The following is a 230,686-nucleotide window of genomic DNA, read 5'->3' as shown; positions in this document are numbered from 1 at the left end:
GTTACCCGCTCATGTACGTCATGAATAAATTCGATCCCAAATCCCAGTTTATTGCGTAAATGTTCAAACAGCCGTGGAACACTTCTTGCGTAGGCATCAGGGTCAAAATAGATGCCAGCCGTTTTCGTTCGGGGCGAACGTTTGGGTTGAATGTTTTTTGCTCGAGCAAGCTGAGTTGCGATAAGTTTTAAATCATCCGTTCCCGCTCCGCCATACATTCCCATCTGACAGCGCACATACTGATACCCCTCCTCCATCCGGGCACGAATGTTGTCTTCCACTTCCACTTCATCGCCGCCATCGGTATGGCAGTATAAAGGAATACCATCGCGGCACTTGCCTCCCAGCAACTCATAAACAGGCATTCCCGCAAGTTTGCCTTTGATATCCCACAGCGCCATATCAACGCCCGATAAGGCATTGTTCATGATGGGGCCATTACGCCAGTAACCGCTGACGGCTCCGGACTGCCAGATATCCTCAATACGACGCGGATCTTTGCCAATCAGGAATGGCGCCATAAATTCATCTATCGCACTTTTGACCGCAGCAATACGCTGTGTAAATGTCGCGCACCCTAATCCGTACAACCCCGGCTCATTAGTCTCGATTTTTACAACCGCCAGGTCGATACCTCCAGGGGCCGTCAAAATCGTTTTCACATTCGTAATCTTCAGGTTACTCACTTTAGCTTCCTCATCAAGTCAATTAATGTTCAGCGAACTGCATCGTCTGCCACGCCTCAATGTTGTAAGTTGTCCTACAAATTTACGTTGTTATATCACGATGCTTTTGTATCTGTGATGGCGATACTTCATTTTGTGATCTCGATCATGCCAACAAAAACAAAATCATTAAATATCAATGATATAAAACAAACGAAATAATGAATTCGAAACTTGTTTGTGATCCGCATTGCAATTTCATATACCAAGAATTGATTTTAAGTTGTTATAAACCCACCCTAACAATACATCAGTCGTCATACATATTTATCTACGAGGAAAGCTACATGAGCGATTTATTTAATCTTCAGGGGAAAACCGCAATGGTTACCGGATCTGCTCGCGGGTTAGGATTTTCTTACGCTCAGGGACTTGCCGCAGCAGGCGCGACGGTGATCCTGAATGATATCCGCGAAGCTCTGCTAGAGGATTCTGTCAAAACGCTGACGGCACAAGGCTATTGCGCACACGGTCTGGCCTTTGACGTTACGGACGAAGAGGCCATTGAAAAAGCGTTCAATACGCTGGATGCACAGAATATCCAGGTTGATATTGTGATCAACAACGCGGGAATTCAGTACCGTAAGCCGATGGTTGAACTGGAACTGGAACACTGGCAAAAAGTAATTGATACCAACCTGACCAGCGCATTTCTGGTCTCCCGCGCTGCCGCAAAACGGATGATTTCACGCCAGAGCGGAGGAAAAATAATTAACATTGGCTCATTAACCAGTCAGGCAGCCAGGCCTACCGTAGCGCCTTACACAGCAGCCAAAGGCGGGATCAAAATGCTTACCTGCTCGATGGCGGCGGAATGGGCACAATTTAACATTCAGACCAACGCGATCGGTCCGGGTTATATTCTGACGGATATGAATACCGCGCTAATTGAAGATGAGAAGTTTGATAGCTGGGTGAAAAATAGCAATCCGTCTCAGCGATGGGGACATCCGCAAGAATTAATTGGTACTGCAGTTTTCCTGTCATCAAAAGCATCTGATTATATCAACGGGCAAATTATTTACGTCGATGGTGGATGGCTGGCTGTTTTATAAAAACAATCACCCTACATTTTGCCTTTAAAATCACGGGATATCTTTTTCAGCAAAGAAGATATTCCGATAAAATACGGGCCTTATTATGAAAGCTTCGAGATCTCGACTATTTATTCTTTCCTTATTATTTGTTGTTACTGCCATAAATTATATGGATCGGGCAAATCTTGCCGTCGCGGGTTCGAATATACAAAATGATTTCAATCTAACTCCAACACAGCTTGGTTTGCTTTTCTCAATGTTTACATGGGCCTATGCTGCAAGTCAGATTCCGGTAGGCTATGTTTTAGACCGTATCGGGTCACGTGTTTTATATGGTGGAGCTATCATTCTGTGGAGTGTTTTCACTTTTATGATGGGGTTTTCTTCACATCATTTATTTGCTACCTCAACAGCCTCTTTTGCAATGCTCTTAGTTTGTCGCGCATTGATCGGAGTAGCAGAAGCTCCATCGTTTCCATCAAATACAAAAATTATTGCAACATGGTTCCCTGACCATGAACGTGCACGCGCCACTGCAATATACTCCAGCGCTCAATACATTGGATTAGCCCTGTTAACACCTGCGCTCTCCTTCATCGTCGCTACCTATGGGTGGGAGATGTCATTTTATTTATCTGGCGCAGCAGGCATTTTATTTGGTATATATTGGCTAATCTATTATCGCGATCCCCAGCATAGTAAGTCCGTCAATCAGGCAGAGCTTGAATATATTAAGGCAGGCGGGGGATATGGCTCGGTGAACCAAGCGGCTGTAAGCAAAAAAATTAGCTGGCATGACATCAAATTTTTCCTGGGTAAGAAAACTATTTGGGGATTATTTATCACTCAGTTTGCCTGCTCATCAACACTCTACTTCTTTTTGACATGGTTTATTGTTTATCTGGAACAAGGTCTGCATCTTTCCATTTCTAAAGCTGGGATCGGCGCGATGCTGCCTTATATTATGGCAATGTTTGGCGTACTTTGCGGTGGAACATTAAGCGATCTCTTATTGAAAAAAGGTAAATCAAGGACGTTTGCACGCAAGTTACCTGTGATGGTTGGACTCTGTGTCACCATGATTATTGGTATTGTTAATTTCTTCGAAAATCAGCCAGTAATAGCTATTGTGATACTGTCTATTGCCTTTTTTGCTAATGCTTTTTCAAATTTAGGATGGGTAGTCTGGAGCGATGTTATTCCACGTAATTTCCTTGGTACCATGGGCGGCTTTTTGAATATATGTGGAAACCTGTCTGGTATTATCAGCCCCATCGTTATTGGTATTATTCTTCAGGAAACACATAATTTCCAGTATGCCATGTGGTATATCGCAGGTGTCGCAGCCCTAGGCTTATTAGCTTATATGTTTCTGGTTGGTAAAATAGATGTCATCGTTCCCGATGAAAAAAACATTTCCACGAAAGAAACAACACCCGTTACTGCTAACAAATAATGAGGTAAGTATGAGTTCTGAAAAGATAATTTGTAAAGCCTGTCTGGTTCATGCAGAAAAAGATATTCGATTTGAATCCCGCGAAATTGAGCATAATGAAAATCAGGTGCTAGTAAAGGTGGCTTGTGGTGGTATTTGCGGTTCCGATATCCATTACTATCAACATGGGCGTGCCGGCATGTCTATCCTTAAAAATCCGATGGTTATTGGTCATGAGTTTGTTGGAATTGTAAAAAAAGCACAGGATGGTTGTGGGCTGAAACCGGGCCAAACTGTTGCGATAAACCCATCCAGTCCGTGCAATCAATGTGAGATGTGCCTATCAGGCCATCAAAACCTCTGCGGTAATATGCGTTTTATGGGCAGTGCCCAGTTTAATCCTCATGTTAACGGCGGCTTCTCCGAATACGTTTCCGTCAAGCCGGAACAATGCATACCCTATAAGAAAGAAATTTCTGCGTCGGTAATGGCTTTCTCTGAACCCTTAGCCGTCTCTATTCACGCCATTAAAATGGCAGGTCAACTAACAGGGAAAAAAGTATTAATTATTGGCGCAGGACCTATCGGATGCCTGATCCTGGCTGCCGCCAAAAGCGCAGGCGCTTCTGAAGCCGTAGTTTCCGATTTGAGCCCTCGCTGCCTAGAACTGGCACAAAAAATGGGCGCAACAAACGTAATGGATCCGCGTGATGAGAATCAGGTTGCCCATTATCAAAAACACAAAGGCTATTTCGATGTGGTTTTTGAAGCCTCTGGCTCACCCGCTGCTATCTCTTCAACGGTTGATTTCACTCGACCTTCTGGTGTTATTGTACAGGTGGGGATGGGACCCAGTCCCGTTAACTGGCCGGTATCAGCCATGTTGGTGAAAGAAATTCGCTGGGTGGGTTCGTTCCGCTTCATCGATGAGTTTGTAACGGCAGTACGTTGGCTGGAAGATGGACGAGTCGATCCCCGTCCTCTGATTAGCGCAGAATACGCCCCAGAAAAAATAGAAGAGGCGCTTATTACTGCCACTGACAAAAATATCTCAGCAAAGGTACTTATTCGTTTCGATTAACAGGAAAAGCGCCGTCAGAGGCGCTTTTTTCTTATGTATGAGTTGCTATACTATGGACCAATTCAGGGATCAGGACGGACACTAAACTTGAGCATAAAATCCATTCAAAAACAGAATGTTGTAAATGAAATTTATGATCAGATAAGCAGTAAATTGCTGGACGGCAGTTGGCCCCCCGGTAGTCGTCTCCCGTCGGAAGCTGAACTTACCGCATCATTCAACGTCAGCCGGGTCAGTGTTCGCAGCGCAGTACAGCGCTTTCGTGATTTAGGTATTGTTGTAACTCGCCAGGGAAGCGGCAGTTATGTCAGCGATAACTTCACACCAAAGATGCTGAGTAACGATCCCCGTCCTATCATGCATCTTAGCCGTGAAGAGTTTCACGATATGATGATTTTTCGCCAGACGGTTGAATTTAAGTGTGTCGAGTTAGCCGTAACTCATGCAACAGATGATGATATTCACTGCTTGGAACAAGCTCTCAACAATATGTTGATTAACAAAGGCGATTATAAAAAGTACTCTGAGGCGGATTACGACTTTCATCTGGCTATTGTCAAAGCCTCCCACAATAGCGTGTTTTATAATGTGATGAATTCCATTAAAGACATCTATTACTACTACCTTGAAGAGCTTAATCGCGCGCTGGGAATTACGCTTGAAAGCGTTGAAGCCCATATAAAGGTGTATATGTCCATAAAGAATCGCGATGCAACAACTGCCGTTAAAGTACTCAATGAAGCAATGTCAGAGAACATTACCGCCATTGAAAAAATAAAATCCACAACTGATTCACTATAATGATGAGTGCTACCAGTAAATCCCCCTCCCCAGAATACATTGTCATCGTCTGAGTCGCCCCGGAGCGGGATGCATTGGTCTGTTAATGTTGATTATTAACGATAATTTTCCATCAGATTATAAAAACTATAGCCATGTACCAACATGAGCGAAGAACAGCTCATAGAGGCTATTGCTGTAACCCATGTAGAGCTGATACTCATCCTTCCGTTCCGGGAAGGCAATGGGCGTTTATCACGGCTTTTAGCTGATGTGATGGCGGTTCAGGGAGGATACATGCCGCTGGATTATCAAAGCTGGGAGCAAAATAAAGCCGAATACATTTCGGGGTATGTCAATGGACTACGGCCCAATGTGCTATTGGGTTGGTGCTGCGTTGAGACGAGATTAAACAGCAAGGCGAAGATGGGCGAACTTTTTGCGCGTCGCTTCAAGCGATGCTTCGATCTTCTCAGAGGACTGCCCCGTCTCAACGGCGGTTGACGTTGCTACCGAGCGAACGATGTCGGCGCGAGACGGTTTAACGTAATACACCTGCGTTTTCTTGTCATTGCTCATCACGATTCCTCAGCTATCGAACCTGTAATCTGTATTCATTATATCAAGGTTTCAACACGACTTTACATCATCTGTAGGCCGACAGAAATATTCATATAGTCCGACCTTGTGGAGCGACGCAGGGAACCACATGAGTGCCGTAAGACCCACCACATTCGCGGGTCTTACGACTACCTTTGCTACCCTCAGCGAGAAGGCAAACATCGAGAGAGCGCTTACTGACATCAACACCGACGTAGTACACAATCATCTCTTTTCACCGTAACCATCACGCCCCTTTCACTTGTACATGCAGAGTTAATGCTCTTGGTAACCGTTCAATGTTTATGCTGGCGTGAAAGGTGAAACAGAGGGCCTTAACTCAGCCACAAAGTTGATCTTTGATATTCCCTCTATGAAGCTCATTCTGTTTCGTGTGATGGTAGCTAATCACCACATCAGGAAAGATACTAGTTCCCTCAAAGGGATCTACTATTCCGCGCTAATGAAATGGACACCTCCCCACAAAGACTTCAGTGAGCCATGCTGTAAGTGCAAACCAACAGCAATATGAAGAGGTGTCCCATGGAACAAATTATCGGAATTGATCTGGCAAAGCGAGTTTTTCAGGTGAATATCGTATCTGCGCAGGGTGAGAAGAAAGCGAATAAAATGATCACCCGTGAAAAATTGACGGCATTTATTGTTCAGCAGCCTCCGTCCCGTATTGTGATGGAAGCGTGCGGCAGTGCAAATTACTGGTCACGCCAGTTCAGGCAATACGGACATGAAGTTAAACAAATCAGTCCACAGTATGTTGCCCCCTTCAGAATGGGCAGTAAAAATGACAAAAATGATGCAGCTGCAATTGTGGAAGCTGACAGTCGCCCGGGTATGCGCTATGTGCCGGAGAAGTCTATTGAACAGCAGGATATTCAGTGTCTGCACCGGGTTCGCCAGCGGCTGATGAAAAACAAAACCGCGCTGATTAACCAGATACGGGGGCTGGGTCTGGAATACGGTATCGCCATACCGGAAGGGGCTCATAAAATTATGGCCCACCTGCCTGATCACCTGGAGGATGCAGAAAATGAGCTCACCACGCTCAGCCGGGAGCTGTTCCATGAGATGTTGCAGGAGCTTCAGGACAATCAGCAGCGGATTAAAGCGCTGGATCTACGTCTTGCGCTGATCAGCCAGCAAAATGAGGATACACTCAGACTGAAAAGCATACTTGGTATCGGGCCATTAGGGGCTTCTGCCCTGACGGTAGCTCTGGGCGACAGTGCTGATTTTCAGAATGGCCGGCATTTTGCCAGCTATCTGGGGCTGGTTCCGAAGGAGCACAGCAGTGGTGGTAAAGTCAGACTACTCGGGATAACAAAACGCGGAGATGGTTATCTGCGAGGACTGCTTATTCATGGCGCCCGTTCAGTGGTTTACCGGGTCATCAACCTTCCGGAAGAACGATGTGGAGGTCTTCAGCGGTGGCTGAAAGGTATTATTGCCCGAAGTGGCGTAAACAAAGCTGTAGTGGCGCTGGCTAACAAAAATGCCCGAATAGCGTGGGCGCTAATAAACCAGAAAACAGAGTATATCGTTAAGTAACTAACTGATTTTAATAAGTCCAAAGAGTTGATGTACTGACAGGTAGAACCGACTCTCTGTGAACCTGGTAAATAGCTGGACTGTAATAAGTCATGGCGCTAATGAGGCCAGAGAGTACGGATGTTCATCAGGGCTCACGAAGCCGGATATATGTGTGTGGCTACTTCGTCAGAAAAAGATCTGCCCGTACTTGTATCGGGGAGGTGTCCATATAAGCTATTTAGAATATATATATGGATTATTGGGAAAAAACCAGCAATAAACCCATGACAATATATTAAAAATATAGATAAAATCAATAAATAAAATTGTGACACTCAATCATTAAATATATAACAGCGAGGAGAACATAAACTCCTCGCAAAGGTACTAGATTAAAATATACCGTCCATAAAATGATGAAGCTGTGGAGCATCTAACACAGTCCATCGAAGAAATGCTGAAAACTCATACTCATCACGCAACATATTTTTTATCTTTCTAGAAATTAAATTTTTATCTTCAGGTAAGATATCATCATCATCGTAGTCAAAAATTAACGTCAGAAACTTTCTATATTGCTTCATTAACCTTCTCTTAAGAAAGACTCGTGTAAGTTCTTTATTCCCCGTATTATCATCATTGAATACCTTAGATATTAATTTAGCAGTTTCGATCGTTTTCACATCATCATTCATTGGTATAATGCTGACGTGCTCTGCATAGGCTGTTGTAGGAAATACATGTCTTATAGCTCTTAAAACATCAACTTGTGGATCAGTACAATCAAGAATGTTTTCGAATTGATTTCTTTTTATATTGTTACACCGACCACAAGCAAAGAATAAATTTTTCCAATCAAATTTTTTCGCATTGTCCCCTTCATGGGGTATAAAATGCTCTACATTTAAGACAAGAGGATCTTTCACTTCACAAATATAACATTTATTATAAAAATCATGTGATAAAGCCTCAATTACATCTTTTTCTCTATAAGACCGTTCACTATCAAGTGACTCTGGAACAATAGTCGATTTTGTCACTGGAAACATTATGCGCAATCCTTATTGTTCTTAAGAATTGTGGCTCCTTTCAGTAAAAAAATAGCAGACTCATCATCTAGTTTCTCTTTATATGGCAGCAACTTATTCACAATTTCACTGAGGGCATCCATATCTATTCTTTTTTCATTAATGAGAATAGATAATCTTTTTATGTCTTTTTCTAAGGAAATTGATACTACGGGTACACCAAGTAACCCTTCTATGATTGTTTCATAGGAATAATTTGAAAGTTCTTTAAATTGCTGTTTGGAACCGAGATCATACACAACAGAATCATCTAATGAACCAATAACAAATGGTGAGTGCGTAGTTATAATGAATTGAATTAGCGGGTATGTTTTAGTCAGAAATGGTAATATTTTTCGCTGTAACGAAACATGAAGATGAGCATCTATTTCATCTATCATTACTATACCTTGAAGCTCGCTCGGCGATATTTTATATGCCTCAGTTTTCATTATTAGCTCTGAGATGATATTAAAAATAGCAGAATAGCCAGATGATAATGTTTGAAATGTATAAGGTTTCTTATCTTTTTGATTTAAATAAAATTTAAAATCATCAGGTTCAAATTTAAGTTCAAAAGTATCATCCTCCATTAAAAATGCTATATTCTTTTCTAACCCATCAAACCAAGCATCTATAGATTTATAGAGTTCCATATCATTATCAAAGGTTTTGGCAAACGACTGTCGAGTCTTAAGGTTAACTAAATGCTGTTCAAATGTATTGCCAAAGGATTGATTTTTCGCGTCTGAATTAACTACACGTTTAACCTTATTTGCACCTGTTGCTGGTTGAATCTCTGCTTTTCGAATAGCCGTAAAGAAATTTATTATAGCTTTACCTTCATTGAGCAATATTGATAGCTCATTTTTATCAGTAAACTCTAGTTGTAAACCATCTTGAATTTTTTTTAAGCTTCCCTCAGCTAATTCAATTTGCCTCACTGCTTGATAATATTCATTCGAACCTTTCTGCGCCCTATTTTTTGAATTTTTCCAGTGTTCAAGATTTCTTTTTAAATTTTCTATAGATTGAACATTCTTATCAATTAAAAGCGTTGTCAATTTATTTCTTATTTCATTAAGAAATGTAGTTTTACCGCAACCATTCCCTCCAGTGATAATTAGATTTTTCCCACTAATATCTATTCCTACATTACCAATCAAACCCGGGATAGCACCATTAATATTCATTAGAAACTTAGACATTTCATCCTCTTACTTTATATCAAGAAATTTGAATTAGAATACCCTGTCTATTGTTTTTTTCCTAGTTGAAACATACTTCATTTTAGGTGATTACTTTAAAGAAGTATTAAATTATATTTCCTTCCACACAGAGTAGTATTTCCCTAAAAACAATCTCGGTGTTGATCCAAACAAATACTTATCAGCCAATCGACATATCCGAGTTTAAGCCTATTGACCTATGACATATTGCAGTATCTCTGATTATCTAATGTCAACCTTTAAAATAGATACCACTTGGGTACACAAGGTGATACATAACCGCTACAATATGCCTGATTGCTAGTACCAACATTATGCAGATCAACCGATAACCAAACTATCCAAATAGTCTGCCCAGACCTGTAACCATTGCTTGCACTCTGCATCATATATATAGAGATTGTAAATCCCTTCAACTCCCCCCCCTTTGTATGCCCCAAAATAACCTCAGCAACTTCATTTGGACATTGCAGCCTTGATAGCCCTGTACACACAGTGCGGCGCAAATCGTGCGGCACCCAACTTGGTATATCCAACATTTGTCCTGATTACCGCAAATGCCAAGCATTTTCGGCGAGGTATTTCTGCTGTATTGACAACTTCGTCCGGGACGAAGGAAACAGGTAGGAATCGGAATTGAGATGCAGAACCTTTAGAAAGCCAAGAGCCTGTTTGGACAACTGAACATAGCGCTCAACGCCTGTTTTAGTTTCGCGCAGGTGAATCGTTCCCTTTTCAAGATCAACATCCTTCCATGTCATATTGCATACTTCACCAGTACGGCCCCCCGTCCAAAGGGTCATACACAGGACATTTTTTATCGTAGGAGGGCAGGCTGAACCCGGTAGCCATTTGAGAAATTTAGCCAGCTCAGTCTCACTCAGCACTCGGGGACCACGACCACTAGTAAGCTTAATTCGTGTTTGCCGTAAGCTGGATTTTGCTAACAATGCCGGGTTAGCGAAACTGTCACTAAAGCGCCCCAAACCGATAGCATATTCATAGACGAGAGAGAGTTCTCTCAGCACATTACCTGCCTGAACTGTCGCACCTCTGGCTACAACGCCATTAATCAAATTGATAACATCTTTTCGGGTAATCTCAGCGGCATTCCTCGTGCCTAAACTCTTCACCACATCACCATAGAGCGTGCGACGAACTTCAGCCTGTCCTTTTTTTCTTCCTTACTCCGGGAATGATCTTTCCATCCACCGTTTTATGGTCTTCAATGCGCTCCGTAGTTTTCTTGTTTGAGTTCAGTCGCCGGGCAGCAACCATCCTGACGCAACTGTTTTAATTCCTGGAGCTTAAGACGAGCGGCAGCAAGACTGACTTCATCGTTTCTATCACTTTAAACAAAAGTGGTCTTCCCTGTTGTTTTCCTGCCATAAAGACTCCGTTATCATGCTCCCTACGTAGTCATGGAATGAAATGTAGGTTGTGCAATGTGTAGCCGTAGCATATCTGCCTGCATTTATAAATCAGCACGTTAACCCACAGTAAAATGTAGGATTCCATGAGATGAAATGGATCAATGTGATACTCAATGAGAACGATAAAAATCACTAACTTATTAAAATTTAAGAATATGGACACAACTCCATGAGTACAATCGATAATCTCGACGCCCACACGCCAATGATGCAGCAGTATCTCAAGCTGAAAGCTCAGCACCCGGAAATACTGCTGTTTTACCGCATGGGCGACTTTTATGAACTGTTTTATGACGATGCGAAACGCGCGTCTCAACTGCTTGATATCTCCCTGACTAAGCGCGGCGCATCCGCAGGCGAGCCCATCCCAATGGCGGGTATTCCCCACCATGCGGTAGAAAACTACCTTGCCAAGCTGGTCAATCAAGGGGAATCCGTCGCTATTTGCGAACAGATTGGCGATCCGGCCACCAGCAAAGGACCGGTGGAGCGTAAAGTTGTGCGCATCGTTACGCCCGGCACCATCAGTGATGAAGCGCTGTTACAGGAGCGCCAGGACAACCTGCTGGCCGCCGTCTGGCAGGACAGCAAAGGCTACGGCTATGCCACGCTGGACATCAGCTCCGGGCGTTTTCGCGTTAGCGAGCCTGCCGACCGCGAGACCATGGCCGCTGAACTGCAGCGAACTAACCCGGCTGAACTGCTGTATGCCGAAGATTTTGCAGAAACCTCACTGATTGAAGGACGTCGCGGCCTGCGCCGTCGTCCGCTGTGGGAATTTGAAATTGATACTGCCCGTCAGCAGTTAAATCTGCAGTTTGGCACACGAGACCTGATTGGCTTTGGCGTTGAGAACGCCCCGCGCGGATTATGCGCTGCTGGCTGTCTGCTGCAATATGTGAAAGATACCCAGCGTACCTCACTGCCGCATATTCGTTCCATCACCATGGAGCGTCAGCAGGACAGCATCATTATGGATGCCGCCACCCGCCGCAATCTGGAGATCACCCAGAACCTGGCTGGCGGCGTTGAAAACACATTGGCTTCGGTACTCGACTGCACCGTAACACCGATGGGCAGCCGTATGCTCAAGCGCTGGCTGCATATGCCGGTCCGCGACACCAAAATCCTCACTGAACGCCAACAAACCATCGGCGCGTTACAGGATATCACCAGCGAATTGCAACCCGTGCTGCGTCAGGTGGGCGATCTGGAACGCATTCTGGCGCGTCTCGCTCTGCGTACCGCGCGCCCGCGCGATCTGGCCCGCATGCGCCACGCTTTCCAGCAACTCCCTGAACTACGCGCGCAACTGGAAAACGTAGACAGCGCCCCGGTGCAGATGCTGCGTGAGAAAATGGGGGAGTTTGCGGAGCTGCGTGAACTGCTGGAACGCGCCGTCGTGGAAGCTCCACCGGTGCTGGTACGCGACGGCGGCGTCATCGCGTCTGGCTATAACGAAGAGCTGGACGAGTGGCGAGCGCTGGCCGATGGCGCAACCGACTATCTCGACAGACTGGAGATCCGCGAGCGCGAACGCACGGGTCTTGATACGCTGAAAGTCGGATTCAACGCCGTTCACGGATACTACATTCAGATCAGTCGTGGACAGAGCCATCTGGCGCCAATTAATTACGTGCGTCGCCAGACGTTGAAAAACGCTGAACGCTACATTATTCCAGAACTGAAAGAGTATGAAGACAAAGTTCTGACTTCCAAAGGTAAGGCGCTGGCACTGGAAAAACAGCTATACGACGAGCTGTTCGATATGCTGCTGCCGCATCTGGCTGATTTACAACAGAGCGCCAGCGCGCTGGCGGAGCTGGACGTCCTGGTCAACCTCGCAGAACGTGCTTATACGTTGAATTACACCTGTCCGATCTTCACCGATAAACCCGGCATTCGCATTACCGAGGGCCGTCACCCGGTGGTGGAGCAGGTACTGACAGAGCCGTTTATCGCCAACCCGCTCAACCTTTCCCCACAGCGCCGGATGCTGATCATCACCGGGCCGAACATGGGGGGGAAAAGCACCTATATGCGCCAGACCGCATTGATTGCGCTGCTGGCGTATATCGGCAGCTATGTCCCGGCACAAAAAGTCGAGATAGGGCCTATCGACCGTATATTTACCCGCGTTGGCGCGGCGGATGATCTGGCCTCGGGTCGTTCCACCTTCATGGTTGAGATGACCGAAACCGCCAACATTCTGCATAATGCTACCGAAAACAGCCTGGTGCTGATGGATGAGATTGGACGCGGCACTTCAACCTACGACGGCCTGTCGCTGGCATGGGCGTGCGCAGAAAATCTGGCGAATAAAATCAAAGCATTAACATTGTTCGCCACCCACTACTTCGAACTGACTCAGTTACCTGAGAAGATGGAAGGCGTCGCGAATGTACATCTGGACGCGTTAGAGCATGGCGATACCATCGCCTTTATGCACAGCGTACAGGATGGCGCGGCGAGCAAGAGCTATGGCCTGGCGGTAGCAGCCCTGGCAGGTGTGCCGAAAGAGGTCATAAAACGTGCGCGGCAAAAACTGCGCGAACTGGAAAGCATCGCGCCGAATGTTGCCGCAACCCAGGTCGATGGTACACAGATGTCGCTGCTTTCGGTTGCGGAAGAAACATCTCCCGCCGTTGAAGCGCTGGAAAATCTCGACCCGGATTCACTCACGCCTCGCCAGGCACTGGAATGGATCTATCGGTTAAAAAGTCTGGTGTAACGCCGTTGTGCCGGGTACGGTTTCGCCGCACCCGGCATTTTTTGATTAACGCTTATCTTCCGCCAGCAGCGGCGGGATACTTGGCACCATTGGCGCATCGTCGATATCTTTCTGCGTCATGCGAAACGCTTGCGGATAATGCTCGCGGCTGGTACGGCGTAGCGGCTCGGTATTACGCCAGGTGTACAGACAATGCTGGCATTGATATACGGTCCAGACACCTTTTACCGGCGAGTTCGCCATCACTTCAATATGTTCATCGGCACAACGTGGACAAATCATCTGCTACTCCTTATTTACGGTTGGCCAGCATGGCGGTCAGCTTTTCAGCCCAGGCTTTTGTTTCCGGTAAATCACATACCGGTTGGCTGTAATGACCTCGGTTATCCGGTGCAACCGGTGTCGTGGCATCGATGATGAGCTTGTCGGTAATCCCCGCCGGACTGGAACCGGGATCAAGTTCCAGCACCGACATATTCGGCAGTTGCACCAGATCGCCCGCCGGATTGACCTTCGAGGAGAGCGCCCACATCACCTGCGGCAGGTTGAACGGGTCAACGTCTTCATCAACCATAATCACCATCTTCACGTAACCCAGGCCGTGCGGCGTGGTCATAGCACGCAGTCCCACCGCGCGGGCAAAGCCGCCGTAGCGTTTTTTGGTGGAAATAATCGCCAGCAGTCCGTGGGTGTACATGGCGTTCACCGCCTGCACTTCCGGGAATTCGGCTTTCAATTGTTGATAAAGCGGTACGCAGGTCGCCGGGCCCATCAGGTAGTCGATTTCGGTCCACGGCATACCGAGATAGAGTGATTCAAAAATCGGTTTGCTGCGATAAGAGACTTTATCGATACGCACCACGGTCATATTGCGTCCACCGGAATAGTGGCCGGTAAACTCGCCAAACGGACCTTCGATTTCGCGTTTACGGCTTTCAATGACCCCTTCGAGGATCACTTCAGAGCCCCACGGCACGTCAAAACCGGTGAGCGGCGCGGTAGCGATCGGGTACGGGCTTTCACGCAGCGCTCCCGCCATCTCGTATTCAGACTGATCGTATTTCAGCGGCGTGGCGCCCATCAAAGTGATGATGGGATCATTACCCAGCGTGATGGCAATCGGCAAATCTTCACCGCGCTCTTCCGCTTTATGCAGGTGCAGCGCGATATCATGCATTGGCACCGGTTGCAGACCGAGCTTACGTTTGCCCTTCACTTCCATGCGGTAGATGCCGACGTTCTGTTTGCCGAAGTTGTCCCGATCCAGCGGATCGCGCGACACCACGCAGGCTTTATCCAGGTAGAAACCGCCGTCGCCATCGTTCAGGCGAAACAGCGGCAGAATGTCGAAAAGATTAATGTCTTCGCCGTCGACGGTATTTTCAGCCCATGCCGGGTTCGCACGACGTTCCGGGGCAACCGGAAATTTATCCCAGCGACGGATAAACTCATCAATTTGTTTTTTCACCGGGGTATTTGGTGGCAGACCTAAAGAGATGGCGTGATTCTGCCATGAACCGATGGTGTTCATCGCCACGCGGGCATCGGTAAAACCGCGAATATTGTCAAACCACAGCGCAGGCGCGCCATCACCAATACGCCCGGTCGCATTGGCCGCCGCCGCCAGATCCGGCTCGGCGTTAACTTCCTCACTGATTTTCAGCAATTGTCCCTGGTCGTCCAGCGCCTGCAAAAAGCTGCGCAAATCATCAAATGCCATTATTCGTTCTCCTGTGCAAAATTCTGCGCCTGTCGTAATCCCTGCCAACGACGGGCGTTAGGGTGTTCAAGCCCAAACTGGTCGAGCACACGCGCGACAATGTGCTGGGTGATGTCATCGACCGTTTGCGGATGGTTGTAAAACGCGGGCATTGGCGGGACCATCGCCACGCCCATGCGGGAAAGCGCGAGCATGTTTTCCAGATGGATGGTGCTGAGCGGCATTTCACGCGGTACCAGCACCAGTTTGCGCCCTTCTTTCAGCACCACGTCTGCGGCGCGCCCCACCAGCCCTTCCGCGTAACCTGCGCGAATACCGGCCAGCGTTTTCATGCTGCAGGGGATAATGATCATGCCGTCAGTACGAAACGATCCGGAGGAGATGGTCGCGGCCTGGTCCGCGGGGTTGTGGCAATAGTCTGCCAGTGTGGATACATCGCGGACGCTGTACGGCGTTTCCAGCTCAATGGTCGTTTTTGCCCATTTCGACAGCACCAGATGGGTTTCCACACCCGGCATTTCCCGCAGCGCCTGCAGTAGCGACACGCCGAGCGGTGCGCCGGTAGCCCCCGTCATTCCTACGATCAGTCTCATTCAATTCCTCAATTTGTTCGTGTACGAACGTTTTGATTAAAATACTCCCACAATTCATTGTGGGCAAGGCCACCGCGCACGGATAGCTAAAACAGCGATGGTTAAAAAAGGAGGCGTAACCCGCTATGATAGAGACTGACCGATATCCCGGAGCTCTCATGCCGTTACGCAATAAAGCATTTCATCTTTTACGTCAGCTTTTTCAGCAGCATACGGCTCGCTGGCAACATGAGTTACCAGAGCTAACCAAACCGCAGTACGCGGTGATGCGCGCCATTGCCGAACAGCCCGGCATTGAACAGGTCGCCCTGATGGAGGCAGCGGTCTGCACCAAAGCCACACTTGCGGAAATGCTGAGCCGGATGGAAAAGCGTGGGCTGGTCAGGCGGGATCACGACCCGGCGGATAAGCGTCGGCGGTTTGTTTATTTGACTGCGCAAGGAGAAGCATTATTGGCCAGCGCAACCCCGGTAGGAGATCGCGTGGATGATGAGTTTCTGGGCAGACTGAGCGAGGAAGAGCGCAAACAGTTTACTCAACTGGTGCGTAAGATGATGGGATAATCGTTCGGATGGCGGTTTTGGGTGATGTCTTTGTAGGCCCGATAAGCAAAGCGCCATCGGACAATATGTGCCGACCAATAAGCGGTAGCGCTAAAGAAAAAGGCCAGTCTCGATGAGACTGGCCTTTCTTGATGGAACTTGTGCTTACTCGCGGAACAGCGCTTCGATATTCAGCCCCTGAGTCTGCAGAATTTCGCGCAGACGACGCAGGCCTTCAACCTGAATCTGACGAACACGTTCACGCGTAAGACCGATTTCGCGGCCCACATCTTCCAGTGTCGCAGCTTCATACCCCAGCAGACCGAAACGACGTGCCAGCACTTCACGCTGTTTGGCGTTCAGTTCGAACAGCCATTTGACGATGCTCTGTTTCATATCATCGTCTTGCGTGGTGTCTTCCGGGCCGTTTTCTTTTTCATCGGCCAGGATGTCCAGCAACGCTTTTTCGGAATCGCCACCCAGCGGGGTGTCTACCGAGGTAATGCGCTCGTTGAGTCGGAGCATACGGCTGACGTCATCAACCGGTTTATCCAGTTGTTCAGCAATCTCTTCTGCGCTCGGTTCGTGGTCCAGTTTATGCGACAACTCACGCGCGGTACGCAGATAGACGTTCAGCTCTTTTACAATGTGAATCGGCAGTCGGATCGTACGGGTTTGGTTCATAATAGCCCGTTCGATCGTCTGACGGATCCACCACGTTGCGTATGTTGAGAAGCGGAACCCGCGTTCCGGGTCAAACTTCTCGACGGCACGGATAAGCCCCAGATTGCCCTCTTCAATCAGGTCCAGCAATGCCAGACCGCGATTGCCATAACGGCGAGCAATTTTCACCACCAGACGCAGGTTACTTTCAATCATGCGGCGGCGAGAGGCGACATCTCCACGCAGTGCGCGACGCGCAAAATAAACTTCTTCTTCGGCTGTTAACAGTGGTGAATAACCAATCTCACCAAGGTAAAGCTGAGTCGCGTCCAACACACGCTGTGTGGCCCCCTGCGATAACAGCTCTTCTTCAGCCAGGTCGTTATCACTGGGTTCCTCTTCACTCAAGGCTTTCTCATCAAAAGCCTCTACTCCGTTCTCATCAAATTCCGCATCTTCATTTAAATCATGAACTTTCAGCGTATTCTGACTCATAAAGGTGGCTCCTACCCGTGATCCCTAACGGAACTAGCAAGTGAAAGCCTGGTTCCGCCGAATTATCGCTGCGGCAAGTAACGCAGCGGGTTTACGGATTTCCCCTTGTAACGAATTTCAAAATGCAAGCGTGTTGAACTGGTTCCGGTACTACCCATGGTAGCTATTTTCTGCCCCGCCTTGATTTCTTGTTGTTCCCGGACCAGCATTGTATCGTTATGGGCGTAGGCGCTCAGGTAATCATCGTTATGTTTGATGATAATAAGATTACCGTAACCACGCAGCGCGTTACCGGCATAAACGACGCGTCCATCTGCGGTCGCGACAATAGCCTGTCCTTTGCTGCCTGCAATGTCGATCCCTTTATTGCCACCTTCGGTAGCCGCAAAGTTTTCGATCACTTTGCCGTCAGTTGGCCAGCGCCAGGTAGAGATTGGCGCGCTGGTCGACGTTGAGCTTGCAGTTGTTTCGGTTGTGCTAACTGCTGGAGCCGTTACTGGCGCTGTGACAACTGTCCCAGCAGGCTTGTTGTTCGGCAACATTTTGTTAGCACTTTGTTCACCTGAATCCTCAGAATACGTAATTGTTGGTTTCGAAGCAACAGCAACGGTGGAATTTTGTGCAGGGTTGGTCACAACTCCTTGCTGTGCTGCATCCGCCTGGGTGATGGCATTCCCACCGGTAATCGGTGTACCCGAGGCGTTGCCCACTTGCAGAGTTTGGCCGACATTCAGGCTATACGGGGCCGGAACGTTATTGCGCTGTGCGAGGTCACGGAAATCGTTCCCGGTAATCCAGGCAATATAGAAAAGTGTGTCGCCTTTCTTGACAGTATAGGTGCTGCCGCCCGTGTAGCTACCTTTCGGAATATTCCCATACTTACGGTTGTACACGATACGACCGTTTTCCATCTGTACAGGCTGTTCTGCAACAGGTTGAATTTGCGTTGGTTGCGTAGTCGGAGTCTGCACCGGTTGGATCTGTGGCGTCTGTTGTACTGTCGACGTCGAGCCCATTTTTGGCGGAGGCGTAATCAGCATGCCGGAACTGGTGTTCGAGGATGCACCGCCGTCAACCGAGCTGACCGGCGCTGGTGGATTCGAGGTGTTTGAACAACCTGCCAGCCATAATGAAACCAGTGACAATGCCGCAATACGGCGAATGGTAAATTTGTGGCTTCCCGCGCTCATTTATCCCCCAGGAAAATTTGGTTAAAACCCGTAACGTAATCACCGTGCAAAAGCATCGACACGATACGCTGACTAATTCCAGAATATCCAGGAAAACTCCAGGTATTCAGAGCCAGTGTCTACGCAAGCTCCCCTTTTACTAAGGGAACAAAACGTACGGCCTCCACGGTATCAATAATAAATTCGCCTCCCCGACGACGCACCCGCTTCAGGAACTGGTGCTCATCGCCCACGGGTAAGACGAGAATACCGCCTTCATCCAGCTGCATCATCAGCGCAGTTGGGATCTCCGGCGGAGCTGCCGTTACAATGATAGCGTCAAACGGGGCTCGCGCTTGCCAGCCCTGCCATCCATCACCGTGACGGGTAGAAACATTGTGTAAATCCAGCTGTTTCAGGCGACGACGCGCCTGCCATTGCAGGCCTTTAATACGCTCAACGGAGCATACATGCTGCACCAGATGCGCCAGAATCGCCGTCTGGTAGCCGGAGCCAGTGCCAATTTCCAGCACCCGCGATTGCGGCGTTAGCTCAAGCAGCTCAGTCATGCGTGCAACCATATAAGGCTGCGAAATCGTCTGCCCCTGACCAATCGGCAAGGCAATATTGTCCCAGGCCTTATGTTCAAACGCCTCATCAATGAATTTCTCACGCGGCACGGCGGCGAGTGCATCCAGGACATGCTCATCTCGGATGCCCTGCGCACGTAATTGTTCAAGAAGAGTATGTACGCGTCTGCTTACCATTGCGTGTCGACTCCCACGCTGTCCAACCAGCTCGAAACCACCTCATGCGCGCCGTAGGCGGTTAAATCGACATGCAGCGGCGTGATGGAAACATAGCCTTCATCGACGGCGGCAAAATCGGTATCCGGCCCGGCGTCGCATTTTTCCCCCGGTGGCCCAATCCAGTACAACGTATTTCCGCGCGGATCCTGCTGTGGAATAACCTGATCCGCCGGATGGCGGCTGCCGCAGCGGGTGACGCGGATGCCTTTAATCTGATCCAGCGGTAGATCCGGAACGTTGATATTTAAAATACGCCCGGTGCGCAGCGGTTCACGACTCAGCGCCCGTAAGATACGACAGGTTACTGCCGCAGCAGTATCGTAATGCTTATGGCCATCAAGCGAGACAGCCAGCGCAGGGAACCCAAGGTGACGACCTTCCATTGCCGCCGCAACGGTACCGGAATAGATGACATCATCCCCGAGATTAGGACCTGCGTTAATACCAGAAACGACAATGTCCGGACGCGGACGCATTAACGCGTTCACGCCCAGATAGACGCAGTCGGTGGGCGTACCCATTTGTACGGCGATATCGCCGTTATCATAGGTAAACGTGCGAAGTGAAGATTCCAGCGTCAGCGAGTTAGACGCGCCACTGCGGTTACGATCCGGGGCAACCACCTGTACGTCAGCAAACTCACGCAGGGCTTTCGCCAGCGTTTGTATACCGGGTGCATGGACCCCATCATCGTTACTCAGCAATATACGCATAATCACCCATTGTGTTAATAAGTTCCCTTACTACACTGGTGGCGAAGCTACCTGCCGGTAGCCAGAAGCGTAACTCAACGGTTACGTCATCCCACCAGTTCCAGCTTAATTGTTGTGGATACAGCAACATAGCGCGTCGCGATGCCTCGACTTTCTCGCGCAATAGCAGAGACTGCAGCACGGTTTCATCCGCAACAGCGCTTTCTTCAAACACCAGCGCGTCGCGCTGAGTTCCCCACTCACCGCTACCCGGTAATGCCGCTGTAATCATCAATTCTTTGTCATCGACGCGACGCTGTAATTCAGTCTGTTCTTCCTGCGTGGCGACAAACCAGCTTCCGCGTCCCGACAATTGTAGCGCATCGCCGTCAACAACTTGATTAAAGTCTGTTTTTTTCAAGCGTTCACTGACGATCTGATTAAACAACGCGCTACGGGCCGCCGACAACCAAAAACTGCGTTTATTGCGATCGCGCACCGGCGCATCGCTTTGCGCCCAGCGCAGCGCCCCTTGCAGGTTGCTGCCGCCGATCCCAAAACGCTGAGCGCCAAAATAGTTCGGTACGCCGCGCTCGCTAATCGCCTGTAATCGCGCTTCAACATCATTTCGCTCGCTCACTTCACGCAGCACCAGCGTAAATTCGTTGCCTTTCAGCGCCCCTAAACGCAGCTTACGCTTGTGGCGCGCGTACTCCAGCACTTTACAGCCTTCGAGCTCAAATTTGCTTAAATCAGGCATTACATTGCCCGGCACGCGCGCGCACAGCCACTGTTCCGTGACCGCATGCTTATCTTTTTGCCCAGCAAAGCTCACTTCACGGGCGTGAATTTTCAGGAACTTCGCCAGCGCGTCAGCGACAAAACGGGTATTGCAGCCGTTTTTCAGGATGCGCACCAAAATGTGCTCGCCTTCGCCATCCGGTTCGAAGCCTAGATCTTCGACGACGACAAAGTCTTCCGGATTGGCTTTCAGGACGCCATGGCCCAGTGGTTTACCATGAAGATATGTCAGATTCTCAAACGCAGTCATTTCGTTGCCTTAATGAGTAACGCCACCGCTTCACAGGCAATCCCTTCCCCACGCCCGGTGAAACCGAGTTTTTCCGTGGTGGTCGCTTTCACGTTAACATCATCCATATGGCAGCCAAGATCTTCGGCAATAAATACGCGCATTTGCGGAATGTGCGGCAGCATCTTCGGCGCCTGAGCAATAATCGTCACATCCACATTACCAAGCGTATAGCCTTTCGCCTGAATACGCCGCCAGGCTTCACGCAATAATTCGCGGCTATCTGCACCTTTAAAGGCCGGGTCGGTATCCGGGAAGAGTTTACCGATGTCACCCAGCGCCGCCGCGCCCAGCAAGGCATCGGTTAGCGCATGTAACGCCACATCACCATCAGAATGCGCCAGCAGTCCTTTTTCATACGGGATGCGCACGCCGCCAATGATAATTGGGCCAACGCCGCCAAAAGCGTGTACGTCAAAACCGTGTCCGATTCGCATTATGCATTCTCCAAATGGATTGTTCGGGAGAGATAAAACTCCGCCAGCGCCAGGTCTTCCGGGCGGGTGACTTTGATGTTGTCAGCGCGTCCTTCGACCAGTTGCGGATGAAAGCCGCAATATTCCAGCGCCGAAGCTTCGTCCGTAATGGTTGCGCCTTCGTTGAGCGCACGGGTCAGGCAGTCGTGCAACAGCTCGCGAGGGAAAAACTGCGGCGTTAACGCATGCCATAAATCGGTACGATCGACCGTATGGGCAATGTCTGTGCGGCCCGGTTCAGCGCGTTTCATCGTATCGCGTACGGGTGCCGCCAGGATCCCGCCAGTGCGGCTGGTTTCACTGATTTCCAGCAAACGTGCTAAGTCATCCTGATGCAGACACGGACGCGCGGCGTCATGCACCAGCACCCAACGCGCATCTCCTGCGGCTTGCAAACCGGCAAGGACAGAATCGGCACGTTCGTTGCCGCCATCCACTACGGTAATTTGCGGATGCGCGGCAAGTGGAAGTTGGGCAAAGCGGCTGTCGCCTGGGCTGATAGCGATGACGACTCGCGTCACCCGGGGATGGGCCAGTAGCGCATCAACCGAGTGTTCAAGAATGGTTTTATTGCCAATTGAGAGGTACTGCTTAGGACACTCTGTTTGCATTCGGCGGCCAAATCCGGCAGCCGGCACCACGGCGCAAACGTCCAATAAAGTGGCTGCCATGTTAGATCCCTGGACGATTTATCGATTGTTTTGCCCTGCAGTCTGGGCGCGTTTAGACGCGTCAGGCACCAGACGATAAAAAGTTTCGCCCGGCTTAGTCATGCTGAGTTCGTTGCGCGCGCGCTCCTCAATAGCCTCTTGTCCGCCATTGAGATCGTCAATTTCGGCAAAGAGCTGATCGTTACGCGCTTTAAGTTTCGCGTTTGTAGCCTGCTGCGCAGCAACATCATCGTTGACGCGACTATAGTCATGTATGCCGTTCTTACCGAACCACAGCGAATACTGTAGCCAGACTAATAAAGCCAGCAACAGCAGCGTAAGTTTACCCATCCTGCCCCCTGAAAAACGGCATTAACATCCCATAACTTCCGTTGACGACTTTACATCAACGGACGGGAATGCCGCGACAACGCGGGCAAATGTACCACATTTGCCCGTTGTTACGTATACCCCGTGTAAGGAGAACATAATCTCATTGTTGGTTACGGTTTGAATTATGACCAGACAGTGAACGACATCGGCGATCGTTTAAAACGCACTTAGCCTAGCCCAAAAGCCAAAAGAATAGCGCGCTAAACATTCCACCCACCACCAGTAGGGTGCTGGTAATGCTCAGCAGCAGCTTTCCTTTTAATAGCGAGTGCAGGGCAATACCCGCCACAATCGCCACGGGCAGCAACGCGAGGAAGAAAGGCCAGGTATAAAGGAAGAAAAACAGTGTGTTAGGGCCATACATCAGACATGGGAACCCCAGCGCCAGCAGCCACGCTACAAAACCGACCACGGCCCCTGGTAGGGACCAGGTGGTTTCGTCGTCGGTAGCGAAGGTCTCTGACTCTGTAATAGTAATGTTATGGCTGTTACGCATATCTAATCCTGTGACCGTGACTGACCGGGCATGTAAGCTCGGGTGTCTCAGGATCTGATAATATCTCCCTGCCTCAGCAGGTCTAATAATTGGGGAACCAAATTTGTTACCAATTGTTCACCATCCAGATGAATCTCTGGCGATTCAGGCGCTTCGTATACCGAATCAATTCCGGTGAAATTGCGCAACTCCCCCGACCTGGCTTTTTTATACAGCCCTTTTGGGTCGCGCGCTTCGCACGTTGCTAATGGCGTATCGACAAAAACCTCAATAAAACGCCCTGCGCCAACGCGCTCGCGGACCATTTTTCGCTCGGCGCGATGCGGAGAGATAAAGGCGGTCAGAACTACCAGACCGGCATCCACCATCAGGTTAGCCACCTCGCCAACCCGACGGATATTCTCCTTACGATCGGCATCGCTAAACCCCAGATCGCTGCACAGGCCGTGACGCACGTTATCGCCATCCAGCAGATAAGTGCTGACGCCCAGCTTGTGCAACGCTTCTTCCAGCGCTCCCGCTACGGTAGATTTACCGGAGCCAGACAGTCCGGTAAACCACAGCACAACACCACGGTGACCGTGGCGTTGCTCCCGCTGTTGCGGTGTAACAGGATGGGCATGCCAGACGACGTTTTCGTCATGCAGCGCCATTATTTGCCTCCCAGCAGATCGCGCGCACCCCAGTGTGGGAAGTGGCGACGCACCAGCGCATTCAGCTCCAGTTCAAACGCGCTGAACTGAGAAGCGGCGGCTTGCTCCTGGATGATAGGCTCACGCACCAGCCCCGCGCCGACGGTGACGTTAGTCAGGCGGTCAATGATAATCAACCCACCCGTAACCGGGTTCTGCTGATAGGTATCCAACACCAGCGGTTCATCAAACGTCAGATTAACCAGACCAATGCCGTTCAGCGGTAACGCGTCGACCTCACGCTGGGTCAGGTTGTTAATATCGACCTGGTACTGCACGGTATCCACGCGCGCGCGGGTCTTCTTGCCGGCAACTTTGATGTCGTAGCTCTGCCCCGGCGACAGCGGCTGTTCCGCCATCCACACCACATCAACGGCAGCGCTTTGTACCGCTGGCAACGCTTCACCTGCATCCAGCAGCAGGTCGCCCCGGCTGATATCAATCTCATCTTTCAGCACAAGGGTGATCGCTTCACCGGCATGCGCTTGCTGTAAATCACCATCAAAGGTAACGATCCGAGCCACGCTCGACTCAACGCCGGACGGTAACACCTTGACGCGTTGCCCTACCTGCACGCGACCGGAGGCCAGCGTTCCGGCATAACCACGAAAATCCAGATTTGGTCGGTTCACATACTGCACCGGGAAACGCATCGGCTGGGTATCGACAATGCGCTGGATCTCAACGGTTTCCAGCACTTCGAGCAGCGTCGGGCCGCTGTACCATGGCATGCTGACGCTTGGCGAAGCCACGTTATCGCCTTCCAGCGCGGAGAGCGGCACAAAACGGATATCCAGGTTGCCCGGCAGTTGTTCAGCAAACGTGAGATAGTCTTCGCGGATGCGGTTAAATGTCTCTTCGCTAAAGCTCACCAGATCCATTTTGTTGATCGCTACCACCAGGTGCTTGATCCCAAGCAGCGTGGAGATAAAGCTGTGACGACGGGTCTGATCGAGCACGCCTTTACGCGCATCGATCAACAGGATCGCCAGGTCGCAGGTCGACGCACCGGTCGCCATGTTGCGGGTGTACTGTTCGTGACCGGGGGTATCCGCAATAATAAATTTTCGCTTCTCGGTGGAGAAATAACGATAAGCCACGTCGATGGTGATGCCCTGCTCGCGCTCGGCCTGCAAGCCGTCAACCAATAGCGCCAGATCGAGTTTTTCGCCTTGGGTGCCGTGGCGTTTACTGTCGTTATGCAGCGATGAGAGCTGATCTTCATAGATCTGCCGGGTATCGTGCAGCAAGCGACCAATCAGGGTACTTTTCCCGTCATCCACGCTACCGCAGGTTAAAAAACGCAGCAGGCTTTTGTGTTGCTGAGCAACCATCCAGGCTTCAACGCCGCCTTCATTAGCAATTTGTTGTGCAAGTGTCGTATTCATGACGGCTCCTTAGAAATACCCCTGACGTTTCTTCAGCTCCATGGAGCCCGCCTGGTCGCGGTCAATCACGCGGCCCTGACGTTCACTGGTGGTTGAGACCAGCATCTCTTCAATAATTTCCGGCAGCGTCTGCGCGTTAGACTCCACCGCGCCGGTCAGCGGCCAGCAGCCAAGCGTGCGGAAACGCACCATGCGCTTTTTAATCACTTCGCCGGGTTGCAGATCGATTCTGTCGTCATCAATCATCATCAACATACCATCGCGCTCCAGCACCGGACGCTCAGCCGCCAGGTACAAAGGTACGATGTCGATATTTTCCAACCAGATGTACTGCCAGATATCCTGTTCGGTCCAGTTAGAGAGCGGGAATACGCGAATGCTTTCGCCTTTGTTAATTTGTCCGTTGTAGTTGTGCCACAGTTCCGGACGCTGATTTTTCGGGTCCCAGCGATGGAAGCGATCGCGGAAGGAGTAAATGCGCTCTTTGGCGCGCGATTTCTCCTCATCACGGCGTGCGCCGCCGAACGCGGCGTCAAAACCGTATTTGTTCAGCGCCTGCTTCAGCCCTTCGGTTTTCATAATATCGGTATGCTTAGCGCTGCCGTGGACAAAGGGGTTGATGCCCATCGCCACCCCTTCCGGGTTTTTATGCACCAGCAGTTCGCAGCCGTAGGCTTTCGCCGTACGGTCACGAAATTCATACATCTCGCTAAATTTCCAACCGGTATCAACGTGCAGCAAGGGGAACGGCAGCGTGCCAGGATAAAACGCTTTGCGCGCCAGATGCAGCATTACGCTGGAATCTTTGCCGATGGAATACATCATCACCGGATTAGAAAACTCGGCGGCCACCTCACGAATGATATGGATGCTTTCCGCTTCCAGTTGCCGCAGGTGGGTAAGTCGTTTTTGATCCATAACCGTTCCTATGTAATGCCGTTATTTTGCTAACGATGCTCAGATAACCTGACTATAGGGAGGGCAAGGAGGCGAATGAAATTACGAATTGGAATGAGTAGTTCCTCAAAGGAATAACGATCTGGAAAAGCAAATATCAAAAAGTGCTTAAGCCACCGGATTTCGGGCATTTAGGAGCAAATGAAATTGTTTTACCGCGATCACGGTTTCATACTAGCGGCTAAAAATTTCTGCTTGGTATTTAAGGACTCACTATGTTTTCCGCATTGCGCCACCTGACTACCGCCCTGGCGCTCGGCGCGTGCTTTATCCTTCCCGCACAGGCAACATCTTCGAAGCCCGGAGATTTCGCAAATACCCAGGCACGCTACATCGCCACATTCTTCCCAGGCCGTGTGACGGGTTCTCCGGCAGAAATGTTATCTGCTGATTATATACGTCAGCAATTTCAGCAGATGGGCTATAGCAGTGATATTCGGACGTTTAACAGCCGCTATATTTATACCGCCAAAGATAATCGTAAAAACTGGCATAACGTAACGGGCAGTACCGTCATTGCAGCCCATGAAGGCAAAGCGCCACAGCAGATTATTATCATGGCGCACCTCGACACCTACGCCGCGCAAAGCGACGCCGATTCCGATGCCAATCTGGGTGGATTAACCCTACAGGGTATCGACGACAACGCCGCAGGGGTGGGCGTGATGCTGGAGCTGGCTGAACGACTCAAAAATGTGCCGACGCAGTACGGTATTCGCTTTATCGCCACCAGCGGTGAAGAGGAAGGCAAACTCGGCGCAGAGAACATCCTTAAGCGAATGAGCGCCGCCGAGAAGAAAAATACGCTGCTGGTTATCAACCTCGATAACCTGATCGTTGGCGATAAGCTCTATTTCAACAGTGGGAAAAGAAACCCGGAAGCCGTACGAAAACTGACGCGCGACCGGGCGCTGGTCATCGCGCGAAGCCGCGGTATTGTCGCCAGCACCAACCCCGGACTGAACAAAGACTATCCGAAAGGTACCGGCTGCTGTAACGACGCAGAGGTGTTCGATAACGCGGGAATTGCCGTCCTTTCCGTTGAAGCGACCAACTGGAACCTGGGCAAGAAAGATGGCTATCAACAACGCGCCAAAAGTCCTTCATTCCCGGATGGCAACAGCTGGCACGATGTGCGTCTGGATAACCAACAGCATATCGATAAAGCGTTACCGGGCCGGATAGAGCACCGCAGCCGCGACGTGGTACGCATCATGCTGCCGCTGGTAAAAGAGCTGGCGAAGGCAGGATAATCCTGAAAAAAAAGAGCCCCGGTAATGCATAACGCTTACCGAGGCTCATATTACCCTTCGTGCAGCCCGCACTCGCGCTTCAAGCCGAAGAAGCGCGTCTCTTCTTCCGCCATGCCCGGCTCCCATTTGCGGGTGGTATGCGTATCGCCCACCGACAGATAGCCCTGGTCCCACAGCGGGTGATATTTCAGCCCGTGCTTTTGCAGATACTGGTAAACGGTACGGTTATCCCAGTCGATGATCGGCAGCACTTTAAACACGCCGCGCTGAATTGCCAGTACCGGCAAATGCGCCCGGCTGCCTGACTGCTCGCGGCGCAGGCCCGCAAACCAGGTCTGTGCTTTCAGCTCTTTTAGCGCCCGGTTCATCGGCTCGACTTTGTTGATGTCATTGTATTTCTCAATGCCCTCAACGCCCTGCTCCCACAGTTTGCCATAGCGTGCTTCCTGCCAGGCAGCACTCTCCTTCGCCCGATAGACTTGCAGATTCAGCCTGAGTTTGTCCGTTAACTCGTCAATAAACTGGTAGGTTTCCGGGAACAGATAGCCGGTATCGGTCAGAATTACCGGGATATCCGGGCGGATCTGATTCACCAGATGCAGGCTTACTGCGGCCTGAATACCAAAGCTGGAAGAAAGCACATATTCTCCCGGCAAATTCTCCAGTGCCCACGCCACGCGGCCTTCGGCGTCCAGCTTTTCCAGTTGGCTGTTAGTTTCCGCCAGCGCCATAACGCGTTCAACTTTCGGCAGGTCGTTCAATGCGTGTAGATCAAGTACGGACATGATTACCTCATCTTATGCCTGATAGCGCTACGCTTATCAGGCCTACAAAACCGTCGTGTCACCAGGCAAAGGGAACTTATTCCCAGAAATCACGTGCTGGATCGAGCACCGGGCGAATGATGCCCGCACGCACCGTAAAATCGCCGAAGCCTTCACCCGCTTCGCGCTCTTTCGCCCAGCGCCCAACCAGTTCGTCAATGGAATCGAGAATTTCCGCTTCCGTAATATTTTCGCGATACATACGCGGAATACGTGTTCCCATGCGGTTGCCGCCCAGATGCACGTTGTAACGCCCCGGGGCTTTGCCCACCAGACCCAGCTCCGCCAGCATCGCGCGGCCACAGCCGTTCGGGCAGCCGGTCACGCGCATCACGATATGCTCGTCAGGAATGCCGTGTTTTTCCAGAATCGCTTCCACTTTGTCCGTAAACGACGGCAGGAAACGCTCGGCCTCCGCCATCGCCAGCGGACAGGTCGGGAACGACACGCAGGCCATCGAGTTTTCACGCTGCGGTTTCACCGCATTCATCAACCCGTGGTCGCGTGCCAGCTTCTCGATCTTCGCTTTCTGGCTTTCCGGCACGCTGGCAATAATCAGGTTCTGGTTAGCGGTGATGCGGAAATCGCCTTTGTGGATCTTCGCGATCTCCAGTAAACCGGTTTTCAGCGGACGTCCAGGATAATCCAGGATACGACCGTTTTCGATAAACAGCGTCAGGTGCCAGTTGTTGTCGATCCCTTTCACCCAACCGATGCGATCGCCACGACCGGTAAATTCATACGGGCGGATCGGCTCAAACTTGATCCCCGCGCGGCGCTCAACCTCTTCCTTAAAGGTGTCGATACCGACGCGCTCCAGGGTATATTTGGTTTTCGCGTTTTTACGGTCGGTACGGTTACCCCAGTCACGCTGGGTCGTCACCACCGCTTCGGCCACGGCCAGGGTATGCTCCAGCGGCAGGAAGCCGAACTCGCTTGCCGTACGCGCGTAGGTTTTCTTATTACCGTGCTCAATAGACAGACCACCGCCGACCAACAGGTTAAAGCCCACCAGCTTGCCGTTTTCGGCAATCGCCACGAAGTTCATGTCGTTGGCGTGCAGATCGATATCATTCTGCGGCGGGATCACCACCGTGGTTTTAAATTTACGCGGCAGATAAGTCGCGCCGAGGATCGGTTCTTCGTCGGTGGTGGCGACCTTCTCCTGATCGAGCCAGATCTCCGCATAGGCGCGGGTGCGCGGCAGCAGATGTTCAGAGATCTTTTTCGCCCACTCGTAGGCCTCGGCGTGCAGCTCGGACTCATACGGGTTGGAGGTGCACAGCACGTTACGGTTCATGTCGTTGGCGGTCGCCAGCGCGTCCAGCCCGACGGAGTGCAACATCTGATGCACCGGCTTGACGTTCTTCTTCAGAATGCCGTGGAACTGGAAGGTCTGACGGTTGGTCAGACGGATGCTGCCGTAAATCGTGTTGTCAGCGGCGAATTTATCGATGGCCTTCCACTGGGTGGTGGTGATCACCCCGCCCGGCAGACGACAGCGCAGCAACATCGCATGGCGCGGCTCCAGCTTCTGCTCGGCGCGCTCGGCGCGAATGTCGCGGTCATCCTGCTGGTACATGCCGTGGAAACGAATCAGCAGGAAATTATCGCCGTGAAAACCGCCGGTCAGACCGTCATTCAGGTCTTCCGCGATGGTGCCGCGCAGGAAATTACTTTCACGCTTCATGCGCTCGGCGTCAGTCAGTTTGCCTTCGACCACTAAAGGCCCTGGGTATTTTTCGCTCATTAGTAGACATCTCGCTGATAACGGCGCTCAACGCGCAGCTCACTTAAAAATTCATCCGCCGCTTCGATGTCCATTGCACCGAACTCAGCAATCACTTCCAGCAATGCTTTTTCGACATCTGCGGCCATGCGCCTGGCGTCGCCGCAGACATAAATGTGGGCACCGTCATTAATCCAGCGCCACAGCTCCGCGCCCTGTTCGCGCAGTTTGTCTTGTACGTAGATTTTTTCTTTTTGATCGCGGGACCAGGCCAGATCGATACGGTTCAGCACGCCTTCTTTCACGTAGCGCTGCCATTCGACCTGATAGAGGAAATCTTCGGTGAAGTGCGGGTTGCCGAAGAACAGCCAGTTCTTACCTTCCGCACCGTCGGCGGCGCGCTGCTGCATAAAGGCGCGGAACGGCGCGATACCGGTGCCCGGACCAATCATAATCACCGGGGTCTGCGGGTTCGCCGGCAGGCGGAAGTTGTCGTTGTGCTCAATGAACACGCGCACTTCGCCCTCTTCTTCCACGCGGTCGGCGAGGAAGCTGGAAGCACCACCGGCGCGGGCACGACCTTCGATGTCGTAACGCACGACGCCGACGGTCACGTGCACTTCGCTTTCAACTTCCGCCTGTGAAGAGGCGATAGAGTACAGGCGCGGCGTCAGTGGACGCAGCAGGCCGATTAATGCTTCGGCATCAAGCTGTGCCGGGGAGAAACGCACCATATCGACGATTGGCGTGGTAGCCGCATACTGCTGAAGCTGGGCTTTATCGCCCACCAGCGGCAGCAGCGATTCACTGCGCGTCAGCGTGGCGTAGTTTTCCACGATATTCGCGGTGTTGACCGTCAGCTCAAAATGCCACTCCAGCGCTTCGGCCAGCGGCAGGATTTTTCCTTCCACTGTAACCGGCTCATCCCCTTTCAGCCACAGCAGTTCAACCAGCTCTTTCACCAGAGCCGGATCGTTCTGATACCACACGCCCAGCGCGTCGCCCGGCTGATAACGCAGGCCGGAATCACCGAGATCGATTTCGATATGACGGACGTCTTTTTCCGAGTTACGACCGGTAATTTTCTGGTTCACCGACAAGGACGCCGTCAGCGGCGCTTCTTTGGTGTATGGGCTGGTATGTACTTCATTTACCGCACCGCTCGCTGCAACTTGTACAGACGGTGCTGCAGGCGCACGCGCTTTCAGTACATCAACCAACCGGGCACGCCACTGCGCGGCAGCGGCCTGATATTCGACGTCGGCATCTACGCGATCGAGCAGACGTTCACCGCCCAGCTCAGCCAGCTTGCTGTCGAAATCTTTACCGGCCTGACAGAAAAATTCGTAAGAGGTATCGCCGAGAGCAAACACGGCGAAAGCGGTGTTATCGAGTTTCGGCGCTTTTTTCGAGAACAGGAATTTATGTAACGCCACAGCTTCTTCTGCTGGTTCTCCCTCTCCCTGAGTCGATGCCACCACAACCAGCAATTTTTCATTGGCGATTTGTTTGAATTTGTAGTCGCCGGCATTGATCAGAGTGACATTGAGCTTCGCGGCAATCAGATCATCGCGCAGGGCTTCCGCCACACGACGCGCATTGCCGGTTTGCGAGGCGGAGATAAGCGTAATCCCCGGCATTTCGGCAACAGGCGCAGGAGCCGCTGCATTCGCCCCCGGCTGCTGATTCAGCACGCCCCAAAAATAACCAGAAACCCACGCAAGCTGCGCGGGAGTGAAATCGGTCGTGGCCGCCTGAAGGCGAGCCAGTTGCTCCGGGTTTAGCGGTAGCAGAGCGGAAGGTGGGGCCTGTGTCGTCATGCGTTGTCATGTTCCAGTAAGCAAAGCTGTTTTTCGTGCCCAAATGGCACCAAAAAAAGAAATGAAAATACTCTAAATAATTCGAGTTGCATGAAGGCGGCAAGTGAACGAATCCCAGGAGCTTACTGAAGTAAGTGACTGGGATAAGAGAGTGAAGCCAACACACATGCAGCTCGAAGTATGACGAGTATTAGGTTAACGGCGGGCATAGTAACAACTAAAGAAGGGATAGAAATAACAAATAACCAAATGAACTAACCTGTTTTAGTTATAGTTATTAACAGCAAAATCGATTTAATAAGCATTTGATATATAAATAGTTATTGAACATTATCTTTATGAATGGATTGTTCTGATACTCTGCGCCCTTTTAACTAATGATAAAATTTGCTCTTTACGGTACCCTACGGCGGTTTTTCGCATTCTTGAGAGTAAAAAATGTCCACCACCTTGTTTAAAGATTTCACCTTCGAAGCCGCTCACCGCCTGCCGCATGTACCGGAAGGGCATAAGTGTGGTCGCCTGCATGGTCACTCATTTATGGTGCGTCTTGAAATTACCGGTGAAGTCGATCCGCATACCGGTTGGATCATGGATTTCGCAGAGTTAAAGGCGGCATTTAAGCCGACTTATGACAGACTTGATCACTACTATCTGAACGATATTCCAGGCTTAGAAAACCCAACCAGCGAAGTGCTGGCAAAATGGATTTGGGATCAGGTAAAACCGGTTGTCCCTCTGCTGAGCGCAGTGATGGTAAAAGAGACCTGCACAGCGGGTTGCGTGTATCGCGGCGAGTGATTGTGACTTTGCCGGATGGCGATGCGAAGCCCACCCGGCAAAATTTATCAGGCAATATTCAGGTATTTATGGGTCTGCATCGACAGACGCCAGTTACGCGCGATACAGGTATCAATGCACAGACGCGTCGCATCTTCTTTCTGGCTGATTGGCTGTAAGGCAATGATTCGCGGCTTATCATCGCTCAACGTTGCCAGCAGTTCATCCAGCGCTTCAATATCGCGAACGCGGCCGACCGGATGTTTGATTTCATTCGCGCGCTCCAGCGCCTGTGACAGCACATCATAACCACCGCGCATATTCACCTTCGGCGATACGGTCACCCAGGTATTCGGCGTACAGCGTACTTCGTGGGTACCGCTGGTTTCAATCTGGCAGCTAAAGCCGTTCTTTTCCAGCAGGTCAGTCAGCGGCATCAGGTCATGAATGCAGGGCTCACCGCCGGTGATCACCACGTGACGGGCGGTATAGCTCTGACGCTGAATAACAGCCAGCAAATCTTCGCTGCTCGCCGCGCCCCACTTATCGCTCTCTTTCGTTTTAGCCAGGATGCTGTACAGGGAGACTTCCCGATCCTCAAGCTTATCCCAGGTGTGTTTGGTATCGCACCAGGCACAGCCAACCGGGCATCCCTGTAAACGAATAAAAATGGCGGGGACGCCGGTAAAGTAACCCTCACCTTGCAGGGTCTGGAACATCTCGTTAATCGGGTACTGCATAGCGTTCTCAATATGGGGATAAACGCTAATTATCGCAGATCCCCGCCAAAGTATCATGCCCCATCGATGCTTTACGAGGCGATCGCCGCGACAAAGCGTGCCGTTATCTGCTGCGGACGCGTGATAGCGCCTCCAACCACCACAGTATGCGCGCCTAATGCCAGGCAACGTGCGGCGCGTTCCGGGGTATCGACGTTACCTTCCGCCACAACCGGTATGGTGACCGCCGCCAACACCTCACGTAAAAAACCGCAGTCGTTTTCCGCCAGCACATGCCCGGCAGTGTCGGCGGTATAGCCATAGAGCGTGGTGCCCACGCAGTCAAAACCCAGCCGCTCGGCTGTTATCGCCTCATCGACGGTGGCGATATCCGCCATCAGCAGTACGGACGGGTAGCGGGCGCGGATTTGCGTGACCAGCTCTTCCAGCGTTTGCCCACCGGGGCGCGGTCGCGCTGTCGCATCCAGAGCAATAATTTCCGGCTCAACGGTCATCAGCTCATCCACTTCCTGCAGGGTGGCCGTGATAAATACATCGCAGCCCGGATAATCGCGCTTGATAATCCCTATTACCGGCAGGGAGACACTCTCTTTGATCGCGCGAATATCTACCACGCTGTTCGCACGGATACCTGCCGCACCGCCCTGCGCTGCCGCCAGCGCCATACGCGACATAATAAACGGGCTGTGCAGGGGTTCATTTTCCAGCGCCTGGCAGGAGACAATTAATTTACCTTTCAGGGAATCCAGTACAGTTTTCATCACGATAAGATCTCTTCGACTTCATTTTTAATGATGGTGACATGCGGGCCATAAATCACCTGAACACCGTTGCCGCGAATAATTACGCCGCGCGCTCCGGTCGCTTTCAGCGCAGCTTCATCAACCTTGCTGCTCTCTTTCACCGTCACGCGTAAGCGTGTGGCGCAACAGTCCACCTCTTCCAGATTCTCTTTGCCTCCCAGCCCGGCGATGACTGCCGCTGCGCGTTCGCTCTGAGGCAGACCGGACTCCACCTGGGCAGCGCTCTCACGCCCCGGCGTCAGCCAGTTAAAGCGGTTAATCAAATAACGGAAGGTGAAGTAGTAAAGAAAGAACCACGGCACCCCAACCAGGGGGACGTACATCCAGTTGGTTTTCGCTTCCCCCTGTAGCACGCCGAAGAGGAGGAAATCGATCAGTCCCCCCGAAAAGGTTTGCCCAATAGTGATATGTAAAATATGCGCCATCATAAACGCCAGACCATCGAAGAAGGCGTGAATGACATATAACACCGGAGCCACAAACAGGAAGGAGAACTCAATAGGCTCAGTGATGCCGGTCAGGAAAGAGGTCAGGGCCGCTGATAGCAACAGTCCGGCGACAAGCTTTCTGTTCTCCGGTTTTGCCGTGTGGTACATCGCCAGGCATGCGCCAAGCAGGCCAAACATCATGGTGATAAAGCGCCCGGACATAAAGCGCGAGGTACCGGCATAAAACTGCTGCGTATTCGGATCGGCAAGTTGGGCAAAGAAAATACGCTGGGTGCCTTCGACCAGTTGACCGTTGACGATTTCGCTCCCGCCCAGCGCCGTTGTCCAGAACGGCAAATAAAAGATATGGTGTAAACCCAGTGGGCCAAGCATACGCAGAATGAAACCGTACAGTAGCGTCCCCAGATAGCCCGTCGCATCCACCAGACCGCCCAGTCCAAAAATGAGCTTCTGGAAATGCGGCCACACCACCGTCATGATCGCCCCCACCACAATCGCGGCAAGCGAGCTGATAATCGGTACAAAACGCGAACCACTGAAAAAGCCAAGAAACTGAGGGAGTGAGACTTTATTGAAACGGCTATGCAGCGCGCAGGTGACCAGACCAATCACGACCCCACCAAACACGCCCGTTTCCAGCGTCTGAATGCCCAGCGTCATTCCCTGGCCCACAGCACCTGGATTCTCATGCGCCAGCGTTCCGTTGAGCGTTAACAAAGCATTGATGGTGGCATTCATCACCAGAAAAGCCAGCAATGCCGCAAGGCCCGCCGTGCCTTTATCCGTTTTCGCCAGTCCCACGGCAACACCAACCGCAAAAAGCACCGACAGGTTGGCAAACACGATAGAACCCGCGCTGGTCATGATCGTGAAGATTGCCTGCAGCCAGTCGACATTCAAGAATGGGTAGGCCGTCAGCGTATTGGGATTCGACAAAGCCCCACCAATCCCCAACAACAACCCCGCTGCGGGCAATACCGCAATCGGCAGCATGAACGATTTGCCGAACCGCTGCGCTTTTTCAAACCATGCGCCTGACGAAGCGCCGCTAAATATTTGCATCATTTTTTCATCTCCCCGATCATTGATGAAAATTTTTACCATAATTAATTTTAAAAATGAAAATTACCATCAAAAACCAGGACGCCGATCATACTTTTTTAAAATGACTGGCATCTCTCCCCTGCTTTCCGCCACACTATCGGCAGAGAAACGCATTAAGGATTTTGCATGTCAGAAAATGAAAACCTGCTGCTGAGATTGCGCCAGGGCGTTGATGGATATAGTCGAACTCAACAAAAGCTGGGAGAGTTTGTGCTTAGCGATCCGGCAAGAGTGGTCTATCTGACGATTACCGAACTGGCGCGTGAAAGCGACACCAGCGAGGCGAGCGTCACGCGTCTGTGCCGTACGCTGGGGTGTAAGGGCTATAACGAATTTAAGATGGCGCTGGCACTCGATCTCCGGCAAGGAGAGCCGGTAAAGCACAGCGGTGATGAGATTGACAATGTGGTCAATGAATCCGTGCAAGCGCTGCAGGACACGGCAAAATTACTCGACAGAACATTACTGGAAGCAGCCGCTCTGGCGCTGCATCAGGCTCAGTCGGTACAAATTTATGGCGTAGCGGCCAGCGCTATTCTGGGGGAATATTTACATTACAAACTCCTGCGCCTCGGCAAACCCGCGCAATTGTTCAGCGACATGCACCGTGCTGCTATGAACGCTACAACGCTAAGCAAAGATACGCTGGTAGTGGCGATATCCAGTTCGGGATCCACGCGCGATCTGCTGCATGTCGTAAAGCTGGCGCGTAAGCAAGGCGTACGCGTACTGGCGCTAAGTAATACACCGCGTAGTCCACTGGCATCGCTGAGTGATATTCAACTGGTCGCAGCCAAACCAGAAGGTCCGTTGAGCGCCGGCGCGCTAAACGCCAAGGTGGGTGTCATGCTGTTAGTGGAACTGCTCACCACGTCGCTGATTGGACTGGATGAAAAGTACAGCGATGTGAGCCAGCAAACGGCGAGTGCGACCTTACCACTACTACTTTAAAGGCATAAAAAAACCCGCCGCAGCGGGTTTTTACGTTAAGAGTTAAAGAACAGGATTACGCCTGACCTTTGATCTCTTTACGACCGTTGTACGGAGCTTGTTCGCCCAGCGCTTCTTCGATACGAATCAGCTGGTTGTACTTAGCTACGCGGTCAGAACGGCTCATAGAACCGGTTTTGATCTGGCCTGCAGCGGTACCAACAGCCAGGTCAGCGATGGTAGCGTCTTCAGTTTCGCCAGAACGGTGAGAGATGACAGCGGTGTAGCCAGCGTCTTTCGCCATTTTGATCGCAGCCAGAGTTTCGGTCAGAGAACCGATCTGGTTGAATTTGATCAGGATGGAGTTAACGATGCCTTTTTCGATGCCTTCTTTCAGGATTTTGGTGTTGGTTACGAACAGATCGTCACCAACCAGCTGGATTTTGTCGCCCAGAACTTTAGTCTGGTATGCGAAACCGTCCCAGTCAGACTCGTCCAGACCATCTTCGATGGACACGATCGGGTACTGTTTGGTCAGTTCTTCCAGGAAGTGGGTGAATTCTTCGGAGGTGAACGCTTTGTTGCCTTCGCCAGCCAGAACGTATTTACCGTCTTTGTAGAATTCAGAAGCTGCACAGTCCATCGCCAGAGTGATGTCTTTGCCCAGCTCGTAGCCAGCTGCTTTAACCGCTTCAGCGATTACAGCCAGAGCTTCAGCGTTGGAGCCCAGGTTCGGCGCGTAGCCGCCTTCGTCACCAACTGCAGTGTTCATACCTTTAGCTTTCAGAACTTTAGCCAGGTTGTGGAACACTTCAGAACCCATACGTACGGCTTCTTTCAGAGTCTTAGCGCCAACCGGCTGAATCATGAACTCCTGGATGTCGACGTTGTTGTCAGCGTGCTCACCACCGTTGATGATGTTCATCATCGGAACCGGCATGGAGTATTTGCCCGGAGTACCGTTCAGTTCAGCGATGTGCGCATACAGCGGCAGGCCTTTAGCAGCAGCTGCTGCTTTGGCGTTCGCCAGGGACACAGCCAGGATGGCGTTTGCACCGAAGTTGGATTTGTTTTCAGTACCGTCCAGATCGATCATGATCTTGTCGATGCCAGCCTGATCTTTAGCATCTTTACCCAGCAGAGCCTGAGCAATTGGGCCGTTAACAGCTGCAACAGCTTTCAGTACGCCTTTACCCATGAAACGGGATTTGTCGCCATCGCGCAGTTCCAGTGCTTCGCGGGAACCAGTAGAAGCACCTGACGGAGCTGCTGCCATACCAACGAAACCACCTTCCAGGTGTACTTCGGCTTCAACAGTCGGGTTACCACGGGAGTCGATGATTTCACGACCGATGATTTTAACGATTTTGGACATTAGGTTTTCCTCAGTACAAGTTAAACTAAAACTCCAGACAAACAATGCACCCGAATGGGTGCATTGCCGTTCTAACTTTTTACTTCTTACTTCGCCTGACGCTTCTGATGTTCACTGGCGGCTTTCACAAAGCCGGCAAACAGCGGGTGCCCATCACGTGGCGTGGAAGTAAATTCCGGGTGGAACTGACAGGCCACGAACCACGGATGATTCGGTACCTCGATGATCTCGACCAACTGATCATCACCGGAACGGCCTGCAACACGCAGACCAGCAGCTTCAATCTGTTTCAACAGCATATTGTTGACTTCGTAGCGGTGACGGTGGCGTTCAACGATTGTCGGCGTGCCGTACAGTTGACGGACCAGGCTTTCATCGCTCAGCTGACACTGCTGCGCGCCAAGACGCATGGTGCCACCCAGATCGCTCTTCTCGGTACGGACTTCGACGTTGCCGTCTTCGTCACGCCATTCGGTAATCAGAGCCACCACCGGGTACTTACAGTCTGGCACAAATTCCGTGGAGTTGGCGTTGTCCATACCCACTACGTTACGCGCAAACTCAATCAACGCAACCTGCATACCCAGGCAAATGCCCAGATAAGGAATATTGTTCTCACGCGCAAAGCGCGCCGTCGCGATTTTACCTTCAACACCACGGTAGCCGAAGCCGCCAGGGATCAGGATAGCATCAAGACCTTTCAGGATCTCAACGCCGCGCGTTTCGACATCCTGCGAATCGATCAGCTTGATGTTGACGGTGACACGATTCTTCAGACCACCGTGTTTCAGCGCTTCAATCACTGACTTATAGGCGTCCGGCAGTTCAATATACTTGCCGACCATACCGATAGTCACTTCACCTGCCGGATTCGCTTCTTCGTAGATAACCTGTTCCCATTCTGACAGATTAGCTTCCGGACAGTTCAAGCTGAATCGTTTACAAATATAATCGTCAAGGCCCTGGGATTTCAACAGGCCCGGAATTTTATAGATGGAATCGACATCTTTCAGAGAAATCACCGCTTTTTCCGGAACGTTACAGAACAATGCAATTTTCGCACGTTCATTCGCCGGAACTGCGCGATCGGAGCGGCAGATCAGGATATCTGGCTGAATACCGATAGAAAGCAGCTCTTTTACAGAGTGCTGAGTCGGTTTCGTTTTGACTTCACCTGCCGCCGCCATGTACGGAACCAGCGTCAGATGCATAAACAGCGTGTGCTCACGGCCAATTTCTACGGCCATCTGGCGAATCGCTTCAAGGAACGGCAGAGATTCGATATCCCCAACGGTTCCGCCGATTTCGACCAGAACAACATCATGACCTTCACCGCCTTCCAGAACGCGCTCTTTAATTGCGTTGGTGATATGCGGGATAACCTGAACAGTAGCGCCCAGATAGTCGCCACGGCGTTCTTTACGCAGAACGTCAGAGTAGATACGCCCCGTGGTGAAGTTGTTGCGGCGGCTCATTTTCGTACGGATGAAACGCTCATAGTGACCCAGGTCCAGGTCGGTTTCAGCGCCGTCTTCGGTAACGAACACTTCCCCGTGTTGGATTGGGCTCATAGTACCCGGATCGACGTTGATGTACGGATCCAGTTTCATCATGGTCACGTTGAGGCCACGGGCTTCAAGAATGGCTGCGAGGGAGGCTGCGGCAATGCCTTTTCCCAGAGAGGATACGACCCCGCCGGTCACAAAAATATAGTTCGTTGTCATGCTGGACCTGAGAAGTTAGGGTGAAACGATGGAATTACCAAGACGGGAAAGTAGTATACCCGAACATGACGAGCGCCACAAACTTTCATTATCCCTCCTCTTCACCAGGCTCACATTAACATCGGGAGTGAGAAAATAGCCCCTTTGGGGTAAATGTTTTTGACGTAAATCAAGCGCTTGTTATTTAAAAAATCACACAAAACGCCCTTGACCGACGAAATCCCTTAGAGATCAATTTCCTGCCGTTTTACCTGTTGCCAGACTTCTTCCATCGTTTCCAGATCAACACCCGTCATTTCCAGACCACGAGCAGCGACAATTCGCTCAACTTCACGAAAACGTCGTTCAAATTTCTCGTTCGCTTTTTGTAACGCAGTCTCGGCTTTTGTCCCCAGATGACGAGCCATGTTGACTGTGGCAAACAGCAGATCGCCCATTTCCTCCTCCAGTTTAGCCTGGTCGACAACAGCCTGCTTTGCCTCAAACATGACTTCGTCGATCTCTTCATAAACCTTGTCGACAACCGGTCCTAATGTTTTCCAATCGAAGCCAACATTAGAGCAGCGTTTCTGGATTTTCTGGGCGCGCATTAACGCCGGTAAACTGCGGGGAATATCGTCGAGTGCGGAATGCTGTGCTTTCCCGGCGCGTTCTTCGCTTTTAATTTGCTCCCAGCGGGTTAGCACTTCAGTACTGTTGCTGGCAGAAACATCAGCGAATACATGCGGATGCCGACGTTCAAGCTTATCGCTGATGGCGGCGCAGATATCATTGAAATCAAAACGGCCTTCTTCCTGCGCCATCTGGGCATAAAACACCACCTGGAACAACAGGTCGCCGAGCTCTCCGCGCAGATCGTCGAAGTCTTCACGCGCAATCGCATCCAGTACTTCATAGGTTTCTTCGAGAGTGTAAGGGGCAATAGTGGCGAATGTCTGCTCTTTATCCCACGGACAGCCGTTTTCCGGGTCGCGCAAACGCTGCATAATACCGAGCAGTCGATCGATTTGGTTCATGTGAAAATCCTGAAATTTCAGTACGGTAGGCCGGATAAGGCGATAGCCGACATCCGGCAACATGGCAATGCCTGATGGCAACGCTAACGCGTTTTATCAGGCCTACAAGATTATCCGGCCTACAAAATAATTAATTACCGTGCAGACGACGCGCGTCGATCACATCCGGCACCTGGTTCAGCTTGCCAAGCACGCGTCCGAGCACCTGCAGGTTATAGATTTCGATGGTCATATCGATGGTGGCCAACTGTTGTTTGGTATCGCTCCGGCTGGCAACCCCCAGCACGTTCACTTTCTCGTTGGCAAGAATGGTGGTGATATCACGCAATAAACCGCTGCGATCGTTGGCCTGTACGCGAACCACCAGCGAGTATCCCGCCGAGTAGCTTTCGCCCCAAACCGCATCAACAATCCGCTCCGGCGCGTGTGAACGCAGCTCTGCCAACTGTTCGCAATCGGCGCGGTGCACGGAAATACCGCGCCCCTGGGTGATAAACCCAACGATTTCATCGCCAGGAATCGGCTGGCAGCAGCGCGCGATGTGGTGCATCAGGTTACCGACCCCTTCCACCACGACGCGACCATCGTCTTTACGGCGACTCTGCGGCGCCTGGGTTTTCTGCTGAAGCTGTTTCAGCGCGGCTGCATCCTGCTCAGCAGCGCTGGGCTTATTAAACTGCGCCTGCAGGAAGTTCACCATCTGGTTGAGACGGATGTCTCCTCCGCCAATCGCCGCCAGCAGTTCATCCAGTTCATTGAAGCTGTAGCGCGGCAGCAGATGTTTTTCCGCCTCTTTCAGGCTAATGCCCAGGTGCGCAAGCTCATCGTCGAGGATCTGGCGGCCCGCAAGGATGTTTTTGTCACGATCTTGTTTACGGAACCAGGCGTGGATCTTCGAGCGACCACGGCTGGTGGTCACATAGCCAAGGTTAGGGTTCAACCAGTCACGGCTTGGGTTTGGCTGTTTCTGGGTGATAATTTCAATTTGATCGCCCATCTGTAACTGGTAGGTAAACGGTACGATGCGCCCACCAATTTTCGCGCCAATGCAACGATGCCCTACATCACTGTGAATGTGGTAAGCAAAGTCCAGCGGCGTGGAGCCTGCAGGTAAGTCAACAACGTCACCTTTTGGCGTAAAGACGTAAACCCGGTCATCGAAGACCTGGCTGCGCACTTCATCCAGCATTTCGCCGGAATCCGCCATCTCTTCCTGCCAGGCGATCAGCTTACGCAGCCACGCAATGCGGTCTTCATGCCCAGAACGCGCCGCGCCTGACGCAGTCCCTTCTTTGTACTTCCAGTGCGCCGCCACGCCCAGTTCGGCATCTTCATGCATCTGTTTGGTGCGGATCTGGATTTCAATGGTTTTTCCACCCGGCCCTAACACAACCGTATGGATCGACTGGTAGCCGTTGGGTTTCGGATTAGCGACGTAATCATCGAACTCATCCGGCAGATGGCGATAGTGAGTATGTACTATCCCGAGCGCGGCATAGCAGTCCTGTAGACGCTCCGCCACGATGCGCACCGCGCGCACATCGAACAGTTCATCGAAGGCTAACTGCTTTTTCTGCATTTTACGCCAGATGCTGTAGATATGCTTCGGACGCCCGTACACTTCGGCTTTGACGCCTTCCGTTTTCATTTCTGAGCGCAGATGACCAACGAACTCTTCAATATAGTGTTCGCGATCGATGCGACGCTCGTGCAGCAGCTTAGCAATGCGTTTGTATTCGGCCGGGTGCAGGTAGCGGAAGCAGTAATCTTCCAGCTCCCATTTTAATTGTCCGATGCCCAAACGGTTGGCCAGCGGCGCATAGATATTGGTGCACTCTTTTGCCGCCAGAACGCGTTCATCTTCCGGTGCGTCTTTCACTTCACGCAGATGCGCGATCCTCTCCGCCAGCTTGATGACCACGCAGCGGAAATCATCCACCATTGCCAGCAGCATACGGCGGACGTTATCGACCTGCTCGGAAGAGACTGAATCGGTATGCGTGGCTTTCAGCTGGCGTATCGCCGCCATATCGCGCACGCCATGGATAAGATGCACAATGGATTTACCCACGCTTTCGCGCAGGATGTCCTCACTGACCACGTTGGCATCCGCCAGAGGAAATAGCATTGCCGCACGTAGCGTGTCGATATCCATGCTCAACATAGAGAGTATTTCTACCATCTCCACGCCACGCCATAGCAGCAAATCCGCATCAGGATGTCCCTGTGTTTGCTGCTGGCAGTACGCCCAGGTTTCGGCTAAGCGTTCACACGACTGCTGGCTGGAGATTCCCAGACTCGCGATCCATTTCTTGGGATCAAACTCACCAGCTTTATTTATATGTGCACTTCTTACCGCAACCATTGTCCTCTCCTTTAGGGGCCTGGCCTGTCGAAGTCGACAAGCCATACCCATTGTCTTTCATGCTGCATTACAACCCGAAATCCAATGGGTACAAATTTCATTACAAACGCTCAAACAGGACCATCGATTCCAGGTGTCCAGTGTGCGGGAACATATCGAGCATTGCCAGTCGCCGTATGGCATATCCCGCGTTGAGCAAAGCGTCGCTGTCACGAGCCAGCGTTGCGGGGTTACAGGATACATAAACAACGCGACCAGGGCTTAATTTTATAATATGTTGCATCACACCGGCAGCCCCCGCACGCGCAGGATCGAGCAATACTTTGTCGAATCCGTTTTTCGCCCACGGCTGCTGGGTAACATCCTCCTCAAGGTTTTCATGAAAGAATGTCACGTTGTGTAATCCGTTATTCAGCGCGTTTTCCCGGGCTTTTTCGACCAGCGCCGGTACTCCTTCAACCCCCACCACGCTTGCTGCCCGCACAGCCAGCGGCAGAGTAAAATTCCCCATACCGCAGAACAGATCGAGCACGCGATCTTCAGGTCGCACATCCAGCCATTCCAGCGCACAGGCGACCATTTTTTGGTTTACCCCTGCATTGACCTGAATAAAATCACGCGGGCTGAAGCTTAACCGTAGTCCATTTGAGTCATACCAGGGCGATTCTTCTGATACTGATTCCAGTATCTCGCTTTGCGGGGCCAGAAACAAAGACAGCCCCTGAGAATGCGAAAAGCATTCCAGTTTTCCTTTATCCGCAGCACTTAATGGCGCCGTGTGGCGCAAAATCATCAACGCGCCGCTCCCTGCCTGCACCAGCTCAACATGACCGAGATGACGTAACCCTTGCAAACTCTCCAGACACGCCCTGATGTGGGGCAACAGCGCTTCAAGTTGGGGCACCAGAATAGGGCATTGTTTGACATCAATAATGTCGCTGGAACCGGATTTGCGAAAACCCATCTGCAATTTTTGTTCTTTTGACCGATAGTTCAGGCTCAAACGTGCGCGACGACGATAGCCCCACGGGGTATCAGCGATAACATCCGACACTTCACATTTCATTAAACGCGCTAACGCCGCGCTTTTGCTACGCTGCTGCAACGGGATGCTGGCGTGCTGCTGCTGGCAACCGCCACAGACGCCAAAATGCGGGCAACGTGGCACTTCACGTTGTGGACTGTCGTTTAAACGTCGTTTTACTTGCGCGCGGGCGAACTGTTTTTTATCTTCGGTAATCACCACCTCTGCGCTTTCCTGGGGTAGCAATTCCGGTATAAACAACGCCTTTCCGTTATGGCGAGCGACACCCTGACCAAAAGGATCGAGGTCATTGACGGTAACGGTTATGATCTGACGCGTCGTCACGCGTCGTTTTGCAGAGTAGAATTGCGCCATCGACGAGATATTTCTCTATTTAACAGTGTGACCCTAATTGTCCCATAACGGAACTCCATGACCAACTACAGCCTGCGCGCACGCATGATGATTCTGATCCTGGCCCCGACCGTCCTGATTGGTTTGCTGCTCAGTATCTTTTTTGTTGTGCATCGCTATAACGACTTGCAGCGTCAACTGGAAGATGCCGGCGCCAGTATCATAGAGCCACTGGCGGTCTCCAGCGAATATGGCATGAACCTGCAAAACAGGGAATCCATCGGCCAGCTCATCAGCGTGCTGCATCGCCGCCATTCCGATATCGTGCGGGCAATTTCTGTCTATGACGAGAACAACCGGCTGTTTGTCACCTCCAATTTTCATCTCGATCCGTCTGAAATGCAGCTGGCGACCGGTTCACCGTTTCCCCGTAAGCTGAGCGTCACCCGGCTCGGGGATATCATGATCCTGCGAACGCCAATTATATCGGAAAGCTATTCGCCGGATGAATCTGCCATAAGCGACGCCAAAAATACGCAAAATATGCTGGGGTATGTAGCGCTTGAACTGGACCTCAAGTCGGTTCGACTGCAGCAATATAAAGAGATCTTTATCTCCAGCGTAATGATGCTGTTTTGTATTGGTATTGCGTTAATTTTCGGCTGGCGTCTGATGCGCGACGTAACCGGCCCGATTCGCAACATGGTGAATACCGTTGACCGTATACGTAGAGGGCAGCTCGACAGCCGTGTGGAAGGTTTCATGCTGGGCGAGCTGGATATGCTCAAAAACGGTATCAACTCGATGGCGATGTCTCTTGCAGCCTACCATGAAGAGATGCAGCACAATATCGATCAGGCGACTTCCGACCTGCGTGAAACCCTGGAGCAGATGGAAATTCAGAACGTCGAACTGGATCTGGCGAAAAAACGCGCCCAGGAGGCGGCCCGAATTAAGTCTGAGTTTCTGGCTAACATGTCGCACGAGCTACGCACCCCGCTGAATGGCGTGATTGGCTTTACGCGCCTGACGCTGAAAACCGAGCTTAACACCACGCAACGCGATCACCTGAATACGATTGAGCGATCGGCCAACAATCTGCTGGCCATCATCAATGATGTTCTCGATTTCTCCAAACTGGAAGCGGGCAAGCTCATTCTGGAAAGCATTCCGTTCCCGCTACGCAGCACGCTGGATGACGTCGTCACGCTGTTAGCGCACTCGTCCCATGATAAAGGGCTTGAGCTGACGCTGAATATTAAGAATGATGTGCCGGACAACGTCATCGGCGACCCGCTGCGCTTACAGCAGGTCATTACCAATCTGGTCGGCAATGCCATCAAATTTACCGAAGGCGGTAATATCGACATTCTGGTCGAGAAACGCGCCCTCAGTAACACGAAAGTGCAAATTGAAGTGCAAATCCGTGATACCGGCATCGGTATCCCTGAGCGCGATCAGTCACGCCTGTTCCAGGCCTTCCGTCAGGCGGACGCCAGTATTTCCCGCCGCCACGGCGGTACCGGACTGGGTCTGGTCATTACGCAAAAACTGGTCAACGAAATGGGCGGGGATATCTCCTTCCATAGCCAGCCGAACCGCGGATCCACCTTCTGGTTCCATATTAGTCTCGATCTCAACCCTAACGTTCTCATCGATCGCTCGACAACCCGGTGCCTTGCTGGTAAACGACTGGCTTATGTCGAACCTAACGCTACTGCCGCGCAATGCACGTTAGATATATTAAGTGAAACGCCGCTGGAGGTGATTTACAGCCCTTCATTCTCCGGGCTGCCGAAGGATCACTACGATATTCTGCTGATTGGCATTCCGATCACGTTGCGCGAACCGCTCACCATGCAACATGAGCGGCTGGCAAGCGCAGCGGCGATGACCGATTTCCTGTTATTAGCCCTGCCCTGTCACGCACAGATTAACGCCGAGAAATTGAAACAAGGCGGCGCGGCGGCGTGTCTGCTGAAGCCTCTCACCTCAACCCGACTGCTGCCTGCGCTGACAGAGTATTGCCAGTTGAACTACAGCGCGGATCAGCCATTGCCAGATGAAAGCAAAATCGCCATGACCGTTATGGCGGTGGACGACAACCCGGCGAACCTCAAGCTGATTGGCGCACTGCTGGAAGATAAGGTACAGCACGTCGTACTCTGCGACAGCGGGCACCAGGCGGTGGATCGCGCCAAACAGATGCCGTTTGATCTGATCCTGATGGATATTCAGATGCCCGACATGGACGGTATTCGCGCCTGCGAACTGATCCACCAGTTGCCTCATCAACAACAGACGCCAGTTATTGCGGTCACCGCGCATGCGATGGCCGGGCAAAAAGAGAAGCTGCTCAGCGCCGGGATGAATGATTACCTGGCGAAGCCTATCGAAGAAGATAAGCTGCACAATCTCCTGTTACGCTACAAACCCGGCGCGGCCACATCGCTTAGGGCGCTCGCGGTTGAACCTCCGGAGCCGGTCGTCAATCCGAATACCACGCTCGACTGGCAACTGGCATTAAGACAAGCCGCAGGGAAAAACGATCTGGCGCGGGATATGCTGCAAATGCTGCTCGATTTTCTACCCGAGGTGCGCAACAAAATTGAAGAACAACTGGTAGGCGAAAACCCTGAAGGGCTGGTGGATATGATTCATAAGCTGCACGGTAGTTGCGGCTATAGCGGCGTCCCGCGCATGAAAAACCTGTGCCAGCTCATTGAGCAACAATTACGTAGCGGGACCAAAGAAGAAGAGCTGGAGCCTGAGTTTTTAGAGCTGCTGGATGAAATGGACAACGTTGCCCGCGAAGCGAAGAAGTTGTTGGGCTGATATTCGCCGGATGGCGGTGTGACCGCCTTATCCGGCCTGTAACTCAGCGTAACTGTTGCCCCGCTTTCAGCGTCGCAGCCACGTTGCGCGCGGTCATGCGTACGTTCTCATTCGCATTCTTCAGCGCCTCATCCAGCGAACAAATGGTATAGATGACGCTGAAAACCGCATCCAGCCCATGCTGGTGCACAACACCGACATCCGCCGTCAGGCTACCGGCAATGCCGATCACCGGTTTGTTGTAACGCTTTGCGATCTTCGCCACGCCAACCGGAACCTTACCGTGAATAGTCTGGCTGTCGATACGCCCTTCACCTGTCACCACTAAGTCTGCATCCGCAACGCAGGCATCCAGGCGTAACGCATCCGTCACGATCTCAATACCGCGGCGTAGCTGTGCGCCGCAAAACGCATACAGCGCCGCCCCCATACCGCCAGCAGCGCCACCGCCGGCCAGCTCCAGCACATTGACGTCCAGATCGCGCGCGATCAGTTGCGCATAGTGCGTAAGCGCCCGATCAAGACGCGGAATCATCTCCGCCGTCGCCCCCTTTTGTGGGCCAAAGACCACTGAGGCTCCTTCTTTACCGGTCAACGGGTTAGTGACGTCGCAGGCCACTTCGATACGACATCCGGCAAGACGCGGGTCTAACTGCGAGATATCAATCCGGGTGAGCGATTCCAGGCCCATCGCGCCATGAGCAATATCTTCATCTTGCGCATCCAGCAACCTTGCGCCCAGCGCCTGCACCATACCAGCACCGCCATCATTGGTGGCGCTACCGCCAATCCCGATGATGATATGCTCCACGCCCGCATCCAGCGCATGCCGAATTAGCTCCCCGGTTCCCCAGGAGGTCGTTTTCAGCGGATCGCGTAAATTAGCAGGAACCTGCTCCAGCCCGCTGGCGGCTGCCATTTCAATAAACGCCGTGCGCTCATCGCCGGATAAACCATAAAAAGCCTGAATTGTATTGCCCAAAGGGCCGGTAACATCAACATGCACAAGGTGGCCTTGCGTAGCGGCAACCATCGCTTCGACCGTTCCCTCACCGCCATCTGCGACCGGGATCTTCACGTAATCCGCCTCAGGCCAGATCTCGCGGAATCCCAGTTCAATCGCCGTTGCGACTTCAAGCGCACTCAAACTTTCCTTATAGGAATCCGGTGCGATCACTATTTTCATAAAGCATCCTTACGCATGTTGACTGTGTTAAGCATACACCAGGAGGAAAACCGCTCCATTCATGGGAGCGGTCCCAGTTCGCTTAGCGTACCATGCACGGGCGCTTATTATCAAATGTCCAGTTCGGGATCAGATACTGCATTCCCATCGCATCATCACGTGCACCCAGTCCATGTTGCTGATACAGCTCATGCGCTTTCATCACCTGATCCATATCCAGCTCCACGCCCAGGCCCGGTTTCGCCGGAACCTGCACCATACCGCCCTTGATTGCAAAAGGTTCTTTGGTCAGCCGCTGGTTACCTTCCTGCCAGATCCAATGGGTATCGATAGCGGTAATTTTCCCAGGCGCCGCCGCCGCGACATGAGTAAACATCGCCAGCGAAATATCAAAGTGGTTGTTAGAGTGCGAGCCCCAGGTCAGCCCGAACTCATGGCACATCTGCGCCACGCGAACAGAACCCTGCATCGTCCAGAAGTGCGGATCCGCCAGCGGGATATCCACGGACTGCAACGACAGGGTATGCCCCATCTGACGCCAGTCGGTAGCGATCATATTGGTCGCCGTCGGCAGCCCGGTAGCTCGACGGAATTCCGCCATCACTTCACGACCGGAGAAGCCCTGCTCTGCGCCGCACGGATCTTCCGCATAAGCCAGCGATCCTTTCAGGTACTTACCAATTTTAATCGCTTCATTCAGCGACCATGCGCCGTTGGGATCGAGCGTGACGCGCGCCTGTGGAAAGCGTTTCGCCAGCGCCACAATAGATTCCGCTTCTTCTTCCCCGGCCAGTACGCCGCCTTTCAGTTTGAAGTCGTTGAAACCATATTTCTCATACGCTGCTTCCGCCAGACGCACTACCGCATCCGGGGTCATCGCCTCTTCATGACGCAGGCGATACCAGTCGCATTTTTCATCCGGTTGGCTTTGATACGGCAGCGGCGTCGCTTTACGGTTACCAACGAAGAACAGATAGCCAAGCATTTCGACTTCGCTACGCTGCTGACCATCGCCCAGCAGAGATGCGACGTTGACGCCCAGATGCTGACCTAACAAATCCAACATCGCCGCTTCGATCCCGGTAACCACATGAATAGTGGTACGTAAATCGAAAGTCTGCAAACCACGGCCACCGGCATCACGATCGGCAAACGTATTACGTACCGCGTTCAGTACGTTTTTGTACTCACCCAGCGTTTTACCCACCACCAGCGGAATGGCATCTTCCAGGGTCTGACGAATTTTTTCGCCGCCAGGAATTTCCCCTACCCCGGTATGGCCAGAGTTATCTTTAATAATCACAATATTACGTGTAAAGAACGGGGCATGAGCACCGCTCAGGTTCATCAGCATGCTGTCATGGCCCGCAACCGGGATCACCTGCATAGAGGTCACGACGGGGGTAGTAAATTGTGCGCTCATATTTAAATCCTTATTCAAAATTAGTGGCGGCCGAAAACGGGACGTTTACGGTCAAAAGTCCATCCGGGAATCAGGTACTGCATCGGGCCTGCGTCATTACGCGCGCCGCCGGGCAGCGCCTTATAGGCCTCATGGGCTTTCTGTATCTGCTCCCAGTCCAGCTCCACGCCCAGACCGGGCGCATCGGGTACCGCAATTTTTCCGTTTTTAATCTCTAGCGGATTTTTGGTCAGACGGCAATCGCCCTCCTGCCAGATCCAGTGGGTGTCGATAGCCGTCGGGTTGCCCGGTGCCGCGGCGCCAACGTGGGTAAACATCGCCAACGAAATATCAAAATGGTTGTTGGAATGGCAGCCCCAGGTCAGGCCCCAGTCATCGCATAACTGTGCCACGCGCACCGCGCCGGAAAGGGTCCAGAAGTGCGGATCGGCCAGCGGAATATCTACTGAGTTCAGCATCACCGCATGCCCCATTTCACGCCAGTTGGTGGCGATCATATTGGTCGCCACCGGCAGACCGGTCGCACGGCGGAACTCGGCCATCACTTCGCGGCCTGAAAAACCCTGTTCGGCACCGCACGGATCTTCAGCATAAGTCAGAACATCGTTCAGCCCTTTACACAGGGAAATGGCTTCATCCAGCAGCCAGGCCCCGTTGGGATCAACCGTAATACGCGCCTCCGGGAAGCGTTTTTTCAGCGCACGAGCGGTGTCGATTTCTTGCTCGCCGGGCAGTACGCCCCCCTTGAGTTTGAAATCTTTAAAGCCGTAGCGATCTTGCGAAGCCTCTGCCAGGCGCACCACCGCTTCACTGTTCATCGCTTGCTGGTGACGCAGGTGATACCACTCATGGTGGCCCGGCGTGCCCTCCAGATACGGCAGATCGGTTTTGCTGCGATCGCCGACATAGAACAGATAGCCGAGCACAGTGACCGCATCGCGCTGCTTGCCTGGCCCTAACAGTTCACAAACCGGAACGTTCAGCGCCTTGCCCAGCAGATCGAGCAATGCGGCTTCAAGCGCGGCCACCGCATTAACCCGCAGTTCAAAGGTCCAGGCGCCTTTGCCGAAAGTGTCAAAGTCAGCGGCCTGGTTGCCTTTATGCACCTGCTGAACCACTTTATTCAGACGCGCGACTTCCTGTCCCAACACCTGTGGGATTGCATCCACCAGCGTCTGATAAATCACTTCACCGCCCGGCGCTTCACCAACCCCGGTATTGCCGGCGTTATCGGTGAGCACCACGATATTGCGGGTAAAATATGCGTTATGCGCACCGCCAATATTGAGCAGCATGCTGTCATGCCCGGCCACCGGGATGACCTTCATATCGGTAATAACGGGACTCGATTGTGTTGTCATCGTCATTGTCCTGTGACAGGTTTCAATTCGATACGTTTAATATCCCCCACCAGCACCAGATAACTGACGACAGCAATCAGCGCATGTACCCCTACGTAAATCAACGCGCCGTTAAACGAGCCGGTAGTGCCCACAATGTAGCCAATGGCAATTGGCGTGACGATGCCGGAAATGTTGCCAAACATATTGAACAGGCCGCCGCTCAGACCGCTGATCTCTTTTGGCGCGGTATCGGCCATCACAGCCCATCCCAACGCGCCGATGCCTTTGCCGAAGAAGGCCAGCGCCATAAAGCCGATGATCATCCACTCGACGTTGACGTAGTTACAGAACACCATCACCATCGATAACAGCATCCCCATGACGATTGGCGTTTTACGCGCGATATTCAGCGAACCGGTACGGCGCATCAGCCAGTCGGAAATAATGCCGCCGAGCACGCCGCCCGCAAATCCGCAAATGGCCGGGACCGAGGCAACAAAGCCGGCTTTCAGAATGGACATACCGCGCGCCTGCACCAGATAAACCGGGAACCAGGTGATAAAGAAGTAGGTCAGCGCATTAATGCAGTATTGGCCAATATAAATACCGATCATCATTCGCGAACCCAGCAGTTGTTTGATCTGCCCCCACTTCACGCTGAACGGTACTTTAGCTTTGGCTGCCGCCTGATCCATATTGATCAGCGCCCCGCCTTCGGCAATGTACTCCAGCTCTTTTTGGTTTACGCCCGGATGCTGGTTCGGTTCATGAATCACCTTCAACCAGATAAAGCTGATAACAATTCCGAGACCGCCCATAAAGAAGAACACGTGTGACCAACCCACTTCATGAGTCAGCCAACCCATGATTGGCGCGAAGATAACGGTGGCAAAGTATTGCGCCGAGTTAAAGATAGCGACCGCCGTGCCCCTTTCCTGCGCCGGGAACCACGCCGCCACAATACGACTGTTGCCGGGGAAAGAGGGGGCTTCGGCTAACCCTACGAGGAAGCGCAGGGTAAACAGCGCGACGATAATACCGAAGCCGCTAAAGATATCGACGAAGCCCTGCAGCAGGGTAAACATGGACCAGATAAAAATGGACCAGAAATAAACACGTTTGGAGCCGAAGCGATCGAGCAGCCAGCCGCCGGGGATCTGGCCGATGACATACGCCCATGAGAAAGCGGAGAATACATACCCCATGCCTACCGCATCCAGGCCAATGTCTTTGGCCATCTCCGAACCGGCAATGGATAAGGTGGCGCGATCGCCGTAGTTGAAGGATGTGACGATAAACAGCATCACCACTATCCAGTAGCGAGCGTTAGTGCGTTTTTCCGCGCTGCTCGCCGCCTGACTTAATGAACTCATTGTTGCACTCCTGAATCCTGGCTTGCGCCAGTTCATTCTGTACAGCACCTGTAGGGTGATCAGAATGAGAGGTTAGTGTGTGGCAGTTTTGGTACAGCTCAGGGCCGTTTTATTCTGACTCGCTGCCATTCCGGGAACTGACGGGAAAAGTATATGAAGGAGTGCCACTTCCCCTCACCGTGCATGAACACAACATTAGGGAGGCAGTGAGAAGTTGTTTGGGGCATAAGCCCAAAGCAATGGAAGTTAGTTCACGTAATTGGGGTTTTATTGCCGGGTGTCGGCTTCGCCTGACCCGGCCTACGGTTTTCTAATGGGGGTTGTATGCCCGTGCGGGCGAGGGATTATTTAAGCAAGGTGCCCCAGTTTTCTACCCAGGGATTAGATTCGCTTTCCGGTTCAGGATGCTCGCTGGCATCAATCAGCAGCATTTCACCTACGCGCTGCGCGCTTTGTTCCTGTAACAGCGCATCAAACTGCTTGCCGCCATTGCAAAAATTAACGTAGCTGCTGTCGCCAAGCGCAATGACGCCATAACGCAGATTCGGCTGGAAACCAAGACTATCTTTGATTCCCTGAAACAGCGGTACGATGCTATCCGGCAGATCGCCCTGCCCGGTCGTTGAGGTTACCACCAATGCATATTTATCCTGATATGCCTGCCAGTCGGTAAGCTCCGGGTCTTCAAATACCGTGGCTTTATGGCCCTGCGCAGTTAAAATCGCCTCGGCCTCTTCGGCAACCAGCAGCGCGTTTCCATACATCGTGCCGACAAAAATTCCAATTTCCGCCATAACCTTTATCTCCAGGGACTTAAGAATCTATCTGTTCATCCTGACCTGACAGCCCGCTGAACTCAACCCTTTCATTCTCCGGGAGAAGTCCGCGCCAGCCAAACTGTGACAGCGCCTGCATCCAGACCTCATCCAGCCCGGCGCGAATAATCAACGGCTCGCCAGTGAAAGGATGAGTCAGCTCAAGCTGGCTGGCATGCAGCATCAAGCGCTGACAGCCGAAATGCTCTGCGGCGCTGCGGTTTTGCCGTAAATCACCATGCTTGCTGTCGCCAATAATCGGATGGCGCAAGTGAGCCAAATGGCGTCTGAGCTGGTGCTTACGACCGGTCTGAGGCTCCAGTTCCACCAGCCCGTAACGGGTGGTGGGATAGCGCCCGGTCGCCACCGGCATTTCAACCGTCGCCAGACCGCGATAATGGGTGACCGCAGGCTGCGGCTCTTTATCCTCGCGGGCAAATTTATCGGCTATCTTATCCAGCTCTTCCACCAGCGGGTAATCCAGCACGGCGTCGTCCATCAGCCAACCACGCACAATCGCATGATAGCGTTTCTGCATTTGATGATGTTCAAACTGCTGAGACAGCAACCGCCCGGCTTCGCTGGACAGCCCCATCAGCAGCACGCCGGAGGTCGGTCTGTCGAGCCGGTGGGCGGTAAACACGTGCTGACCAATCTGGTCGCGCACCGTTTGCATCACCACCACTTTCTCATCGCGGTCGAGCCAACTGCGGTGAACCAGCCAACCAGAAGGTTTATTGACCGCAACCAGCCATTCGTCCTGATAGAGGATCTCCAGCATCAGGCGTTATCACTTGTAAATAGCGCATCCAGTTCCTGCAATGCCGTCAGGAGAATGTCGCGTTGCGGGTGATCGGCCGTCAGCGCCATTTCGTAATACGGTGCGATGGCAAAAGCCTGCGGTAGCGGCTGCGCATTATCAAGCAGCGTATGCATACGGGGAATCAACACCCACTGCAGCCATTCGACCGGCTCCATGGTATCCATACAAAAAGGCTGCGTGCTGGCAAACAGATGCTCTGCTGGCTCGTCCATCCGCCAGTGATGATGTTCACGCAGTAGCGCTTCAAGCGCGTGTAACTGCTGGCGCACACGGTCATGAGTCGTCATGAAATTAACCTCAATGATGAAAAATCTGGCGCGAAGAATAGCATTAGTGAAAAGGAAATAAAAAAAGGGAGCACTGTAAAAACAGTGCTCCCGGTTCGTTTCGCAGCATTCCAGCTACTTTTGGTGCTCCCTGCTCATCCGTGACAACTTTTCCTGTGGTCTTGCGACCTTGTTCATCCTGAACTTTTGCATCCTGCTCACACCACCCCGATGTGAAAACTTCATCCTGAAGCGTCCTGGCCATCCTGACCCGCCGAACATCCTGACCGGCTCTCATTCTCCATCCTGGAGGTGTCCTTTAACGCATCCCGCGCTTTCCTCTTTGCTTCATCCTGAAGCCTGTCCTTGCAACACCATCCTGGTGTGTCCTGCCGAAGAGCCATCATCCTGATGTTCACTTCGTTGTGCGACTCCTTGTCGACATATATAGAATCGCCTGTTTCGCTTTGTCTTACAAGATACCTACAGACATACCCTTAAGATAATTTTCATATGAAAGTTGACAATAAAATATTAACAAATTGAATTATAAGTAATTATTAGTTTTTCAATTCATTAAGTCTTCACTTATTACCTGGCAATGTCCTACAGGGTTTGTAAGAGATATCTCACACGATTGAGGGCAAACTGGATTACAGAACTGGCTTAAGTTGAGTGAGGAATTCCGCAAGCGAGGCCGCCAGCACCGTTCGTTGACGGGTTCCCAGCGTTTCTTTGCACACTTCACCGGACAGATTGCACACCGAGATGACATCAAGTTCGTTGTCCTGCGTGGCAATAAAAAGCGTAGGCGAGAGCTTGAGTCGCTTTTGCGTAACCAGGTGACCAATCAGGTTTTCCTGGACGCGCCTGAAGTCATCCTCACTCCAGGTTTGCAGCAACGTCAGCTTTTCATTCGCAAACTGCGCGTGCATATCCCCGGCAAACTGGGCGGTGTAAAAAGCATGAACGGCAGGTTGTATCACAATGTCAAAGGCACGTTCAACCGCATTGACGTTTTTTTCACCGACAAAAGGCTGAGGTTGCCAGTAAACCGCATCGTTAGTGGAAGAAATGATGCATGGTGAAGGTACGCCATACAGCTCTTCGCTGAGCGGCCAGCTGTTGTTTTTGTCATGCCACGCGTCGCAATAACGCGTCGTAAAGGCTGTCAACGCCTGCGCTGTCAATTCGTCCACTGATTTCTCTCTTCACAAAAGCCAGGATACACTTGTCGCATAGTGTATCTGGTTTATGACGGTGAAACATGTCTTCTTATGAAAATCATAGGGCGCTTGACGGCCTGACTCTCGGTAAATCAACGGATTACCGGGACAATTACGATGCCAGTTTGTTGCAGGGCGTTCCGCGCAGCCTCAACCGCGACCCGCTGGATTTAAAGGCCGATAATTTGCCTTTCCACGGTGCCGACATCTGGACGCTGTATGAACTGTCATGGCTGAATGCTAACGGCTTACCGCAGGTTGCGGTCGGTCATGTGGAGCTGGATTACACCAGCGTAAATCTGATTGAATCGAAAAGCTTTAAGCTGTACCTGAACAGTTTTAACCAGACGCGTTTTGACTCCTGGGAGGCGGTACGCCAGACGCTGGAAAACGATCTGCGCGCCTGCGCTCAGGGCGATGTCAGCGTGGCGCTATACCGCCTTGACGAACTGGAAGGACAACCGATCGCCCACTTTAACGGCACCTGTATCGATAATCAGGATATCGTCATTGATAACTACCAGTTCAGCACTGAATATCTGGAAAATGCCGTGAGCGGCGAAAAAGCGGTGGAAGAGACGCTGGTCAGCCATCTGCTGAAATCCAACTGTCTGATCACCCACCAGCCCGACTGGGGCTCCATACAAATTCAGTATCGCGGACGCAAAATCGACCGGGAGAAGCTGCTGCGTTATCTGGTCTCCTTCCGCCACCATAATGAATTTCACGAGCAGTGCGTGGAGCGTATTTTCAATGACATTCTGCGCTTCTGCCAGCCGGAGAAACTGAGCGTCTACGCGCGCTACACGCGGCGTGGCGGTCTGGACATTAACCCATGGCGCACCAATACCGATTTCACGCCAGCTACGGGCCGACTGGTACGTCAGTAATCTTTTTTCTCAATTTTGCGTGTCGGATTCCGCGCGCAAGGTTGTGAAAGGCCATCAGCCAGGGCTATTGTAACTACCAGGGAATGACGTTTTGCGTCCCATAAGGAGTCTACTTGATTACACATATTAGCCCACTTGGCTCAATGGACATGTTGTCGCAGTTGGAAGTCGAATTACTTAAACGCACGGCCAGCAGCGACCTGTATCAACTGTTTCGTAACTGTTCACTTGCCGTTCTGAACTCCGGTAGTCTAACCGACAACAGCAAAGAACTGCTGTCCCGCTTTGAAAATTTCGATATTAACGTGCTGCGCCGCGAACGGGGCGTGAAGCTGGAGCTGATTAACCCGCCTGAAGATGCGTTTGTTGATGGGCGCATCATTCGTGCGCTGCAGGCCAACCTGTTTGCCGTGCTGCGCGACATTCTGTTCGTCAATGCTCAGATCCATAACGCGGGTCGTTTTCAGCATCTGGATCTCGAAAGTTCGGTGCATATTACCAACCTGGTGTTCTCGATCCTGCGTAACGCCCGGGCGCTACATGTCGGTGAAGCGCCGAACATGGTCGTCTGCTGGGGCGGTCACTCAATTAACGAAAATGAATACCTGTATGCGCGTCGCGTCGGCACCCAGTTAGGCCTGCGTGAGTTGAACATCTGTACCGGCTGCGGTCCGGGAGCGATGGAAGCGCCAATGAAAGGCGCAGCGGTCGGTCACGCCCAGCAGCGTTACAAAGACAGCCGCTTTATTGGTATGACCGAACCGTCAATCATCGCCGCTGAGCCGCCTAACCCGCTGGTTAACGAACTGATCATCATGCCGGACATTGAAAAACGTCTGGAAGCGTTCGTGCGCATCGCCCACGGTATTATCATCTTCCCGGGTGGCGTCGGGACTGCGGAAGAGCTGTTGTATCTGCTGGGGATCCTGATGAACCCGGCTAATAAAGATCAGGTGCTACCGCTGATTTTGACCGGACCAAAAGAGAGCGCCGATTACTTCCGCGTGCTGGACGAGTTTATCGTGCACACGCTGGGGGAAGATGCCCGCCGACACTATCGCATTATCATTGACGATGCGGCGGAAGTTGCGCGCTTGATGAAAAAAGCGATGCCGTTGGTAAAAGAGAACCGTCGCGACACCGGAGACGCCTACAGCTTTAACTGGTCGATTCGTATCGCACCTGATTTACAGATGCCGTTCGAGCCGTCCCATGAAAACATGGCTAACCTGAAACTGTATCCGGATCAACCCGTTGAAGTTCTGGCGGCCGACCTGCGTCGTGCATTCTCGGGTATTGTGGCCGGTAACGTGAAGGAAGTCGGCATTCGCGCCATCGAAGAGTTTGGCCCGTACAAAATCCACGGTGACCGCGAAATGATGCGCCGCATGGACGATCTCCTGCAGGGGTTCGTTGCGCAGCATCGTATGAAGTTGCCAGGCTCCGCGTACATCCCTTGCTACGAGATCTGCGCCTGACCTTCAACACCCGATAGCAGACGCTATCGTGGTGACAGTTTTGTCCATATCAAAGCCGGGTTTGGCGCAGTCGCCTCCCGGCTTTTTTTAGTGATACCAGTCACATAGCTCAGACGATTATATAAATACCAATGATATGTCGTTAAAAATCACGCGCCACGCAAACGATTACTTCCAAAAACCAACCGTTATTTATCTTAGGAAATTATTATTAGTCGCCAAAATCCTCTAAAAACAACAGTTTTTACAGCGCAACGCTCGTATCTTCGCGCCTTCGCTTTCATGAGATATGTCGTTAATGTTAGCCTCTGCGCCCGTAAATTCGCTTTGACTATTTTTTAACAGATTAATGGTCCAAATTTATCCACATAAAAGGTGGATTATTGCATTTGGGATCGCGATCACTGATACATTCATTACTAAAATGTATCTTTCCGCCCGCAAATTATTACGGCGAAAAATTATATAAAAAATCGCTCAACGAATTTCGATTTACAGTCGGGTTCTTTCTCATTGGATTGACCCCAAACCCGACTTTTTAAGCTTCCTCCAGGAGAAATAGATGGAAAACACTCAAACCAGCACTATCGTTACGGGCCAGACCCGCAGCGCATGGCGCAAGACGGATACCATGTGGATGCTGGGCCTTTACGGCACGGCGATTGGCGCGGGTGTATTGTTCCTGCCGATTAACGCAGGTGTAGGCGGTATGATCCCGCTGATCATCATGGCAATCCTTGCCTTCCCAATGACCTTCTTTGCACACCGTGGCCTGACCCGCTTCGTGTTGTCCGGTAAAAACCCTGGTGAAGACATTACTGAAGTTGTAGAAGAACACTTTGGCGTTGGCGCAGGTAAACTGATTACCCTGCTCTACTTCTTCGCAATCTACCCGATTCTGTTGGTTTACAGCGTAGCAATCACCAATACCGTTGAAAGCTTCCTGACCCACCAGCTGGCGATTACTCCGCCGCCGCGTGCCATCCTGTCTCTGATCCTGATTGTCGGCATGATGACCATCGTGCGCTTCGGTGAGCAGATGATCGTGAAGGCGATGAGCATCCTGGTATTCCCGTTTGTTGCTGCCCTGATGCTGCTGGCTCTGTACCTGATCCCTCAGTGGAGCGGCGCGGCGCTGGAAACACTCTCTTTTGACTCTGCGGCTTCTACCGGCAACGGTCTGTGGATGACTCTGTGGCTGGCGATTCCGGTAATGGTGTTCTCCTTCAACCACTCTCCGATCATCTCCTCCTTCGCCGTGGCGAAGCGTGAAGAGTACGGTGATGACGCTGAGAAGAAATGCTCCAAAATCCTGGCATTCGCTCACATCATGATGGTACTGACCGTTATGTTCTTCGTTTTCAGCTGCGTACTGAGCCTGACCCCGGCGGATCTGGCTGCTGCGAAAGAGCAGAACATCTCTATCCTGTCTTACCTGGCGAACCACTTCAACGCGCCGATTATCGCCTGGATGGCGCCAATCATCGCGATGATCGCTATCACCAAATCCTTCCTCGGCCACTACCTGGGCGCACGTGAAGGTTTCAACGGTATGGTGATTAAGTCTCTGCGCGGCAAAGGCAAAACCATCGAAATCAACAAACTGAACAAAATCACTGCGCTGTTCATGCTGGTAACCACCTGGATTGTGGCGACGCTGAACCCAAGCATCCTCGGTATGATTGAGACCCTGGGCGGCCCAATCATCGCGATGATTCTGTTCCTGATGCCGATGTATGCCATTCAGAAAGTACCGGCAATGCGTAAATACAGCGGCCATATCAGCAACGTCTTCGTTGTAATTATGGGCCTGATCGCTATCTCCGCAATTTCCTACTCTCTGTTCAGTTAATTCCCCTGCGCCGCTCCCCGGGGCGGCGCACCTCGATACACAATGGACGCCTCATGATTAGCGTATTCGATATTTTCAAAATCGGCATTGGCCCTTCCAGCTCCCATACTGTTGGCCCGATGAAAGCAGGCAAACAATTCACGGATGACCTGATTGCACGCGGAATTCTCACTGACGTAACCCGCGTAGTGGTTGATGTTTATGGTTCTTTGTCCCTGACGGGGAAAGGTCACCATACCGATATCGCAATTATTATGGGTCTGGCGGGTAATCTGCCGGATACCGTAGACATTGATGCCATCCCGGCCTTTATCCAGGATGTGAACACTCATGGGCGTTTGCTGTTGGCGGACGGTCAACATGAGGTCGAATTCCCGGTCGACAAGTGCATGAATTTCCATACGGACAATCTGTCCTTGCACGAAAACGGGATGCGTATTACTGCACTGGCGGGCGAAAAAGCCGTTTACAGCCAGACTTACTATTCCATTGGCGGTGGGTTCATCGTTGATGAAGAACACTTTGGTTTACCGAACAGCGCTCCGGTAAACGTACCGTATCCGTATAAATCTGCGGCGGATTTGCAACGTCATTGCCAGGAAACCGGCCTGTCGCTTTCCGGCCTGATGATGCAAAACGAACTGGCGCTGCACAGCAAAGAAGAGCTGGAACAGCACTTTGCCAACGTCTGGGAAGTGATGCGTAGCGGGATTGAGCGCGGTATCACCACCGAAGGCGTATTGCCGGGTAAACTGCGCGTTCCGCGTCGTGCGGCGGCGCTACGTCGTATGCTGGTAAGCCAGGACAAAACCACCACTGACCCGATGGCGGTTGTTGACTGGATCAACATGTTCGCGCTGGCCGTGAATGAAGAAAACGCTGCCGGTGGACGTGTGGTTACCGCGCCAACCAACGGCGCATGCGGGATTGTTCCTGCCGTGCTGGCTTACTACGACAAGTTTATCCGCGAAGTAAACGCTAACTCGCTGGCACGCTACATGCTGGTCGCGAGCGCCATCGGTTCACTGTACAAGATGAACGCCTCTATCTCCGGCGCCGAAGTCGGCTGTCAGGGAGAGGTTGGCGTAGCCTGCTCCATGGCAGCGGCCGGTCTGGCTGAACTGCTGGGCGGTAGCCCAACGCAGGTATGCATCGCGGCGGAAATCGGTATGGAACACAACCTGGGTCTGACCTGCGATCCCGTTGCCGGCCAGGTTCAGGTACCGTGCATTGAGCGTAATGCCATTGCTTCGGTCAAAGCGGTTAACGCCGCGCGTATGGCGCTGCGCCGTACCAGCGAACCGCGCGTGTGCCTCGATAAAGTCATCGAGACCATGTACGAAACCGGGAAAGACATGAATGCCAAATACCGCGAAACCTCTCGCGGCGGTCTGGCGATGAAGATTGTCTCCTGCGATTAAAGCCCTGCCTATTGCCGGATGGCGGCTGACGCCTCATCCGGCAAAATGTTGATTTCAGATATTCGCCTCCCCCCGCCGTGAATGTTACCCTACAGCCTGATTTGTTAGGGAGAACACCGTGGCCGTCCACTTACTTATTGTCGATGCACTGAATCTTATCCGCCGCATTCACGCCGTACAGGGATCTCCCTGCGTGGAGACGTGCCAGCACGCGCTCGATCAATTAATTGTGCACAGTCAGCCCACGCACGCCGTGGCGGTATTTGATGATGAAGCGCGCAATAGCGGTTGGCGTCACCAAAGACTGCCTGACTACAAAGCCGGTCGTCCACCGATGCCAGATGACTTGCATCAGGAAATGCCCGCCTTACGCGCCGCTTTTGAACAGCGCGGCGTCTGCTGCTGGGTCTCCAGCGGTAATGAAGCCGACGATTTAGCCGCTACGCTGGCGGTTAAAGTTTGCCAGGCGGGACATCAGGCCACCATCGTCTCCACCGATAAAGGCTACTGTCAGTTGCTCTCCCCGACGCTGCGTATTCGCGACTATTTTCAGAAGCGCTGGCTGGACGCACCGTTCATTGAGAAAGAATTTGGCGTGCTGCCGCAACAACTGCCCGATTACTGGGGGCTGGCCGGGATCGGTAGTTCAAAGGTTCCTGGCGTGGCAGGTATTGGCCCCAAAAGCGCCACACAATTGCTGACGCTGTTTCCAACGCTGGAAGGGATTTACGCGCATCTCGATGAGGTGCCGGAAAAGTGGCGCAAGAAGCTTGAGATGCATAAAGAAATGGCGTATCTGTGTCGCGATATCGCACGACTGCAAACGGACTTACATATCGACGGGAATTTACAGCAGCTAAGGCTGGCTCGGTAGTGTTATTGCCGGATGACGGTGTAAACACCTTATCCGGCCTACTTATCGTACAACCCTGTAGGCCGGATAAACGCCGGGTGATTACCAGGCGGTATGGTACAGCTCAACGATATCGCCCAGGCTCGCTTCACGCGGATTTCCCCCGGTACAGACATCATCAAATGCAGCCTGCGCCAGCGCAGGAATATCCTCTTTGCGTACGCCAACATCGCGCAGGTGCCGCGGGATCCCAACATCGTGGTTAAGGGCAAATACCGCATCCACCGCCGCTTTCCGTGCTTCTGCCAGCGTCAGTCCTTCAACCTTCACGCCCATCACCCGGGCGATATCGCGGAATTTCTCCCCGGTGTATTCGGCGTTATAGTGCATCACATGCGGCAGCAAAATGGCATTTGCGACACCGTGCGGGGTGTTATAAAACGCGCCCAGCGGGTGCGCCATGCCATGTACTAATCCCAGACCAACGTTGGAAAAACCCATTCCCGCCACATACTGGCCCAGCGCCATCGCTTCCCCCGCCTGACTGTCGCCCGCGACCGATCCGCGTAAAGCCCCGGCAATAATTTCAATCGCTTTAATGTGCAGCGCATCGGTAAGCGCCCACGCCGCGCGCGTGATGTATCCTTCAATGGCATGGGTCAGGGCATCCACACCCGTGGCCGCTTTTAACGCCGCAGGCATGCCGTCCATCATGTCAGCATCGATAAACGCCACCTGCGGAATATCGTGTGGATCGACACAAACAAACTTACGCCGGTTTTCTTCATCCGTGATCACGTAGTTAATAGTCACTTCCGCCGCCGTCCCTGCTGTGGTTGGGATAGCCATAACCGGCACGCTCGGGCAGCGCGTCGGGGATAACCCTTCGAGGCTGCGTACATCCGCAAACTCAGGGTTATTGTTGATAATGCCAATCGCTTTACAGGTATCCTGCGGGGAGCCTCCGCCAATGGCTATCAGATAGTCTGCGCCACTTTGCTCAAAGACCTCCAATCCTTCCTGCACCACCGCAATGGTTGGGTTAGGAATAACGCCTGAATAGATGTCCCACGCCAGACCCGCGTCATCCATCCGGGACGTCACCTTCTCGACAACACCGCACCGCACCAGGTTTTCGTCGGTCACAATCAGCGCCTTGCGATAACCACGACGGATGACTTCATCGGTCAATGCACCAACAGCTCCCCGGCCAAACCATGCCGTTTCGTTCAGAATCATTCTGTTCGCCATCGTATTTCTCCTTTTCGCTATGCGAAATTACTCTTCAATTCGTAATCCGTAAGATTTGAATTTCTCCAGCACAACAGCGATCTCCTCATCGTCCAACACCGGAACCGGATCGACAATGGCCAGGGTGCTCAGATAAAGGCGCGCCAGAACTTCCACTTCATGCGCCAACCACAGTGCTTTTTCCAGATTCGCTTCACAAGCAATCAGCCCATGGTGCTGTAAAAGCGTTGCCTTACGGTTTTTCAGGGCGACGCTCACATGCTCTGACAGCTCTCGTGTACCAAACGTCGCATAAGGCGCACACGGAATAGAGTTTCCCCCCGCCGCCGCAATCATGTAATGGATTGCCGGAATTGGACGGTTGAGAATCGAAACGGCCGTACAATGCACAGCATGGTTATGGACGACCGCATTGGCGTCCGGACGCGTCTGGTAAGCCGCCAGGTGAAAACGCCATTCGCTGGAGGGTAACTGACCTTTATCATATTTTCCGTCGTTATCTACATACACGATCATGTTTTCAGTAAGTCTTTCATAAGGAATACCGCTGGGCGTGATCAACATCCCATTCTCATATCGCGCACTCACATTTCCCGCCGTCCCCTGATTTAATCCAAGGCTGGTCATTTCAAGACAGGTTTCAATGATTTCTCGTGACAAACGCATTCTTTCCATAATGATTCTCCGGGTACAGTTTCTCCTCGTCTTTAATTGCGAAAAATGTAGCCGCAGAGTAAGACGGGTCAGGTTTCAGATATGGGCAGCCACTGAATGTGTTTATTCAGATCCAGTTGGCCGATTTATTTATAGCAACGTATTATTGTTGTCTTACGCGCTTAATAAGTTTCATCGGTACTTTTACAGTTTCTTTAATAGGTTGGTCGTCTATGGCACTCATCATCATATCGAATGCTTTTTCCGCCCAAACATTTTCATCCTGCTGCATTGACCAGACATTATTGGCGAGGAATCCCAGCATCGGATGTTCATCGAATGTGCCAATATTAATATCAGGTGGAATTGTGCCGAAACGATGGCGAATAGCGTTAATAGCACCTTCCAGTACGGGTAATGATGAAGCTATAAACGCCTGTGGCCGCCCCTGTTCACCAATCAATCTATCCATCAGTTGAAAGCCACCTTCAGGAGTGTTGTCAGGACCTTCACGCACCCAATCACGGTGATGAATACCATTATTCTTCAAAGAATTAAGGTAACCTTGCAGACGATCGCCAATACTGGGTAATCCGGTATCTCCGACTAAAAACCAGATTGGAGCCTTTCCGGCATCAAACAAACTTTGCGTCAACTTTTCGCCGCCTAAAATATTATGACTTTCAACCAATGCGTTATCGGTATACTTAAAATCACGGTCCAGTAACACCATCGGTTTTCTGACCTGGCGTAAATGGTGTTGCTGATTCTCCAATGTAGAGGGAACAATAAAAAGGCCATCAACATTGCGAGCGATTAACGCTTTGGTCAATTTATTTTCGTAATCAACATCATCATAGGTACAGCTAATCATTAACTGATAACCGGAGCGACGACAGCGTTGCTCAAGTTTCTCGGCGAGAGTGGCAAAAAAAACGTTGGAAATATTGGGAACAATCAGTCCCAATGTATCCGTTTTATTCAATTTCAGGCTACGGGCTGAATGGTTTATGACGTAACCATAGCGCTCAACATATTCATTAATACGCGTTTGGGTTTTGACACTGATTCGATATTGCTCTGCTTTCCCGTTCAGCACCAGTCGTACGGTCGTAACCGATAAATTCAGATCGCTGGCTATCTGTTCTACTGTTTTAGCCATTTATATGCCCCAGTCCACATCCCAAAACGTCAATCTCCAATCATAAAAGTATTTTAAACTTTTGTCTTACTGCATAAGCTGGTTAATCGCCTGCTGCTGATCCCACATCATCAGATAAGCCTGGTATTTGCGGTCATAGAAGTCCCGCCGTGCCGGATTAGCCTTAATAATCTCGCCGGAGCGAACCATCGCCTGGCATGCAGATGGAATATTCGCCCACGCGCCGCTTGCTACCGCGCCGGTGATAGCTGCCCCTAACGTCACTGCATCTTCCTCCTGCATAAGATGAATATCGCATCCGGTAGCATCGGCATATTCCCGCATCCACAGCGGGTTATGCGTTGCGCCGCCGCACAGCGCCAGTCGGGAAATGGTATGGCCGTTTTCACGCATCACTTCCATAATGTGCCGCGTGCCGCAGGCAATCGCCTGTAACGTCGCCAGGTACAGGCGAGCCACCTGCATCTCGCCTCGCTCAAGAGTCAAGCCGCAGACGCTGCCCCGTGCATCGGGTCGCGCGCGGGGGGAGCGATTGCCATGGTGATCGGCCAGCACATGCAAATAACGACCAGGTTCAGACTCCTTCCTCTCAAGTTCCGCAACCCATTCGTTGACTAAAACGATCGGATGGCAACCCCGCGCCTCGGCCTTATGAAATAGCTCGGCACTCGCACCTGATTCCTGGAGCGTCCAGTCGACCAATGCCCCAGCGGCGCTTTGCCCTCCCTCCGTCAACCAGTAACCAGGCAGCATGGCAGACCAATACGGTCCCCATACGCCCGGCGTAAAAATTTCCTGTTTGCTGCACAGCATATGGCAGTTTGACGTTCCGCTAATCAACGCTAACGTTCCCGTAGGCTCAACGCCAGCAAGCGCCAAACCGCCTGCATGGGCATCAATCATCCCACTGGCGACAACAACAGCCGTCGTCAGCCCCAGCGCCTGGGCCGCATCGGCGCTAAGCGTTCCCACGGCGGCACCTGGCGGAAGAATATGCGACGGGATTTTGCCCGTTAAATCCGTTAACTCTACGGCGTCGAGCAGAGAGTGGCTAAAGCGTTGTTCATGGGCCAGATAGTTCCATTTACAGGTCAGCGTACACAGACCGGCAACGTCACTCCCGGTGGCTTTACAGACAAGATAGTCCGCCAAATCGTAAAAACGATGCGCACTGTGCCAGGTTGCAGGAAAGTGTTTTTTTAGCCACAGCACCTTGGGAAGCTCCATTTCGACGCTGACTTCACCGCCAACGTAACGTAGAGCCGGATCCTGCGTAGCGTTAATATGCTGAGCTTCCTGCACCGCGCGATGATCCATCCACATGATGATGTTATGGTCTGATGGTTCGCCTGGTGATACCGCCAGGCCCTGCCCCTGCTCGTCGAGAGCCACCAATGAACAAGTGGCATCGAATCCCAGTGAACGGATATCCTCAATGCAGATCCCGGATGACGATACTGCCCCCTTAACCGCATCGCAAACCTGCTGCCAGATTTCTGCAGATGACTGCTCAACCCGATCGGGGCCGGGTCGAAACTGCGAGATAGGGCGTGTCGCAAAGGCCAGACGTTTGCCGCTGGCATCGAACACACCCGCCCTGACACTGGCAGAGCCGACATCCACACCGAGGAAATATCCACTGCTCATAGTAACTCCCTGACGTTAGCTAATAGTGGGGCGAGTACCTCGCCCCAACGCTCTTATTTTTTACCGAATGGGTGTAACAGCTTGTCAATTTCTGGGGTATCAATGTTCTTCGCACTAACGAATTTCACCGGAATATCAATCTCTTTTGGCACAGACTGACCGGATACCGCCGCATTCAGCGTCTTGATACCCTGATAGCCAATCTGGTAGGCGTCCTGCACAACAAAGCCCTGAATCACCCCGGACTTCAGGAAGGCAATAATGGCCTCGGTGCTGTCAAAACCAATCACCTTCACTTTGCCTTTCAGGTTTTGACTATCAATTGCGTTTGCTACGCCGAGCGTTGAGCCTTCATTCGTGCCATAAATCCCTGCAATATCCGGGTTGGCCTGAATCATATCGATGGTTTTATCCATCGCTTTTTGCGGATCGCCATCGCTATACTGGACCGGTAGCACCTGGATATCCGGATATTTCTCTTTCATGCGGGCAATAAACCCTTCTGAGCGCTCAATCGCTGAGGAGGTCCCTGCTACGTGCGCAATAATGCCCACTTTTCCTTTGTTGCCCACTTCTGCTGCCAGCGCGTCTGCCGCTTCAGCCCCGGCTTTACGGTTATTCGTGGCGACAAAACTGACCGGAATATCAGAATTCACACCGGAGTCAAAGGTCACAACTTTAATGCCGCGTGAATTTGCGGTCTCAACTAATGGCGCCAGCGCATTGGCATCTAACGCGGCCAGTAATAGTCCATTAGGTTTTTGCGCCATCGCGTTTTCAACTAACTGAATCTGCTCGGCAATCTGAGTTTCATCCGCCGGGCCCACGTAGCTGGTTTTGTCACCCAACTCTTTTGCTGCCGCTTCCGTCCCCATTTTTACGGTTTGCCAGAATTCATGCTGGAAACCTTTACTGACCACGGGAAGATTCATATCTTTAGCCAAAACGCTGGATGTCATACAGGCCAGCAGGGATAACGCATAGACAAAATTCCTGGTTCTCATTGTTTTACTCCGTTCTGAGTGAGTCACCCTAAACGTCAGGGTTATGATGTCCCGTGACTTCCGGGAGCGTAAATCAACGAATTTTTTTGCGTAATGTGTCGAGATAAACCGCAGCAATGACCACTATCCCCATGGCCACCATTTGCCAGAACTGGGAAACACCCATCAGGTTCAGACCATTTTTCAACACGCTCATAATGAATGCGCCAATGATGGTGCCGCCGATGGTGCCAATCCCGCCCATCAGACTGGTACCGCCAATAACAACCGCCGCGATGGCTTCCAGCTCATAACCCACACCGACCGTCGGCTGCCCGGAGTTTAAACGTGAGGCCAGAATGACCCCGGCAATCCCGGTCAGCAGGCCACAAAAGGCGTAGACGAAAATTTTCACGCGCTGCACTTTAATCCCGGAAAGATGTGCCGCCACCTCATTACTGCCCACCGCGTAAACATAGCGGCCTATCACCGTTTTCTTCAGGATGTACGCGGCGATGAGCGCCACCACCACCAGGTAAAAAACGGGATAGGGCAGCACATCAAACAACCGTCCCTGGGCCAGCATTTTGAAGGTGGGGTAATCAGCGAAGTAAATCGCGCGGCCATCGGTCATCACCATATTGATACCTCTGACGGACATCATCAGACCCAGCGTGGCGATAAAAGGCGGGATAGTCATTTTGGTGACCAGCAGACCATTGATATAGCCGCATAATCCTCCAGCCAGTACACCCGCAAGAATACAGACGGGCAGAGGCAATCCCAGCGTGGCGCAGATACCTACCGCGACACCAGAAAATGCCACGACTGAACCGAGAGAAAGGTCGATCCCTGAAGTGATAATGACGAAGGTAACGCCAATCGCCATAATGCCAATCACCGAGGTTTGCAGGGCAATTGTCATAATGTTTTCAGTGTTAAAGAAAAATGGCGAACCAAAACTAAAAAATATTACCAAAATAATCAGACTTAAAAGTGGCGCAAGGCGCATTAAAAGTTCTTTGTTAATTTTTATTTTCTTATTATTGCTGTCTGAAGAGGTTACAGAGATAGTCATAAGTTAGTCCTCTAACGTCGCATATTGCATGATTTTTTCTTGTGTGGCGTCATCAGAAGCTAGCTCCCCGGTAATACGCCCATTACGCATCACTAAAATGCGATCGCACATACCCAGCACTTCCGGTAATTCAGAGGAGATCATGATAATTGATTTCCCTTTTGCCACCAGCCGATTCATTAATTCATAAATTTCAAGCTTGGCCCCCACATCAATCCCGCGAGTGGGTTCATCAAAGATGAGAATATCGGTGTCTTTACACACCCATCGGGCAATAATAATTTTCTGCTGATTACCACCACTTAAATTCAAGGCGGCTTGCTCTAAATGTGGTGTTTTAATACGTAGGGCTTTAACCTGTTCCTCGCTGGTTTTCTGGCAACGTTTGCTGTCCACATTGCCAAAACGATCGGAATACTCAGGGTAATTGCCCAACATAATATTGCGCTCAACGGACAGTCCTAATGCCAGTCCCTCTTTTTTCCGGTCCTCGGTTAAATAGCTGATACCCTGTTGGATAGCATCAGGAATATCTTTAATCACCGTAACTTTACCGTTCAGCTTAAGGGTTCCACCATCAATGGGATCCGCGCCAAAAATCGCCCGCGCCAGCTCAGTACGCCCTGCGCCCATCAGACCGGCGAAGCCCAGGATTTCTCCTTGGTAAAGCGTGAAATCAATATTGTTCAATACACCATTACGCGTCAGCCCACTCACTTCCAACACGGGCTTACGTTGAGCCAAAGGTTCACGGCGAGGATAAATATTACCGAGGTCACGCCCGACCATCATGGCAATCAGGTCGCTAATTTTGACCGCATCATAATCCACGGTGGCAATAAACTGCCCATCGCGCATTACCGTAGCGCGATCGGCTATCAGCGCCAGCTCCTCCAGTCGGTGCGAAATGTAAACAATGCCAGTCCCCTGTTCTTTCAATAAACGGGTTACCTGAAACAAGCTGTCGATTTCCGTTTCCGTCAGTGCCGCCGTAGGTTCATCCATAATAAGAATCTTGGCATTGACCGATATCGCTTTAGCTATCTCAACCATTTGTTGTTGAGCAACGGTCAGATCGGCAACCAACGTGTCTGGGGCGATATTCAGGTTTAACTTTTGCAAAATATCGATCGCAGCCTGTCGCTGTTGTTTTTCATCCAGACGCCAGCGATTATTTTTGCAAAACTCCCTGCCAATAAATATATTTTCTTCAACGGTGAGTTCAGGGAATAGGTTAAATTCCTGATGAATAATCGTGATACCTGCACTTTGCGCACTTAACGGGTTAGCGAAAGTAACTGGCTGCCCCTCAAAAATAATCTCCCCTTCATCAGGCTGATAAACACCGGATAAGATCTTCATCAACGTAGATTTTCCTGCGCCATTCTCACCCAGCAGCGCATGAACCTCACCTTTGTGTAAAGCAAAATCCACATTACTCAACGCTAATACGCCGGGAAAACGTTTCGTAATATGACTCATCTGTAAAAATGTTTCAGACATTGCTGCTTTCCTCAATATACAGAAACTGCAGTCAGTGAATCAGGCGAAAACAAGATTCCAGAGGGCCATCGTCACCGTTAATGCGAATACTACTTACAAGTTCATATGCGTTTTATCAATTATGCTAACTCGAGTTAGCGAAGTGCCTTTTAAAGCTATTTTAGCTACTCAAATTAGCCAAATCATTTGGTTTAAAACTGTGATGCTGAACAGACAATTTATTATATATTTATGATTTAAAAGGCTTTTATTAAAAATCTGCGTATTTGTTTATTTGACGCAGATCGAATTTTAACCACTTCTCGTGAAGCCTCTCACAGTTCCATAACAAAAAAGTTGTGTAAAAAACTCTCCAATACCTAAGCTAACTCGAGTTAGCAAAAATGGGTAATTCAGCCAACTGCGACAGTGGTGTCCAACATCCGCTTTTGCAGCACGGCACAAAGTGAGATGAGGAACCTCGAATGAGAAAAAATAGCTTACCGAAGATTGGTATCCGCCCGGTTATTGATGGCCGTCGTATGGGGGTACGTGAGTCGCTTGAAGAGCAAACCATGAATATGGCGAAAGCCACCGCCGCGCTTATTACGGAAAAACTTCGCCATGCCTGTGGCGCACAAATTGAATGTGTAATTGCCGACACCTGTATTGCCGGTCTGGCGGAATCCGCAGCCTGTGAAGAAAAGTTCAGCAGCCAAAATGTTGGCGTAACGATTACCGTTACCCCCTGCTGGTGTTACGGCAGCGAAACCATCGACATGGATCCGATGCGTCCGAAAGCTATCTGGGGCTTTAACGGCACAGAACGCCCTGGCGCCGTTTATCTTGCTGCCGCGCTGGCTGCGCATAATCAAAAAGGTCTGCCCGCGTTCTCCATTTACGGTCACGACGTACAGGATGCCGGCGACACCACCATCCCCGCCGATGTCGAAGAAAAACTGCTGCGTTTCACCCGGGCGGGCTTAGCCGTTGCCAGTATGAAAGGTAAAAGCTATTTATCCGTAGGCGGCGTTTCTATGGGCATTGCCGGTTCTATTGTCGATCATAACTTCTTTGAATCCTGGCTGGGAATGAAGGTTCAACCTGTTGATATGACTGAACTTCGCCGTCGAATTGATCAGAAAATTTATGACGAAGCTGAACTGGATATCGCACTGGCGTGGGCAGACAAGCATTTCCGCTACGGCGAAGATCAGAACGCCCAACAGTATAAGCGTAACGAAGAGCAGAGCCGCGCGGTACTGAAAGAAAGCCTGCTGATGGCGATGTGCATCCGCGACATGATGCAAGGCAATCAGAAACTGGCAGACAAAGGTCGTGTTGAAGAATCGCTGGGTTACAACGCGATTGCCGCGGGCTTCCAGGGCCAGCGTCACTGGACGGATCAATATCCAAACGGCGACACTGCCGAAGCACTGCTGAACAGCTCCTTCGACTGGAATGGTGTGCGTGAACCGTTTGTTGTCGCGACTGAAAACGACAGTCTCAACGGCGTAGCGATGCTGTTTGGTCACCAACTCACTGGTACAGCACAGGTTTTTGCTGATGTGCGCACCTACTGGTCGCCAGAGGCGGTGGAGCGTGTCACGGGTAAACCGCTGACCGGGCTGGCTGAGCACGGCATTATTCACCTGATCAACTCTGGATCGGCAGCCCTGGACGGCTCTTGCAAGCAGCGCGATGGCGAAGGGAAACCAACCATGAAGCCGCACTGGGAAATCACGCAGAAAGAGGCCGATGATTGTCTGGCGGCGACCGAATGGTGTCCGGCTATTCACGAATACTTCCGCGGCGGCGGCTACTCCTCTCGCTTCCTGACCGAGGGCGGCGTGCCATTCACCATGACCCGCATCAATATTATCAAAGGGTTAGGACCGGTTCTGCAAATCGCCGAAGGCTGGAGCGTGGAGTTACCAAAAGAGGTGCATGCTCAGCTTGATGCGCGTACCAACTCGACCTGGCCGACCACCTGGTTTGCCCCGCGCTTAACCGGTAAAGGTCCATTCAGCGATGTCTATTCCGTCATGGCTAACTGGGGCGCAAACCACGGTGTGCTGACGATTGGCCACGTCGGCGCGGATTTTATTACCCTTGCCGCCATGCTGCGTATTCCGGTTTGTATGCACAACGTGGAAGACGAAAAAATCTATCGACCTTCAGCCTGGGCAGCCCACGGTATGGATAGCGAAGGCCAGGATTATCGTGCCTGCCAAAACTACGGCCCGCTGTATAAACGTTAATGTGGCTTAGCCCGGTGGCGCAAGCTTACCGGGCCTACGGACGAGTGAACCTTAGGCCGGATAAGCGCAGCGCCATCCGGTAGCGTTTCAGGAGTTATTATGAAACAAGACGTTATCCTGGTACTCGATTGTGGCGCAACCAACGTGCGGGCCATTGCCGTTGACCGGCAGGGAAAAATTATCGCCCGCGCCTCAACGCCCAACGCCAGTGATATTGCCGCAGAAAACGGGGCCTGGCATCAGTGGTCGCTGGAGGCCATTTTGCAACGCTTCGCCGACTGCTGTCAGCGGCTCTCCACGCAACTGGCCAATTGTCGTATCTGTGGGATCGCCGTCACCACCTTCGGCGTAGACGGTACGCTGGTCGATCAACACGGCAAACAGTTATATCCGGTAATCAGTTGGAAATGCCCGCGCACCGCAGCAGTGATGGAAAATATCCATCGCTACATGTCGCCGCAGCAACTGCAGGAAATCTCCGGCGTCGGCGCGTTCAGCTTCAATACCCTGTATAAACTGGTGTGGCTGAAAGAAAACCACCCACAACTGCTCGAACAGGCACACGCCTGGCTGTTTATTTCGTCGCTTATCAACCACCGTTTAACCGGCGAGTTCACCACAGATATCACTATGGCGGGCACCAGCCAGATGCTGAACATCCAGCAGCGCGATTTCAGTGATGACATTTTGCAGGCAACCGGCATACCGCGCCGACTGTTTCCACGTCTGGTGGAAGCGGGCGAACAGATTGGGGCACTGCAACACGAGGCCGCCATCCTGCTCGGGCTTCCAGTGGGTATTCCGGTGATATCTGCCGGGCACGACACGCAGTTTGCGCTGTTTGGCGCGGGGGCTCAGCCAGACGAACCGGTGCTCTCTTCCGGTACATGGGAAATTCTGATGGTGCGCAGTGCGCAGGTGAACACCTCTCTGCTCAGCCGTTATGCGGGTTCCACTTGTGAATTAGACAGCCAGGCCGGACTGTACAATCCCGGCATGCAGTGGCTGGCCTCCGGCGTACTCGAATGGGTGCGTAAGCTGTTTTGGACTGCCGAAACGCCCTGGCAGACGCTGATTGACGAAGCCCGGTCCATTCCTGCTGGCGCAGAAGGCGTCAAGATGCACTGCAACCTGCTGGCCTCTCAGGATGCGGGCTGGCAAGGGGTTACGCTCAATACCACCCGCGGGCATTTTTATCGCGCCGCGCTGGAAGGACTGACAGAACAGTTGCAGCAGAATTTGCACACGCTGGAAAAAATCGGTCATTTCCAGGCCTCTGAATTGTTATTGGTTGGCGGGGGCAGCCGTAACGCATTGTGGAACCAGATTAAAGCTAACGTTCTCGGGATCCCTGTCAAAGTGCTGGATGATGCCGAAACCACCGTGGCAGGCGCCGCAATGTTTGCCTGGTCAGGTATGGGTGAATTTACCACCCCGGAACAGGCTCGTGCCCAGGTGAGCTACCAGTACCGTTACTTCTATCCGCAAACCGAATCTGAACTGACAGGAGTCGAGTAACATGCTCAAAACGATATCACCCTTAATTTCTCCCGACCTGCTGAAGGTGCTGGCTGAAATGGGTCACGGCGATGAGATTATCTTTTCCGATGCCCATTTTCCGGCTCACAGCATGGGACCGCAGGTGATTCGCGCCGACGGTCTGCTGGTCAGCGATCTGCTGCAGGCGATTATTCCGCTTTTTGAACTGGACAGCTACGCCCCGCCGCTGGTGATGATGGCGGCAGTAGAAGGCGACGCTCTCGATCCTGACGTCGAGGCTCGCTATCGCCAGGCGCTTTCCTTACAGACCCCCTGCCCAGACATCACGCGTATTGACCGTTATGCCTTTTACGAACGCGCGCAAAAGGCGTTTGCGATCGTTATCACAGGAGAACGGGCAAAGTACGGGAATATTCTTTTAAAAAAAGGGGTAACGCCATAATCTCTGGTCAGCATGCCCGTCTGGTACGGGCATTCTGCATAAAATGAGGATCAGAACATGAAAGCGGCGCGCCAGCAGGCCATCGTAGATCTGCTTACCCACCACAAAAGCCTGACAACCGAAGCCCTGTCTTTGCAGCTTAACGTCAGCAAAGAGACCATCCGCCGCGATCTCAGTGAATTACAAACCCAGGGCAAAGTGCTACGCAATCATGGACGGGCCAAGGCCATTCACCGGAAAAATCAGGACAGTGGCGACCCGTTTCATATTCGACTCAAAAGCCACTATGCGCACAAAGCGGATATTGCGCGGGAAGCGCTGGCATGGATTGAAGAAGGAATGGTGATCGCCTTAGACGCCAGCTCAACCTGCTGGTATCTGGCACGTCAGCTACCGGACATCGACATTCAGGTTTTTACCAACAGCCAACCCATTTGCCAGGAATTGACAAAACGCGAACACATTCAGCTCATTAGCTCTGGCGGCCGCCTTGAACGTAAATACGGCTGTTATGTTAATTCCGCGCTCATCTCGCAGCTAAAATCCCTCGATATCGATCTGTTTATTTTTTCCTGCGAAGGGATCGACAGCGACGGCACGCTCTGGGACTCCAATGCCACCAACGCAGACTTCAAATCCATTCTGCTTAAGCGCGCATCGCAATCTTTATTGCTGATCGATAAAAGTAAGTTTAATCGTTCCGGGGAGGTCCGGATTGGGCGTCTGGATGATGTGACGCATATCGTGTCAGATACGCAGCTGATTGAAACAACATAGACCGGATAAGACGTTTACGCCGCCATCCGGTCTATGTTTAGCGTTATCGCTCGTCCCGGCGACCGCCGACGGCCGCCCACAGACGACGCACGTGTACGGTCACTTCTTCCCGATCATGATACAACTGACGCGCCTGCATCTGGGCATTGACGCCATGCTCATCAAGCTGTGCCTGGATAAAGGCCAGATTCTGCGATACCTCTTCATAACGTTTTTTCATCGGCAGCTTGAGGTTGAAGATCGTCTCGCGACACCAGCCGTTGACCAGCCACTGCGCCATCAGCGCGGCAACCTTCGCCGGCTTCTCCACCATGTCGCACACCATCCATGAGATGTTGTTACGATTCGGGCGATACTTAAATCCGTCTTCGCGCAGCCAAGTGACCTGCCCTGTATCCATCAGGCTTTGCGCCATCGGACCATTATCCACGGAATAAACCCACATGTTGCGTTTAACCAGTTGATAGGTCCAACCGCCCGGACACGCGCCTAAATCCACGGCATACATGCCGTTGGCCAGACGCTCGTCCCACTCATCTTCTGGAATGAACACATGCAGCGCCTCTTCCAGCTTCAGCGTTGAGCGGCTCGGCGCATCGGCCGGGAACTTCAGGCGCGGAATACCCATGTAGAACGGGGAGTTATTGTCAGGCCAGGAATAACCGGTATAACAACAGCCAGGGGCGATAAAGAAAACATGAACCACCGGACGTTTCGGCGTTTCATATTTTGCCAGTACGCCCGCTTCGCGCAGCGCCGCGCGCAGCGGTACGGTAAATTTACGGCAGAACTTAACCAGCTCTTTGCTTTCATTGGTGTCGGCGACTTCGACCCGCAGATCGCCGCCTTTTTCCACCACGCCCTGCAACATGCCGACAATTGGCGTAATACGGTCTTCCGGCGGTAAATATTGCAGCAGTTCGCCCACCACAAACATTTGACGGGCAAAAATCAACGAGCTAAACGGCAGCTCTTTCACTAACTTTTCGGCATCGTCCTGCTGATAGCATTCGAAGATCACATAACCCGCATTGTCTTTTACACGGGCGAAACCGAAGATTTCCCGACGTCCTGCTTTATCCGTAATTTCTGCGGCGCACTCTTTTTCAAAACCCGGGCGACACAACAATACAACCTTATTCATGGCTAACGCCCTTACGTTTCAATCGAATAGCGCCCACTAACATCAGCGCCCAGCCCACAAGGAAGCTGAAACCACCGACGGGGGTAACAAACGCCCACAGGCGTAAATGAGAGAGCGCGAGGCAATACAGGCTGCCGCTAAACAGCACCGTTCCTAATGCCAGAAACACGCTACTCCAGTAAAACCAAATGCTAATGCGTCGCTGCATGGCGACGGCCAGGCCGAAGATAGCCAGCGTATGAAACGCCTGATACTCAAGGCCAGTCTGGATCCAACCCATTTCTACGACACCCAGGGTTTTACTCAGAACATGTGCCCCAAAGGCGCCCAACGCCACAAAGATAAAACCACTTACGGCGGCAAAAATCAGCATAAAACGGCTGGTCATGTTAATACCCTACGTAATTTATTGTTCATAACGAAAGCGGAATTTTTCTTGTTCCGAGGCCGCTTTCGCCAGTATCCACTGACGGAAGGCGGCTATTTTACCCAGTTCTGCCTGACTGTCATGACAAACCAGATAAAACGCGTTTTTGCTGACCAGAACATCGTTAAACGGACAGACCAGACGTCCGGCTTCAATTTCGGACTGCGCCATAACGTTATTCGCCAGCGCAATCCCCTGTCCATGGATAGCAGCCTGTAGCACCATGGCGCTATGGCTGAAGATGGGTCCTTGCTGTACGTTGATATGATTCAGGCCAAGCTGGCGCGTATAGGCTTGCCAGTCACGCCGCGACGCATCGTGCAACAATGTGTGTTTTGCCAGATCATCCGGCGTCTTCAGGGGCTTATCACCAGTAAGTAACAGCGGCGAGCAGACCGGCAATAAATATTCTGCGTACAATTTTTCAACGCGCAGACCCGGCCAGTTGCCGCGTCCGTAGAAAATCGCCACATCAACATCGTCAGCCAGTTTGTCTTCCTGACGGTCCACCGCCTGGATCCTGACATCGATTCCCGGATAAGCTGAGTTAAAGCTAGAGAGTCTGGGCACCAGCCATTGGATCGCGAAACTGGGCAATAAACTAACGGTAAGCGCACCTTTTGCACTGCGTGCCTGAAGTTTACGCGTCGCGTCAGTTAATTGCGAAAAAATCTCTTTGATGTCGAGGAAATAGCTTTGACCCTCTTCTGTTAACAGCAGAGATCGATTGCGTCGACGAAACAGCTTCAGCCCCAGAAAATCCTCAAGTGACTTGATTTGATGACTTACTGCGGCCTGCGTCACAAAAAGCTCTTCCGCTGCGCGGGTAAAGCTCAAATGGCGCGCTGCGGCATCAAAAACACGCAATGCATTTAGGGGTGGTAATCGTTTTGACATGACTTTTAGGCTTTGATGTTAAATGAATTTAACAATTATCTAACAGGATGTAACCTATTAGTTTTTTTTATCTGAGCCATTATAAATTGTCCGTTGAGGTTCTACCAGCAAATACCTATAGTGGCGGCACTTCCTGAAGCCGGAACGAAAAGTTTTATCGGAATGCGTGTTCTGGTGGGCTTTTGGCTTACGGTTGTGATGTTGTGTTGTTGTGTTTGCAATTGGTCTGCGATTCAGACCATGGTAGCAAAGCTACCCTTTTTCACTTCCTGTACATTTACCCTGTCTGTCCATAGTGATTAATGTAGCACCGCCAAATTGCGGTGCTTTTTTTTGTCCGACTTTCTGTCGATGGCGACCGGTTAGTTATCCAGTTCTACCATCTCTTTCACATCGGTACGGTTGATCTGCTGTTTGTTGCCGTTAGCGTCTTTATACGAAATCATTCCCGTTTCATTGTCGGTCTGTGGCTTGCCATCAGATACGATTGATCGACCATCGTTGGTGTGCATCACGTAATTCGATCCAGAACAGGCGCTCAGGGCAAAAGTCAGCATACAGGCAGAGATAATTGCGGCAGTCTTTTTCATCTTCTTCTCCTTAAAGCGATTTATGCTATTAAAAACACACTCCGTAACAGGCAAAATTGCTCGCCTAACGCTATTTAGCATAAGACACTGTGAGGACTTTGCCAGGATATCCAGAGTATTCCGATGGTTAGCACAACCCTTGTGTCAGCGCCTGTTTTGCGCGACGATCGGTTTATTGAACTGAGGATGACCATGAACGCATTTAATCCCGCGCAGTTTCGCGCGCAATTTCCCGCACTCAACGATGCCGGCGTCTACCTCGACAGCGCTGCTACTGCACTGAAGCCGCAATCCGTGATTGAGGCGACCCAGCAATTTTATAGCCTGAGCGCCGGGAACGTGCATCGCAGCCAGTTTGCCGAAGCGCAACGCCTGACCGCGCGCTATGAGGCCGCACGGGAAAAGGCCGCGCGCCTGATCAACGCCCCGGATGACAAAACGATAGTCTGGACCCGTGGCACAACGGAAGCTGTCAACATGGTTGCCCAAAGCTATGCGCGTCCGCGCTTACGGCCGGGCGATGAGATTATCGTCAGCGTGGCGGAACATCATGCCAATCTCGTTCCGTGGCTGATGGTGGCAGAGCAAACGGGCGCTAAGGTAGTCAAACTCCCGCTCAACGCCCATTTGCTACCGGACGTCGAGCGTCTGGTTGAGCTCATCACTCCGCGCAGTCGCATTCTGGCGCTGGGGCAGATGTCGAACGTCACCGGCGGTTGCCCGGATTTAGCCCGCGCCATTACGCTCGCCCATGCGGCTGGCATGGTGGTGATGGTTGATGGCGCGCAGGGAATTGTGCATTTTCCCGCTAACGTGCAGCAGTTAGATATTGATTTCTATGCCTTCTCGGGCCACAAGTTGTATGGCCCTACCGGTATTGGCGTACTGTATGGTAAGCCAGAATTACTGGAAGCCATGTCACCGTGGCTCGGCGGCGGCAAGATGATTAGCGAAGTCAGCTTTGACGGTTTCACCACCCAGGCGGCCCCCTGGAAGCTTGAGGCCGGTACGCCTAACGTAGCTGGCGTCATCGGGCTAAGCGCGGCGCTCGAGTGGCTGGCGGACATTGATGTTGCGCAGGCCGAAAACTGGAGCCGGGGTCTGGCGACGCTGGCAGAAGACGCCCTGGCGAAACGTCCCGGTTTTCGTTCCTTCCGTTGTCAGGACTCCAGTCTGTTAGCCTTTGATTTCGCTGGCGTTCATCACAGTGATATGGTGACGCTGCTGGCCGAATATGGCATTGCGCTGCGCGCAGGGCAACACTGCGCACAACCACTGCTGGCGGAGCTGGGCGTATCCGGGACCCTACGCGCCTCTTTTGCGCCCTATAATACGCAAAGTGATGTGGATGCGTTGGTCGCAGCCGTTGACCGCGCGCTGGAAATATTGGTGGATTAATGACAAGCCCTTTATTCGCCGGACACCCGTTTGGCACAACCGTAACGGAAGAGACGTTGCGTACTACGTTTGCCCCGCTCAGCCAGTGGGAGGATAAATATCGTCAGCTAATTCTGCTGGGTAAGCAGCTTCCGGCGCTGCCGGAGGCGCTAAGGGCGCAGGCAAAAGAGATAGCGGGATGTGAAAACCGCGTCTGGCTGGGATATACCCTGCACGAGAATGGCACCCTGCATTTCTTCGGCGACAGCGAAGGCCGTATTGTACGCGGGCTGTTGGCGGTATTGCTCACCGCCGTTGAAGGTAAAACCGCAGCCGAGTTACGGGCGCATTCACCCATGGCGCTATTTGACGAGTTAGGGTTAAGCGCGCAACTCAGCGCCTCGCGAAGCCAGGGCCTGCATGCGTTGAACGAGGCGATTCTTGAGGCTGCCCGGCAAGCCGGATGACGACGGCTGATGCGTCTTATCCGGCCTATAACACCGCACGAACTGTAGGTCGGATAAGCATAACGCCATCCGACACAATCAACTCTGGCGCGCCGCTTTCGCCATCATCTTCTTCAGCGCATGGGAAACGGCTACAAAGCCAAAGGTAGCCGTCACCATGGTGGCGGCGCCAAACCCTGAGGCGCAATCCATACGTTTTGGCCCTTCCGCCGTCGCCTTCATGGCACACACCGAGCCATCTGCCTGCGGGTAAACCAGCGCCTCGGTCGAGAACACGCAGTCCACGCCCAGCTTGCCTTTACTGTTTTTCACCACGCCAAAATCACTCTTCAGTCGCTCACGCAGCTTGGCCGCCAGCGGATCCTGAATGGTTTTTGCCAGATCAACCACCTGAATCTGCGTCGGATCGATCTGCCCGCCCGCACCGCCGGTGGTTACCAGCGGAATCTTATTACGCCGACAGTACGCAATGAGCGCCGCTTTCGGGCGCACGCTGTCAATCGCATCGATGACATACGAATAACCCGCATTCATATACTCCGCAACGTTATCTGGCGTAACAAAATCATCGACCACGTTCACCCGGCACTCCGGGTTAATCTGGCGGATACGTTCCGCCATCACCTCAGCTTTTGCTAAACCAACGTTATCGCGCAGCGCATGGATCTGACGGTTAGTATTGGTGACGCAAACATCATCCATATCGATGAGCGTAATCGCGCCAATGCCGGTACGCGCCAGCGCTTCCGCCGCCCACGATCCCACACCGCCAATCCCGACCACGCAAACATGCGCTCCGGCAAATAACTGCAGCGCATTTTCGCCATACAGCCGCGCCGTGCCGCCAAAACGCTGACGCCAGGCGTCACTGATAACCACAGACATAGAACCTCAAATATAGAAAACAAAAAGAGCGGACAAATACCGCCCTTGATGACTGCATCACTGCCTGATGGCGGCTACGCCTTATCAGGCCTACTCAGTAATGTAGGCCGGATAAGCGAAGCGCCATCCGGCAATTAACCGCTAAATACGTTACCCGCGTTGGCCGCTGTTTTCAGCACCCATACGCGACCGTAGTGATTATACCACCCGGCACGATGTCCGGCGTCAGCGCCAATGCCCTGATAGATATCAAAGTGCTGGCCTTTAATCGCACCGCCCACATCCAGCGCCACCATCAGGCGCAGTTCATATTGACCGGTGAACTTACCGTTATTGTCCAGCAAGGGGACTTCCGCCAGTAACGTGGTGCCCGCAGGAATGATACTGCGGTCAGAAGCCACGGATGCGCGGCCAATCAGCGGTACCGCGCTGGCCCCTTTCACCGGCGCAAAAGATTGCGGCTTAAAGAAGACAAACGATGGGTTCTGCTCCAGCAGCTCACGCACTTCGGCCTCGCTGTGCGTCTCTCCCCAGTGGCGAATGGCCTGCATCGACATATCTTCTTTTTTCACTTCGCCACGATCAATCAACACCTTACCGATACTGCGATAGGCATGGCCGTTTTTCCCGGCATAGCTAAAGAAGTTTAGCGGGCTGCCGTCGCCAAAATCGATATAGCCACTGCCCTGAACATCCATAATAAAGTTGTCCATCAGGGAGTTGCTGTACGCCAGAATATAATTATCGCTTAGCGCGCCTGCGTAGATCTCGGCACGAGAGGGTAAACGTCCGCGTTTTGGCGGCATGCGATAAATAGGATACTGGAACTCGCCCTGACGCGTGTGGCGCGCCTGAATAACCGGCGTGTAATAACCCGTAAACTGGACGTTACCGTAGTTGTCCGCCCCTTCCATTTGCCACGCGTCAATACCAAACTGACGCATGCTGCGCGTATCACCGCCCGCACGTAACCATTGCTGGATAGCGTTGTAGACGTTGCTCTGGTTACCGTACAAACGCGGCGAAGCGCTGCGAATTTGATTAACCTGCTCGGCGAAATCACCGGCATTGATTGGCGCGCCAACCGCATCAGGCTGGTTCACCAGTGAGAAAGGCTGGGTAAATTTCCCGTCTTTATACTGCTGCCCACGATCGGTGGGTTTTGAGGAACACGCGGCAAGCATCGCAACGACTGCTCCCGCCAGAAGATATTTTGCCCAACGTCCTTTCATTGTTCTCGTCTTATGTTGCCTGAATGCGAGACGAAGATAACAAACCCCCGTACCTAATGAAATGCGTATGCATACCCGAACGCAAATTTTGCGCAAAAAATAATCCAGAATACGTTGTTTTTGTTCATTTTCACCCTTAAAACGTGATCAAGGTGAAAAAAGGGTTGCATGAAAATGCGAGCAGAGTATAGTGCGCATCCACGGACGCGGGGTGGAGCAGCCTGGTAGCTCGTCGGGCTCATAACCCGAAGGTCGTCAGTTCAAATCTGGCCCCCGCAACCAATTAAAATCAGAAGCAGTAACGTTACTCGATGGAAGAGTAATGACGGACGCGGGGTGGAGCAGCCTGGTAGCTCGTCGGGCTCATAACCCGAAGGTCGTCGGTTCAAATCCGGCCCCCGCAACCAATCATATTTGCTGCAATATTTTTGCAAAGTAGTTCGAATCACAGCAAGGCGGCGACGCAGTGAATCCTTAGGAGCTTACTCCAGTAAGTGACTGAGGTGAACGAGGAAAGCCAACGTAGATGTGGTTTGAAATAAAAAGCAAAAAGACGGACGCGGGGTGGAGCAGCCTGGTAGCTCGTCGGGCTCATAACCCGAAGGTCGTCGGTTCAAATCCGGCCCCCGCAACCAACACATTAAGCACCTTAACGGGTGTTTTTTTGTATCTGTCGTTCGTAAAAAAAAGCGCTTTTCAGCGCTTTTTTGTTATCCCCTTCTCGCCAGCGTCGCACCATCGGCAAAGTAGGCTTTAATCCCTGCCAGAATCGACTCCGCCACTTCCTGCTGGAAGGTCGCCGTCTTCAGCTTACGCTCTTCTTCGACGTTACTGATAAATGCCGTTTCCACGAGGATGGAGGGAATATCCGGCGCTTTCAGCACCGCGAACCCGGCTTGCTCAACCTGATTCTTATGCAGGTTGTTGATTTTACCAAGCTTATTCAGCACAGCTTTGCCAAACTTCAGGCTGTCGGCGATGGTCAGCGATTGCACCATATCGAACATGGTGTGGTCGACATAACGGTCACCGCTTTTGCTAACGCCACCGATGAGATCCGAGGCGTTCTGGGTTTGGGCCAGATATTTTGCCGCGGTACTGGTCGCCCCTTTAGTCGAGAGCGCAAACACCGATGAGCCGCTGGGTTGCCGGCTGGTAAAGGCATCGGCGTGAATAGAGACAAACAGGTCTGCACGCTGTTTCTGCGCTTTCGCCACACGCACTTTTAGCGGAATGAATATATCTTCATTACGCGTCATAAAGACCTTCATGTTGCCCTCTTTTTCAATAAGGGCTCGCAGGCGACGGGCAATTTGCAGTACCACATCTTTTTCACGCGTCTTATATTTCCCCACCGCACCGGAGTCTTCTCCACCGTGCCCGGGATCCAGCATAATGACAATCGGACGATCGCGCCCCGCTTTACCCGGCTGCGGACCACTTTGCGCAGGCGGCACCTGTTTATCCAGATCGCCCTTGTTGTAATCTTCAAGCAGCGCCAGCAACGGATCCTGAACATCCTGCGCATTGGCAGGATAAAGATCCATGACCAGACGCTCTTTAAAACCGGCGACGGGGGCCAGGGCAAAGAGTTGCGGCTTCACATTCTGTTTCAGCTCGAACACCATCCGCACGGTCTGCGGGTCAAATTGCCCGACTCTCGCCGACTTAATATAGGGATCGTCAGGACGAATCTGCGCGCCGATGCCCTTAAGCACCGAGTTCAAATTAACGCCTTCAATATCGACAACCACACGCTCAGGATTACTCAGGGCAAACTGTTTGTATTTCAGCAAACGGTTGGATTCCACCGTGACGCGGGTATAACTGGACGCAGGCCAGATACGAACGGCAACGACCTGACTCACGGCAGCCAGACCAACCTGACTGACGCTCAAAAGCCACATAGCACCCGCACCTTGCAGTAAACGACGGCGACTGATTGCTGAATTGGATCCCGACATGCTTCTCCCGAGCAAAAGAAATCTTTATTGAAGTAATACGTAAAACGTCCGAATTGACCGGAAACTTTAACGAATGACGCATAATCTGTCATCTATAAAAGGGTAAACATTCTTTTTATATTCACGGCATTACTGAAAAAAATCTTCGGCATGAGTAAAAATTACGCTTGCGCACAGCACCAAAACAGAATAAAAATACACAAATTACGAATAATCATGCAATGAGGGTGTACCGTGGTGAAGGAGCGTAGAACCGAACTGGTACAGGGATTCCGCCATTCTGTTCCCTATATCAATACCCATCGGGGAAAAACGTTTGTCATTATGCTGGGCGGCGAAGCCATCGAGCATGAAAACTTTTCCAGTATCGTCAATGACATTGGGCTTCTTCATAGCCTCGGCATCCGCCTTGTCGTGGTCTATGGCGCACGACCGCAGATTGATGCCAATCTTGCGGCGCATCATTATGAGCCGGTGTACCACAAAAATACGCGCGTCACCGACGCTAAAACCCTGGAGCTGGTCAAACAGGCTGCGGGATTGCTCCAGCTTGATATTACCGCCCGCCTGTCGATGAGCCTGAATAATACGCCATTGCAGGGTGCGCATATCAATGTGGTCAGCGGTAATTTTATTATCTCCCAGCCGCTGGGCGTTGATGACGGCGTAGACTACTGCCATAGCGGGCGTATTCGTCGTATTGATGAAGAGGCCATTCACCGTCAACTGGACAGTGGCGCGATAGTCCTGATGGGGCCAGTCGCCGTTTCCGTTACCGGTGAGAGCTTTAATCTGACGTCAGAAGAGGTCGCCACGCAGTTGGCTATCAAACTGAAGGCGGAGAAAATGATTGGCTTTTGCTCCTCCCAGGGGGTCACCAACGATGATGGCGATATTATTTCCGAATTGTTCCCTAACGAAGCCCAGGCGCGCGTCGAGTCACAGGAAGAGAAAGGTGACTACAGCTCAGGTACGGTGCGCTTCCTGCGTGGTGCGGTGAAAGCCTGTCGCAGTGGCGTACGCCGCTGCCACCTGATCAGCTATCAGGAAGATGGCGCGTTGCTGCAGGAACTGTTCTCACGCGATGGCATCGGTACGCAAATCGTGATGGAAAGCGCGGAGCAAATTCGTCGCGCCACCATTAACGATATCGGCGGTATTCTGGAGCTGATCCGTCCGCTGGAACAACAAGGCATTCTGGTCCGCCGCTCCCGCGAGCAACTGGAAATGGAGATCGACAAATTCACCATTATTCAGCGCGATAACCTGACCATCGCCTGCGCCGCACTGTATCCTTTCCCGGAAGAGAGGATTGGCGAAATGGCCTGCGTGGCGGTACACCCGGATTACCGTAGTTCGTCACGTGGAGAAGTATTGCTGGAGCGGATCGCCGCGCAGGCCCGGCAAATGGGGCTGAGTAAACTGTTCGTACTGACCACCCGCAGCATCCACTGGTTCCAGGAGCGCGGCTTCACGCCGGTGGATATCGACCTGCTGCCGGAAAGCAAGAAAGAGATGTACAACTATCAGCGGCGATCAAAAGTGCTGATGGCTGATTTGGCCTAGGCGTGGCTGCCGGATGCGGCATAACAGCCTCATCCGGCCACAGCTACATCATGCCGTCATTAAATAACGCCGACAGTCCGCTGCGGCGTTCGGTACGCATGACAATTGCCCCGCCCAATATTCGTTCATCGGCATACAGCGACAGACGGCGGCGCGCGCGGGTTACGGCGGTATAGACCAGCTCGCGGGTAACCACGGGGGAATGCTGGCTGGGTAAAATCAGCGCCGCATGGTCAAACTCAGAGCCCTGCGATTTATGTACCGTCATCGCCCAGGTGGTTTCATGCTCAGGCAAGCGGCTGGGTTGCACCGACTTAATCGAACCGTCCGGCAGCGCAAACCACACCCTCAGCCCTTGTCCGCGATCGAGGGCAATGCCAATATCACCGTTAAATAACCCCAGCGAACTGTCATTGCGCGAAATCATCACCGGTCTTCCCTCATACCAACGACTGTGCGTCGAACGGTGAATTTTACGTTTTTGCGCCATCACCTGCTCAATGCGCTCATTCAAACCGCCTACGCCAAACGGCCCTTCCCGCAAAGCGCATAGCAGCTGATACTCATTGAAGGCCTGAATGATGGCATCCGGCGCGGCGCCCTCATGCAGTAAATCCAGGTAGTGCCCATAACCTGCCAGCGCCTCATCCAGCATCGCGGCGTAATCTTCACTGCTGCGTAACGTGCGTTTTTCGATATCGCTGAATCCCTGCTGGAAAACCGTTTTTACCGCAGCTTTGTCACCGCGATTAATCGCAGCAGCCAATTGACCGATCCCAGAATCACTGCCGAAACGATAGCTTTTTTGCAGCAGACACAAGCTGTCACGCAACGCCGCCGCCTGAGTACCCGTTCCCGCCGGAATAGCGCTACCGGTCAGGCGACTAAGCTGCCGGGCACGTTCCGGGGTAAATCCTTCGCTGACAAAAGCACAGATATCCCCGAGCACCGCCCCCGCCTCGACGGAGGCGAGCTGGTCACGATCGCCGAGAAAAATCACCCGCCCGTGCGGCGGTAGGGCATCGATAAGGCGCGACATCATCGGCAAATCAATCATTGAAGCTTCATCCACCACCAGCACATCCACATGCAGCGGATTCCCCGCGTGATGACGCAAGCGCTGGCTGCCGGGCTGAGCGCCTAATAACCGATGCAGCGTACTGGCATCATCGGGAATGCGTTTCTTTTGCTCATCGGTAAGCGGCAGTTCTCGCAACGCCGCTCCCAGCGAGGCGGTCAGACGCGCAGCCGCTTTTCCCGTTGGCGCCGCCAGACGAATACGGCAGCGTTCACCGTCCGCCATCTGGATCAACGCCGCCAAAAGTCTCGCGACCGTTGTCGTTTTTCCGGTGCCCGGCCCGCCGGAGATCACTGATATACGGCGGGTCAGCGCCACAGCAGCGGCCACCTTTTGCCAGTTAACGCCTTCCGATGATGGAAACAGCGCCTCCAGCGTGTCAGTCAGCCGTTGTTCATCCACCTCAATGGCATGGTTAACTTCACTGAAAAAACGCGCCACCGCGCGTTCGTTATGCCACATGCGGTTCAGATACAGGCGATCGCCGTACAGCACCAGCGGGGTCGGTTGCTCGCCATGGCTTACTGCCCCGGAGGCCAGCAAACATTCCGCCCAGTCTTCAGGCTCGCCCATCTCAGCAAGCCAGGCGCTTAACAAAGGATGAGCATCTTCGCGTAAGGATAATCGCGAAAGTGGTAAGCAGACGTGCCCTTCTCCCGCTTCGCGGCTGAGCAATGCCGCAGCCAGCGCAACCGCAGGATTACCATTTCCGGCCACTGCCAGCGCAAACTGGGCATCCAGAGGCCGGAGCTGTTTTTGTTCAACAGCTTCCAGTAATCGTTTCTGGATTGTCATGACATCTCCTCCAGCTCCGCACCGGCAAACATCTCATCCATCAAAGCGATCAATTCTCCGTCTGGTCGGGTGGCGTAAATTCCCTGCTGCGGATCCTCGCCATCAACGCCGCGCAGGAAAAGATAGATAACGCCGCCAAAATGGCGTTCATAGTCATAATCAGCAATGCGATGGCGTAAGTAGCGATGCAGCGCCAGGGTATAAAGTTGATATTGCAGGTCGTAGCGATGCGCCTGCATGGCTGAGGCCATCGCCTGCTGCGTGTAGGCTGCGCTGTCTTCACCCAGCCAGTTAGATTTGTAATCAAGCAGGTAATAACGCCCCTGATGACGAAACACCAGGTCAATAAACCCTTTTAGCATGCCGCGTACCTGCATAAAATCCAACGCAGAGCAGCCCGCTGAGAGCGGATCGTATTTACGGATCAACGCATCAAGTCGGCTGGCCATCAGCGGCTGCGAAATCGGCAGATAAAACTCCATCTCCACCTGTTTTTCACGGGCGGAAAGTTGGCTCAAACTGACGCCCGTCTCGTTAAGAGGCGCCTGCAAAATGGCGTCCAGCCATGCGGTCAAAACCGGCGTCCAATGCGCGTCATAACCGCCCAAGGCCAGTTTTTCCTCGACCCAATGCGGATCTACCGGTTGGGTAAAATCAAGGTCCTCAAACAGGCTATGCAAAAACGTGCCCGGCGAGGCGCCGCGCGGAAATTGATGCGGGGTGAGTCCTGACTCCGCAATGACCTCGCCAACGCCTGCGGCATCAACATCCAGGCGCGGGATCAGATCCTGCGCGATTCCATGTCCGCGCTGTTGCAGGCCGGAATAACTGGTCACGCGCCAGCCATCGCCGGGGGTGCGTTGCAATATTCTCGCACTCAATGTGGCGCTGACCGGCTGTGCAACCTGCCAGCGCTCACCGTCAGGTTGACCTGGCGTCAGGCAGGCAATATCGTCGCAACCCAGTGCGTCAATCGCGCCACGCAGTCCCACGGCATCCATTGGCTCACCTTTTTGCAACAGACGACCAAGGGCGCTCTGATGCACATCGGTATCCCCTTTTTTATCGCCCCGACGACGTATCAACGGCGCAACGCCAAGGCTGCAGTGCCATACCGAACGGGTTAGCGCAACGTAGAGCAAGCGCAGGTCTTCCGCCAGGCGTTCAGCCTCTGCCAGCTCAACGCTCTCCCTGGCATCACTGAGGTCCAGTACCGCTTCAAAGGAGCTGCGATCGTGGTAGAACGCCTGATCCTGGACGCGGAAATTCGTGATAAACGGCAGCCAGACCAGCGGGTATTCCAGCCCTTTCGATTTATGAATAGTCACGATTTGTACCAGGTGCTTGTCGCTTTCCAGTCTGAGCTGCTGGCTTGACGCATTGCTGTCCGGTTCAAGAATATGCTGGGACAACCAGCGCACCAGCGCATGCTCGCTTTCCAGTTGCGATCCCGCTTCCTGGAGCAGTTCGCTGATATGTAAAATATCGGTTAGACGGCGTTCGCCCCCTGCCGTCGCCAGCAGGTTTTCCGCAATCTGGCGATTTGTCATCAGCGCACGCAGCATCGGCATGACGCCGCGTTTATGCCAGATTTGACGATAGCCGTCGAATTCTTCAACTACCGCATCCCAGGCATTCTCATCGTTATTTAATGCTTCAATATCCTGCGCATTCAGCCCCATCATTGAGGTCGCCAGCGCGCTACGCAGTGTGTTTTCACGTTCCGGCGTCATCACCGCTTGCAGCATCCACAGCAATTCCTGCGCTTCCAGCGTTTCAAATACGCTGTCACGGTTGGAAAGGTAGACGGAGGGAATCGCCAGTTGCGTCAGGGCATCGCGGACCAGCGCCGCCTCCTGGCGGCTACGAACCAGTACGCTGATGTCTGAGGCGCGTACCGGCCTGGATGCTTTACCGCTGACTAGTTGCGCATCACCAGAGTGTCCGGCCTTCAGCCAGTCGCGAATTTGCGTCGCGCACACCTGCGCCATGTAGTTCTGGTAGTCGCCTACGCCACAACTTTCCCCTTCCATCAGCCACATACTCATTGCGGGCTGCGTTTCACCGTGTAAAACAAACCGCAGCGACTGGTTTTTCTCTGCAAATTTTACCGGGCTAAAGGGGATTTCGCGGAACATAAAGGCGTCGTCCATCTGGCTGAAAAGCGTATTCACGCTATTGACCATGCCGGGGGCAGAACGCCAGTTGGTATCGAGCGTATAGTGTGCGCTGACTTCGCTGCGCGCCTTCATATAGGTGAAAATATCCGCACCGCGAAACGCATAAATAGCCTGTTTGGGATCGCCAATCAACAGCAGCGCGGTCTCTGGCTGATGCTGCCAGATCCGGCGGAATATGCGGTACTGCTGCGGATCGGTATCCTGAAATTCATCGATCATCGCGACCGGGAAACGGGTACGGATAGCCGCCGCCAGCGCATCGCCGCTGTCACTGCGCAACGCCGCATCCAGACGGCTGAGCATATCGTCAAAGCCAAGCTCGCCGCGTCGACGCTTCTCCTCAGCAACAGCGGAACGGATCTCCGCCAGCGCCCGGGTGATCACCAGATCGCGGAGAGTTAACGGTTCGCTAAGTAGTTCATCAATGGCGACGAAAAGCGGGTGCTGAGGCGTTACGCCCCCCGCTTTGGTGCGCTCTTGCAGAAAACGCTGTGAGAATTTCTCCAGCGCGTCAGGAAGCTGGTAACTCTGGGTTTCTTCCTGTGCCCATGCGCTGATCTTTTCGATCCACTTGCTCTGGTTACCGCGATTGAATTTACGTCGGTCGATCCCTGAGGCTTCCAGCAGACCGTCCAGCTCATCAACAGAGCCGCGCCATTGCTGCTTAATCCGGTTAATGCGGGCGAGAATTTGTTCGTGTCGGGAGGCCAGCGTTTCGTCATCGGACGGGGGAGCCTTGATCACCGGCGCTTCGCCCTGCAGATAGCGATCGATATCCCTCAATAGCGCCTGAGGACCTTTCCACGTTTCAAAAATGACCTGCGCAATGTCGCGGGACAACGGATAGCAATGCCGCCGCCAGAAGTCCGCGCACGCCTGATAACGCAGCAGTGATTCGTCTTCAATCAGTTGCTGTTCAAACAGCATGCCTGACTCAAAGGCGTTGAGGCTCAGCATGCGCTGACAAAAACCATGAATGGTAAACACCGCCGCTTCATCCATCTGTCTTTCAGCCAATAGCAGCCACTGGGCGGCCTGTTTTTTATCGGCTATTTCGTCTAACAAACGGGCATATAGCGGGTTGTCGGTGGTTTCACGCAGGCAGGCAATGCGCAGCTCATGAATGTTGCTACGAATTCGGCCACGCAGTTCCTCTGTGGCCGCCTCGGTAAAGGTGACCACTAACAGTTCTTCAACGGTCAGAGGACGTGGAAAGGCGGCAGAGCCGCCCAGTCCAAGCAGTAAACGTAAATACAGGGCGGCGATGGTAAAAGTTTTACCGGTGCCCGCAGAGGCTTCAATCAGGCGCTCGCCCGTCAGGGGCAAGCGCAGTGGATCAAGGGACTCAGCGGCATCATTCATTCTTGTCACTCATCAGGGGTAAGGTTTGCTGCAACGCGCTGACGGTCTGCCACACTTTCCAGCCTTCCGGGCGCACGTATTCTGCTTTCCCGTTCTGACTGCCGGAAACCTGTGACAGTATCGCCATGCCTTGCGGCTCAACCACCGCCTGATGGAAGAAGTCGGCAAGTTTTTGCGGCGTCAGCAGTTTAATCTGAGCCACTATTTTATCACGTGAATCGAAGCGCATATTGCCGCGATCAAAATCTTTGCTTAACTGTGAGGCTTCTTCCCCCAGCGTTTGCGGCGCCTGTAGCATTTGCGCAATGATCGCCTGCTGAATTTGTGCAAACTCTTCAGGTTTCATTGTCCGCAGCTTCGCTTCCGCCGTCGGGAAAAATGCTTTATAACGCTCCCAGAGGTCAGACGGTTGCTTATCACTGCTTTGTAACAGGAACCCCATCCCCCACTGACGCCCAACGCTCATCGGGAAAGCAAATACGGCATAGCCTAACTGCTCTTCAGTACGCAGTTGGTTGTAGAACCACGGCTGAACAATTTGCCCTAACATGGCGCTGTAGGCTGAACTGCTGTATTCGTCATAGCCAGTTGGCACAAATACCGCCGCCAGCGCAGAATCCGTGCTGCTGCCCGCTTTCTCAAAGATGACGGACTGCTTCTTGTCCACGACCACTTCTTTGTTCCGGCACCACTGCGAGCCCTTCGCGCCAAGCTGTTTCTGAATATCCTGCGCCATGGTTGTAGCCTGAGCTTTGCTCATATTACCCACCACCAGGAACTCAGGCCGCGCCCCCGCTTTTAACGCATCGCGGTAGGACATCACCTCTTGCAACGTAATGGATGGCAATAGCGCGCGACGTTCATCGCGTGAGAAATAGGGCACCTGAGACAGCATTTGCACCGGCATAATCGCCTGATCGTAGGCTTTACCTTTTTCCGCAGAGTCCATCATCTGGGCGTACCAGGATTTCGCCTGTGCCAGTTGTTCATCCGTTGAGGTGTAGCTGAAATAACCGCTCAATAACGCCTGAAAAAGCTGCGGCAGACGTTGAGTGTAACCGTTAGCGTTAAGCATCAGACCATTGTTAGCGTTGGTCGAAAAACCTATTCCCCCCACCGATGCCTGGTTGCTTAACTGATCGAGCGCGATTCCCGCCAGGTAATCGTTCAGGGCGAATAATACCTGGTTGCGCGCGCTGTCCATCGCTTTCGGGTTACGCAGGATCACGCTGACATCAGCCTTCGGCTCGCTGGCAAAATACTGGCTCGGCGCATACACCACGCGCAAATCCGGCTCATCGACGATCAGTTCCGGGTGAGCGTATTTTTTATCCGCTTTGATCAGCGTGAAATCATCCGGAATGTAGGGGTTCAGCTCTGGCAAAGACAGCGCAATGCCCTGTGCTTTTTGCTGCCAGTCAGCAAAGGTTTTGTCGCTGATTTTGTCCACCTGATAAGGCGCATCGACAAAATAAGCGGTTTTATTATGCGGTTCTTTCGCGCTGATATACCAGATACGCGCATTCTGCGGCGTCATCATTGCCAGACGTTGCGCAATGGCTTGCGCATCATATTGGTCGGCAATATTCACCGCATCCAACGTATGCTCGACGGGAACGCGGATCATGGTATCAGCCAGCCATTCCACGTAGTCCATATCACGAGTGATTGAAGGATAACGGAAATCGAGATCCAGCACGTGTGCCAGTTCGTTAAAGTAGCGTTTATCGACGCCTTTCTCACGTAACAGATTGAGATAGCTAAAGATGGCCGCAACAACTTCATCGCGGTTCGCCAACCCTTTGTCGGTTAACGTCGCAGAAATGGCTAATACCCCGCTGTTGCCATTCACCACCGGATCGGAATCGGCGCGAATGCCCTCCACCAGCCCCTGTTTTTGCAGCCAGTCGGACAGCGTACCAGGACTACGATTGCCAATCAGGTAGGTTATCAGTTCATCAGTTTTACTGCGGAACTTTGCGCTGTTGTTATCGATACGAAACTCGACGCGCAAGACTTTGCGCGGCATCGCCGGCACATAGTGGATGATGATGCCTTTCTGCGCGTCGGTGACAACCGGTACGGTGATTTCCGGTTTTTCGATATTTCTGTTCGGTACGCGGCCGAAAGTATCAGCGGCTATCCGCGCCAACTCTGGCAGTGGTTTATTACTATAAATCACCGCCTTCATCAGGTTCGCGGAGTAGTACTTTTCATGAAATTTTTGTAATGCCAGCACCACCGGGTTACCCGGTTTATCGCTTAATGTCTCCAGATTTCCGCCGGAGAAACGCGAGCCAGGGTGCGCCGGGTTGATCGTCTCAGCGCTAACCTGCGCCATACGCATCCCATCCCGGGTACGCGCCAGCGTCAGCTCGGAGTTCACCGCGTTACGCTCGCGATCGGCATATTTTTTATCCAGCAACGGATCGGCGATCGCGTCCGCCAGCCGATCCACTGCCCCCACCAGCGCGTCGTTTTCGACTTCAAGATAAAAAGCCGTACGGTAAGGCGCTGTGCTGGCATTGTGGCTGCCGCCATGCATTTTCAGGAATTCAGCCAGGCTGTCGGGCTGCGGGTATTTTTTCGAGCCCATCAGACACATGTGTTCGAGATAATGCGCCAGCCCCTGATGATCGTCCGGATCTTCCAGCGAGCCAACAGGCACCACCAGTGCAGAAAGGGATTTCACGGCCTGCGGATCGGATACCAGCAACACGACCATGCCGTTATCAAGGCGCACGGCCTGATACTGGCGGGTATCTTTATCGCTTTTACGGATGGTTTCAGCTAAAGGCTGCCAACCGGTATCTGCCTGACTTACGGGAACCCAAAGGGCGACGAACAACAGTAATGCGCTGAACCAGGTGCTGCGGGGCATTCACAAACCTCATCATTAACGTATTCACCTGTTCACTGCAAACCACGTATCAATACGTGGCATGAACAGGGCAAGACTTCGTGCTGAACAAGTCAGCATCTTCTCTTTTTAAGAATCAGTCCGTGACAGAATGCGCATCATAGTGGAAGCCATCAAATTGCGCAATTTTTATACAACCATCAGGACTGGTTAAAGCGAAAAATCGGTAACAGATAGCGCTGTGACTGTAAAACAATGCGTTCCAGCGTCTCGGCATCCAGTTGACGCCACAGGCGTTGATACCAGATATCATCGCCTTCGCCACGAACCATCATGTTGCCTTCATAAGCCTGCAAAAACTTACTGCGCGCTTTTTGCAACGTATCGTCGTCCTCTAACATGGCATCATTTGCAGCGTCATAACAGGTTTTTATCCATGCGCCGCCGCTTTCTGGTAATACCAGCAATGGCGACGACATGCCTTCCCGATATCCCTCAATGAGCTGCGACAAATACAGCAGCGCCTGTTCTGCCGCCAGTGGAGGGAAACGCCATTCCCCGTCTTTGCGCAGGAACAACCGACTCTCTCCCGTACCGCCACTGGCACAATAGACAAGATGTTCCAGCCAAAGTTGCACCCCCTGGGCAATGCTTATCAAAGATGGGCGCCAGCGCAACAAACCGTCCTCTTGCACCTGCGGCAACCAACCGGTGATTTGCACACCGTTACAGATGAGATCAATCTCCATGCTCTGGCAAGGCTGACGGCAGGCGATAATGCGTTCAGCCAGCGACTGCATCTCCTGACGCTGCGTATCCCACAGAATTTCGCCAAATGACCCATAGGGCAGCACGCCTGCCGCACGAAAACGGCGAAACAGTCGTTCAGCATCGTTCTCTTCAACCAGCGTGTTAAGCAATTGCTGATTAAGCTGATAGCGAGTTAATCCTTCCAGAACAAAAGGTTCTGTTTCCGGGATCTCACTTTCTTCAGAACGAAAGTTGACCTGCAAACGCATCTGAAAAAAGGCCCGTACCGGATGAGCCCAAAATCGCTGTAGCGTTTCCAGCGTTAACGTGGCTGGCATTTCAAAGGGGAGAGGCTGCACAAAATCCGTGTGCGCTTTTCCTGACAGGCTCGCCGCAGGCAGCCACTCCCGGGCATAGCTTTGCTGTTCGCCAGGCTGATAGTTTTGTGCGTCAAAAGGCATGCGGGTATGCAGACAGGTAATGTGCGCTTTTACCCGGGCCTCGCTTTGATCGCAGGTCAACGATTCGTCGCCCGGCAAATAGTGGCTTTGCCCGATGTAATCCATCAGTTCCTGCACCAATACCGACGGGAAGCGTTCGCTGTTATCCTGAATTGAGCGGCCAATGTAGCTGATGTAGAGCGTTTGCTGCGCCGAAATTAATGCTTCGAGGAACAGATAACGGTCATCATCGCGACGGCTGCGATCGCCCCGCATCGGTTTTTGACTCATCAGATCAAAGCCCAGCGGCGCAAGCTGACGCGGATAAACGCCATCGTTCATGCCCAGCAGGCATACAACCTTAAAAGGAATAGAGCGCATCGGCATCAGCGTACAAATGTTAACGGGCCCTGCCAGGAAGCGCTGGCTAATGCGTTCCTGGTCGAGACGCTGCGCCAGCTCATCACGTAGCAAGGAAAGCGGTACGGCATCGCCATACTCAGCCCCCAGTCCTTCAGTAATAATGGCCTGCCACTGCTGTTCAATCAGCGTCATCGCCGCTTCGGTATCCGCATCCGGCAGGAAGAAATCATTAAGCATGTCCCGACAAACAGGCAGCCACTCTTCCAGCGGGCGCTCCTGCGCCAGTCCTCGACGCCAGAGATTAAGCTGCATCAGCAACGAGGCCAGATGCCCTACCAGTTCCGCAATCAAACCGCTCGACTCATCATAGGGCAATACCGATTGCCACTCGCCCTGGGCGCTTTCCATCGCATAGCCGAGCAGCATGCGCGTTAAACCAAATTGCCAGGTATGCTGACCCGTTGGCGGAAGTTCCAGCTCACGCACGTTATCGTCGTCAATTCCCCAGCGAATACCTGATTCATTGACCCACAAACGAAGATAGCGCAGACCATCTTCATCAATATTGAAACGTGCCGCCAGCACGGGTACATCCAGTAATGCCAGCACATCCTCAGAGACAAAACGGCTATCCGGCAGCGACAGCAGACTGATAAAGGCCTGCAAGACGGGATGAGACTGACGCGCCCGACGGTCGGAAATCGCATAGGGTAAGTAACGGTCGGCTGGCGCGCTGCCAAAAACCGCCTGAATGAACGGGCTGTAGCTGTCGATATCCGCCACCATCACGATAATGTCGCGCGGCGTCAGCGTGGGATCTGCTTCCAGCATTGCCAGCAGTCGGTCATGAAGAATTTCCACTTCACGCTGAGGGCTATGGCAGACATGGAAAGTCACGCTGCTGTCGTTCACATCAAGCAGTCGTTTGTTGTCGCTCCGGGAATACTCGTCCAGCGTAACGCCCGCCACGGCCCGGCTTTGTAACTCGAGAATATCCGACTGAATGTTATGCAAAAGATTGTCTGGGGTTATATCGACAAACGCATCCAGCTCCTGGCTGTTTTCCAGTTCTGAAAGCAGATAAATATAATCACGTCCCAACTTACCCCACGAGGCCAGCATCGGGTTGCCTACATCCTGCTCACCATCACTGTTAAACAATCCTGCCGCATTCTGAGTATCACGAAACAGCGGCAGGTGACGTTCTTCAAAACTGTGCCGACGCTGACGCGCCAGCAACTTTGCCAGCCAGGCGGGATCTTTAATGTCGCCCCAATAGTAGCGACAAGGGTTGGTAAACAGCAGATGAATATCAATGTGCTTACCCAACGCCTGCAAGGCCTGCAGGTAAACCGGCGGTAGCGCCGAAATTCCGCAAATAAAGACGCGAGAAGGCAGCCCCTGCGGACATTCAGACGCATTTTCCAGGGTGTGAATAAATCGCTGATATAAATTGGCGCGATGCCAGCGCGGTTGACCCAGTTCAGCGGTGTATTCCACCAGCGCTTTCCACAACGGCGCCTGCCATGCCTGAGCCTCGCCGAGTCCTTCAATCTGGCGCCCCGCTTCCCACTGCGTTAACCAGTCAGGGCGATAAACTAAATACTGATCGAAAAGGTCCGCCGCGCGAGAGGAAAGCTGAAACAGCTTACGTTTATCGGTGTCGTCCGTCAGATAGTGTCGCAGCAGTGCGAAGTCATCGTTATCCAGCAATTGCGGCAGCAGAGTCATTAACTTCCAGCTCATGCTCTGTTTGCTGAACGCGCTCTCTTTCGGGATATCCGGCAGCACGCGCACAAACATATCCCAGATAAAACTCGCGGGTAGCGGGAAATCGATGTTGGCGGCGATACCGAATTTCTGTGCAAGGGTCATCTGTAGCCACTGCGCCATACCGGTGCTTTGCACCAGGATCATTTCCGGCTCAAAGGGATCGTCCAACCGCTCGCGCTCAACGATAAACTCCATTAACGCTTCCAGCACATCCAGACGATTGGAGTGGTAGACCCTTAACATAGCGGCTCCTGACTACTGACGGTTCGGGCAATGCAGACGTGTCATTTGACCTTGCCTGCCCAGAGGTGAAGAAATTTTAACGCTGATGCTGACACATCCTGCTTCCGTTGTCTGCATTCGGTTAACCTGCCAGTTCACAGGTGGTGAAAACGGATACAGCTGGGTTTGCTGCCAGGCGTGACGCCAGAGTTGCTGATACTGGTTTCTGACGATAAAACTGTTCATCAACGCCCGCTGGTATCCCGATAGCGCAGTCACAACCATGATCATCAGCACCATTGCCAGCATCACTTCCGGCAGGCTAAAACCACGTTGTCTGTTCAGGGAGTCTGACATAACGCTACCGCCTTTAACGGACAAAAATCGCTCCAGCCATGCGCCGAAAATTCGATATTGCCATCGATAACCGCTCCCTGACGCCATAACGATACCCCTTCATAATGCGCAATAAGCAGCACGGAAGTCTCAGTAAGTCGTCGCAGGCAAACCGCGACATCCTGCCCGGTATAACGCCGACACTGTAAAGCCGGTTGTAAGCCCCAGGACTGCATGCGTCCCCATTCGATGGCGGATTGCACTACCGCCTGCCGTTGCAAAGACCGACTTTCCGTTGTAACACGCGATGCAAAACTCGTTTCTTGTCGGCTAACACCCTGCAATAACAGGCTGCCGAGCACCAGCAGTAGCAGGACCATCGCCAGGGACGAAACACCTCGCTCACTATTCACAGGTTGAAACCTGTCACACTGTAAAAGGCTTCAATGACTTTTTGCGGTTCGACGTTGCTCACTCCGCGCAAACGCAACGTAAGGAGTGGTTGAAATCCGCGAATATTCAGGCGCTCAACCTTAAACGCCTGAATCTCTATCGTGGCTGGAGCGGTCATTTTCTCCCACCCTTTGCCATTACAACTCGTTGCTCCTCGCTGGGTCTCCAGGACTTTGTCCTGTAAACGAAATCCGATGGTATCGGACTCTTTCGCGGGAACGCTCTCCCAAATGCCGTTACTGTTGGCATCCCAACGGGCAATGACACAGTCACCCTTAGCCGATATCACCAGTCCCTCTCCGACACAGCTTCCCCGGCAATACCCTGCCCGCTGAAGATGTTTTGCCACGGTATAGACCCGCTGCCATATTTCATCCTCCAGCGCTAGCTGGCGCGTATTGCGTAGGATCTCTCGCTGCAGAGCGGGTAAAAATCGCGCTGCGCTAAGCAGTAAAATGCTACTAATGACCATAGCAATGAGCACCTCCAGCAGTGAAAAACCCCGCTCGTTTACAGACATGACCTGGCCTCATCGCGCTCGCAAAGCCTGATCCGCCCCCAGCCTGACACCACCACGCGCCATTCGCCTGCCGCATTTTTCAGACGAATATGTCCAGCCCATGCCGTATTGCGCAGCCCATAAAAAGCCAGTGAAGGCGTTATCTCTGCCATTTCGACATCGTCCCAGCGCGGTGCAAACACCAGCGGTGAAGTCGGTTTACACCCGTCTTGTAAAGCCGCAGAACTGACCAGACACCACGATGGCCCATCCTCCATCACGCTTATCACGTGATCGCGGTTACGCCAGTTAGCATCTTCACGTAATTGCAGCAGGTAGTCCCGCACCTGACAGGCGGTCTGCCACAGGCGCTGTTGTTGTTGCCAGGACTGCCAGCCATACAACCCGGACGCGCCAAGCGCCGCGACAATCAGCATCGCAATCAGGGTTTCGAGAAACGTGTAGCCTTGTTGTTTGTTCATGCCGCCAGTATGGCGTGAGGAAAATGAATAACGAGCGGGAAATTCGGTTTCTACGGCGAGCTACGGGGAATATTTGACGCGTTGCAGAGCGTTGCAATATTTCAGGAACCCGCACCGAAGAATGAAATGACAGACAAAAAAAACCGACGCGCGAAGGCGTCGGTTGTGACAGCATCAAGCCCGGTTAGATAGCTACTGGCGCTTTAATACCGGGATGTGGATCGTAGCCTTCGATTTCGAAATCTTCGAAGCGATAATCAAAGATAGATTCAGGCTTACGTTTGATGATCAGCTTCGGCAACGCGCGCGGTTCGCGGCTAAGCTGCAGATGCGTTTGATCCATATGATTGCTGTACAGGTGCGTGTCGCCGCCGGTCCAGACAAAATCACCCACTTCAAGGTCGCACTGCTGCGCCATCATGTGTACCAGTAAGGCGTAGCTGGCAATGTTGAATGGCAGACCGAGGAACACATCGCACGAACGCTGATACAGCTGGCAGGAGAGCTTGCCATCCGCCACATAGAACTGGAAGAAAGCATGGCACGGCGCCAGCGCCATCTTATCCAGCTCACCGACGTTCCATGCGGAAACGATGATGCGTCGAGAGTCCGGGTCATTTTTCAGCTGGTTTAGCACCGTGGTGATCTGGTCAATATGGCGACCGTCCGGCGTTGGCCACGCGCGCCATTGTTTGCCATAAACCGGGCCTAAATTACCGTTTTCATCAGCCCATTCATCCCAGATTGAGACGTTGTTTTCATGCAGGTAGGCAACGTTAGTATCGCCCTGCAAAAACCACAGCAGCTCATGAATGATCGAGCGTAAATGGCAGCGTTTGGTCGTAACCAGCGGGAACCCTTCCTGCAGATTAAAACGCATCTGATGACCAAAAATGGAAAGCGTTCCGGTTCCGGTACGGTCGTTTTTCTTTGTGCCTTCATCCAGCACTTTTTGCATCAGTTCTAAATACTGTTTCATGGTTCCTCAGGAAACGTGTTGCTGTGGGCTACGGCGGTACGCCCAAACCATCATAATAATGCCTGCGACAATCATCGGGATAGAAAGGATCTGTCCCATGCTGATGTACTGCACCCAGGTGCCGGTAAACTGTGCGTCCGGCTGGCGGAAGAATTCAACGATAATACGAAACGCGCCATAACCAATCAGGAACAGACCGGACACCGCACCCATAGGACGCGGCTTGCGAATGTACAGGTTCAGAATGATAAACAGTACAACCCCTTCCAGCGCCATCTCATAAAGCTGCGAGGCGTGACGCGGCAGAGAGCCGTAGGTATCAAAAATGGACTGCCACTGCGGGTTGGTTTGCAGCAGTAAAATATCTTCGGTACGGGAGCCCGGGAACAGCATGGCATACTTGAAGTTCGGGTCGACGCGTCCCCACAGTTCACCGTTGATAAAGTTGCCCAGACGCCCTGCGCCCAGACCAAACGGGATCAGCGGAGCGATGAAATCAGAAACCTGGAAGAACGAACGCTTGGTGCGTCTGGCGAAGATAATCATCACCAGAATCACACCGATAAGCCCGCCGTGGAAGGACATGCCGCCATCCCAGACGCGGAACAGATACAGCGGATTATCGAGGAACAATGGGAAGTTATAGAACAGTACGTAACCAATACGTCCGCCGAGGAAAACCCCGAGGAAGCCTGCATACAGTAAGTTTTCTACTTCATTTTTAGTCCAGCCACTGCCCGGACGATTAGCACGGCGCGTCGCCAGCCACATCGCGAAAATAAAACCCACCAAATACATCAAGCCGTACCAGTGAAGCGCGACGGGTCCGATTGAGAAAATGACCGGATCGAAATCCGGAAAATGCAGATAGCTACTGGTCATCTGTCACCACAAGTTCTTGTTATTTCGCTGAAGTCAGACAGCAATTGATAAGCGCGCCTGCATAAAGCAGGCGCTCCAAAGGTGCGAATGATAGCACAAGGGGATCGCAGCGGATGCCGGGAAGATGTAAAAGATCTGTATAGGTAATCTTTCCCCCGTAATGCCTGACAGCGTTACGCTTATCAGGCCTACAGTCCCCCGCGAATCAGCCCCCCCATGCCACGGCGCTCCATAAAGGCCGCCACCTGATGGCGTACTTCTGCCGCCATCTGCGCTTCCAGGCTGCGCTGGGCCAGCGTTTGCGCCTCGCCAAAATCGATATGGCGCAGCAGATATTTCACGCGGGCCACGGATCGACCGTTCATTGATAAATGACGGAAACCCAGGCCGATCAGAATGGCCACGCACATCGGATCGCCCGCCATTTCACCGCATAAGCGCAAATCGATACCGCTTCTTTCGGCTTCTTGCGCAATCATCGCCAGCGCACGTAACATCCCCGGATGCAGGCTGTCATAAATGCTGGCCACCCGCGTATTGTTACGATCAACGGCCAGAATGTATTGGGTGAGATCGTTGGTTCCGACCGAGATAAAGTCTATCCGGTTAGCCAGATGCGGCAACATAAACACCATCGACGGAACTTCCAGCATGATGCCGATGCGCGGTTTCGGGATTGCGTAACCGATCATCTCTTCCACTTCGCGTCCGGCGCGTTCAATCAGGCGTCGCGCTTCGTCCACTTCATCAATACTGGTCACCATCGGCAGTAAAATGCTCAGGTTACCGGTTGCCGCGTTTGCACGCAGCATGGCCCGGACCTGGATCAAAAAGATCTCCGGTTGATCGAGCGTAATGCGGATCCCACGCCAGCCAAGGCATGGGTTCTCTTCACTGATCGGCATGTAGGGCAGCTGTTTATCGGCCCCGACATCCAGCGTCCGCAGAGTCACCGGCTTGTCGTTAAACATTTGCAGCATCCCTTGATACTGCGCAACCTGTTCTTCTTCCGAAGGAAAGCCGCTTTGCAGCATGAAAGGAATTTCTGTGCGATACAGACCAATTCCATCGATCCGACTGCCCAGCTTCTCTTCATGTTCCGGGCTGAGACCCGCATTGAGCATCACCTTCACGCGCTCGCCGCTTTTTAACTGCGCCGGTTGGTTAACGTCATCTTCCGCCAGACGGCTCAGCTCGATCTCTTCGCTGATAAGGCGCTGGTATTCCTGGACCAATACCGGTTCCGGATCGACCAGCACTTCACCACGATAACCATCCACCACCAACGTTCGACGGTGTAGTACTGACGGCTGGATATCAGCCCCCATGACGGTAGGAATACCCAGCGCACGCACCATAATCGCCGCATGAGAGTTGGCTGCGCCGTCCCGGACAACCACGCCGACTAACCGGTCCTGGGGAAGTTCCGCCAGCGTCGTAGCGGAAAGCTCATCCGCCACCAGCACAAAACGTTCCGGCCAGGCATTCGGTCCCTGGATCGAGTCGTCAAGATGGAACAGCAGACGCTGGCCCAGCGCGCGTAAATCTCCGGCCCGCTCTTTGAGATAGTTATCGCTCAGCGCGGCAAACTGTTCGGCAAATTTTTCGATGATCGTTTTAACGGCCCACTCAGCCACCGAGCCGTTATCCACTTCCGCAAACAGTTCGCGGCGCAGACGGGTATCGGAAAGCAGGTGCGAGTAGAGATCAAAGATCGCCGCCGTTTCTTTCTGCGCCCCGGCGGTAAAGCGTTTGCTGTAACGGCGGAATTCGTTCGCCGCCTCTTCCAGCGCGCCGGTCAGCCGCTCGCGTTCAAGCACCGGGTCCAGCGTTGAAGCCTGATAGACCTGCTCCATCAGCGGTAGCGTTGCATCCTGCCAGCCTTCGGCAATGGCTACGCCGGGAGCGGCAGGCAATGCACGGATACGCGTTTGCCGGTATTGGCCGAACAGTGCGTTCAGTTGCGACTGGGAAAGTATGGCCGCCATTTGCGTGGCGAGCGTCACCAGGAAAGACTCTTCGCTTTCGTCGTACTGACGTAATTCACGCTGTTGCACCACCAGCACACCTAACAGCTGACGACGCTGAATAATCGGTACGCCTAAGAACGCACGAAAGCGCTCTTCTTTTACCGAAGGGATGTATTTAAAGCTGGGATGTTTTTGCGCATCGGCGAGGTTGATAGGTTCCGCCAGCCTGCCAACCAGGCCAACGATACCTTCATCAAACGCGAGTGCGACGGTGCGACCACGTGGTTTTTTCAGACCTCGTGTCGCCATGAGGTAATAACAACGTCGGTCGTGATCGGCCAGATAGACCGAGCAGACCTCTGTATCCATCGCAAGACAGATGTCGGTAACCAGTATATTGAGCGCCTCATTAAGACGCGGAGCACTGGCCACCTTTTCGACTATTTCGCGCAGGCGGGTGAGCATAATTTGCGTAGCTTAACCTCTTTTACGTCTGTACGCAGGTGCGCTTTGCGGTTTAGGAGTGCTCTCCTGAAGCGCCATGACAACACTTGCGAATTCTTTCATCACCCTGCGATAGACATCGCGTTTAAATGACACCACCTGTCGAACCGGATACCAGTAACTCACCCAGCGCCAGCCGTCGAACTCAGGTGTACTGCTGGTTTGCATATTAATTTCAGCATCGCTGCTGACCAATTGCAGAAGAAACCATTTTTGTTTCTGGCCGATACAAACCGGCTTTGTGTCCCAACGCACCAAACGTTTCGGTAACTTGTAACGCAACCAGTTACGAGTAGAAGCAAGGATCCGTACATCTTTACGGCTGAGACCCACTTCTTCAAAGAGTTCCCGGTACATCGCCTGCTCTGCCGTCTCTCCTGCGTTTATCCCACCTTGTGGGAATTGCCAGGAGTGCTGACCAAATCGCCGGGCCCACATGACCTGCCCCTGGCGGTTACAAATTACTATCCCTACATTCGGGCGGTAGCCATCGTCATCAATCACCGGACTACCTCAACATAAACCTTATATACAAACGATTGTTTCACACTCCTGAGAGGCGGTAAACCACTCTGTTAAGGGTGCGATATTCTAATAACAATTGAATAACTCACAGCGAAGCCCCGAGTTATAAACAGAAGAAGGGCATTCTGGGCGATTTTATTCACCTTTTCTGTGGATATAGTTGTGAAGAAGTACGGAATTACTATGGGAAAACCCAGAACAGTCCGAATAAGACATTCGTCACATATAAAAAATAGTCTTATATATTCATTAAGTTAAAAACGATCGATACCAACGCAAACACATAAATGTGATGTGTATCACGCACACGATCTTCACGCTGATGAAAGATCGACCAGCGTTGGTTTTATCCACAGATTATGCCAATAAGTTAGGCACAATTTGTGTAAAAATTCGATTTTCGTCGCACGTCAAGGCTGTAAATTGAAACAGTAGTGGGGGTTTTTCACAGTTATCCCATCTTTCTGTGGATAACATGGTGTAAGATCCTGTTCATTGTCAGTGACCAGAATTGGAAAACCCGCATTGCTGTTGCGCAACTGCGCGCGTGTGAATATAAAAACCAATATAAATCATATAATTGAATAAAGCATGTGGAAAAAGATAAACTCTGTCCACACGGTATAAAATCATTGCTCATTTTTTCACCTAAGGGTTAATCCGATGCCAGAACTCCATCCGCTACTTTCTCCACCTGACTCTGAAGCCCAATTGCTGACTCAGGCGCGGCAGCTTGCGGGCTACTCGTTGGGAGAATTAGCGACCATGGCGGGACTCGTCGCCCCCAGGGATCTCAAGCGTGATAAAGGCTGGATTGGCGTCCTACTGGAGATTTGGCTGGGTGCCAGCGCAGGCAGCAAGCCGGAGCAGGATTTTGCGGCGCTGGGCGTGGAGCTGAAAACGATCCCTGTGGACAGTCTTGGCAGACCGCTGGAAACCACCTTCGTATGCGTAGCGCCGTTAACTGGCAATACAGGCGTCACCTGGGAAACCAGCCATGTGCGGCACAAACTTAAACGCGTACTGTGGATCCCGGTAGAGGGTGAACGCAGTATTCCACTGGCTGAACGTCGCGTCGGCTCGCCCTTGCTCTGGAGCCCGAACGACGAAGAAGACCAGCAATTACGGTTGGACTGGGAAGAACTAATGGACATGATTGTGCTAGGCCACGTCGAACGCATCACCGCTCGCCATGGGGAAGTGTTACAACTGCGTCCCAAAGCCGCCAATGCCCGAGCGCTTACCGAAGCAATTGGCGCCCATGGCGAACCCATCCTGACCCTGCCGCGCGGGTTTTATCTGAAAAAGAACTTCACGCGCGCATTGCTTGAGCGGCATTTCTTATTCCAGCCGCAATAGGCACTGCCCGGCCTTTCACCCGCCGCGTTACGGGCCTATAATTACCGCTTCTTTTTTTTGGCAGGACTTTGCTCGATGTTATTTGCATGGATAACCGATCCTAACGCCTGGCTTGCGCTCGGTACGCTGACGCTGCTGGAGATCGTTCTTGGGATCGACAATATTATTTTCCTCTCTCTGGTTGTAGCCAAACTTCCGACAGCGCAACGCAATCATGCCCGACGTATTGGGCTGGCGGCAGCAATGATTATGCGTCTGGCGCTGCTGGCCTCTATCGCCTGGGTAACACGGCTGACAAACCCGTTGTTCGAGGTATTTGGCGAGGCGATTTCGGCGCGCGATCTGATCCTTCTGCTCGGCGGGTTGTTCCTGATCTGGAAAGCCAGTAAAGAGATCCACGAATCCATTGAAGGTGAGGAAGAGGGACTGAAAACCCGCGTCTCTTCATTCCTGGGCGCGATTGTGCAGATCATGTTGTTAGACATTATCTTCAGTCTGGATTCCGTAATTACAGCGGTAGGCTTGTCTGACCATCTGTTTATCATGATGGCGGCGGTGGTGATTGCCGTGGGCGTGATGATGTTTGCTGCTCGCCCAATTGGTGAGTTTGTCGATCGTCACCCTTCAGTGAAAATGCTGGCGCTCTCTTTCCTGATTCTGGTCGGTTTTACGCTAATTCTGGAAAGTTTCGACGTCCACGTTCCGAAAGGATACATCTATTTCGCCATGTTCTTCTCTATCGCGGTAGAGACACTGAACCTGTGGCGTAATAAAAAAAATCCGCTCTGATGAAATCTGTCGCTCCCCGCAAGGGGAGCGAATACCGCGCCGGACCTACCTCTTCTCACAGTTTAAGATTTTACTGCTTTCGTCATGCATAACTTCGCGTTATTACTAAACTATTGTCAGACGCAGGCCATGAGAGGATAAGCAGATGAAAAAATGGGCAGTTTTGATTTCCGCCGTAGGACTGGCTTTTGTAGTTTCTGGGTGCAGCAGCGATTATGTAATGGCGACAAAAGATGGCCGGATGATCCTGACCGACGGAAAACCAGAGATTGACGATGATACCGGTCTGGTGAGCTACCACGATCAGCAAGGCAATGCGATGCAGATCAACCGCGACGATGTATCTCAAATCATTGAACGCTGATGGTTGAGGTCAGCAGCGCGCTGGCCTTAACAATTTTACTTCCCTTTTTCTCTTCCCTCAGCCATTTTTATAATCCTTATGTTGTGATTATAAAAAGGAAACGGCTATGCAATATCACCGTATACCCCACAGCTCGCTGGAAGTCAGTACACTGGGGCTGGGCACAATGACGTTTGGTGAACAAAACAGCGAAGCCGACGCCCATGCACAGCTCGATTATGCCGTGGCACAAGGCATAAATTTGATCGACGTTGCCGAGATGTATCCGGTTCCGCCGCGTCCTGAAACCCAGGGGCTCACCGAAACTTACGTGGGCAACTGGCTAGCCAAACACGGTAGCCGCGAAAAGCTAATCGTGGCGTCGAAGGTCAGTGGGCCATCACGTAACAACGACAGCGGCATTCGACCAAATCAGGCGCTGGACCGTAAAAATATCCGTGAAGCGCTGCACGACAGTCTGAAAAGACTGCAAACCGATTACCTGGATCTGTATCAGGTTCACTGGCCGCAGCGCCCCACCAACTGCTTTGGTAAGTTAGGCTACAGCTGGACGGACTCCGCGCCGGTCGTCTCCCTGTTGGATACGCTGGACGCGCTGGCTGAATTTCAGCGCGCGGGAAAAATTCGCTACATCGGCGTTTCCAATGAAACCGCGTTTGGCGTGATGCGTTATCTGCATCTGGCGGACAAACACGATCTGCCGCGCATCGCCACTATCCAGAATCCCTACAGCCTGCTGAACCGTAGCTATGAAGTTGGACTGGCAGAAGTCAGCCAGTACGAAGGGGTTGAACTACTGGCCTATTCTTGCCTGGGCTTCGGTACGCTAACCGGTAAGTATCTGAACGGCGCGAAGCCTGCCGGCGCACGTAATACGTTGTTTAGCCGTTTCACACGCTACAGCGGTGAGCAAACGCAAAAGGCCGTTGCAGCCTATGTGGATATCGCGAAACGCCATAATCTGGATCCTGCGCAAATGGCGCTGGCATTCGTGCGTCGTCAGCCGTTTGTCGCCAGCACCCTGCTGGGAGCAACGACGATGGAGCAGTTAAAAACCAACGTTGAAAGCCTGCATCTGGCGTTGAGCGAAGAAGTACTGGCCGAGATTGAAGCGGTGCATCAGGTGTATACCTATCCTGCACCATAACGGTTAGTGCCTGATGGCGCTACGCTTATCAGGCCTACAGAAAGCATTCCCTGTAGGCCGGATAAGGCAACTACATGTCACAGACTAATGGCGGCGCTGCCAAATCCATAGCGCCGCAATCGCCAATGCGAACAGCGCGCCAAACCCTATACCAATCGCTACCGCCGGGATCCCCACCAGCACCGCCAGCGAGTAAATACCCAGCATCAGCAGCATCGCGCTGTTTTCCCCCAGGTTTTGCACCGCAATCGCATTACCCGCACCGACGCTTTTCTTGCCCCGCTCCTGTAACAACGCATTCAGCGGCACCACAAAGAACCCGCCTGACACGCCGATAAGCATCAGCAACGCGTAGGCCGGAAGCAGCGCATGTTGCAGCGAGAAGATCAGCACCACGACGCCAATCAGGATCCCCGCAGGCATACAGCGCGACACGGTTTCCAGCGTCACCAGCTTCGCTGCCGCACCCGCGCCGACCACAATCCCAATCGCCACCATGGCATTCAGGTAAGTAGGTGTGGCGTTATCGGTGATGCCCAGCGCCACCGGCACCCACAGCACCAACAGAAAACGCAGCGTGACGCCAGCGCCCCAAAAGAGGCTGGTTCCCACCAATGAGAAACGCGTTTCACCGTTACGCCACAGCGAAGTGGCCGCACAGAAAAAACTGCGGGTCATTTTCCCCAAATGCCAGGACTGGCCAGGGCGAGCCGCGGCCAGCTTCGGAATAAACAGGTTAGCCACTACGGCGCCCGCATAGGCCAGCGCACAGGCAGAAAGCGCAGCAATCACGTGCCAGTCGGCCAGCACGCCCCCCGCCACAGAACCGAGTAAAATCGCGGCAATGGTGGAGGCTTCCATCAGGCCGTTAGCTTTCACCAGTTTGTCGCCAGTGGTCAGTTCACCGAGAATGCCATACTTGGCTGGTGAATACGCCGCCGCGCCGATCCCCACCAGCGTATAGCCGAGAAACGGATTAACGCCGAAACAAATACTCGCCGCGCCCAGCAGCTTCATGCCGTTAGCGAACATCATCACCCTGCCTTTGGCAAAGCTGTCCGCCACCTGCCCGACAAAGGGCGCAAACAGGATGTAAGCGCCCACAAACACCATTTGCAGGATCGGCTGACTCCAGTCCGGATAAAATTGTTCCTTAAGCAAAGCCAGCGTGGCGAACAGTAAGGCGTTATCGCCAAACGCCGACAGGAACTGCGCGGCGATAACGGACATCATCCCTTTGGACCAGATAGAAGTGTTAGTGTGCACTGACTCACTCATGTTGTTTTTCCGGCTCATCGACCCAGCTTTTCAGCGTGACAAAATCCGGCTTACCGCTGCCGAGTAATGGGAGTTGTTTCAGGTGGCGAATATCACGCGGCACGGCAAGTTCAGGCACGCCGTGCGCTCGCGCATACTGCTGCAGTTTTTCGCGCGTCAGTTCACTGTCGGTGGTGAACAGCACCAGCGCCTCGCCTTTGCTGGCATCGCTTTTGATCGCCGTGGCGTGCATTTTATCCGCAGATACCGCCAGCGCCAGTTGCTCAACCATTTCCAGCGAGACCATCTCTCCGGCAATTTTAGCAAAACGCTTGGCGCGTCCCTGGATCTGTACAAAGCCGTTTTCATCAAAGCGCACGATGTCTCCGGTGTCATACCAGCCGTGCTCAATCTCACCCTGCGCATTTTCTGCCGTCGGCACTTCCAGCACGCCGGGTTTTTCGACGCGCAAATAGCCGCTCATAATATTAGGGCCTTTCAGCTGTAAACGCCCTCCGTCCTCAATGCCTGGAACAGCTAACAGTCGGGCATCCATACCGGGCAAGATGCGCCCTACCGTTCCTGATTTCGCCGCCATCGGCACGTTGATTGACACCACTGGCGCACATTCCGTCACGCCATAGCCTTCAAGGACGCGCAGACCAAATTTCTCCTGCCACAGCTGTTTTGTGGTGTCTTGCAGTTTTTCCGCTCCCGCCACCACATAGCGCAGACGGTGAAAATCATAGGGATGCGCGAAACGCGCGTAGTTGCCAAGGAACGTTGACGTACCAAACAGTACGGTGCAGTTCCGGTCGTAGACCAGCTCCGGCACAATGCGGTAATGCAGCGGGCTGGGATAAAGAAACACTTCTGCGCCGGTCAGCAACGGCGTGAATAATCCCACCGTCAGACCAAAGGAGTGGAATAGCGGCAACGCAGACATAAAGCGGTCGTCGGCGGTGAAATCGGCGATGGTTTTAATCTGCTCGACGTTCGCCAGAATGCTCTTGTGGCTGTGTACCACACCTTTCGGATGACCTTCCGAGCCAGAGGTAAAGAGGATTACCGCGGCCTCTTCCGGCTGCTGTTTCACCTGCGCCAGATGCGGCGCCAGCAGGTGTGAGAAAATCCACAGCTTATCGCTAAACGTCACATCGGCTTTCAGGTCTTCCAGGTAAACCCAGCGCACCTGGGTGAGCTGCTCCGGTAAATGCCAAAGTTTGCCTTTATCGAGAAACTGTCGGGAAGTGAAGATAGTTTTGATTTCTGATGCAGTAATGGCGCTGGTTAGCCCTTTTACACCTGCTGTATAGTTCATCATCGCCGGAATACGTCGACGCGCAATAGCGCCAAAAATGACCGCCGCGCTGATCCCCGCGTTTGGCAGCATCAGGCCAATTTTTTCACCCTCAGAGGTATATTTCTCCAGAATACGGGCCACAAACAGCGTCTTAGTCAACAGTTTACGGTAGCTGTCCGGCGTAAAGTTAACATCTTCAATGCAGTTTTTGCCTGCGCCAAAGCGATATTTCGCCGCCAGCAGAGACTCATAAAGCGTTTCACGCGGGCGCACCGCCATGCGCGCTTCCATCATAATTTGATGCAGCATTTCACCCGCGATTTTGCGGCGATCGCGAGCACGCGGCGCTTCCGGCATCGGCATATGGGTCGGCGGCAGGATGTGCAAGCGAATACGCGGGAAGAATCGCTGTTTAACCAGACCTTTCAGGCGACTAAAGCGTGACAGCTCCGCGCCTTCGATGCGCACAGGAACCACCGTGGCCCCTGACTTTGCCGCGACAAACCCGGCGCCGTCATAGATTTTCATCAATGAACCGGTGGTCGAAATACGCCCTTCCGGGAAAATAACCACCGGACGTCCCTGCTCGACCAGGCGAACCAGATGTTTAATCGACATCGGTTTGGTCGGGTCTAACGGCACGAAATCAATCAGCGGGGTCAGCCAGCGCATGTACCATTGCTGGCTTATAGAGGTGTAAACAGCAAAAACGGGGCGAATCGGTAAAAAAAGCGCCAGCAGGATGCCGTCGATAAATGAGACATGGTTGGGAGTAATTAGAACGCGTTCTCCCTGTAGCGCGCTGATATCGCCCGTGACGCGAACGCGGAAAAGCACGCGAAACAGATTACGAAAAAAGCCAAATAGCATCTCAACTCCCTGTGCCATTAATTACATAAACATTAATGATGGGAGAGTATACGAGTTGGGGAATGGGCGCGACAGGTAACTGGTGAATACAATCCGAAAAAAAACCTGCGCATCCGCGCAGGTCGGTGCAAGAGACAGGTACGAAGTGCGTACCGAATAATCTCACCAATCAATACCTCTGGGATCTTGATTGTGGTCGTCAGCAGCCAGATACGCCAGTGCGAAAACGCAAAGGAATGAACCCAAATGCAACGAGTTGTGTAAATTATCGGTTACTGTTACAGATAGGCCGAAGACAAAAAAAAACCTGCGCATCTGCGCAGGCTGGTGTAAATCTAGTGATCAACCCGAAAGTTGATTTCACCTATCAATACCTCTGGGATCCCAACTTTAGCAATCTGCTCAGTGCCCTCACCAGCAAACAATCGCAACAGCACATCGCAAAGTGTAAGTAAAAATTAGCGTTTTCTATTTTCTGTCTTACTTCGCTCGTGCGCGCTCACATTTGCGACGTCCTGACAGGCAATCTGCTTGAACAGCCAGCCGTTTTCCGTAACACTGACACAATGTAAGCGTTTACCCACAACAGGTACTATCATGGCGACCATAAAGGATGTAGCCCGACTAGCTGGTGTATCAGTCGCCACCGTTTCTCGAGTGATTAATGATTCCCCCAAAGCCAGCGAAGCATCGCGTCTGGCCGTAACGAGTGCAATGGAATCACTCAGCTACCACCCCAACGCCAACGCGCGTGCGCTGGCGCAACAATCTACCGAAACCGTCGGACTGGTGGTTGGTGATGTGTCAGATCCATTTTTTGGGGCAATGGTTAAAGCTGTCGAGCAGGTGGCCTATAACACCGGTAATTTTTTACTGATCGGCAACGGCTACCATAATGAACAGAAGGAACGTCAGGCGATTGAACAGCTTATTCGCCACCGCTGCGCTGCGCTTGTTGTCCACGCCAAAATCATCCCGGATGCAGATCTGGCTTCATTAATGAAGCAAATCCCCGGCATGGTATTAATCAACCGAATTCTGCCAGGATTCGAACAACGCTGCGTTGCCCTCGATGACCGCTTCGGCGCGTGGTTGGCTACCCGACACCTTATTCAGCAGGGCCATACGCGTATCGGTTATCTGTGCTCCAATCACACCATTTCAGATGCGGAGGATCGCCTGCAAGGCTATTACGATGCGCTGACGGAGAGCAATATACCGATTAACGATCGGCTGGTGACCTTTGGCGAGCCGGATGAGAGCGGCGGTGAGCAGGCCATGACCGAGTTGCTTGGCCGTGGTAAAAACTTCACGGCTGTAGCCTGCTATAACGACTCAATGGCGGCTGGCGCGATGGGCGTGTTAAATGATAACGGCATTGATGTACCGGGAGAAATTTCCCTGATCGGCTTCGATGATGTGCTGGTTTCCCGCTATGTGCGTCCACGTTTGACCACGGTACGCTATCCGATAGTGACGATGGCGACCCAGGCCGCTGAACTGGCGCTTGCGCTGGCGGAGAAGCGACCCGCACCTGAAATCACCCACGTATTTAACCCAACTCTGGTGCGCCGCCACTCCGTTTCGACGCTGACAGAGCCGGGCAATTCTTCGTCAAACGATTAACCAGGATAGCGTCATGACCACGATGTTGGACGTTTCACGACACGCTGGCGTCTCAAAAGCGACCGTTTCGCGCGTGCTGAATGGTACGGGTCAGGTAAAAGAGAGCACGCGCCAGAAAGTGTTTAAGGCCATGCAGGCACTTGATTATCGACCCAATTTTTTAGCGCGTTCTTTAGCGAACCGAACCAGCAATAGCATTGGCCTGGTGGTTTCCACGTTTGATGGATTCTACTTTGGCCGCCTGCTGCAACAGGCTTCGCGCCAGACGGAATCTCACGGTAAGCAGTTGATCGTCACCGACGGTCACGACACGCCGGAGCGTGAACAGGAAGCCGTGCAAATGCTGGCCGACAGGCAGTGTGATGCCATTATTCTCTATACCCGTTATATGAGTGAGCAGGCGATTATGTCACTGATGAACAGCATTGCTATGCCGTTGCTGGTCATTAACCGTGATGTCAGTCAGGCCCGCGATCGCGCGATTTTCTTTGAACAGGAAGAAGCCGCGTTCCAGGCGGTCAATTATCTGATCTCCCAGGGGCATAGCGATATTGCCTGCATCACCGTGCCGGGCCATACCCCTACCGGTAAATCACGTTTGATGGGATATCGTAAAGCGCTGGAAAAAAACGGTATTCCCTGGGACCCCGGCAAGGTTAAATACGGCGATTCAACGATGACGCGTGGCTATGAAGCCTGTCGTGAGCTGCTGGAGGAAGGGGTGACATTCAGCGCCCTGTTCGCCTGTAACGATGACATGGCATTAGGTGCATCAAAAGCGTTGCATCAGGCTGGCCTGAAGATCCCGACGGACGTCTCGCTGTTTGGTTTTGACGATGCGCCCAGCGCTAAATGGCTGGAGCCGGGACTCTCTACCGTCTATCTGCCGATTGACGCCATGATAACAACGGCAATTGACCAGGCTATCCGTCTGGCCAACGGTGAGAGCGTAGAGCCGATCCCACCGTTTACCGGCAAACTGGTGTTGCGGGAATCGGTGACAACGGGGCCGTACTTTAAGTAATCAGATGCCGGATGGCGCTACACTTATCCGGCTTTTCACAACGCTGTATTCAGATTAATTCCAGCGCCAGTAGCTCATCAATAGTCTGACGACGACGGATCAGTCGCGCCACGCCGTGATCAAACAACACCTCCGGCAGCAGCGGGCGACTATTGTAGTTTGACGACATTGACGCGCCGTACGCCCCGGTATCATGCAGCACCAGATAATCCCCCGGCACCACCGCTGGCAGTAGACGGGTTTCCACATTTCCGCCTTCCTGCTGGGTAAAGACGTCGCCGGACTCACACAGCGGCCCGGCTACTACGGTTTCTATTTGCGCGGCTTGCTCCAGAGAACGGCCATCTCCCGCCAGTGCAGAGATATGGTGATAGCTACCGTACATCGCTGGGCGCATCAGATCGTTGAAGCCTGCGTCAATCAGCACAAAGTGACGGCTGCCCATCGCTTTTACGCTGCGCACCTGCGCCACCAGCACGCCGGATTCCGCCACCAGAAAACGGCCCGGTTCGATCTCCAATTTAACAGCGTGCCCCAGATGACGCGCAATTTGATCGCGCGCGGCGTTCCATAACCCAAAATAATGATCGGTGTTGATCGCCTCTTCGCCCTCACGATATGGGATCGACAGCCCGCCGCCCGCGGAGATCGCCTCCAGATCCTGACCAAACTCGACAACCTGACGCACCATCGCGCCGCATACCTGTTCCAGATGGCCGTAGTCGACGCCGGATCCGATATGCATATGAATGCCAACCAGCTTCAACTGATAGCGCTGGATCACTTCCAGCGCCGCCGGTAGATCGCTGTACCAGATCCCGTGTTTGCTGTTCTCGCCGCCGGTGTTGGTTTTCTGACTATGCCCATGACCAAAGCCAGGGTTGACGCGTAGCCACACGCGATGGCCCGGCGAAAGCTGACCCAGTTGCTCCAGCATATCCACTGAACCGGCATTTACCGGAATGCTCAATTCATGCACCCGAGCGAGCGTCGCGCCATCGATCATATCGGCGGTAAAGACAATCTCATCTTTTCCCGGCTCAAAACCCGCCGCCAGCGCGCGTTCAATTTCGCCCAGCGAGACGGAATCGACCTTCACGCCCTGCTCGCGCATCAGGCGCAGAATATGAATATTTGAGCATGCCTTCTGGGCAAAACGCACCACGTCAAACTGGCTCAGTTTGGCAATCTGCGCGCGGATAATCTGCGCATCATACACCCACACCGGGCAGCCAAATTCAGCGGGCAGGCGTAGCAGGTTGTCGGCGGTGAGATCGGTATCAGTGCTGTTGAGTGGGCGTGGCATGGTGTGCTCCGGTATTGGCTTTTGTATGATTACGCCACAGCCCGAAAAGAATAAAAAATATCGTTTTATCGTGAGTCTATGCAAAAATGATATGGATTACATCATTCGAGGATTCGCCATGCCCGCCGTTAACCTGCGCCATATTGAAATTTTTCACGCCATCATGACCGCAGGCAATCTGACGGAAGCCGCGCGGATGCTACATACCTCGCAGCCGACCGTCAGTCGGGAACTGGCCCGATTCGAGAAAGTGCTGGGATTAACGCTGTTCGAACGTTCGCGTGGCAGGCTGCATCCGACCGTGCAAGGGTTACGTCTGTTTGAAGAGGTGCAACGTTCCTGGTATGGTCTGGACAGGATTGTGAGCGCCGCTGAAAGCCTGCGCGAATTTCGTCAGGGCGAATTATCGATTGTCTGCCTGCCGGTATTCTCACAATCTTTTTTACCGCCGCTGCTGGAGCCGTTCCTCACACGCTACCCGCAGGTCAATATTCAGATAGTGCCGCAGGAGTCACCATTGCTGGAAGAGTGGCTGTCGGCGCAACGCCACGATCTGGGCATCACAGAAACTCTGCATACTCCCGCCGGCACTAAACGTACAGAATTGCTGGCGCTGGATGAAGTATGCGTGCTGCCACAGGGACATCCGCTGGCCGAGAAATCCGTGCTCACCCCCCAGGATTTTCAGGGCGAAAACTACATCAGCCTGTCGCGGACCGACAGCTACCGTCAGCTTCTGGATACCTTGTTTAATGAGCATCAGGTGAAACGCCGCATGGTAATAGAAACCCATAGCGCTGCTTCAATTTGTGCAATGGTGCGGGCGGGTGTGGGGATCTCGGTGGTCAATCCATTAACGGCGCTGGATTACGCCAGCAGCGGGATCGTTATCCGCCGCTTCAGTATTTCGGTACCGTTTACGGTCAGCCTGATTCACCCGCTTCATCGCCCCGCCTCGGCGCTGGTAGATGCTTTTACCGCGCATCTGCAAGCCCTTCTGCCGAAGCTAATCGATCCGCTGAACGCTATTTTGCATCGACAGACGAAAGCATAAACTCCACCGCATCTTGCGCATGGATAGCCGCAGTGTCGAAAACCGGTAGTGGGCTTAGCTCGGCTGGCACCAGCAGACCAATCTCGGTACAGCCAAAAATTACCCCTTGCGCGCCCTGCTTAGCCAGTTGAGCAATCACACTGAGGTAATAATCGCGGGATGTGTTACTGAATTCGCCGAGGCACAGCTCATCGAAAATAATCTGGTTTATTTTTTGCCGGTCGTTAGCGTCAGGGATAAGCGTACTAATGCCAAATTCAGCCTGTAAGCGCCCACGGTAAAAATCCTGCTCCATGGTGTAGCGCGTACCCAGCAGCGCCACGTTGCTCATCTGCTGCTTTTGTATGGCGCGACCAGTGGCATCAGCAATATGCAGGAACGGTACATCACAGGCGGTTGCAATCGCCTCAGCAACCTTGTGCATCGTGTTGGTACACAACACGATGCCCTCAGCTCCCGCCTCCTGTAGCCCTCTGGCGGCCTGCGCGAGGATCTGCCCGGCCCGCTGCCAGTCGCCGCTGGACTGACAGGCTTCAATCTCATGAAAATCTACGCTGTGCAACAGAATCTGTGCCGAATGCAGGCCACCCAGACGCTGTTTTACCCCTTCATTAATGAGTCGATAATAAGGAATGGTAGATTCCCAGCTCATACCGCCTAACAGACCGATCGTTTTCATCGCTTCCCCTCATTTGTTGTTATCTCTTCAGTGAACCAAAGATGTGATCAACTTTCCACATCTGTTGGTGTGCATTTCTTTTTATACTTTGCTGATATAAATTTAATAAAACACCGTTTCACTAACTTACAGGAATGTCGGATGTTTATTTTTCATAAAGAGACCACGCTTGAAGATCTGGGCAATGGCGTTACCCGTCGCATTCTTGCTCACGACGGTAAAATGATGGCGGTTGAGGTGAACTTCGAGCAGGGCGCGATTGGTCCGCTGCACAACCACCCGCATGAACAGCTGACTTACGTTTTATCCGGTGAGTTTGAATTTACTATTGGGGAAGAAAAGCATGTCGTTTCCGCAGGTGACACCCTGTATAAACAGCCCAACATTATGCATGGCTGCGTCTGCTTAAAAGCAGGAACATTACTCGATACGTTCACTCCGGTGCGCGACGATTTTCTGCACGGGTAATTTCGCTGTTCTCAAACCATGCTACTGACCGGTCTGAGAACACGCTAAAATGCGTACTCAGTTCCCTAAAAATGCATACGTTACAAGGTAGGGTATTTTCCTTCGATACCAGCTCGCATAAGCGTTAATTCCGGGATGCGCCCCGCCATGTGGGCGATTACAGTCACGTTAACTTAATTAACGGTGACGGATCGCCATGACAAAAATGACAACGGCCACTCCACATGACGCGGTCTTCAAACAGTTCTTGTACCATCCCGATACCGCAAGAGATTTTCTGGATATCTATCTTCCATCAACCTTGCGGGAGCTATGTGATCTGCAAACACTAAAACTGGAATCAGGCAGTTTTATTGAGGATAGCCTGCGAGCCAGCTACTCCGACGTGCTGTGGTCATTAAAAACAAACGAAGGCGTTGGATATATCTATGTTGTTATTGAGCATCAGAGTTCGCCAGACGCTCACATGGCATTCCGGCTAATGCGCTACGCCATGGCTGCAATGCAACGCCATCTGGATGCTGGCCATAAAACATTACCTTTGGTGATACCGATGCTGTTTTATCATGGCGCTCTCAGCCCCTACCCCTTTTCACTCTGCTGGCTGGATGAGTTTGACGACCCCGCATTGGCACGACAGTTATACTCAGCAACATTTCCGCTGGTAGATATCACCGTAATACCCGATGACGAAATTATGCAACATCGCCGTATAGCACTGCTGGAATTGATGCAAAAACATATCCGCAAGCGTGATTTAATGGGATTAGTGGAACAACTGGTCTCGTTGCTGGCTACGGGATACGCTAATGACAGCCAGCTCAAAACGCTATTTAATTACATGATGCAGTTTGGAAATACGCCTCACGTTGATAAATTTATCCGTGAGGTTGCCTATCGGGTACCACAGCAAAAGGAACGTCTGATGACTATCGCGGAAGTATTGCAACAGGAAGCCAAACAACAAGAGGCGTTACGCATTGCCCAGATGATGTTAGCGAATGGTATTAGTCATGAAATTATACTAAAGATAACCGGGCTGTCTGCTAAGGACATCCTCGCCAGGCAGGCCTCTCCACATTGAAACAGGTAGCAATGGGAGCCCGATAATGAGTTGATCTATCGGGCTCTCTGCTCACTTACACCCCAATATTTCTTAGCTTCTCACCCGACATCAGCTTGCGCTCGATGTGTTCCAGCGTGACGTTTTTGGTTTCCGGGATAAGCCAGAATGTAATACCGATAAAAGCGACGTTCAACGCGGTATACAGCCAGAATGTACCCGCCGCGCCGATGCTGTCGAGCAGCGTCAGGAACGTGGCGCCAATGATCATGTTCGACACCCAATTGGTGGTGGTCGAGCAGGTAATACCAAAATCGCGGCATTTCAGCGGCTGAATTTCCGAACACAGGATCCACACCACCGGCGCGGCGCTCATCGCGTAACCTGCAATGCACATCATGGTCATACCGACTGACAGCCAGGATAGACCACTGGAAGCCGTGCCGTTATCAAACTGCATCAGGCAATAGCCGAGTACCAGCGTCCCAATGGCCATCACGCTGAAACCAATTTTCAACGCCGGTTTGCGTCCGGCTTTATCTACCGTAAAGACGGCAATAAATGTCGCGAACATGAACGTTAAGCCGACCACCAGCGTTGCAATCATCTGCTGTTCGGTGGTGGTAAAGCCCGCCATTTTAAAAATGCGCGGCGCGTAATACATAATGATGTTCATCCCGGTAAACTGCTGCATCGCCTGCAACAACATTCCGAGGAAAACCGCGCGACGCACGTTACGGTTAATTTTAAACAGCGCCCATCCGCCCTGCTTCAGCTTCAGGCTTTCACGGATTTCGTTCAGCTCATCGCGGGCTTTTTCTGACGTATCGCGCAGCATTCGCAATACTTCTTCGGCTTCGATGTGGCGACCTTTTTCCGCCAGCCAGCGCGGACTGTTCGGCAGGAAAACCACCAGGATAATCAGTAAAACCGCCGGGAGCGCCAGCACCCCCAACATGGCGCGCCAGCTACCGCTGTAGCTAAATGCCGTATCAGATAAAAAGGCCAGCACAATACCCAGCGTAACCATCAACTGGTACATACTGATCATCTTACCGCGCACATTCTCACTGGCCATTTCGGAAAGATAGAGCGGCGCGGTGTAAGACGCGATACCCACCGCAACGCCCAGCACCACGCGGGCAAAAATAAGCATTTCAACGCTGGACGCAAACGCCGATCCCAGAGATCCGACGACAAAAAGGATCGCGCCCGCCATCAGGCTGTATTTACGTCCCAGGCGGAATGACAGCCAACCATTAAATAGTGCGCCAATTGCCGCACCCAGCATCATGCTGCTCACCACCCACTCCTGCAGACGGCTGGTCAGGACAAAATGATCGGTGATGAAAGGCAACGCGCCCGCTATCACGCCAATATCCAGGCCGAATAACAATCCTGCGACAGCCGCAGAGATAGAGACAAACATATTCATACGTCGCGTATCGCGCACAGGGCGCGGCGCTAAAGCAGCATCATTATTTATTGAGACCATTTTTTCCTGCCAGATACAGAGTAAACCATGTCCCTGAAAGTAAGGGATCCCTTACATGGAGCGTCAGGCGGGAAACGGCAAAAACATGGATGAAATAGCTACACCACCTCGTTATGTGATGGATATTCCAATTTTAAAATTTATCAGCAACCACTCAATTAAATTTAATTGATTGATATTAAAGAGGATTAAACATTACAAATTCATACATATATAATTATGTATGGATTAATTTATAGACAGAATATGGATTAAAATAACTTAAAACAAAAAAAAACCCTGCCAGATGACAGGGTTTGTTATTCAGGGAATGTATTAACGTGCCAGCCAGCCGCCGTCTACCGCAACGGTATAGCCGTTAATATAGTCAGACGCGCTGGACGCCAGGAACACGACAGGCCCCATCAGGTCGCTCGGCAGTCCCCAACGTCCTGCCGGAATACGATCGAGGATTTCTGCGCTACGCTGCTCATCAGCACGCAGTTGCTGAGTGTTGTTGGTCGCCATATAACCCGGCGCAATCGCGTTGACGTTGATGTTATGTTTTGCCCACTCGTTCGCCATCAGACGGGTGACGCCCATTACGCCGCTTTTAGACGCGGTGTAAGACGGAACGCGGATACCGCCCTGGAAAGAGAGCATAGAGGCGATATTGATAATTTTGCCGCCGTTACCCTGAGCGATAAAGTGCTTCGCCGCGGCCTGAGACATAAAGAATACGCTCTTAATGTTCAGGTTCATCACGTCATCCCAGTCTTTTTCGCTGAAGTCGATCGCATCGTCACGACGGATAAGGCCCGCATTGTTGACGAGAATATCGATATGGCCGAATTCTGCCACTGCGCGCTCCAGCAGAGCTGGAATACCATCAATTTGGCGCAGGTCGGCGGTCAGACTCAAGAAACGGCGGCCCAGTGCGGTCACACGTTCGATGGTTTCCGTCGGTTCAACAATGTTGATACCGACAATATCGCAACCCGCTTCCGCCAGCCCCAGCGCCATACCCTGACCCAGGCCGGTGTCGCAACCGGTCACAACGGCGACTTTACCTTCAAGAGAGAATGCATTCAAAATCATTGTAAATCCTTAATTTTTTATAATGCCCGCCGCAGGCAGGCAGGCACGGCTGTCGCCCGTAACTAGCGCAGATCTTTGACGGCGACATGGTCCATATCATCAAAGACCTGGTTTTCACCCACCATGCCCCAAATGAACGTATAAGCTTTTGTGCCAACGCCTGAGTGAATAGACCAGCTCGGCGAAATCACCGCCTGCTCGTTGTGCATCACAATATGACGCGTTTCCTGGGGCTGTCCCATCATGTGGAAGACGCAGGTATCTTCTTCCATGTTGAAGTAGAAGTAGACTTCCATACGGCGTTCATGGGTATGGCAGGGCATGGTGTTCCACAGGTTGCCCGGAGCCAGTTCAGTCAGGCCCATGCTCAACTGGCAGGTTTCCAGCACATCCGGCACAAAATATTTATTGATGGTGCGACGATTACTGGTGAGGTTGTCGCCCAGCGTCACTGGCGCAACGTCAGCAGGCGTGACTTTTTTGGTTGGATAAGTCGTGTGGGCCGGCGCGCAATTGTAGTAAAACTTCGCCGGTTTCGCCGTATCAACGCTGGCAAACACGACTTCTTTTGCCCCTTTGCCGACGTACAGCGCATCACGATGACCAATTTCATAGCACTGACCGTCAACGGTAATCGTGCCCGGACCACCGATGTTAATCACACCCAGCTCACGGCGTTCGAGAAAATAGGTTACGCCCAGTTGTTTACCGACTTCGCCACCCACAGAGACGGTTTTGGCCACAGGCATAATACCGCCGACAATAATACGGTCGATGTGGCTGTAAACCATGGTGTATTCATCTGCGACAAATACTTCTTCGACCAAAAACTCATTACGCAGCCCCTGAGTGTCGAGGGTTTTTGCATGCGCACTATGGATGCTTTGTCTTACGTCCACATTTACCTCCAGTGATAAATTGACCGTGAATACTTTAACGAATAGCAAAACGCTGTTCCGTTTTATCTAATGCGCTCATGATAGCCCTCCCGGATAGGGTTTTCAATTACAAATGAAACGTTGTTTCACTTTTTCCGCATATTATTATCAAAAGTGTAATTGCGATCACGCTCGGCAAATAAATCGCGGGAGCAATTCAAATAAAATCATTTAAAACAATTAGATAGATAAAATACAAAGGAGATAATCATGAGTGGCAGGGATAAGACATTGAAAATACAGCCGGGCACATACGATGTTCGCACACCTTTGCTGACAAAGTGCGCAGTCAATCACATGAAATGAAACAATGTTTTGATATATTGACGGCGTTTAGAGTGTATGTTTCTGTAACTGGCCTTGCCCTCCTGTTGGAGGGCTTTTTTATGGATGCCGGGGTAACACAAAAAAGGCGTTTAAGAAGGGAAATCTAAGATCGTTAGTCTCGTTCGATAGCGAGCGCCACCCCTTGACCGCCGCCGATACACAGCGTTGCCAGCCCTTTGTGCGCCCGACGTTTCACCATTTCATGCACCAGCGAAACCAGAATACGACAACCCGATGCGCCAATCGGATGGCCAAGCGCAATAGCGCCGCCGTTCACATTTACCCGCCGCTCATCCCACTCCAGCATTTTCCCAACGGACAATGCCTGCGCGGCGAACGCTTCGTTGGCTTCGATCAGATCAACATCAGCCAGTTGCCAGCCCACACGCTCAAGGCAGCGGCGCGTAGCATACACTGGCGCAATCCCCATCAGTGCGGGATCGACCCCGACGCTGGCGAACGCGCGAATGCGGGCCAGCACCGGCAAATTCAGCTCCTGCGCCTTGGCCTCGCTCATCATCATCACCGCGGCGGCGCCATCGTTGATGGATGAGGCGTTCCCCGCGGTGACCGAACCGAGCCGGTCGAAGGTAGGATCCAGACGCGCCAACCCTTCCGCACTGGCATCGGTACGCGGTTGCTCATCGGTATCCACTACGAATGATTGGCCATTACGCTGGGTCACCACCGGCACGATTTCATCTTTAAAGCGTCCGGCGTCGATAGCCATCCGAGCCTTGTGTTGCGAGTGCAGCGCGTAGGCATCCTGTAATTCACGGCTAATGCCATATTCCCGCGCCAGGTTTTCCGCAGTGACGCCCATATGATAATCGTTGAAAGCATCCCACAGACCGTCATGCACCAGGCTGTCGACCAGTTGACTGTTCCCCAGTTGTGCGCCAGTGCGGCTATCGGTAAGGACATGCGGCGCACGGCTCATATTCTCCTGCCCGCCAGCAATCACAATGTCAGCTTCACCGCACTGGATAGCCTGGGTCGCCAGATGCAGCGCTTTCAGCCCCGAACCGCAAACATCGTTAATGGTGATGGCGGAAACGGTATTAGGTAGCCCACCATTGATGGCGGACTGACGGGCCGGGTTCTGCCCGGCACCTGCGGTAAGCACCTGCCCGAGGATCACTTCATCCACGGCGTGAACATCCACGCCCGTGCGTTCCAGCAACGCTCTGACCACCATGCTGCCTAACTCAACGGCAGAGTGGCGCGCCAGTGTTCCCTGGAAGCAGCCGATCGGTGTCCTTAACGCCCCGACTATCACAACCTCTTTCATCACTACCTCAGCGCAAAATAACACCGCAATAGTAGATGATTGTTAAAAGTAGTTATCAAAGTTGTTTAAAAATGGTGATTTTTATCACAAAGGAATTTCGTATCATTTATTGGTCATCTGAACGCCACTCTGCTGTAAATGGTCGCGCAGCCAACTTCCCGCCACGCCAGGCGGTGATTTCTTATTCCACAACAGATCGATAGAGATAGCCTTTGGCCAGCCGGGCACCTGTAGCTGAACCAGCGGTTTTTCCGCGGCAAACTCCTCCACCAGCGCACAAGGGAGCGCGCACCAACCGAATCCCTGAACCGCCATACTCAGCAACAACAAATAGTTAGGCGCTGACCAGACCGGTCCGCGCGCCACGTTTGTACCGCTTTCCAGGTAGGTATTCAGGCGCAGTTCGCGCCAGGTGTGGAGTTGTTCCCATTGTAGTTTTTCCTGACTCGCCAGCGGATGCGAGTCCGCAACGTACAACCCCATCCAGGATTGCATCGGCAGCCGCGTCACGCCCATGTCGGTCGGGTAATCCTCTCTTGCCTCAATCAATCCGACCTGCGCGCGCCCTTTTTGCAGCAGATCGATCACGTCTTCATCTTCACCAATCAGACATTCAAACTCGGTATGCGGAAACTTGCGGTCAAACTGCACCATCAGTTCTTCCAGCACATCCGGGTGCAGCGTGTCCGAAAGCACGAAGGTCAGGCGCGCCTCCGTCTCACCCGACAGCGAGATTGCCGCCTCATCGAGACGTTCGCTGGCCGTCAAAATTGCCTGCACATAGCCCAGCACCCGTTTACCTTCTTCGGTCAGCGTTGGCTGACGGGAGGATCGGTCAAACAACGCAAAACCGAGATCGGCTTCCAGATGCGCAATTGCCGTACTGATAGTGGACTGGCTTTTACGCAGCCGTCGGGCCGCCGCAGAAAATGAGCCGCAGGAAACGGTCTCTACAAATGCCGTTAACGCTTCAGGAGAGTAACGCATGAACTATCTACTTTATCGATGGATACTATCTTTTAGATATCACATAAAACGATAAAATTGCCACCATTCCGTTATCCGGGCATCAAAGAAGGTTTTAGGTTATGCAACACGATATAGTCCAGCGCCGCTCGTTAGTAGAGCGAATTTTTCATGCCGTTTGTTTTGAAGGCATTGCCACCGCGATCCTTGCGCCGACTACCGCGTGGCTGATGCAGCGTTCGGTGCTGGAAATGGGCGGACTGACCATTATTCTGGCTACCACGGCGATGATCTGGAATATCATTTATAACGCCCTGTTTGACCGCTTATGGCCGTCGCATCGGGTAAAACGTACGGCTAAAGTTCGCGCCTTTCACGCCTTAGGCTTCGAGAGCGGGTTTATTGTGATCGGGGTGAGCATCGTGGCCTATGTGTTGAACGTCAGCCTGCTTCAGGCATTCACGTTGGAAATAGGTTTCTTCCTGTTCTTCCTGCCGTACACCATGTTCTATAACTGGGCGTATGACACATTACGCGAGCGCATGATGAAGCGCCGCCAGCAGCGCGTTACTGCCTGATAATTCAATAAATAGTCGGAATTATCTTGATTCCGCCTATTCATCCATTCACCAGCCCGCTTGTTCACACTTCCCCCAGCCCCTCTCATTTGTGGTAAATTGCGCTTCTTTTTGTTTATTTTATAGTTGATACGTTCAAATAATGTCGAAAATTTGGTCAAAAGAAGAGACTCTCTGGAGCTTCGCACTATATGGGACTGCCGTCGGCGCAGGAACCCTCTTCCTCCCCATACAGCTGGGTTCTGCAGGCGCGGTGGTGCTGTTTATCACCGCCCTCGTGGCCTGGCCTTTAACCTACTGGCCACACAAGGCGCTGTGCCAGTTTATCCTGTCGTCAAAAACGTCAGCAGGCGAAGGCATCACCGGTGCAGTCACCCATTACTACGGCAAGAAGATCGGTAACCTGATCACCACTCTCTATTTTATTGCCTTCTTTGTCGTCGTGCTGATCTACGCCGTGGCGATAACCAATTCACTCACCGAACAGCTGGCAAAACATATCGCCATCGATTTGCGTGTTCGCGTGCTGGTGAGTCTCGGCGTGGTGCTGGTGCTGAACCTGATTTTTCTGATGGGCCGACAAGCCACCATTCGGGTTATGGGCTTTCTGGTATTCCCACTGATTGCTTACTTTTTGTTCCTTTCGCTTTACCTGACCGGAAGCTGGCAGCCAACGCTACTCACCGGCCAGATGTCTTTCGATCAGCACACGCTTCATCAGGTTTGGATCTCTATTCCCGTGATGGTTTTCGCTTTTAGCCATACGCCAATTATCTCAACGTTCGCCATTGACCGACGTGAGAAATACGGCGAGCAGGCCATGGGTAAATGCAAAAAAATCATGAAGGTCGCCTACGTCATCATCTGCCTGAGCGTACTGTTTTTTGTCTTCAGCTGTTTGCTTTCGATTCCAACAAACTATATCGAAGACGCGAAAAATGAAGGCGTGACCATTCTGTCAGCGTTATCGATGATGCCAAACGCACCGGCATGGCTGTCGATTTCCGGGATTATTGTCGCCGTTGTGGCGATGTCAAAATCGTTCCTTGGCACCTACTTTGGCGTGATTGAAGGGGCAACAGAAGTGGTAAAAACATCGCTGCATCAGGTGGGCGTGAAGAAAAGCCGGGCTTTTAACCGCGCCCTGTCCATTATGTTAGTTTCGGCCATTACGTTTATCGTCTGCTGCATTAATCCTAATGCGATTTCAATGATTTACGCTATTAGCGGGCCACTCATCGCCATGATTTTGTTTATCATGCCGACTCTCTCCACTTATCTGATACCGGCGTTAAAGCCGTACCGTTCAGTGGGTAATCTGATCACTCTGATTGTCGGGTTGCTGTGTGTATCTGTGATGTTTTTTGGCTAGAACGTTAGTTAACGGCTCATTCCAGTATATGGATGAGCCGTTCAACTGACTTATTTGATATACGAATCCAGTACTTTCAGGACCACATCCAAATCTTCTTCACGCTTTATTTCATCGCCCTGATGCACGATGTGCTCGGTCAGATGCCCCTTAATCACCTCACGCATTAACCCGTTTACCGCACCGCGGATCGCCGCGATTTGCTGCAATACTGCCGCGCATTCATGCGGTTCATCCAGCATGGTTTTCAACGCCGCTACCTGCCCCTGAATCTTGCTGGTTCGGGCTTTCAGCTTTTGTTTGTCGCGGATCGTATGTGACATAGCTTTACCTTTTTAACGTCTTGCCGTAGCGACAATACCATCGACATTCTACTGGGGGGTAGTATTTCATACTAGGGGGGAGTAGAATCGGGCAAAATTAAACAACTAAGAATCATTCTCATGGGTGAGTTTTCTACACTTCTTCAGCAAGGCAATGCCTGGTTTTTCATTCCCAGCGCGATTTTATTGGGTGTGTTACACGGTCTGGAACCGGGACATTCGAAAACGATGATGGCGGCCTTTATTATTGCCATTAAAGGCACCATCAAACAGGCGGTGATGCTGGGGCTGGCGGCTACACTCTCGCATACCGCCGTGGTGTGGTTGATAGCACTGGGCGGGATGTATATCAGCAAAGCGTTTACCGCCCAGGCCGTTGAGCCCTGGCTGCAGTTTGTCTCGGCGATTATTATTCTCGGCACTGCATTCTGGATGTTCTGGCGCACCTGGCAGGGAGAGCAGAACTGGCTGGCCCGGACGCATCACGAGCATCACCATGATCATGACGATCATCATCATCGCCACCACCATCATGACCACGATGATGATCATCACCATCATCACCACGAACACGATCATGACCATGCCGCGCTGGCAGGGCTGAGCGAGGGTTCAAAAGAGTATCAGGATGCCCACGAACGGGCGCATGCCACTGATATTCAGCGCCGCTTTGCGGGCAAAGAGGTCACCAACGGCCAAATATTACTGTTCGGCCTGACCGGCGGGCTTATCCCGTGCCCAGCCGCCATTACGGTGCTGCTGATATGCATCCAGCTCAAAGCCTTCACGCTGGGCGCGACTATGGTGCTGTGCTTCAGCCTCGGACTGGCATTGACGCTGGTGACGGTGGGTGTGGGCGCAGCAATCAGCGTACAGCAGGCGGCCAAACGCTGGAGTGGATTTAATACGCTGGCACGCAAAGCGCCTTATTTTTCCAGTGCGCTCATTGCGATGGTCGGCTTATATATGGGCATTCACGGCTATATGGGGATCGTCGGTTAACGAGCAGAGTGCGCAGCAGCAGTTGCCGCTGCGCGTAAATCCAGACTAGCTTGCGACATCCCCCCACACCAGTTGTCCTTTATGGAAGGTCGCGGTGCGGGGGGAGATGCGGGCAACCGCTTCTGCCGAACAGGAAGCATCCACCAGCACAAAACTGGCTTCATCCTGCGCTTTCGGCCACACGCGTTCGCCTTTATCGTTTAGCGGCAGCACATCGCCGGTGGCAAGAAACAGCGCGCGCGACAGGTTAAGCTCGTTGGGGCGAATATAGAGCTGCGCGTACAGATTCGCCTTCTCCAGCATGTCTCCCAGCCCGTACGGCGACCAGTGGTCAATCACGCTGTCGGTCCCGGTAATCACCTCCACGCCTTTGTCACGCAGTTGTTTGAGCGGCATATGCAGCGTGCCAATCGGCACCGTCGAGGCAATGGTAATCTGCTGAGCCGCCATACGAGTCGCCAGCGCGTCAACCTGCTGTTCGTTCAGCGTTGCCAGCGCGAAAGCGTGGCTGATGGTCAGTTTGCCCTTCAACTGCGGCGTTTTCTCTACCGTTTCCACCATGTAATTCACCGCCGCCACGCCCGCCGGGCTGGTTTCGTGCAGATGAATATCCACGCCTTTATCGTAATCCAGCGCAATCTGGAACATAGTGTCGAGGGATTTTTCCATCGCCCCGTCCACGCTGGTTGGGTCCAGACCGCCAACGTAATGCGCCCCCGCTTGCATCGCTTCACGCATCAGCGGTTCAGATTTTGATAACAGCAGGCCATGCTGCGGAAATGCCACGATTTCACAGGCAAAACCCGGCTGACGACGCGCCAACACCGCCTGCAAGTTTTCCAGGTTTTTCAGCCCGGAAACCGGTTCGATGTTGCAATGGCTGCGAGCAATCGAGGTACCTTTGGATTGCAGCAAATCGATAAGCTTTTCCGCGCGTTCCTGGGTGTAAGGCTGGAGTTCAGGCAGCAGCTTTTGCTCCAGGCGGATCATATCCTGAATAGTGGTGCCAGCCGGACGGTTCAGTGAGCGCCACGGACCGCCATAAAAGGTTTTATCCAGGTGGATGTGCATGTCGCGCATAGCGGGCAGCATCAGCTTGCCGCCCGCATCGTAGTGCGGTAGCGTCGCATCCGGATGCTGCTTATTCTCGCGCAACGCAACGATTTTTCCGTCCTGGATTTCGATGGTTTGCAGCGCGGTACGGGTATGGACTGCCACCGAATTTTCGTACCCGAACCCGGCTTCCAGCAGGACGTTATCCAGGTAATAGTGTTTATCGTTAATCGTCATTGTGCTCTTCGACCCGCAGGTGTTCCCGACAGGATTAGCAGCATACGCGACCGGGGCCACCGCGCCAAACAGTGCGGCAGCGGTCACCATTTTTCCGCTCTGGCTTAAAAATTCGCGGCGGCTGTTACTTTCTTTCATTCGCATCTCCTCTCAGGAATGGACAATGTGGGTACCCGTTTCGCCGCGGAGTGCGGCGGGCAGACATTCCGGCGTGGTGATGATTACCCGCTTACCTCCGCGTGCCAGGAATGTCAGGCTGGCAACGATTTTGGGTAGCATGCTGCCCGGCGGGAAATGTCCTTCCTGCATATAGCGGGTCATCGTGGCGACATCCACCTTATCCAGCGCCTGCTGCTCAGGTTTGCCAAAGTGAATACACACTTTCTCAACACCGGTGGTGATCACCAGAATGTCGGCGTGAATCTCCTGCGCCAGCAGCGCTGTGGAAAGATCTTTATCAATCACCGCGTCCACGCTCTGGTAATCACCTTGCTCACCACGCACCACCGGGATCCCGCCGCCGCCCGCGCCAATCACCACAAAGCCTTGCCGGGTTAGCGCCTTAATCGCCTCCGCTTCGACGATGCGCTTCGGCTCTGGCGAAGCGACCACCCGACGGTAGCCGCGCCCGGAATCCTCCACAAAGCGCCAGCCGGGATTGACCCGCAGCAGTTCATCGCGCTGGGCTGCGTTAAAGAACGCACCGATAGGTTTGGTTGGATTCGCGAAGCCCGGATCGTTTTTATCGACCTCCACCTGGGTCACCACGGTGACCGCTTTCTGCTCGCCGCGCCGCGCCAGACGATTGTTCAGCGCTTGTTGGATCAGATAACCGATGCCGCCCTGGGTATCGGCGACACAGTTTGCCAACGGGGTCAACGGCAAACCTTCACGCTCATGCGCGATTTCCGCCCGTCGCAGATCCAGCCCCACCTGCGGTCCGTTACCGTGCGTCAGCACAATGTTGTAGTCCGATGCCAGCATCTCCAGCACCGTATCCGCCACCGCTTTCACCGCTTCAGCCTGGTGCGCAATCGACTGGCTGGCGTTATCTTTGATAATGCTGTTGCCGCCAATGGCAACGACCACAAGTTCTTTCATAGTGTCATCTTCCGCTTGCAGGCGATTCAGGTGGATTTTGTCGGTTGCTGCTCAGGCGCAGTCACCGCTTCACGGCTGTCGAGCACATGCTTGAGGACAAACATGCCGCTCATCATCAGGTAGGCCAGCACAAACATCATTGAGCTGCCCTCTGCAAAGCCGACCGCCGGGGAGTGGATCACACCAAACAGCGACAGCAGTGCGCCAAAGGCGGCGGCAATCGCCCCACGCAGTGGCTTATTCATAATGGCGAAGATGGCGACACAGCCCCACAGCATGCTGGCCAGCGGCGCGCCGCTTCCCAGATGCACCAGCCCGTCGTAATAGACGCCTTTGCTGTGCAGCAGGTCGCTACCGAGCTTACCGGCTGACGTACCGGCCGCGCCCATCACGCTATTAACGATGGTTAGCGCCCAGTTAGCGATCCACGGGAACAGACAGATGAAGATAACGGGAACCTCGACTTTGGGCGTTTCTCGCACCACCTGGTTGGCGGTCACCACGCCGATAAACACCAAAATCGGCACTATCGCGGTCATCGGAATAATGGCGAGCATAAACGCGCCCAGACCAAACAGCGGTACCAGGAACATGGTGATGCCTGAAGCGAGGGTGTAACCAATGCTGGCGCCCATCGCCTTCCAGCCTGCATGGCCGACATACACGGTCACCGGGAACGGGTTGCCCAGCATGCAACCGAGCATGGAGGCAAAACCGTTCGCCATCATGACCTTACGGGTGTTGTACTCATCGCCTGCGGCGTGCGCGCTTTCTATGTTTTCGAGGTCAAAAATGTAGTTCGCCAGACCCAGAGGCACCGCAGACGCCAGATACGGCAGCGCGTGCGGCAGCCCTTGCAGGAAGCTGTCGACATGAATTTCCGGCGGGTTAAAGCCAAAAGAAGACATCGACGCTTTAATCGCTTCCGGGCTTTGCAAACCCGAGATCCACGCCAGGGCCGTCCCGGCAATCAGCAGCAGCAAACCGGTAGGAATACGGGCAAAAATCGGCTTCTTACCGAACCAGTTAATAAAGATCAGCAGCAGGACGATGAAAGAAACGGTTGGCGCTTCAAATGCCTGCAGCATTGGGTTCATCGCCAACAGCAGCAGGCCCAGGCCGGATAAACAAGAGAGCAGTACCGTTCGTGGGATCATCTTGCGGATGGTCTCGCCCAGGAAGGAGCCGCCCACCAGGATTAACGCTTCCACAAAGCACCATACCAGCGCAATCTGGATGGCGAAGTTGGCATCTTTGGTTTGCTGATAAACCGGCATCAGCACCAGGAAGGTCACGGTAAAGATCGACGGTGCGCTCGGCCCGGACGGCAGCGCCGTTACGTCATTACGTCCGGTATGTTTTGCCATTTGCAGGCCAAACCAGGCGTAGCAGACGCTGGCCACCAGCACCGCCAGGCCAAAGGCAGGCGCAATGCGGCCATAGACTATTTCGGTTGGGATCCCGACGACAAAAATGAGCAGCCCCATCATTGTCAGCAGGTTCGTCAGGTTGTTGGTCATCAGCCCAAAGTAAGCCGCCCAGTCACCACGTTTCCATTCTAGTTTTATGCTGTTCATGGAATATCCTTAACAGGTTAAGCATCGTTTGCGATCGCGGAGATCGCCCAGCCCTGCAGGTAAGCAACGTTTTGCGCTTTGCTACTGTGGGGCTAACGCCGTTAGCCCCGGTTGTTGTTATTTGCAGTAGCGGTCACGCCAGTTGAGGATCGCCTTTTCAAAACAGGCGAACGGCGGGTGAACGATTCCGGCGCCGATCATGCCGATCCCCGCATCTTTGTGCGCAATGGCGGTGTTGATCACTGGCAAAATGCCGGTGCTGCCCACGCGCGTAATGTCGATAGCAGTCGGTACGCCCATAAAACCGAGCAGCGGAATGGTAACGTTGGGGTTTTCACCGAGGGTGATTTCGCGCATCTGGCGAGAGAAATCGACCGCCTCCTCGACCGTACCGCCGACCAGCGCCACAATGGCAGGCGCCGTCGCCATGGCAAAACCGCCAATGCCATAGGTTTCGGTAATCGCGCTATCGCCAATATCGCGCCCGGAATCTTCCGGCTTATAGCCCGCGAACATTGGGCCAATCACCTGCTGCGCCGGACCGGTAAACCATTGCCCCGGCAACCCGCTGACGCGCAGACCGAACTCGACGCCGTTACGCGCCATCGTCGTGACCACGGTGCTGTATTCAATGCCGTGTGCGGCGTCCATCGCGGCTTTACACATCGCCATCCAGGTCGGCCCGGAGAAGTAATCACTGCTGAGGACGAACTCGAATACCTCGCGCTGCTGCTCAACCGGATAACCGGTCTGGATGATCCACGGCGTTAGCGCCTGAATCAGTAGCGCCGTCCCGGCGTTGTTACGGTTATGGCATTCATCGCCCATGTGCAACGCCTGCGCCAGCATCAGACGCAGATCGATTTCGCCCGCCAGTTTCATGGCATCACGCAGCATCGGTCCCATCACATCGCGCATCCAGTTCAGGCGATCGATAACGCTCTGATCGTTCGCCCCCATGCGCAGGATCTTCGCCATCTGCTCGCTCATATTGGTATATGCGCGGTTGCCGTAGGTTTTGTTCTCCACGATGTGCATAAACATCGACGCCGACGTCACACCCGCCATCGAGCCAACACAGTCATGCTCGTGGCACGGAGAGAAGATGATTTCCCCCGAGGCGGCCAGTTCGGCGGCTTCATCCAGATCTTTCGCCAGCCCTTCAAACACCAGCGCCCCGGTTACCGCGCCCTTCATCGCGCCGCACATTTTTTCCCAGCGGATCGGCGGGCCGGCGTGCAAAATGGTGTTGCGGGTCATGCCCGGCACCACGTTGATGGCCTGGTCATAACCAATCAGCACCGGATGCGACTGGATGATGCGCTCCAGCGCCTGCTGGTTAGCGGCCACGATTTTGTCCGCCAGCGGCGAATCAGCAATGTCGTCCAGCGCCGCGACCACCTGCATGTTGCCCTGGCCCGGCGGCGTCCAGTCAAGCTGGGTTACCGGTACGTTCTGCTTTTTCAGGTCATCGCTGAACATCGCGATGCCGACGTTAATCACGTTCAGCGGCTGGTTAAACAGTGTCTGGCTCATCAGGCTTCCTCCCCTTTACAGATAAATTCACGCGCCAGCAATCCGGTGTTGGTACTACTGCTCGCCCAGATAACCCCGGCATCGGTCAGCATCTGGCACTGTTTTTCCAGCGACGGCGTATCGAGATCGGTTCCCAGCACATAGCCGAGGATTTCCAGAGGACGACCCTCTGCGGCGGCGATCGCTTTGGCTTCAACGATCGCGTCCAACATCACCCCGACCGGATCTTCATGCGATCCAAATCCAAGCACGAAATCCATCACGATCACGCCCACTTCAGGATCGCGCGCCTCCTGCAGCAGACGACTGATACGGTTGGTGGGATCGATCATCGGGTGTGGTTTACCGTTGGTAAAATCGTCATCACCGAAATCAAGGAAGGTATGCGCCACGCTGCGGTTGAGATCTTTCAGGCGGAACGCCGGATCGGGGTGAATGTTGCTGTAAACCTGCGCGTGTTTTTCCATGGCGGCAAACATCGCCTCATCACACAACGTGCCGCCGCAGAATAAGCCACGGATGTACTTTTGCTGTGGGGTCAGGCGGGCGCGGACCTCTTCAATCAGCGGCCAGTTGAGCGGATGCAGGTCCAGGCTCTCTTTTTTCACGCCGGTCAGCAGCACCGCTTTCAGCGCCGCTTCTTTGGTACCGCGTGCAAACTGCAGACCTTGTTCATCCGCAGGCGCGGCTTCGCGTCCGAGGAAGCACACCACGACTGGCTTTTGGCAGGCGCGCGCACGCTCCAGCACCTTGCGCGCCACCGCTGGGGCAGGAGGTTTAGAGATAAGCGCAATGATTTCGGTTTGCGGATCGGCTTCCAGCATGCCAATCGCATCAAGCATCATCAGGCCGCCAATCTTCTCACTCAGATCGCGACCACCGGTGCCAATCAGTTGGGAAATCCCGCCGCCAAATTCATGAATGCGCACGCTCAGTTCCTGGCTGCCAGTGCCGGATGCGCCCACAATCCCAATGTTGCCGCGACGTACCGCGTTGCCAAAGCACAGCGCCGCGCCGTTAATAATGGCGGTTCCGCAGTCTGGCCCCATCATCAACAGCCCCTTTTCGTGCGCCAGCTGTTTTAGCGCCAGTTCATCCTCAAGAGAAACGTTGTCAGAGAACAGCATCACATTGAGGTTATTTTGCAGCGCCTGACGCGCTTCACGCGCCGCAAACAAACCGTTGACCGAGATCACCGCCAGATTGCTGTCAGGAACATGCTTTTTCGCGCTGGCGAGCGTGGCATAGCGCGCTTCATGCTGGCCGCCCTGCTCTTTATGCGTAAACAGATCTTCAATTGCGACCAATGTCTGGTCGTTCGCCGCCTCGCTGGCGCCTTTAATGACAATCATCAGGTCGCCACTTTTCGCCTCTTCCAGTTCAGGCGTCAGCAGGCCGAGATTCTTCAGCACGCCCTTGTTCATTTCCGTAGCCATCGCCACGAATGCCTGCTCAACGCCATCGAGCTTATTGGCGCGTGTGGAGATAGACATCAGTGAAACGGAATCAAAATACGTGTTCTTTTTAACAACTATCCTGATCGACATAATTCCCTCCGGACCTGTGGCTCAGGGCGCAGGCGTCCGCCATGCCATACAGCATGTCGCAGCCAGAACTTGAGCCGATATTTTTAATGTCAGTAATATATTGCGTAGAAACGGGTTGTTGCTCAGTAATAATATGCTGCAGCAGCCGCACGACGCTTTCCCGATAACGTTGATGCAAAGCTTCTTCGAGCGTTATTTTGCTAAGTAGCGTCGTATTATTTCCGGCGCATTGTAATGCCGCTAAAAAATCCCCACGATATTTCTCCAGCGGATGTCCTGGGATTAATAAAATGGCACTTAAGCCCACTAAATAATCATCGGATGATGGCGTCAGGCCAATTCCCAGACCAATTAAATGGCTGGCCGCTGTTGAAATATTTACTCCCGTATATAGCGCCGCTATTAGTGTCTGTCGGCGGTTGAGTAACTGACGGGTGATTTCCTGATAAAACGGGTTGTCCCCCTGATACAAAAATAATGTGTCGTCGCTGCTTAACTGTTGGCGGATTACCTCTTCCCAGCGCTGCCAGCGGACTGCGGCGAGGGTTACTGTATCTGCCGTCCACTGTGGTATGCGCCACGGCAGGCAACCAGAGGTCTCTATCCATTTATCTTTGCCAACGGCTATCCCCGACTCGGTAAATCTGACCTGCTCACCGGGGAGAAACAGGTCCGCGCAATGCGTCAGCGCCAGCCGACAGCTATTAGGCGCGTTATCACAACCTTCACTCAGCAACGTCAACAGTCGCTGCTGGTCAGGTATCAACAGGTTCACCGCGCGGGAAAAAACCTGTTCAACTTGCCCCGTCCCCCGGAAAGCGAGAAACGCGCTATCTGCGGTTAGCGCCTGTACGCATCGCCGTGATGGCGTAGCGATAGCGGCGCTCCTCTGTCAGGCTCCGGCGGCAATCAGCAGCTCGGCAATTTCGTGATAACCTTTCTCCCGCGCCAGTTCCAGCGGGGTTTTACCGTATTTATCCGTCATATGTGGGTTTGCGCCATGGTCAAGTAGCAGCTTGACGATCTCTTGCTGCTTCGCGCCGCCATCATTAAGCACAATGGCTTCCAGAAGCGGCGTCCAGCCCACGAAGTTGGTATGGTTGACATTGATATCGGTACGCAGCAGCAGCTCGCGCACGATCTCCACATGACCTTTTTCACTGGCTGGCGTAATGCCTACGCCGCCAAAACGACTCAGGCAGTTAAGGTCGGGGTTAGCAGGTAATACGGTACGCAGCAGCGTTAAATCGTTCGTCAGGCAGCTAATCAGGAAAGGATTAAAACAGGTTTGGTCCTGTTTATTAATATCGGCACCGGCGGCAATCAATAAAGAAACACAGTCATAATGCTTATTCAGGCTGGCAATAATAATGGCGGTACGTCCCTGGCGGTTCGTGGCATTAATATCCACATTTTTTGCCAGACAGGATTTTAATCCATCGGTATTACCTTGTTCTGCCGCCAGCAGAAATTCAGTAATGAGTTCTTTCTCTGACATAATTGCTCTCCTGCAGTTTTTTAGACTTTCTAAATATCCGATAAGCTGAGAATAGCAACAGAGTGTAGAGAATAACATCCGCTTAAATTTCATTCATCGTAAGCGCGTCAATTATTGAATAAAATTTAACAATGAGAGCAAAGCGTGCTGTAGTGCAATCTTTCCCTTATGGCTGGGGCGTTTTTTGCCACTCATGAATAGTCGGGTAAAACAAGCGGTATGCTGCGCGGATAGCGGCCTGCAATTAATATGCAGAAGTGTGATTGCCTTCAAATCAAATGTAAAACTAGTGTTAAATTCTGTTCAAAACTGATTGCTCTGTATAAGGATTACAAATACATTCAACAATCATTATGCGGCGGGGCGTGTTGGTAGCCTGAGAGGAGAAAAGATGAATTCCATTTTTACCGAGGAAAATCTGCTGGCATTTACCATGGCTGCCCGCTACAGCAGCTTCAGCAAGGCTGCGGAGGAGCTGGGCTTAACCACATCGGCTATTAGCTACACCATTAAACGCATGGAGATGGGGCTCGATGTGGTGCTGTTTACGCGTAGCACCCGAAGCATTGAGTTGACCGAGTCTGGTCGCTATCTGTTTCGCAAGGCCTCCGACCTGCTCAACGACTTCCACGCGATTAAGCGCAGCATTGATACCATCGCTCAGGGTATTGAAGCCCGGGTGCGCATCTGTATTAACCAGTTGTTGTACACCCCACAGCATACGGCGCGGCTACTGCAGGTACTCAAGAAACAGTTCCCTACCTGCCAGATAACCGTCACCACCGAGGTCTATAACGGCGTCTGGGATTCGATCATCAACAATCTTGCCAATATCGCCATTGGCGCGCCCGATACGTTACTGGACGGCGGCGGGATTGATTATACCGAGATCGGCGCTATTCGCTGGTCGTTTGCCATTGCCCCGGATCATCCGTTGGCTTTTATGCCTGAACCGATTTCTGAGAGCCAGTTGCGTTTGTATCCGAACATTATGGTGGAAGACACCGCCCACACCATTAACAAAAAGGTCGGGTGGCTGTTACACGGCCAGGAGTCGATTCTGGTTCCAGATTTTAATACCAAATGTCAGTGCCAAATTCTGGGCGAAGGCATCGGTTTTTTACCGGATTATATGGTACGCGAAGCAATGGAAAAGTCGCTGCTGGTCACGCGACAGATCCACAATCCGCGTCAGGATTCACGGATGCTGCTGGCAACCCAGCATTCGGCAACCGGTCGAGTCACTCAGTGGATTAAAAAAGAGTTTGGCCCGCAAGGGGTACTGACGGGCATTTATCAGGATTTGTTGCATCGGGAGTGATATGCCGGATAAGGCTATCCGGCGGAAATCAGACTTCAGGCGCGAATATCGTCGTACTCGCGGGTTTTATCAAATTCATGTTTGGCAAACGGACACAGCGGAATCACTTTGCGATTTTCAGCGCGCATTTTCTCCACCACCTTCGCCACCAGCTGTTTGCCGACGCCCTGACCTTTCAGACTGGGGTCAACATCGGTATGTTCAATGATGCTCAGGTGCTCGCCCGTCGGCACAAAGACAATCTCGGCAACCTGATTGCCTTCAGCATCGTTGACATAAAATTTGTTGTGGCCTGCAAGAATTTCCATGGTTCCCTCACTTATTTCTGGCGATATTTCAGCGCACCGCTTGGACAGGTATCGATGACCTTAATAACCGTCGCGACATCCACTTCATCGGGGATTATCCAGGGTTTGCGTTTCAGATTGAAAAGCTTCGCGCTTCCCCGCACGCAGTTTCCTGAATGCTGACATATCGCCGTGTTGAAGTAGACGTCAATCTTCTCGCCGGTATAGGCCCGGTAACCTGCCTCCAGTAGTTCCTTTTCCACGACATTACCTCGCATTTTTATTGTCTGAGTCTAATCATAGACCGATGCGAGGCTGAAGGAAGTGGCGGGTAGCAGAAATATCACTCGGGCCTTTTCTGTAACGATGGCTCCCGCTCCGGCGGCAAATATTCCAGCATTGCAGGCGTCGGCGGCGGCAGGCGGTTATCGGCGATGTGCTTGTCCACATCGATATGACTGATTTCGCCATTCTCATGGTGATGGACCGTCAGCACCCTCGCTTTGTTCAACTCTGTAACCAGTTCACGGGTAATACGTAAACTTTCCGCCAGCTCATGGTCTTCCAGTCCTGGTCTGCGACTGCGACGCTCCACCCGAAAACGAAACTGGTTGTATTTCGCCCAGCCGATCAGCACCAGTCCGTTGACCAGCGCGACAAGGATGTAAAACGTGACCGTATCCAGTGTGGTGAAAAAGGGACGCACGCCCATATACGGTGAATGCGCCAGGGCCGTAATCAGCCCTTTGTAGATTAAGTATAAAAATCCAACCCAGGCAAAAATCGTTAACAGAACGTCAATGATGCGCGGCAGCAGACGCCGCTCCGTAAAGATCAGCGGCTGACTCATGATTCGATCCTCCCTATTCCACGGTCAGGACTCACCCAGCGCGCCCTGCCGCGTTTGCGTTTGAGCATCACTTTCGGGAATGACACCAACGTGGTAAACAGGCTCAACAGCCAGTACACCACCGGGAACCAGATTATCCAGAACAATGAGGCGCCAATGCCTTTTTCATAGCGTCGTTCAATCATCAGGCTTATCGCAAACTGTATTAAGCAGACCACGCCGAGAATAAGTCCGGTAAAGGCTGGCGGGAACAGATGTTGAACATACAGCGAGTCCGGCATCGGGATCATCAGTCCCAGCAGGAACAGCACGATACTGATCGCATAGGCAAATGCCCACGTGGTAGAAAAGCAGAACTCGAAAAATAGCGGCCACATGCGACGGAACTCCCACGACCACAGACGGCGCATGTTAACAATAAACACCTCCGCCCCGCCTTGCGCCCAGCGCAGGCGCTGCTTCCACAGCCCTCTTAACGTTTCAGGCATCAGGATCCAGCACAGCGCGCGCGGCTCAAAGAATATCGACCAATGGCGCAACTGCAGTTTCCAACTGATATCGATGTCTTCGGTGATCATGTCCGGGCTCCAGTACCCCACCTCGGCCAGCGCGCGACGACGAAACGCCGCAACTACGCCAGAGACGCTAAAGATCTGACCATAGACTCGTTGAGTACGCTTAATTAAGCCGATAATGGAAGAGAACTCACCGACCTGCACACGACCGATTAGCGTGGAACGGGTGCGAATACGCGGGTTGCCGGTTACCGCCCCAACGCGTGGGAACTGGATCAGCGGAGCGACCAGATACGCCACGGCATCGCGATCCAGTAACGCATCGCCATCAATACACACCAGGTAATCGCTGCGCGCAGCGGCCGCGCCCGTTTTGAGCGCCAGCGCTTTGCCCTGATTTTCAGCCAGATGAATGACGCGCAGGCTGGGGTACTCAATCGCCAACTGTTCCAGAACATCGTGCGTATCGTCCGTTGAACCGTCGTTAATGGCAATCACTTCGATATTCTTGTAGCGCTGTGCCATCGCAGCGCCGATGGTTTCCCGCGCGTTGATCCCTTCGTTAAAGCAGGGGATCAAAATGGAAACCAGCGGATTTCCCTCCAGCGTAGGTGGCGGTGTATCGTCTCCCCATTTCCAGTGACGCTCACGATAAAACCAGAAATAGACCCCGCCGCTTATCCATAATGCAGACATGAATAAAGGCCAGAAGAAGACGAAGTTCAACATGACTTCACCTGTAAAGATGACAGCCACGCCAAACGGCAGGCTGAACATCAGGCAAAGTATCAGGAAAGCAATAATGCGATCGGTCATTTTTGCGGGTACCAGTATGAGGAGAACGTCGAGCGAATCTCTGACATCTCAGGTTTGTCGCTGATGAAATCATCCGGATAATAGCCGTAGTTACCTGCACCACTTAGTTTCAGTTGGCGCATCCATTCGGCTATTTGTTTTCCACTGATTTCTGCCTCGTCCCCGGATTTACGCCAGTCTCGTGCCTGCAGTTCAAACACGGTTTTGTCCAGCGCGCCGGGCGTTTGTGCAACGGCATTGACTAATCTGTCGAGCCAGGCATTGGCATCATTAGCCGGGATCTGCTCCATGAATGGCATCGCCATGGGTGCCGTCCAGTCATAGGTATTGAGGAAATCATTCAGGTTTTGCGCAAACCAGGCTTCGCTTTCAGGCTCCAGTACCGGCATGGCGTATATATTGCGGGCAGTTTGCACCTGCGGACCGCGAATATTGCGCACTGAGCGGGTCAACTGTTTGGTGAAGTCGATCAGCATCTTACTTTTCAGACGCGTCCAGCGTTCGAAGGTTTGAGGGTTGCTACGGATTTGCTCAATACTTCCCGGAAGCCCTGCGGCGCGGTAGGCGGCTAACGCCTCCGGTGACGCATCTTCAAAGTCCGTCAGGAAAGCATCGTCGTGGAACAAAATCCCTTTGAAGCTGGCATGCTTCGCCAGGTCTTCATAGATTTCAGTGATACGTTTACGCGCTTCGCTGTCCCAGGGAGACAGACGCACATAGTTCTCGTGATTGATCGCAGTGCGTCCTGTTTTCGGATCCCATGCCGTCACGCGTGGAATGGAAGCATCGAGGTCGAAAGCCAGTACCGGCATCCAAGCATATACCGTCACCCCGGCCCGCGTTTGTAACTGCCAGGAGATATAGTTAAAGAGATCGGCACGCATCGGCAGCCAGCGGTTAGGGAAATAGAGTTCGCGAATATTCCCGTCGCCTTTAGGATCGGCGTACGCCTGCAGGAAGACATGAGAAATACGCATGTCATAAACACGCTGGATCAGCTTGTCGATGTTTCGCTTCTGCTGGGCAGGATCTTTGTCATACACGTAATCCAGATCGACGTGCATCACACGCATCGTTTGTGGTTCACGTACCTGAGCGACCTGACTGGCAAAGCGCTTGAGAGACGGGTTATCAGAGATCAGTACACGCGGGATATCATCAAGAAACGCAGCGTTCGCCAGCCCTTCATTGAGCGTAAAGGCCATCTTATAGCCATGTTCTTTGGCCAGGTTTAAGGTGGTGCCGTTAGCCGCACCATAAGGCCACACCCACGCGCGCGGCGATTTCCCGGTTACCGATTTAATCTTATTGGTGATCAGCGAGATATCAGTATTAATGCGACGATTGTACTGTTCGTCGGTTTCGTAAGTCCCGGTTTTCTTATCGTAAAGACGATTCGCCACCGCAGGTTCTTTGCTTCCTTGCGGGTTCGCCTCAGCGCCGAAATGCGAGTTCCAGGTGTGCGCCCCCACTTCCACCAACGGCGATTTGCCCATTTCCTCGACCATCTTCCAGGTGGCAAATTTATCTCGCGCCGTCATTAAGCCGCCAAAATCGACTTTTTTATTGGCTGGAGAATCAACCCAACTGCCCACTGGAGCCCAGAGCGCAGGCCAGTTGTAGGCTTTCAGCAGCGGCCAGACGCGAGTATAAAAACTGCTGTATCCGTCGTCAAAGGTGAGTAAGACCGCTTTTTCCGGCAACACAATCTTACCGTCATGAGCGTCCAGAATTTGCTGCACGCTAATCGGGTTATAGCCATTATCACGCAACCAGGCCATTTGATCGCTCAACGCGCTGGTGCGCACGGAGAGGTAGCGCTGGTCGGCGGCGCCATCCTCAACATCATGATAGCCGAGCACCAGGAAGCTGTTTTTCGGCCATGGATGATCTGCCGTCAACGGCGTTCTCTCTGCGGGAGGAACATAGCGAGGCGTTGTATTGTGCGCGCTACTGCACGCGGTAATCATCAACCAGCCAGCGATTAATGCGCTAAGCCACAGGCATCTTTTCAGCATGAACAATCCTTAAAACCTGACATTTAAATCGAAAGCGAGGGAGATATTCCGCTCACGTTTACCGTCATAGGGGCGTTTATCCCAAACCAGCATCACCCCGCCATCTACGACGTTGTTCCATTTGAGCCGTTGTCCATATCCCACCTGAACGATAGCGCCAACGTCTTCACCTTGCTGCCAGTAGCCACCCACTCCGGCTATGCCTTGCTGGGTCCACACGGTGTCATAATGGCGGTAAAGAACCTGTTCCGCGCTCAGGCCTGGCACAACGGAAAAATCACTCTTAGGGTTGTAATACGGCACATTCTCTTTAGTGTTAGTGCTCCCACCGATACCCGGGGTAAAGTCCAGCGTAAAGCGCGGCGTGGTCCACATGCGCTCTTTTCCGCTCAGCCCATATTCGATGCGATCGTTACCATCCGAGAAATGTGATGCGGCAAACGACAATTGATATTCACGTCGTTCGTTTTGATACCAGCGAACAAACAAATCGCCGCTGTTGGCATACACGCCGCTACGCAGCGCGCGCAGTGGCGTGTTGCGCGAAAGACGCTCGGCCGAACCGCCCACGCGCCAGTTATCGTTGAAATCATGCCAGGCGGAAAGACGACCGCCTATTTTCTGCCCATCGCCATAGTTTCGGCCAGACACTTCCATTTCGGCCCAGTAATCACGGGAAGTCCATTCCGCACCAGCCGCCAGATCGCGGCTAATCCCTTTCCCTTCCTCAAACTCGCCGGTCGCGAAGTTGAATCCGGTAAACAGTCGCCAGTTGTCATTAATTGGCGGGCTGTAAATGGCCGTGTTGATGTTGAAATCATTCTTACCGCTGACCGGGCTATCGGACGAGATCCCCTGCGTGCCGCTAATACGTACTTCCGACATTTTATGCACATCACGCATGCGTGCGAGGCGCAGCGTCGCTTCATCATCCGGACTGCGAGCAATAACGTCATCCGTCAGTTCATCGGCCTGCTTCCACTCCTGGAGATCCAGCGCCACATAGGCCTGCTGACGCTCCAGTTCCAGGTTACTGGGCTCAATCACTTCCGCCAGTTTAAGCTCTTTCTCCGCCGCATGCGGCAGTCCACGGGCTTCAAGAACAGAAGCATAGGATATGCGCAGCCCTTGGTTACCCGAGCCTGTTCGCGCCAGATGCTCTGCGAGTTTTTCTGCCTCCGGCAGTTCATTGGCAGCGATATGATATTGCGTCTGCAGCGACTGTCCCAGCAGCCAGTTATCGTTTGGCTGCGGCGTTGGCGAACCATAGATGCGTCGCAGATATGGGCTGTCTTTAATTAACGCATCGACCTGTTTTTTAGCTGCATCAAAGTTTTCATTATCGATGTGCGCGTAGAACAGATCCTGTTGATCCTCAGGACCGAGCGGCGTAACCGGAATCGGTCCGTTCGGATAGTAGATGCTCATCAGCATCGCTTCGGTTTTTTCCGGCTGCCGTTCGCTTAACCATGCCGATGCTACCCAGCGTTTTGCGTAGTTTGGCACCTCGCCGCTCGCAGACAGCGATTCGTATTCACTAATCACTTCAGAAGTGCGTTTACGGACCAGCAAGGCGCCCATGCGGTCAATTCTGGCCCGACGGACATCATTCTGCGCAGAAGGCTCATCTTTCCAGGCAGTCAGCAACTGGTCATAACGGGCCAGCGCTTTATCAGCCACGATAAAACGCTCTTCTTCATTACGCGCAGAGGTATAAGAGGAACGTACCATTTCAGCCGCCGCATCAAGCTCAAGGCGACGCTTCACAGGATCAGCAGTTGGTACCACCTCTGCCATATTTAAGGCGGGCCCGGAAACGCGGTTTGCTGACAGCGCAGACAGTAATGTGGATTTTGCATTTTTGTTGCCTGGATCGACGTCATCCGCCTGGCTGGCAACTAACAATGCATCCCAGTTTTTTCCCTGCGAATGGTAGACATAGGCAAGTAGCGCATCAGAATCAGCCCCGGGATGCGCCTGCGCCCATTTATTCGCTTCAGTAAGGGCTTGCTGATTGTAGCGAGCATCCGCCAACGTCATTATCCAGCCGGTACGTACATCTACGTTATCAGGCTCTTCCTGTAAAACGCTTTCCCAGATGGCTAAAGAATCATTCCAGTTCTTCTGGTTGCGATATGCTCGTGCAGCGGCGACTTTGCCCCGGGCAGGTACATTCATCTGTCCACGATACTGCTGCCAGATTTCAATTGTGGTTTTATCGTTGTTATCGACCCAACTGGAAACTTGCAGCCAGTCGGCAACCTGATTTGGCGTTAGCGCGCTTTTCTTTCCCTGATTCTCAAGGAAACGTAATAGCGGTGCGCTATTACCTCCCCGCGCTTCAATAACCAAAGCGTCATAATCTGATACCGCTGCAAAGATTGGCATCGGGAAAAGAATGCTTGCCGTAAATAAACAGCTTACAGACTTAAAACGTTTAATGAAGTTGGCATGTCGACGCATACTTAACATATCTGCCCTTATATCTTACATCATAGTGAAAATAAGCGTTTTCAATAAGTTACAGTCAATCCCTGACGGTTGCCGACCATGTAAGACGCACTGCCGCTTATTTCGTAATAGGGTTATGAAGCAATTAATTCTTTCGTCTTATTGACTACCTGTGCCTCGTCCTCTAATCATTGGAAAGAAGGCATAAACTCGAGAATTTTATCACTCAGCGTAGTTCGTGGCTATGTAATAAGATAATGCTTAGGCAAAAAAAGGATTTTAGACTAAGTTATTCTAATACTCTTGGGATTGAATTCTGGATTTAGATTAATTTCCCGTGGAGAAGTCATGTGACGATGTTAACTATTGCCGGATGACATAACTACCCTCTGTAACTGTTCGCATGGTAACTATTTGGTATGAATAGAGAAAGTTCTGATAACAAGTGTTCAGATAACAAGATAAGCACTATAACGTATTTTTAGGTTGCAGGCAGTGTTGATGAAATAAAATTAAGGGTACAGCCGCAATAATAATTAGGTACAGTGATAATATCATGATATTAAAGTACTTTATTAATTTATGATTGAACGTTAGTATTTTTCCATCCGCCAATGTCGGTGTGGGAAATTATCAGTTTTCCTATTTAATATTTTTATTTATCACCCTGGCTTGCTATCGTCAGCATCAGCCACAATCAATTCTTTACCCTTACAATTAACAAGCCTAATTTCATTATGAACAGCTGATTGAAGCATAACTTTTTGCGCTTACCTTCCCTTCAGACTTTCAGGTAATCTGAAAAAAGACGCCAATGGGAGCTGGTCTAATGAAAATCGTTAATGCAGAAGAAAAACACATCCCCGCCATACGCGATATCTATGCACACCACGTTATTCACGGTACTGGCAGCTTTGAAACCACCCCACCGAATACCCACGAAATGCTGGCTCGTCTGGAAAAAATTCATAGTCTGGGGCTGCCCTGGGTTGTCGCCCTGCAGGAAGACAAGGTCATCGGATATTGTTATCTCACTCGTTATCGTGAACGCTACGCTTACCGCTATACCCTCGAAGATTCGATTTACATTGACCCGGCGGCACAGCGTCAAGGGGCGGGAAGTGCGTTACTGCGCCATGTTATTGACTGGGCCGAAACGCACGGCTATCGACAATTAATTGCCATGGTCGGCGACAGCAATAATCAGGGATCGTTAAAAGTTCATCAGCAGGTCGGATTTACAGAAATAGGCACGCTGAAAGACGTTGGCTTCAAGCATGGTCGCTGGCTGGATACAGTTTTGCTGCAACGCGCTCTGGGGGAAGGGAACAGTACACTACCAGCGGATGTCGATGCTGCTATTTAACTTTTCTAAGGGATGACTTCAGGAAAAGGAAATCTGGAGCGGGCGAAGGGCTGAGAGCAAGCCACGTACTTTATTGTTTACGAATACGTCACAATAGTGATGTGGTCGGGTGGCGGCTACGCTTGACCCGACCTACAGTTTTAGCCTTTCCAGGCAAAATAAGGCGTAGCCGCCACCGGGCGATTAAGACTGCAGCATACCGTGCTGTATCAGGAACCCCCACCAGGGAATACCGACGAGCATGTGAAGCACAAACGTGCACAATGCCACGATAGTACCGATTGTCCACCACGACTTAATGTCATTATACCCTGCGGCAAAGATAATCGGCCCCGCCGCGCCACCATAGTGAGTGATGCAACCGCCGTAGGAGTTGGAAAATAGGATGGCAAGTGCCAGCAAAACAGGTGCCGTTCCGGTGACCAGACCTACAGTGGCAAAGACCGGTACCATTGCTGCGACGTATGCCCCGCCGGAAGCAAAGAAATAGCGCACCAGCACGCTGAGAAACACAATAATCACAATAGTCATATTCCCGGCACTGAGAAAATCCAGATGTGCTGACATGAAATCGGCCAGCCAGCGGAAAAATCCCTCCTTGCTCAGGGTTGCGCTCAGACCAATGATGCCCCCGTACCACATCAGGGTATTCCAGCCACCTTTATTTTTCTGGACATCACTCCAGCCAATAATATTAAACAGCAGTGCCGCTCCCATTGCGATAATGGCGACCGCAGATTCATTGAGTCCAAGTTTACGTGAGAAGATCCAGCCCAATAATGCAGCGACAAAAATGACCACCAGCCCTTTCTCTTTGAGGCTCATTGCCCCAAGACTTTGAAGTCCGTTGGTCGCAATAGCGACATTATCAATTTTTTTAATTTCCGGGGAAGCAACCCGGTAGCAGATATAGGGAATGATACACAGCATCAATAACCCCAACGGTGCTGCCGCCAGCATCCAGCCGATCCAGCTAATATGAATATGGAAGATATCTGAAATGAGCTGTAGCGCTAACGCGTTACCGGCAAAGCCCGTTAAAAACATATAGCTGGTCGTTTTCGTGACCATATAGACGTTGACCATTAAATAACGGCCAGCTTTGCTGGGTGACTCTTTTGGCGTTGAGCCCAATACTGTCGCGATGCTGTTAATAATAGGGAAAACCACCCCACCTGCCCGCGCGGTATTTGAGGGCGTCGCAGGCGCTAACACCAAATCCAGCAAGGCGGTAACATACCCCAGTCTCAGCGTCGTACTGCCAAATTTAAGAATAAACCAGTATGCAAGCCGTTTCCCGAGCCCGGTAGTGACAAATGCCGCACTCAGCGTAAAGGCGCTAAACACCAGCCAGGTGGTGCCTGACGCGTACCCGCTCAGCACATCCAGTGATTTGACGGGTGAATCCGGAAATTTTGTCACGGTAAAACAGGTTAACGCAACCGCAACCAGCATAATAACGGGTTCAGGATAGGGTTTAATAACCAGCCCAACGATAGCGGATAAATATATTCCTGCCAGTATCCACGCCTCTTTGGTTAATCCATCAGGCGGAGGAATAAATATTGATAATAATATTATCACGGCAAGCAAGATTGTTTTTAAAATATTCGATTTAAGCATATCTCACCCATGAGAAAAGGGTCCCTGAATAGCAGAGGCCGCTCCGCAGAGGAGCCTCCACACACTAAATACATTTATTAAACAAATGATAAATATTACAGATTCACAACCTTGATATTATCGCCTTCCGTGATTTGATATTCACTTAAGGTATCAAAACTGAGATAGCGATAGATATCCTCATGTGCGTCATAAAGCTTATCGGTATAGCTAAAATATTCTTCAACGGTGGGCATTTTACCCAACATGGCCGCGACGGTGCTTAATTCTGCGGAGGCAAGAAATACTTTAGCATTCGTTCCCAGACGATTCGGGAAATTTCGCGTCGAGGTCGATACCACGTTACTCCCTTCGCGAACCCTCGCCTGGTTCCCCATGCACAGGGAACAGCCCGCAGGCTCGATTCTCGCCCCTGATTTAATAAACTGACTAAAATAGCCTTCACGGGAGAGTTGTTGGGCATCCATTTTAGTCGGCGGCGCCAGCCACAAGCGCGCCTGGTTTTCGCTGCCATCGGCCATGATTTTACCCGCAGCGCGGAAATGACCAATGTTTGTCATGCAGGAACCAATGAAGACCTCTTCAATGGGCATGCTGGCAACCTCAGTAAGTAACCGGGCATCGTCCGGATCGTTCGGGGCACAGACTACCGGTTCGGTGATTTCATTAAGATCAATATCAATGACAGCAGCATATTCCGCGTCAGGATCGGCAGACAGCAGCGACGGGCTAGCCAGCCATGCCTCCATCTCAGCAATACGGCGTTCAAGCGTGGCGGCGTTCTCATAACCCTGCTTAACCATCCAGCGCAGCAGGGCCGCATTGGAGCGCAAATATTGCGCGACATTGTCTTCCGCCAGACGCATAACGCAGGCCGCAGCGGAGCGCTCGGCAGAGGCATCAGCCAGTTCAAACGCCTGCTCTGCACTCAACATTTCCAACCCTTCAATTTCGAGGATCCGGCCCGAGAAAATATTGCGCTTATTCTTTTTCTCGACCGTTAACAGCCCCTGCTTTTTGGCATACAGCGGAATGGCATGCACCAGATCGCGCAGGGTGATCCCTTTCTGCATCTCGCCCTTAAAGCGCACCAGTACTGATTCAGGCATATCCAGCGGCATAATGCCCGTCGCGGCGGCGAACGCTACCAGCCCGGAACCACCAGGGAAAGAGATCCCCAGCGGGAAGCGAGTATGGGAGTCAGCGCCTGTACCAACCGTGTCCGGCAGCAGCATGCGGTTAAGCCATGAGTGGATAATGCCGTCGCCCGGTTTCAGCGCAACCCCGTTACGGCTGGTGATAAACTGCGGCAGGGTTTCATGGAGTTGAACATCTACTGGCTTAGGATATGCAGAGGTGTGGCAGAACGACTGCATCACCAGATCGGCTGAAAACGTGAGACATGCGAGGTCGGTTAGCTCGTCACGCGTCATCCCGCCGGTGGTGTCCTGAGAACCCACGGTCGCTATCTTCGGCTCGCAATACTGTCCAGGTCGGATCCCTGCGACGCCGCAGGCTTTACCCACCATTTTTTGTGCAAGCGTAAAACCTTTCGCGGAAGGCGCAACTAACGCGGGCTTGCGGAATACCTCGGAAGGCGCCAGCTTCAGGGATTCACGCGCTTTCGCCGTCAGGCTGCGTCCGATAATCAGCGGGATACGCCCGCCGGCGCGCACTTCGTCCAGTAGCACCTCGGTTTTCAGGGTAAAGGTTGTCACCAGCCGCTGGCTTTCTGTTTCACGAATTTCGCCCTTGTAGGGGTAAAGATCGATCAGCATTCCGGTCGTCAGCGCAGAGACATCCATCTCTACCGGCAAGGCACCGGAATCTTCCAGGGTGTTGAAGAAAATAGGGGCAATCTTGCCGCCAAATACAAACCCGCCGTTACGTTTATTCGGCACGTACGGAATATCGTTCCCGATGTGCCACAGGATGGAGTTGGTAGCGGATTTACGTGATGATCCGGTCCCCACGACGTCCCCCACGTACACCAGCGGCCAGCCGCCCTCTTTTAGCGCTGCCAACTGACGGACAGGACCACGCACGCCGGGTTCATCAGGCACAACCCCTTCCCTGACGTTACTGAGCATGGAGAGCGCGTGCAGCGGAATATCCGGGCGTGACCACGCCTCCGGCGCAGGAGACAAATCGTCGGTATTGGTCTCACCGGGAACCTTAAACACCTTCAGGGTGATTTTTTCAGCCATGGCCGGACGGCGGGTAAACCATTCGGCATTCGCCCAGGACTGCAGCACCTCTTGTGCCTGGACGTTACCGCTCAGTGCTTTGGCCTCAACCAGGCTGAATTTTTCGAAGATCAGGATCGTAGAAGAAAGCTGCTGCGCGGCCAGCGGTGCCAGATCGGGATGTTCAAGAAGATCGATCAGTGGCTGGACGTTATAGCCGCCCTGCATGGAGCCCAGCAGCGCCGTTGCTGCTTCGGGAGTAAGCCCGTCAACACGGTATTCCTGCAACGCCACCTTAAATAAAAACTCGGCTTTTAACTTTGCCGCAGGATCGACACCCGGTGGTACGCTATGGGTCAATAAATGAATTAATTCCGGATGATGTACGGGTGCATCATTGATTAAACGTTGAATCAGTGCATCAGTTTGTTGCGCTGTTAAGGGTTTCGCCGGAATACCCGATTCAGCACGCGCATGCTGGTGCTGATTATAATCATCTAACATAGGTTCTCCTGTTAAAGCTAAAGTTGTTCACAAAATTCTGTTAAGCGTTCGAGTCCGTACGGCCATTCGCCAAAGCCAGACTCGGCATTAATATGTCCCGCCTCCCCGATATCGATTAAATGCCCCTCCCAGCAAGCCGCCCAGAATTGCGCGCGCGAAAAAGGCATCAGGGGATCATTTCTGCTGGCAAACATCAGGCAGGGAACGGGTAAAGACGCGGGTTGAATGGCCTCTTCAAGGCCGAAAAACGCGGGTTCTGCCGGTGCGACCATAACGACCCCGGCGACGTTTACCCGGCGCGTTTGCAGTAACCTGCACGATGCCAGCGCGCCAAAACTATGGCCGACGAGAATGGCGGGCAGCGGAGAAAGCGCCAGCTCGCGGGTAATGGCGGAAACCCAGTTTTCAATATCAGGTTCTAGCCAGTTTTTTTGCTGAATCCGCCTCCAGAAAGGAAAACGTCGCCCCCAGCAGCTTTGCCAGTGATATTCATCGCTGTCTCTCAGACCCGGCACCAGAATAAGGGTATAAACGTTTCTGAGCTGCTGCAGGCGTTGTTCAATCATGACGTTTTCCTGTTACGCTATTCGCGATTATTCGGCTGGAAATTGCGACAATAACCATCCAACGGCGATAAGATCTGCGCTACCGCCAGGGCTTAAATTCCGTTTGATAAATTCCGCGTCCATTCTGAATAACGCCTTGACTAATTTATCCGCCGTGAGACGCTGTATTTTTAATAATCGTCTGGCGTAGCGTCTGGCGTAATTCAGCCCTGCGGTCCCTCCCCGAGAAACCAGATTGGTATCCGGATTTGCCGCCATCAGGCCCAGCAACATCCTCAGTAACGCCACCTCTTCGGATTCTCCCTGACGTAACGCGGTTTGCAGATGCGGAAGACCTGACTGGCGTACAGTGATGAAACCACTGGCGGCTTCCCCTCTTGCCCCGGTGAACCCGTATGCCTGAAACTGCTGCTCTCCCTTCGTTTTTGCGATACCGCTATTTTTCAATTCCTGCTCGACAATGCCGGTACAGATAAGGCTGGTCTCGTGGCACAGGCTGCGTTGCGTGAGCGCGTCATGCCTTTGGGTAAGACGACCCGCCGCAGCACACAGCAGCCCCAGCGAGAAGATCCCCCCTTTATGAGTGTTCACCCCGCCGGTGGCGGTAAACATCGCCTGCTCACAGGCCAGGCCAGTCGGCCTTAGCGCCCGCAGCGTTTGTGGGCCAGCAAGATAAGCAGTCTCTCTGCCTGTGTTGAAAAAGAGTGGCAGCCAGGGGGCAATCGCCGCGATACTGGTTATGAACAGTGCGAAATTCATATCGCTATGCGCCCCGCTGTTTACGCGATCCACCAGACCCGGTTTCGGGGTTAAATTAATTTCCCGGTACAGGGCCTCGACAGCCAGCTCAGCAAAGGAGCGCTGCACGTCTGGTTCGTTAAATCTGGCAAGCGAAGTAGTCATCGGTTAACTCCTCGATCACGCGCGTTAGCTCGGCCTGCGAATGACGTCGCGAACGGGAACAAACATGAGCAGGTTCATGACAGATAAAGCATCTCCGCATCGGCTGCTGGATGGCATTTCTTTTCAGCAGCCCCTTTTTCGGACAAAACACGTCGATATCCCACAGACGTCCCAAAGGATGGTTATCTTCCAGATGCGCCGTGACGTGTTTAATCATCCACGCGGGAGCCGCGACCGACCAGAGCGCTTCCGGCCCGGTGACCGGATGCAACGCCTGATGCCGACAAACCTTCCACTGATGTGTGTGGAACAGCTCTCCGAGAGCCTGATTCGCAACGGCCATCACGCGCCTGGCCAGCGCGGTGTCCTTCACCTCGCCCGGCCAGACCAGCGTGACGGAAACCACGGTATGATCCGACTGAAACAGCCACGCCTGCTGCCGACGGGCTCGTTGCACCCGGGAAGCCAGAACCTGTTCCAGAGAGACATTTGCATTCGAGGCTTTATCCGTCATGGGACTTACTCCTTCACCTGGCGAACCACATCAATCACACTGCCGTCGCGGTAGCGCACCACACCGACAATGCGGTCAGTAAATTCAACCGCCTTAGGCTTGCCCGAGATCAGCAGTGCCTGTTGATACAAGGCTTCGATGTCGACGACGGGCAGTCCGGCGTTGATCAGACGTTCGCGGATTTCCGGGCGCGCCGGATTAACGGCAATACCGTGGTCGGTAACCAGAACGTCAATACTTTCACCCGGCGTTACCAGCGTAGTGACCTGCCTGACGACGGTAGGAATGCGGCTGCGGATCAGCGGGGCAACGACAATTGTGAGATTTGCCGCAGCCGCGACGTCGCAGTGTCCACCCGACGCGCCGCGCATTACGCCGTCGGAGCCGGTCAGGACATTGACGTTAAACTGGGTGTCTACTTCCAGTGCGCTGAGGATGACCACATCCACCCTGTCGCAGCAGGCGGCTTTCGCGGCCGGGTTCGCATAGACGTTAGTGGAGATTTCCACATGGTCGGGATTGACCGCCATGGAGGCTGCCGCCGCACCGTCAAAGCTTTGCGTATCGAGGATCTTTTCAATTAACCCTTTCTGATGCAGATCGACAATGCTGCCGGTGATTCCGCCCAGTGCGAACCGGGCAACAATATTGTGCTTGCGCATCCGGGTTTCCATAAAACGCGTACACGCCGTTGACGCCGCACCTGAGCCGGTCTGAATGGAAAATCCGTTGCGGAAATAACCTGAGTGTTCGATCACGTCGGCGGCAGAACGGGCGATCATCAGCTCACGTGGATTACTGGTGACCCTGGCGGCGCCTACGCTGATTTTTGCCGGGTCGCCGACGCTCTCAATCTGCACAATATAGTCAACCTGATCCTGAACGATACTGGCTGGCAAGTTGGGGAAAGGCTTCAGGGTTTCGGTGAGCAACACCACTTTTTTGGCATATTTTGCATCGACCATGGCGTAACCGAGGGAGCCGCACTGCGATTTGCCGCCGTTGCCGCTGGCATTGCCATATTCATCGCAGCAGGAAACCGCCAGAAACGCAACGTCAATGGCAATTTCGCCCTTCTGAATCAAATTCACCCGCCCACCGTGGGAATGGATTTGTACCGGCTCGTCCATCAGACCGTGCGAAATTGCATCCGCCAGATCACCACGCATCCCGGAGGTATAGATTTTGCCGATCACGCCATTACGAATGTGTTCAATAAGCGGGGTATTGCATGACATTAACGAGCTGGACGCGAGCGTGATCCCTTTCAGGCCGCGCTGAGCCAGCTTATCCATCACGTAATTGATGACCTTATCCCCTTCGCGGAAGGCGTGATGAAAGGAGACGGTCATACCGTCATGCAGATCGCAGCGGGCCAGAACATCGTCCACACTGGCAAAAAGTTTGCGCTGGTACTTTTGCTGATGATCAGCAAGATAAGGCGTCGTCGCGTTCGCGCCGCTGAATGCGACGTACTCACGACGGGAGTCTGGAATGTGGTGCAGAGTTTCAGTTAGGTTTTTCATTATTCATCCTGTCGCTTGTAATGGGGGATTACTGACGAATGCCGGAAGCATTTTTGCGTTCGATAACCACGCGGGCATGGTTGATAATCGGCGCATCAATCATTTTGCCGTTCAGCGAAATCACCCCGAGTCCGTTGCGTTCCCCTTCCTCTGCAGCTGCAATCACGCGCTGTGCGTAATCCACCTCTTCCTGGGTTGGCGCGTAGGCGTTATGCAGAATTTCAATTTGTCGCGGATTAATCAGCGATTTTCCGTTGAAGCCCATCCGTCGAATCAGATCCACTTCCTTCAGGAAACCGGCTTCATCATTCACATCGGCGTACACCACATCGAAAGCGTCAATACCCGCCCCGCGCGCGGCATGTAATACGGCACAGCGGGCGTAAAACAGCTCAGTCCCGTCGCCTCGCTCAGTTTGCATATCCATCACATAGTCAAAGGCGGCCAGCGCAATCCCCATTAAACGGTCAGACGATTTCGCAATGGCGACTGCATTAATAACGCCAACGGCAGATTCGATCGCTGCCATTAATTTCGTTGAGCCGACAGGGCGCCCGCAATTTTCTTCAATGCGAACAATTTCGCGTTCAAGCTGGTGGATATCTTCCGGAGAGTCGGTTTTCGGTAAACGAATAACATCAACGCCCGCCCTGACGGCGGCTTCCAGATCTTTTAATCCAAAAGGTGTATTCAGCGGATTAATTCTGACAACGGTTTCAATATCTTTGTACATCGGGTTTTGCAGGGCATGAAATACCAGCAGGCGGGCGCTGTCTTTTTCTTTTAGCGCTACGGCATCTTCCAGATCAAACATAATGGAGTCCGGTTTATAAATATATGCCGTAGAAAGCATGGCGGCACTTGAACCGGGAATAAATAACATACTGCGACGTAACTTTTTCATTATAACTTTTCCCATGCAATATCTTCCCGAGCCGAACCTCTGAGCAGAGCAGCCTGTATACGGGCACGGATCACGCAATCCAGCGCGCCTTTATCATCAATAATGATCTGCCCTTGCTCGATGTTGAACGCAGCCAGGGTTTCATTCACAACTTCGGTAATTCGGTCGCCGAACTGCTTATACACTTCGCTGTGAATGACCACATCCAGCCCGCTCTCGACGGGACTGACCTTCACCATAAGGTCACTGGACTCCAGCGTTCCCGCCATCGCGGCTTGTACAATTTTCATATCAGTTTTCCTGTGATAATGCGGTTAAACCGCTGCCGACAACGATTCGGATAAACGAGGCTGATGCTGTCCCCCGTTATTCAGAAACGCGCGCGTGGTGGCAGGCACCATACGACTGGCGGCAGCAATTTGGTTTTCTTTTAATAAACGACGAACGGCTGAAGCAGAGACCGGCACATCATTACCATCCGTTCTTCGTTCTATTTCGTGTACGTGAATACAGGCCGCTGTGCTCGTTGCATTTTCCAGCCAGTGATGCATCGCTCGGTTATATTCTGCGGTTAACTGACAGAATGGCTCCGTCCCCACAAAACGATGAGTGATATTCAGCGCAGGTGCGATGTAATTTCTGAACAGCATAAGATCAATTGCCGCGTAGACTTTATCTATCACCTGCTTATCTTTCAGGAAATAGCCTGGAAAGGTCCCGCGCGAAATAATATAGGCAGACCCCGGATGAACAGTGACATTTTTCAGATGCCGCGATCCGTCCCTGACCATCGCAAACCGTTCTTTAAACGAAAAAGCGGAGACATCTTCCTGAACCACGAAAACATGGAGCCAGTCGCACTGGCTTGCCGCATGCTCAATAAGATATTGATGGCCCAGCGTGAATGGATTCGCGTTCATCACGATCGCGCCAATATTTTTCCCCGGCACGAAATGGTGGCTACGCAACTGGCTGCAGTAACGATGAATACCAACCGGCGTATTCTCCATTAATGCCGCACAGTTATTGACGGTGACAAGCGGATAGAATCCGCATCCGCGAAACGACTTCACATTATCCGGACAGGTAAAAAGAAAGAGCTGATGTTCGCCGTTTTGTGCCGCCAGAAGTTCGGCCTCATGAATTAACGTCAGGATTAACGACGAGCCACGCCACCCGGAATCCACTGCGATGCATTTTAAGGTGTTACCCGCAATACCGGTGCAGCCAATAATCTGACGCTGGTAGAGTGCAACAATAAATTGCGAGATATCGTCATCAATGCCTAAACCGTTGCGTGCCAGGAAGCGGGCAACCTCCTCTCTGGCCTGAGCATTACCGGCTTTTATAACCTCAAATTCTGGCGTTCTGGCGGTGTACATCGTCTCTCTCCTGACCGTCTAAACAAGCAACGCTTCTTGCTGCGGTTGGGCTTCCACAATGGTATTAATCAGACGACCAATATTTTCGATTTCAACTTCAACCCGATCGCCATCGTGCATAAATAACGGAGGATTGCGTTTTTTACCGACGCCGCCAGGCGAACCCGTAATAATGACGTCACCGGCGCTGAGGGAGGTGAATGTGCTGATATAGGCGATAAGATCTGCCACTTTGTGGATCATGCTACCAGTGGAGTCGTTCTGAACCAGCATGCCATTCAGCCAGGTATGGATGGTCAACGCATGAGGATCGGGTATCTCATCCGCTGTAGTCATATAGGGGCCAAAAGCGCCGGTTTGCTTCCAGTTTTTACCGGCGGTAAACCACGCGTGCTGCCAGTCACGAACGGAGCCATCCATATAGCAGCTGTATCCCGCGACATGATTGAGCGCATTATTTACATCAATTCGGGTGCCCGGTTTACCAATGATGACGGCCAGCTCGCCCTCATAATCGAATTCTCTCGACAACTCAGGTTTAAGCACAGGTTGGGCATGACCGGTTTGTGAATCAGGAAAACGGATAAACAGCGTCGGGGCATTATTCGTCTCGGCAAACTCTTTTCTTTTTTCAGCGTAATTCATCCCAACGCAGAAAATTTTTCCTGGCTCTTCGATAACGGGCAAAAAGGTAATATCTTCAAGCGTAATATCCACAGGGCAATCGTTGTATTGCCTTGCGACGTCAACAGCATCCCATTGAAGAAGGTCTTTCAACGTCGCATATTGATGGCCGATTTTATTACCCAAATCGATAACGCCGAATTCTGTATAAATCCCGTAGCTTTTACGGCCCTGATGAATATAACTTGCTAATTTCATGATGATACCCGATTGATATACATACCTTTTTTTTTGTTTACGCCCTGAGGCGTGAACAAATTGCCAAACTTTTTATTCTGCGGACTGAGCGGGCACCAGTACCGGTTTTGGACCGGATGCCAGATACGTTGCCACGACAACGCCAATGGCAAGCAATACCAGAATCAACCCGGTCATCCCCATCCAGCCCAGTGAATGGAAAACAAAACCGTTGATAAAACCAATCACCGAACCGCCCATGTAGTAAAAGAATAAATAGAGTGCAACGGCCTGGCCTCTTGCATGCGTTGCATTTTTACTTACCCAGCTCAAACCAATAGAGTGACAGCCGAAGAAACAGCCGGTAAAAATCACCGCGCCAACAATAAAGGTGATGACATTCGACGTCAGCGTCAGCAGCATGCCTAAGGCCATGATCAGAAAAAGCACACGCAATACTTTCATCGCGCCATATTTCGCACTTAAACGACCAGCCTGCGGAGCCGTAAAGAAACTCAGGGCGAAGCTAAAGGAGAGCAGACCTGCGTTTGCCGGTGAAATATGGAACGGCTCGCCTTTCAGGAAGAAGGCCAGATAGTTATAAAGCGAGGTAAATGCGCCGAAAATAATGAAGCTGATAACAAAAGCCAGCGCCAGATTTTTGTTTTTGAAATGCGATGCAGCCCCTTTCACCATACGCGTAATGTTAAGGTTTTGCGTTGGGGTGAAGTTTTTAGATTCAGGCAGTAAAAACTTAACCAGAATGGCAACCACAATCAAGCTGGCCGCAAAACCGTAAAAGATGGCATTTATTGAAACGTGATCAATAAGTTGGCTGGCAACAATACGACCGGACATGCCGCCCATGGAGTTACCGAAGACAAAATATCCCGTTACGATACCTGCCGCCACCGGGGCGACTTCTTCACTGATGTAGGCAGTGGCCGCCGCAGCGATACCACTCAGCGCCAGACCAATTACCGCACGTAGCGCCACCAGCATCGCCCAGGATTCCATCAGCGGACAGAGCAGCGTAAGAATACCGCCTAACAGGAGGGAGACAACAATTAACCGTTTTCTGCCATAATGATCGGATAACGTCCCGGTAAACAGTAATCCAATAGCCAGCAAGGCCGTTTCTGCTGATAAGATAATACTCACCTGGCTGACAGGAACATTATATTCCACAGCAAGCGTCGGAAGCAGTGGCTGAATAAAAAACAGAGAAGCAAGCTCTGCAAGCCCGGATAATGCCAGGGCCAGAATCACGCGAATATGCGCTCCGGCTTTTACAGAATCTGAAGCTTTCAGGGTATTGTTAGCATGAGTTAACGCCATAATAACCTCGGTATTATTGTTAAGGTACAGAGTGTAATTTTTTAAGGCAGATGTTTTTTATTTAAATTTTATTTACGCAACTTCAGTGAGCATTTTTTCCGGTACACATACGGCACCCTCAAACAACTTGCGTGAAGTACGTATCACTGCGGCACGGGTTTTTTCGATATTGTTACCTTCCTTCAATAAGGACACGGATATTTTTCCACTTGGGTGTTCAATATCGATGATATTAGTGAATAGCCCCTTTGGACGATCGGCGACAATTTTTGCCGCGACGGAGCCTTCAATCAGCGTTGCGGTCGAAATACCAATCGATCCGGTAATCGCCAGTGATTTATGGCATGTGTGCGGCATGAAATACCGTACCTGAATCGTTCCGCCGTTACGCGCCGGGCTGAGAAGAACCGGTTTAGGGATCACCTTGTTTGTCACATCCCCTAAGCCCATAGCTGCGCCAGCCTGACGACGCAGACTTTCCAGCTTTTCTTTAAATGCCTTATCGCCATCTAATTCTGCAGGAGATTCCCCTCCTGTTTTCCCCAAAGCTGAAGCGTCAATCAATACCATCGGCATCGCCATATCTATACAGGTGACTTCAATACCGTCGAAGACGTTTGTCGCACTGTCCGTCGGCAACAATTTCCCAGTTTTAGAACCCGCAGAGTTCAGGAAAGTTAAGCCTATGGGCGCGGCGGTCCCCGGGACTCCATCAATCTGGGTATCGCCTTCGTACACCACCCGATAATCAGGCGTTTGCACTTCTGCATCGACCAGCGTTCCGGTATTGAGATTGCGGATCCGCACCGTCGTTACCGGGCTTTGCGCCTTCACCAGCCCCTTTTCAATAGCAAAGGGACCGACCGCACAGAGCATATTGCCGCAGTTAGGCGTGGTATCGACACGACGTTCATTCACCATCACCTGTGCAAACAGGTAATCCACATCCGCGTCAGGACTTTCTGAAGTGCTAACTATCGCTACCTTACTGGTTTGCGGACTTCCACCGCCAATACCGTCAATTTCGAGTTCATGGCCTGCCCCCATCAAACTGAGTAAAACTGCGTCACGCGCTTCTGTTTCCGCAGGCAGGTCGCTGGCCAGAATCACCGGCCCTTTTGACGTACCGCCACGCATTAATACGCAAGGGATCTTTAACATATGTTTATCTCACTTCGCTTTTGTCAGGAACGCTATAAGGTTTTCACACTCCGGTTGATAACTCTAATGCCAAAAAAAGCATGATTAATACGTTTTGCACATTAATAGCCCGTGCGTTATGGTGGTTATATAAAAGCGAGAATGGGATACAGCTATGCCGCATGAACTACAGGGGATACAAGCGTTTGTAAAAATTGCAGAAATCGGATGCTTTACAAAAGCATCCCAATTTTTTCACATTTCACAACCTGCTTTAACACGCAGAATTCAGAAACTGGAAGATAGCCTGGGAACCACGCTGTTTGAACGCTCTACGCGCAGCGTTAAGCTCACGACAGTAGGAAGAGAATTTTTACCTAAGGCTAAGAATTTAATAGATTTTTATGAAAGTTCCATCCTCAGTATTAAAGAGATGGCGACACATCAGGCAGGTGTTATTACGGTTTCCTGTATCCCTACTGCCGCGTTCTATTTTCTGCCTTCAGTGATACGAGATTACAACAATGACTACCCAAACATCCGAATCCGCATACTGGAGCACAGCGCCAGCGATTGCCTGGAAGCAGTATTAAATGGCGACGCAGATTTCGGTATAAATATGATAAACGTCACACATCCAAATATCGATTTTGCGCCGCTGGTGAACGAACCCTTCGTTCTGGCATGCCGACGCGACAATGAGCTGGCAAATAAATCGCTGGTAACCTGGGACGATCTGGCCGGTATGAAGCTGATTGGGGTAAGACGCTCCAGCGGAAACCGATCGCTGATCGATCAGGCTTTCGAGAAAATGGCCTGGAAACCTAACTGGTTTTATGAAGTGCGTCATCTTTCGACGTCACTAGGGATGGTGGAAGCGGGTCTCGGTGTGTCTGTCGTTCCCAGTCTGGCGATGCCGGCCGATGAACATCACATCCTTGTTAGTCGTCCACTGATAGAACCCGTCATACGCCGTACGCTTGGCCTGGTAAAACGCAGTGAAACAACCCTTAGTCCTGCGGCGGAAAAATTCCGCCAGCTGATATTACATCTGTGGTCAGGCGAAAATAGCAGCCCCTGGATCAACAAGTTTACTCAGCTGTAACCCCCCGTTGGGCAACGAGTGAATGACCGATGAGAACTCTCCCACAGCATCAGCAGAGGAAGTCAACGCATTGATTTTCGGTAATAAAATGAATTGTCGCAGGTGGAAATCAGGCAGACCAGAGGGAAACATCAAGGGAAGTAACTTTGGAGCGGGCGAAGGGAATCGAAAAGGCTTGCTCTAAGCACCGGAAAAGATAAACCAAACAGACGTTTACGTAAATCCACGGTAACTAGTAGCGGTAGCTTACTAGGTTAAGACCATGACGATCAAGGGCAAAGGAACAAATTATCTTTACGTAAACTGTGACGGGATTTATATCATTCAGCTTCATATTCCCGTTTATATGCGCCACCTCTGGAACGGTCGCAAAATGCTTAAAAAATCAACAGGCACTCGCGATCTTGTGTTGGCTCGTAGATTTCGTGATCAGTACCTGATGGAGTTCAGAAGGCTACAGGCGCAATTCAACCCAAATGCTTATCTTCTCAAGATTCAGTCAGCCATTACCGATCTACGTTTCGTTGGTGCTGCATCTACTAATCTCGTTCCAGATTTTCAGACAGCCACCAAAGGGAAACCTTCAACGCCAAAGTTAAAAGACCTTTGCGACGAATACATGAAGGTGTACTCAGACAGGCGGAGCTATTCCACATTGCAAAAGTCTGCCCGTGCTGTCGAGGCGTTTACGAAATCCATAAAAAGACCAGCGATCACAATCGGCGGTATTGGTCGCCGTATGGTGACGGAGTTCCTGGAGGCTAACCAAAGCAAGTTTTCACCTCAAACGTTGCAGAACTGGCTAACATCTTTGGGGAGTCTGTACGAGTTCGCCAAACGCCGCTACGACGTGATACCAGACAGCAACCCTTTTCACGGTCATAACCTCGAAGCACGTCGCACAATAGAGAGTTATCAACCGTTTGAACCAGAACAATTGCAAATCCTGATCAGCGAAGCCGATGGTGTTCTACGCGATGTCATACTGATTGGGCTGTATTCAGGAATGCGACTTGATGAGATCGCCAGCATCAAGCGGGATGAAATTGTAATGTTGGAGGGTGTCAGATGTTTCTTTGTCAGCAAGTCCAAGACTGTAGCCGGGGTGCGGTATGTTCCGATCCACTCGCTACTGATGGGGATTATTGATAAGCATCTGGCGCAAAACGGCGGTGCATATCTTTTGGCGCAGTCAAATAACATCATCCGGAAGGATGGCAAACGCGGTCCGTGGTACAGCCAAAAATTTACTCGGCTGCGTGATAGCGTCTTGCCTACAGCTACAGATAGGCAATGCTTCCACAGCTTGCGCGGGATGTTCATCACATGCTTAGACAGAGCAGGCGTACCAGAACAGCGCATAGGTGCTATCACCGGGCATACTGAACAGAAGGCCAAAACTGAAGCATTCAGGACATATAGCAAGGGCGCAGGTATGAGAGAGTTAGCCAAATATGTTGAGTGTGTGTATTATCATGCTCTATAGATTAAAGGGGGGCTGCCCCCCTTATATTATTGTGGCCATTCAGCCTGAATACGAGCAGAAACTTCATCAGGAAGATTATACCAATAAGCATTATTATTTGTTGCATCCACAACAATTAATCTATCATCATTATCCATTGCAGCCTTGACTATCTTCGCTGCATTTTCAGCAGAATAGCCACTATTGACATACCAGTTAGATTCTGTCGCCTTTGCCCAGTTACCCAGCGTTTTAATGGCAGCATGAACAGCCGTGTAATCCTTATCTTTTATAAGGTCATAGGTAATAAACAAGTTATTAGCCATTAACTTTCTCCCAAAGGACAATAAAAAATAAAGCGCCCCGTAAGGCGCTCATATTTCAATGGTCTTTAAGCCAAGCCTGCACTTTTTTAGCCGAATGACCTACGGCTTGAACAGCTTGAATAAGTTTAGCCTCACTAACACCGAACTTTTTAGCCCAATCACGTCTTTCGTAATCCTGTTTGATACTTATTAAATCATTGTCAGGTGTACCAATTTTGGTCTTATCATCAGCCATTTTACTGATTCCTCGTGATACAGGCTTATGCCTGCACATTACTTATATGACTCCTCTGCCGCTTCGTAAACGGTCAGTTATCAAACAATTGACACTGGTCATAAAACCAGTAAAAACTTTTTTTCCGAGCTTGCTAACCTTGCCGCTTCGCTTCTATCATAACCACTACATATTGTGTTTATTGATATAACAAATACAATATATCCAAAAACCCATTCCGTGAATAGGTGTTGAAATGGCGAACAATGATAAGCAATCCTCGAAAGATGTAGCTCATCTGGCAGCAGAGACTCTAAACAACCCAAACGCCTCTGCGATTCAGAAAAGTTTAGCGGGTTCGGTGCTATCACAAGCAGGAACAAAAAATCAGACTGGCGCGAACATGGAGGCCAAAGCATCAGCAGCTTTGAAAAACCCACGTTCAAGCGAGGTTACTAAAACCTTAGCTGGTTCGGTTGTTTCCCAATCGAATAAAAAACGCTAAAAAAAGCCGGGATTAACCCGGCTCTCATGTTTTCAGTTTCCGTTGTCGCTGTTCGCTCAAGTAGTACCTGATAGCGCTGTCGAATCCATGCGTATGGATGCGGTCAAGTAAGCTGGAACGACTACACTCAAGCCTGCGTGCTAATGCAGACATGTTGATGATCGAATCATCGCCTTTACCGTCCAGAATCCACTGCATCAGCGGCATGTTGCCAGTACCGATCAAAGCTAATTTCATATGTATCTCCTTTCCTTTGCCTCGCCAGCAGCGGGGACAATGCGTCCCCAATAACTGCTTACTGATCGTTAAGCTGCGTCGTTCGTCAGTTTGGTCACAAAGTCTGGACGGTACACCACAGGCAAAATTGAGCTTTCCGCGAATAGCTCAACGTTCTTAAACTTGTCCTGCACACTCCAGATAAACGCTGTCTTATGCATCCTTTATGCACGTTCTATGCATCTGTGCTGTGTGTGCAAAGACTTACCTTACGATATTTTGAAATAATGGTTCATTTTTATTGACAGGCTCTCAGCCCCGCCTAGCACATCAGCCCATGCGCTGAGATATTTTCCGACACTGGAACCTGAAGAGTAACCCCAAATTTTGTTTCACTACGGGCAGGAGTGGGTGCATTAACATATAAAAAACTCTTTACAATTATCATGTTATGATCAATATTCACCTTGTAACTTACATAACGAGATAACAGCGAAGGACGAAATGAAGAGAGTCGAGCCAGTCAGAGACAAAGAGAAGATCGCAGAGGTTGAGTCTTTGCTACGTAAACACAATAGAAGTCCGATTTACGGTGATTTGTGGGTATTCCTGAACCAGACGGCGGCGCGAGTTGGTGACGCTCTCAGGTTACGTTATGCCGACTTTAATCACATCGAAGGGAACGTGTTGAACCTGAAGGAACAAAAGACAGGGAAAACCCGCTCTATCATGCTGACTGCCAAAGCGCTTGAACTGGTAGCACAGCGCCGTGCTGACAATCCTGGTCATGAATACTTATTTGAAGTGGACAGCAACCGGGCCAAGAGTAAACCGATCAGCCGTGTGACGGTCTCAGCTAAATTTAAAGAGGCAGGCGATATGCTAAATCTTCGCATTGCAGCCCACAGCCCACGCAAGAACCTAGGTTACCATGCTCTGAAACGTGGTGTAAGCCTGCCAACACTCACTAAGCTGTACGGGCATTCATCGCAGGCGGTCACGCTGGCATACTGCGGGATTATGGAAAAAGATATCGAAGACGTATTCCAGACTATCGACTACTGATGACTGTTTACGATTTTGCTATGCAAATCGCAACGCGACTATTGAGACTACTACTTTGAAGAAAATTTTACTTTTTGTGCTGGTCCTACTACCGCTGACGGCTCATGCAGGCAAAATCACTATGTCCAACCCCGACGAACAGGAGTTAAAGGGTGGGAAACGGCTTTGTACCTATGAGAACAGCATTTATCTGTTCACGCAGGTGACTAAAGGGAAATGCGCATATGCCAAAACCTTCGACGCTTCGGACAACGAAAAATAATACTAACGCGCCATTGCTTTAATATGCACTACAATAGTTGGGCAACATGCCAACGCAAACTGTCGACCAAAGTCAGTAATCGTTAATACAGATTTCTTAATTTCAGTTTGTCGATTGACCTGTTTCATTTCTTCAATCTTTGAAAGGATGTCTGGATGGTTTATTAGTGGGGAATACCATGTATCACTAGTATATGCCATACCATCAGGAATTACGCACAGCCCCATTCTTACTAAATTATCTAAATATGCGGGGACAAGTTCTATGTGCTCGCATCCTGCTCTTTGACCAATTAGGGAAAAGTTCCTTAACACGATGTTATGACCATCACGTATGGTTTTGTTAGGGCTTGAAGCCTTAATCGAAATAAGAGGGTTTATGGTATCGCTCGCAGTGAAACCACTAACTATTTTTGCTTCATCTGGGGTCAATTGTTTTATTATATCAACAAAGGCTGGATGGGCCTTTTGTACCGTATCCTTGTTCATTGCAGTAGCTAACAACGAAGCATACATTTCGCTCAACGATTCTTCATGGCCAGTATATCGCAATGCCTCAATTGCTGGCCCCGCAACATTTGGGGAAGGGGTGACAATTTTTTCTGGTGGGACATCCTTTAATTTTTCAGCAACCTTGGCAGCAGTAAACTCACGAATTTGCTCATATCCCCAAACCAGTCCACTAACTGGAGCTAAGGCAAGATTGACGAGTTTAGCAACAGTCCCAAGTGCTTTCCCAACCTCTTGAGCTGCTGGCTGAAGCGCATCTTGGTAAATTGGTACTTCTTTAGCTACTGCTGCCACTGCATTAGCAATATCAGCTATGTTGCTGCTTTTCGAACCATCATCAGACATATCAATCACCAGTGGAATCATTAATTTTCAAGAGATTATACATTTTCCGTTGAATCATTGGTAATTTGAAAGTTTCGAAAATTTGATCGATAGCATCCATTTAGCGCCGTGTTGGGCATACCAACATCAAGCGCCGAAGGCGTATCGTCAGAATTGTCAGTTAACCGTTCTCTTATCGAGTACCGATCATTTATGGCTCGGTGAACACCACGGCAGAGCCAGCCCCTTTCCCGGACTGGTTAGGCTTCCCAACATTTGCTCGTTTATCCGTGGCGTGTCATCACGACAGGCTTTAACGGGACACCGCGCTAAGTGTGGAACGGTTGAAAGTTTCAGGAATGGTTTACAGCCGTAGTGAAAGGCTTTGTTTTCTTGTTGGACTATCGCGGTAAGACACTGGAACGACCGCCAGCGTTTTGATAAGCTTCCTGATCACTATTCACCAAATCGCGGTAGTTACCAAGGTAGAACGTCTAGAGGGTTCTCAACAGCGCTTACAGAGCGCCTCCCTCTAAGCACCGGAAACGTAACGATTTTTAAGCTAGCTTAGAGCGTAAAAAATCGCTGGAGCGGGCGAAGGGAATCGAACCCTCGTATAGAGCTTGGGAAGCTCTCGTTCTACCATTGAACTACGCCCGCATTGAAGTGCGTAAGGGATTATAAACCTTACGCTCTTCTTGGCAAGGGACGAACCGACTGACTGGCGATTAATTCACCGTCAGCATTTTGGCTTACTGCCCTGCGGCGGTAAATAACGCAGCGGATCGATAGCCGTTGCGCGATAACGGATCTGGAAATGCAGACGCACCGTCGTCGCATCCGTGCTGCCCATCGTGGCGATCTTCTGCCCGGCTTTCACGTTTTGACCGTTGTTCACCAGCATGGTGTCATTATGCGCATAGGCAGTGATGTAATCCTCACTGTGCTTAATCATGATAAGGTTGCCATAGCCCCGCAGTTGATTGCCGACATAGACCACTTTCCCGGCTCCGGCCGCATAAATCGGCGTACCGCGCGCAGCAGAAATATCAATGCCCTTATTACCGCCGTCCGCCGTGGAATAAGGCAGGATCACCTTACCGCTGGCGGGCCACTGCCAGCAGCGTTGTCCTACCGGCGGCCAGGACGACTGAGGTACAGAAGAAGACGGTCTGACGGCAGCCGTTTTGGTAGAAGATTTGCTCGAAGATTTCGCGGTTGCTTTACCGGCTTTTGTACTGGTTTTCGCATCACCGTTAAGCTTCAGCTTTTGCCCCACCTCAATGGTATAAGGGGGGGAAATGTTGTTCAGACGGGCGAGATCCCGAACGCTGGTGCCAGTAGAGCGTGAAATGGCGTACAGCGTATCACCACGCTTCACAGTATACGTGGAACCGGAATCAGATGAACTGGAACACCCTGCCAGGATCAGGCTGCTCACCAACATTATCGTGATATAAAAACGTTTATTCATCAGCCATTCTGCACTCAACACAACGTTTACCTCGAAATCAGAGGTCATTATCATACCAGCCAGCCGGACGATCCCCAATCGCTACGCTTCAATCGGTAGGGTTAAACGGATATCCCTGTGCGATAATATCCATTAACGCGGGTAGATAAGGCATAGAGGGTAATTTCACCAGCGCAGGATAAAATATTTGTGGCGAAGGAAAAACGTCTACCACGTAACATTGGCTAAGTTTATCAGCATCGACTTCCGAAGACGGTAATAACGTCGCAGCCTCAAGGCCGGACTCCAGCCAGTCGAGAATGACCCCCGGTTGCGTAATATGCATGATCACTTTTGCGCTTACTCCGGATTTACGAAACAGATCCATCAGCATCTCGTAAGTCCCTGAATCCTTTGCCCGATGCAGCAGCACCAACGGCATCTCCGCCAGCGCAGTGTAGTTATAGGGATTTGCAGGAGGGCCCGGCAGGCATTTTTTATTAATTACCGCCACCAGCTTAATCGGATCAAACGACACATAATCAAAGCCTTCACTGCGATAGGGACGCTGTATTAAAGCAATATCGATTCCCCCTTCCGTTAATAATGTCTCAAGATGGCTGGAGTCGGTAACAGAAATATTGATCGCCGTATCCGGATTACGTTGGTAAACTTCCATCAACAGTGCTTTAAAATAGTTCTGGTAGAGATGAGTTAAACCTATTCTTAATTCGGCTCTGTTTTTTTGTGCAATATCTGTCGTTTCCCTGGCGGTATCCTCCACCTGACGTAATATTTCACATCCTTTGCGATAGAGAAAAAAACCGGCCTCCGTGGGTTCAATACGATTTCCACGGCGAACAAAGAGCGAGACCTGAAGTTCTTCTTCCAGCTCCTGAATCCGCTTGCTGAGGGGGGGTTGCGCCATGTTCAACGATTTCGCCGCCTGGCTGACCGACCCTTGTTCCACCACCCGACAAAAATACCGTAAGCGCTTTAAATCCATCATCATCACCCGTGGTTTAACGTATCGCCAGTATCACACTTACTCAAAAAAATAAAAAGCCAGCCCGCTACATCTCATGTTAATTAATCATTATTTAACAGGTCATTAAAATAAACTTTTTTGATCTACTAACTATCCGGTAAACGGTATTTGTGTAAAAGCGCCACGGAAAATATTGTGCAGACAACGAAACATCTTTTCCGAAGGAACCATCCCATGGCAAATACTGATAACAAATCTCCCTCAACGGTGCATGATTTACGCTCTGCGCTCCAACTACTGAAAACACTTCCCGGCGAGTACGTTGAAACCGATACCGAAGTCGACCCGCACGCGGAACTCTCTGGGGTGTATCGTTATGTGGGCGCGGGCGGAACCTGCCAGCGCCCGACCCGCAAGAACGGGCCGGTGATGGTATTTAATAAAATCAAAGGATTTCACGATATCAGCGTGGCAATTGGGCTGAACGGTTCGCGCCAGCGCGTCAGCCATTTTCTGCAGTGCGAACCAGCAAAACTAGGGCATCTGCTGAAAGATTCTGTGGAAAACGCCATAGCGCCAGTCATGACTCAGGGCGCGGCGGAATGTCAGGAAGTGGTGCATCTGGCGAGCGATGCCGATTTCGATCTGCGTAAACTATTACCCGCTCCGACCAATACAGAAGAAGACGCTGGTCCCTATATTACCATGGGCCTGTGCTACGCCTCAGACCCGGAAACTCACGAATCCGATATCACCATTCACCGCTTGTGTGTACAGAGCCGCGACGAACTGTCCATGTGGCTGACCCCTGGCCGCCATATTGATGCTTTCCGCATGAAAGCAGAAGCCGCAGGTCAGCCGCTACCGATTTCAATCAGCATCGGCGTGGATCCGGCGATTGAAATTGCCGCCTGTTTTGAGCCGCCAACCACCCCACTGGGCTTCAACGAATTGAGCATTGCGGGCGCGCTGCGCGGCAAAGCCGTTGAGATGGTGCAGTGTAAAACCATCAACGAAAAAGCTATCGCTCATGCGGAGATCGTCATTGAAGGCGAACTGCTGCCAAACGCACGAGTACGCGAAGATCAGAACACCCATACCGGGCGCGCAATGCCTGAGTTTCCGGGTTATACCGGCGAAGCGAAAGAGGCTATTCCGGTGATCAAAGTGAAAGCCGTTACTCACCGCATTAACCCCATCTGGCGCACCACCGTCGGACCTGGCGAAGAACATGTCAATATGGCCGGTATTCCGACTGAAGCCAGCATTCTGGATATGGTAGAACGCGCCATGCCGGGCAAACTACTCAATGTTTTCGCCCACTCGGCGGGCGGTGGCAAACTTCTGGCGGTTCTGCAGTTTAAAAAATCTTCTCCGACAGATGAAGGCCGGCAGCGCCAGGCTGCTCTACTGGCTTTCTCTGCATTCCCGGAACTCAAGCACGTCATCCTGGTGGATGAGGATGTAGATATTTTCGATAGCGACGACGTTCTCTGGGCCATGCAAACCCGCTACCAAGGGGATGTTGACACCATTACGATCCCTGGCGTTCGTTGCCACCCGCTCGATCCGTCACAGGTGCCGGAATACAGCCCGAGCATCCTGCAACAGGGAATGTCCTGCAAAACCATTTTCGACTGTACGGTGCCATTCCACCTGAAGCACAACTTCCAGCGTTCCAAATTTAAAGATGTGGACGTGAAGCGCTTCCTGCCGGATTTCGAGTAAAGGAGACCACCATGACAGCACGCATCATCATTGGGATCAGTGGGGCCTCCGGGTTTCAGTACGGCGTTAAGGCGCTGGAGTTGCTTCGCCAACACCCCGTTAAAGTCCATCTGGTGGTCTCAAAAGGAGCAGAAAAAACCTGCGAACTGGAGACAGATTACCGCCTGGACGATGTGACAGCGATGGCTGACGTGGTACATCCCATCGCGGATCTGGGGGCGGCTATCTCCAGCGGTTCATTTAAAACACTGGGGATGCTGATCGCACCATGTTCCATGCGCTCTTTGGGCGCAATCGCCCACTGCCTGACGGACAACCTGCTGACCCGGGCGGCGGACGTGGTGCTGAAAGAGCGTCGTCGTCTGGTGCTGCTGACCAGAGAAACCCCGCTGAACCTCGGTCATATTCGCAATATGGCCGCAGTAACTGAAATGGGCGGGATCATCTTTCCGCCGGTTCCGGCGCTGTATCAACGTCCGCAAACGGCGGACGACATCATCACCCATAGCGTTAATCGTGCGCTCGATCTGTTCGACCTTGAGGTCAACAATATCCCCCGCTGGGGTGAAGGCGAGCTAAATTTTACTTAACAGGACATTTCTCAATGTTAATCGGCCCATATGTAAATGGTTCCGCCGTCATTCTTGGCGGGCTAGTTGGCGCAATGGCGGGCGGCAAGCTCCCTGAGCGTGTGAAAACGGCGCTGCCGATGACTTTCGGGCTTTGCTCCGTTGGTCTGGGCATCACGCTGGTACTAAAAGTGAAATATATGCCAGCAGTGGTGCTGGCAATGGTGATCGGCGCCATTCTCGGTGAATTGCTGCATCTGGAAAAAGGAATTGGTAAAGCCGCTGGCTCCACGCGCGGTTTAATCAACAAAGTTCTGCCGCCAGTTAATGGCCTGGGTCACGAAGAGTTCACAGAGAAATTTGTCGCCATCCTGGTACTGTTTTGCGCCAGTGGCACCGGGATTTTCGGGGCGATGACCGAAGGGATGAGCGGCGACCCATCAATTCTGTACATCAAAACGATCCTCGATCTGTTTACCGCAGGGATTTTTGCCACACTTCTCGGCTACGCGGTTATGACCATCGCCATCCCACAAATCATTATTCAGGTGGCGCTGGCGATGCTGGCAGTGATTATCCTGCCGATGATCACTCCTGACATGATGGCGGATTTCTCTTGTGCTGGCGGACTGCTGATGGTGGCCACCGGTTTGCGTATCTGTAACATTAAACTTTTCCCGGTCGCCAACATGTTGCCAGGGCTTGTTTTGGTAATGCCTTTGTCCCATTTATGGGCTACCCTAGTGGCCTGAGTGCATGACCCGGCGGGTTTGTGTCGGGTCATTTTTTATTTTCAGGAGTTGTCATGGCCGGGGAACATGTCATTTTGCTGGACGAGCAAAATAAACCGTCAGGCATGCTGGAAAAGTATGCCGCCCATACCTTCAACACCCCTTTGCATCTCGCGTTTTCCTGCTGGATATTTAACGACCAGGGACAACTGCTGGTGACGCGCCGTTCACTGCACAAAAAAGCCTGGCCTGGCGTCTGGACAAACTCTGTCTGTGGCCATCCGCAGTCGGGGGAGACAACCGAAGATGCCGTTATCCGCCGCGCCCGTTTTGAACTGAGCGCAGACATTACCGCGCTCGCCTCTGTATATGCGGATTTCCGTTATTGCGCTACGGATCCCAATGGAATTATGGAGAACGAAGTTTGTCCGGTCTATGCCGCGCAGCTTACCAGCCAACTACAGCCAAATGCGGATGAAGTGATGGATTACCAGTGGAGCAATCTTGAGGATGTGTTAAGCGGGATTGATGCAACGCCGTGGGCGTTTAGCCCGTGGATGGTGATGCAGGCTTCAAACGATAAGGCGCGAGAATTACTGCGCAAGTTTGCCAACGGGAATTAATTGCCTGATGGCGCTATGCTTACCAGGCCTACATAACGAATTGTAGGCCGGATAAGGCATCAGCCGCCATCGGGCATGTCACATCTTACTTAACCGGGCGCATCGCCGGGAACAGGATCACGTCGCGGATGGTATGGCTGTTGGTAAACAGCATAACCATTCGGTCGATACCAATACCCAGACCCGCAGTCGGCGGCAGACCGTGTTCCAGAGCGGTAACGTAGTCTTCGTCGTAGAACATCGCCTCGTCATCACCCGCATCTTTGGCGTTAACCTGATCCTGGAAACGCTGCGCCTGATCTTCTGCATCGTTCAGTTCGCTGAAACCGTTACCGATCTCACGTCCGCCGATGAAGAATTCAAAGCGATCGGTGATTTCCGGGTTTACGTCATTACGACGCGCCAGCGGAGAAACTTCGGCCGGGTACTCGGTAATGAAGGTCGGTTGAATCAGGTGCGCTTCCGCGACTTCTTCGAAAATCTCAGTCACGATACGGCCCAGACCCCAGCTCTTCTCAACTTTGATGCCGATAGATTCAGCGATCGCTTTAGCAGAGTCGAAGTTATCCAGATCGGCCATGTTGGTTTCCGGACGGTATTTCTGAATCGCTTCGCGCATGGTCAGTTTTTCGAACGGCTTACCGAAGTCGAAGACTTCTTCGCCGTAAGGCACTTCGGTGGTTCCCAGAACGTTCTGCGCCAGCGTGCGGAACAGTGATTCGGTCAGTTCGATCAGATCTTTGTAGTCCGCATACGCCATGTAGAGTTCCATCATGGTGAACTCTGGGTTATGACGAACAGAGATGCCTTCGTTACGGAAGTTACGGTTAATTTCGAATACGCGTTCGAAGCCGCCAACCACCAGACGCTTGAGGTACAGTTCCGGCGCGATACGCAGGTACATATCCAGATCCAGCGCGTTATGATGGGTGATGAACGGACGCGCCGCCGCGCCGCCAGGGATCACCTGCATCATCGGGGTTTCTACTTCCATAAAGCCGCGACCCACCATGAACTGGCGGATGCCAGCCATAATCTGTGAGCGCACTTTAAAGGTATTGCGGGATTCATCGTTAGAGATGAGATCCAGATAGCGCTGACGATAACGCGCTTCCTGGTCCTGCAGCCCGTGGAATTTATCCGGCAGCGGGCGCAGCGCTTTCGTCAGCAGACGCAGCTCGGTGCAATGAATGGACAGCTCACCGGTCTTGGTCTTGAACAACTTACCTTTCGCGCCGAGGATATCGCCCAGATCCCATTTTTTGAACTGCTCGTTGTAAACGCCTTCCGGCAGATCGTCACGAGCAACGTACAGCTGAATACGGCCGCCAACATCTTGCAGCGTAACGAATGAGGCTTTACCCATAATACGGCGGGTCATCATACGACCAGCAACGGATACCTCAATGTTCAGCGCTTCCAGCTCTTCGTTTTCTTTCGCGTCGAAGTCAGCATGCAGTTGGTCTGAGGTGTGATCGCGACGGAAATCGTTCGGGAACGGGATCCCCTGCTCACGCAGGCTCGCCAGCTTCTCACGGCGCGTTTTCAGTTCATTGTTAAGGTCGGCTACCGCGTCAGCGCCCTGTACGTGTTGTTCAGACATGTTGGTTCCTCATAACCCTGCTTTCAAACTTGCTTCGATAAATTGATCCAGGCTGCCATCCAGCACCGCCTGCGTGTTACGGGTTTCAACCCCGGTACGCAGATCTTTAATGCGGGAGTCATCAAGGACATAAGAACGAATCTGGCTACCCCAGCCGATATCTGACTTATTGTCTTCCATCGCCTGTTTCTCGGCATTCTTCTTCTGCATTTCCAGTTCATAAAGCTTCGCTTTCATCTGCTTCATGGCCTGGTCTTTGTTCTTGTGCTGGGAACGGTCGTTCTGACACTGCGTCACAATCCCGGTCGGGATGTGGGTGATACGCACCGCCGATTCTGTACGGTTAACGTGCTGACCGCCCGCGCCAGAGGCGCGATAAACGTCAATGCGCAGATCCGCCGGGTTGATGTCGATATCGATATCATCGTCAACTTCCGGATAGACAAATGCCGAGCTGAACGACGTATGGCGGCGACCGCCGGAGTCGAACGGGCTCTTACGTACCAGACGGTGTACGCCGGTTTCAGTCCGCAGCCAACCGTACGCATATTCGCCAGCAATTCTGATGGTCACGGATTTAATACCCGCCACTTCGCCTTCAGATTCTTCAATAATTTCAGTCTTAAAGCCGCGAGCTTCGGCCCAACGCAGATACATACGCATCAGCATGCTCGCCCAGTCCTGCGCTTCCGTACCGCCGGAGCCAGCCTGAATATCGAGATAGCAATCTGCGCTGTCATATTCGCCGGAGAACATACGACGGAATTCCAGCTGCGCCAGCTTATCTTCCAGGGTATCGAGTTCTGCTACGGCTTCGTTAAAGGTTTCTTCGTCGTCGGCTTCTACAGCCAACTCCAACAGGCCGGAGACATCTTCCAGGCCCTGGCTCATTTGGTCGAGTGTATCTACGATGGCCTCAAGGGAGGAACGCTCTTTACCCAGCGCCTGCGCGCGTTCGGGTTCGTTCCATACGTCCGGCTGTTCCAGCTCGGCGTTTACTTCTTCCAGACGCTCTTTCTTGGCATCATAGTCAAAGATACCCCCTAAGAACGTCAGAGCGCTCCGTGAGGTCCTGAATGCGGTTATTTACCGGATTAATTTCAAACATTGTCTGATTTCTTTTATTGGACTAGTCAAAATGCGGTTATAAGAGCGGGATTGTAACTAATCCACGCCCTTTTTTATAGCGATTAGTGACGCTAAAGTGGCCAGATATTATCGATTATTAGCTGCAAACTACGGTTGCCGCGAAACTCATTAATATCCAGTTTGTAGGCCAACTGAACATCGCGCACGCCGTTGTCCGGCCAGCAACTGGTATCAACGTTGAACGCAATTCCGTCCAGCAGAGGTCCGCCGCCAACCGGCTCCACCATCACCTTCAGATGACGCTCACCCACCAAACGCTGCTGAAGCAGACGGAAATGTCCATCAAACAGCGGTTCCGGGAACATTTGCCCCCACGGCCCGGCATCACGCAGCATTTGCGCGACCTCCATGGTCATCTCCGCGGCGCTTAGCGGGCCATCTGACACCACTTCGCCCTGCAGCAAGGCGGGATCCAGCCACTCGGTTACCAGTTCGCCGAAACGCTGCTGGAAACGCTCAAACTGCGCCTCTTCCAGCGACAAGCCCGCCGCCATGGCGTGACCGCCAAACTTGAGGATCATGCCAGGATGAAGGGTGTCCAGGCGCTCCAGCGCATCACGCATGTGCAGCCCCTGAATCGAACGCCCGGAGCCTTTGAGCGTACCGTCGCCGGCAGGAGCAAACGCAATCACCGGACGATGAAAACGCTCTTTAATGCGCGATGCCAGAATGCCGACTACTCCCTGATGCCACTCAGGATGGTACATCGCAAGGCCGCCCGGTAGCGTCTCGCTACTGCGCTCCAGTTTTTCACACAGGGTCAGCGCTTCCGCCTGCATGCCCTGCTCAATTTCTTTGCGTGTCTGATTGAGCGCGTCCAGTTCATTGGCCAGCACGCGTGCTTCGCCAATGTTGTCGCACAGCAACAGCGCCACGCCGACGGACATATCATCCAGACGGCCAGCGGCATTCAGCCTTGGCCCCAGCGCAAAACCTAAATCGCTGGCAGCCAGCTTAAGTGGGTCGCGGTTGGAAATCTCCAGCAGCGCCTTAATGCCGGGACGGCACTTTCCGGCACGAATACGGCTTAATCCTTGCCACGTCAGAATGCGGTTATTAGCATCCAGCGGGACCACGTCGGCCACTGTGCCGAGCGCGACCAGATCGAGCAAGTCCGCCAGGTTCGGCGGCGCAATGCCTCGTTCATCAAACCAGCCTTTGTCACGCAGGAAGGTGCGCAGCGCCAGCATCAGATAGAAGGCCACGCCAACCCCTGCCAATGATTTAGACGGGAATTCACAATCGTGCAGATTGGGGTTGATGATCGCCTCTGCATTAGGCAGCGTATCCCCTGGCAGATGGTGATCGGTCACCACCACCGGGATCCCCAGCGCTCTGGCATGTTCCACACCGGCGTGAGACGAGATGCCATTGTCTACGGTGACAATCAGCTGAGCGCCACGCGCATGCGCCTGCTCCACCACTTCCGGGCTTAAGCCATAGCCGTCTTCAAAACGATTAGGCACCAGGTAGTCAACGTTACCGCAACCCAACGCACGCATCGCCAGAATGCTGAGCGCCGTACTGGTCGCGCCATCGGCGTCGAAATCGCCGACCACAATAATGCGGGTTCCCGCGCGAAAGGCGTTATAGAGGATCTCAACTGCTTTTTCGACGCCATTCAAATGCTGCCACGGCAGCATTCCTTTTACGCTACGTTCAAGTTCCTGGGCGCTGCGCACGCCGCGGCTGGCGTATAAACGACGCAGCAATGGCGGCAGGTCATCAGGTAGCTCGGTTGTCTCGTCGGCTTCACGCCGACGAAGTTGTATCTTTTGTTTCACGCGAATTATTTACCGCTGGTTTGTTTTGCATGTGCGTCGAGGAATTCTTTCATCTCTTTCGGGCCCTGATAGCCAGGCACGACATAGCCGTTGCTCAGCACAATCGCCGGCGTGCCGCTAACGCCAAACTGCACGCCCAGCGCGTAGTGGTTCGCGATATCCACATCGCAGGTTGCTGGTTTCACGTCCTTGCCTGCCATCGCGTCATCAAAGGCTTTGTTTTTATCCTTCGCGCACCAGATCGACTTCATGTCCTGCTCGGCCTGGCTTTCCAGACCCTGACGCGGGAAGGCCAGATAACGAACGGTGATCCCCAACGCATTATAGTCTTTCATCTCTTCATGCAGCTTGTGGCAGTAACCACAGGTGATGTCGGTGAAAACGGTAATGACGTGTTTTTCCTGCGGCGCTTTGTAGACGATCATCTCTTTTTCCAGCGCGTTCAAATGCTTCATCAGCAACTGGTTAGTAACATTCACCGGGCTTGCGCCGCTCACGTCATACATCGGTCCCTGAATAATATGTTTACCGTCTTCAGTCACGTACAGCACGCCGCTATTGGTCAGTACGGTTTTCATACCCGCCACCGGAGCAGACTGAATCTCGGTGCTCTGTACCCCCAGCTTTGCCAATGACTGGCGAATCGCCGCATCGTCTGCATGTACCATGCCGGAAAACGCCGTTGCCAGCAGGGTGAACATCATAAAACGTTTTTTCATAACCTATCCTTTCCTGTCAGCACTCACGCTCGCGGGTGATGCTGTTGATGTAGTTGACGCAAGCGCTCCGTTGCGACATGAGTATAAATTTGTGTTGTCGAGAGGTCGCTATGCCCCAGTAGCATCTGCACCACGCGCAGGTCAGCGCCATGATTGAGCAAATGCGTGGCAAAAGCATGCCGCAGGACGTGCGGTGACAGCTTCTCGCTGTCGATTCCCGCCAACACAGCATAGTGTTTAATACGATGCCAGAAGGTCTGACGGGTCATCTGTTGCGCCCGCTGGCTGGGAAACAGCACATCAATTGATACACCGTTGAGCAACCATGGACGCCCATGTTCCAGATACGTTTCCAGCCAGTAAACCGCCTCTTCACCCAACGGCACCAGGCGTTCTTTGTTGCCTTTACCGATCACCCGAACCACACCCTGACGCAGGCTGACGTCACTCATTGTCAGTCCCACCAGCTCAGATACGCGCAGGCCCGTTGCATACAATACTTCCAGCATGGCTTTGTCGCGTAGCTCCAACGGTTGCTCAATCAGCGGCGCCTGCAACAGTCGCTCCACCTGTGCCTCACTGAGATCTTTGGGCAGGCGCTGCGGAAGCTTCGGTGATGCAAGCGAGGCGCTGGGATCATCTTCGCGAAATTTTTCGCGGTAAAGATGCTGAAAAAAGCGCCGCGTAGCACTGAGCAAGCGAGCGGAACTGGTGGCTTTATATCCCCCATCCATCCGCTCGGCCAGTAATGCCTGCAGATCATCGCTCTGCGCCGTCGCCAGCGAGACGCCACGGTGATGTAACCATTCGACAAGCATGGTCAGATCGCGACGATACGCACTTAACGTGTTTTCCGCCAGATTTCGTTCCAGCCACAGGGCATCAAGAAACTGCTCGATGCGCGCCAGATCCTGTTCCACTCGCGCCCCTTATTCCACTCTCATTTTTGATGCATTATGCCTCATTGTGCCGGGATTGCGGCGATTCTGTTACACTACCCGCAACGCTACAGCAGAATTGAGATGTTTACGTCATGAACATGGGTCTTTTTTACGGTTCCAGTACCTGCTACACCGAAATGGCAGCAGAAAAAATCCGCGATATCCTGGGTCCCGAACTGGTGACACTGCACAACCTCAAAGATGATTCCCCGACCTTAATGGAGCAGTATGATGTGCTCATTTTGGGCATCCCGACCTGGGATTTTGGTGAAATTCAGGAGGATTGGGAAGCGGTCTGGGAGCAACTGGACGACCTCAACCTGGAAGGCAAAATTGTCGCGCTTTACGGGATGGGCGATCAGCTAGGATATGGCGAATGGTTCCTGGATGCGCTGGGGATGCTGCACGATAAACTGGTCACCAAAGGCGTCAAGTTTGTCGGTTACTGGCCAACCGAAGGCTATGAATTTACCAGCGATAAACCCGTCATTGCTGATGGACAGCTGTTTGTTGGTTTGGCACTGGATGAAACGAACCAGTACGATCTCAGCGATGAACGCATCCAGAACTGGTGCGAGCAAATTCTTGGGGAAATGGCCGAACACTGGTCCTGATAAGCGTGTTGCCGGATGACGCCGTGAACGCCTTATCCGGTTTACCTCACGCATCAAACCTAAGGCCCTAAAGCGGCACGCCATCAGATATTTGTTGGCATTACCCCTGCTTCGCCTGTTGCAGCATTAACCGCCGTAAATCTCGCCACTCAGCCTCATCCATACTGTCTGCCGCCAGCCACAAATGCTGACGTTTCCCGGTATCTGAACGCAAACGCAGCATCATGCCTGTTTTGACCATCCAGGGCGCGCTAACGATAGTCCACTCCTGCCCTTGCCAGCGCAGACGGCCGTCCATCAACAGCCTAATCTCGCCCTGACAGGCGTTAATTCTACGTTGGCTGCGTACGCTGTCGAACACCACCAGAGAGAGCAGAACCATCCATAATGGGGTGTAGCTCAAAGGCCAGGGCATCAATAAAATAAATACCGCGACCAGCCCATGAACGAGCAACGAAAGCCACTGCGCGCGCCATGAAACGCGTAAATCAGATTGCCACTGGACCACGTTCCCGATTCCGTGTCTGGATAAGTCGCACCATCTGCTCCAACTGAGCATCAGCTGGTTTCCCATGATTCATCAACCAGTTAAATAAATCTGGATCGTCACATTCTAGCAGACGGATAAAGATACGTTTTTCTTCGTCACTTAAGCTGTCATATTCATGTTCGAAAAACGGCATGATAGAGATGTCCAGCTCGCGCATACCGCGGCGGCATGCCCAATGAATACGTGCTTTATTATTAATATCCATGTTCTTCTTCCTGTCTCGCGAAAACGAAGTATCCGGCTATTGTAACGTGTTTTTCACGCGCTTTTGCGGGATTATCAGCTAATGGAAGCACATTCGCTAAATAAAACCGCATTAAGTCAAAGGATTCATCATTTTTGGATGTCTCCTCGCAAAGCTTACTATATGGCACAAATAGCCTGTTTAAACCGCTTGCAATGGGCCATAGCTCTTTTACCATTAGTCATTATCACTGCGTTAAGCAAATCAGGACATTATTATGGCTTTTACATCTTTTCCTCCTCGCCAGCCTTTTGCGTCAACGCGTTTACCTCTGACGCTAATGACGCTCGATGACTGGGCGCTCGCCACCATTACCGGTGTCGACAGTGAGAAGTATATTCAGGGTCAGGTCACGGCTGATGTCAGCCAGATGACCGAGCATCAGCACGTGCTGGCAGCCCATTGTGATGCCAAAGGTAAAATGTGGAGCAATCTGCGCCTGTTCCGTAACAGTGACGGTTTTGCATGGCTTGAACGCCGCAGCTTGCGCGATGCGCAGCTTACAGAACTGAAAAAATATGCGGTCTTCTCGAAGGTAGTGATTGCGCCGGACGACGAGCGTGTTCTGTTGGGCGTAGCGGGATTCCAGGCACGAGCGGCGCTGGCCAATCTCTTTAGCGAATTACCGAACAGCGAAAAACAGGTTATTACCGAAGATGCTTCCACAATACTGTGGTTCGAACACCCTGCCGAGCGTTTCCTGCTGATTGTTGATGTTGCAACGGCGGAAAGCCTGGTTGAGAAACTGCGCGGCGAAGCGGAGTTAAATAACAGTCAACAGTGGCTGGCGCTGGATATCGAAGCGGGTATTCCGGTCATTGATACTGCCAACAGCGGACAGTTTATTCCCCAGGCGACCAATATGCAGGCTCTGGGCGGGATCAGCTTCAAAAAAGGCTGCTATACCGGCCAGGAAATGGTGGCGCGCGCCAAATTCCGCGGCGCCAACAAACGCGCCATGTGGACTCTGGCAGGTACGGCCAGCCGGGTGCCGGAAGCTGGCGAAGATCTGGAACTGAAAATGGGTGAGAACTGGCGTCGTACTGGTACCGTACTCGCCGCAGTACAGCTCGCTGATGGCCAGATACTGGTGCAGGTCGTGATGAATAACGACATGGAAGCCGACAGCGTGTTCCGCGTTCGCGATGACGCAAAAACGCTGCATATTGTGCCGCTGCCGTATTCGCTGGAAGAGTAAAAGCTTAACGCCGGATGGCGCTACGCTTATCCGGCCTACAGGCACATTTTGTAGGCCGGATAAGGCGTTAGCCGCCATCCGAAATCAAGGGTTACGCCTGTCCAACATACAAATAAATCGCCAGGAAGTGGCAAACGCTGCCGCCCAGTACAAAGCCGTGCCAGATCGCGTGGTTATATGGAATGCGCTTACAGACATAGAAAATAACGCCCAGCGAATACACCACACCACCAACGGCCAGCAAGGTCACGCCTCCCGCCGCCAGTTTAACCGCCAATTGATACACCACAATCAGCGATAGCCAGCCCATTGTCAGGTAAGTCACCAGCGACAGAACCTTAAAGCGGTGCGCAATGGTCAGTTTGAATAAAATACCGAGCAGCGCCAGGCTCCAGATAACAATCATCAGTCCACGTGCCAGCGGCGAATCAAGCCCCACCAGCAGAAATGGCGTATAGGTCCCGGCAATCAGCAGATAAATCGCGCAGTGGTCGAATTTTTTCAGCCAGACTTTCGCTCGCTGATGGGGGATCGCGTGATACAAAGTTGAGGCGAGGAACAGCAGGATCATGCTACCGCCGTACAGGCTATAACTGGTAATCGCCATAGCGCTGGCGTTGGTATCCACTGCCTGAACCAGTAACAACACCAGCCCGACAATCCCAAACACCAGCCCGATACCGTGACTGATGCTGTTGGCTATTTCCTCTGCCAGCGAATATCCCTGCGCGATTAATGGTTTCTGAACCATAGCTTACTCCCGAGAAACGAACACTTTCGTTATTGCCCCTCTAGCGTAACTGAGAATGGTTCCAGTGAACACCTGTTAGCCGTAATATTTATCTTAAAATAAATAGTTCATAAAAATCATATAATTAATTTTAATCTTTCAGCTAACAAGTGTACGCATTAAATCAAACACATTTAAAATCAATCACATAAAATTGCGTTTGATCCGGGTAAATTTCGGCAATCACACGTTTCAGTTCTTCAAGCGACATGTTTTCCTGCTGAGCATGTTTTTCAGTCAGCGTATCCAGCGTGACGGTTGAGGTGCCAACAACTTCAATCGTGCAGAAGTATCCCTCATCTTCAAAGCGCCCAACCCGTAGAATGTCACCGGTTTTGAAGTGTGATTCGGACTCGTCACGAATGGTGATGGTTTTGCGTCCGGCCAGTATGTCATCCTGGAAACGCTGAAAAAAAGTGATGTCATTTGGCTGCATGTTATTATTCCCTGTAGATAAAGTCTGATGAGTGAGTTTTGCTATTGTGAGTATGTTCTCCCACGCTGCCATCGCCAGTCTCAACAATCTTGAGATGCTGGTCTACAACTATGTCATCAAAAATCGTGACAAAGTCATGTACATGACCATTCGCGAACTGGCCGATGCCGTGGGCGTTTCCACTACCACCGTACTGCGCTTTTGCCGCAAGCTTAAGTGTGAAGGTTACTCAGAATTTCGCGTACGCTTCAAATTATATTTAGAGCAGAATGAACCGCAACAGGCTAATTTCGGCGCCAGCGAAATTATCAGCTTTTTTAAAAGCGTCAATAACGACGAATTCGATAAACTGCTCGATCAGGCTGTTGATATTATATTATCTTCCGAACGTATTATATTTGTTGGCGCAGGAACGTCAGGAGCGCTTGCGAAATACGGCGCGCGTTTTTTCTCCAACGTTGGAAAATTCAGTAATCATATTGACGACCCTTATTTTCCGGTAACCAATGATATGGCCAGAAACGCGCTGGCAATCGTGCTTTCCGTCTCCGGCGAAACAGAAGAGATCCTGCGTTTTGCCAGCCAGTTCAGCTTGCACCACTGTAAAGTGTTGTCTGTAACCAGCCATGAACAGTCACGTCTGGCGAAACTCGCCGACTTTAATCTCTCCTGGCACGTTCCACAAACACGCATTGCCGGGGTATACGATATAACCACGCAAATCCCCGTTATTTATATTCTGGAATCGCTTGGCCGCAAACTGGCGAAAAGAATAGCGTAAAAAAACAATCTGTTTTTTTGATGTAACAAATCACATTAATGCTATTTTGTTATATCGTGACATTTAGGTTTCCTTTGTTAGACTCAAAATCAGATTGTATTAATTTGAGACTGAGCGCAGATGAAAAAACTTACCTTAGCAAAAGATTTTTTATGGGGCGGCGCGGTTGCGGCGCACCAGGTCGAAGGTGGCTGGAACAAAGGTGGCAAAGGCCCCAGCATTTGCGACGTACTGACCGGTGGGGCACACGGCGTTCCACGAGAAATCACTCAGGAAGTCGTGCCCGGTAAATACTACCCCAACCACGAAGCCGTCGATTTTTACGGTCATTACAAAGAAGACATTAAGCTGTTTGCCGAAATGGGCTTCAAATGTTTCCGTACCTCCATCGCATGGACCCGTATCTTCCCCAATGGGGACGAAACCCAGCCGAACGAAGAAGGTCTGAAGTTCTATGACGACATGTTCGATGAATTACTGAAATACAACATCGAACCGGTCATCACCCTTTCCCACTTCGAAATGCCGCTACATTTGGTTCAACAGTATGGGAGTTGGACCAATCGCAAAGTTGTTGATTTCTTTGTTCGATTTGCTGAAGTCGTCTTTGAGCGTTACAAACACAAAGTCAAATACTGGATGACCTTCAACGAGATCAATAACCAACGTAACTGGCGCGCACCGTTGTTTGGCTATTGCTGCTCCGGTGTGGTGTATACCGAGCATGAAAACCCGGAAGAGACCATGTACCAGGTGCTGCATCACCAGTTCGTGGCCAGCGCGCTCGCAGTGAAAGCCGCACGCCGCATCAACCCGGAAATGAAAGTGGGCTGCATGCTGGCTATGGTGCCGCTCTATCCATTCTCCTGTAAGCCCGAAGATGTCATGTTCGCCCAGGAGTCAATGCGTGAACGCTACGTCTTTACCGACGTCCAGCTGCGCGGCTACTACCCAAGCTATGTGTTGAACGAGTGGGAACGTCGCGAATTTAACATCAGGATGGAAGACGGCGACGAGCAAATCCTGCGTGAAGGCACCTGCGACTATCTCGGATTTAGCTACTACATGACCAACGCGGTGAAAGCGGAAGGCGGTAGCGGTGATGCCATTTCCGGTTTTGAGGGTAGCGTGCCGAACCCGCACGTCAAAGCGTCCGACTGGGGCTGGCAGATTGACCCGGTTGGCCTGCGCTATGCTTTATGTGAGCTGTACGAGCGCTATCAGAAGCCGCTGTTTATCGTTGAAAACGGGTTTGGCGCCTACGATAAAGTGGAAACAGATGGCAGCATCAATGATGACTACCGCATCGATTATCTGCGCGCCCACATCGAAGAGATGATGAAGGCGGTCACCTATGATGGCGTAGATCTGATGGGCTACACGCCGTGGGGCTGCATTGACTGCGTTTCGTTCACCACCGGTCAGTACAGCAAGCGCTACGGCTTCATCTATGTGAATAAGCACGATGACGGCACTGGGGATATGTCGCGTTCACGCAAGAAGAGTTTTGAGTGGTATAAAGCGGTGATCGCCAGCAACGGCGAGAATCTGTGATTTTTCGCCGGATGGCGGCGTAAACGCCTTATCCAGCCTACAGGTATGATCCCGTGGGCTGGATAAGCGCAGCGCTATCCGGCCATTAAATCCCTACTTCCCGCCGGCCAGCTCCAGAAAACTGCCCGTGACGTAAGATGCCTTCTCGCTCAGTAGCCAGCAAATCGCCTGCGCGACTTCTTCCGGCTGCCCACCACGCTGCATAGGCAACATGGATTTCACGCGATCAACCCTTCCCGGCTCTCCACCCGACGCATGCATTTCAGTGTAGATCAGGCCTGGACGTACGCAGTTTACGCGGATCCCCTGCGCCGCCACCTCCAGTGCCAGGCCGGTGGTGAGCGTGTCCACCGCACCTTTTGAAGCGGCATAATCAACATATTCGAATGGTGCACCGAGCCGTGATGCCGCCGAAGAGACATTCACAATCGCCCCACCCTGACCGCCGCGCTTAAACGACATGCGCTTTACCGCTTCCCGACAGCACAGAAAATAGCCGGTAACATTGGTCGCCAGTACGCGGTTAATTCGCTCTGCAGTTAAGTTTTCCACCGTGGTCTGTTCAAATAAAATCCCGGCATTATTCACCAGCGCAGTCAGCGGTTCCCCTTCACGGTCGATCGATTCAAACATCGCCAGCACCTGACTTTCATCACTGATATCCGCACGCAGCGCAAATGCCTTACCACCTGCCGCGACGATGTGGTTCACCACCTCGGTTGCCGCACGAATATTGTGATGAAAATTAACGGCGACCGTGTAACCCTCCAGTGCCAGTTGCAGCGCGGTTGCTCGCCCAATACCGCGACTGCCGCCAGTAACAAGTGCGATTCCCATAGAGACCTCCAGATATGAAAAAGCCGGGAGGCGGCTTCGCCTTACCCGGCCTGGAAATTATTCAACTACGCGGAAAAGTTACTGATATTCGCTCATCGGCACGCAGGAACAGAACAGGTTACGGTCGCCGTAAACGTCATCAAGACGCTTCACGGTAGGCCAGTATTTGTTCGCCACGCCTGCCGGGAAGACTGCGATTTCGCGGCTATAACCGTGGTTCCACTCGCTCACCAGCTCATTCTGGGTGTGCGGCGAGTTTACCAACGGGTTATCTTCCAGCGACCACTCACCGGCTTTCACGCGCTCGATCTCAGCGCGGATTGCCAGCATCGCGTTAATAAAGCGATCCAGTTCCACTTTGCTTTCAGATTCGGTCGGTTCCACCATCAGCGTACCCGCTACCGGGAACGACATGGTTGGCGCATGGAAACCATAGTCGATCAGACGTTTGGCAATATCCAGTTCGCTGATGCCGGTCTCTTCTTTCAGTGGGCGAATGTCGAGAATACATTCATGCGCTACACGGCCATCGCGACCGGTATACAGCACCGGATAGGCATCTTTCAGACGGCTGGCAATGTAGTTAGCGTTAAGAATAGCGACCTGGCTTGCCTGCTTCAGACCTTCTGCGCCCATCATACGGATGTACATCCAGCTGATTGGCAGAATGGATGCGCTACCGAACGGTGCGGCAGACACCGCGCCCTGACGGGTAAGCATCCCTTCAATCTGTACCACGCTGTGGCCAGGCACAAACGGTGCCAGATGCGATTTAACGCCGATCGGTCCCATGCCCGGGCCGCCGCCGCCGTGCGGAATGCAGAAGGTTTTATGCAGGTTGAGGTGCGAAACGTCCGCGCCGATAAAGCCCGGCGTGGTGATTCCAACCTGGGCGTTCATGTTCGCGCCGTCGAGGTACACCTGGCCGCCGAACTGATGCACAACTTCACACACTTCGCGGATCGTTTCTTCATATACGCCGTGGGTGGACGGATAGGTCACCATGATGCAAGAAAGGTTCGCAGCATGTTGTTCTGCTTTTGCCCGCAGATCGTCAAGGTCGATGTTGCCGTTCTTATCACAGGCGACTACCACCACCTGCATCCCCGCCATTTGTGCGGAAGCCGGGTTAGTACCGTGGGCGGACGCCGGGATCAGGCAGATATCGCGATGGCCTTCGTTACGGCTTTCGTGATAATGACGAATCGCCAGCAGGCCAGCGTATTCGCCTTGTGCGCCGGAGTTCGGCTGCATGCAGACTGCGTCATAGCCGGTCAGTTTTACCAGCCACTCGGAAAGCTGACCGATCATCTGGTGATACCCTTCAGCCTGCTCTGGCGGGCAGAACGGATGCAGTTCAGCGAATTCCGGCCAGGTGATAGGAATCATCTCGGCGGCGGCGTTCAGCTTCATGGTGCAGGAACCCAGCGGGATCATCGCCTGATTCAGCGCCAGATCTTTACGCTCCAGCGAGTGCATGTAGCGCATCATCTCGGTTTCGCTGTGGTAGCGGTTAAACACCGGGTGGCTGAGGATCGCGTCGTCACGCAGCATGCTGCTCTGAATGGAACGACTGTCGAGCGCCACATCTTTATCCAGCGTGTCGATGTTCAGGCCGTGGCTGTCGCCCAGCAGAACATTGAACAACTGCACCACGTTTTCACGGGTGGTGGTTTCGTCGAGCGTAATACCTACCGCGTTATGAATATCGCTGCGCAGGTTGATCTCTGCCGCTTCCGCACGCGCCAGTACCGTAGCTTTATCGGCCACTTCAACACACAGCGTGTCGAAGTAGTGCGCATGACGCAGCTTTAAGCCTTTCTGTTGCAGACCAGCCGCCAGAATATCGGTCAGGCGGTGGATACGATTAGCGATGCGCTTCAGACCGACCGGACCATGATAAACGGCATACAGGCTGGCGATGTTAGCCAGCAGTACCTGTGAGGTACAAATGTTGGAGTTCGCTTTCTCACGACGGATATGCTGCTCGCGAGTCTGCATCGCCATGCGCAGTGCGATATTGCCCGCCGCATCTTTTGATACGCCGATAATACGGCCTGGCATGGAGCGTTTGAATTCGTCTTTGGCGGCAAAGAATGCCGCGTGCGGACCACCGTAACCCATCGGTACGCCGAAGCGTTGCGCAGAGCCGAAAACGATATCCGCGCCCTGTTTGCCCGGTGCGGTCAGCAGAACCAGCGCCATAAAATCGGCAGCGACGCTGACCACAACTTTACGGGATTTCAGCTCAGCAATCAGTTTGCTGTAATCGTGCACTTCACCAGTGGTACCAACCTGCTGCAACAGCACGCCGAACACATCCTGGTGATCCAGTGCTTTCTCAGCGTCATCCACAATGACGTCAAAACCAAAGGTTTCTGCACGAGTGCGAACCACATCCAGCGTTTGCGGATGAACATCAGCCGCCACAAAGAAACGGTTGGCGTTTTTCAGTTTGCTGACGCGTTTGGCCATCGCCATGGCTTCGGCTGCTGCGGTGGCTTCATCCAGCAGAGAGGCGGAGGCCATGTCCAGTCCCGTCAGGTCCAGCGTGACCTGTTGGAAGTTAAGCAGCGCTTCCAGACGGCCCTGAGAGACTTCCGGCTGATACGGCGTATACGCGGTGTACCAACCCGGATTTTCCAGCATGTTACGCAGGATAACCGGTGGCAACTGCACGGCGGTATAGCCCATGCCGATGTAGGACGTGAAGCGCTTGTTACGCCCGGCGATGGCTTTTAATTCGGCCAGCGCAGCGTATTCTGTCGCCGCCTCGCCTACCTGCGGCGGGGTTGCGAGCTGAATGTCTTTCGGCACAATCTGGCCGATCAGCGCGTTTAACGACTCGGCGCCAACCGCATTCAGCATCTCTTGCTGCTGCGCGGCGTCCGGTCCGATGTGGCGTTCAATGAAAGCGCCGCTGTTTTCAAGCTGGCTTAACGTCTGTGTCATGGGCGATGGTTCCTGAAACGTGCAGTGAATCGTGATTGTCTCTAACTCAATTGCCCGGTGGCGCTGACGCTTACCGGGCCTACGCGTGCGAAAACGAATACGCAAAATAATTCGCGTTGCAGTGAGTAGGCCGGATAAGCATTAGCGCCATCCGGCACAACATTATTCGTCTTCTAACAATGCTTCGTACGCAGTGGCATCCAGCAGCGATTCGATTTCGCTTTCATCGCTGGCTTTGATTTTGAAGATCCAGCCACCGGCATACGGTTCGCTGTTAACCAGTTCCGGGGAGTCGCTGAGCGCGTCGTTAACCGCAACAATCTCACCGCTTACCGGCGCATAAATATCAGAAGCCGCTTTTACGGATTCCGCAACGGCGCAGTCATCGCCCGCGCTGACGGTGGCACCAACTTCTGGCAGGTCGACGAAAACCATGTCACCCAACAGCTCCTGAGCATGTTCGGTGATACCAACGGTGTAAGAGCCGTCAGCTTCTTTGCGCAGCCATTCGTGTTCTTTGCTGTATTTCAGTTCTGCAGGTACGTTGCTCATCAATCAATCTCCAAAAAGGATGAATCACGCGACGGCTTTGCCGTTACGCACAAAAACAGGTTTAGTGACTTTTACTGGCATTTCGCGGTTACGGATCTGCACGATCGCTGTCTCACCGATACCCGCAGGGACACGCGCCAGCGCGATGCTGTAGCCCAGGGTTGGGGAGAATGTTCCGCTGGTGATAATGCCTTCATGTTGGTTACCGGAAGCGTCAGTGAAACGGACTGGCAGTTCATTACGCAGCACGCCCTTCTCGGTCATCACCAGTCCGACCAGCTGTTCATGGCCTTTGTCGCGCTGCATTTCCAGTGCTTCACGACCAATAAAGTCGCGGTCGGCAGGTTCCCACGCAATGGTCCAACCCATGTTGGCTTCCAGCGGAGAAATCCCTTCGTCCATCTCCTGACCATACAGGTTCATACCCGCTTCCAGACGCAGCGTGTCACGCGCGCCCAGACCGCAAGGTTTGACGCCTGCTTGTACCAGCGCACGCCAGAAATCAGCCGCTTTTTCATTCGGCATGGCGATTTCATAGCCTGCTTCGCCGGTATAACCGGTGGTTGCGATAAACAAATCACCCGCCTGAACGCCAAAGAACGGCTTCATACCTTCTACCGCATGGCGCTGTTCGTCAGTAAACAACGTGGCTGCTTTTTCCTGCGCGTTTGGCCCCTGCACCGCAATCAGCGACAGGTCGTCACGAACGGTGATGTCGATGGCGTAGGGTTCAGCATGTTGGGTAATCCAGGAGAGGTCTTTTTCGCGGGTGGCGGAGTTTACAACGAGGCGGAAGAAATCTTCAGTGAAGTAATAGACAATCAGGTCATCTATCACACCGCCCGATGCGTTAAGCATACCGGAGTAGAGGGCTTTACCCGTCTTCGTTAGCTTCGCAACGTCGTTTGCCAGCAGATAACGCAAGAACTCCCGGGTGCGGCTGCCGCGCAGGTCGACGATGGTCATATGCGACACATCAAACATACCGGCATCGGTGCGAACAGCATGGTGTTCATCGAGCTGAGAACCGTAATGCAGTGGCATCATCCAGCCATGGAAATCTACCATGCGCGCGCCACATAGCGTGTGTTGTTCGTACAAAGGAGTCTGTTGAGCCATCTTTTCCTCGTTGAATAAGCGGGGCTACCAACTCTTTCGCGGTGAAATTTTCGCCACGAAACCCAGCACCGCAGCCGCTCCAGGGGCTACGACGCAAACGTTCTCTTTGTCCTGAACTTACCACCGAAACAGACGCTAAACCATAAGGCAAAATTAGCCATCACATTAGCTTATGGCAAAAAATGGCCAGATCGACGACAGAATAAAAATCCACAAGTACGCAAATAAATCAGAACAACAAACAGCATAGAGAAGAAAAAATCAGCATCAAACCACATTAAATATGGAAAAAATGTCAAAAATGGCGTTATGAAAAAAACGTGATATTAAAAAAACTAATGCGAAAAAAGGTGTGGAATTAGATTATTTCAAATGAGAGAAGCATCCCGGCGCGAGGGCCGGGAGAGGAAAATGTGACGGGTCTCAAACTCTTAAGATTGTCCTTACGGACGCTAGCGTAGCCACTCGGGAAGATCGTTCAGTCCCATCGCCTGACGGATGAGCTGCGGTTTTACACCCGGAAGGGTATCGGCCAGTTTCAGACCAATATCACGCAGCAGTTTTTTCGCCGGATTCTCGCCGGCAAACAGTTCACGGAAGCCCTGCATACCGGCCAGCATCATTGCTGCGCTGTGCTTACGGCTGCGCTCATAACGACGCAAATAGAGATACTGGCCAATATCTTTGCCCTGACGGTGTAGCCGCTTAAGCTCATCGATAAGCTCTGCCGCATCCATAAAGCCGAGGTTAACCCCCTGACCCGCCAGCGGGTGGATGGTATGCGCCGCATCACCCACCAGCGCCAGACGATGGGCGGCGAACTGACGAGCATAGCGTCCCGTCAGCGGAAACGTCTGCCGTTCGCTTTCAACGCTGCACAGTCCCAGACGGTTATCAAAAGCGATATTCAGCGCCTGATTAAACTCATCAACGCTTGCCTGCTGCATGCGTTCGGCTTCCTGCGGAGAAAGTGACCAGACGATAGAGCATAGATGCGGGTCACTGAGCGGCAGGAATGCCAGGATACCCTCGCCGTGAAACGCCTGGCGCGCAACAGCGCCGTGAGCTTCCTGCGTACGGATCGTCGCCACCAGCGCATGATGACGGTAATCCCAGAAGGTGAGCGGAATGTCTGCTTTATTACGCAGCCAGGAGTTAGCGCCATCCGCGCCGATCACCAGGCGAGCCGTCAGCATTGTGCCCTCTTTCAGAGTCAGAAATGCCTCGTTCTCACCCCAGGCTACCTGCTGTATTTCAGCGGGCGCCAGCAGCGTAATATCCGGCGAACGCTGCGCCTTTTGCCATAGCGCGTAATGAATCTCTGCGTTTTCGACGATGTGGCCCAAATGGCTGTAGCCCATGCTCTGGTCGTCAAATTCAATGCGCCCGAAGCTGTCTTTGTCCCAGACTTCCATACCGTGATAGCAGCACGCGCGACGGGCAGCGATATCTGACCAGACGCCCAAACGAGTAAGCAGTTTTTCACTGGCGGCATTGATTGCCGACACGCGAAGCTGAGGAGGTGCATCCACCGCCAACGACTGCGGAACATGTTGTTCTAACACCGCAACGCGTAACCCGCTGCCCTGCAAGCCGCAGGCAACCGCCAGTCCCACCATGCCGCCACCGACAATTGCTACATCAACACTTTGCACTGTTTACTCCTGGAAACCGGAACAATCAAAACCGTAGGCCGGATAAGGCATTTACGCCGCCATCCGGCTTACAGGCCATATTTATCGCGCAACCCAACCCAGGGTCCGCTCCGCCAGCGCATCGCGCGCGGGTGTGAATAACTCCATCGCCATCAGCCCGGCATTTCGCCCAACAACCAGCGGGGCCCAGCGGTTGGCAAACAGATACACCAGATTGTTGGTTACGCCAATTGTCGTTTCGCGATCGCGCTCACGACGTTGCTGATAGCGTGCCAGCACTGCGTAATCACCAATATCTTCCGCGCAGTTTTGCGCCTGAGTTAACGTCTCAGCCAGGCTCATTACGTCGCGCAGACCAAGGTTGAAACCTTGTCCGGCAATGGGATGTAGCGTCTGAGCGGCGTTCCCCACCAGCACGGTACGATGGGTAATCGCCTTCAGCGCAGTGGTTAATGACAGCGGATAAGCGCTGCGTTTACCGGTCTGGGTAATACGTCCCAGCCGCCAGCCAAACGCGGTTTGCAATTCACGGCAAAACCGTTCGTCGGACCAGGCCATGATCTCATCGCGCTGATCCAGCGGATGGCACCACACCAGCGAGCAGCGACCATCAGACATCGGGAGCATTGCCAGCGGGCCATGCTGCGTAAAACGTTCAAACGCGCGCCCATCGTGGGGAACGGAGGTCGAAACATTGGCGATTACCGCCAGTTGTTCATAAGGCTGCTGCAGCCAGTCCACACCGCAGGCGGTAGCCAGCGCGGAACGTGTACCGTCAGCGGCGACCACCACGCGACCGGTAATGGACTCGCCATTTTCCAGTGTGACCTCAACTTGACCCTGCGTACGCGACACGCTGGCTACGCGATCGGGACAATGCAGCGTGACGCCCGGCGCTTTACGCAGTAGCGCAAACAGACGCAGCCCAACATCGTGGAGTTCCACCACCTGACCCAGCGCCGGGAGACGATATTCCTGCGCATCCAGCGTAACAAATCCGGCATGGCCGCGATCGCTGACGTGGACCGTTTTAATTGCCGTTGCGCAATCGGCAATCGCCTGCCACACGCCAATTCGCGCCAGCTGCTGACAGGTTCCTGCCGCCAGCGCAATCGCCCGGGCGTCAAACCCAGGATGACGGTCAGTTTCAGGTTCGCTCGCTTCTATCAGATGAACTGGCAGCGTCCCATGACTGAGCTGGGAAATGGCCAGCGCCAGCGTCGCGCCGACCATGCCACCACCAACGATAATTACGCTCATTGCAGTCGCGCCGCAGCCATTAAGGCTTCAATATCATCCGCTTTCTTCACCACGCTGGCGGTCAGATTTTCATTACCGTCTTCGGTGATAAGGATGTCATCTTCTATACGAATGCCAATGCCCCGATAAGCAGCCGGTACATCGGCATCCGGCGCGATATATAACCCTGGCTCGACGGTCAGCACCATTCCTGGCTCAAGGATACGCGAACGATCCTGACCATAAACGCCAACATCGTGCACATCCAGCCCCAGCCAGTGGCTAAGGCCATGCATAAAGTATGGCCGGTGCGCATTCTCGGTAATTAACTGGTCGACGTCACCGCGCAATATGCCAAGCTTCACCAGACCGGTAATCATGATGCGCACAACTTCACCGGTGACGTCCTGAATGGAAGTTCCGGGGCGATACAGACGTAGGCTGGTCTCTAAGGATTCCAGCACGATATCGTAGATTTCGCGCTGCGCGGGGGTAAATTTGCCATTAACCGGAAAAGTACGCGTAATGTCGCCCGCATAGCCTTTGTATTCACAGCCAGCGTCAATCAGCACCAGGTCGCCATCGCGCATTTCACTTTCATTTTCGGTGTAATGCAGGATACAGCCGTTTTCACCGCTTCCGACAATGGTGTTATAGGACGGATAACGCGCGCCGTGGCGGGTAAATTCGTGGTGAATCTCCCCTTCCAGTTGGTATTCAAACATCCCCGGACGGCATTTTTCCATCGCGCGGGTATGCGCCAGGGCGGTGATCTCTCCGGCACGGCGCATGATCGCAATCTCTTCTGGTGATTTGAACAGGCGCATTTCATGCACCATCGGACGCCAGTCGATGATCGCGCCAGGCGCGTGCAGATTTTGTCTGGAACCTTTGCGTAGTTTATCCAGCGCCGTGCAGACAATTTCGTCAGCCCAAGCGTACTCGCCCTGTGCGTGATACACCGCGTCCAGGCCATTGAGCAGCAAGTGCAGCTGTTGGTTGATTTCACTGAAGGCCAGCGCCCGGTCAACGCCGAGTTTTGCCGGCGCGGCATCCTGGCCCAGACGGCGGCCAAACCAGATCTCCGCCGTCAGATCGCGAACCCGGTTGAACAAAACGCTGTGGTTATGAGTATCATCACTTTTAATCAGCACCAGCACGGCTTCAGGCTCGTTAAAGCCGGTGAAATACCAGAAATCACTGTTCTGGCGGTACGGGTATTCACTGTCCGCGCTGCGCGTCGCTTCCGGCGCGGCAAAAATCAGCGCGGCGCTGCCGGGCTGCATTTGTGCCAGCAAAGCCTGACGACGACGCTGGAATTCTTGCTGAGATATCTCACTCATAACACTCTCCTTGGCGTTGTTGTATTTAGTGCAGAGTCGGTTTACGGACTTCCGGCGCAGTCGGCTGCTGACGCGTAAACGTGTCATGGCACAGCAAGGCGGCTACACGCACGTATTCGATGATCTCTTCGAGCGACATTTCCAGCTCTTCCTGATCTTCGTCTTCGTCATAGCCCAACTGGGCGATATTGCGCAGGTCGTCAATCGCTTCACCGGTTTCGCCGGTCACTTTGTCGAGCTTAGGCTGCGTGACGCCGAGGCCCAGCAGGAAGTGGTTTACCCAGCCAGCCAGCGCATCGGCGCGATCGAATACGCTGACGTCATCACCTTCAGGCAGAAAAAGCTGAAAAAGGAAGCCGTCGTCCTCAAGGGCATCGCTGGTAGCAGAGTGCATTTTCAGCAGCGCCTGAGCCAGCTCGTGACCAAAGGCCAGACCTTCGTTCGTCAGGTCGTGCAACAGCGGCTGCCATGAGCTGTCGTTGTTACCGCCACAAATTATCCCGCTGATTAAGCCGTGCATTTCGGCCGGGGTTAATCCAGCCCCTTGTTGGTTCAAAAACTGGCTAACTTCGCTGTAGCCAGGCATTTCGTTCTGTATAGACATAAGCATTCGTCATCAAAGGGAGGAATATTCATGATATGCTACCACTTTGGACCCTGGTGGACCAGAAAAGGGCTTGTATCTTGATACCAGGGTAGCTATAGTGTCGCCCCTTCGCGGACCCAAGGTCTGGAGACGAAGGCAGCGCAGTCAATCAGCAGGAAGGTGGCATGTCTGCACAACCCGTCGATATCCAAATATTTGGCCGTTCACTGCGAGTGAATTGCCCGCCTGAACAAAGGGATGCGTTGAATCAGGCTGCGGACGATCTCAATCAGCGATTGCAAGATCTGAAAGTTCGCACTAGAGTCACAAATACTGAGCAGTTGGTTTTCATCGCCGCGTTGAACATCAGCTATGAATTAACTCAGGAAAAAGCGAAGACGCGTGAGTACGCGGCGAGCATGGAACAACGTATTCGGATGCTGCAACAGACCATCGAACAAGCGTTGCTTGATCAGGGTCGCATAACCGAAAAAACGGGCCAAAACTTTGAATAACACTTTTCGGTTTACTGTGGTAGAGTGACCGTGAAGACAAAATTTCTCTGAGATGTTTGCAAGCGGGCCAGTCCCCTGAGCCGATATTTCATACCACAAGAATGTGGCGCTCCACGGTTGGTGAGCATGCTCGGCCCGTCCGAGAAGCCTTAAAACTGTGACGACACATTCACCTTGAACCAAGGGTTCAAGGGTTACAGCCTGCGGCGGCATCTCGGAGATTCCCTTCTACCTGGCAACAGCCATGACACTACTTTCTGAACTCCCTTTATCCCGACAAGAAATACGCACACTGATTCGTCAGCGTCGCCGTGCGCTTACCAGCGATCAGCAACAACAATTTGGTCAGCAAGCCGCGACCAGAATGCTCAGTTTTCCCCCTGTTGTTCTTGCCCATACCGTGGCGGTGTTTCTCTCTTTCGATGGCGAACTCGACACCCAACCGCTGATCGAACAGCTGTGGCGAGCGGGTAAGCGCGTCTACCTTCCGGTTCTTCATCCCTTCAGCCCTGGCAACCTGCTGTTCCTGCACTATCATCCGCAGAGTGCGCTGGTGACCAACCGCTTAAAGATCCAGGAGCCGCGACTTGATGTCCGCGACGTATTACCACTGGCAAAGCTGGATGTACTGGTTACGCCGTTAGTCGCGTTTGATGAAGACGGGCAGCGCCTGGGCATGGGCGGCGGATTTTATGACCGTACGTTGCAAAACTGGCAGCAGCATAAGATCCAGCCCGTGGGCTACGCGCATGATTGCCAGTTAGTGGAAAAGCTGCCTGTCGAAGAGTGGGATATCCCACTGCCTGCGGTGGTGACACCATCCAAAATTTGGCAGTGGTAGCCGTTTTTTGCCGATTGACAGCGCCGTTTTTTTGACCTAAATTCCTCGGTGAAGGGTGAGGGAGGCGAACCTCCCTCCTGCGTACTCTCTGTTAATATGCTGGGCAAGCGATGATTAACAGGATCAGCAGCATGATGACGTATCTCATCATCGTCCCTTTCCTTTTTAGAGCCCCTGCTTCGGTAGGGGCTTTCCCGTTTCAGCGCGATGCTGAGCCCCTATCGTAAATTTCTTTTAGTGCTGTACAACACGCAGCACTGCCTTTAGTTGCCAATTGCGGCAAGGCTCGAAAACAGAATGTATGCGTTACAGAAAGAAATTTTGAGGCAGGGAAATCAGAGGAAAGATGGGCAGGTCATCGCCTGCCCATTTAGAGGAAATTAGTACAGCAGACGGGCGCGAATGGTTCCCGGAAGGGCTTTCATCGCCAGCAGCGCTTTTTCCGCCACATCTTCATCCGCTTCAATATCGATGACCACATAACCTACCTGCGCGGAAGTCTGCAGATACTGCGCGGCAATGTTGACGCCCTGCTCGGCAAAAATCTGGTTCAGCGCGGTCAGAACGCCAGGACGGTTTTCGTGAATGTGCATCAGACGACGACCACCGTGCAGCGGCAGCGAAACTTCCGGGAAGTTAACCGCAGACAGCGTGGAGCCGTTATCGGAATACTTGATCAGTTTCCCCGCCACTTCCAGACCGATATTTTCCTGCGCTTCCAGCGTGGAACCACCAATATGCGGCGTCAGGATCACGTTGTCGAAATCACACAGCGGCGAAGTGAACGGATCGCTGTTCGTTGCCGGTTCGGTTGGGAACACGTCAATTGCCGCCCCTGCAAGATGTTTGGTCGCTAACGCGTCGCACAACGCAGGAATATCAACCACCGTACCGCGTGCGGCGTTAATCAGCAGCGCGCCCGGTTTCATCAGCGAAATCTCACGCGCGCCCATCAGGTTTTTGGTAGAGGCATTTTCCGGCACGTGCAGGCTCACCACGTCGCTCATATTGAGCAGATCGGAAAGATGCTGAACCTGCGTGGCGTTACCCAGCGGAAGTTTATTTTCAATATCATAGAAATAGACATGCATCCCCAGCGATTCCGCCAGAATGCCTAACTGAGTACCAATGTGCCCGTAGCCGATGATCCCCAGTTTTTTGCCGCGCGCTTCAAAAGAGCCAGTAGCCAGTTTATTCCACACGCCGCGGTGCGCTTTGGCGTTCGCTTCTGGTACACCGCGTAGCAGTAGCAGCAGTTCGCCAATCACCAGTTCAGCAACGGAACGTGTGTTAGAGAATGGCGCGTTAAACACCGGGATCCCGCGCTTTGCCGCAGCGCTAAGATCAACCTGGTTGGTGCCGATGCAGAAGCAACCAATCGCGACCAGTTTTTCTGCGGCGGCAATTACATCTTCAGTCAGATGGGTACGGGATCGCAGGCCAATGAAGTGAGCATCACGGATGGACTCTTTCAGTTGTTCGGTGTCCAGAGCGCCTTTGTGAAACTCGATGTTGGTATAACCTGCTGCACGAAGGCTCTCGAGTGCTTTTTGGTGCACGCCTTCTACCAGCAGAAATTTAATCTTATCTTTCTCCAGTGATACCTTTGCCATTTCCCCGACCCTGTCTTTTTTGTCCAATCTGATGTGTTGTGTGTGGGATTTTCATCCGCCTCTTCAACATATCAAAAAATAATATTGCAGCAATATGAACGTTTGCGTCGTCATGCTGAGGAAATGTCATTCAGCGGGAAATGTCAGAGGAAAATACTGGCGATAACTTTTTCTTTGGAGAGATCGGCAGGGCAATATTGTAAACGTGACACAAGTCACCAAATTTGCCCTGCCAAAATTTTTTTAACGGGAGAAGACGCTCCCATCAGATCATTTTACGATAGTTTTCACGCCGTCTGGGGTACCGATCAGCGCGACATCCGCACCACGGTTAGCGAACAAACCTACGGTTACCACGCCCGGAATCGCATTAATGGCGTTTTCCAGCGCGATAGCGTCGAGGATTTCCAGACCATGCACGTCAAGGATCACGTTACCATTGTCAGTTACCACGCCCTGACGGTATTCAGGGCGACCGCCCAGCTTCACCAACTGGCGAGCCACTGCGCTACGCGCCATTGGGATAACTTCTACCGGCAACGGGAAGTTACCGAGAATATCGACTTCTTTGGACGCGTCAGCGATGCAAATAAATTTCTTCGCCACGGAAGCAATGATTTTTTCACGGGTCAACGCTGCGCCACCGCCTTTAATCATCTGCATATGGCCGTTGATTTCATCTGCACCGTCAACGTAGACGCCGAGGCTGTCCACTTCGTTAAGATCGAACACGTGGATGCCAAGGCTTTTGAGTTTTTCGGTCGAGGCGTCAGAACTGGACACCGCGCCTTCAATCTGACCTTTCATTGTGCCCAGCGCATCAATAAAGTGTGCGGCTGTTGAACCTGTACCTACGCCCACAATGGTACCGGGCTGTACATACTGAAGTGCCGCCCATCCTACTGCTTTTTTCAGTTCATCCTGCGTCATGATCGTTTCGCCTGTGGTGTGAATATGGTGGGAAAATTCACGCGCATTATAGAACATTGTGCAGAAAAATGTCCCCACACCCGCTCCCGGGTGGCTGATTTCGTCTTTACCCAACCCAAATTTGTGTCATAGTGCAGAACAAGCAAAAATTTCAGGAGTGCGCCAAAGCAATGAAACGTCCGGACTACAGAACACTACAAGCACTGGATGCGGTTATTCGTGAACGAGGATTTGAGCGCGCGGCGCAAAAGCTGTGCATCACGCAATCCGCCGTTTCACAGCGCATAAAACAGCTTGAGAATATGTTCGGACAGCCGCTGCTGGTGCGTACCGTACCGCCTCGCCCGACTGAACAAGGGCAGAAACTCCTGGCGCTCTTACGCCAGGTTGAACTGCTGGAAGATGAGTGGCTGGGTGATGAGCAAACTGGCTCCACGCCGCTGCTGCTTTCGCTGGCGGTGAACGCCGACAGTCTGGCAACCTGGTTGCTTCCGGCGCTGGCCCCGGTACTGGCTAATTCGCCGATTCGCCTGAACCTGCAGGTTGAGGATGAAACGCGCACGCAGGAACGTCTGCGCCGTGGTGAAGTGGTCGGTGCGGTGAGTATTCAACATCAGGCGCTGCCAAGCTGTCTGGTGGATAAACTTGGCGCGCTGGATTACCTGTTTGTGGGTTCAAAAGCGTTCGCCGAGCGCTATTTCCCGAACGGCGTCACTCGCTCTGCCCTGCTGAAAGCCCCGGCGGTCGCGTTTGACCATCTTGATGATATGCATCAGGCGTTCCTGCAACAAAACTTCGATCTGCCGCCAGGCAGCGTGCCTTGCCATATCGTTAACTCATCAGAAGCCTTCGTCCAGTTGGCCCGTCAGGGCACGACCTGCTGCATGATCCCGCACTTACAGATAGAAAAAGAGCTGGAAAGCGGTGAGCTCATCGACTTGACGCCGGGCCTGTTCCAGCGTCGGATGTTGTACTGGCACCGTTTTGCGCCGGAAAGCCGCATGATGCGCAACGTTACCGACGCGCTGCTGGCTTACGGTCACAACGTACTGCGTCAGGATTAAACTGTTTGTAGCCTCTGAGTGCCGGATGGCGGCGTAACGCCTTATCCGGCCTACCCCCTCTTACCGCTTTTTCATGTTATTCCCGCCACGTCTTTGAAATACATCACAAAATAAAACATACCACGCGGCAAAAAACGACGCCCTGTTGGCTATTTTTTGCTGGCGACAAGCCAAATGAAAAAGCTCACCGTATCTCGTAAAGATTCAACTTATTGCGTAATACGGAGCAAAAAATGGCTAACGTGCAAGAGTGGCAAACACTTGCCAATAAAGAACTCAGTCGACGGGAAAAAACCGTTGAGTCGCTGGAAAGACAGACGGCGGAAGGGATTGTCATCAAGCCGCTGTACACCGAGGCTGACCTCGATAATCTGGAAGTCACGGGCACCCTGCCCGGCCTGCCGCCTTACGTGCGCGGCCCACGCGCCACCATGTATACCGCGCAGCCGTGGACCATCCGCCAGTATGCCGGTTTCTCTACCGCCAAAGAATCCAACGCCTTTTACCGTCGCAACCTCGCCGCCGGACAAAAAGGACTTTCCGTTGCCTTTGACCTTGCCACCCACCGCGGCTATGACTCTGACAACCCGCGCGTGGCGGGCGATGTCGGCAAAGCGGGCGTGGCGATCGATACCGTCGAAGATATGAAGGTGCTGTTTGATCAGATCCCGCTGGATAAGATGTCGGTGTCGATGACGATGAACGGCGCGGTGCTGCCGGTCCTGGCGTTTTATATCGTCGCGGCTGAGGAGCAAGGCGTAACGCCGGAACAGCTCACCGGGACCATTCAGAACGATATTCTGAAAGAGTATCTGTGCCGCAACACCTACATCTATCCACCAAAACCTTCAATGCGCATCATCGCCGACATCATCGCCTGGTGCTCCGCCAATATGCCGCGCTATAACACCATCAGTATCAGCGGTTATCACATGGGGGAAGCCGGAGCGAACTGCGTCCAGCAGGTAGCGTTTACGCTGGCTGACGGCATTGAGTACATCAAAGCCGCACTGTCTGCCGGGCTGAAAATTGATGACTTCGCCCCGCGTCTGTCATTCTTCTTCGGTATCGGCATGGATCTGTTTATGAACGTCGCCATGCTGCGCGCGGCTCGCTATTTGTGGAGTGAAGCCGTCAGCGGTTTTGGCGCAACCAACCCGAAATCTCTCGCTCTGCGTACCCACTGCCAGACCTCCGGCTGGAGTCTGACCGAACAGGATCCCTACAACAACGTGATCCGCACAACCATTGAAGCACTCGGCGCCACGCTTGGCGGTACCCAGTCGCTGCACACCAACGCCTTTGATGAAGTGCTCGGTCTGCCCACCGATTTCTCTGCTCGCATCGCGCGTAATACACAGATCATTATTCAGGAGGAGTCAGAGATCTGCCGCACCGTCGATCCGCTGGCCGGATCGTACTACGTCGAATCATTGACCGATCAAATCGTGAAGCAGGCGCGCACGATCATTAAACAAATTGATGAAGCGGGCGGCATGGCGAAGGCGATTGAAGCTGGACTCCCCAAACGGATGATCGAAGAAGCTTCGGCGCGCGAGCAGTCGCTGATAGACCAGGGCAAACGCGTCATCGTTGGCGTGAACAAGTACAAGCTGGATAAAGAAGACGAAACGTCGGTACTGGAAATCGACAACGTGAAAGTGCGCAACGAACAGATTGCTTCACTACAGCATATCCGCGCCACTCGCGACAATGATGCCGTCAACGCCGCGCTAACGGCGCTGACCCACGCCGCGCAGCATAATGAAAATCTGCTGACCGCCGCCGTTAACGCCGCCCGCGTTCGCGCCACGCTCGGTGAGATCTCCGACGCGCTGGAAGCCGCTTTTGACCGCTATCTGGTTCCCAGCCAGTGCGTCACCGGCGTGATTGCGCAAAGCTATCACCAGTCCGACAAATCCGCCAATGAGTTCGACGCCATTGTTGCGCAAACCGAACAGTTCCTCGCGGAAAATGGTCGCCGACCTCGGATCCTGATCGCCAAGATGGGCCAGGATGGTCACGATCGCGGCGCGAAAGTGATCGCCAGCGCCTACTCCGATCTCGGCTTCGACGTCGATCTCAGTCCGATGTTCTCCACGCCAGAAGAGATCGCCCGTCTGGCGGTAGAAAACGATGTACATGTCATAGGCGCATCGTCACTGGCTGCAGGGCATAAGACGCTGATCCCTGAACTGGTCACGGCGCTCAAAGGCTGGGGACGCGCAGATATCTGCGTGGTGGCAGGCGGTGTAATACCACCACAGGACTACGCCTTCCTGTACGAGCATGGCGTGGCAGCCATTTATGGCCCCGGCACGCCAATGCTCGACAGCGTCCGCGATGTATTGACCCGGATCAGCCAGCATCATGATTAACGCCGCCACGCTTGACGATGCCGTCCGACGCTTGCGGCGCGGTGAACGGGCCACGCTTGCCCAGGCGATGACGCTGGTTGAGAGCAGCCACCCGCGCCACCAGCCACTGAGTACGCAATTGCTGGACGCGATAATGCCGTTCACCGGTAACGCGCTGCGTCTGGGCATCACTGGCACGCCGGGCGCGGGCAAAAGCACCTTTCTGGAGGCGTTCGGTATGCTGTTGATCCGTCGGGGATTACGGGTGGCAGTGATTGCGGTCGATCCCAGTAGTCCCGTTAGCGGCGGCAGCATTCTTGGCGATAAAACCCGGATGACGGAACTGTCCCGCGCAGAATCGGCATTTATTCGCCCGGTTCCTTCCAGCGGTCATTTAGGCGGCGCCAGCCAGCGTGCCCGTGAATTAATGCTGTTGTGCGAGGCGGCGGGCTTTGACGTGGTGATTGTGGAAACCGTCGGCGTCGGGCAGTCAGAAACTGAAGTCGCCGGCATGGTGGATTGCTTTATCTCACTGCAAATTGCCGGCGGTGGCGACGATTTGCAGGGCATCAAAAAGGGCCTGATGGAGATGGCGGATCTGGTCGTCATCAACAAGGACGACGGTGATAACCGTAACCAGGTTGCCATCGCCCGCCATATGTACGAATCCGCCCTGCATATTCTGCGCCGCAAGTATGACGAGTGGCAGCCGCAGGTTCTGGCCTGTAGCGCTCTGGAAAAACGTGGCATCGAGGAGATTTGGCAGGCGATAACTGACTTTAAAACGTGCCTTACCGTCAGCGGTCGACTGGAAAAAGTCCGCCAGCAGCAAGCGGTGGACTGGTTACACAAGCAGGCTGAAGAAGAAGCTTTGCATCTGCTGTTTACCCGGACTGATTTCGACCGTTATTTCCAGCAGACGCTGCAGGCCGTCAAAAATAACGACCTTTCGCCGCGTACCGGTCTGCGTCACATTAGTGAATTTATCCAGCATCATTACTTTGAATGAAGAGAACATTATGTCTTATCAATACGTCAACGTAGTCATCATCCAGAAAGTCGCGGTCATTGAGTTCAATTACGCCCGCAAGCTCAATGCGCTGAGCAAAGTGTTTATCGACGATCTGATGCAGGCGCTGAGCGATCTTAATCGTCCGGAAATTCGCTGCATCATTTTGCGCGCCCCGAGCGGGGCCAAAGTGTTCTCTGCCGGACATGATATTCATGAACTCCCCTCCGGACGTCGCGATCCGCTCTCCTATGACGATCCGCTGCGCCAGATCACCCGCATGATCCAAAAATATCCAAAACCGGTGATCTCCATGGTCGAAGGCAGCGTCTGGGGCGGCGCGTTTGAGATGATCATGAGTTCCGATCTCATCATCGCCGCTGAAACCTCTACCTTCTCGATGACACCGGTCAACCTCGGGGTACCGTATAACCTGGTCGGCATCCACAACCTGACCCGCGATGCTGGATTCCACATCGTGAAAGAGCTGATCTTTACCGCCTCGCCGATTACCGCTCAGCGTGCGATGGCCGTCGGGATCCTCAACCATGTGGTTCCTGTCGACGAACTGGAGGATTTCACTCTGCAAATGGCGCACCACATCTCGGAGAAAGCGCCGCTGGCCATCGCCGTCATTAAAGAAGAACTGCGCGTGCTGGGCGAAGCGCACACCATGAACTCAGACGAATTTGAGCGTATTCAGGGCATGCGCCGCGCGGTGTACGACAGCGAGGATTATCAGGAAGGGATGAACGCGTTTATGGAAAAACGTAAACCCAATTTTGTCGGCCATTAATCACGCCCGAGGAAGGAGACGGCCATGAAACGGATGAGTGCCGAAGAAGCGGCAGAAATTATCCAGCACGACGATATGGTGGCATTCAGCGGCTTTACCCCTGCGGGTTCGCCAAAAGCATTACCTAACGCAATTGCTCAACTCGCCTGCGAACGGCATCAGGTCGGGCAACCTTTTCAAATCCGTCTGCTGACAGGAGCCTCAATTGGCGCTGCCGCTGATGATGCGTTATCCGCGGCGGATGCCGTTTCCTGGCGGGCTCCCTATCAAACATCATCGGGCCTGCGCGAGAAAATTAATCAGGGTCAGGTGAGGTTTGTCGATCTCCATTTGAGCGAAGTGGCGCAAATGGTCAATTATGGCTTTTTTGGCGAGATCGATGTTGCCGTCATTGAAGCCTCCGCCATTGCGCCAGATGGTCGGATTTGGCTTTCCAGCGGCATCGGCAACGCGCCGACCTGGCTGCTGCGGGCGAAAAAGGTGATTATCGAACTGAATCATTACCATAACCCGCGCGTGGCGGAGTTTGCCGACATTGTGATACCCGGCGCACCGCCGCGGCGAAACAGCGTGCCGATTTTTCACACCATGGATCGCGTGGGCAGCCAGTGTGTGCAGATAGACCCGAAAAAAATTATCGCGGTCGTGGATACCGAACTACCCGATGCCGGAAATGCCGCGGATAAAAGCAACCCGGTCAGCCAGCAAATTGCCGATAACGTGGTGACATTTCTGCTGGCGGAAATGGCGCACAAACGCATCCCAGCGGAATTCCTGCCCTTACAAAGCGGCGTGGGCAATATCAACAACGCGGTAATGGCGCGACTGGGCGAGAACCCGGATATTCCACCCTTTATGATGTATTCCGAGGTGTTGCAAGAATCTGTGGTGCATCTGCTGGAAACGGGCAAGATAACCGGCGCCAGCGCCTCCAGTTTGACCATTTCAGCCCCATCGCTGCAGAAGATTTATGACAACATGGACTTCTTCGCCAGCCGGATTGTGCTGCGCCCGCAGGAGATTTCCAATAACCCGGAAATCATTCGTCGGCTGGGCGTCATTGCGCTCAATGTCGGTCTGGAGTTTGACATCTACGGTCATGCCAATTCCACACACGTAGCAGGTGTGAACCTGATGAATGGCATTGGCGGCAGCGGCGATTTCGAGCGCAACGCCTACCTGTCGATCTTTATGGCGCCGTCGATTGCCAAAGGCGGGAAAATCTCCACCATCGTACCGATGTGCAGCCATGTCGATCACAGCGAACATAGCGTCAAAGTGATCGTTACCGAACAGGGAATTGCCGATCTGCGTGGGTTATCTCCGATGCAGCGGGCGCACACGATTATCGATAACTGTGCGCATCCTCTGTATCGGGACTACCTGCACCGTTATCTGGAGCGAGCGCCCGGCGGGCATATCCATCACGATCTCAGCCATGCGTTCGATCTGCATCGTAACCTGATCGAAACCGGATCGATGCTCGTTTAACTTGCCGTACCCTCACGATCTTCAGCAATATGCTGAAGCATCGTGGCGGTATAACGATGGTTTTTCAGCGAATAGAGAAATTCCTGCATATACATAGGGCTGCCGGGCGCATCAAAATATTTCAACGTCGAGGGGTTAACCAGCCGCCAGGCAAAATGGGGGATCACCGTCAAAAACTGCCCACGCTCCACCGCGCTAATCTTGGCCATAAAGCTGTACGGGCGGTAGATAATCGTCGGATGAATTCCGCAGGGCCGCATGTAAGCATCGAGCATCGCCTCAAAGTTGGCGCGATTCTGGAAGCGCATTTGCAGCCATGGCAGCTCACGTAGCAGCTCATGCGGCTGTTTTTCTTCGTAGCGCCGGGAAACGAGAAACCCCAGACGCAGCGGAGACAACTCGCTAATCGCCAGATTTTCCAGTTCCTGCACGCGAGGGGAAACGTGCTGCGGTGAGATAATAAAATCCAGTTTCCGATCGAACAGGTTATCGATCACCCCATTCTCGCTGAATTCAATGGCCTGGGCCGTCACGCCATCGTACTTGTCGCCAAGGCTAATCAACTGGTCGAAAATAATCGTTGGATAGGTATTGTCGATGCCGATGACGATTTCTCGCGAGCGGCGAGAGGCGTTATGGATTTCGTTATCAATAGCAGAGAGACGCTGATAAACAGGGAACAGTTTCTGATAGAGCTCCTGCCCGGCTTTATTCAGGCTGATGTTGTTATCTTTGCGGGTAAACAGCGTATAGCCGATTTGATCTTCCAGTGCGGCAATGCTTTTACCGAAAGGCGATGCGGTCATATGGATTTTTTCTGCCGCTCTGGCGATGTTATTGGTTTGCGCCAGCAGAATGAAATTACGCATCTTTTTCGAGATAAAAATATCCATAGCGTCCCCTTAAAAATCGCTATGGCCTATCCTCATTACGGCGAAAAAAAAGACTGGATGTGAGATCTCATTTTTACAGTTGCTCACAGAAAAAACCCGGCTGGAAGGCCGGGTTTGAAAAGATTACTGGGTTTTGGCAGGTGTTGCTGCCGGCTGCCCCGCCGTCGGTTCAATCTGGAAGACCACATCAACCTGATCGTCAAACTGAATAACCGGCTGTTCGTAGGTTTCCTGAGCGGATGCCGCAGGCGCTGCATCTGCTTTCATCATCCGTACCATCGGGCTCGGCTGATAATTGGACACGTGGTAGCGCACACTATAAACGGGTCCCAGTTTGCTGTTAAAGCCTGCCGCCAGCTGTTCAGCCTGATGAATTGCATCATCAATTGCCGCTTTACGCGCCTTATCTTTGTAGGCATCCGGTTGGGCGACGCCAAGCGATACCGAACGGATCTCATTCAGACCAGCCTTTAGCGCGCCATCAAGCAGAGCGTTGAGTTTGTCCAACTGACGCAGCGTCACTTCAACGGTACGCACCGCACGATAACCTTTGAGGATGCTTTTGCCGTTCTGGTAATCGTAGTCCGGCTGCGTGCGCAGGTTGGCAGCGCTAATGTCTTTCTTCGCTATCTGATTCTGCTCAAGGAAGGACAGATATTGCGCCACGCGCTCATCGGCTTGCTTCTTCGCTGAAGCCGCATCCTTCGCAGCAACATTGACTTCAATCGCTAGGGTGGCGATATCAGGCGTTGCATCCACGCTTGCCGTTCCGGAAGTCACGATGTGCGGTCCGTTTGGCAACTCATTTGCCTGTACCGATAGTGCGCTGAATCCGACTAATGCCGCCAGGGCCATTATTTTGAACTTCACGGTCGTTCCTCCATGTTTCATTAATTACCCCGAAACTCAGGGCACATGCAGGCAAGCTTAGCCGATCTCGCTGCGTTGTCCATCAGACAACACTTAGTTGAACAGCACATGAACATGCGTAACACCTTCTTTTGCCAGCTGAAAAGCGATAAACCACATCACTAATCCTACTAAGATATTGATGATGCGCTGTGCTTTAGCAGTGCGCAGACGCGGCGCCAGCCAGGCCGCCAGCAATGCCAGACCAAAGAACCATAGGAACGAGGCGCTGACGGTACCCAGCGCAAACCAGCGCTTAGGTTCAACGTCCAGTTGGCCTCCGAGACTCCCCAACACCACAAAGGTATCCAGATAAACGTGTGGGTTAAGCCAGGTCACCGCCAGCATAGTGGCGATGATTTTCCAGCGCCCCTGCTTCATTACTTCAGCGCTGGCCAGTTCCAGATTACTGCTCATCGCCGTTTTTAACGCACCGAAACCGTACCAGAGTAGAAACGCCACTCCCCCCCAGGTGACCAGCGCCATCAGCCACGGTGACTGCATCAGCAAGGCGCTACCGCCAAAAATCCCCGCGCAAATTAGCACCAGATCGCTGATGGCACAGAGTAATGCAATCATGATGTGATACTGGCGACGAATGCCCTGATTCATTACAAAGGCGTTTTGCGGACCAAGCGGCAGTATCATGGCCGCGCCAAGCACAAGCCCTTGAAAATAATAAGATAACACGTTACTCATCCCAAACTATTTCTCTTAGGAGCAGACTATAGCGCGGGAGAATCATTAGCGGAAATTGATAATATTAATCGTAGATTAGAGAAATTAATGAGAGGATATTTTGCCGGATAGCAGCTAACGCCTTCTCCGGCCTACAGTATAGAAATCTGACCAGGCCGGATAAGCGAAGCGCCATCCGGCACCGTGGTGCAGAAAAAGATTACTCTGCCGCGTTCTCTTTCACACGCTTGAAGTTCACATCCATCTGCGGATACGGGAAGCTGATGCCGTTGGCGTCAAACTCGCGCTTAATACGCTCCAGTACGTCCCAATAGACGCTTTGCAGATCGCTGCTGTTGCTCCAGACGCGTACAACGAAATTAATCGAAGAAGCGCCCAGTTCATTCAGGCGCACCGTCATTTCACGATCTTTAAGGATGCGCTCGTCGGATTGGATGATATCGGTGAGGATTTTCTTCACCTGATCGATATCGGAATCGTAGGCCACGCCGATAATGAATTCGTTACGACGAACCGGTTCGCGAGAGAAGTTAATGATGTTCCCGGCAATGATTTTACCGTTCGGGATCACCACAATCTTACCGTCTACGGTACGCATGGTGGTAGAGAAAATCTGCACGTTAAGTACGGTTCCCGCTACGCCGCCGAGGTCTACATACTCACCCGCGCGGAACGGACGGAACATCACCAACAGCACGCCTGCGGCAAGGTTGGACAGCGAACCTTGCAGCGCCAGACCCACGGCTAAACCTGCGGCACCGAGAACGGCGATCACGGAGGCGGTTTGCACCCCAACGCGGCCCAGCGCGGCAATCAGCGTGAAAGCGATAATACCGTAGCGCACCAGTGCGGAGAGAAAATCGGCAACCGTTGCATCAATTTTCCGCGACACCATCAGACGGTTAACGGTGTTTGATACGATACGCGCCACAATCATACCGATGATAACAATGGCGATGGCCGCAACGATGTTGACGGCATAGCTCAACAGCAGTTCCTGATTGCGGACCAGCCAGGTGCCCGCCCCGTTTATGCTGTCGACAACATTCAAATCTTCCATTCACTATTCCTTTTTTGCTTACCCAAATGGGAAAAAATAAAGCCGCCCCGCCGGGACTGGCAATCTGACAAGAGTAAACAATAAACCTGATTTTTGCCAAACAGATCACAGAAATCTCTGCCGGCAGCCTGCTGAAATGGCAATAAAAAAGGCCCGCATTGGCGGGCCTCATGTCACGTAGAACGGCGTAAATTACAGAACGTCAACCGCGTTCAGTTCTTTGAAAGCCTGTTCCAGACGGGTGATCATGCTTGTCTGACCAGCACGCAGCCAAACGCGCGGATCGTAGTATTTCTTGTTCGGCTGATCTTCGCCTTTCGGGTTACCCAGCTGGCCCTGCAGGTAAGCTTCGTTTGCTTTGTAGTAGTTCAGAACACCTTCCCAGGTCGCCCATTGGGTATCGGTATCGATGTTCATTTTCACTACGCCGTAGCTTACGGAGTCTTTGATTTCCTGAGCAGTAGAACCGGAACCGCCGTGGAAGACGAAGTTCAGGCTGTTGTGCGGCAGGTTATGTTTCTTAGAAACATAGTCCTGAGAGTCGCGCAGGATGGTCGGGGTCAGAACCACGTTACCCGGCTTGTAAACGCCGTGTACGTTACCGAAGGAAGCGGCGATGGTGAAACGCGGGCTGATTTTGCTCAGCTCGGTGTACGCATAATCAACGTCTTCCGGCTGGGTGTACAGTGCGGAAGCGTCCATGTGGCTGTTGTCCACGCCGTCTTCTTCGCCACCGGTGCAACCCAGTTCGATTTCCAGGGTCATGCCCATTTTGGACATGCGCGCCAGGTATTTGGAGCAGATTTCGATGTTCTCTTCCAGAGACTCTTCAGACAGGTCGATCATGTGAGAAGAGAACAGCGGTTTGCCGGTTGCTGCGAAGTGTTTTTCACCCGCGTCCAGCAGACCGTCGATCCACGGCAGCAGTTTCTTCGCGCAGTGGTCAGTGTGCAGGATAACCGGAACACCATAGTGTTCAGCCATCTGGTGAACGTGATGCGCGCCAGAGATAGCACCCAGGATTGCAGCGCCCTGAGGCACGTCGGACTTCACGCCTTTACCCGCGATGAAAGAAGCACCACCGTTGGAGAACTGTACGATTACCGGCGCTTTAACTTTTGCAGCGGTTTCCAGTACGGCGTTGATGGAGTCGGTACCAACGCAGTTAACAGCTGGCAGAGCAAAGTTGTTTTCTTTAGCTACCTGGAAAACTTTCTGTACGTCATCACCAGTGATTACGCCTGGTTTTACGAAATCAAAAATTTTAGACATGTTGCGAGTCCTGTATCTTCGGCCTTGGAAAGGGCGCGCGCTCTAAAGCGCGCTAATAATTGGGCAGGTTTCCCTGCCCATTAAATGCTTACTTTTTAGCGCGCTCTTCGAGCATCGCTACTGCTGGCAGAACTTTGCCTTCCACGAATTCGAGGAATGCGCCGCCGCCAGTGGAGATGTAGGAGATTTTGTCAGCAATGCCGAACAGGTCGATTGCTGCCAGGGTATCGCCGCCGCCCGCGATGGAGAACGCTTCGCTGTCTGCGATAGCGTTAGCAACGATTTCAGTACCTTTACGGAAGTTCGGGAATTCGAACACGCCAACCGGGCCGTTCCACAGAATGGTTTTCGCATTCTTCAGGATTTCAGCCAGCTGCTGTGCAGAAGCGTCGCCGATATCCAGGATCTGCTCGTCTTCTTTCACGTCGCTAACGGATTTCAGCGTCGCCGGCGCAGTTTCGGAGAACTCAGTCGCTACGCGAACGTCGGTCGGAACCGGGATATCGCAAGTGGTCAGCAGACGCTTAGCTTCGTCAACCAGGTCGGCTTCGTACAGGGATTTACCGACGTTGTGGCCTTGAGCGGCAACGAAGGTGTTCGCGATACCGCCGCCAACGATCAACTGGTCAGCGATTTTAGACAGGGAGTCCAGAACGGTCAGTTTGGTAGAAACTTTAGAACCACCAACGATAGCAACCATCGGACGAGCCGGTTCTTTCAGCGCTTTGCCCAGCGCGTCCAGCTCAGCAGCCAGCAGCGGACCCGCGCAAGCTACATCAGCGAATTTACCGATACCGTGGGTAGAAGCCTGCGCACGGTGAGCCGTACCGAAAGCATCCATGACGAATACGTCGCACAGCGCCGCATATTTTTTGGACAGAGCTTCGTCGTCTTTCTTCTCGCCTTTGTTGAAGCGAACGTTTTCCAGGACCACCAGCTCACCGGCAGCGACTTCAACGCCGTCCAGATAATCTTTTACCAGGCGAACCGGAGCAGACAGTTTGTCTTTCAGGTAGTTAACAACCGGCAGCAGAGAGAATTCTTCGTTGTACTCGCCTTCGGTAGGACGACCCAGGTGGGAAGTTACCATCACTTTAGCACCCTGCTTCAGGGCCAGTTCGATGGTCGGCAGGGAAGCACGGATACGCGCGTCGCTGGTTACTTTCCCTTCTTTAACTGGTACGTTCAGGTCGGCACGGATAAAAACGCGTTTACCAGCCAGATCCAGATCGGTCATCTTAATTACAGACATGGTGAATCCTCTCGTTGATACTTAAAGTTTTGTCGACGCTCAAGCGTCGAGCCTGAAACCAATAGCAGCCATCGCTAACGTTGTGTCGAGCATACGGTTAGCAAAGCCCCATTCATTATCACACCAGACCAGGGTCTTGATCAGGTGAGCACCACTCACGCGCGTTTGCGTACCATCAACGATGGCGCTGTGCGGGTCATGGTTAAAATCTACAGAGACCAACGGTAATTCCGTATAGTCAACTATACCATGAAATGCACCTTGTGCTGCTTTTTGCAGCAACTGGTTGACTTCGCTGGCTTTTACCGGTTTTTTCACCGTCACGCTTAAGTCGATCGCCGTCACATTTATGGTCGGTACACGCACCGCGATCGCTTCAAAACGATCGTTAAATTGCGGAAAAATTCGCGTAATACCCGCCGCCAGTTTGGTATCAACCGGAATAATTGACTGGCTGGCCGCTCGCGTACGACGCAGGTCAGGATGATAGGCATCAATCACCTGCTGATCGTGCATCGCAGAGTGGATCGTTGTAACGGTACCAGACTCAATGCCGTAAGCATCATCCAGCAATTTAATGACGGGAATTATACAATTCGTGGTGCAGGAGGCGTTGGATACAATTCGGTGCTCAGCGCGCAGCTGATCCTGATTAACGCCAAATACAACCGTTGCGTCGATGTCGGGACTGCCAGGATGTGAAAAGAGCACTTTTTTTGCACCGGCGGCAATATGCGCCTCGCCGTGTTCGCGGTTACCGAAGACGCCCGTACAATCCAGCACAACGTCAACACCCAGTTCACGCCATGGCAGCGCGTCGAGCGTTCGCTCATGCAAAATGCGGATCGCGTCATCACCAACGATGAGCTGGTCACGTTCCTGACGAACATCCCAGGCAAAACGCCCATGGCTGGTGTCATATTTCAACAAATGCGCCATGCCTGCAGCATCCGCCAGTTCGTTGATTGCCACCACGGTGATTTCCGCCCGACGCCCGGATTCATACAAAGCACGAACCACGTTGCGTCCGATGCGACCGAAACCATTAATCGCTACGCGTACGGTCATAGGTCTCCTGCAAGGATTTCTCAGAAACGATGTGGCAGACAGAGTAATGCAGCAAATCGCTCAGGGAAACCTTACCTGTCGCAAACTGCGACTAATTGGTTAATTGTCGAACATTTAATCGACTGAAACGCTTCAGCTAGAATAAGCGAAACGCGGAATAAAAGGAATGATTGTCCAGCGACAGAACGCAGTTATCTGACTTATGTCACATTTTTACCGCAACACACCCATTAAAACTGCCTCAGCGTCATAATAACGCTCGCCATCCGATGGAATAATGTTCCCCCCGGATGGCTTATTGCCTACAACCGCTATTTCAACCCGGCAATCATCAATGGAGAATTGACGAGAACGCCGTCAGCTCCAAGTTTCACAGCCTGCTGGTAGCTCTCGGCATCGTTGATGCCAAGTAGAATGATATGTGCGCCCGGCTGTGAACGGAAGCAGGACATCGCTTCGTCATCCCAGCGCATTGTTGCTTTAGAGCGCCCCTCTCCCAGCGTGAATTTTTCAACCACCTCAACCTGGCTCTGAAGCTCCAGGCCATACCAGCGCTCCCGAGAATCTTCGGCAGTAATTCCGCACTGGTGACCCATGGTAACATTGGCCAGTAACGTACGCGTTATATCCCGGCTTTCGAAACGGGCCACATCCGGAGGCAGCGCCGCTAAAAAGCGTGAATCCGTCGAATAGATACGCGTACGTTGTAGCGCCTTGCTGCTGCTCAAAACGCGGTGGATTGCATTGGCAATATCGGCCGGTACTGCATCCGGGGATTTTATATCCAGATAGAAGAACGTATCTGGCCAGCGCGTTAGCGCCTGTTTCAACGTGGGAATACCGATATTTTTATTACGATAAGGGGAGTCAGGGGTACCAAAATTAATGGCCGCATCGGCTTTCGCTAGCTGCTCGGCGGTAAATTCAGAGACCTTGCCTTTTAAATTTGTCAGGCTGCTAAGATCGGAAGGACGATACAACACAGGCACACCATCCTTACTTAGCTGGACGGTTATCCAGATGGCATCAGCATGGTTATTCAACGCTTTTTCAATAGCGGGTAAGGTATTTTCTGGCGCATCCCCGGTCCCTCCTCGATGTGCAATTACTTGAGGTGCAGCCTCCACGGCTGCAGCGCAGAACAGGAGAAAAGCGGCGCTAACGTGTTTAATATTCATCATACTCCCTTAATATAAAGACATTGATAAAAATGAACTTAAAAGACGGAATAATTAAAATTCAATACAGACCGACTCAAATAATAAATGCAATGAATGAATTTAATTTGAAATGTATTTCAAATTTATGAAAACGCACAAAAAACCAGTGCATTCACGTCAGTTTTTATCGACAAAATATAATAGATTCAGCCGGACACTTATATTAAATGAAAAATAGATGAAAGATAAAATGCTTAACACACTTTTCTGCCGCAATCAGTGTACCAAAAAAAACGGGCCGCCTAAGCGACCCGTTTTCATCTGTAACCGTAATTACAGCAGTTCTTTTGCTTTCGCGACAACGTTGTCTACGGTGAAACCGAACTCTTCAAACAGCAGCTCAGCCGGAGCAGACTCGCCAAAAGTGGTCATGCCGACGATAGCGCCGTTCAGGCCCACGTATTTGAACCAGTAGTCAGCAATCCCCGCTTCGATTGCCACGCGTGCAGAAACGGCTTTCGGCAGTACGGATTCACGGTAAGCGGCATCCTGTTTGTCGAACGCGTCGGTGGACGGCATGGAAACCACGCGCGCCTTCACGCCTTCAGCTGTCAGTTTGTCCCACGCTGCCACAGCCAGCTCAACTTCAGAACCGGTCGCAATGAAGATCAGTTCCGGCTGACCAGCGCAATCTTTCAGCACGTAGCCGCCGCGAGCGATGTTCGCCAGTTGCTCTTCGGTACGTTCCTGCTGTGCCAGGTTCTGACGGGAGAGGATCAGCGCGGTCGGGCCGTCCTGACGCTCAACACCGTATTTCCACGCCACGGCGGATTCGACCTGGTCACACGGACGCCATGTGCTCATGTTTGGCGTCACACGCAGAGACGCAACCTGCTCTACCGGCTGGTGAGTCGGGCCATCTTCGCCCAGACCGATGGAGTCGTGGGTGTAGACCATCACCTGACGCTGTTTCATCAGCGCAGCCATACGCACCGCGTTACGGGCATATTCTACAAACATCAGGAAGGTAGAGGTATACGGCAGGAAACCACCGTGCAGGGAGATACCGTTAGCGATAGCGGTCATACCGAATTCACGCACACCGTAATGGATGTAGTTACCGGCGGTATCTTCGTTGATCGCTTTAGAACCAGACCACAGAGTCAGGTTAGAAGGTGCCAGGTCAGCAGAGCCGCCAAGGAATTCCGGCAGCAGAGGACCGAATGCTTCAATCGCGTTCTGAGACGCTTTACGGCTGGCGATCTTGGATGGGTTCGCCTGCAGCTTAGCAATGAACTCGTTCGCTTTCGCGTCGAAATCAGCCGGCATGTCACCTTTCATACGACGGGTGAATTCAGCCGCTTCCTGCGGGAAGGCTTTCGCATATGCAGCGAACTTCTCATTCCACGCAGCTTCTTTTGCCTGGCCTGCTTCTTTCGCATCCCACTGAGCATAGATTTCAGACGGGATTTCGAACGGCGCGTATTTCCAGCCCAGCTGTTCGCGGGTCAGTGCGATTTCAGCATCGCCCAACGGCGCACCATGAGAGTCATGGGTACCCGCTTTGTTCGGAGAACCGAAACCGATAATGGTTTTGCACATCAGCAGAGACGGTTTGTCGGTCACTGCGCGCGCTTCTTCGACTGCGCGTTTAATCGCATCAGCATCGTGACCATCAACGCCACGAACCACATGCCAGCCATAAGCTTCGAAACGCTTAGCGGTGTCATCGGTGAACCAGCCTTCAACGTGACCATCGATAGAGATGCCGTTGTCATCGTAGAACGCAACCAGTTTGCCCAGCTTCAGCGTACCGGCCAGAGAACATACCTCGTGAGAGATACCTTCCATCATGCAGCCGTCGCCCATGAAAGCGTAGGTGAAGTGGTCAACGATGTCATGACCTGGGCGGTTAAACTGCGCCGCCAGCGTTTTTTCAGCGATAGCCATACCGACTGCGTTCGCAATACCCTGGCCCAGAGGACCCGTCGTGGTTTCAACACCTGCGGTGTAACCCACTTCCGGGTGACCCGGTGTTTTGGAATGCAACTGACGGAAATTCTGCAGCTCAGACATCGGCAGGTCATAACCGGTGAGGTGCAGCAGGCTATAAATCAGCATGGAGCCGTGGCCGTTAGACAGCACGAAGCGGTCACGGTCAGCCCAGGACGGGTTAGTCGGGTTGTGGTTCAGGAAATCACGCCACAGGACTTCGGCAATGTCAGCCATACCCATCGGGGCACCCGGGTGACCGGATTTGGCTTTCTGTACTGCGTCCATGCTCAGCGCACGAATAGCATTGGCAAGCTCTTTACGTGAGGACATTTTGACTCCAGATCGGATAATGAAGGCCACGCCCTAAACGACTTGACGACAGCGCGTTTTGGGCTACGCCGGAAAAAAGTGCCAACAATGTAACCCAAGCCGCGTGTCATGTACATGGAGCATCCTTTTACCGCTTCAGAAATCTCTGGATCATGCACGCATGTTGCGCAATCTTCTCGCCCGCTTATTGTTCTTTTCTTTATACTTATGCTGAGCGTCGGTTTACCTGCAAACGACGCATTTTTTAGAATAATCCTGACTTTGTGCGGAAGAGAAAAAATGAAAATTCGCGCTTTACTGCTTGCTACGAGCATGGCGGCGGCATTGACCGGCTGCCAGAACATGGACTCAAACGGACTGCTTTCCTCTGGCGCAGAGGCTTTTCAGGCCTACAGCCTGAGCGATGCTCAGGTAAAAGCGCTGAGCGATCAGGCCTGTAATGATATGGACAGCAAAGCTACCATCGCCCCGGCTGGCAGCGAGTATGCAACGCGTCTTGGCAAAATCGCCTCCGCGCTTGGCGATAACATTAACGGCCAGCCGGTGAACTACAAAGTCTATATGGCGAAAGATGTAAATGCTTTTGCCATGGCGAACGGCTGTATCCGCGTATACAGCGGCCTGATGGATATGATGACGGATAACGAAGTCGAAGCGGTGATCGGCCACGAAATGGGCCACGTCGCGTTGGGTCACGTGAAAAAAGGCATGCAGGTTGCGCTGGGCACGAACGCCGTGCGTGCAGCGGCGGCCTCCGCTGGCGGCATTGTCGGCAGCCTGTCGCAGTCGCAATTGGGCGATCTTGGCGAGAAACTGGTGAACTCACAGTTCTCCCAGCGTCAGGAATCCGAAGCGGATGATTACTCGTATGATTTGTTGCGCAAACGCGGGATCAATCCGGCAGGCTTAGCCACCAGCTTTGAGAAACTGGCAAAACTGGAAGCCGGACGTCAAAGCTCCATGTTTGACGATCACCCGGCATCCGCCGAACGTGCGCAGCATATTCGCGATCGCATGAGCGCGGACGGAATTAAGTAATCTTCAAGCAGTGCCGGATGGCGGCATGAAGCCTTATCCGGCCTACAGATTTCATCCCATTATCGGACGTAATTGGCGAAGTCAGTTTGGGCCCGGCCAGCGCACAGCCACCGGAGCGTACACGTAGTACGTGAGGATGGCGAGCACTGTCCGGACCCAAAATGACGAGTAAAATAGTCCGACTATTATTCGCCTTTCTTCGCCGCCTGAATATACAGCATTTCTAACGCTAAAGTCGCCGCCGCCAACGCGGTGATCTCAGACTGATCGTAAGCCGGTGCCACTTCCACCACGTCCATACCCACGATATTCAGATCCTTCAGACCCCGTACCAGCTTGATCGCACGATCGGACGTCAGACCGCCGATTACCGGCGTACCGGTACCCGGCGCAAACGCAGGATCCAAGCAGTCGATATCAAAGGTCAGGTACACCGGCATATCGCCGACGATCTGCTTAACCTGGGCGATGATGTCGTCCACGCCGCGATCGTTCACCTGGCAGGCATCCAGTACGGTAAAGCCATTATCTTTGTCGAACTCAGTGCGAATACCAATCTGTACAGAGTGGTTCGGATCGATCAGCCCTTCATTTGGCGCAGTATAGAACATGGTGCCGTGGTCGAATTCGCAGCCGTTAGCGTAGGTGTCGGTGTGGGCATCAAAATGCACCAGCGCCATCTTACCAAAGTGCTTAGCGTGCGCGCGCAGCAGCGGCAGCGTGACGAAGTGGTCGCCACCGAAGGAAAGCATGCGCTTACCTGCAGAAAGCAGTTTCTCTGCGTGTGCCTGCAGTTTCTCACTCATTTCACGGGCATCGCCAAACGCATACACCAGATCGCCGCAGTCCACCACGTTCAGGCGCTCGCGCATATCGAAGTTCCATGGGAAGCGGTTGTGCTCCCACGCCAGGTTGGTAGAAACCTGACGGATTGCTGCCGGGCCATGGCGACCGCCCGCGCGGCCAGACGTTGCCATATCAAACGGTACGCCGGTGATCACCCAGTCGGCGTCGCTATCGTACGGCATGAAGTTCATCGGCAGACGCAAAAAACCAAAGGCGTTAGAAACCAGGGAGTTGTCGTATTGATGACCTAAGGTGCTCATGTGCTGACCTCTTGTAAAATCGGTGAAAAAAAATCCCCTCCGCGTCGTTAAGCCCGACGAGGAAGGGATTGATTTACGTGACTACTTGTATCGGCGAATTATCGCCGTTAATTTGTACAGATTCAAGTGAGCGCCGCAAACGCAGCGCCACCGGGAATTTACCGTTATTCATCTTCCAGATAGGTGTATCCGTACAGCCCTGCTTCAAATTCTTCGAGGAACTGTTGTTGCAACTCGGCGTCCAGATCGGTGTTTTTCACCTGATCACGGAACTGCGTCAGCAGCGTTTTCGGATCCAACTGCACGTACTGCAGCATATCCGCCACGGTATCGCCTTCATCAGACAGCTCAACTTCCACGCTGCCGTCAGGGAAGACAAACACGTCAACGGCTTCGGTATCGCCGAACAGGTTGTGCATGTTACCAAGGATCTCCTGATACGCGCCGACCATAAAGAAGCCCAGCATCGGCGGGTTCTCCGGGTCGTATTCCGGCATCGGCATGGTGGTGGCAATACCATCCCCGTCAACGTAATGGTCGATAGCACCATCAGAGTCACAGGTAATATCCAGCAGCACCGCGCGGCGCTCAGGCGCCTGGTTCAGCCCTTCCAGCGGCAGCACCGGGAACAGTTGGTCGATCCCCCACGCATCCGGCATTGACTGGAACAGTGAGAAGTTGACGTAAATCTTATCCGCCATCCGCTCCTGCAGCTCATCGATAATCGGGCGGTGCGCGCGGTTGCTCGGATCGAGTTGTTTTTGCACATTATGGCACATGTTCAGATAGAGCTGCTCTGCCCACGCACGTTCCTGCAGGCTAAAGGTACCTGAAGAGTAGCCAACGTGAATATCGTGCAGGTCCATCTGGCTGTCGTGTAGCCATTCACGCAGCGAACGGCGCGTGCCCGGCTCGTGCATCTCTTGCCAGGTTTCCCACATGCTTTGCAGGGAGCGCGGCGCATTGTCTGCCGGCGGCGTCGCTTCGGTAATTTCGCTACGCTCAACGCCAATGATGTTGGAGACCAGCACGGTATGATGCGCGGTAACGGCACGACCCGATTCAGTGATCACTGTCGGGTGCGGCAGACCATGCTCTTCACAGGCATCGCCAATCGCCCAGATAATGTTGTTGGCGTATTCGTTCAGGCCGTAGTTTACGGAGCAGTCGGACTGCGAGCGGGTACCTTCATAGTCCACGCCCAGGCCGCCGCCCACGTCGAAGCACTGAATATTCACGCCCAGCTTGTGCAGCTCGACGTAGAAACGGGCCGACTCACGCACGCCGGTGGCGATATCACGAATGTTCGCCATCTGCGAGCCGAGGTGGAAGTGCAGCAGTTGAATGCTGTCCAGACGGCCGCGCTCACGCAGAATTTCTACTAGTTGCAGTACCTGGTTTGCCGCCAGGCCGAATTTGGATTTTTCACCACCGGAGGACTGCCACTTGCCGGAACCCTGCGACGCCAGACGCGCACGCACGCCCAGACGCGGAACGACATTCAGGCGTTCAGCTTCATCCAGCACGATGGCGATTTCAGACATCTTCTCGATAACCAGATAGACCTTATGGCCCATCTTCTCGCCAATCAGCGCCAGACGGATATATTCACGATCTTTATAGCCGTTACAGACGATCACGCTACGGGTCATTCCGGCATGAGCCAGAACGGCCATCAGTTCAGCCTTGGAACCCGCTTCCAGTCCCAACGGTTCGCCGGAGTGGATCAGTGATTCAATCACGCGACGGTGTTGGTTGACCTTGATCGGGTAAACGAGGAAATAGTCACCGTTGTAGCCGTAGGATTCACGGGCGCGTTTGAACGCGGCGTTAATCGAACGCAGTCGGTGTTGCAGGATCTGCGGGAAGCAGAACAAAGCAGGCAGACGCTGGCCCTGCGCTTCACGGGCTTTCACCAACTCAGCAAGGTCAACACGCGCTTCTGGTACGTCCGGATCCGGGCACACGCTGATGTGACCCAGTTCATTGACGTCATAGTAGTTATTACCCCACCAGGCAATATTGTAAGTACGCAGCATCTTGCTGGCTTCCTCGGAACTCATTGCAACCTCCTGCATGGAGCGTAGTACACCGTGTTCGCCTGCTGACGAAGGCGAATCCAAAGAAATGTCGTCAGACATAGCGAACCTCAAATTTTATTAACAAGTGTAAAACAGTTGACTACTATCGCAATCCAAAGACGCGATAACAACCCAAATACAGGCAGAATTTCCAGCAGATAGTGCTGACGCTCCGACTGTGCGACCGGTTTCTTTTTCATATCATTGTAAACACGTAACCGAACGTACTGCTGACAGTTCGGCGAAACCACGAGAAAACTCTTGTTTACCAAGAGCGCCCTTGTTCAGTTCTTAGTGACCGTTACCGGCTCTTGAGTCCTGAGATACGCCGAGATGGGTATACACTTCATCCTTCATGCAGCCTCTTTGTTGGCTACGCGCATTCGCCCCAGTCACGTACTACTCGTACGTTCAGGGGACTCATTCATTTGCCGCCTCGACGCAGCATAAATGATTTTGTGTATATAACATCGACAGGTATGCAAAACAGAGATGCAGATTGCGGGGGACATATGTACACCAGAACGGTGCGACAGATTCAGCAGAATACAACGGTTCATTATCTCGTATCACCTCCACGGTTGCTCCTCACGGAGAACCCACAAGCCAAAGCTATAGTTTTAACCCGGCTGGAAGTGGCAACACGATGAAAATGTCGTGTGCTTTTTGTATGAGCCGCGCGCCGCGTTTTATACCGACAACAGTACGAAAAAGCAAAAGATAAATGCACACATTGCCAGCACCGTCAGGAAAAATTTCCAGTTACATTTTCAGTACAATGCGACCTCAATCAAAAAAAGCTGGAAATCAGGCGAAGAACTGTCCTAAAATAGCCGTCCAGATGTTAATCCATCTATACCGATTAACACTCAGACTGCCAGTGTCCGTCATCTGCAGACTCATGGTAGAATCTTCTACACATGGCTATCCCACTCGACAGTTTGAGCTAACCAAATTCTCCTTAGGTGAAATTAAATATGGCAAAACACCTTTTTACGTCCGAGTCCGTATCAGAAGGGCATCCTGACAAAATCGCTGACCAAATCTCTGATGCCGTGCTGGATGCAATCCTGGAACAGGATCCGAAAGCACGCGTTGCCTGCGAAACCTACGTCAAAACCGGTATGGTTTTAGTTGGCGGTGAGATCACCACCAGCGCATGGGTCGATATCGAAGAGATCACCCGTAACACGGTGCGCGAAATTGGCTATGTGCATTCCGACATGGGTTTTGACGCCAACTCTTGTGCGGTACTGAGCGCAATTGGTAAACAGTCTCCGGACATCAACCAGGGCGTTGACCGTGCCGATCCGCTGGAACAGGGCGCGGGCGACCAGGGCCTGATGTTTGGCTACGCCACCAACGAAACCGACGTGCTGATGCCAGCCCCGATTACCTATGCTCACCGTCTGGTGCAGCGTCAGGCTGAAGTGCGTAAAAACGGCACCTTATCCTGGCTGCGCCCGGATGCAAAAAGCCAGGTTACCTTCCAGTATGACGACGGCAAAATCGTCGGTATTGATGCGGTCGTTCTGTCGACTCAGCACTCTGAAGATATCGATCAGAAATCGCTGCAAGAAGCCGTTATGGAAGAGATCATCAAGCCGGTACTGCCGACTGAATGGCTGAATGCTTCTACCAAATTCTTCATCAACCCAACCGGTCGTTTCGTTATCGGCGGCCCAATGGGCGACTGCGGTCTGACCGGTCGTAAGATTATCGTTGATACCTACGGCGGTATGGCTCGTCATGGTGGCGGCGCATTCTCTGGTAAGGATCCGTCTAAAGTTGACCGTTCCGCAGCCTATGCGGCCCGCTACGTCGCGAAAAACATCGTTGCCGCTGGCCTTGCTGACCGTTGTGAGATTCAGGTTTCCTACGCAATCGGCGTGGCTGAACCGACCTCTATCATGGTAGAAACGTTCGGTACCGAAAAAGTGCCTTCAGAACAGTTGACCCTGCTGGTGCGTGAGTTCTTCGACCTGCGCCCGTATGGTCTGATTCAGATGCTGGATCTCCTGCACCCAATCTACAAAGAAACCGCAGCCTATGGTCACTTTGGTCGTGAGCATTTCCCTTGGGAAAAAACCGACAAAGCGCAACTGCTGCGTGACGCTGCCGGACTGAAGTAATTCAGTCACGACTGAACGCTTATGCTTCTTAAGACCAGCCTCGGCTGGTCTTTTTTATGCCCATCTTCTCTCTGCCTCCCCTTTCCATAACAGCGCTATTAATCCTCTTTTTGAACGAAAATGAAAGCGATTACATTAAGCTGTGTTTCCTCCTTCTTCTAATTAACATAACCTGGCCATCTCTTGTGCATCATTGTTACATTACTTTTCAGTATTGTCTTAATTCCAGGCAAATAACTGTATCGTATTCTTATAAAAACCTTATCTTTCAAAGTCATAATTAATAATCACTATGAATACCAATGTAAGCGATTACACTAATGTGATGTGATTCGCATTTTTTTACCCCGTACTCACCTACCCTTAACATCAACAAAACTAGCTACCCAACCGGAGGGCATCATGCCTGACAATAAAAAAACGGGGCGTTCCAACAAAGCCATGACATTTTTTGTCTGCTTTCTTGCAGCCCTGGCTGGATTACTTTTTGGCCTGGATATCGGTGTTATTGCCGGTGCTTTACCGTTCATCACCGACGAGTTTCAAATTACCCCGCACACTCAGGAATGGGTGGTGAGCTCAATGATGTTTGGTGCGGCTGTAGGCGCTGTCGGCAGCGGCTGGCTCTCCTTCAAACTGGGGCGTAAAAAGAGCCTGATGATTGGCGCGATCCTGTTTGTTGCCGGTTCATTGTTCTCCGCCGCGGCACCAAACGTTGAAGTGCTACTGGTTTCCCGCGTGCTGCTGGGCCTGGCCGTTGGCGTTGCGTCTTATACCGCGCCGCTGTACCTGTCCGAAATCGCACCGGAAAAAATCCGCGGCAGCATGATCTCGATGTATCAGTTGATGATCACCATCGGGATCCTCGGCGCTTACCTCTCCGATACCGCGTTCAGTTATAGCGGCGCATGGCGCTGGATGCTGGGCGTAATCATTATCCCTGCTCTGTTACTGCTGATTGGCGTTATCTTCCTGCCGGACAGCCCGCGTTGGTTTGCAGCTAAACGTCGTTTTGTCGATGCCGAGCGCGTTCTGTTGCGTCTGCGTGATACCAGCGCTGAGGCCAAACGCGAACTGGATGAAATTCGTGAGAGTCTGCAGGTTAAACAAAGCGGCTGGGCGCTGTTTAAAGAAAACAGCAACTTCCGTCGCGCAGTGTTCCTTGGCGTGCTGTTACAGGTGATGCAGCAGTTCACCGGGATGAACGTCATTATGTATTACGCGCCAAAAATCTTTGAACTGGCGGGTTATACCAACACCACCGAGCAGATGTGGGGAACGGTTATCGTTGGCCTGACCAACGTGCTGGCAACCTTTATCGCCATTGGTCTGGTTGACCGCTGGGGCCGTAAACCTACGCTGATTCTTGGCTTTATCGTTATGGCTGTAGGTATGGGCGTGCTGGGCACCATGATGCATGTGGGTATCCACTCCGCTGCCGCCCAGTACTTTGCCGTGCTGATGCTGCTGATGTTTATCGTTGGCTTCGCGATGAGCGCCGGTCCGCTGATTTGGGTACTGTGTTCTGAAATTCAGCCGCTGAAAGGCCGCGATTTCGGCATCACCTGCTCTACCGCAACCAACTGGATTGCTAACATGATCGTCGGCGCAACCTTCCTGACGATGCTGAACTCGCTGGGCAGCGCTAACACCTTCTGGGTCTACGGCGGCCTGAACGTCCTGTTCATCTTCCTGACCCTGTGGCTAATCCCGGAAACGAAAAACGTCTCTCTGGAACACATTGAACGTAACCTGATGAAAGGTCGTAAACTGCGCGAAATTGGCGCACACGACTAATCACTCAAGGCTTCCTCCCCAGGCGGGAGGAAGCCTTCCTCTTGCAGTCCCTTCCCTGTCGCACTATCCTCTGGCGTTATGAAAACCTCCCGACTTCCCATCGCCATCCAGCAAGCCGTTATGCGCAGCCTGCGGGAAAAACTCGCCCAGGCCAATCTCAAGCTGGAACGTCATTACCCGGAGCCAAAGCTGGTTTACCAACAGCGCGGAACCGCCGCAGGTACGGCGTGGCTACAAACTTACGAAATCCGCCTCAACCCGGTGCTGCTGATGGAAAACGTCGATGCGTTCGTTAACGAAGTGGTACCCCATGAACTGGCGCATTTGCTGGTGTGGAAGCACTTTGGCCGCGTCCCGCCGCACGGAAAAGAGTGGAAATGGATGATGGAGAGTGTGCTGGGCGTCCCGGCCCGACGCACGCATCAGTTTGAGCTGCAATCCGTGCAACGTAAAACCTTTGCTTACCGCTGTAAGTGCCAGGAACATCACTTGACCGTTCGCCGCCATAACCGTGTTGTTCGCGGTGAAGCTACCTACCGCTGCGTCCATTGCGGCGAACCACTGGTTGCAGAATAATATTCAGAATTATCAGGAACCTTTCTGATCTAGCTGATTGCATACAAGGACAACTTTCGCTACGTTGCGGGCTCGTTTTGACACGGAGTTCGTGATGTACCGTAATCTTTCTTTTGCCGCGGCCATGTTAGCCGCTGCGTTTTCTGGCCCGGTGTTAGCCGAAGGTATCAACAGTTTTTCTCAGGCGAAAGCAGCAGGCGTCAAAGTTAACGCCGATGCGCCGGGCGATTTCTACTGCGGTTGTAAAATTAACTGGCAAGGTAAAAAAGGGGTCGTTGACCTTGAATCCTGCGGCTATAAAGTGCGAAAAAACGAAAACCGCGCCAGTCGTATCGAATGGGAACATGTTGTCCCTGCCTGGCAGTTTGGCCATCAGCGCCAGTGCTGGCAGGACGGAGGACGTAAAAACTGCGCCAAAGATCCAGTCTATCGCCAGATGGAAAGCGATATGCATAACCTGCAGCCTGCAGTGGGTGAAGTAAATGGCGATCGCGCAAACTTTATGTACAGCCAGTGGAACGGTGGCGAAGGCCAGTATGGGCAGTGCGCCATGAAGGTTGATTTCAAAGAGAAAGTTGCCGAGCCGCCAGCCCGCGCCCGCGGCGCTATCGCACGCACCTATTTTTATATGCGCGACCAATACAACCTGACGCTCTCCCGCCAACAAACCCAGCTTTTTAATGCCTGGAACAAGCAATATCCGGTTACCGACTGGGAGTGTGAGCGCGACGAACGCATTGCGAAGGTACAGGGGAACCATAACCCCTATGTGCAACGCGCTTGCCAGGCGCAAAAGAGCTAACCTACACTAGCGGCAATATTTTTAACCATGCCCTGGCCTTTCGCAGCCCAGGGCCATGACGCGGATGTTTAACTATGCGCATTCCTCGCATTTATCACCCTGAACCACTCGCTTCCGGCAGCCAAATTTCACTGTGTGAAGATGCCGCCAACCATATCGGTCGTGTGCTGCGTATGGGACCAGGCCAGGCGTTACAGCTGTTTGACGGCAGCAATCAAATCTTTGACGCCGAAATCACTCACGCCAGCAAGAAAAGCGTTGACGTGAAGGTGCTTAACGCCGAACTCGACGATCGTGAATCGCCGTTGCACATCCATCTGGGCCAGGTGATGTCGCGCGGCGAAAAAATGGAATTTACTATCCAGAAATCGATCGAACTGGGTGTAAGCCTCATTACGCCACTTTTTTCTGAGCGCTGCGGCGTTAAACTGGACAGTGAACGCCTGAACAAAAAGCTCCAGCAGTGGCAGAAAATCGCCATTGCCGCCTGCGAACAGTGCGGTCGTAACCGGGTGCCTGAAATTCGCCCGGCAATGGATCTGGAAGCATGGTGCGCTGAGCAGGACGAAGGGTTAAAACTGAACCTGCATCCTCGCGCCAGCGCCAGCATCAATACGCTGCCGCTGCCGGTAGAGCGCATCCGCTTGCTGATTGGCCCGGAGGGTGGGCTGTCGGCAGATGAAATTGCCATGACCGCACGTTATCAGTTTACTGATATTCTGTTAGGACCTCGCGTTCTGCGTACTGAGACAACTGCGCTCACCGCCATTACCGCGCTACAGGTGCGTTTTGGCGATCTGGGCTAACGGAGAAGAACAATGATCAAGCTCGGCATCGTGATGGATCCCATCGCAAGCATCAACATCAAGAAGGATTCCAGCTTCGCTATGCTGCTGGAAGCACAACGTCGTGGTTACGAAATTCACTATATGGAGATGGCCGATCTTTATCTGATCAACGGTGAAGCCCGCGCCTGTACGCGGACCCTGAGCGTAGAGCAGAACTACGACAAATGGTATGAGTTCAAGGGTGAGCAGGATCTCCCGCTGGCCGATCTGGATGTGATTCTGATGCGTAAGGATCCGCCATTTGATACTGAGTTCATTTACGCGACCTATATTCTGGAACGTGCAGAAGAAAAAGGGACGTTAATCGTCAACAAACCGCAGAGCCTGCGCGATTGTAACGAAAAACTTTTTACCGCATGGTTTGCCGACCTGACCCCAGAAACGCTGGTCACCCGTAACAAAGCGCAGCTAAAAGCCTTCTGGCAAAAACACAGCGACATCATTCTCAAGCCGCTGGACGGCATGGGCGGCGCATCTATTTTCCGTGTGAAGGAAGGTGACCCAAACCTCGGCGTCATTGCCGAAACGCTGACCGAACATGGTACTCGCTACTGCATGGCGCAGAACTATTTGCCAGCGATTAAAGACGGCGACAAACGCGTACTGGTCGTGGATGGCGAACCCGTTCCGTACTGCCTGGCGCGTATTCCGCAGGGTGGTGAAACCCGTGGCAACCTGGCCGCCGGTGGTCGTGGCGAGCCGCGTCCATTAACCGACAGCGACTGGGAAATTGCCCGCCGCATTGGCCCAACGCTGAAAGCGAAGGGATTAATTTTTGTCGGTCTGGATATCATTGGCGATCGCCTGACGGAAATTAACATCACCAGCCCAACCTGTATTCGTGAGATTGAAGCAGAATTCCCGGTTTCAATTACCGGTATGCTGATGGATGCCATTGAGGCACGTTTGCAAAAATAAAAGAACTCGCCGGTAGAAGGGATCCTACCAATACTCATAGTGACAGCGCTCGTATTTGTACGCATACTGGGCGCTGTTGCTTTTTTGAACCAGGAAACAGAACCTCTGACAATGAATTTACAGCATCACTTTCTTATTGCCATGCCTGCTCTCCAGGATCCGATTTTCCGCCGTTCCGTGGTGTATATCTGTGAACACAATGAGAACGGAGCAATGGGGATTATCATCAATAAACCTCTGGAAAACTTACAAATTGAAGGGATTCTGGAAAAGCTGAAAATTACTCCTGAAGCACGCGATCCGGCTATTCGTCTGGATAAACCGGTGATGCTCGGCGGGCCGCTGGCGGAAGACCGTGGGTTTATTCTGCATACCCCGCCGTCACGCTTTGCATCCAGTATCCGCATTTCAGATAACACCATCATCACCACCTCCCGCGATGTATTAGAAACCTTAGGTACGCAGGAGCAACCCTCTGAGGTGCTGGTTGCGCTAGGCTATTCATCATGGGAAAAAGGCCAGCTCGAACAAGAACTGCTGGATAATGCCTGGCTTACGGCCCCCGCCGATCTCAACATCTTGTTTAAAACGCCGATTGCCGACCGCTGGCGCGATGCGGCGAAACTTATCGGGATAGATATTCTGACCATGCCTGGCGTGGCGGGACATGCCTGATGAGCGGAACATTACTCTCTTTCGACTTTGGTACCAAAAGCATTGGCGTTGCGATTGGTCAGCGTATTACCGGTACCGCGAGACCCTTGCCCGCGATCAAAGCACAGGACGGTACGCCGGACTGGAATTTGATTGAACGCCTGCTGAAAGAGTGGCAGCCGGACGAAATCATTGTCGGCTTACCGCTCAATATGGATGGCACCGAACAACCCCTTACCGCACGCGCACGCAAGTTCGCTAACCGTATTCACGGTCGTTTTGGCGTTACCGTGACGTTGCATGATGAGCGTTTGAGTACCGTCGAAGCCCGCTCCGGCCTGTTTGAGCAAGGCGGGTACCGGGCACTGAATAAAGGTAAAGTGGACTCCGCTTCTGCCGTTATTATTCTCGAAAGCTATTTCGAGCAGGGCTACTAAAGCCGTCCCTGCGCCTGGCGCTGCTGCAGGCTTTGCGTAAACGTCTGCATGCCTGTCTGTTGCCCGGTTTGCATTACGCCGGGTAGCTGATGCGTTTTCCCTTCACGGATCAGGTTACCGACGGCGGGCGTGTTGATGAGCAGTTCGAATAGCGCCACGCGTCCTCCCTGCTTATCTTGTTCCAGCTTTTGCGAAAGCACTGCCCGCAGGCTGTCTGCCAGCTGATTACGCACCGGATCTTTCTCCGGTGCGGGAAAAGTATCCACCAGCCGCGCAATCGCCTGAGCCGCCCCTCGCGTGTGTAACGTTGCCAGCACCAGATGCCCGGTTTCCGCAGCCGTTAACGCCAGACGAATGGTTTCTACGTCGCGCAGCTCGCCCAGCAGAATGACATCAGGATCTTCGCGTAGCGCGCCGCGCAAACCGGCGGCGAAAGAAGCGCAGTGTACGCCCACCTCCCGTTGTTGAATGAGACAACGCTGGCTGGTGTGACGATATTCAATGGGATCTTCCAGCGTCAAAATATGTCCCGCGACGTGCTGATTAAGATATGCCACCATCGCCGCCAGGGTCGTTGATTTACCGCTGCCGGTAGCGCCGGTCACCAGAATTAATCCATTTTCACTGTGCAGCAGCTCAGGTAAGGCGGCGGGAGTCTGGAGATCATCCAAACATGGGCAATCAAGCGGCAATAGCCTTAGCGCCAGAGAGATTCCCTGCTGATGAACAAATGCGCTCGCACGCAGACGCCGTGAGTTCGTCAGCGTAATGGCAAAATCCAGCTGCCCCTGTTTCTGCCACTGTACCTGTTGTTGCTCGCTGAGCCAGCACATCAGCAACGTCTCTACGTCAGGCGTGGTAAACGGCGCGATTTCGACATTTCCGCGTATGCGCCAACGCGCAGGCCATGCATTGCACAGGTGTAGATCCGACACGTTATGCTTTACACTAAGGGCCACTATTTCTTCCATATTCATATGAACATCCTCGGAAAATGAACGATATCGCGCATAACCTGGCACATGTCCGGGACAAAATCTCAGCCGCCGCGACGCGTTGCGGGCGGTCTTCAGAAGAAGTTATGTTGCTTGCAGTCAGTAAAACCAAACCTGCGAGCGCCATCGAAGATGCCATTGCCGCAGGTCAGCGAGCCTTCGGTGAAAATTATGTTCAGGAAGGGGTGGATAAAATTCGCTACTTCCGGGAACAAGGCGTCAACGATCTGCAGTGGCACTTTATCGGCCCACTGCAGTCCAACAAAAGCCGTCTGGTCGCTGAACATTTTGACTGGTGTCATACGATTGATCGTCTGCGCATCGCTACCCGTCTTAGCGAGCAGCGCCCGGCGGAACTGCCGCCGCTGAATGTGCTGATCCAAATTAATATCAGCGATGAGAACAGTAAGTCGGGTATTCCGCTGGCAGAGCTTGATGCACTGGCCGCTGAAGTCGCCGCATTGCCGCGTATTAACCTGCGTGGTCTGATGGCAATTCCGGCGCCTGAGTCAGATTATGTAAGGCAGTTTGAAGTTGCACAGCAAATGGCTGTAGCATTTACCGGGTTGAAAACACGCTACCCAGGCATCGACACCCTCTCACTGGGGATGTCTGATGATATGGATGCCGCAATTGCGGCGGGTAGCACGATGGTGCGCATTGGCACCGCCATTTTTGGTGCTCGTGATTACACTAAAAAATAAGGAAAACTAAGGAACACCATGAATACGTTGACCTTCCTGCTCTCAACGGTAATTGAGCTGTATACCATGGCGCTGCTGCTACGCGTGTGGATGCAATGGTCTCGCTGCGATTTTTACAACCCGTTCTCGCAGTTTATAGTGAAAATCACTCAGCCTGTTATTGGGCCGTTACGCCGTGTGATTCCCCCGATGGGGCCGATTGACAGCGCCTCGGCATTAGTTGCGCTCGTTCTCAGCTTTATCAAAGCCATCGTGCTGTTTAAGGTGGTCACGTTCCAGCCGATTATCTGGATCGCCGCCGTACTGATTGTCCTCAAGACCATCGGACTGCTGATTTTCTGGGTACTGCTGGTGATGGCGATTATGAGCTGGGTCAGCCAGGGCCGCAGCCCCGTGGAGTACGTGCTGATTCAACTGGCGGATCCGCTGCTGCGTCCTATTCGTCGTATCCTCCCGGGTATGGGAGGCATCGATTTCTCGCCGATGATTCTGGTTCTGCTGCTCTATGTGATT

205 protein-coding genes, 4 tRNA genes, 1 other RNA gene and 2 pseudogenes (2 of these 212 running past the window's edge) are annotated in these 230,686 nt (G+C 52.5%); 73 read left to right on the top strand and 139 right to left on the bottom strand.

Going from position 1 to position 230,686, the window contains the following annotated elements; all coding sequences use genetic code 11:
- Nucleotides 1-686: the 5' portion of an enolase C-terminal domain-like protein gene (locus M4I31_RS04975; protein WP_085048834.1), read on the bottom strand. It extends 568 nt beyond the left edge of the window; the window shows 686 of its 1,254 coding nt (coding positions 1-686); the start codon lies at nt 684-686; the stop codon falls past the left edge of the window.
- Nucleotides 687-1,012: 326 nt separating this feature from the next.
- On the opposite strand from M4I31_RS04975, the gene M4I31_RS04970 reads away from it, so the two are divergent.
- The 6 genes and pseudogenes from M4I31_RS04970 to M4I31_RS04945 all read left to right on the top strand — a co-directional run bounded on the left by M4I31_RS04970 (nt 1,013) and on the right by M4I31_RS04945 (nt 7,224).
- Nucleotides 1,013-1,780 carry an SDR family oxidoreductase gene (locus M4I31_RS04970; protein ID WP_085048833.1) on the top strand — a complete coding sequence of 256 codons (768 nt, stop codon included), beginning with the start codon at nt 1,013-1,015 and terminating at the stop codon, nt 1,778-1,780.
- 85 nt (nt 1,781-1,865) lie between these two features.
- Nucleotides 1,866-3,218: an MFS transporter gene (locus M4I31_RS04965; RefSeq protein WP_085048832.1), complete on the top strand. Its 1,353-nt coding sequence runs from the start codon at nt 1,866-1,868 to the stop codon at nt 3,216-3,218.
- Between the two features lie 10 nt (nt 3,219-3,228).
- Nucleotides 3,229-4,278, top strand: coding sequence for an L-idonate 5-dehydrogenase (gene idnD, locus M4I31_RS04960; protein WP_085048831.1), 1,050 nt, complete (start codon nt 3,229-3,231; stop codon nt 4,276-4,278).
- Between the two features lie 87 nt (nt 4,279-4,365).
- The gene (locus M4I31_RS04955) at nt 4,366-5,079 is read left to right on the top strand and encodes a FadR/GntR family transcriptional regulator (RefSeq protein ID WP_085048830.1); all 714 of its coding nucleotides are present in this window, start codon (nt 4,366-4,368) and stop codon (nt 5,077-5,079) included.
- A 132-nt stretch (nt 5,080-5,211) separates the two neighbouring features.
- Nucleotides 5,212-5,470: pseudogene (locus M4I31_RS04950) on the top strand (Fic family protein); the annotation flags it as partial.
- 731 nt (nt 5,471-6,201) lie between these two features.
- Complete coding sequence (locus tag M4I31_RS04945; protein WP_085048829.1) at nt 6,202-7,224, top strand: IS110 family transposase; 1,023 nt, start codon at nt 6,202-6,204, stop codon at nt 7,222-7,224.
- Nucleotides 7,225-7,598: 374 nt separating this feature from the next.
- On the opposite strand, the gene M4I31_RS04940 is transcribed toward M4I31_RS04945, so the two are convergent.
- From M4I31_RS04940 to M4I31_RS24080, 3 genes are all read right to left on the bottom strand, one after another.
- Entirely contained in the window at nt 7,599-8,255 is a 657-nt protein-coding gene (locus M4I31_RS04940) for an HNH endonuclease (RefSeq protein WP_085048828.1), read from the bottom strand.
- Nucleotides 8,255-9,481: an AAA family ATPase gene (locus M4I31_RS04935; protein ID WP_085048827.1), complete on the bottom strand. Its 1,227-nt coding sequence runs from the start codon at nt 9,479-9,481 to the stop codon at nt 8,255-8,257. The genes M4I31_RS04940 and M4I31_RS04935 overlap by 1 nt, the downstream gene beginning before the upstream one ends.
- Nucleotides 9,482-10,050: 569 nt before the next feature.
- Nucleotides 10,051-10,635 carry a site-specific integrase gene (locus M4I31_RS24080; protein ID WP_320204144.1) on the bottom strand — a complete coding sequence of 195 codons (585 nt, stop codon included), beginning with the start codon at nt 10,633-10,635 and terminating at the stop codon, nt 10,051-10,053.
- A gap of 469 nt (nt 10,636-11,104) precedes the next feature.
- Between M4I31_RS24080 and mutS the strand changes: the two genes are divergently transcribed.
- Nucleotides 11,105-13,666, top strand: coding sequence for a DNA mismatch repair protein MutS (gene mutS / locus M4I31_RS04925; RefSeq protein WP_038633127.1), 2,562 nt, complete (start codon nt 11,105-11,107; stop codon nt 13,664-13,666).
- Between the two features lie 45 nt (nt 13,667-13,711).
- On the opposite strand, the gene M4I31_RS04920 is transcribed toward mutS, so the two are convergent.
- From M4I31_RS04920 to M4I31_RS04910, 3 genes are read right to left on the bottom strand one after another with little or no spacing between them, the layout of a single operon-like run.
- Nucleotides 13,712-13,948: a non-oxidative hydroxyarylic acid decarboxylases subunit D gene (locus tag M4I31_RS04920; RefSeq protein ID WP_038633131.1), complete on the bottom strand. Its 237-nt coding sequence runs from the start codon at nt 13,946-13,948 to the stop codon at nt 13,712-13,714.
- 10 nt (nt 13,949-13,958) lie between these two features.
- On the bottom strand, nt 13,959-15,386 hold the full coding sequence (locus tag M4I31_RS04915; protein ID WP_038633134.1) for a non-oxidative hydroxyarylic acid decarboxylases subunit C: 1,428 nt from the start codon (nt 15,384-15,386) through the stop codon (nt 13,959-13,961).
- Nucleotides 15,386-15,979 carry a non-oxidative hydroxyarylic acid decarboxylases subunit B gene (locus M4I31_RS04910; protein WP_085048826.1) on the bottom strand — a complete coding sequence of 198 codons (594 nt, stop codon included), beginning with the start codon at nt 15,977-15,979 and terminating at the stop codon, nt 15,386-15,388. The genes M4I31_RS04915 and M4I31_RS04910 overlap by 1 nt, the downstream gene beginning before the upstream one ends.
- Before the next feature lie 158 nt (nt 15,980-16,137).
- Here M4I31_RS04910 and M4I31_RS04905 point away from each other — a divergent pair, with 158 nt between their 5' ends.
- Complete coding sequence (locus M4I31_RS04905; RefSeq protein WP_038633140.1) at nt 16,138-16,542, top strand: MarR family winged helix-turn-helix transcriptional regulator; 405 nt, start codon at nt 16,138-16,140, stop codon at nt 16,540-16,542.
- A 144-nt stretch (nt 16,543-16,686) separates the two neighbouring features.
- Here the strand turns inward: M4I31_RS04905 and rpoS are convergent, their stop codons facing one another.
- From rpoS to cysD, 12 genes are all read right to left on the bottom strand, one after another.
- Nucleotides 16,687-17,679, bottom strand: a complete 993-nt coding sequence (rpoS, locus tag M4I31_RS04900; protein ID WP_000081498.1) for an RNA polymerase sigma factor RpoS — start codon at nt 17,677-17,679, stop codon at nt 16,687-16,689.
- Between the two features lie 62 nt (nt 17,680-17,741).
- Nucleotides 17,742-18,824 carry a murein hydrolase activator NlpD gene (nlpD, locus tag M4I31_RS04895; RefSeq protein WP_233623724.1) on the bottom strand — a complete coding sequence of 361 codons (1,083 nt, stop codon included), beginning with the start codon at nt 18,822-18,824 and terminating at the stop codon, nt 17,742-17,744.
- Nucleotides 18,825-18,988: 164 nt separating this feature from the next.
- Nucleotides 18,989-19,615 (bottom strand): protein-L-isoaspartate O-methyltransferase, encoded by a 627-nt coding sequence (pcm, locus tag M4I31_RS04890; protein ID WP_038633150.1) that lies wholly within the window; start codon nt 19,613-19,615, stop codon nt 18,989-18,991.
- Nucleotides 19,609-20,370 (bottom strand): 5'/3'-nucleotidase SurE, encoded by a 762-nt coding sequence (gene surE / locus M4I31_RS04885; protein ID WP_038633152.1) that lies wholly within the window; start codon nt 20,368-20,370, stop codon nt 19,609-19,611. The genes pcm and surE overlap by 7 nt, the downstream gene beginning before the upstream one ends.
- The gene (gene truD, locus M4I31_RS04880; RefSeq protein WP_038633155.1) at nt 20,351-21,400 is read right to left on the bottom strand and encodes a tRNA pseudouridine(13) synthase TruD; all 1,050 of its coding nucleotides are present in this window, start codon (nt 21,398-21,400) and stop codon (nt 20,351-20,353) included. Before truD ends, surE begins: the two co-directional genes overlap by 20 nt.
- Nucleotides 21,397-21,876, bottom strand: a complete 480-nt coding sequence (gene ispF, locus M4I31_RS04875) for a 2-C-methyl-D-erythritol 2,4-cyclodiphosphate synthase (protein ID WP_003034167.1) — start codon at nt 21,874-21,876, stop codon at nt 21,397-21,399. Before ispF ends, truD begins: the two co-directional genes overlap by 4 nt.
- Nucleotides 21,876-22,586 (bottom strand): 2-C-methyl-D-erythritol 4-phosphate cytidylyltransferase, encoded by a 711-nt coding sequence (gene ispD, locus M4I31_RS04870; protein ID WP_085048824.1) that lies wholly within the window; start codon nt 22,584-22,586, stop codon nt 21,876-21,878. Before ispD ends, ispF begins: the two co-directional genes overlap by 1 nt.
- Before the next feature lie 18 nt (nt 22,587-22,604).
- Nucleotides 22,605-22,916, bottom strand: coding sequence for a cell division protein FtsB (ftsB, locus tag M4I31_RS04865; protein WP_003034163.1), 312 nt, complete (start codon nt 22,914-22,916; stop codon nt 22,605-22,607).
- Between the two features lie 214 nt (nt 22,917-23,130).
- The gene (locus M4I31_RS04860) at nt 23,131-23,454 is read right to left on the bottom strand and encodes a DUF3561 family protein (protein WP_038633162.1); all 324 of its coding nucleotides are present in this window, start codon (nt 23,452-23,454) and stop codon (nt 23,131-23,133) included.
- Between the two features lie 47 nt (nt 23,455-23,501).
- Nucleotides 23,502-24,107: an adenylyl-sulfate kinase gene (cysC, locus tag M4I31_RS04855; RefSeq protein ID WP_069324554.1), complete on the bottom strand. Its 606-nt coding sequence runs from the start codon at nt 24,105-24,107 to the stop codon at nt 23,502-23,504.
- Nucleotides 24,107-25,534: a sulfate adenylyltransferase subunit CysN gene (gene cysN, locus M4I31_RS04850; protein WP_069324553.1), complete on the bottom strand. Its 1,428-nt coding sequence runs from the start codon at nt 25,532-25,534 to the stop codon at nt 24,107-24,109. The genes cysC and cysN overlap by 1 nt, the downstream gene beginning before the upstream one ends.
- Nucleotides 25,535-25,543: 9 nt before the next feature.
- Nucleotides 25,544-26,452: a sulfate adenylyltransferase subunit CysD gene (gene cysD / locus M4I31_RS04845; RefSeq protein WP_003034152.1), complete on the bottom strand. Its 909-nt coding sequence runs from the start codon at nt 26,450-26,452 to the stop codon at nt 25,544-25,546.
- A 254-nt stretch (nt 26,453-26,706) separates the two neighbouring features.
- Between cysD and M4I31_RS04840 the strand changes: the two genes are divergently transcribed.
- A complete protein-coding gene (locus tag M4I31_RS04840; RefSeq protein ID WP_161668012.1) occupies nt 26,707-27,744 on the top strand; it encodes an aminopeptidase in 1,038 nt (345 codons plus the stop codon).
- A 50-nt stretch (nt 27,745-27,794) separates the two neighbouring features.
- Here M4I31_RS04840 and cysH read toward each other — a convergent pair whose 3' ends face one another.
- The 3 genes from cysH to cysJ all read right to left on the bottom strand — a co-directional run bounded on the left by cysH (nt 27,795) and on the right by cysJ (nt 32,117).
- Nucleotides 27,795-28,529: a phosphoadenosine phosphosulfate reductase gene (gene cysH / locus M4I31_RS04835; RefSeq protein WP_085048822.1), complete on the bottom strand. Its 735-nt coding sequence runs from the start codon at nt 28,527-28,529 to the stop codon at nt 27,795-27,797.
- 76 nt (nt 28,530-28,605) lie between these two features.
- A complete protein-coding gene (cysI, locus tag M4I31_RS04830; protein ID WP_069324551.1) occupies nt 28,606-30,318 on the bottom strand; it encodes an assimilatory sulfite reductase (NADPH) hemoprotein subunit in 1,713 nt (570 codons plus the stop codon).
- On the bottom strand, nt 30,318-32,117 hold the full coding sequence (gene cysJ, locus M4I31_RS04825) for an NADPH-dependent assimilatory sulfite reductase flavoprotein subunit (RefSeq protein ID WP_085048821.1): 1,800 nt from the start codon (nt 32,115-32,117) through the stop codon (nt 30,318-30,320). The genes cysI and cysJ overlap by 1 nt, the downstream gene beginning before the upstream one ends.
- A gap of 438 nt (nt 32,118-32,555) precedes the next feature.
- Between cysJ and queD the strand changes: the two genes are divergently transcribed.
- Nucleotides 32,556-32,918, top strand: coding sequence for a 6-carboxytetrahydropterin synthase QueD (gene queD / locus M4I31_RS04820; protein ID WP_006687049.1), 363 nt, complete (start codon nt 32,556-32,558; stop codon nt 32,916-32,918).
- A gap of 47 nt (nt 32,919-32,965) precedes the next feature.
- Here queD and queE read toward each other — a convergent pair whose 3' ends face one another.
- The 3 genes from queE to M4I31_RS04805 all read right to left on the bottom strand — a co-directional run bounded on the left by queE (nt 32,966) and on the right by M4I31_RS04805 (nt 35,954).
- Complete coding sequence (gene queE, locus M4I31_RS04815) at nt 32,966-33,637, bottom strand: 7-carboxy-7-deazaguanine synthase QueE (protein ID WP_038633185.1); 672 nt, start codon at nt 33,635-33,637, stop codon at nt 32,966-32,968.
- A 71-nt stretch (nt 33,638-33,708) separates the two neighbouring features.
- Nucleotides 33,709-34,398 (bottom strand): N-acetylmannosamine-6-phosphate 2-epimerase, encoded by a 690-nt coding sequence (locus M4I31_RS04810; RefSeq protein ID WP_085048820.1) that lies wholly within the window; start codon nt 34,396-34,398, stop codon nt 33,709-33,711.
- On the bottom strand, nt 34,398-35,954 hold the full coding sequence (locus tag M4I31_RS04805; RefSeq protein WP_085048931.1) for a maltose/glucose-specific PTS transporter subunit IIC: 1,557 nt from the start codon (nt 35,952-35,954) through the stop codon (nt 34,398-34,400). Before M4I31_RS04805 ends, M4I31_RS04810 begins: the two co-directional genes overlap by 1 nt.
- 165 nt (nt 35,955-36,119) lie before the next feature.
- Between M4I31_RS04805 and M4I31_RS04800 the strand changes: the two genes are divergently transcribed.
- Nucleotides 36,120-36,944 (top strand): MurR/RpiR family transcriptional regulator, encoded by an 825-nt coding sequence (locus M4I31_RS04800; RefSeq protein ID WP_085048819.1) that lies wholly within the window; start codon nt 36,120-36,122, stop codon nt 36,942-36,944.
- A gap of 55 nt (nt 36,945-36,999) precedes the next feature.
- Here M4I31_RS04800 and eno read toward each other — a convergent pair whose 3' ends face one another.
- The 5 genes from eno to rlmD form a co-directional block, all read right to left on the bottom strand.
- Nucleotides 37,000-38,298, bottom strand: coding sequence for a phosphopyruvate hydratase (eno, locus tag M4I31_RS04795; RefSeq protein ID WP_003034129.1), 1,299 nt, complete (start codon nt 38,296-38,298; stop codon nt 37,000-37,002).
- Between the two features lie 86 nt (nt 38,299-38,384).
- The gene (gene pyrG, locus M4I31_RS04790) at nt 38,385-40,022 is read right to left on the bottom strand and encodes a glutamine hydrolyzing CTP synthase (protein ID WP_005130912.1); all 1,638 of its coding nucleotides are present in this window, start codon (nt 40,020-40,022) and stop codon (nt 38,385-38,387) included.
- Nucleotides 40,023-40,246: 224 nt separating this feature from the next.
- Nucleotides 40,247-41,038 carry a nucleoside triphosphate pyrophosphohydrolase gene (mazG, locus tag M4I31_RS04785; protein ID WP_085048930.1) on the bottom strand — a complete coding sequence of 264 codons (792 nt, stop codon included), beginning with the start codon at nt 41,036-41,038 and terminating at the stop codon, nt 40,247-40,249.
- Nucleotides 41,039-41,168: 130 nt separating this feature from the next.
- Nucleotides 41,169-43,403, bottom strand: coding sequence for a GTP diphosphokinase (gene relA / locus M4I31_RS04780; protein ID WP_042310708.1), 2,235 nt, complete (start codon nt 43,401-43,403; stop codon nt 41,169-41,171).
- Between the two features lie 100 nt (nt 43,404-43,503).
- A complete protein-coding gene (gene rlmD, locus M4I31_RS04775) occupies nt 43,504-44,802 on the bottom strand; it encodes a 23S rRNA (uracil(1939)-C(5))-methyltransferase RlmD (protein ID WP_085048818.1) in 1,299 nt (432 codons plus the stop codon).
- A 57-nt stretch (nt 44,803-44,859) separates the two neighbouring features.
- On the opposite strand from rlmD, the gene barA reads away from it, so the two are divergent.
- A complete protein-coding gene (barA, locus tag M4I31_RS04770) occupies nt 44,860-47,616 on the top strand; it encodes a two-component sensor histidine kinase BarA (protein ID WP_085048817.1) in 2,757 nt (918 codons plus the stop codon).
- 43 nt (nt 47,617-47,659) lie between these two features.
- On the opposite strand, the gene M4I31_RS04765 is transcribed toward barA, so the two are convergent.
- The 8 genes from M4I31_RS04765 to syd form a co-directional block, all read right to left on the bottom strand.
- The gene (locus tag M4I31_RS04765; protein WP_085048816.1) at nt 47,660-48,802 is read right to left on the bottom strand and encodes a glycerate kinase; all 1,143 of its coding nucleotides are present in this window, start codon (nt 48,800-48,802) and stop codon (nt 47,660-47,662) included.
- Nucleotides 48,803-48,884: 82 nt separating this feature from the next.
- Nucleotides 48,885-50,225: a glucarate dehydratase gene (gudD, locus tag M4I31_RS04760; protein WP_042310713.1), complete on the bottom strand. Its 1,341-nt coding sequence runs from the start codon at nt 50,223-50,225 to the stop codon at nt 48,885-48,887.
- Between the two features lie 20 nt (nt 50,226-50,245).
- Nucleotides 50,246-51,586 (bottom strand): enolase C-terminal domain-like protein, encoded by a 1,341-nt coding sequence (locus M4I31_RS04755; RefSeq protein ID WP_085048815.1) that lies wholly within the window; start codon nt 51,584-51,586, stop codon nt 50,246-50,248.
- 2 nt (nt 51,587-51,588) lie between these two features.
- Nucleotides 51,589-52,941, bottom strand: a complete 1,353-nt coding sequence (gene gudP, locus M4I31_RS04750; RefSeq protein ID WP_038633216.1) for a galactarate/glucarate/glycerate transporter GudP — start codon at nt 52,939-52,941, stop codon at nt 51,589-51,591.
- Between the two features lie 344 nt (nt 52,942-53,285).
- Nucleotides 53,286-53,735: a flavodoxin gene (locus M4I31_RS04745; RefSeq protein WP_038633219.1), complete on the bottom strand. Its 450-nt coding sequence runs from the start codon at nt 53,733-53,735 to the stop codon at nt 53,286-53,288.
- A gap of 19 nt (nt 53,736-53,754) precedes the next feature.
- A complete protein-coding gene (gene truC / locus M4I31_RS04740; protein ID WP_085048814.1) occupies nt 53,755-54,537 on the bottom strand; it encodes a tRNA pseudouridine(65) synthase TruC in 783 nt (260 codons plus the stop codon).
- On the bottom strand, nt 54,537-54,866 hold the full coding sequence (locus tag M4I31_RS04735) for a YqcC family protein (protein WP_038633225.1): 330 nt from the start codon (nt 54,864-54,866) through the stop codon (nt 54,537-54,539). Before M4I31_RS04735 ends, truC begins: the two co-directional genes overlap by 1 nt.
- Before the next feature lie 632 nt (nt 54,867-55,498).
- Complete coding sequence (syd, locus tag M4I31_RS04730) at nt 55,499-56,044, bottom strand: SecY-interacting protein (protein WP_085048812.1); 546 nt, start codon at nt 56,042-56,044, stop codon at nt 55,499-55,501.
- 68 nt (nt 56,045-56,112) lie between these two features.
- Between syd and queF the strand changes: the two genes are divergently transcribed.
- The 5 genes from queF to xni all read left to right on the top strand — a co-directional run bounded on the left by queF (nt 56,113) and on the right by xni (nt 62,586).
- Nucleotides 56,113-56,961, top strand: a complete 849-nt coding sequence (queF, locus tag M4I31_RS04725; protein ID WP_038633229.1) for an NADPH-dependent 7-cyano-7-deazaguanine reductase QueF — start codon at nt 56,113-56,115, stop codon at nt 56,959-56,961.
- Nucleotides 56,962-57,074: 113 nt separating this feature from the next.
- Nucleotides 57,075-58,439 (top strand): nucleotide 5'-monophosphate nucleosidase PpnN, encoded by a 1,365-nt coding sequence (gene ppnN / locus M4I31_RS04720; protein ID WP_038633231.1) that lies wholly within the window; start codon nt 57,075-57,077, stop codon nt 58,437-58,439.
- Between the two features lie 562 nt (nt 58,440-59,001).
- Nucleotides 59,002-60,291, top strand: coding sequence for an HAAAP family serine/threonine permease (locus tag M4I31_RS04715; RefSeq protein WP_006687002.1), 1,290 nt, complete (start codon nt 59,002-59,004; stop codon nt 60,289-60,291).
- A gap of 53 nt (nt 60,292-60,344) precedes the next feature.
- Nucleotides 60,345-61,712, top strand: coding sequence for an L-serine ammonia-lyase (locus M4I31_RS04710; RefSeq protein ID WP_085048811.1), 1,368 nt, complete (start codon nt 60,345-60,347; stop codon nt 61,710-61,712).
- A gap of 118 nt (nt 61,713-61,830) precedes the next feature.
- Nucleotides 61,831-62,586, top strand: coding sequence for a flap endonuclease Xni (xni, locus tag M4I31_RS04705; protein WP_085048810.1), 756 nt, complete (start codon nt 61,831-61,833; stop codon nt 62,584-62,586).
- An 81-nt stretch (nt 62,587-62,667) separates the two neighbouring features.
- Here the strand turns inward: xni and fucO are convergent, their stop codons facing one another.
- The 7 genes from fucO to M4I31_RS04670 all read right to left on the bottom strand — a co-directional run bounded on the left by fucO (nt 62,668) and on the right by M4I31_RS04670 (nt 70,843).
- Nucleotides 62,668-63,816 carry a lactaldehyde reductase gene (fucO, locus tag M4I31_RS04700; protein ID WP_085048809.1) on the bottom strand — a complete coding sequence of 383 codons (1,149 nt, stop codon included), beginning with the start codon at nt 63,814-63,816 and terminating at the stop codon, nt 62,668-62,670.
- 27 nt (nt 63,817-63,843) lie between these two features.
- Nucleotides 63,844-64,491, bottom strand: a complete 648-nt coding sequence (gene fucA, locus M4I31_RS04695; protein ID WP_085048808.1) for an L-fuculose-phosphate aldolase — start codon at nt 64,489-64,491, stop codon at nt 63,844-63,846.
- A 142-nt stretch (nt 64,492-64,633) separates the two neighbouring features.
- Nucleotides 64,634-65,632: a LacI family DNA-binding transcriptional regulator gene (locus M4I31_RS04690; RefSeq protein ID WP_038633242.1), complete on the bottom strand. Its 999-nt coding sequence runs from the start codon at nt 65,630-65,632 to the stop codon at nt 64,634-64,636.
- A gap of 66 nt (nt 65,633-65,698) precedes the next feature.
- Entirely contained in the window at nt 65,699-67,279 is a 1,581-nt protein-coding gene (locus M4I31_RS04685) for an FGGY-family carbohydrate kinase (RefSeq protein ID WP_085048807.1), read from the bottom strand.
- Between the two features lie 53 nt (nt 67,280-67,332).
- Complete coding sequence (locus M4I31_RS04680) at nt 67,333-68,283, bottom strand: ABC transporter substrate-binding protein (RefSeq protein WP_061382372.1); 951 nt, start codon at nt 68,281-68,283, stop codon at nt 67,333-67,335.
- Nucleotides 68,284-68,356: 73 nt separating this feature from the next.
- On the bottom strand, nt 68,357-69,340 hold the full coding sequence (locus M4I31_RS04675) for an ABC transporter permease (protein ID WP_038633251.1): 984 nt from the start codon (nt 69,338-69,340) through the stop codon (nt 68,357-68,359).
- Between the two features lie 3 nt (nt 69,341-69,343).
- Nucleotides 69,344-70,843, bottom strand: a complete 1,500-nt coding sequence (locus tag M4I31_RS04670; RefSeq protein WP_069324532.1) for a sugar ABC transporter ATP-binding protein — start codon at nt 70,841-70,843, stop codon at nt 69,344-69,346.
- Nucleotides 70,844-71,307: 464 nt separating this feature from the next.
- Between M4I31_RS04670 and fucI the strand changes: the two genes are divergently transcribed.
- The 4 genes from fucI (at nt 71,308) to fucR (ending at nt 75,802) form a co-directional block, all read left to right on the top strand.
- The gene (gene fucI, locus M4I31_RS04665) at nt 71,308-73,083 is read left to right on the top strand and encodes an L-fucose isomerase (protein WP_085048806.1); all 1,776 of its coding nucleotides are present in this window, start codon (nt 71,308-71,310) and stop codon (nt 73,081-73,083) included.
- Nucleotides 73,084-73,182: 99 nt separating this feature from the next.
- Nucleotides 73,183-74,601 carry an L-fuculokinase gene (fucK, locus tag M4I31_RS04660; protein ID WP_085048805.1) on the top strand — a complete coding sequence of 473 codons (1,419 nt, stop codon included), beginning with the start codon at nt 73,183-73,185 and terminating at the stop codon, nt 74,599-74,601.
- A 1-nt stretch (nt 74,602) separates the two neighbouring features.
- Entirely contained in the window at nt 74,603-75,025 is a 423-nt protein-coding gene (fucU, locus tag M4I31_RS04655; RefSeq protein WP_006686989.1) for an L-fucose mutarotase, read from the top strand.
- 57 nt (nt 75,026-75,082) lie between these two features.
- Nucleotides 75,083-75,802, top strand: coding sequence for an L-fucose operon activator (fucR, locus tag M4I31_RS04650; protein ID WP_085048804.1), 720 nt, complete (start codon nt 75,083-75,085; stop codon nt 75,800-75,802).
- Between the two features lie 43 nt (nt 75,803-75,845).
- Here fucR and rlmM read toward each other — a convergent pair whose 3' ends face one another.
- The 4 genes from rlmM to M4I31_RS04630 all read right to left on the bottom strand — a co-directional run bounded on the left by rlmM (nt 75,846) and on the right by M4I31_RS04630 (nt 78,860).
- Nucleotides 75,846-76,946: a 23S rRNA (cytidine(2498)-2'-O)-methyltransferase RlmM gene (rlmM, locus tag M4I31_RS04645; RefSeq protein ID WP_085048803.1), complete on the bottom strand. Its 1,101-nt coding sequence runs from the start codon at nt 76,944-76,946 to the stop codon at nt 75,846-75,848.
- The gene (locus M4I31_RS04640; protein WP_003034037.1) at nt 76,939-77,334 is read right to left on the bottom strand and encodes a DUF423 domain-containing protein; all 396 of its coding nucleotides are present in this window, start codon (nt 77,332-77,334) and stop codon (nt 76,939-76,941) included. The genes rlmM and M4I31_RS04640 overlap by 8 nt, the downstream gene beginning before the upstream one ends.
- A gap of 18 nt (nt 77,335-77,352) precedes the next feature.
- Nucleotides 77,353-78,270 (bottom strand): glycine cleavage system transcriptional regulator GcvA, encoded by a 918-nt coding sequence (gene gcvA / locus M4I31_RS04635; protein WP_038633269.1) that lies wholly within the window; start codon nt 78,268-78,270, stop codon nt 77,353-77,355.
- A 362-nt stretch (nt 78,271-78,632) separates the two neighbouring features.
- Nucleotides 78,633-78,860 carry a YgdI/YgdR family lipoprotein gene (locus M4I31_RS04630; protein ID WP_016154261.1) on the bottom strand — a complete coding sequence of 76 codons (228 nt, stop codon included), beginning with the start codon at nt 78,858-78,860 and terminating at the stop codon, nt 78,633-78,635.
- 192 nt (nt 78,861-79,052) lie between these two features.
- On the opposite strand from M4I31_RS04630, the gene csdA reads away from it, so the two are divergent.
- Complete coding sequence (gene csdA / locus M4I31_RS04625; RefSeq protein ID WP_085048929.1) at nt 79,053-80,258, top strand: cysteine desulfurase CsdA; 1,206 nt, start codon at nt 79,053-79,055, stop codon at nt 80,256-80,258.
- Entirely contained in the window at nt 80,258-80,704 is a 447-nt protein-coding gene (csdE, locus tag M4I31_RS04620) for a cysteine desulfurase sulfur acceptor subunit CsdE (protein ID WP_069324527.1), read from the top strand. Before csdA ends, csdE begins: the two co-directional genes overlap by 1 nt.
- Before the next feature lie 78 nt (nt 80,705-80,782).
- On the opposite strand, the gene tcdA is transcribed toward csdE, so the two are convergent.
- Both tcdA and mltA read right to left on the bottom strand, forming a co-directional pair.
- Nucleotides 80,783-81,589: a tRNA cyclic N6-threonylcarbamoyladenosine(37) synthase TcdA gene (tcdA, locus tag M4I31_RS04615; protein WP_038633280.1), complete on the bottom strand. Its 807-nt coding sequence runs from the start codon at nt 81,587-81,589 to the stop codon at nt 80,783-80,785.
- Nucleotides 81,590-81,723: 134 nt separating this feature from the next.
- Complete coding sequence (mltA, locus tag M4I31_RS04610) at nt 81,724-82,821, bottom strand: murein transglycosylase A (RefSeq protein ID WP_042310759.1); 1,098 nt, start codon at nt 82,819-82,821, stop codon at nt 81,724-81,726.
- A 205-nt stretch (nt 82,822-83,026) separates the two neighbouring features.
- Here mltA and M4I31_RS04605 point away from each other — a divergent pair.
- The 3 genes from M4I31_RS04605 (at nt 83,027) to M4I31_RS04595 (ending at nt 83,456) form a co-directional block, all read left to right on the top strand.
- Nucleotides 83,027-83,103: transfer RNA gene (locus tag M4I31_RS04605), tRNA-Met, on the top strand.
- A gap of 48 nt (nt 83,104-83,151) precedes the next feature.
- Nucleotides 83,152-83,228 (top strand) — tRNA-Met (locus tag M4I31_RS04600).
- Nucleotides 83,229-83,379: 151 nt separating this feature from the next.
- Nucleotides 83,380-83,456 (top strand) — tRNA-Met (locus M4I31_RS04595).
- 75 nt (nt 83,457-83,531) lie between these two features.
- On the opposite strand, the gene amiC is transcribed toward M4I31_RS04595, so the two are convergent.
- Nucleotides 83,532-84,785 carry an N-acetylmuramoyl-L-alanine amidase AmiC gene (gene amiC / locus M4I31_RS04590; protein WP_042310761.1) on the bottom strand — a complete coding sequence of 418 codons (1,254 nt, stop codon included), beginning with the start codon at nt 84,783-84,785 and terminating at the stop codon, nt 83,532-83,534.
- Between the two features lie 234 nt (nt 84,786-85,019).
- Here amiC and argA point away from each other — a divergent pair, with 234 nt between their 5' ends.
- Nucleotides 85,020-86,351 carry an amino-acid N-acetyltransferase gene (gene argA / locus M4I31_RS04585; protein WP_038633289.1) on the top strand — a complete coding sequence of 444 codons (1,332 nt, stop codon included), beginning with the start codon at nt 85,020-85,022 and terminating at the stop codon, nt 86,349-86,351.
- 43 nt (nt 86,352-86,394) lie between these two features.
- Here argA and recD read toward each other — a convergent pair whose 3' ends face one another.
- From recD to rppH, 12 genes are all read right to left on the bottom strand, one after another.
- Nucleotides 86,395-88,224: an exodeoxyribonuclease V subunit alpha gene (gene recD / locus M4I31_RS04580; protein WP_085048802.1), complete on the bottom strand. Its 1,830-nt coding sequence runs from the start codon at nt 88,222-88,224 to the stop codon at nt 86,395-86,397.
- Entirely contained in the window at nt 88,221-91,766 is a 3,546-nt protein-coding gene (gene recB / locus M4I31_RS04575) for an exodeoxyribonuclease V subunit beta (protein WP_085048801.1), read from the bottom strand. The genes recD and recB overlap by 4 nt, the downstream gene beginning before the upstream one ends.
- On the bottom strand, nt 91,759-94,647 hold the full coding sequence (gene ptrA, locus M4I31_RS04570; protein WP_085048800.1) for a pitrilysin: 2,889 nt from the start codon (nt 94,645-94,647) through the stop codon (nt 91,759-91,761). Before ptrA ends, recB begins: the two co-directional genes overlap by 8 nt.
- A 179-nt stretch (nt 94,648-94,826) precedes the next feature.
- Complete coding sequence (recC, locus tag M4I31_RS04565) at nt 94,827-98,195, bottom strand: exodeoxyribonuclease V subunit gamma (RefSeq protein ID WP_085048799.1); 3,369 nt, start codon at nt 98,193-98,195, stop codon at nt 94,827-94,829.
- Nucleotides 98,196-98,207: 12 nt separating this feature from the next.
- Nucleotides 98,208-98,531: a prepilin-type N-terminal cleavage/methylation domain-containing protein gene (locus tag M4I31_RS04560; RefSeq protein ID WP_038633302.1), complete on the bottom strand. Its 324-nt coding sequence runs from the start codon at nt 98,529-98,531 to the stop codon at nt 98,208-98,210.
- Entirely contained in the window at nt 98,516-98,923 is a 408-nt protein-coding gene (locus M4I31_RS04555; protein ID WP_085048798.1) for a DUF2509 family protein, read from the bottom strand. Before M4I31_RS04555 ends, M4I31_RS04560 begins: the two co-directional genes overlap by 16 nt.
- A complete protein-coding gene (locus M4I31_RS04550; RefSeq protein WP_085048797.1) occupies nt 98,920-99,483 on the bottom strand; it encodes a prepilin peptidase-dependent protein in 564 nt (187 codons plus the stop codon). Before M4I31_RS04550 ends, M4I31_RS04555 begins: the two co-directional genes overlap by 4 nt.
- On the bottom strand, nt 99,474-99,944 hold the full coding sequence (locus tag M4I31_RS04545; RefSeq protein WP_085048796.1) for a prepilin peptidase-dependent protein: 471 nt from the start codon (nt 99,942-99,944) through the stop codon (nt 99,474-99,476). Before M4I31_RS04545 ends, M4I31_RS04550 begins: the two co-directional genes overlap by 10 nt.
- A 184-nt stretch (nt 99,945-100,128) precedes the next feature.
- A complete protein-coding gene (gene thyA / locus M4I31_RS04540; RefSeq protein WP_038633316.1) occupies nt 100,129-100,923 on the bottom strand; it encodes a thymidylate synthase in 795 nt (264 codons plus the stop codon).
- A gap of 6 nt (nt 100,924-100,929) precedes the next feature.
- A complete protein-coding gene (lgt, locus tag M4I31_RS04535; RefSeq protein ID WP_038633319.1) occupies nt 100,930-101,805 on the bottom strand; it encodes a prolipoprotein diacylglyceryl transferase in 876 nt (291 codons plus the stop codon).
- A gap of 188 nt (nt 101,806-101,993) precedes the next feature.
- Nucleotides 101,994-104,240, bottom strand: a complete 2,247-nt coding sequence (gene ptsP, locus M4I31_RS04530) for a phosphoenolpyruvate--protein phosphotransferase (protein WP_038633322.1) — start codon at nt 104,238-104,240, stop codon at nt 101,994-101,996.
- Between the two features lie 12 nt (nt 104,241-104,252).
- The gene (gene rppH / locus M4I31_RS04525; RefSeq protein ID WP_003825602.1) at nt 104,253-104,783 is read right to left on the bottom strand and encodes an RNA pyrophosphohydrolase; all 531 of its coding nucleotides are present in this window, start codon (nt 104,781-104,783) and stop codon (nt 104,253-104,255) included.
- A gap of 684 nt (nt 104,784-105,467) precedes the next feature.
- Here rppH and mutH point away from each other — a divergent pair.
- The 4 genes from mutH to M4I31_RS04505 all read left to right on the top strand — a co-directional run bounded on the left by mutH (nt 105,468) and on the right by M4I31_RS04505 (nt 108,463).
- Nucleotides 105,468-106,163 carry a DNA mismatch repair endonuclease MutH gene (gene mutH, locus M4I31_RS04520; protein ID WP_085048795.1) on the top strand — a complete coding sequence of 232 codons (696 nt, stop codon included), beginning with the start codon at nt 105,468-105,470 and terminating at the stop codon, nt 106,161-106,163.
- Nucleotides 106,164-106,238: 75 nt separating this feature from the next.
- Nucleotides 106,239-106,952, top strand: coding sequence for a TerC family protein (locus M4I31_RS04515; RefSeq protein ID WP_038633330.1), 714 nt, complete (start codon nt 106,239-106,241; stop codon nt 106,950-106,952).
- Nucleotides 106,953-107,097: 145 nt separating this feature from the next.
- On the top strand, nt 107,098-107,316 hold the full coding sequence (ygdR, locus tag M4I31_RS04510) for a lipoprotein YgdR (protein WP_038633333.1): 219 nt from the start codon (nt 107,098-107,100) through the stop codon (nt 107,314-107,316).
- A 106-nt stretch (nt 107,317-107,422) separates the two neighbouring features.
- Nucleotides 107,423-108,463 carry an NADP(H)-dependent aldo-keto reductase gene (locus M4I31_RS04505; RefSeq protein ID WP_038633335.1) on the top strand — a complete coding sequence of 347 codons (1,041 nt, stop codon included), beginning with the start codon at nt 107,423-107,425 and terminating at the stop codon, nt 108,461-108,463.
- 84 nt (nt 108,464-108,547) lie between these two features.
- Here the strand turns inward: M4I31_RS04505 and lplT are convergent, their stop codons facing one another.
- Complete coding sequence (gene lplT, locus M4I31_RS04500; RefSeq protein WP_038633338.1) at nt 108,548-109,741, bottom strand: lysophospholipid transporter LplT; 1,194 nt, start codon at nt 109,739-109,741, stop codon at nt 108,548-108,550.
- Complete coding sequence (gene aas, locus M4I31_RS04495; protein WP_085048794.1) at nt 109,734-111,893, bottom strand: bifunctional acyl-ACP--phospholipid O-acyltransferase/long-chain-fatty-acid--ACP ligase; 2,160 nt, start codon at nt 111,891-111,893, stop codon at nt 109,734-109,736. Before aas ends, lplT begins: the two co-directional genes overlap by 8 nt.
- Nucleotides 111,894-112,490: 597 nt before the next feature.
- Here aas and galR point away from each other — a divergent pair.
- On the top strand, nt 112,491-113,519 hold the full coding sequence (gene galR / locus M4I31_RS04490; protein ID WP_038633343.1) for an HTH-type transcriptional regulator GalR: 1,029 nt from the start codon (nt 112,491-112,493) through the stop codon (nt 113,517-113,519).
- A 13-nt stretch (nt 113,520-113,532) separates the two neighbouring features.
- A complete protein-coding gene (locus tag M4I31_RS04485) occupies nt 113,533-114,543 on the top strand; it encodes a LacI family DNA-binding transcriptional regulator (RefSeq protein WP_038633346.1) in 1,011 nt (336 codons plus the stop codon).
- Nucleotides 114,544-114,592: 49 nt separating this feature from the next.
- Here the strand turns inward: M4I31_RS04485 and lysA are convergent, their stop codons facing one another.
- Complete coding sequence (gene lysA, locus M4I31_RS04480; RefSeq protein WP_085048793.1) at nt 114,593-115,849, bottom strand: diaminopimelate decarboxylase; 1,257 nt, start codon at nt 115,847-115,849, stop codon at nt 114,593-114,595.
- Nucleotides 115,850-115,967: 118 nt separating this feature from the next.
- On the opposite strand from lysA, the gene M4I31_RS04475 reads away from it, so the two are divergent.
- Nucleotides 115,968-116,903, top strand: coding sequence for a LysR family transcriptional regulator (locus M4I31_RS04475; RefSeq protein WP_085048928.1), 936 nt, complete (start codon nt 115,968-115,970; stop codon nt 116,901-116,903).
- On the opposite strand, the gene M4I31_RS04470 is transcribed toward M4I31_RS04475, so the two are convergent.
- Nucleotides 116,875-117,582, bottom strand: a complete 708-nt coding sequence (locus tag M4I31_RS04470; protein ID WP_085048792.1) for an aspartate/glutamate racemase — start codon at nt 117,580-117,582, stop codon at nt 116,875-116,877. The genes M4I31_RS04475 and M4I31_RS04470 overlap by 29 nt on opposite strands.
- Nucleotides 117,583-117,723: 141 nt before the next feature.
- Between M4I31_RS04470 and M4I31_RS04465 the strand changes: the two genes are divergently transcribed.
- Both M4I31_RS04465 and M4I31_RS04460 read left to right on the top strand, forming a co-directional pair.
- A complete protein-coding gene (locus tag M4I31_RS04465; RefSeq protein ID WP_085048791.1) occupies nt 117,724-118,050 on the top strand; it encodes a cupin domain-containing protein in 327 nt (108 codons plus the stop codon).
- Between the two features lie 196 nt (nt 118,051-118,246).
- Nucleotides 118,247-119,134: an Rpn family recombination-promoting nuclease/putative transposase gene (locus M4I31_RS04460; RefSeq protein ID WP_038633357.1), complete on the top strand. Its 888-nt coding sequence runs from the start codon at nt 118,247-118,249 to the stop codon at nt 119,132-119,134.
- A gap of 55 nt (nt 119,135-119,189) precedes the next feature.
- Here the strand turns inward: M4I31_RS04460 and araE are convergent, their stop codons facing one another.
- From araE to M4I31_RS04435, 5 genes are all read right to left on the bottom strand, one after another.
- The gene (gene araE / locus M4I31_RS04455) at nt 119,190-120,608 is read right to left on the bottom strand and encodes an arabinose-proton symporter AraE (protein WP_085048790.1); all 1,419 of its coding nucleotides are present in this window, start codon (nt 120,606-120,608) and stop codon (nt 119,190-119,192) included.
- Between the two features lie 315 nt (nt 120,609-120,923).
- Nucleotides 120,924-121,685, bottom strand: a complete 762-nt coding sequence (gene kduD / locus M4I31_RS04450; RefSeq protein WP_003033923.1) for a 2-dehydro-3-deoxy-D-gluconate 5-dehydrogenase KduD — start codon at nt 121,683-121,685, stop codon at nt 120,924-120,926.
- A 62-nt stretch (nt 121,686-121,747) separates the two neighbouring features.
- Nucleotides 121,748-122,584 carry a 5-dehydro-4-deoxy-D-glucuronate isomerase gene (gene kduI, locus M4I31_RS04445; RefSeq protein WP_042310807.1) on the bottom strand — a complete coding sequence of 279 codons (837 nt, stop codon included), beginning with the start codon at nt 122,582-122,584 and terminating at the stop codon, nt 121,748-121,750.
- 478 nt (nt 122,585-123,062) lie between these two features.
- Nucleotides 123,063-124,241: an acetyl-CoA C-acetyltransferase gene (locus M4I31_RS04440; RefSeq protein ID WP_006686936.1), complete on the bottom strand. Its 1,179-nt coding sequence runs from the start codon at nt 124,239-124,241 to the stop codon at nt 123,063-123,065.
- 102 nt (nt 124,242-124,343) lie between these two features.
- Nucleotides 124,344-125,228: a LysR family transcriptional regulator gene (locus M4I31_RS04435; RefSeq protein WP_069324839.1), complete on the bottom strand. Its 885-nt coding sequence runs from the start codon at nt 125,226-125,228 to the stop codon at nt 124,344-124,346.
- Between the two features lie 101 nt (nt 125,229-125,329).
- Here M4I31_RS04435 and M4I31_RS04430 point away from each other — a divergent pair, with 101 nt between their 5' ends.
- Nucleotides 125,330-125,785 carry a multidrug/biocide efflux PACE transporter gene (locus M4I31_RS04430; RefSeq protein WP_085048788.1) on the top strand — a complete coding sequence of 152 codons (456 nt, stop codon included), beginning with the start codon at nt 125,330-125,332 and terminating at the stop codon, nt 125,783-125,785.
- A 142-nt stretch (nt 125,786-125,927) separates the two neighbouring features.
- Nucleotides 125,928-127,157 (top strand): amino acid permease, encoded by a 1,230-nt coding sequence (locus tag M4I31_RS04425; protein WP_038633372.1) that lies wholly within the window; start codon nt 125,928-125,930, stop codon nt 127,155-127,157.
- A 50-nt stretch (nt 127,158-127,207) separates the two neighbouring features.
- Here M4I31_RS04425 and rcnR read toward each other — a convergent pair whose 3' ends face one another.
- Complete coding sequence (gene rcnR / locus M4I31_RS04420) at nt 127,208-127,480, bottom strand: Ni(II)/Co(II)-binding transcriptional repressor RcnR (RefSeq protein ID WP_003825567.1); 273 nt, start codon at nt 127,478-127,480, stop codon at nt 127,208-127,210.
- Between the two features lie 120 nt (nt 127,481-127,600).
- On the opposite strand from rcnR, the gene M4I31_RS04415 reads away from it, so the two are divergent.
- Entirely contained in the window at nt 127,601-128,482 is an 882-nt protein-coding gene (locus tag M4I31_RS04415; RefSeq protein WP_085048787.1) for a nickel/cobalt efflux protein RcnA, read from the top strand.
- Nucleotides 128,483-128,527: 45 nt separating this feature from the next.
- On the opposite strand, the gene M4I31_RS04410 is transcribed toward M4I31_RS04415, so the two are convergent.
- From M4I31_RS04410 to M4I31_RS04380, 7 genes are all read right to left on the bottom strand, one after another.
- Nucleotides 128,528-129,910 carry an amidohydrolase family protein gene (locus M4I31_RS04410; protein WP_085048786.1) on the bottom strand — a complete coding sequence of 461 codons (1,383 nt, stop codon included), beginning with the start codon at nt 129,908-129,910 and terminating at the stop codon, nt 128,528-128,530.
- 12 nt (nt 129,911-129,922) lie between these two features.
- Nucleotides 129,923-130,873 carry a carbamate kinase family protein gene (locus tag M4I31_RS04405; protein WP_085048785.1) on the bottom strand — a complete coding sequence of 317 codons (951 nt, stop codon included), beginning with the start codon at nt 130,871-130,873 and terminating at the stop codon, nt 129,923-129,925.
- 26 nt (nt 130,874-130,899) lie between these two features.
- Nucleotides 130,900-132,450 carry a hypothetical protein gene (locus M4I31_RS04400; protein WP_038633383.1) on the bottom strand — a complete coding sequence of 517 codons (1,551 nt, stop codon included), beginning with the start codon at nt 132,448-132,450 and terminating at the stop codon, nt 130,900-130,902.
- Nucleotides 132,451-132,567: 117 nt separating this feature from the next.
- Nucleotides 132,568-133,986 (bottom strand): DUF1116 domain-containing protein, encoded by a 1,419-nt coding sequence (locus tag M4I31_RS04395; RefSeq protein ID WP_085048784.1) that lies wholly within the window; start codon nt 133,984-133,986, stop codon nt 132,568-132,570.
- Nucleotides 133,986-135,533, bottom strand: coding sequence for an acyl-CoA synthetase FdrA (fdrA, locus tag M4I31_RS04390; protein WP_085048783.1), 1,548 nt, complete (start codon nt 135,531-135,533; stop codon nt 133,986-133,988). Before fdrA ends, M4I31_RS04395 begins: the two co-directional genes overlap by 1 nt.
- The gene (locus M4I31_RS04385) at nt 135,511-136,299 is read right to left on the bottom strand and encodes a DUF2877 domain-containing protein (protein WP_139815578.1); all 789 of its coding nucleotides are present in this window, start codon (nt 136,297-136,299) and stop codon (nt 135,511-135,513) included. Before M4I31_RS04385 ends, fdrA begins: the two co-directional genes overlap by 23 nt.
- 126 nt (nt 136,300-136,425) lie before the next feature.
- The gene (locus tag M4I31_RS04380) at nt 136,426-137,031 is read right to left on the bottom strand and encodes an ankyrin repeat domain-containing protein (protein WP_085048781.1); all 606 of its coding nucleotides are present in this window, start codon (nt 137,029-137,031) and stop codon (nt 136,426-136,428) included.
- 391 nt (nt 137,032-137,422) lie between these two features.
- On the opposite strand from M4I31_RS04380, the gene M4I31_RS04375 reads away from it, so the two are divergent.
- The gene (locus M4I31_RS04375) at nt 137,423-138,352 is read left to right on the top strand and encodes a LysR substrate-binding domain-containing protein (protein ID WP_038633395.1); all 930 of its coding nucleotides are present in this window, start codon (nt 137,423-137,425) and stop codon (nt 138,350-138,352) included.
- Nucleotides 138,353-138,387: 35 nt separating this feature from the next.
- Here M4I31_RS04375 and M4I31_RS04370 read toward each other — a convergent pair whose 3' ends face one another.
- The 6 genes from M4I31_RS04370 to pgaA form a co-directional block, all read right to left on the bottom strand.
- Entirely contained in the window at nt 138,388-138,660 is a 273-nt protein-coding gene (locus tag M4I31_RS04370; protein WP_003033869.1) for a GNAT family N-acetyltransferase, read from the bottom strand.
- An 11-nt stretch (nt 138,661-138,671) separates the two neighbouring features.
- Nucleotides 138,672-138,917, bottom strand: coding sequence for a 4Fe-4S mono-cluster protein YjdI (gene yjdI / locus M4I31_RS04365; protein WP_160955400.1), 246 nt, complete (start codon nt 138,915-138,917; stop codon nt 138,672-138,674).
- A 65-nt stretch (nt 138,918-138,982) separates the two neighbouring features.
- A complete protein-coding gene (pgaD, locus tag M4I31_RS04360) occupies nt 138,983-139,489 on the bottom strand; it encodes a poly-beta-1,6-N-acetyl-D-glucosamine biosynthesis protein PgaD (protein ID WP_085048780.1) in 507 nt (168 codons plus the stop codon).
- The gene (gene pgaC, locus M4I31_RS04355) at nt 139,486-140,820 is read right to left on the bottom strand and encodes a poly-beta-1,6-N-acetyl-D-glucosamine synthase (protein ID WP_034167705.1); all 1,335 of its coding nucleotides are present in this window, start codon (nt 140,818-140,820) and stop codon (nt 139,486-139,488) included. Before pgaC ends, pgaD begins: the two co-directional genes overlap by 4 nt.
- Nucleotides 140,817-142,838 carry a poly-beta-1,6-N-acetyl-D-glucosamine N-deacetylase PgaB gene (pgaB, locus tag M4I31_RS04350; protein ID WP_085048779.1) on the bottom strand — a complete coding sequence of 674 codons (2,022 nt, stop codon included), beginning with the start codon at nt 142,836-142,838 and terminating at the stop codon, nt 140,817-140,819. The genes pgaC and pgaB overlap by 4 nt, the downstream gene beginning before the upstream one ends.
- 9 nt (nt 142,839-142,847) lie before the next feature.
- Nucleotides 142,848-145,310: a poly-beta-1,6 N-acetyl-D-glucosamine export porin PgaA gene (pgaA, locus tag M4I31_RS04345; RefSeq protein ID WP_085048778.1), complete on the bottom strand. Its 2,463-nt coding sequence runs from the start codon at nt 145,308-145,310 to the stop codon at nt 142,848-142,850.
- Nucleotides 145,311-146,118: 808 nt separating this feature from the next.
- Here pgaA and M4I31_RS04340 point away from each other — a divergent pair.
- Nucleotides 146,119-146,655: a GNAT family N-acetyltransferase gene (locus M4I31_RS04340; protein WP_085048777.1), complete on the top strand. Its 537-nt coding sequence runs from the start codon at nt 146,119-146,121 to the stop codon at nt 146,653-146,655.
- A 183-nt stretch (nt 146,656-146,838) separates the two neighbouring features.
- Here M4I31_RS04340 and M4I31_RS04335 read toward each other — a convergent pair whose 3' ends face one another.
- The 12 genes from M4I31_RS04335 to M4I31_RS04280 form a co-directional block, all read right to left on the bottom strand.
- On the bottom strand, nt 146,839-148,278 hold the full coding sequence (locus M4I31_RS04335; protein WP_038633412.1) for an anion permease: 1,440 nt from the start codon (nt 148,276-148,278) through the stop codon (nt 146,839-146,841).
- Between the two features lie 95 nt (nt 148,279-148,373).
- Entirely contained in the window at nt 148,374-150,968 is a 2,595-nt protein-coding gene (gene acnB, locus M4I31_RS04330; RefSeq protein WP_085048776.1) for a bifunctional aconitate hydratase 2/2-methylisocitrate dehydratase, read from the bottom strand.
- A gap of 17 nt (nt 150,969-150,985) precedes the next feature.
- Nucleotides 150,986-151,534, bottom strand: a complete 549-nt coding sequence (locus M4I31_RS04325; protein WP_038633418.1) for an alpha/beta hydrolase — start codon at nt 151,532-151,534, stop codon at nt 150,986-150,988.
- A 27-nt stretch (nt 151,535-151,561) separates the two neighbouring features.
- Nucleotides 151,562-152,437 carry a triphosphoribosyl-dephospho-CoA synthase CitG gene (gene citG, locus M4I31_RS04320; RefSeq protein WP_085048775.1) on the bottom strand — a complete coding sequence of 292 codons (876 nt, stop codon included), beginning with the start codon at nt 152,435-152,437 and terminating at the stop codon, nt 151,562-151,564.
- The gene (citX, locus tag M4I31_RS04315; protein WP_085048774.1) at nt 152,412-152,951 is read right to left on the bottom strand and encodes a citrate lyase holo-[acyl-carrier protein] synthase; all 540 of its coding nucleotides are present in this window, start codon (nt 152,949-152,951) and stop codon (nt 152,412-152,414) included. The genes citG and citX overlap by 26 nt, the downstream gene beginning before the upstream one ends.
- Before the next feature lie 5 nt (nt 152,952-152,956).
- Nucleotides 152,957-154,477, bottom strand: coding sequence for a citrate lyase subunit alpha (gene citF / locus M4I31_RS04310; protein ID WP_038633427.1), 1,521 nt, complete (start codon nt 154,475-154,477; stop codon nt 152,957-152,959).
- A gap of 28 nt (nt 154,478-154,505) precedes the next feature.
- The gene (citE, locus tag M4I31_RS04305) at nt 154,506-155,381 is read right to left on the bottom strand and encodes a citrate (pro-3S)-lyase subunit beta (RefSeq protein WP_038633430.1); all 876 of its coding nucleotides are present in this window, start codon (nt 155,379-155,381) and stop codon (nt 154,506-154,508) included.
- Nucleotides 155,381-155,671, bottom strand: a complete 291-nt coding sequence (citD, locus tag M4I31_RS04300; RefSeq protein ID WP_038633433.1) for a citrate lyase acyl carrier protein — start codon at nt 155,669-155,671, stop codon at nt 155,381-155,383. The genes citE and citD overlap by 1 nt, the downstream gene beginning before the upstream one ends.
- Before the next feature lie 24 nt (nt 155,672-155,695).
- Nucleotides 155,696-156,763, bottom strand: coding sequence for a [citrate (pro-3S)-lyase] ligase (citC, locus tag M4I31_RS04295; protein WP_069324825.1), 1,068 nt, complete (start codon nt 156,761-156,763; stop codon nt 155,696-155,698).
- 18 nt (nt 156,764-156,781) lie between these two features.
- Nucleotides 156,782-157,645 carry a fumarylacetoacetate hydrolase family protein gene (locus M4I31_RS04290; RefSeq protein WP_038633441.1) on the bottom strand — a complete coding sequence of 288 codons (864 nt, stop codon included), beginning with the start codon at nt 157,643-157,645 and terminating at the stop codon, nt 156,782-156,784.
- A 72-nt stretch (nt 157,646-157,717) separates the two neighbouring features.
- Entirely contained in the window at nt 157,718-158,962 is a 1,245-nt protein-coding gene (locus M4I31_RS04285) for an MFS transporter (protein WP_085048773.1), read from the bottom strand.
- A 72-nt stretch (nt 158,963-159,034) separates the two neighbouring features.
- Complete coding sequence (locus M4I31_RS04280) at nt 159,035-160,123, bottom strand: 4-oxalomesaconate tautomerase (RefSeq protein ID WP_038633446.1); 1,089 nt, start codon at nt 160,121-160,123, stop codon at nt 159,035-159,037.
- 154 nt (nt 160,124-160,277) lie between these two features.
- Between M4I31_RS04280 and M4I31_RS04275 the strand changes: the two genes are divergently transcribed.
- Entirely contained in the window at nt 160,278-161,207 is a 930-nt protein-coding gene (locus tag M4I31_RS04275; protein WP_085048772.1) for a LysR family transcriptional regulator, read from the top strand.
- A 262-nt stretch (nt 161,208-161,469) separates the two neighbouring features.
- The gene (locus tag M4I31_RS04270) at nt 161,470-162,693 is read left to right on the top strand and encodes a tyrosine-type recombinase/integrase (protein ID WP_085048771.1); all 1,224 of its coding nucleotides are present in this window, start codon (nt 161,470-161,472) and stop codon (nt 162,691-162,693) included.
- A gap of 26 nt (nt 162,694-162,719) precedes the next feature.
- Here M4I31_RS04270 and M4I31_RS04265 read toward each other — a convergent pair whose 3' ends face one another.
- Together M4I31_RS04265 and M4I31_RS04260 are read right to left on the bottom strand one after the other, a co-directional pair.
- The gene (locus M4I31_RS04265; RefSeq protein ID WP_072058732.1) at nt 162,720-162,998 is read right to left on the bottom strand and encodes a hypothetical protein; all 279 of its coding nucleotides are present in this window, start codon (nt 162,996-162,998) and stop codon (nt 162,720-162,722) included.
- Nucleotides 162,999-163,053: 55 nt separating this feature from the next.
- Nucleotides 163,054-163,233 (bottom strand): DUF3606 domain-containing protein, encoded by a 180-nt coding sequence (locus M4I31_RS04260; RefSeq protein WP_032968401.1) that lies wholly within the window; start codon nt 163,231-163,233, stop codon nt 163,054-163,056.
- Between the two features lie 235 nt (nt 163,234-163,468).
- Here M4I31_RS04260 and M4I31_RS04255 point away from each other — a divergent pair, with 235 nt between their 5' ends.
- Nucleotides 163,469-163,717 (top strand): hypothetical protein, encoded by a 249-nt coding sequence (locus M4I31_RS04255; protein WP_000002667.1) that lies wholly within the window; start codon nt 163,469-163,471, stop codon nt 163,715-163,717.
- A gap of 24 nt (nt 163,718-163,741) precedes the next feature.
- On the opposite strand, the gene M4I31_RS04250 is transcribed toward M4I31_RS04255, so the two are convergent.
- Complete coding sequence (locus M4I31_RS04250) at nt 163,742-163,954, bottom strand: hypothetical protein (protein ID WP_063144558.1); 213 nt, start codon at nt 163,952-163,954, stop codon at nt 163,742-163,744.
- Nucleotides 163,955-164,437: 483 nt separating this feature from the next.
- Between M4I31_RS04250 and M4I31_RS04245 the strand changes: the two genes are divergently transcribed.
- Nucleotides 164,438-164,998, top strand: coding sequence for a tyrosine-type recombinase/integrase (locus M4I31_RS04245; protein ID WP_085048770.1), 561 nt, complete (start codon nt 164,438-164,440; stop codon nt 164,996-164,998).
- A gap of 264 nt (nt 164,999-165,262) precedes the next feature.
- On the opposite strand, the gene M4I31_RS04235 is transcribed toward M4I31_RS04245, so the two are convergent.
- From M4I31_RS04235 to M4I31_RS04220, 4 genes are all read right to left on the bottom strand, one after another.
- Nucleotides 165,263-166,114 carry a DUF4393 domain-containing protein gene (locus tag M4I31_RS04235; protein WP_085048768.1) on the bottom strand — a complete coding sequence of 284 codons (852 nt, stop codon included), beginning with the start codon at nt 166,112-166,114 and terminating at the stop codon, nt 165,263-165,265.
- 565 nt (nt 166,115-166,679) lie between these two features.
- Nucleotides 166,680-166,753: transfer RNA gene (locus tag M4I31_RS04230), tRNA-Gly, on the bottom strand.
- Between the two features lie 79 nt (nt 166,754-166,832).
- Nucleotides 166,833-167,567 carry an amidase activator ActS gene (actS, locus tag M4I31_RS04225; protein ID WP_085048927.1) on the bottom strand — a complete coding sequence of 245 codons (735 nt, stop codon included), beginning with the start codon at nt 167,565-167,567 and terminating at the stop codon, nt 166,833-166,835.
- An 88-nt stretch (nt 167,568-167,655) separates the two neighbouring features.
- Entirely contained in the window at nt 167,656-168,516 is an 861-nt protein-coding gene (locus tag M4I31_RS04220; RefSeq protein ID WP_250856874.1) for a LysR family transcriptional regulator, read from the bottom strand.
- Here M4I31_RS04220 and M4I31_RS24025 point away from each other — a divergent pair.
- The 5 genes from M4I31_RS24025 (at nt 168,473) to idi (ending at nt 172,185) form a co-directional block, all read left to right on the top strand.
- Complete coding sequence (locus tag M4I31_RS24025) at nt 168,473-168,607, top strand: hypothetical protein (RefSeq protein WP_256470076.1); 135 nt, start codon at nt 168,473-168,475, stop codon at nt 168,605-168,607. The two genes, M4I31_RS04220 and M4I31_RS24025, sit on opposite strands and share 44 nt — an antisense overlap.
- Nucleotides 168,608-168,768: 161 nt before the next feature.
- Complete coding sequence (locus M4I31_RS04215; protein WP_038633458.1) at nt 168,769-170,262, top strand: UbiD family decarboxylase; 1,494 nt, start codon at nt 168,769-168,771, stop codon at nt 170,260-170,262.
- 11 nt (nt 170,263-170,273) lie between these two features.
- A complete protein-coding gene (locus M4I31_RS04210; RefSeq protein ID WP_085048767.1) occupies nt 170,274-170,852 on the top strand; it encodes a UbiX family flavin prenyltransferase in 579 nt (192 codons plus the stop codon).
- A 14-nt stretch (nt 170,853-170,866) separates the two neighbouring features.
- A complete protein-coding gene (locus M4I31_RS04205; protein ID WP_038633463.1) occupies nt 170,867-171,583 on the top strand; it encodes a DUF554 domain-containing protein in 717 nt (238 codons plus the stop codon).
- A gap of 53 nt (nt 171,584-171,636) precedes the next feature.
- On the top strand, nt 171,637-172,185 hold the full coding sequence (gene idi, locus M4I31_RS04200) for an isopentenyl-diphosphate Delta-isomerase (protein ID WP_038633466.1): 549 nt from the start codon (nt 171,637-171,639) through the stop codon (nt 172,183-172,185).
- Nucleotides 172,186-172,270: 85 nt separating this feature from the next.
- Here the strand turns inward: idi and lysS are convergent, their stop codons facing one another.
- The 5 genes from lysS to xerD form a co-directional block, all read right to left on the bottom strand.
- Entirely contained in the window at nt 172,271-173,788 is a 1,518-nt protein-coding gene (lysS, locus tag M4I31_RS04195) for a lysine--tRNA ligase (protein ID WP_006686909.1), read from the bottom strand.
- 9 nt (nt 173,789-173,797) lie between these two features.
- Nucleotides 173,798-174,896 (bottom strand): peptide chain release factor 2 gene (prfB, locus tag M4I31_RS04190; RefSeq protein ID WP_100194817.1). Its coding sequence is split into 2 segments (ribosomal slippage): nt 173,798-174,820 and nt 174,822-174,896, totalling 1,098 coding nucleotides; the frame shifts between segments, so codons are not numbered across the junction.
- Between the two features lie 91 nt (nt 174,897-174,987).
- Complete coding sequence (recJ, locus tag M4I31_RS04185) at nt 174,988-176,721, bottom strand: single-stranded-DNA-specific exonuclease RecJ (protein WP_085048766.1); 1,734 nt, start codon at nt 176,719-176,721, stop codon at nt 174,988-174,990.
- Between the two features lie 5 nt (nt 176,722-176,726).
- Complete coding sequence (dsbC, locus tag M4I31_RS04180; RefSeq protein ID WP_061382414.1) at nt 176,727-177,440, bottom strand: bifunctional protein-disulfide isomerase/oxidoreductase DsbC; 714 nt, start codon at nt 177,438-177,440, stop codon at nt 176,727-176,729.
- A 23-nt stretch (nt 177,441-177,463) separates the two neighbouring features.
- Entirely contained in the window at nt 177,464-178,360 is an 897-nt protein-coding gene (xerD, locus tag M4I31_RS04175) for a site-specific tyrosine recombinase XerD (protein ID WP_038633475.1), read from the bottom strand.
- 113 nt (nt 178,361-178,473) lie between these two features.
- Here xerD and fldB point away from each other — a divergent pair, with 113 nt between their 5' ends.
- Nucleotides 178,474-178,995: a flavodoxin FldB gene (gene fldB, locus M4I31_RS04170; RefSeq protein WP_038633478.1), complete on the top strand. Its 522-nt coding sequence runs from the start codon at nt 178,474-178,476 to the stop codon at nt 178,993-178,995.
- Between the two features lie 100 nt (nt 178,996-179,095).
- On the opposite strand, the gene M4I31_RS04165 is transcribed toward fldB, so the two are convergent.
- Together M4I31_RS04165 and sdhE are read right to left on the bottom strand one after the other, a co-directional pair.
- The gene (locus M4I31_RS04165; protein ID WP_038633481.1) at nt 179,096-179,503 is read right to left on the bottom strand and encodes a protein YgfX; all 408 of its coding nucleotides are present in this window, start codon (nt 179,501-179,503) and stop codon (nt 179,096-179,098) included.
- Nucleotides 179,484-179,750, bottom strand: coding sequence for an FAD assembly factor SdhE (sdhE, locus tag M4I31_RS04160; RefSeq protein ID WP_016154349.1), 267 nt, complete (start codon nt 179,748-179,750; stop codon nt 179,484-179,486). Before sdhE ends, M4I31_RS04165 begins: the two co-directional genes overlap by 20 nt.
- A 256-nt stretch (nt 179,751-180,006) precedes the next feature.
- On the opposite strand from sdhE, the gene ygfZ reads away from it, so the two are divergent.
- A complete protein-coding gene (gene ygfZ, locus M4I31_RS04155) occupies nt 180,007-180,987 on the top strand; it encodes a tRNA-modifying protein YgfZ (protein WP_085048764.1) in 981 nt (326 codons plus the stop codon).
- Nucleotides 180,988-181,078: 91 nt separating this feature from the next.
- Here the strand turns inward: ygfZ and M4I31_RS04150 are convergent, their stop codons facing one another.
- Both M4I31_RS04150 and yqfB read right to left on the bottom strand, forming a co-directional pair.
- The gene (locus M4I31_RS04150; protein ID WP_038633489.1) at nt 181,079-181,738 is read right to left on the bottom strand and encodes a hemolysin III family protein; all 660 of its coding nucleotides are present in this window, start codon (nt 181,736-181,738) and stop codon (nt 181,079-181,081) included.
- A 163-nt stretch (nt 181,739-181,901) separates the two neighbouring features.
- Nucleotides 181,902-182,213, bottom strand: coding sequence for a N(4)-acetylcytidine aminohydrolase (gene yqfB, locus M4I31_RS04145; protein ID WP_085048763.1), 312 nt, complete (start codon nt 182,211-182,213; stop codon nt 181,902-181,904).
- Nucleotides 182,214-182,265: 52 nt separating this feature from the next.
- On the opposite strand from yqfB, the gene M4I31_RS04140 reads away from it, so the two are divergent.
- Complete coding sequence (locus M4I31_RS04140) at nt 182,266-182,994, top strand: MurR/RpiR family transcriptional regulator (RefSeq protein ID WP_085048762.1); 729 nt, start codon at nt 182,266-182,268, stop codon at nt 182,992-182,994.
- Between the two features lie 120 nt (nt 182,995-183,114).
- On the top strand, nt 183,115-184,548 hold the full coding sequence (bglA, locus tag M4I31_RS04135) for a 6-phospho-beta-glucosidase BglA (RefSeq protein WP_038633498.1): 1,434 nt from the start codon (nt 183,115-183,117) through the stop codon (nt 184,546-184,548).
- Between the two features lie 93 nt (nt 184,549-184,641).
- Here bglA and M4I31_RS04130 read toward each other — a convergent pair whose 3' ends face one another.
- The 8 genes from M4I31_RS04130 to M4I31_RS04095 all read right to left on the bottom strand — a co-directional run bounded on the left by M4I31_RS04130 (nt 184,642) and on the right by M4I31_RS04095 (nt 194,849).
- Nucleotides 184,642-185,385, bottom strand: coding sequence for an SDR family oxidoreductase (locus M4I31_RS04130; RefSeq protein WP_069324817.1), 744 nt, complete (start codon nt 185,383-185,385; stop codon nt 184,642-184,644).
- A 78-nt stretch (nt 185,386-185,463) separates the two neighbouring features.
- Nucleotides 185,464-188,337 carry an aminomethyl-transferring glycine dehydrogenase gene (gcvP, locus tag M4I31_RS04125; protein ID WP_085048761.1) on the bottom strand — a complete coding sequence of 958 codons (2,874 nt, stop codon included), beginning with the start codon at nt 188,335-188,337 and terminating at the stop codon, nt 185,464-185,466.
- Between the two features lie 162 nt (nt 188,338-188,499).
- Nucleotides 188,500-188,889 carry a glycine cleavage system protein GcvH gene (gene gcvH / locus M4I31_RS04120; protein WP_006686886.1) on the bottom strand — a complete coding sequence of 130 codons (390 nt, stop codon included), beginning with the start codon at nt 188,887-188,889 and terminating at the stop codon, nt 188,500-188,502.
- Nucleotides 188,890-188,913: 24 nt separating this feature from the next.
- Nucleotides 188,914-190,008, bottom strand: coding sequence for a glycine cleavage system aminomethyltransferase GcvT (gcvT, locus tag M4I31_RS04115; RefSeq protein ID WP_038633507.1), 1,095 nt, complete (start codon nt 190,006-190,008; stop codon nt 188,914-188,916).
- Nucleotides 190,009-190,460: 452 nt separating this feature from the next.
- Nucleotides 190,461-191,663, bottom strand: a complete 1,203-nt coding sequence (ubiI, locus tag M4I31_RS04110) for an FAD-dependent 2-octaprenylphenol hydroxylase (protein WP_085048760.1) — start codon at nt 191,661-191,663, stop codon at nt 190,461-190,463.
- Between the two features lie 81 nt (nt 191,664-191,744).
- Nucleotides 191,745-192,923, bottom strand: coding sequence for a 2-octaprenyl-6-methoxyphenyl hydroxylase (ubiH, locus tag M4I31_RS04105; protein ID WP_085048759.1), 1,179 nt, complete (start codon nt 192,921-192,923; stop codon nt 191,745-191,747).
- Nucleotides 192,920-194,245 carry a Xaa-Pro aminopeptidase gene (gene pepP / locus M4I31_RS04100; RefSeq protein WP_085048758.1) on the bottom strand — a complete coding sequence of 442 codons (1,326 nt, stop codon included), beginning with the start codon at nt 194,243-194,245 and terminating at the stop codon, nt 192,920-192,922. The genes ubiH and pepP overlap by 4 nt, the downstream gene beginning before the upstream one ends.
- Nucleotides 194,246-194,270: 25 nt before the next feature.
- The gene (locus tag M4I31_RS04095) at nt 194,271-194,849 is read right to left on the bottom strand and encodes a YecA family protein (protein ID WP_087856780.1); all 579 of its coding nucleotides are present in this window, start codon (nt 194,847-194,849) and stop codon (nt 194,271-194,273) included.
- A gap of 167 nt (nt 194,850-195,016) precedes the next feature.
- On the opposite strand from M4I31_RS04095, the gene zapA reads away from it, so the two are divergent.
- From zapA to M4I31_RS04080, 3 genes are all read left to right on the top strand, one after another.
- Nucleotides 195,017-195,346: a cell division protein ZapA gene (zapA, locus tag M4I31_RS04090; RefSeq protein WP_003026980.1), complete on the top strand. Its 330-nt coding sequence runs from the start codon at nt 195,017-195,019 to the stop codon at nt 195,344-195,346.
- 41 nt (nt 195,347-195,387) lie between these two features.
- A non-coding RNA gene (ssrS, locus tag M4I31_RS04085) (6S RNA) lies at nt 195,388-195,571 on the top strand.
- A gap of 19 nt (nt 195,572-195,590) precedes the next feature.
- Nucleotides 195,591-196,187 (top strand): 5-formyltetrahydrofolate cyclo-ligase, encoded by a 597-nt coding sequence (locus tag M4I31_RS04080; RefSeq protein WP_038633522.1) that lies wholly within the window; start codon nt 195,591-195,593, stop codon nt 196,185-196,187.
- Between the two features lie 380 nt (nt 196,188-196,567).
- Here M4I31_RS04080 and serA read toward each other — a convergent pair whose 3' ends face one another.
- A complete protein-coding gene (gene serA / locus M4I31_RS04075; RefSeq protein WP_006686878.1) occupies nt 196,568-197,800 on the bottom strand; it encodes a phosphoglycerate dehydrogenase in 1,233 nt (410 codons plus the stop codon).
- Between the two features lie 270 nt (nt 197,801-198,070).
- Nucleotides 198,071-198,730 carry a ribose-5-phosphate isomerase RpiA gene (rpiA, locus tag M4I31_RS04070; protein ID WP_016154364.1) on the bottom strand — a complete coding sequence of 220 codons (660 nt, stop codon included), beginning with the start codon at nt 198,728-198,730 and terminating at the stop codon, nt 198,071-198,073.
- A gap of 170 nt (nt 198,731-198,900) precedes the next feature.
- Between rpiA and argP the strand changes: the two genes are divergently transcribed.
- The 5 genes from argP to M4I31_RS04045 all read left to right on the top strand — a co-directional run bounded on the left by argP (nt 198,901) and on the right by M4I31_RS04045 (nt 205,447).
- Entirely contained in the window at nt 198,901-199,794 is an 894-nt protein-coding gene (gene argP / locus M4I31_RS04065; protein WP_032940465.1) for a DNA-binding transcriptional regulator ArgP, read from the top strand.
- A gap of 233 nt (nt 199,795-200,027) precedes the next feature.
- A complete protein-coding gene (gene scpA, locus M4I31_RS04060; protein WP_250856859.1) occupies nt 200,028-202,172 on the top strand; it encodes a methylmalonyl-CoA mutase in 2,145 nt (714 codons plus the stop codon).
- Complete coding sequence (gene meaB / locus M4I31_RS04055; RefSeq protein WP_038633531.1) at nt 202,165-203,160, top strand: methylmalonyl Co-A mutase-associated GTPase MeaB; 996 nt, start codon at nt 202,165-202,167, stop codon at nt 203,158-203,160. The genes scpA and meaB overlap by 8 nt, the downstream gene beginning before the upstream one ends.
- A 10-nt stretch (nt 203,161-203,170) precedes the next feature.
- On the top strand, nt 203,171-203,956 hold the full coding sequence (gene scpB, locus M4I31_RS04050; RefSeq protein ID WP_032940464.1) for a methylmalonyl-CoA decarboxylase: 786 nt from the start codon (nt 203,171-203,173) through the stop codon (nt 203,954-203,956).
- Nucleotides 203,957-203,980: 24 nt separating this feature from the next.
- Nucleotides 203,981-205,447, top strand: a complete 1,467-nt coding sequence (locus M4I31_RS04045; RefSeq protein WP_038633535.1) for an acetyl-CoA hydrolase/transferase family protein — start codon at nt 203,981-203,983, stop codon at nt 205,445-205,447.
- Here the strand turns inward: M4I31_RS04045 and M4I31_RS04040 are convergent.
- From M4I31_RS04040 to tkt, 9 genes are all read right to left on the bottom strand, one after another.
- On the bottom strand, nt 205,444-206,340 hold the full coding sequence (locus M4I31_RS04040; RefSeq protein ID WP_038633537.1) for a LysR family transcriptional regulator: 897 nt from the start codon (nt 206,338-206,340) through the stop codon (nt 205,444-205,446). The two genes, M4I31_RS04045 and M4I31_RS04040, sit on opposite strands and share 4 nt — an antisense overlap.
- A 123-nt stretch (nt 206,341-206,463) precedes the next feature.
- Nucleotides 206,464-207,210 (bottom strand): oxidative stress defense protein, encoded by a 747-nt coding sequence (locus tag M4I31_RS04035; RefSeq protein ID WP_003027002.1) that lies wholly within the window; start codon nt 207,208-207,210, stop codon nt 206,464-206,466.
- Between the two features lie 93 nt (nt 207,211-207,303).
- Nucleotides 207,304-207,939 carry an arginine exporter ArgO gene (gene argO, locus M4I31_RS04030; RefSeq protein WP_121530030.1) on the bottom strand — a complete coding sequence of 212 codons (636 nt, stop codon included), beginning with the start codon at nt 207,937-207,939 and terminating at the stop codon, nt 207,304-207,306.
- 208 nt (nt 207,940-208,147) lie between these two features.
- The gene (locus M4I31_RS04025) at nt 208,148-209,008 is read right to left on the bottom strand and encodes a small-conductance mechanosensitive channel MscS (protein WP_038633539.1); all 861 of its coding nucleotides are present in this window, start codon (nt 209,006-209,008) and stop codon (nt 208,148-208,150) included.
- Between the two features lie 192 nt (nt 209,009-209,200).
- Entirely contained in the window at nt 209,201-210,280 is a 1,080-nt protein-coding gene (gene fbaA, locus M4I31_RS04020) for a class II fructose-bisphosphate aldolase (protein ID WP_038633542.1), read from the bottom strand.
- An 88-nt stretch (nt 210,281-210,368) separates the two neighbouring features.
- A complete protein-coding gene (gene pgk, locus M4I31_RS04015; protein ID WP_006686863.1) occupies nt 210,369-211,532 on the bottom strand; it encodes a phosphoglycerate kinase in 1,164 nt (387 codons plus the stop codon).
- A gap of 39 nt (nt 211,533-211,571) precedes the next feature.
- Nucleotides 211,572-212,600 (bottom strand): erythrose-4-phosphate dehydrogenase, encoded by a 1,029-nt coding sequence (gene epd / locus M4I31_RS04010; RefSeq protein ID WP_038633548.1) that lies wholly within the window; start codon nt 212,598-212,600, stop codon nt 211,572-211,574.
- Nucleotides 212,601-212,911: 311 nt separating this feature from the next.
- Nucleotides 212,912-213,781, bottom strand: coding sequence for a glycerophosphodiester phosphodiesterase family protein (locus M4I31_RS04005; protein ID WP_085048756.1), 870 nt, complete (start codon nt 213,779-213,781; stop codon nt 212,912-212,914).
- A 312-nt stretch (nt 213,782-214,093) separates the two neighbouring features.
- Nucleotides 214,094-216,085, bottom strand: a complete 1,992-nt coding sequence (gene tkt / locus M4I31_RS04000; RefSeq protein ID WP_085048755.1) for a transketolase — start codon at nt 216,083-216,085, stop codon at nt 214,094-214,096.
- A 279-nt stretch (nt 216,086-216,364) separates the two neighbouring features.
- Here tkt and M4I31_RS03995 point away from each other — a divergent pair, with 279 nt between their 5' ends.
- A complete protein-coding gene (locus M4I31_RS03995; protein WP_038633572.1) occupies nt 216,365-217,123 on the top strand; it encodes a M48 family metallopeptidase in 759 nt (252 codons plus the stop codon).
- A 185-nt stretch (nt 217,124-217,308) separates the two neighbouring features.
- Here the strand turns inward: M4I31_RS03995 and speB are convergent, their stop codons facing one another.
- The 4 genes and pseudogenes from speB to M4I31_RS24055 all read right to left on the bottom strand — a co-directional run.
- Nucleotides 217,309-218,229 carry an agmatinase gene (gene speB / locus M4I31_RS03990; protein WP_005123314.1) on the bottom strand — a complete coding sequence of 307 codons (921 nt, stop codon included), beginning with the start codon at nt 218,227-218,229 and terminating at the stop codon, nt 217,309-217,311.
- Nucleotides 218,230-218,393: 164 nt separating this feature from the next.
- Complete coding sequence (speA, locus tag M4I31_RS03985; RefSeq protein WP_085048754.1) at nt 218,394-220,370, bottom strand: biosynthetic arginine decarboxylase; 1,977 nt, start codon at nt 220,368-220,370, stop codon at nt 218,394-218,396.
- Nucleotides 220,371-220,378: 8 nt separating this feature from the next.
- Entirely contained in the window at nt 220,379-220,510 is a 132-nt protein-coding gene (gene yqgB / locus M4I31_RS03980; RefSeq protein ID WP_064507034.1) for an acid stress response protein YqgB, read from the bottom strand.
- A 258-nt stretch (nt 220,511-220,768) separates the two neighbouring features.
- Nucleotides 220,769-220,870 (bottom strand): annotated as a pseudogene (locus M4I31_RS24055) (hypothetical protein); the annotation flags it as partial.
- A gap of 417 nt (nt 220,871-221,287) precedes the next feature.
- Here M4I31_RS24055 and metK point away from each other — a divergent pair.
- The 8 genes from metK (at nt 221,288) to ruvX (ending at nt 228,474) form a co-directional block, all read left to right on the top strand.
- Complete coding sequence (metK, locus tag M4I31_RS03975) at nt 221,288-222,442, top strand: methionine adenosyltransferase (protein WP_006686850.1); 1,155 nt, start codon at nt 221,288-221,290, stop codon at nt 222,440-222,442.
- Between the two features lie 402 nt (nt 222,443-222,844).
- Nucleotides 222,845-224,239 (top strand): galactose/proton symporter, encoded by a 1,395-nt coding sequence (galP, locus tag M4I31_RS03970; RefSeq protein ID WP_069324803.1) that lies wholly within the window; start codon nt 222,845-222,847, stop codon nt 224,237-224,239.
- Nucleotides 224,240-224,317: 78 nt separating this feature from the next.
- Nucleotides 224,318-224,815 (top strand): SprT family zinc-dependent metalloprotease, encoded by a 498-nt coding sequence (locus M4I31_RS03965; protein ID WP_038633587.1) that lies wholly within the window; start codon nt 224,318-224,320, stop codon nt 224,813-224,815.
- Nucleotides 224,816-224,909: 94 nt separating this feature from the next.
- On the top strand, nt 224,910-225,617 hold the full coding sequence (gene endA, locus M4I31_RS03960; RefSeq protein WP_085048753.1) for a deoxyribonuclease I: 708 nt from the start codon (nt 224,910-224,912) through the stop codon (nt 225,615-225,617).
- 74 nt (nt 225,618-225,691) lie between these two features.
- The gene (gene rsmE / locus M4I31_RS03955) at nt 225,692-226,423 is read left to right on the top strand and encodes a 16S rRNA (uracil(1498)-N(3))-methyltransferase (RefSeq protein ID WP_038633593.1); all 732 of its coding nucleotides are present in this window, start codon (nt 225,692-225,694) and stop codon (nt 226,421-226,423) included.
- A 12-nt stretch (nt 226,424-226,435) separates the two neighbouring features.
- A complete protein-coding gene (gshB, locus tag M4I31_RS03950) occupies nt 226,436-227,383 on the top strand; it encodes a glutathione synthase (RefSeq protein WP_161668222.1) in 948 nt (315 codons plus the stop codon).
- A gap of 111 nt (nt 227,384-227,494) precedes the next feature.
- The gene (locus M4I31_RS03945) at nt 227,495-228,058 is read left to right on the top strand and encodes a YqgE/AlgH family protein (protein ID WP_032940453.1); all 564 of its coding nucleotides are present in this window, start codon (nt 227,495-227,497) and stop codon (nt 228,056-228,058) included.
- On the top strand, nt 228,058-228,474 hold the full coding sequence (ruvX, locus tag M4I31_RS03940; RefSeq protein WP_038633601.1) for a Holliday junction resolvase RuvX: 417 nt from the start codon (nt 228,058-228,060) through the stop codon (nt 228,472-228,474). The genes M4I31_RS03945 and ruvX overlap by 1 nt, the downstream gene beginning before the upstream one ends.
- Here the strand turns inward: ruvX and M4I31_RS03935 are convergent.
- Nucleotides 228,471-229,451: a type IV pilus twitching motility protein PilT gene (locus tag M4I31_RS03935; protein WP_085048751.1), complete on the bottom strand. Its 981-nt coding sequence runs from the start codon at nt 229,449-229,451 to the stop codon at nt 228,471-228,473. The two genes, ruvX and M4I31_RS03935, sit on opposite strands and share 4 nt — an antisense overlap.
- 17 nt (nt 229,452-229,468) lie before the next feature.
- On the opposite strand from M4I31_RS03935, the gene M4I31_RS03930 reads away from it, so the two are divergent.
- Together M4I31_RS03930 and M4I31_RS03925 are read left to right on the top strand one after the other, a co-directional pair.
- Nucleotides 229,469-230,173: a YggS family pyridoxal phosphate-dependent enzyme gene (locus M4I31_RS03930; protein WP_085048750.1), complete on the top strand. Its 705-nt coding sequence runs from the start codon at nt 229,469-229,471 to the stop codon at nt 230,171-230,173.
- 18 nt (nt 230,174-230,191) lie between these two features.
- Nucleotides 230,192-230,686 carry the 5' portion of a YggT family protein gene (locus tag M4I31_RS03925; RefSeq protein WP_038633609.1) on the top strand. 72 nt of this gene lie beyond the right edge of the window, so the window shows 495 of its 567 coding nt (coding positions 1-495); the start codon lies at nt 230,192-230,194; its stop codon lies off the right edge, out of view.

Origin of the sequence: Citrobacter sp. XT1-2-2, assembly GCF_023516235.1 — a bacterium.
GTDB lineage: Bacteria > Pseudomonadota > Gammaproteobacteria > Enterobacterales > Enterobacteriaceae > Citrobacter > Citrobacter werkmanii.
The sequence above is the reverse complement of the archived record's forward strand: the minus strand, read 5'-3'. Positions and strand labels throughout refer to the sequence as shown.

Coding starts and splice junctions, on each gene's coding strand:
- M4I31_RS04130 (WP_069324817.1), bottom strand. CDS start 185,385: ATGGGAATCGCACTTGTTACTGGCGGCAGTCGCGGTATTGGGCGAGCA.
- M4I31_RS04405 (WP_085048785.1), bottom strand. CDS start 130,873: ATGAAAGAACTTGTGGTCGTTGCCATTGGCGGCAACAGCATTATCAAA.
- yqfB (WP_085048763.1), bottom strand. CDS start 182,213: ATGCAGCCAAATGACATCACTTTTTTTCAGCGTTTCCAGGATGACATA.
- ygfZ (WP_085048764.1), top strand. CDS start 180,007: ATGGCTTTTACATCTTTTCCTCCTCGCCAGCCTTTTGCGTCAACGCGT.
- pgaB (WP_085048779.1), bottom strand. CDS start 142,838: ATGCTGAAAAGATGCCTGTGGCTTAGCGCATTAATCGCTGGCTGGTTG.
- M4I31_RS24025 (WP_256470076.1), top strand. CDS start 168,473: ATGTTCAACGATTTCGCCGCCTGGCTGACCGACCCTTGTTCCACCACC.
- metK (WP_006686850.1), top strand. CDS start 221,288: ATGGCAAAACACCTTTTTACGTCCGAGTCCGTATCAGAAGGGCATCCT.
- surE (WP_038633152.1), bottom strand. CDS start 20,370: ATGCGTATATTGCTGAGTAACGATGATGGGGTCCATGCACCCGGTATA.
- M4I31_RS04095 (WP_087856780.1), bottom strand. CDS start 194,849: ATGTCTATACAGAACGAAATGCCTGGCTACAGCGAAGTTAGCCAGTTT.
- queF (WP_038633229.1), top strand. CDS start 56,113: ATGTCTTCTTATGAAAATCATAGGGCGCTTGACGGCCTGACTCTCGGT.
- fucU (WP_006686989.1), top strand. CDS start 74,603: ATGCTCAAAACGATATCACCCTTAATTTCTCCCGACCTGCTGAAGGTG.
- M4I31_RS04265 (WP_072058732.1), bottom strand. CDS start 162,998: ATGGCTAATAACTTGTTTATTACCTATGACCTTATAAAAGATAAGGAT.
- scpB (WP_032940464.1), top strand. CDS start 203,171: ATGTCTTATCAATACGTCAACGTAGTCATCATCCAGAAAGTCGCGGTC.
- pgaA (WP_085048778.1), bottom strand. CDS start 145,310: ATGTTAAGTATGCGTCGACATGCCAACTTCATTAAACGTTTTAAGTCT.
- araE (WP_085048790.1), bottom strand. CDS start 120,608: ATGGTCTCAATAAATAATGATGCTGCTTTAGCGCCGCGCCCTGTGCGC.
- ptrA (WP_085048800.1), bottom strand. CDS start 94,647: ATGCCCCGCAGCACCTGGTTCAGCGCATTACTGTTGTTCGTCGCCCTT.
- recC (WP_085048799.1), bottom strand. CDS start 98,195: ATGTTAAGGGTCTACCACTCCAATCGTCTGGATGTGCTGGAAGCGTTA.
- pyrG (WP_005130912.1), bottom strand. CDS start 40,022: ATGACAACGAACTATATTTTTGTGACCGGCGGGGTCGTATCCTCTCTG.
- citC (WP_069324825.1), bottom strand. CDS start 156,763: ATGTACACCGCCAGAACGCCAGAATTTGAGGTTATAAAAGCCGGTAAT.
- argP (WP_032940465.1), top strand. CDS start 198,901: ATGAAACGTCCGGACTACAGAACACTACAAGCACTGGATGCGGTTATT.
- M4I31_RS04965 (WP_085048832.1), top strand. CDS start 1,866: ATGAAAGCTTCGAGATCTCGACTATTTATTCTTTCCTTATTATTTGTT.
- epd (WP_038633548.1), bottom strand. CDS start 212,600: ATGACCGTACGCGTAGCGATTAATGGTTTCGGTCGCATCGGACGCAAC.
- cysH (WP_085048822.1), bottom strand. CDS start 28,529: ATGTCCGTACTTGATCTACACGCATTGAACGACCTGCCGAAAGTTGAA.
- M4I31_RS04765 (WP_085048816.1), bottom strand. CDS start 48,802: ATGAAAATAGTGATCGCACCGGATTCCTATAAGGAAAGTTTGAGTGCG.
- M4I31_RS04290 (WP_038633441.1), bottom strand. CDS start 157,645: ATGAAATTAGCAAGTTATATTCATCAGGGCCGTAAAAGCTACGGGATT.
- M4I31_RS04710 (WP_085048811.1), top strand. CDS start 60,345: ATGATTAGCGTATTCGATATTTTCAAAATCGGCATTGGCCCTTCCAGC.
- M4I31_RS04280 (WP_038633446.1), bottom strand. CDS start 160,123: ATGTTAAAGATCCCTTGCGTATTAATGCGTGGCGGTACGTCAAAAGGG.
- M4I31_RS04935 (WP_085048827.1), bottom strand. CDS start 9,481: ATGTCTAAGTTTCTAATGAATATTAATGGTGCTATCCCGGGTTTGATT.
- M4I31_RS04245 (WP_085048770.1), top strand. CDS start 164,438: ATGAAGAGAGTCGAGCCAGTCAGAGACAAAGAGAAGATCGCAGAGGTT.
- M4I31_RS04380 (WP_085048781.1), bottom strand. CDS start 137,031: ATGTCAGAGAAAGAACTCATTACTGAATTTCTGCTGGCGGCAGAACAA.
- ptsP (WP_038633322.1), bottom strand. CDS start 104,240: ATGCTCACCCGCCTGCGCGAAATAGTCGAAAAGGTGGCCAGTGCTCCG.
- M4I31_RS03945 (WP_032940453.1), top strand. CDS start 227,495: ATGAATTTACAGCATCACTTTCTTATTGCCATGCCTGCTCTCCAGGAT.
- M4I31_RS04905 (WP_038633140.1), top strand. CDS start 16,138: ATGCCGTTACGCAATAAAGCATTTCATCTTTTACGTCAGCTTTTTCAG.
- fucI (WP_085048806.1), top strand. CDS start 71,308: ATGAGAAAAAATAGCTTACCGAAGATTGGTATCCGCCCGGTTATTGAT.
- pgaC (WP_034167705.1), bottom strand. CDS start 140,820: ATGACCGATCGCATTATTGCTTTCCTGATACTTTGCCTGATGTTCAGC.
- pepP (WP_085048758.1), bottom strand. CDS start 194,245: ATGAGTGAGATATCTCAGCAAGAATTCCAGCGTCGTCGTCAGGCTTTG.
- gcvT (WP_038633507.1), bottom strand. CDS start 190,008: ATGGCTCAACAGACTCCTTTGTACGAACAACACACGCTATGTGGCGCG.
- gcvA (WP_038633269.1), bottom strand. CDS start 78,270: ATGTCAAAACGATTACCACCCCTAAATGCATTGCGTGTTTTTGATGCC.
- ubiH (WP_085048759.1), bottom strand. CDS start 192,923: ATGAGCGTAATTATCGTTGGTGGTGGCATGGTCGGCGCGACGCTGGCG.
- M4I31_RS04840 (WP_161668012.1), top strand. CDS start 26,707: ATGTTTTCCGCATTGCGCCACCTGACTACCGCCCTGGCGCTCGGCGCG.
- M4I31_RS04275 (WP_085048772.1), top strand. CDS start 160,278: ATGCCGCATGAACTACAGGGGATACAAGCGTTTGTAAAAATTGCAGAA.
- fucK (WP_085048805.1), top strand. CDS start 73,183: ATGAAACAAGACGTTATCCTGGTACTCGATTGTGGCGCAACCAACGTG.
- M4I31_RS04425 (WP_038633372.1), top strand. CDS start 125,928: ATGTCGAAAATTTGGTCAAAAGAAGAGACTCTCTGGAGCTTCGCACTA.
- fbaA (WP_038633542.1), bottom strand. CDS start 210,280: ATGTCTAAAATTTTTGATTTCGTAAAACCAGGCGTAATCACTGGTGAT.
- M4I31_RS04370 (WP_003033869.1), bottom strand. CDS start 138,660: ATGGAAATTCTTGCAGGCCACAACAAATTTTATGTCAACGATGCTGAA.
- galR (WP_038633343.1), top strand. CDS start 112,491: ATGGCGACCATAAAGGATGTAGCCCGACTAGCTGGTGTATCAGTCGCC.
- M4I31_RS03995 (WP_038633572.1), top strand. CDS start 216,365: ATGAAAATTCGCGCTTTACTGCTTGCTACGAGCATGGCGGCGGCATTG.
- citD (WP_038633433.1), bottom strand. CDS start 155,671: ATGAAAATTGTACAAGCCGCGATGGCGGGAACGCTGGAGTCCAGTGAC.
- gudD (WP_042310713.1), bottom strand. CDS start 50,225: ATGAGCGCACAATTTACTACCCCCGTCGTGACCTCTATGCAGGTGATC.
- ygdR (WP_038633333.1), top strand. CDS start 107,098: ATGAAAAAATGGGCAGTTTTGATTTCCGCCGTAGGACTGGCTTTTGTA.
- M4I31_RS04915 (WP_038633134.1), bottom strand. CDS start 15,386: ATGGCATTTGATGATTTGCGCAGCTTTTTGCAGGCGCTGGACGACCAG.
- M4I31_RS04025 (WP_038633539.1), bottom strand. CDS start 209,008: ATGGAAGATTTGAATGTTGTCGACAGCATAAACGGGGCGGGCACCTGG.
- M4I31_RS04745 (WP_038633219.1), bottom strand. CDS start 53,735: ATGGCGGAAATTGGAATTTTTGTCGGCACGATGTATGGAAACGCGCTG.
- barA (WP_085048817.1), top strand. CDS start 44,860: ATGACCAACTACAGCCTGCGCGCACGCATGATGATTCTGATCCTGGCC.
- cysI (WP_069324551.1), bottom strand. CDS start 30,318: ATGAGCGAAAAATACCCAGGGCCTTTAGTGGTCGAAGGCAAACTGACT.
- fldB (WP_038633478.1), top strand. CDS start 178,474: ATGAACATGGGTCTTTTTTACGGTTCCAGTACCTGCTACACCGAAATG.
- M4I31_RS04460 (WP_038633357.1), top strand. CDS start 118,247: ATGACAAAAATGACAACGGCCACTCCACATGACGCGGTCTTCAAACAG.
- tcdA (WP_038633280.1), bottom strand. CDS start 81,589: ATGTCTGTGGTTATCAGTGACGCCTGGCGTCAGCGTTTTGGCGGCACG.
- pcm (WP_038633150.1), bottom strand. CDS start 19,615: ATGGTAAGCAGACGCGTACATACTCTTCTTGAACAATTACGTGCGCAG.
- M4I31_RS04205 (WP_038633463.1), top strand. CDS start 170,867: ATGTTAATCGGCCCATATGTAAATGGTTCCGCCGTCATTCTTGGCGGG.
- bglA (WP_038633498.1), top strand. CDS start 183,115: ATGAAAAAACTTACCTTAGCAAAAGATTTTTTATGGGGCGGCGCGGTT.
- queE (WP_038633185.1), bottom strand. CDS start 33,637: ATGCAGTACCCGATTAACGAGATGTTCCAGACCCTGCAAGGTGAGGGT.
- M4I31_RS04005 (WP_085048756.1), bottom strand. CDS start 213,781: ATGATGAATATTAAACACGTTAGCGCCGCTTTTCTCCTGTTCTGCGCT.
- truD (WP_038633155.1), bottom strand. CDS start 21,400: ATGACTGCGTTTGAGAATCTGACATATCTTCATGGTAAACCACTGGGC.
- ruvX (WP_038633601.1), top strand. CDS start 228,058: ATGAGCGGAACATTACTCTCTTTCGACTTTGGTACCAAAAGCATTGGC.
- M4I31_RS04255 (WP_000002667.1), top strand. CDS start 163,469: ATGGCGAACAATGATAAGCAATCCTCGAAAGATGTAGCTCATCTGGCA.
- M4I31_RS04800 (WP_085048819.1), top strand. CDS start 36,120: ATGTCAGAAAATGAAAACCTGCTGCTGAGATTGCGCCAGGGCGTTGAT.
- rlmD (WP_085048818.1), bottom strand. CDS start 44,802: ATGGCGCAATTCTACTCTGCAAAACGACGCGTGACGACGCGTCAGATC.
- meaB (WP_038633531.1), top strand. CDS start 202,165: ATGATTAACGCCGCCACGCTTGACGATGCCGTCCGACGCTTGCGGCGC.
- M4I31_RS04040 (WP_038633537.1), bottom strand. CDS start 206,340: ATGGATATTTTTATCTCGAAAAAGATGCGTAATTTCATTCTGCTGGCG.
- M4I31_RS04735 (WP_038633225.1), bottom strand. CDS start 54,866: ATGACGACTCATGACCGTGTGCGCCAGCAGTTACACGCGCTTGAAGCG.
- dsbC (WP_061382414.1), bottom strand. CDS start 177,440: ATGAAAAAACGTTTTATGATGTTCACCCTGCTGGCAACGGCGTTTTCC.
- recB (WP_085048801.1), bottom strand. CDS start 91,766: ATGAATGATGCCGCTGAGTCCCTTGATCCACTGCGCTTGCCCCTGACG.
- M4I31_RS04435 (WP_069324839.1), bottom strand. CDS start 125,228: ATGCGTTACTCTCCTGAAGCGTTAACGGCATTTGTAGAGACCGTTTCC.
- gcvP (WP_085048761.1), bottom strand. CDS start 188,337: ATGACACAGACGTTAAGCCAGCTTGAAAACAGCGGCGCTTTCATTGAA.
- M4I31_RS04485 (WP_038633346.1), top strand. CDS start 113,533: ATGACCACGATGTTGGACGTTTCACGACACGCTGGCGTCTCAAAAGCG.
- kduD (WP_003033923.1), bottom strand. CDS start 121,685: ATGATTTTGAATGCATTCTCTCTTGAAGGTAAAGTCGCCGTTGTGACC.
- M4I31_RS04325 (WP_038633418.1), bottom strand. CDS start 151,534: ATGATTGAACAACGCCTGCAGCAGCTCAGAAACGTTTATACCCTTATT.
- csdE (WP_069324527.1), top strand. CDS start 80,258: ATGACAAGCCCTTTATTCGCCGGACACCCGTTTGGCACAACCGTAACG.
- citF (WP_038633427.1), bottom strand. CDS start 154,477: ATGAAAAACCTAACTGAAACTCTGCACCACATTCCAGACTCCCGTCGT.
- M4I31_RS04395 (WP_085048784.1), bottom strand. CDS start 133,986: ATGAGCCAGACACTGTTTAACCAGCCGCTGAACGTGATTAACGTCGGC.
- M4I31_RS04150 (WP_038633489.1), bottom strand. CDS start 181,738: ATGGTTCAGAAACCATTAATCGCGCAGGGATATTCGCTGGCAGAGGAA.
- M4I31_RS03935 (WP_085048751.1), bottom strand. CDS start 229,451: ATGAATATGGAAGAAATAGTGGCCCTTAGTGTAAAGCATAACGTGTCG.
- speB (WP_005123314.1), bottom strand. CDS start 218,229: ATGAGCACCTTAGGTCATCAATACGACAACTCCCTGGTTTCTAACGCC.
- ftsB (WP_003034163.1), bottom strand. CDS start 22,916: ATGGGTAAACTTACGCTGCTGTTGCTGGCTTTATTAGTCTGGCTACAG.
- M4I31_RS04680 (WP_061382372.1), bottom strand. CDS start 68,283: ATGAGAACCAGGAATTTTGTCTATGCGTTATCCCTGCTGGCCTGTATG.
- fucA (WP_085048808.1), bottom strand. CDS start 64,491: ATGGAAAGAATGCGTTTGTCACGAGAAATCATTGAAACCTGTCTTGAA.
- queD (WP_006687049.1), top strand. CDS start 32,556: ATGTCCACCACCTTGTTTAAAGATTTCACCTTCGAAGCCGCTCACCGC.
- M4I31_RS04215 (WP_038633458.1), top strand. CDS start 168,769: ATGGCAAATACTGATAACAAATCTCCCTCAACGGTGCATGATTTACGC.
- gudP (WP_038633216.1), bottom strand. CDS start 52,941: ATGAGTTCATTAAGTCAGGCGGCGAGCAGCGCGGAAAAACGCACTAAC.
- M4I31_RS04670 (WP_069324532.1), bottom strand. CDS start 70,843: ATGTCTGAAACATTTTTACAGATGAGTCATATTACGAAACGTTTTCCC.
- relA (WP_042310708.1), bottom strand. CDS start 43,403: ATGGTTGCGGTAAGAAGTGCACATATAAATAAAGCTGGTGAGTTTGAT.
- scpA (WP_250856859.1), top strand. CDS start 200,028: ATGGCTAACGTGCAAGAGTGGCAAACACTTGCCAATAAAGAACTCAGT.
- cysJ (WP_085048821.1), bottom strand. CDS start 32,117: ATGACGACACAGGCCCCACCTTCCGCTCTGCTACCGCTAAACCCGGAG.
- tkt (WP_085048755.1), bottom strand. CDS start 216,085: ATGTCCTCACGTAAAGAGCTTGCCAATGCTATTCGTGCGCTGAGCATG.
- fucO (WP_085048809.1), bottom strand. CDS start 63,816: ATGGCGAACAGAATGATTCTGAACGAAACGGCATGGTTTGGCCGGGGA.
- M4I31_RS04475 (WP_085048928.1), top strand. CDS start 115,968: ATGCCCGCCGTTAACCTGCGCCATATTGAAATTTTTCACGCCATCATG.
- M4I31_RS04910 (WP_085048826.1), bottom strand. CDS start 15,979: ATGAGACTGATCGTAGGAATGACGGGGGCTACCGGCGCACCGCTCGGC.
- idnD (WP_085048831.1), top strand. CDS start 3,229: ATGAGTTCTGAAAAGATAATTTGTAAAGCCTGTCTGGTTCATGCAGAA.
- M4I31_RS04810 (WP_085048820.1), bottom strand. CDS start 34,398: ATGAAAACTGTACTGGATTCCCTGAAAGGTAAATTAATTGTCTCCTGC.
- cysN (WP_069324553.1), bottom strand. CDS start 25,534: ATGAATACGACACTTGCACAACAAATTGCTAATGAAGGCGGCGTTGAA.
- rpiA (WP_016154364.1), bottom strand. CDS start 198,730: ATGACGCAGGATGAACTGAAAAAAGCAGTAGGATGGGCGGCACTTCAG.
- citE (WP_038633430.1), bottom strand. CDS start 155,381: ATGAAAAAGTTACGTCGCAGTATGTTATTTATTCCCGGTTCAAGTGCC.
- endA (WP_085048753.1), top strand. CDS start 224,910: ATGTACCGTAATCTTTCTTTTGCCGCGGCCATGTTAGCCGCTGCGTTT.
- M4I31_RS04690 (WP_038633242.1), bottom strand. CDS start 65,632: ATGGCTAAAACAGTAGAACAGATAGCCAGCGATCTGAATTTATCGGTT.
- citG (WP_085048775.1), bottom strand. CDS start 152,437: ATGACTACTTCGCTTGCCAGATTTAACGAACCAGACGTGCAGCGCTCC.
- M4I31_RS04340 (WP_085048777.1), top strand. CDS start 146,119: ATGAAAATCGTTAATGCAGAAGAAAAACACATCCCCGCCATACGCGAT.
- acnB (WP_085048776.1), bottom strand. CDS start 150,968: ATGTTAGATGATTATAATCAGCACCAGCATGCGCGTGCTGAATCGGGT.
- csdA (WP_085048929.1), top strand. CDS start 79,053: ATGAACGCATTTAATCCCGCGCAGTTTCGCGCGCAATTTCCCGCACTC.
- M4I31_RS04235 (WP_085048768.1), bottom strand. CDS start 166,114: ATGTCTGATGATGGTTCGAAAAGCAGCAACATAGCTGATATTGCTAAT.
- M4I31_RS04400 (WP_038633383.1), bottom strand. CDS start 132,450: ATGAACAGCATAAAACTAGAATGGAAACGTGGTGACTGGGCGGCTTAC.
- mutH (WP_085048795.1), top strand. CDS start 105,468: ATGCCAGAACTCCATCCGCTACTTTCTCCACCTGACTCTGAAGCCCAA.
- M4I31_RS04550 (WP_085048797.1), bottom strand. CDS start 99,483: ATGTCTGTAAACGAGCGGGGTTTTTCACTGCTGGAGGTGCTCATTGCT.
- M4I31_RS04270 (WP_085048771.1), top strand. CDS start 161,470: ATGACGATCAAGGGCAAAGGAACAAATTATCTTTACGTAAACTGTGAC.
- M4I31_RS04685 (WP_085048807.1), bottom strand. CDS start 67,279: ATGAGCAGTGGATATTTCCTCGGTGTGGATGTCGGCTCTGCCAGTGTC.
- M4I31_RS04630 (WP_016154261.1), bottom strand. CDS start 78,860: ATGAAAAAGACTGCCGCAATTATCTCTGCCTGTATGCTGACTTTTGCC.
- idi (WP_038633466.1), top strand. CDS start 171,637: ATGGCCGGGGAACATGTCATTTTGCTGGACGAGCAAAATAAACCGTCA.
- aas (WP_085048794.1), bottom strand. CDS start 111,893: ATGCTATTTGGCTTTTTTCGTAATCTGTTTCGCGTGCTTTTCCGCGTT.
- recD (WP_085048802.1), bottom strand. CDS start 88,224: ATGACAATCCAGAAACGATTACTGGAAGCTGTTGAACAAAAACAGCTC.
- M4I31_RS04545 (WP_085048796.1), bottom strand. CDS start 99,944: ATGAACAAACAACAAGGCTACACGTTTCTCGAAACCCTGATTGCGATG.
- M4I31_RS04250 (WP_063144558.1), bottom strand. CDS start 163,954: ATGAAATTAGCTTTGATCGGTACTGGCAACATGCCGCTGATGCAGTGG.
- M4I31_RS04210 (WP_085048767.1), top strand. CDS start 170,274: ATGACAGCACGCATCATCATTGGGATCAGTGGGGCCTCCGGGTTTCAG.
- lysS (WP_006686909.1), bottom strand. CDS start 173,788: ATGTCTGAACAACACGTACAGGGCGCTGACGCGGTAGCCGACCTTAAC.
- M4I31_RS04440 (WP_006686936.1), bottom strand. CDS start 124,241: ATGAAAGAGGTTGTGATAGTCGGGGCGTTAAGGACACCGATCGGCTGC.
- M4I31_RS04470 (WP_085048792.1), bottom strand. CDS start 117,582: ATGAAAACGATCGGTCTGTTAGGCGGTATGAGCTGGGAATCTACCATT.
- mutS (WP_038633127.1), top strand. CDS start 11,105: ATGAGTACAATCGATAATCTCGACGCCCACACGCCAATGATGCAGCAG.
- rpoS (WP_000081498.1), bottom strand. CDS start 17,679: ATGAGTCAGAATACGCTGAAAGTTCATGATTTAAATGAAGATGCGGAA.
- M4I31_RS04515 (WP_038633330.1), top strand. CDS start 106,239: ATGTTATTTGCATGGATAACCGATCCTAACGCCTGGCTTGCGCTCGGT.
- lplT (WP_038633338.1), bottom strand. CDS start 109,741: ATGAGTGAGTCAGTGCACACTAACACTTCTATCTGGTCCAAAGGGATG.
- mltA (WP_042310759.1), bottom strand. CDS start 82,821: ATGAAAGGACGTTGGGCAAAATATCTTCTGGCGGGAGCAGTCGTTGCG.
- pgk (WP_006686863.1), bottom strand. CDS start 211,532: ATGTCTGTAATTAAGATGACCGATCTGGATCTGGCTGGTAAACGCGTT.
- M4I31_RS04640 (WP_003034037.1), bottom strand. CDS start 77,334: ATGACCAGCCGTTTTATGCTGATTTTTGCCGCCGTAAGTGGTTTTATC.
- M4I31_RS04860 (WP_038633162.1), bottom strand. CDS start 23,454: ATGCGTAACAGCCATAACATTACTATTACAGAGTCAGAGACCTTCGCT.
- M4I31_RS04335 (WP_038633412.1), bottom strand. CDS start 148,278: ATGCTTAAATCGAATATTTTAAAAACAATCTTGCTTGCCGTGATAATA.
- rsmE (WP_038633593.1), top strand. CDS start 225,692: ATGCGCATTCCTCGCATTTATCACCCTGAACCACTCGCTTCCGGCAGC.
- thyA (WP_038633316.1), bottom strand. CDS start 100,923: ATGAAACAGTATTTAGAACTGATGCAAAAAGTGCTGGATGAAGGCACA.
- yjdI (WP_160955400.1), bottom strand. CDS start 138,917: ATGCGAGGTAATGTCGTGGAAAAGGAACTACTGGAGGCAGGTTACCGG.
- M4I31_RS03965 (WP_038633587.1), top strand. CDS start 224,318: ATGAAAACCTCCCGACTTCCCATCGCCATCCAGCAAGCCGTTATGCGC.
- M4I31_RS04920 (WP_038633131.1), bottom strand. CDS start 13,948: ATGATTTGTCCACGTTGTGCCGATGAACATATTGAAGTGATGGCGAAC.
- M4I31_RS04505 (WP_038633335.1), top strand. CDS start 107,423: ATGCAATATCACCGTATACCCCACAGCTCGCTGGAAGTCAGTACACTG.
- gcvH (WP_006686886.1), bottom strand. CDS start 188,889: ATGAGCAACGTACCTGCAGAACTGAAATACAGCAAAGAACACGAATGG.
- M4I31_RS04805 (WP_085048931.1), bottom strand. CDS start 35,954: ATGATGCAAATATTTAGCGGCGCTTCGTCAGGCGCATGGTTTGAAAAA.
- truC (WP_085048814.1), bottom strand. CDS start 54,537: ATGCTGGAGATCCTCTATCAGGACGAATGGCTGGTTGCGGTCAATAAA.
- galP (WP_069324803.1), top strand. CDS start 222,845: ATGCCTGACAATAAAAAAACGGGGCGTTCCAACAAAGCCATGACATTT.
- M4I31_RS04260 (WP_032968401.1), bottom strand. CDS start 163,233: ATGGCTGATGATAAGACCAAAATTGGTACACCTGACAATGATTTAATA.
- serA (WP_006686878.1), bottom strand. CDS start 197,800: ATGGCAAAGGTATCACTGGAGAAAGATAAGATTAAATTTCTGCTGGTA.
- M4I31_RS03930 (WP_085048750.1), top strand. CDS start 229,469: ATGAACGATATCGCGCATAACCTGGCACATGTCCGGGACAAAATCTCA.
- M4I31_RS04755 (WP_085048815.1), bottom strand. CDS start 51,586: ATGACAACACAATCGAGTCCCGTTATTACCGATATGAAGGTCATCCCG.
- pgaD (WP_085048780.1), bottom strand. CDS start 139,489: ATGAGTCAGCCGCTGATCTTTACGGAGCGGCGTCTGCTGCCGCGCATC.
- M4I31_RS04375 (WP_038633395.1), top strand. CDS start 137,423: ATGAATTCCATTTTTACCGAGGAAAATCTGCTGGCATTTACCATGGCT.
- M4I31_RS04415 (WP_085048787.1), top strand. CDS start 127,601: ATGGGTGAGTTTTCTACACTTCTTCAGCAAGGCAATGCCTGGTTTTTC.
- amiC (WP_042310761.1), bottom strand. CDS start 84,785: ATGTCGGGATCCAATTCAGCAATCAGTCGCCGTCGTTTACTGCAAGGT.
- speA (WP_085048754.1), bottom strand. CDS start 220,370: ATGTCTGACGACATTTCTTTGGATTCGCCTTCGTCAGCAGGCGAACAC.
- M4I31_RS04945 (WP_085048829.1), top strand. CDS start 6,202: ATGGAACAAATTATCGGAATTGATCTGGCAAAGCGAGTTTTTCAGGTG.
- M4I31_RS04080 (WP_038633522.1), top strand. CDS start 195,591: ATGACACTACTTTCTGAACTCCCTTTATCCCGACAAGAAATACGCACA.
- mazG (WP_085048930.1), bottom strand. CDS start 41,038: ATGAACCAAATCGATCGACTGCTCGGTATTATGCAGCGTTTGCGCGAC.
- fdrA (WP_085048783.1), bottom strand. CDS start 135,533: ATGTCGATCAGGATAGTTGTTAAAAAGAACACGTATTTTGATTCCGTT.
- rlmM (WP_085048803.1), bottom strand. CDS start 76,946: ATGAATAAGGTTGTATTGTTGTGTCGCCCGGGTTTTGAAAAAGAGTGC.
- citX (WP_085048774.1), bottom strand. CDS start 152,951: ATGACGGATAAAGCCTCGAATGCAAATGTCTCTCTGGAACAGGTTCTG.
- yqgB (WP_064507034.1), bottom strand. CDS start 220,510: ATGAAAAAGAAACCGGTCGCACAGTCGGAGCGTCAGCACTATCTGCTG.
- lgt (WP_038633319.1), bottom strand. CDS start 101,805: ATGACCAGTAGCTATCTGCATTTTCCGGATTTCGATCCGGTCATTTTC.
- M4I31_RS04675 (WP_038633251.1), bottom strand. CDS start 69,340: ATGACTATCTCTGTAACCTCTTCAGACAGCAATAATAAGAAAATAAAA.
- M4I31_RS04140 (WP_085048762.1), top strand. CDS start 182,266: ATGTTCTCCCACGCTGCCATCGCCAGTCTCAACAATCTTGAGATGCTG.
- sdhE (WP_016154349.1), bottom strand. CDS start 179,750: ATGGATATTAATAATAAAGCACGTATTCATTGGGCATGCCGCCGCGGT.
- M4I31_RS04715 (WP_006687002.1), top strand. CDS start 59,002: ATGGAAAACACTCAAACCAGCACTATCGTTACGGGCCAGACCCGCAGC.
- M4I31_RS04410 (WP_085048786.1), bottom strand. CDS start 129,910: ATGAAAGAAAGTAACAGCCGCCGCGAATTTTTAAGCCAGAGCGGAAAA.
- M4I31_RS04560 (WP_038633302.1), bottom strand. CDS start 98,531: ATGTCAGACTCCCTGAACAGACAACGTGGTTTTAGCCTGCCGGAAGTG.
- rcnR (WP_003825567.1), bottom strand. CDS start 127,480: ATGTCACATACGATCCGCGACAAACAAAAGCTGAAAGCCCGAACCAGC.
- M4I31_RS04430 (WP_085048788.1), top strand. CDS start 125,330: ATGCAACACGATATAGTCCAGCGCCGCTCGTTAGTAGAGCGAATTTTT.
- M4I31_RS04940 (WP_085048828.1), bottom strand. CDS start 8,255: ATGTTTCCAGTGACAAAATCGACTATTGTTCCAGAGTCACTTGATAGT.
- M4I31_RS04285 (WP_085048773.1), bottom strand. CDS start 158,962: ATGGCGTTAACTCATGCTAACAATACCCTGAAAGCTTCAGATTCTGTA.
- lysA (WP_085048793.1), bottom strand. CDS start 115,849: ATGCCACGCCCACTCAACAGCACTGATACCGATCTCACCGCCGACAAC.
- M4I31_RS04970 (WP_085048833.1), top strand. CDS start 1,013: ATGAGCGATTTATTTAATCTTCAGGGGAAAACCGCAATGGTTACCGGA.
- eno (WP_003034129.1), bottom strand. CDS start 38,298: ATGTCCAAAATCGTTAAAATCATCGGTCGTGAAATCATCGACTCCCGT.
- cysC (WP_069324554.1), bottom strand. CDS start 24,107: ATGGCGCTGCATGACGAAAACGTCGTCTGGCATGCCCATCCTGTTACA.
- gshB (WP_161668222.1), top strand. CDS start 226,436: ATGATCAAGCTCGGCATCGTGATGGATCCCATCGCAAGCATCAACATC.
- M4I31_RS04045 (WP_038633535.1), top strand. CDS start 203,981: ATGAAACGGATGAGTGCCGAAGAAGCGGCAGAAATTATCCAGCACGAC.
- M4I31_RS04465 (WP_085048791.1), top strand. CDS start 117,724: ATGTTTATTTTTCATAAAGAGACCACGCTTGAAGATCTGGGCAATGGC.
- ispF (WP_003034167.1), bottom strand. CDS start 21,876: ATGCGAATCGGACACGGTTTTGACGTACACGCTTTTGGCGGCGTTGGC.
- cysD (WP_003034152.1), bottom strand. CDS start 26,452: ATGGATCAAAAACGACTTACCCACCTGCGGCAACTGGAAGCGGAAAGC.
- fucR (WP_085048804.1), top strand. CDS start 75,083: ATGAAAGCGGCGCGCCAGCAGGCCATCGTAGATCTGCTTACCCACCAC.
- actS (WP_085048927.1), bottom strand. CDS start 167,567: ATGAATAAACGTTTTTATATCACGATAATGTTGGTGAGCAGCCTGATC.
- ispD (WP_085048824.1), bottom strand. CDS start 22,586: ATGGCAGCCACTTTATTGGACGTTTGCGCCGTGGTGCCGGCTGCCGGA.
- zapA (WP_003026980.1), top strand. CDS start 195,017: ATGTCTGCACAACCCGTCGATATCCAAATATTTGGCCGTTCACTGCGA.